This is a genomic window from Pontibacter saemangeumensis, assembly GCF_039541895.1.
Lineage (GTDB): Bacteria > Bacteroidota > Bacteroidia > Cytophagales > Hymenobacteraceae > Pontibacter > Pontibacter saemangeumensis.
This window is the reverse complement of record NZ_BAABHC010000039.1, coordinates 173,015-369,540: the sequence shown is the minus strand read 5'-3', so window position 1 is coordinate 369,540 and position 196,526 is coordinate 173,015. Positions and strand designations below refer to the sequence as shown.

Genomic DNA, 196,526 nt, shown 5'->3' with positions numbered 1-196,526 from the left:
CTGTTTCTGATAAACTTTCAACCCAATCAACAAAAGGGAAAAAGGATACTTACAGGATTAGTGACAAACATAGGATGTAAAGCATAGGCCTCTACCAACTTTAACAGGTCCATATGGAAGCGAACGTTCAACGGCACATCATTCTCTATGGTTTTCCCCTTTACCGGTTTCACCTCATGTTGAGGGGCCAATTTTGGGGCTTTCAGGAGTTCCGACATTAGCTTTACATTGTTCTTCTCTACAATAAGTCTCTACGTAACAATGTATCTGCGTTATTATATCATACTCCCTGCTGTCCCATTGGCTAGGGCGGTTATCTCCTTCTTCGCCTTCGTGTCTACGCCACCCAACACGCCACCAGTTAAAGGGCTTCGGGCATAGCTTACGCGGTCATGTATGCGCGTTTCGAGCGCCGGCAAAGAAAGTCCTTAGAAGTTCCTGCACTTCCGCTGTGATGCCACTACGGGGCTTATTCATATTGAGCACAATTCCTGATTTAAGAGCGGGGTATTTGACCTGTGCTTGGCTTATAGGTCGCTGGTGGCCCAGAGTGCTAACACGGCAAGCCTTACTGCTGATGAAGCAGGGTGCATCGGCCATTCAGGCTGTTGTGCTTCTCCATGAAAATAGAGGCAGGTCGCAGACTGTCCCCATGTAAGAGAGAGTTACCAGCTAAAGTTGATGCTTTCCTTCTCCAGTAGTTCTGAGACAGGTATTGCCTCTTCACTGCTCCCGATGTAAAAAGCTTCCTCCTCCTCATCGTACTCGATATGGCTTTCGCGAGGTTCCACTATCACACTTCCATTCAGGTCGATGACCATGAAATAATCAGCCGTCTCCTGCAGCCCATAATAGTAGAACAGGTCACCGTTCGCGTAGCAGCCCCTGAAGTAGACGATGAACAGGTTGTGTCGCTCTATGTGCTCTGTTACTTCGAGCAGGCCCTTGCATATGACTTCCCCCTGAGTTGTCACGACAGCTGTCAGCTCCATGCCATCCCTATTACCGTAGAATACATTCAGCAGCGTCTCCTTCTCATCAAGAAAGGTGACCTCAAGGACGGCTTCCTTTAACGCCTCATTTAAACTCAGCCAGTTTATGCCTCTTTTGTAGAACCAGTGACTGGATGGCTCTTCTTCCTCGTCATCGGTTATGTATCTTACGATAAGTTCGTGGTTCATTTTATCATATGCATATGGCGCTCTAATATATATATATATTATAATATATAATTAATATTTAAGTACTGCCTTGTACCGTTGCCCTCTTATTCAAACCCACCTGAACAGTCTCTTTTAGCCATAAAGCCCGATACAGGCCTAAAAGTTAATTTGGAATGGTTATGGTGCATGGGAAACAGGCTGAAAACGCTCACTTCCCACTACCGGATACCCACCCATGCAATCCTTTGGGAACCATCAGTGGTGCTTATCCGCTTTCCTGTATATCCCTTACATTAGCATTAGTTATAATATATATACTATCGTTGCTATATTGTCCTGCTTTACTGCCTGTACTCAATACAGGACAGCTACCTCTGTGATAATCTGACACAGAAAACACCGACGTTGAAGGATAATCGATATGAAGCACACATGGCTTATTACCTTACTGGTGCTAAACACCATCCTCCTGAGCTGTACTAACGACAGGGAACCGGCTCCGGCTCCCACACGGCCAAAGCCCACCAATGATCCTCCTGCGGCTTTCACCGTAGAGGTCTCAGACATCACAAAGAGCACAGCCCTTATCAGTTGGACGGAGGCAACCGATCCGGAGAAGGATAAAGTGACCTACTCTGTTGTGCTGGACGGACGGGAATTGGCCACAGATCTCGACTCTGCATCATTCGTTGCCGGGGAACTCGCCCCTGAGACAAGGTATGAAGGCTACGTGCTGGCCCACGACCCGCAGAAGAACTCCGCGCGCTCAAATTTTTTCTTCACCACGAAAAGTCCCTACACTACGTTCAGTAGGCACTACAGCATAGGCGACGATGCTTCCCGTACCGGCTCCCTCTGCAAGACCTCTGACGATGGGTATGTCATTGCCGGAACCACGTACAAGCCTGGCCTGGACCAGTGGATCATGTTTGTGATGAAGATTGACTCTGTGGGTGATGAGCAATGGAAGGTTATCCACGAACTGAACATAGCGGGTGAGAAGGTCGCCGTATCAGAGACAATGGACAGGGGGTTCATACTCGCAGCGAGAAACTTCATTCTGAAGACGGACGCCAAGGGGAATGTGCTGTGGAAGAAGGAAATCCTGTTGGATTGTGTCTTCAGCTCGGTCATAGAAGCCAGTGACGGGAGTATTGTTGTAATAGGTGAGATAGGGCGGAAGAAGGCCATTAGCCAGAACGTGACGACACAGGCGCTGTTGTTAAAGCTGGATGCGGGCGGAAACCAGCTCTGGGAGAAGCGGTACGGGTCCTCAAAGTATAGCATGGGCAGGGACATCGTGCAGACTCCTTCCGGAGGATTCGTGTTGTTGTGTCAGACGGAATACTCCGGTGCAGAAAAAGAAGAGTCGGAGAGAAGCATTGACCGTGACATGGACTTCTGGGTGATCAGCACGGACCCAAGCGGAAATATTCATTGGCAAAAAACTTACGGGGACAGAAGATATGACTTCGCTGCAAAGCTGAAGGCGACAAAGGACGGAGGGTACGTTATCGGTGGAAGCAGCTGGGGGGCGTACGACTTCAGCGATATGCGTGTGATCAGGATCGATGGGAGTGGCAGTGCGCTGTTGGACAAGTCCATTGATAACGGCTTTTCCTTCCAGACAGGGTCTATTGCTCTGACTGACGACGGCGGCTATGCTCTCACTGGCTATGTGAAGTCAGTTTATGATATTTTCTTTGGCATCTACAAGCTAGACTCAGGTGGGAACAAGGAGTGGGAGCACTGGTATGGCCGCGAATGGGAAGGAAGCTACGGCGTTGATCTGCTGCAGAACCCAGACAAGGGTTACATGGTGGCAGGATACTCTGCGGCTGGTTACTTTGACCATTCTCAGGTGTGGGTGCTAAAGCTCGATCCTCAGGGAAGGTATGAGGAATGAGCCGAAGGCTTCCACTGATATCGCCAAGCATCATAACCTCTGCTTACAGGAGCGCTGATGCATTTTGTAGTTGACATTCTGTTCTGATGGCGAAGTCCACTATAAAAGGATATACCCTTTGTTGCTTATCCATTCATGAATCATTAAAACATTGATGACCACAGACTAAGGTAGTCATCAGGCCTCACCGGTCAGATGTGCTGCAGTGGCGCAGGTATCGTCTGGTATATTTTACCTCTACACTGGCGGATATTGACAAACAAAGCGGCGTAGGGCTGAGAAGTAGTTTCAACGGTATGACTGCTTTGTGAATAAATAACAGGATCAGGGGCAAAGGAATTGGCAGAACCCCCATGAATTTGATCCGCCAGCCAGCTGTTTAAGGGGTATATCCCAAGAAGGGATGAAGGGAAATTTATACGTACCATAACAGGGATTTGAAGTGCCTTTTAGCACCATTATTAGTATTTAAGGCAGTTTAGTGCTGCTTATTTTTACATGAGAACCCACCTCCGGCTCCACACGACTATATTTTAGCTATAACTTAGCCTGAAACTACCGGAAGGGCCAAAAACAGGCCGCTCACCCACCCCGGTATGGGTATCCTCATACCACCACCCACCGGGACCTACCCCTATAATGTTACGGGACCATGTATATAATTCTTGCCAATTTTTTTGCTCCTGAAATGCGGCATCCTATACTATTTTATAAAATTTTATATTTTTCTTGTACAGATAATATGCACCTGCCTACGCTAAGCGGCGAAGAGCTGATCAGGAAGCTTAGCTCACAGCAGCGTGGTCATGCAGAGGTGCATTCAGCTGTCTGAAATCTATAGGAATGAGAATCGTAACCTGGAACTGTAACGGAGCATTAAGGAAGAAACATGTACACCTTGCAGCTTTAAAGGCCGACATCTGTGTCATCCAGGAGTGTGAAGATCCTTTGCGGACACAGGACCATGGCTATGTGGAATGGGCAGGGAACCACCTGTGGATCGGAGAAAACAGGAACAAGGGCCTCGGCATATTTGTAAGGAATGATCTGGCGATAGAACCCCTTTACTGGAGTAACATATATAAGGACCATTATGTCAAATACTTCTTACCCTGCCTGATCAACAAGGATTTTCAGTTACTGGGCATCTGGGCGCATCACAACAACTCCCCCAATTTTGGCTACATCGGACAAATGTGGAAGTACCTGCAAGTAAACAAAGGGAACTTCGGTAAGATTCTGCTGGCAGGGGACCTGAACAGCAATGCCATCTGGGATGAATGGGACAGATGGTGGAATCATTCGGATGTGCTGAGAGAGCTTCATGAACTTGGGATTGAAAGCCTGTACCACCGGTTCTTCAAGGAAGGGCAGGGAAAGGAAACCAACCCTACCTTCTTTATGAATAGAAAACAGGAAAGGCCTTATCATATAGATTATTTTTTAGGCAGCATGGCGTTCTCAAGCAGGTTGTCAGGATTCGGAATAGGAGCGAAGGAAATGTGGCTGAAGATGAGCGACCACCTGCCCTTGATCTGTGACTTTGATGAGCAGCATAATGTGTCTGCCTGAGGGTTTGAAACGTTTGTTCCCTATGGTGCCTACTGTAAAAAGGCACGTCATTAAAACCGTATGAGCAGAATGTCTCATCACTAACCCTTAACGCTTTTACATGTACACGAACGGCTTTCCGGTTTCAGACCTTTTCAGGGAAAACAGCAGGTATACACTGCAGTCAGGTACCGGTGACCTTTCCCTGAGGCAGTTGATGAACGAGAGCTTGGTGTACATTTCCTGTGGGCAGCAGGATACCGACAGCTCTGATTTCCAGATTGTTACCAGCCCCACATCCCTTCTTGGGGAAGAGACGTTGTGGGTATTCCCACTCTATTCCTACCCTGAAACCGGATCACGCCAGGGAGAACAGCAGACCGGCATTAGAAGTCCCAACCTGGACACTGACATTGTCGGGAGGATAACTGCTGCCCTGGGGCTGGCCTTTGTGCCCGAAAAGGAAGACGAAGGCAGGGTATGCTTTGTCGGCAGTCCCGAACTGCGTACGGATTTCAGGCTAAGCTTTGCACCGGCAGACATACTGGATTACATCCATGGCGTCCTCAAGAGGCATTCCAATGGAGATTCTTGTGTGGACTTACATGAAGACGGTTTCCCAGTCATACCCTACCCCGAAAACGCAGATACCTTCTGGCGTCTGGTCATACTCGGAAACGAGCTGAGACGGCATGGCGGTGGTACTGTAAAGTAGACACGCGTATACCCCCCTTGTGTATTCAAGTAAGGACCAAAGTTGAATAAGAAAGGCATATCGAACCGACATTGATTGCATAGCTGCGGTATATTTAGCTCTTTTGTATTTATGCCCATGGTCTGTCCCTTCAGGGGACAATCAGGCAAAAAAGAATACAGACTCCATGGTAATTATACACCCTATTGACCCTTTCCTTTTCGAGTTGTTCCCCCGTGCCAAAGCCGCTAATCAGCGTATAGACGTGCTGAAGGAGGAAATGAGCGCATACTACACCGTCGGTCCCTACAAGCCATCAGTGACAGTGAAAGACGACGTGGTTGAGGTCAGGATTGACACAGACCTTATCGATCAGCAGCAGAAGGAGTATCAGGAGGTGGTCTCCCTGGCTGAAAGAGGCAAGTATGAGGCTAGTAAGCAGAAGCTTCTCCCGCTGATCGAGAAGGCACCGCACGTCTCAGAGTACCACCGTGTCCTGGGCCAGATCTACTCAGAGCAGGGAGAGCAGGAAGAGGCAGTCAACGCGCTCATCGACGCACTCCGTTGGGACCCGAAAAACGGATGGGCACTGCTGATGATGGGCAACATCTTCGCCAGATACCACAAGGACATCGACACGGCACTAACCTACTACAGACAGGCTGCCAAAGCCAACCCAGAGGATAACATCACGCTCAACAACATAGGGGCTATTTTGATGCAAGCTGGAAGAAAAAAGGAAGCTATTGACTACTTCCTTCAGGCAAAGGACCTGGACCCAGAGTACCCGAACACATACCATGCACTGGCCATGGCAGAGGAGAGCGAAGGACACTTATCAGGAGCGTTTGGCTATGCTTTCAGCGCTATTAAGAAAAACACCAAAAAGGATTCTCTTTACGCGGAGAGCCTGAGGCTGGCTGTTAACCTGGCGAAGCGTCTGGTGCAGGAGGGCGAGGGGCAGCGCGTCATGCAGCGGTACACCAGAAAGCTGGAGGAGCAGACCGCCACGAGGATCGACACGGTGGTCGATGAGTCGATCGCCACAGCCGCCAAAATTGAGTTCGCTGAGAACTACAGCCGCGACAGGCACATCATCCGCTACAAATCCTCCTATCCGGCCGTGGAGCACCTCGTGATGCACGAACTGGTGCACCTGGACCTGGTGACGGAGGCCAGAAAGGTGCAGAAGAACCAGCTGTTCACCACCAGCATAGTACACAGCAAAGCCTTTGACAGGGCCATGGAGAAGGACGCTAGGCGGCTTCGGAAGCAGGGGCTTCCTGAGGACTCAGTCAAAGGGTTCCTCTCCTCCATCTTCACCGGTCTTAACCTGCAGGTGTACAACACGCCTATTGACCTCTTTATTGAGGACTACCTTTACAGTGAATTCAAAGAGCTGCGGCCGTACCAGTTCCTCTCGCTGATGGGCATGGTGCAGGAGGGCATAAAGGCCACCACGGACAAGACGATCGTCTCCCATGCACCGAAGCAGGTAGTGTCTGCCTCGAAGGTCTACAACCTGGTGAACGCGCTGCACCTGAAGGACCTTTACGGGGTGGACTTTCTGGCTGACTTCAGCGCCACACCGAAAGAGCTGAGGCAAGCGGAGGAGTTCATGGAGGAGTTCGAAGAGTACCGCTATGACCGCGAGGCTGCCGAGGAGTACGAGCTGGTGCAGAACTGGGCCGATGACCTGGAGCTGAGCGGCTTCTTCGAGCTAGTGCTGGAGACTTCCCACAGGAAAGGGAGAAGCCCCGAGGAGGTTGTCTCGGAGATGGAGGAGAGCGGCATGAACCTGGGGGAGGCGGACCCATACGAAGAGGAGCGGATGAAGACATTCCTCGAGCAGCACCAGGGAAAGGACCTGAACATGGCCGTGGTCATGTACATGGTGGACGCGCTCAAATACTTCCAGATGCTGTCAAAGGAAGAAGTGAAGGTGATCGCGCATGAGGTCGCCATGAAGGGCATGTACGGCATCACACCGGAGAAAAAGGATTACACGTTGCCGAAGATCCCAGGTAAGACCTTCACCGGTTACCACCTGCTGGCCTACTACTACGTGAGCTGGGCCATCGCAGAGCCGGAGTTCCTGCCGCAGCTGCAGCTTCCGTTCGACAGGGAGTACATTGTGGCCAGACAACTTGAAAAAGAGAAGTAAGATGAGCGACATCAAAGACATCACGGCAGCGCTCCTGAAGTTCAGGGATGAGCGCGACTGGCAGCAGTTTCACAACTCAAAGGATCTGGCCCTGGCAGTCTCCATCGAGGCATCGGAGCTGCTGGAGCTTTTCCTGTGGAAGGGGAATGAGGAGGTGGACAGAGACAGGCTGAAGGCTGAGCTGGCGGACGTGCTTTCCTACTGTCTGCTATTGGCAGAGAAGCATGGGCTGGACGTGGCGGAGATAATCAAAGAGAAGATAGAAGCAAACAATTCGAAATACCCCATCTCTAAGGCCAAAGGCTCAGCCAAAAAGTACACCGACCTATGATCGTTTACAAGAAGTCCAAAGGAGAGTTCATTGCGGACATTGATGACCTGATCATCGAGGATATCATTCATGAGTCGGTTGAAAAGAAGCTCAACAGGAGAGTGGGTGAGAGTGAGTACCGGTCATGGCAGAATTCCCTACAGTACATGGCCAATGTGCTGCGGACAGATGACATTCCTGGTGACGCAGGGGTGGCCATCGAATACAACATCCCCAGAACAAGCAACAGGGTAGACTTTATCATATCCGGACAGAGTGAGGGAGGGGAGGAGTTCGCCATCCTCATAGAGCTGAAGCAGTGGTCAGAGATACAGCTGACTGGGAAGGATGCCATGGTGCGGACGCGGTTTAAGCACGGCATGAGCGAGGAGCTTCACCCGAGCTACCAGGCATGGTCCTACTCTGCTCTCCTCAACGGCTTCAATCAGACGGTGTACGAGGAGAACATTCAGCTGAAACCCTGTGCCTATCTCCACAACTATACGGATGACGGCCTCATTACACATGCGTTCTACGCTGACTACATCGCGAAGGCTCCTGTGTTCTGCAAGGAAGACAAGCTCAGGCTGAGGGAGTTCATCAGCGGCTTCATCAGGCACGGTGACAGGAGGGACGTGATCCTTCGGATCGAGAACGGGAAAATTAAGCCCTCGAAGAGTCTGGCTGACAGCATGGCCTCCATGATGAAGGGAAACCAGGAGTTTGTGATGATAGACTCGCAGAAGATCGTGTACGAGACCGCACTGGCGCTGGCGCAGACATCGACACCGGCCAACAAGAACGTGCTGATCGTGCATGGCGGACCCGGCACAGGGAAATCCGTGGTGGCCATCAACCTTCTGGTGGCCCTGACAAAGAAGGGGCTGCTGGCCCAGTACGTGACCAAGAACTCCGCACCCAGGACCGTGTATGAGACAAAGCTGACAGGTACGCTGAAGAAGACCGAGATCTCCAACTTCTTTTCAGGGTCAGGGGCCTTCACCAGCACGCGCCCTGACATGTTCGATGCGCTGATCGTGGATGAGGCGCACCGGCTGAACGAGAAGTCGGGCATGTTTCAGAACATGGGGGAGAACCAGGTAAAGGAGATTATCGGCTCCTCCAAATTCTCCGTGTTCTTTTTGGATGAGGACCAGAAGGTAACGCTCAGCGATATCGGTGAAGAGGAGGAGATCGAGAAATGGGCTATACGCCACAACGCCACCGTTCACAAACTGGAGCTGACCTCCCAGTTCAGGTGCGGAGGCTCTGACGGGTACCTGGCGTGGCTGGATGATGTGCTGCAGATAAGGGAGACAGCCAACACCATGCTGGACGGAAAGGACGGTTATGACTTCAGGATCTTCGATGACCCCAATGCCCTGAGGGATGCCATCTACGAGAAGAACAGGGAGGCGAACAAGGCCCGTCTGGTTGCCGGTTACTGCTGGGACTGGAGAAGCAAGAAGAACCCGCAGGAGATGGACATTGTGATTCCGGAACACGACTTCGCCATGCGGTGGAATCTGGGCAGTGACGGGATGCTGTGGATTGTGAAGCCGGAGTCAGTAAGTGAGGTGGGCTGCATCCACACCTGCCAGGGGCTGGAGGTGGATTACATAGGTGTGATCATAGGCCCGGATATGATATACAGGGAAGGTGATGTACTGGTGGATCCTTCGAAACGGTCTGGTATGGACAAATCAGTCCATGGTTACAAGAAGCGGCTGAAAGAGAATCCGGATGAAACAAGGAGTCTGGTAAGATCTATCATAAAGAACACCTACCGCACGCTCATGTCGAGGGGTATGAAAGGTTGTTATGTCTACTTCACAGATAAGGAGACGGAGCAGTATTTCAGGTCTAGAATCGATGATACTATATTGATTAAAACTGCATGAATATTTTTTGTAGTTACACAGGAACGGTTGTTCTATTATACGCCGGTCTTATTGTTAGCACGAGCTTTACTAGTCACGGATCCTTAAGGAGCATTGATGAAGAAATTAACTAAATTAAAATTCCAGATGCTATTTCAACATTGTTTACAGACAAGGTAGGAGGCTTACTTGTTGTGGTAACGTACAGCTACCCAGATTGAACCATAGCCATCTTTGATGCTGTCTGTTTCTACAGCGGTTTGTCTCCATGATAAAGCTGTTTGAATACACTAGCTATAATATTTAATTAGTTGGGAGCCATTAAATAACACCAATTTTCCGGAACTACTTTAACTTTGATACAATTAGAATTCAAAGAATGGAGGAGTTTACTATGAATGTGAGAACTCCTCCGGTTAACAGACATTAGTTCTAATATTTAGGTAAGATATATAAAAGACTGAGGTGGAAAAGATTGGAAATCTTCCTTTATGCAAAGGGGCTTCTTATACTTTTTAAATGTTTTAACTTTGATAGCATAGCCCTCTTCTCTTTGGTTAAAGTACTTTAAAAAATAATCTTCAGTAATCCCTGAAAACTCCTGCGTTTCTTTCCAAAGAGTATTCAAATCAGCATTTAAAATACAGTCAATTTCAAATTCTCCAATTACCTTTTTTACTGGAGAAGAAGCATAAACTACTATGCTTTTAATATCAGGTTTTTTAAAAATAACTTTTCTAAACTCAAACTTCTTTGAGCCATCGAATATCTTGAATGCAAATTCAGGTTTAATGGATAATAATACTCTCATCGGTTCTGGTCTCTCTAATGATTGCTTCGAACTTATCTTTTGGAATCTTTTGAAAACCACGTGGCACACTATTGATGTTAGGAATAACTTCAAGATCTAAGAGTTGCTTGAGGTTGATTCTTTTGGGGAATGAGTACGTGTATAGGAAGTTAACTATAAAAGGTCTTGATCTGGAATTCCAATTCCAATGTTCTGCTAGCTCTTTGTCGCTAAATACGCTCCTTTTCTTACATAAGGCAATAAATTCTGCCTCATTTTCTATGTCCGTGATTACTGATTCGACCACGCCAATGGTTGAAACTACACTTGAGTAGATCTTAGGATAGGTTTCTCCGGTTCTGTAGAAAATAATATTATCTCCAACTTTTAGTTTCTTCTCATGAGAGCGGCAGATATAGACCTTGCTGATAGCATTTCTATGTGGCTGATTCTCAATAAAATTAGTGGGCGATTCAGTATTTAAAACAGAATCTGGAAGCAAATCAGTGTGATACTTTGGATAAATTGGCACTATATACGCATCTGTGTTGGTAGACACGTATGGGAAAGATAGCTTAGGGTTCTCCTTATAAAAAGATCTTTCAAAGTTTCTTACTAAGACCAATTCATCTCCGGTATTAGATGCTTTGGTGCCCCACTGTTCAAAACCCCACTCATTAAGTAATTGTATTAGCCTAACTTGTTCTGGTGTTTTGTCAAAGATTGTAACATATATTTCGTCTACTTTTTGCTTTAAGGCATTGTCAAAGATTATTTTAAGGAACCTTTCTCCTAATTTGAAGCCATTCAAGGTTACTTTGAATGTGCCAATTTTAAGCCTTTTCTTTCTCGGAAATACTGGTGTGATATCACTATAATTTTCTGTCTTCCCTTCCACTTTTAAAAAGAGAAAAGCCATCATTTCTCCTGCTTCTGAACATATATAAGCAATTTCGTCAGATTTACCATTAAACCACCTATCAAACCCTTCATAGTCTCTTCTAAATGAGTCAAAGAAAGGATCAGATAAATCTAACTTACCAAAGTATTCTTTTTTAACGGCTAGTGTTTTATAGTCCACAAATTCCGGATGCTCGGCTATCACAGTCTCTAAAAAAGTTTCTATCCTGAAAACCTTGTTGGCCAATCCTAGCCTACTTGCTTTTACATGAATAATTTTGTCTTCGGAGATCAGGATATCTACCCTATCATTAGCCAGTTCGTTAAGCAAGCGTGTGTCATTTACATCATTGACGTTTTTGTCGACCTCCTTACTTAAGGCAGCTATTTCTGGCTTAACGGGTGCTTCCGTTCTAAGCACGTTGTAATGATCAAGTTTTATACCCATTGTATGTACTGTTTTAGGATCTCTGTGCTTTTTGATTTCCTCAACAGTTAATGGATGAACACATTTAACAAAATGTAATCTGTCAAGCCAGTTAAACAGAATACCTATGCCTTTATTTCTGATGCTGCTAGCCTCTCTGTGAATGATGATGTTAGTATCAAGAAGTACTTTCATAAGGGTGAGGATATGGTTTTAAGTTTATTTACTACTGAATCGGTATTTATATTAGATGCTTCTAAATATTCAATCCCAAGTACATTCGCTACTTCTTTACCATACTCTTCTTCCAACTCCTGCATCCTCTGAAGGCTAGTTAGGTCGTACTGTTTTCTATCTCTCCTCTCTAATCTGGATTTAATCAATTCTTCGTTTCCTGTAATCACAATAATGGCCACAGGATTAATCTGCTCAAATGTCTGAATTGGAACTCTCGTGGCATCACCTTGCGCATTGAATAAGCATAGATGCCCATCCAATACATATTTATACTCCGGCTCGACAATCATTGCCAAGCCTCTGATCAATCTATCCTGTGTATAGGGTATGTCTTGTACCTTCTTGTTTTTTTCATCCTCATTAATATCTTTCCACTTTAGTACCTCACTTGCAGATAGATATTTAAAACCTAATTCCTCGCATATTTTATTACACACTGTACTCTTCCCTACTCCGTGAATTCCACCGACGAACATAATGTTGTTGATCATAGCTACATTATTAGGATATATGGTCTTTCTTATGCTTCAGATTTGTGAGGGTCTATAAAGCCTAATTTATTGTTGATCTTTAGTCAATAGAAGTAATTATACACACATGGCCTTCCAAGGTTTATTACATACTCAAACCCTTGATAAAGACGTGAAAGTGAAGGTCACTTCTATCAGTTAAGAAGAAGCCATATTATTCTATTTATTATCAACAGAAGTGTAAGGAGTAAACAATGGGCTTTTTTTTAGCGTCGAAGAGACATCTGTCGGCGCTTCTGACGGTACTTATGTCTTTTAACGTTTTTGGGTGTTTCAGCCATACTTTTAGCATCAACGTCTATCCCTTCCTGTTCCGGACGCTAAAATCTGATGTTGCTCGGTATCTACTTATGCCCATCCCTATTGAATTGGTGCCAATATCAAGCCCTAAAGTTTCCATAGCTGGAGTTTGATTCTTATCGAACAAGATATAGACTTATAAAATATTAGGAAACCATAATCTTTAAAATATTTTTATAATAAGGGTGAAAACACCAAGACGCAAGGTTTACAGTGTTGCTTTGGAAACAATTTTGGGTTGTAATTCTATTGTAATTACTTGCTGAGAATACATGCTTACCTTTAGCTCGATAAGCTTCTCCTATAGTAGAAGCCTTAGAAGCTTCTTGGAGTAGAGTACCTTTGTTGATGATCGTATGCAAAAAGTATGCAAACAAAAAAGCACTTACCAGATTTCTCTATGTAAGTGCTTGATTTTCAAGTGGTCGCGAAGGGAGTCGAACCCCTAACCTTCTGATTCGTAGTCAGATGCTCTATCCAGTTGAGCTACGTGACCGTTTTGTTCGGTGAATATGGTGCAAAGTAAAGGCCTTTTTCCCTTATACGCAAGCGCCAGCGGAAGATTTTAACTGTTTTTTTCCGCCGCTTTGCGCAGGGCGCGCTTCAAAGCCCTGTCGAACAGCACGTACAGCCCGCCTATCGAAATGATTACCAGCGCGATCATCAGCAGTTTGCCCCCGGTACCGCTGTCCGGGTCCTGCAGCACCGACACCACATCGCGCGCCTGCGTGCCTACCCAAAAGAAAAAGAGCGTGCGCGGGAGCATCCCCACAATGCTGGCGATAAAGAACTTCTTCTTCTCTATCTGCAGCAGCGAGAGCACGAAGTTCATCAGAGCAAAGGGTAGCACCGGCGAGATGCGCGTCAGGATGATCAGCACCCAGCTCTCGTGGCGCAGCTCCTGCATCAGGATACGCGCTTTCTCGAAGCGGTTCAGGAAGCTCATCATCTTGCCGTGGTCTATCAGTTGGGCGAGCGCATACCCCCCCAGCGCCGCAATGCCGTAAGACACCACGATGCCGGCAAAGCCGTTCCAGCCCAGGTAAAAGCCGCTGATCAGGGCCACGAAGGTGGTTGGCGTCAGGGCAAGGGCCATGGTGACGGATATCACGGCAAAGTAAACCAGCATCTCCACCCACGTCAGGCCTGCGAGCAGGTCCTGGTAATTGTACAGCACCACCGCCAGCGTGGAGCTTACCACCACCGGCACCACCACCAGCAACAGCATCGAGACGAACGTAGAGGCATTTTCGCGTATAAGTGTACGCAACACGGGGAGTACTTTCATGCGGGTTTTTTGTAATGGTTTTGTTACCCAATAGACGGAATACAAAGGACAAAAGATTTTGGCGGCTTTGAAAGCGCTGTTCGGGAGTCCCTGGCAGGCATATGGGCGGGGATGGTTTCTTCTGCCTTAATTTTTTTAACTTGCAGCTTACGGACCATTCTACAAAACACACTTTCTATATGAAATTCGGAACAAAAGCGATACACGCCGGCGTAGAGCCAGACCCAACCACAGGCGCCATCATGACGCCGATCTACCAGACATCCACCTACGTACAACGCTCTCCCGGCGACCACAAGGGCTACGAGTACTCGCGCACGCACAACCCCACCCGCACGCAGCTGCAAAACGCGCTGGCGGCGCTGGAGAACGGCACGCACGGCCTGTGCTTTGCCTCGGGCATGGCGGCCGTGGATGCCATTCTTAAAATGCTGAAGCCCGGCGATGAGGTGATCTCGACCAACGACCTGTACGGCGGCAGCTACCGCATCTTCACAAAGGTGTTCCAGAACTACGGCATCAAGTTCCACTTCACCGATATGGGCGACCTAAGCAAGGTGGAGGCACTGGTGAACGAAAACACGCGGATGATCTGGGTGGAGACGCCGACGAACCCGCTGCTGAACATCATTGATATAGCAGGCTGCGCCTCGATTGCCAAAAAGCACAACCTGCTGCTGGTGGCCGACAACACCTTCGCCACGCCTTATCTGCAAACCCCGCTCGACCTGGGTGCTGACATTGTGATGCACTCGCTCACGAAGTATATGGGCGGCCACTCCGACGTGGTGATGGGCGCGATTGTGGTGAAGGATGATGACCTGCAGCAGCAACTGGCCTTTATTCAGAACGCCTGCGGTGCCACGCCCGGCCCACAGGACTGCTTCCTGGTGCTGCGCGGCCTGAAGACGCTGCACCTGCGCATGGAGCGCCATTGCCAGAACGGACGCCAGGTGGCGGAGTTCCTGCAAGGCCACCCGAAGGTGGAGAAGGTGTTCTGGCCTGGCTTTGAGGATCACAAAAACCACGACGTGGCGCAGCAGCAGATGCGCGACTTTGGCGGCATGGTATCGTTTGTGCTGAAAGGCGATAAAGTGGAGGATGCCGTAAGCGTGCTGGAGAAGTTCAGGTTCTTCACGCTGGCAGAGTCGCTGGGTGGCGTGGAGTCGCTGTGCGGGCACCCGGCCAGCATGACGCACGCCAGCATCCCGCGCGAGGAGCGGCTGAAGGCAGGCCTGAGCGATTCCCTCATCCGCCTGAGCGTGGGCGTGGAGGACATCGAGGACCTGCTGGCTGACTTGGAGCAGGCGATCGGATAAGCTTAGAAACCTTGCGTCAGGATGCAGGATATATTTTGTCCTGGGCTATATATAAACCCGCCTGCTGCTACAGCAGGCGGGTTTTTTGTGAGGCGATGGCTGCAACATATTCCTTCCCGTAAAGAAAGAAATCAAAGCAGGGCCTGTGTCCTAAGTCTTCAAACCTATAACCCAAACATGGCAGCGCCGCAAATACTTTTCCGGGAACGGCAGCGCTTCAGGCAGGTGTGGCTGTGGGTGGTGCTGCTGGCCGTGGCCGCCATCATCTGGGCCGGTTTTGTGTGGCAGGTGTTGCTGGGCAACAGCTTTGGCAGCAAACCCGCTTCCGATGTGCAGCTTGTGGTGTTGTTTCTGCTGATCGGCCTGGGCTTCCCACTCTTTTTCTACCGCATGTCGATGACCACGGTGGTGCAAACGGGGGAACTGCAGGTGCGTTTCTGGCCCTTCATTCTGCGGCCGGTACGCATCCCGCTGCACACCCTCCGGAACTACGAGCACATCACCTACAAGCCTATCCGCGATTACGGCGGCTGGGGCATCCGGTGGGGCATGAAAGGCAAAGCCTACAACATGTCGGGCAACGAAGGGGTGCTGCTGCACTTCTACGACAAGGAATCGCTGCTCATTGGTTCGCAAAAGGCAGGTGCGTTGTTTGAGGCTATCCGGCTGGCGAAGGAGGGGAGTGTGAATGATTAAATGGTTTTATGGTTAAATGGTTGAATGGCGGACTGTTTACTTAACAGCCGGGAGTGCACTTTCTTTGTTTTGTTCGGAGAGGCGGGGAATGATTTGAAGCTGCGAGCCGGTTCATATACTCATAATGATTGTGTACTGCGCATGCTCGTCGCTATATAATGGAGGCGGTACTAAAACCCACCCCAACCCCTCCCAAGAGGGGAATAATGCTTTCGGATAAAAGCCATATAAGCGTAGATCAGCTGATAGTGGTAGAGCTCAGATCGTTCCTATGTCCCCGTAGGTTATAGGATTGCAGGGCCTCTATATATAAAGGTTTCTTGCCCATTTCTAGTAGGGGCTGCACCTTCTCGCTGTGCTAACATAATCGAAACACCCCTGCCCCTCCTTGTCCAAGGAGGGGAGTCTGCTGCTGCGGTCTCAAACTTTAAAGACTATAGTGGAGGATATGGCAGCTAAACAAAGCGTTATATAACCAAAAACAGCCAGGCGGTTGTGTATATCAAGGCGCTTGAGAAAAGGAAGGAAGGAGATGGAGTAGGGAAAGCTCCCGGCCTTAAACTCTAAAGAGGGCCGCTGCACCCCCCAGGAGGAGTGGGGGTGGTTGGACAGACAGGCAGAACCCATTTGATACTGGTATTAGCTGAAAGCAATGGCAACAAACTCCTTCAGTAATCAACAGCCATTCAACCATTTAACCATTCAACCATTCAACCATTCAACCATTTAGACATTTAGCCATTTAAAAACCAGCAACAAAAAAGCCGATGCCCCGGAAAGAGGCATCGGCTTTTGCTATGGAATAGCGTTTCAGATTAAGACTGGAGGCCCAGGATCTTGTAGATCTCTGAGAAATCCGGCGTCAGGATGATCTCTGTGCGGCGGTTTTTCGCTTTCGCCTCCGCTGAGCGGCCTGTGTCTACGGGCATGTAGAAGGCACGGCCGGCGGGCGTCACCCTGTCAGGAGAGAGGCCTTTGTTGGTCATCATGCGCGTGATTTCTGTGGCGCGCAGTACGCTCAGGTCCCAGTTGTCGGTCATGTACTTCATGCCGTTGGCTACGCTCACGTCATCGGTGTGGCCTTCTACCATCACGCCCACCTGCTGGTTCTTCTTCAGCACATCCACCAGCTGGTCGATCGCCTTTTTGCCGCCTGCGTTCACCTTCGTGCTGCCAGTGGCGAACAGGAGCTTGTCAGACATCGACACGTACACTTTGCCGTCCTTCACGCTCACGCTCAGGTCGCCCTGGTTAAAGCCCTGCAGGGCAGCATTCACCTCGTTCTTCAGGTTGTCCAGTATTTTCTGCTGCTCGTTCATAGCACGCTCCATCTCGGCAAGCTTCTGCTCACGTTCTTTCAGGGAGGCGGTCAACTCGTCTACTTTCTGCTTAGAGGCAGCCTGCTCGCGCTCAAGGGCTTCTTTGCTGGCGTTCAGTTCATCGTACTTCTTGGAAGATACGCAGGAGGCCATCAGTGTTGCGCACAGCAACATGGAAAGGGAGGCTTTGAAGAAATTGAATTTCATGTGGATTTGTTAATTGTTGTTTGGGTTGTAAATAATGATTCGTTTTGCAAATATGAGAAATTAAAAGGCCACAGGCCAGTATTTTAACGCTAAAAAGGCTATATATCGATTATTTATACCTTCAAACGCGCCTGCCTTATGTATATTATATATACTATATACATTTATGCATTTATTTTTCCGTTACACCCCCTGTTAGGCTTTCTGCCGTTGGCGTTCATGCCCTGCCCGTTCCGGTTGTGAATTTATGCAGGCGGGGCTGAAGAAACCAAATGCCAAGCGGCAGGAACATGAACAGGAAGTAAGCGCCCGAAAACTCTCCAAAGCGCACGTCTCGCTGCTGCTCGGCACGCACCAACGCCTTTGCCGCGAAATAGACCATATATAAAAAACAGAAGGTGGCCAGCAGGTGCATCGGGGCGAGCAGCAACAGCATGCCATAGGGGAAGTTGCCATTCAGCACGCTTTCCTTCACAAGGGTCAGGGTGTATATAAACAGCAGCGTGTAGAGGAAAAAGTAAACGGCGCCCATGTGAAAATAAACCCGGCTGCTGTTGTCTGCTGCCGGCAAGCGCCAAAAGAGGAATAAACCCACCCGCCACAGCCACAGCACATAAACCACCGAAGGCAAGGCATTCAGCAAAAGGCTGCTGAGCCAGCCCGGGTCCACGGATGCAGCACGAAGGAGTTGGAGCAGGCTGTATTGCAGCAGAAACGGGAGCACGAACAGGAGCAGGAAAGCCTGCCAGTGCCTCAGGCGGAGTAGAACAGGCATATATAAAGGATGGTATTTAATCAATCAGGTCGTGTTGTTTCAGCCAACTGAGGATAATCCGGTCTAGCTCCGGCACCTTGCCGCGGTCGCTGCCCGTGCGCCTGGAAATTGCCGACAAACCTCAGCATAGCCGGAGCCAGCTGCACCGCCAGCTTTTCCTCGATTTTGCGAAAGGTTGTTTGACAGTAGGTCTCGCCTGCCTCGCGGTTACCGCCGGGTATATAAAAAGGGGCCTTGCCTTTGCTGCGCGTGCTCAGTATGCGCCTGTCCTGAACCTCGATCGAAATCAGCTTGTCTATCAGCTTCATGTCCCGAAGATAAGGCTTAGAGCCAAAGCAACCATATAGCCGCTTCACGAATATAACCGCCCGGCCCGGTGGATATTCCTTTTCTCAGCCGAAACCTATACCTTTAAGAACATCATATAGACGATCCTGTATAAGTGGTGACCTTTTACCCTGACTAAATCATGAAAAAGAAACTGTACTTCCTGTGTCTGTGCCTGCTGGCCGGGTATATGGGTGTGGCGCAGACAAAGCCAGACTATAATAAGATTACGCTGGTGATACACGGCGGCGCGGGCACCATCACCCGCGACAACATGACGCCGGAGCAAGAAAATGCCTATAAAGAGAAACTGAACGAGGCGCTGAAGACGGGTTACGCGATACTGGAGAAGGGCGGTAGTAGCCTTGATGCCGTGGAGGCCACTGTGCGCGTGATGGAAGACTCGCCGCTGTTTAACGCCGGGAAAGGCGCTGTGTTCACCAACGAGGGGAAGAACGAACTGGACGCGGCCATCATGGATGGCAAAACCCTAAAAGCCGGGGCCATCGCCAGCGTAACGACCATCCGTAACCCGATCAGCGCGGCCCGTGCCGTGATGGAGCAGTCGGAGCACGTGATGATGATCGGCGCCGGGGCAGAGAAGTTTGCCAGGGAGAAAGGGCTGGAGATTGTGGACCCGTCGTACTTCCACACAGAGACGCGCTTTCAGCAACTGCAGAAGATCAGGGACAAAGAGAAGACGGAACTGGACCACAACGGAGGCACAGGCAGCACCGAGAATATCTTCGTGGAAGGCCAAAAGTTCGGGACCGTTGGCGCCGTAGCCCTGGACGCCTATGGCAACGTGGCGGCGGCTACCTCTACCGGCGGCATGACGAATAAACGCTACGGCCGCGTGGGCGATGTGCCGATCATCGGGGCAGGCACTTACGCCGACAATAACACCTGTGCCGTGTCCGCCACCGGGCACGGCGAGTACTTTATCCGCTCGGTGGTGGCCCACGACATCGCCTCGCTGATGGATTACAAAGGCTTGTCCTTGAAGAAAGCGGCCGATGAGGTGGTGATGAAGAAGCTGGTGGAGCGCGGTGGGGAAGGCGGCGTGATTGCCGTAGACCGCAACGGGAACATCGCGATGCCTTTCAACTCGGCCGGTATGTACCGCGGCTATATAAAGAAAGGCAAATCAGAGGTGGCCATCTATAAAGACTAATACTTTCATTTGCTATATATAACAAGAGGACCTGTTTGCGCAGGTCCTCTTGTTATATATACCTCAAGCTTTCAGCTGGGGGCTTTCATGGCACAGGTTTTCAGCTTGCGGGACCTGAATTCATATATAATCCGGTCAAGTTGAAAACGTAAAGCAGGCAAACCTTCTTTTAATACTTATTAACTGAATAATAACCACCCCTGCCCCACAAAAAAGGGAATCCGCAGACAGGTTGAAAGTAATGTGTATGAACCAGCTGATATGGGTATGATAATTCCCTACGGGTTCTGCACGGTGGCCGGTCCTTCCTCAAACTCAATAGTACTGAGTGCGATAATGTCGTTGTTCGGTTTGTCGGGCTTCACCACGATAAAATAGACATCATGCTTTCCGGTAACAGGCGTGGTGATCTCACCCGTCACTTTTCCGGCGGTGTCCCAGGAGCCGGTGGCTTTGTAGGGTGTCCGGCTGATGACGGGGCCGCCCTGTGAGTCGATGCGCACCTGAATCTCGCCATCCTTATCCTTCGACGCATACTCATAAGTGAGTTGCTGAATCCCGGTCAGGTCGATGTTCTTGAGCAGGATATAGGCTTTGTGATTGCCACCGCTCAGGCTGTTGCCCCACCTCGGGAAACCCACGTGCGCATCGGCAAAGGCGGTTTTCACCTTTGCGTTGCGCAGGATGACCGCATCAGAATTTGTAAGCGGGCCAACTGCCTTGCCGCCCTTGTCGGTGTAAGAGGCCGTCAGGGTGTAGCGGCCAGCCGGCTCGTCGGCCTTGTGTTCTTTGAAGGACAGCGTGCCCTGTGCCGGCAGCATGCTTTTTTCCTTCTTCTTGTCCGTCAGGGACAGGATATACTTCACCATCTCCTGCGCGTCCTGCTCCGACACTTGCGGGTGCGCGCTCATAACATAAGTTTTGCCCCAGTTGCCGCCGCCGCCATCGATTATCTTTTTGGCCAGGGTTGCAACCGCGCCGTCCTGCCCTTTGTAGCGCTGCGCCACCGCCCTATATGCCGGACCAACCGATACCTTGTCAAGGGTATGGCAGGCCTTGCAGTCGCTGCTGGCAATCAGGCTGGCCCCGAGCGAGGAAGATGCGTCCGCCACGGTTTCCTGGTGGCCTGCCACGGGGGCGATCATCCGGTTACCCTGCTGCGGGTTATAGCTGAAATACACCTTCAGTTTCCCCGGGTCTATTTTACCGTCTTCTTTGTCCGCTACGGCCACGTTGTACTTTAGCGGCTTGCCCTCCCAGAAAAAAGACTCATTACCGGCGGTGTTGATCGCCACGACCGGCATGGCATTGCCTACGCGCACCCGAATTGTGTCTGTGCCGACCATGCCACTTGCGTCCGTTACTCTCAGGATGGCGTTGTAGGTGCCGTTTTGGGTGTAGGTGTGGGTGGGGCTTTGTTTGGTGGAGCCGACGGTCTTGCCATCGAACAGCCACTCATACGTCAGCCTGTCGTCCTCGTCAAAATCGCGGGTGCCGCGGCTGCTGAACAGCACCCGCAGCGGCGCCTGGCCGGTTGCCTCGCTTATCTCCGGCAGGTCCCGCTCAGAGGTCAGGAAAACCCGCTTGTTTATATCCGCCACGGCAGCAGAATCTGTTACGGTGGCTTTGGCGATCGGTGCCCTGTTGCCCCGGTTGTACTCGATCTTCACCAGGCGGGCATCGTCGTTGTCGGCACCGTACACAGAGCCGTATTCCAGCATATAGAGCACGCCGTCCTTGCCAAAGGTCATGTCGATGGGCCGTCTGAAGTCGCCGTTCACGGCCATAAAAGGCTCCGAGCGCAGGTAGTTTTCTTGCCCGTCAAACTGCACGGCCATCACCCAGTTGCGCATCCAGTCCATGATAAACAGTTTGCCGTCGTAGTATTCCGGGAATTTGGTTTTGGAGGATGTATTCGGATCAAAGGTATAAAAGGCTCCGGCCATGGCGCTTCGTCCGCCCACCCCCAGCTCCGGGAACTCTTCTGAGGCGGCATATGGGTACCAGACCATGGGTGGCGTGGCTGGCGGCAGATTAGAGAGCCCGGTGTTGTTAGGCGAATTGTTCACCGGGGCCTTCGGGTCGTAGCGCGGGCCCGCGGTTTTGGTGGCAAAGTCCCATTCGGCGTAGGCGTAGTTGTCACCCACAAAGTAAGGCCAGCCGTAATTGCCCGGCTTCTTCGCCTGGTTAAACTCATCATACCCCCTCGGGCCCTGCACACTGTCCTTGCCCGCATCGGGTCCGATCTCGCCCCAGTACAACACCGATGTTTTGGGGTTCACGGCGATGCGGTAGGGGTTGCGGGTGCCCATCACGTATATCTCGGGCCGGGTCTTGTCGGTGCCCTTTGGGAAGAGGTTGCCTTCGGGAACGGTGTAGGTGCCGTCCGGCTCCGGGTGAATGCGCAGGATCTTTCCTTTCAGGTCGTTGGTGTTGGCGGCTGACCGCTGGGCGTCCATGCTATAGTATTCCTTGCCCGGCCGCTCGTCTATCGGCGCGTAGCCCTCCGACGGGAATGGCGTGGTGCTGTCGCCGGTAGAGAGGTAGAGGTTGCCGTCTTTGTCCCAGGCCAGGGAGCCGCCGTGGTGGGCGCCGCTGTTCTCCTGCACCGGCACCTGCAGCAGCACTTTCTCCGACGCCAGGTCCAGGGTGTTATCTGCATTTACCTTAAAGCGGGAGAGGTTGAACAGGTACGGCTCTTCGGCCTTTGGTGGGGAGTAGTAGAGGTATATATAACTGTTCGTGGCGAAACCCGGGTCCAGTGTTACGCCAATCAAACCGGTGCCGCCTTTTTTCACGACCGGAAACGCATGGATGAGCTTATTCTGGCCGGTAGCTGTGTTGTACATATATAGATTGCCTCCCAGCTCAGAATAGAAAACCCTGCCATCCTCGGCTACGGCCAGTTCCATGGGCACGTTCAGGTCGTTGACCAGAACGGTTTTCACGAAACGGTTTTGCTCCGGCACCACCTTTGCGTAGGATTTGCTGTAGTCCAGCGGCTTGCCGTCGCCCATCGCGTACTGTACACCACCCAGCAGGTGGCGCACAAACAGGGAGTCGCTGTAGTTCTCGTCCAGATGCCCGCCACCGGTATAAAAAGCGCGGCCTCCGTCAAACGCGTGGTACCAGGCAATCGGGTGGTTTGCGCCGTTGGTGCCGCCTTCGTAGGTGTTCTCGTCCAGGTTGGCCAGCACGTTTATGCCCGAGTAAAACGACTTGTAACTGTACCACTCGTCGGTGCGCTCCCATTTTTCGGGCAGGCCTGCCGTGGCGGGGTGGCTCTTGTCCAGCACCTCCACCGTAGCCGTGCGCTCGCCGGGGTTCAGCGGGTGACTGGAGAAATGCGCCCCCACCAACTTGTCGTACCAGGGCCAGTCGTACTCAGTGTCTGCCGCCGCGTGGATGCCCATATAGCCGCCGCCCGCCTGTATATAGCGCTCAAAAGCCGCCTCCTGCTCGGGGTTCAGCACGTTGCCGGTAGTGCTCAGGAAAACAACCGCCTGGTAGTTCCTGAGGCTGTCATCCACAAAGTAGGCGGCGTTTTTGGTGGTGTCCACCCGGAAACCATTTTCCTGGCCAAGCTTCTGGAAAGCCGCAATGCCATAGGGAATGGAGGTATGTTTCCAGCCTTTTGTCTTTGAGAAGACCAGCACCCGCGGCGTGGATGTTTCCTGAGAGGCTTGCTGTTTCGGGCTGAGGCAGGAGTACACGCCAAAGGTGATACCCGAGAGGCATATACACAGCAGCAGAAACCGTGAAGCCTGTAGCAAATGTGTCATAGGAAGTTCCTTTTATATAGAAGAGGTGAGTACGCAATCACAAGATAGAAAAGAATGGAATAAAATCAGCCGCGCGCGCCTGAATTAGTTGTTTGATAAAAGTAGATTCTTTATACTTGATATAGCTTCCTGATCATCAGCTTCCTGCCAGCCTGGCAACAGGCGCTGGCGAAGGAGGAAAGTATTAATATATGCCATGACCCGCATCAAAGAAAAAGACCATATGAAGAAACTGCTCTTGTTACTGAGTCTCTTGTGTGCCCTGTTCGTTGGCCAGGGCAGTGTAACTGCGCAGAAAGGGAAACCGCTCTTCCCGCAGACGCCCGGTATGGCGGCCTACACCTACCGCTATAGTTTCCCGAAAGGCATCGAGGCGACCCTGGACACGATCCAGGCGCTGGGCATCACCGAACTGGAGGTCGGCGTGAACGCCTTTGGGCTGGCTCCTGACTCGTTGCGGCAGTTGCTGGACGCGCGCGGCATGACAGCCCCCTCTGTTGGAGTGGGATATGAGCAGCTTGTGAAAGACCCGCAGGAAGTTGCCCGTGTGGCCAAAATACTGGGAGCTAAGTATGTGATGGTGGCCTGGATTCCGCATCAGGGAGATAACTTTACAGTGGAAGACGCCCGGAAAGCCGTTGCAGACTTCAACCGCGCGGGCAAAGTCCTGAAGGAAAACGGGCTCACTTTCAATTACCACATCCACGGCTATGAAATGAGGCCTTACCAGAACGGCACCCTCTTCGATTATATAGCGAAGAACACCGATCCGGAATATGTGTCGTTTACCATGGACATGCTGTGGGCCTACCACGGCGGGCAGGACCCGGCCAAGCTGTTGCTGAAGTACCCCAACCGCTGGACGACCATGCACCTGAAAGACCTTAAAAAAGGCGTGAAGGGTGACTTTACGGGGGGTACCCCGGTTGAAAACGACGTGGCCTTGGGAGAGGGGCAACTGGATATCCCTGCTATCCTGAAGGCTGCGAAGAAAGTGGGAATCAAGCATTACTTTATTGAGGACGAGAGCCCGCGGGTGATCACGCAGGTACCTGTCACGATGGCTTACCTGAAAAGCCTGAAGGAGTAGGGACGGGCTTTGCTATATATAAAAGCGCCGCAGCAGGATCATCTCCTGCTGCGGCGCTTTTGCTCTTAAGCCATATGCTTTATTCTATATAGGATGTTTGTTAGCCGTCGATGTTCAGGCCGTCGTGCACCCACTCCCAGGCTGCTTCGCGCTGGCTGAAGTCAAAGTATTTCACGTTGGCAGTGGTGAAGGGACTGGCCATCACGGTGAGCCAGTCTATCCATGAGCGGTCGCCTACGATGGCTACCCTGCTGAAGTTGGTTGCGTGCGCAATGTCGAACTTAATATCCTCGTACAGGGCGCGCAACGAGAACGCCTCCACATCCTGCACCTCGGCATATACCCTGATCTTGCCGTGTTGCCTGATCCTCTCCTCCAGCACCGGAAGCATGACGTTGTAGTCTTGCTTATCGACATCACCCGAGATACGGAATGCAACCAGGTCGCCTCTCGACTCTTCTAATAATTGTAGCATAACAGCAGGTATGAGCGTTCTTTCACACGTTTGTCTTTCATACGTGGCCGCAAGCGCATGCGTTCCGGGGAAGCGGCGGGTTATTCCTGCTCCAGCCGCTTCAGTTCCTGCATCAGCACCTCTTTTGTCGTGACGGTGGTGCCGTCAGCAAACCTGATCCTGTAGGGCTCCCCGGTCAGGCCTGAGGCTGAGGCAAGGCTCTCGATAAATTCCTCGGCAGTGCTGATCTTGCTCTGGTGCTTTTCCCATTTTGCCTGCAGGTGTTTCGCCGCATCTTCGCAGTTGTGCTCACTGCCGTTCCGGATAAAGGTGGCGTCTTTCAGGCTACGTATGAATTCAAGCAACCGGTCTACCTTCTGTTTTTCAGTAAGCGCTTTGCGAAGGCTGCTGCCTGAGTTGACTGCGGAGGGGGTTGCCGCCGCCACCCCTGCTGACAGAAGCCCAACGACAAGGGCCATTCCTAACATCACACGTATCTTCATCTCTTTTTTCCTGCTTTTATATATTATCTTACGAGTAGTGATCAAATGTTAGCAATTTTCGTGCACTTATATTATTTTATCGCTGTTTACTGATCTCAAATGCCGGTATATATCCCCACAGCCTCCGCCTGAGACAACCACGTGATTTATGAGAAGAATAGCTTACGCGCTCCTGTTGCTGCTGCTGTGCCAGCAGGCCTTTGCCCAGCAAAACATCGATACCCGCCTCGGGTACAGCTACAACGATGATTACGAGTTCTCGGACGAGTGGCAGTACCTTTCCACAGATATTTACCTGTTCAATGGCAACCGGTTTACCCGTGTGCTGAATGAGCTGGAGAAGGGGGTGCGCAAGCCTAAAAAGAAATACGGCACTTCGCTGGAGTACCTCTTCATTACGGCGCAGCTCAAGAACATGAAGCTCTTCGGCAACGATGAGGTGGTATACCCGCTGTACAATTTCCATATCAAAGACGATGACAAGGAGTACTCCACTCAGGTGAGCGACCACCTGGAGGTAGTGCGCATCATTGATAAAATGCCGCTGAGCGCTACCAACACCAGCATCGACGCCGTCATCAATGCCAAAGCCGTCACCAATAACGATGGCGACCAGGTGTTTAGCCTGGTGGCCAGCCAGCTGGTGAACATCTCGAAGCTCACCAATCCGTCGGTTGCGGTGCTGTCGCTGGTAGGGGAGTTCGGCAACCTGCTGAATGCCCGTAACACCCGGAAAGAATACAAGTTCAGCTCCACCATTCGCCTCTACGAAGGGCAGAACTTCGACACGCGCCTGCACTCGGTGCGCATATATGTGTTTGTGCCCGGCGATGTGAAGACTGTGAACATCAAATCGGCGAGGCTGGCGGATTACCTGAAGAAGAACCCCAACAAGCTGGACCGGAAGCAACTGGAGGAGCTGGTGGGCTACAAAGACTACCCGTTTATGGTGGTGGCCAACTACAAGTCGCTTTACAGGATGGATGTGCTGACGGGAGACGAGGTGACGCAGGACCTGATTGAGAAGCGCAAGCAGAAGATACAGGCGGCTTACGAGCAAAAGCTGGTGAACGACGAGACTTACCGGCAGGAGAAGCTGTTTGTGGAGTTTTTGAGGGTTTTTGCGGAGATGAAGCAGAACCTGAACATCTACCGGCTGAACTACCGCAACAACAGCCCCGAGGTGAACGCCAAGAACCTGTTTGGGATTATCCAGGAGTACAGGCGACTGCGGGGGATATATGATATCCGGGAGGCAGAGTTTAAGGACAACAGCACCTACAAGAATGTTTTCCGGCCGGAGTACGACGCCATCCTGGGCAATGCCGACCTGTACCTGGAGGGCGACCACAACCTGAAAAACGGCAAGCTGCTGGTGAACACCCTCCGCGACCTCGAAAATGACCCGAAAGGATGGAACACGCCGGAGAAGCGCGAAGCGGCCCTCACCCGGTTATATGCCGTGGAGTTGCCTAAGCCGGAGTTTTTGTCCGCCTCCGTGGAAGGAGAGGCCATCGTACGGCTGATCAGGAGGCTGGAGGAGCAGCAGTACAGCGAAGTTTTCGCCAAAGACGTGGCGCAACTCAGCGAGGCAGAGGCGACAGACGAAACGCTGCCCAAACGCAATACGCTCTCAGACAAAGCCACGAACAGCATGTGCCAGACCTGCCGCGAAAAAGTGCGGGAAACCGTGACAGACTACAACAAACGTTACGAAAGTTATAAGCTGAAGCAGGCCCTACAGCTGAGAAACGAGCTGAACCAGGCGGCGGAGCAGACCGTGCTAAAGTGCCTTAAACGGCAGCAGTGCATTGAGAGCAACCTGCAGGCTGTTGCCTCTGCCAACCAGGGCCAGCAGCAGTACGTGAGCCGCATGCACGAGAAGAACAGCGCGTTCGGAGCGGGCATCAAATCGCTGGACCAGCTGATCAAGCTTGAGCCCGGCGCTGCAAAGCTGCAGCAGGTGCAGGAGTACAACACAACACTGAATCGGCTGGTGCGGGAGGTGGAGACCAGCTACAAGATGCTCTACACCCTCGACAGCAACCTCTGCAACTGCGGCGACGAGCGCTGAGGCTTCTGGTACAACCCTTGGGTGCGGCTTGCGTTGTTGGGGATATGCAGGACGTCTTCAACACCGTTTTCGGCATCCATGACCAAACGCTCACCTGGTGGCAAATGTCTGCCAGGGCCATCGGGGTTTTCTTTGCCGCGCTGCTGATCATCCGGATCGGGAGCCACCGCATCTTCGGTAAGAACACGGCTTTCGATATCATCTTAGGGATTATATATGGCTCGGTGCTCAGCCGCGCCATAACGGGCAACGCGCCTTTCTGGCCCACGCTGGCAGCTGCCCTTACGCTGGTGCTGCTCCACAAAGCACTGGCGGTACTCGCTTACCATACAAACTTCGGGTTCGGGAATTTTATAAAAGGGAGGCCACAGCTGCTGGTAAAGAACGGGAAGCTACAGGAGGAGGCGCTTCGGGCAAACAGCGTAACGAAAAACGACCTGCTCGAGGCGCTTCGCAGCACAGGCGCGGTGAAAGACCTTGACCTGATAGATGAGGCGTACCTGGAGCGGAGCGGCAACATCAGCATCATCCTGAAGAAAAGCGATGACAAAGAGAAATAGGGCTTATATATAAAAAGGCTCTCCCGCTACAGCAGGAGAGCCTTTTTATATATAAGGAGTTGTTCCAGGCGATTGATTACGCCATCTGTGACTCCAGTTTCTGAGACAGTACATTCTTCGGCACAGCGCCTACCTGCTTGTCTACCACTTCACCGTTCTTGAAAACAAGAAGCGTCGGGATGCTGCGGATACCGAATTTTGCGGAAGTCTGTGGGTTGGCGTCTACGTCTACCTTACCGATCACGGCTTTGCCTTCGTACTCGCCGGCCAGCTCTTCTACAATCGGGCCTACCATGCGGCAAGGTCCGCACCACTCTGCCCAAAAGTCTACCAATACCGGTTTATCTGAATTGATGATCTCATCAAAATTTGCGTCTGTGATCTCTATTGCTTTGTTAGCCATAACTTTAGCGTTTTGTGATTTGTGTTAAGTTCTTACTTTAAATATAGTGACAATTACCATTCAGGCAAATATATACCCAAACTTAAACTACCTGACAAGCTGTCGTGCCATGTCCAACATGCCATTATTATCTATTGTACGTACGGCAGATCGTTTCCGGGGTATATATTATTTGTATCAACAAATGTTATGAATAAAAGTTTCAGAAGCAAGCGGGGAATTGAAAGAGGCGTGTAAACCAGGCGGTGGGATAGAAATGCAAGCAATTGCACAGAATCTTAACAGCTCTATCAGTTGTATATATAACCCAAGTTGCGATATACTTATAAAGTCGAAACATGACCCACCCCCGTCCCTCCGGGGAGGGGAATTTCTCAGAAGCAAAATTTTTATTCCCCTCTTGGGAGGGGCAGGTTTTCACGCAGCAGATTTATAGATCGCAAATGAGTTATATATATGAAACCATCAGCTCCGGCCTGACAGTTGGCGGCACTGGAGCAATTACTTTCCAGTAAACCTACGTACTGAGATCTACCTCGAAAATTGTTTGTGGCAAATCCTTCCATAATAAGCAAGGGTGTCGCTGTTAAATTGGATCCTAAAATTTCACTTGCGGCAGTAGAATTGCACTGTAAAGTCTGACAAGCAGATTTATTTAGATAAAAAAGCGTGTTTTATTCATTCTTTGTCAAGTTAATACGCCTGCCTATATGTTACTTTCTGCAAAATTTGTTAAACATTGTCAACTAAATATATTGTTTAAATAGAATATATAGGGCTAAAAAAGGCTTTAAAGAGCGCTGAGGCCACTTTTTGCCTGACAGGCAGGTTGATGCAAGGCCAATGGTTGCTCAAATGCCCTGTTACTTTTTACTTCTGTATTTCCTGTTATAGGGGCAGAGAGGTTCGTATCCTTGTCTACATAAAAACCCTAACCCTTGGTCATATGAACACTTCAGCTACCCTTACCCGCCCTTATGGCTTAGATAGCCTCAGAGGAATGACTGGCCTGACCTCCTTCACTGCAAAGCCGACTGCGGCCCCAGAGGAAGATGCCCTCAGGTTTTCGACCACAGATGGGAGCATGATGACCTATAGCGCGGGAACAAACGCCGTGAGCAACGGGGCGGGCATATTCATCGGAGGCTATTTCGTAGGCCTGACAGATGAAAGCCTGCTCACCGGGAGCATGCCTTTCATCAAATACTAAGCATAAAAACAGTAGCCTAAATCAACTTACACTCCCCCAGGCCCATATCCCTGATCGATGACAGGAATATTTTCGGGTCAATTCTATATTTGCGGGAGTACATCGGCAGCACCAGTTTCTCTTCCGGCACGTGCAGCGTAATCTCTAGGCGTTTCTGGCCGGGACTTGCGATGATAGCACCCTCCAACGCCTCGGCCAGGTTTGGTGTGAAGTGCTGCAGGTTGATGTTGAGGTGCACGCCCTGCGCCATCTTATCGGTTATATCGCCAAGGAGTTGAATACTGGTGGGCTTCAGTTCCCACTGGTCCTCGGTCTTATACCGTAGCTGCACCTTACCCCGGATAAACAAGTATAAGCCTGTCTTCAGGTAAGGCGAGAACTTCATATAGTCTTCCCCGAAAAGCGCCATCTGCATGGTGGAGTCGTAATCCTCAATCGAGAAAAGCGCGAAGGGATTGCCGTTCTTGGCCGTCCGGATCACGACTTCCGACACCATGCCGGCCACATTCACATCGCGGCTTTTATATTCCTCGATCCTGTCAAGGGAGCAGGTGCAGTAGGAGTCGATCTCCAGCTTAAACTGGTCGAGCGGGTGGCCCGACATATAGAAGCCCACGACTTCCTTCTCCCGGCGCAGCATTTCGGCCTGTGTCCAGACCTGCACTTCCGGTATTTTTGGAAGCGGAGAGGCCACGGCGGCACTTCCCCCGAACAGCGACTGCTGCGCGGCCTGCTGCTCTGCCTGGTAATTGTTGCCGTAGCGCACCGACTTCTCCAGCAAGCTCATGCTTTCGCCCTCCGGCACTTCTATCAGCTGCGCGCGGTGGTACAGCCCCCATGAGTCGAAGGCGCCGGCCAGGGCCATGCTTTCGAAGGTTTTCTTGTTCACGGCCCGCAGGTTCACGCGCTTTGCAAAATCAAAGATATCCTGGTACAGGCCGTTTGCCTCGCGCTCCGAGATGATGGCATCCACGGCCGATTCGCCTGTCCCTTTGATCGCGGCCAAACCAAAGCGGATATGGCCCTGCTCGTTCACATTGAATTTCAGCAACGATTCGTTCACGTCCGGCCCCAGCACCTGCACGCCCTGCTTGCGCGCCTCCTCGATAAAGAACGTCACCTTCTTAATGTCGTTCATGTTGTTGGTGAGCACGGCAGCCATATACTCGGCCGGGTAGTGGGCCTTCAGGTAACCCGTCTGGTAGGCCACCACCGAGTAAGCGGCGGAGTGGGAGCGGTTGAAGCCGTACTGGGCGAACTTCTCCATCACGTCGAACACCTCGGAGGCTTTCTTGGGGGCGATTTTATGTTTTTCGGCGGCACCGGCAATGAACTTCTCGCGCTCCTCGGCCATCTTCTTCATGTCCTTCTTACCCATCGCGCGGCGCAGCAAGTCGGCGCCACCCAGGGAGTAACCGGCCAGGATCTGGGCCGTCTGCATGATCTGCTCCTGGTACACCATGATGCCGTAGGAGTATTCCAGAATGGGCTTGAGCAGCTCGTGCGGGTATTCCACCTCCTCGCGGCCGTGCTTCCGGTTAATGAAGTTCGGGATGAACTGCATCGGGCCCGGCCGGTAAAGGGCGTTCATGGCAATCAGGTCTTCAATGTTGGTGGGCTGCAGGTCCTTGAGGTACATGCGCATGCCCTCCGACTCGAACTGGAACGTGCCGATGGTGTCGCCGCGCTGGTAGAGCTGGTAGGTCTTTTCGTCGTCTATCGGAATAGCGTCGATGTCGATCTTCACGCCATGGTTTTTCTCGATCAGCTCGATGGCGTCTTTGATGATGGTGAGCGTTTTCAGGCCCAGGAAGTCCATCTTCAGCATGCCCGCGCTCTCAATCACCTTGCCGTCGAACTGCGTCACCAGCAGGTCGGCGTCTTTCGAAGTGGATACCGGTATATAATTCGTGATGTCGTCCGGGGCGATGATCACACCGGCGGCGTGTATGCCTGTGTTGCGGATGGAGCCCTCCAGCTTCTCGGCCAGGCGCAGCACAGCGCCCCGGGCGTCGTTGCCTTCCCGGATAGCGGCCAGCTCCAGGTTCTCGATAAACGCTTTGGCCAGGGTCGTGCCCGGGGTTTCCGGTACCATCTTGGCCAGCTCGTTGGCCTCGGCCAGCGGCAGGGAGGTAGAGCGCGCCACGTCTTTGATAGACGACTTGGCGGCCATGGTGCCAAACGTGATGATCTGGGCCACCTGCGTTTTGCCGTACTTCTCCACCACGTAATCAATCACGCGCTGGCGGTTCACGTCGTCGAAGTCAATGTCTATATCGGGCATCGACACACGCTCCGGGTTCAGGAAGCGCTCGAAGAGCAGGCTGTACTTGATGGGGTCGATGTTGGTGATGCCGACGCAGTAGGCCACCGCCGAGCCGGCCGCTGAGCCACGGCCCGGCCCCACGGCCACGCCCATGTCGCGGCCTTTGTTGATGAAATCCTGCACAATGAGGAAGTAACCCGCGAAGCCCATCGTCTCGATGATGCGCAGCTCGTAATCCAGGCGCTCCTGCACCTCTTCGGTTATCTCGCCGTAGCGTTTGGCGGCACCGGCAAACGTGAGGTGGCGCAGAAAGGCATCGGCGTTGGCGTGCTCCGGCGGAATCGGGAAGTTGGGCAGCAGGATGTCGCGCTTGAGCTTCGGCGGCGTGATCTTGTCCACGATCTCGTTGGTGTTGTCCACCGCCTGCGGCACGTCCCTGAACAGCTGGTTCATCTCGGCCTGCGTCTTGAAATAGAACTGGTCGTTGGGAAAGCCGAAGCGCGTTTTCGGTCCGGCCTCATCAATGCGGTTCAGCATCTGGCGGATGTTCGGGCTGCTGCCGTACTTGTTGCGCACGTTGTCCACGGTGTCGTAGATCACCTTCTGGTCATCCGACAGGAAACGGTAATACTTCGTCTGGAAATCCCCGACCGGCGTGCTCTGGTCCTCGCCCGTGTTCACGCACAGCAGGATGTCGTGCGCGTTCCAGTCGTCCTGGTCAACGTAGTGCGAGTCGTTGGTGCAGATCACCTTGATGTTGTACTTCTGCGCGAACTTCAGCAGCACCTGGTTCACGTCTTCCTGGCTCTTGCCAGTGCCGTCGATGTTCTGCAGGCCGTGGCGCTGCAGCTCTATATAATAATCCTCGCCAAACAGGTCGAGCCACCACTTCAGCAGTTCCTCGGCTTCTTCTTCGCCTTTCCACAGGATGGCCTGCGGCAGCTCGGCGCCGATGCAGCAGCTGGTCGCGATCAGGCCTTTGCTGTACTTCTGCAGCAGCTCCTTGTCGATGCGCGGCCACTTGCTATAGACCCCCTCTATATAGGACAGCGAGCAGAGCTTGGCCAGGTTCTGGTAGCCTTCCTGGTCTTTGGCCAGCAGCAGCTGGTGGTGGCGCACGTCCTTCAGCTCCTTTGTAAACGTCTTGAGGTGGCGGTCTTTCACCAGGTAAAACTCACAGCCCACGATCGGCTTCACGTTGTACTTGTTGGCCTCGGCCACAAAGTTGAAGGCGGCGAACATGTTTCCGTGGTCGGTCATGGCCACGGCGGGCATGCCATCGGCCTGCGCCTTTTTCATGAGCGCGGCGATGCTGGCCTGGCCGTCGAGCAGCGAGTATTGGGTATGGGTATGGAGATGCGAAAAAACTGGCAAGTCTCTGAGAATTAGAATTTAGAAATTATGATATAGAAATGACCTTTTGTATGGGCGGGCAACGATGCCTGCAGGTCATTTTCGGGATGTTAAAAGTACGCAAAATCGGGCGGCGGCCCAAACCAAAATGCGGCTTATTCGAGAACAAAAGTGGGGCCTTGTTAGTCTCAGACTCAGGAAGTTTTTCCGGGGTATATATGGCTAAGGTATGGGGTATTTACATTGTTAAACATGCTCCCCCTAAGCCCTCCAGGGAGAGGAATTTTCTGAAAGAGTAGTTTATCCCCCTACCCAGAGGGGCAGGGGTGGGTTATCAGGCATCAACAGATTAACGAAGTTTATGGATTGAAACTGATTTTATATATAACCTGCTGCTATATATACCATAACTCGGAGGCGGTGGCAACACGTAAGTAAAAGGCTGTGCCGGGAAGGAAACAAACATTGTATGGGAGAAGCTAAATCAGATGGAAAGTTAAGCGGGATGTTCCGGGCGCTGGAATCGCGCAACTACAGGCTGTTCTTTGTGGGGCAGGGCATTTCGCTTATCGGCACCTGGATGCAGCAGATTGCCCTTAGCTGGCTCGTGTACCGCCTCACCGATTCGGTGTTCCTGCTCGGGGCCGTCACGTTCTCCAGCCAAATCCCCTCTTTCCTGCTCGGCCCTTTCGCGGGCGTGGCCGCCGACCGGTTTGACCGGCACAAAGTGCTGCTGGTGACGCAGGCGCTCTCGATGCTGCAGGCTACGACCCTGGCGGTGCTGGTTCTCACTGAGTCGATTGAGATATGGCATGTGCTGGCCCTGAGCGCCGTGCTCGGCATCATCAACGCCCTCGATATCTCTACCCGGCAGGCATTTGTATTTGAACTGGTGGAGAAGCGCGAGAACATCAGCAACGCCATCGCCCTGAACTCCTCCATGTTTAATATGGCCCGCCTGGTGGGTCCAACCATTGCCGGGCTCATTATCGCGGTGGTAGGGGAGGGCATCTGTATTCTCATCAACGCCCTCAGCTATATCGCCGTGCTGGCCTCGCTGCTGCTGATGCGGCTGAAACCGTTTGAGCGGGTAGCGCAGGAGCGGAAGCCCTGGCAGTCGTTAAAGGACGGGTTTCAGTACGCCTTCGGCTTTCCGCCTATCCGGGCGCTGATCATGATTGTGGCGCTCCTGAGCCTGTTTGGGATGCCTTTCAGCGTGCTGCTGCCTGTTTTTGCCCGGGATATCCTGCACGGAGGCGCGAACACGCTGGGGTACCTGATGGGTGCCTCCGGTTTTGGGGCCTTAGCCGGGGCCATGTTCCTGGCGCAGCGGAAGTCGGTGGTGGGGCTGGGCAGGGTGATTGTGTTTATGATGATCTTATTTGGATCGTCCCTCATCGCATTCTCTTTTTCAAAGATGCTGCTGCTGTCGCTTGTGCTGATGCTGTTCACCGGTTTCGGCATGATCGTGTCGATGGCTTCCTGCAATACGCTGCTGCAAACGCTGGTGGACGATGACAAGCGCGGGCGGGTGATGAGCCTCTATGCGACGGCATTTATGGGCATGGCCCCTATCGGGAGCATGCTGGCCGGGGCCGTGGCCGAGCAGGTGGGAGTGGGCTACACACTGGCAGGCTGCGGGTTGCTGTGCGCGCTGAGCATTGTGCCCTTTGCCGCCAGCCTGCCCAGGCTCCGGCAAATGGTGTGGCCTATCTATGAGCGTTTGGGTATCGTGCCCGAGATCGCCTCCGGGCTACAATCGGCCTCTAACCTGGCGGCCCCGCCGGAGGAAAGATAGGTTCCAGGCGTGAGAACCTGATTTCGCCGGCACAGGGTTTTACCTATATCTTCCTGCCAAGCAACCAGATTTGCAGTACGATCTACCGGGCCAGAGGCACTGGAATAGCAAGTCGCACGCGAGGGCCCTCCAAAAATACACGAGGGAGGTACGCTTGCAAACACGAGCCGGCAGAAGGGCAACACTTACTTGCTTGCCTACATGAGAGATCAAATTAGAACCTATATCTAAAAACAGGACTTCATATAGAGCGAGAGCGGCAGCTATATATGGCTGTCGCTCTCGCTCTATATGAAGTCTCAATAGTCTAACGTTTATACGCTACTTCTTCTTTATCCGGAGTTTCTCGCCGATGCTCACGGAGAAATCGGATTTGTTGTTCCACTCCATGATGTCCTTGATGGTGACACCGTATTGGCGGGAGATCTGGTACATGCTTTCGCCGGTGGCTACGGTATGGTAGCCGTTTGCAGGCGCAGCGCTGGTCTCTGAATCCGTCGCTGTCTCCTTTTCTGGTGCCGCAGCGCGGGCGGGTGCCTGCACGCGCAACTCCTGGCCCAGGCGAATGCTGTTATCAGACAGGCCGTTCCAGTCGCGCAACTCCTCCAGCGACACGTTATATGTCTTAGAGATCAGGTAAAGCGTTTCGCCGGCTGCCACCGTGTGGTAGCCGTTGTCCGGGGCAGGGCGCGAAGCGTTATCGCTTTCCGCTTCTGGCTGTACAAGCGGCTCGGCTATATATAGTTCCTGGCCCGCGCGCAGGGGGGCGTCTCCCAGTTTGTTCCAGGCGGTGAGGTCGTTCACGGTCACGGCGTACATCCTGGAGATGGCATAAAGAGTCTCGCCCTGCTTTACGACGTGCCTGGCGGGTTTAGGGGCTGGTTGCGCCACCGCGGCAGGAGCCGCCTTTTGAGGGGAGGCCGGGGCCGGTTTAGACTTGGCTGCCGAGGTGGTGGCGGGCTCTACAAAGATATCTTTCACCGCTGCCGTGGAATCTTCGTCCGTTGCGGCTCCGATCACCCAGTTCTCTTCCTCTGCCGCTGAACTATCCTCTGCCACTGCAGGGGAGGTGGCGGGTACAGAATCCAGCAGGATATCAACTTCTTGCTCCGGAGCAGGCTCCCGGAAGATGAGCGTGGTGTCCGCCTGCGGGTACGTTACGGGCTTTTTCCTTTGCGGCGCGGCAGCAGGGTGCTGGGTTGTCGGTTTCTCTTCCGCAGAGGCCGCTTCGGTCGAGTCGGACTGGAAAGGGTCCATGAAACCGTCTTCCTCTTCCTGCGGTTCTGATTCCCTGGCGGGAACTGCCTTGCTGGCGGCAGTTGCCTGCGTGCGTACCGCCGGGGCAGGTTTTTTGGTTTCAGCAAGGATCGCTTCCTCCTCTTCCTCTATCCTTTCCTCCTGCTTAGGCGCGGGCTTCTCATCCTTGAAGCGTTTAAAGCTGTTGATGAACCTCCTGAAGATGCTTTCTTTCGGCGCGTTGTCCTGCTCCCCGGTTGCATCCGGACCGGATGCTGTAGCAGCGGCACCCTGGTTGTAACTCGGCGCTGCGGCAGCGGTTGCAGGCTGCTGCTGGCCCAGGTCGCGCACCTCCACCGGCGCGTGTGCCGGGCGGCGCTTCTGCAGCCACAGCACGCGGCCCGGCACCGGCACCTCCCTGCGGCTCATGCGGTTTTTGAACAGCAGGTAGTTCAGCCTGATGCCGTAGTGCTGCGAAATCTGCTGCATCGTTTCACCGGGCTGCACCACGTGGTACTCCACGCTGGCCGTCATGTTTTTCTTCTCGGTGTAGTAGGTAGCGCCCGGCTCGATCTTGTCGAAGTTGTGCAGGTCGTTATACTTCAGGAACTTCCGGGTGGAGAGACCCGCCTGCCTGGCCAGTTTGTCTTTCGTGTCGCCGGGGCGGGCCACAATGGTGTTCAGGCCGATGCGCTCTGCCCTTACCAGCACCGCCGACGACCTTTCTTTTGCGGCCGGCGCAGTGTCTTTCGATGCCAGCAGGCCGGCATCGCTGCCGTTGCGCACCGGCACCATCACATAGTAATCCTTATCCGAAGGAATAGAACCGCCTAACAGCCATTTGTTGTATTTCTCGAGTTCTGCATAATCGGTCTTGGTGGACATCGCAATGTCGGCCAGACTCTGGCCGGGGGTGCCGCGCATCTCGCGCAGCGAAAGCGCCGGCGGGTTGTTTTTCCCTACAAAGGAGTCGTAGGCGATTTTGTGGGCCAGGAACGTGAGCACGTAAGGGTTTACCCGCTCCGTTATTTCCATTCTGCGGGCGCCGTTGTCTGAGGGCTTGGTATAGGGCTTGGCGCCGGAGTAGCCCAGGTAGTAAGACAGCAGGGAGTTTAGCCAGTTGTTGTAATAGTTGTTGCTGCGCAGGAAGTATTTGGCAGCGCCGCGGCTCGCCTCAATGATGTGGCGGCGCTCATCCACCTTATTGTCCATGCGCAGGTTAAAGTCGGAGGCGGCCTCGCGCTTAAACTGCCAGTAGCCCACCGCGTTCGACGTGGACACGGCATCGCCGATCAAACCGCTTTCCTGCAGGGCAAGGTACTTGTAGTCGTCCGGCACGCCTTCCTCCCTAAACACCCGCTCGATCACCGGGAAGTAGGCGTCCGCCAGGTCCACTTTCATCTTAAAGTAGGTCTGGTTGCGGTGCAGGGCGTCTACCTTCTTCTGGATTTCCTCCTGCGCCCCGTTCGAGAGCGTGAGGTGTATATCGGCAAAGTAAACGTTGCGGGGCACTGTAATAAGCTGCGCCAGTGCCAGCAGGGGCAGAAACAGGAGGGCAAGAAGGCTGCTGAAGGATTTTCTCATGGCTTGGTACTTTACTTTTGGCTAAATGTTGATGCTGCGGCTCTACTTACTGTTGAGTTGGTGCTACTTAAATAGCTATGCGCTAATATGTTTGAAAGATAATATAACGCTTCGCAAAAATAACGCAATTTGCCTCGCATTTTAAAACGCTTCACCAACTTCTTTCCTTATATTTTTGATGCCTATATAGCTGCCCTGCAGGCTGAATTTATAAGATTGTTGGGTAACGCGCAGTGCCGTAGATCGTTATGTAGAGGTGTTGAAAAAATGTGTCTTTTGGCAGCACAAAAAGAAAAAATGGAGAACGAATCCCGTTCTCCATTTTTTATATATAAAATCTCGTCTATATATAATGCTTCAGATTTTACGTGCCACCAGCAGGCCGTCGCGCACCGGCAGCAGGATGTTTTCGACGCGGGCGTCTTCGTGTACTTTCCGGTTGAAATCCATTACGGCTTTGGTGTCTTCGTCGAGCTTGCGGCGGTATTTCTCCAGCACTTTGCCGCTCCACAGCACATTGTCCGCAATGATCACGCCGCCCGGGCGCACCTTGTCGATCACGAGGTCATAATAGGTGGCGTAGTTGATCTTGTCCGCATCGATGAACACCAGGTCAAAGGTAGCATTGAGGGTAGGGATGATATCCAGCGCGTTGCCTATCTGGTAGCTGATGCTGTCGGCCAGGCCCGCTTCGGCAAAGTAGCCGCGCACGCGCTCTTCCAGTTCCTCGTTGATGTCGATGGTGTGCAGGGTGCCGCCCGGCTGCAGCCCCTCGGCAAGGCAGAGGGCAGAGTAGCCGGTGTACGTGCCGATCTCCAGGATCTGCTTCGGCTGCAGCATCTTCGAAAACATTGCCAGTAGCCGCCCCTGCTGGTGCCCCGACAGCATGCGCGGCCGCAGCACGCTCAGGTGCGTCTCGCGGTTTATCCTGTGCAGCAGCGCAGGCTCCGGGCTGGTGTGCTGCTCGGCATAATGCAGCAGGTCTTCGTCTATGAACTCCATTTTGATGGCTGGTTTGTAGTTGATTGTTGTTTGTTAGTTGCTACCGGATTGTTAATTGTTAGTTGCTGATTGTTTATGGATATATGGTTTAATGGCTTAATGGTTAAATTGTTGATTTGTATAGTGGAAATTCACACAAACCATTCACCCATATATCATAGGACTTACGCAAATAGAACTATATCCAAATTGGGCCGTTTTTGTGTGTTTTCACCAACCACTTACCGGTGAAAACACGCGTCCAGGGCGATTTGAGTAAGTTCTATATAAATTTAACAATCAGCAACTAACAACCAACTATCACGCCGGCACATAATTCAGGAAGCTGAGCTGGTCTTCGCGCAGGGCGTCGTTGGCGATGTCCAGCAGGTCAGTGGCGGTGATGTTTTTGATCTGGCCGAAAATCTCGTTCAGCGAGTCTACGCGGTCCTGGTCGAGGATGCTCTTGCCGATCATCATCATCAGGCCCATGTTGCTTTCCTCGGCCATGGCCAGCTGCCCCATCAGCTGCTCTTTGGCTGTGTGCAGTTGCAGCGAGCCCAGCGGTACTTCGCGCAGCTTTTTCAGCTCCTTCAGCACCAGCGAGGTAGTTCGCTTCAGCTGCTTTTTCTCCGTGCCGAAGTAGATGGTGAGCAGGCCGGTGTCTATATAGGTGGCGTAGTTGGCGTCGATGGTGTAAACGAGGCCGTGCTTCTCGCGCACCGCCAGGTTCAGGCGCGAGTTCATGCCGGGGCCGCCCAGCAGGTTCACGAGCATGAAGAACGGGATGCGGCGGTCGTCGGAGAGGGCGTAGGCCGGGCAACCTAATACACAGTGGGCCTGCGAAATCGGCTTCTCGATGGTCACCGACTTCGGTATATAGGTACTGAACGGCACGCGCTCCCGCTGCTTTTTGATCTCCGGGATATCCCCCAGGTATTTCTCCGCCAGCTTCAGCACCTTCTCGAAAGGCAGGTTGCTGACCGAGCAAAAAATGAGGGAATCGGTGCTGAGGTTGCGGGTCAGGAAATCCAGGAAATCCTGTTTCTCGAAGCGCGACACGCTTTCTTTGGTGCCCAGGATGTTGCTGCCCAACGGGTGGGTATCATAGACCACGGCGTCAAACTCATCCACAATGGCTTCCTCGGGCGTGTCGAGGTACATCGACATCTCCTCCAGAATCACGCCGCGCTCTTTCTCGATTTCCCGCTCCGGGAATACCGACCGGAACGTGATATCCGTCAGCAGCTCAAACGACTTGTCGAAGTGCTTGTCCAGCACCGAGGAGTAGAAACAGATCTTTTCTTTGGTGGTGTAGGCGTTCAGCTCGCCGCCCACCGACTCAAGCCTGTTGAGGATATGGAACGACTTCCGCTTTTCGGTGCCTTTAAAGGCCATGTGTTCCCAGAAGTGGGCAATCCCAGTCTGGTTGGGGAGCTCGTCGCGGCTGCCGATGTCCAGGATAAACCCGCTGTGGGCAATCTTGGTGTGCAGCACCTGCTTGTGTACAATGCGAATCCCGTTGGGTAAAGTATGGATATGGTAATCAGGCATTCAATCTAAAATTAGCCTGCAAAGGTACGGGAAAGCACGATGAGTTAAAAGAGCTATGTAGAGGGGGGGAAAGACCTGAAAATAAAATGCACCTGCGCTGGCGTGCTACCTTTCCTTCGCCTTGCTGCCCACGTTAATCACCACGCCGAGCGAGAACACGGCATAGCCGGCAGTGAGGGCGTCACCGTTCTTGAGCCCGAAGTTAGAGCCGCTGGTATACTGCAGCTGAACCGACGGGTTTAGGGTAAGGCGCGTGTAAAAGATGGGCTCCAGGAAAATATTGGTCTCCTCTTTCTGCGGCACACCGTTCAGCAGGTGTTTGCTCATATCCACATAGCTGGCGCGCAGGGCGGTCCCGTAGTTCATCGGAAACTCCCGGCCCAGCAGGCGCAGCGACTTCCTGCGTTTGGAGCTGAAGTTTACCTGCACAAAGTACTTGCTGAAGCTGGCCTCGCGGCGCTCGTAGGTCATGTTGCCTTTCTCGTCCTCGTCTTTCTCGGTGCGGTCGCTGCTGCCCCCGCCAATGCCGCCGTAAACTTCTAACACGCGGTTGTTGTTGGGCCCGAACGAAGTGAAATAGCCGCCGCCGGCCTCCAGCAGGTTATGCTGGAAATCGCGCTTCCGGCGCTCGCTGTTCAGCATCGACCCGTTTGCCACCACTGCAAAATGGTCCGTAACGGCATAGGCGGTATTAAACGTGATGTTGCCTTTCGGGGTGATATGGCCACCTGCGCTCAACTCGCCCTTCTGGGTGAACATGGGCACGTTGGGCACGTTGGGCATATAGGTGGAGACGCAGCCTGACATAAATAGCAGCAGGCTGAGGAAGCAGATAAGGGGTAGGGTTCTTTTCATATCGTTATATAGGCAGCGGCGCAGGTGCTGCGCTTTCTTTTCACAAGTCATGGTTCATGCGGTGCAGGACGGATGCCCCGGTTCGCTGACTGCAGCAGTTTCTGGTTCAGTTTACTCTGCCGTCAGGACAGCGGCTATATATCAACCTGGATTTGTACGGCTTGTAGCCGGGCGCAAATATCATGACTCCAATCCATATATTATATAGTTTCCGAAACTATTCCGTTAAGGCCTTTCTAATGTTAGTTTAAAAACTGCCGGCTTTTTGGGGTATTGCGCCCTGTGTTTTATCTTGCTGTTTCGCCTATACATCAGCCCCTTTTTGGCAGGGCGCCGGCTGCTTTTCCATCCGGTTTGCGCGCCATTTTTAACGGGTGTAGTTTTGCCGGGAGCAGTGAAAGCAGCATGAACAAAATTCTGATTATACAAACCGCCTTTTTGGGGGACGTGGTGCTGGCGACGGCACTGGTGGAGAAGCTGCATGCCTTTTACCCGGAGGCCCGGCTCGACTTCCTGCTGCGCAAGGGCAATGAGGGGCTCCTGACAAAACACCCGCTGCTGCGGCAGGTGCTGGTCTGGAATAAACAGGAAGGCAAGTACAAAAGCCTCCGCAAACTGCTCCGGCAGATCAGGGCCGAGCGCTACGACCTGGTGGTGAACGTGCAGCGCTTCGGGGCCACCGGCATCCTCACGGCGCTCTCGGGCGCAAAGGAAACGGTCGGTTTTGAGAAAAACCCTTTCTCCCGCCTCTTCACCCGGCGCTACGTGCACGATGTGCAGTCGGGCACGCACGAGGTGGAACGCAACGACCTGCTCATCCAAAGCCTGACCAACGCCATTCCGTCCAGACCGAAGCTTTACCCCAGCCAGGTGGATTTCGCAAAGGTGCAGGAGCTGAAACAGGAGCCCTATATCTGCATGGCTCCTACCTCGGTGTGGTTCACCAAGCAGTACCCGCAGGCGCAGTGGGTGCAGCTCATCAACAGCCTCGACCCTATATATAAAGTATACCTGCTGGGCTCGCCTGCCGATAAAAAGCACTGCGACGAGATTATCAGCCAAAGCACCAATCCGCGGGTGGAGAACCTGTGCGGGCAGCTGAACCTGCTGCAGTCGGCGGCGCTGATGCGCGATGCGGTGTTGAATTACGTGAACGACTCCGGTCCGATGCACCTGGCCTCGGCGCTGAACGCGCCCACCTGCGCCATCTACTGCTCCACGGTGCCGCGCTTCGGCTTCGGCCCGTTAGCTGACTTTGCCCGGGTGGTGGAGCGGGAGGAGCCGCTCTACTGCCGCCCCTGCGGCCTGCACGGGTACAAGGCCTGCCCCGAAGGTCACTTTAAGTGCGCCCGCGACATCCGCACCCAGCAACTGCTGGACGTGCTGCAGCAGGCGGTTAGTAGCTGATTGTTAGTAGCTGATTGTTAATTGGTGGTTGCTGATTCTGTATAATTCTCCTTCAGCATCCCCTCAGATACCGCGTATTGATAGCCTCGCAGCGTGCGCAGTTCCTGCAAGCGTCTGGTGCTACGCCTACTCTGCATCCCATGCTGATAATCCTCCCGTCAGGTTGTAAAATCGCACCTCCGGGAAGCGCTCCAGCAACACAATAATCGCTTGCCTGCTCCGCACCCCCGACTGGCAGTGCACCACCACCTCCGGCTGCAGTTGCAGCTCGTCCAGCCTTTCAGGAAGCTCAGACAAGGGCACTAACGCCCCGTCGATGTGAAAGGCCTCATACTCATGCGGCTCCCGCACATCCAGAAGTTGCACCTGCCTGCCCTGCTCCCGCCAGTGCCTATATTCCTGCGGAGATAACTCTATGAGCTCTCCCGGGCTTTCAGCGGTGCAAACACTTTCATAGCTGGGTTGCAGCTTCGTTACCTGGTCGGCCATGGCGGTGCGTGGAACTTTGACAGCATAGAAGCGGAGGGCAAGGGCATCGAACAACAACAGTTTGCCGGCGGCCACCTCGCCCATGCCGGTGATCACTTTAATCGTCTCGTTGGCCTGCAGCGTGCCAATAATACCAGGCAGCACGCCCAGCACCCCGATCTCGGCGCAGTTGGGTACTTCATTGGCGCCGGGCGGCTCCGGGAAGAGGCAGCGGTAAGAGGGGCCGTTCTTATAATTAAACACCGTTACCTGCCCTTCAAACTTAAAGATGGACCCGAATACCAGCGGCTTTTTCAGGATAGTGCAGGCGTCGCTTACAAGGTAGCGCGTGGGGAAGTTGTCGGAGCCATCCACCACCACATCGTATTGCTGCACCAGTGCCAGCGCATTCTCTACGGTGATGCCCTGGCCATGCACCCTGAAGTTCACAAAGGGGTTCTGCTGTGCCAGTTTTCGGGCGGCAACTTCTGCTTTGGGCTGGCCCACGTCGGCGGAGGTATATAAAATCTGGCGGTGCAGGTTGCTTTCGCTCACCGTGTCCATATCGGCAATGCCGATGGTGCCCACGCCGGCGGCAGTCAGATACTGCAGCACCGGGCAGCCCAGGCCACCCGCGCCTATCATCAGCACCTGCGCCTGTTTCAGTTTCTGCTGCCCTGACACGCCCAGCTCCGGCAGCATGAGCTGGCGGTTGTAGCGCTCCGTTTCCTCTTTGCTAAACATTGCCTGCTGTTATATATATGGTTTTGCAGAATCAAATCCGCTGCTTTCGCTGCGCCACGGCTAATCCGGCGCGGCTGCACCACTCCGGCCGCTGTGCGTCAGTCGTAGCGCACATGCCTGTAAAGATACGTCAAATGCAAACTAAATGCATAGAAGGAGGTAGCGGGAGGGAGCCGGTATATAAGTTGGTATATATATAAAGAGCCAGCCTATATATAACTACACAGGCGCAGGCATCCTGCTGCTGTGAGTGCTATGTGGGTTGGGGCAGAACAACGCGGTTGGCTACTGGTTCACAGGGGAATAAATAAGTTGCCGTAGCCCTGGGCCTGTGTGTGCCGCATCTGGAATTATTGCCCCGGAAGAAGGCAGGCGGTGCAAGGGTTTGGTGCACGAGTTATTTAATTGGTAATTTTCTAGTAGATTTAAACTACATAGCCATTGTTTCAACAAAGAAAGAATTCCAGGCAAGATGAAATATCAACCTATTGACCATGCCCTTTTCGAGCGCAACCGCCGCCGCTTTGCGAGTCATTTAAAGCCCTCCTCCGTAGCTGTCTTTCACTCAAACGATGTGATGCCGACAAATGCCGACGGAACCATGGCGTTCCGGCAAAGCAGCGACCTTTTCTACCTCTCCGGCGTGGACCAGGAAGAAAGTATCCTGATGCTTTTCCCGGACGCGAAAGACGAGCGCATGCGGGAGGTGCTGTTTGTGCGGGAAACAAATGATCATGTGCTGACATGGGAGGGATATAAGCTCACCAAGGAGCAGGCCCGGGAGATATCCGGCATCGAAAGCATCCTGTGGACGCACCAGTTCAAGCAGGTGCTGGCCAGCCAGTTGTTTGAGGCCGAGCACATCTACCTGAACACGAATGAGCACCTGCGTGCCGTGGTAGAGGTGGAGACGCGCGATGCCCGCTTTGTGAAATGGTGCCAGCAGCACTACCCGCTGCACAGGTACGAGCGCAGCGCGCCCATTATGCATCAGCTGCGCGCGGTAAAGGCAGAGCAGGAGGTGGCGCTGATTCAGCAGGCCTGCGACATAACGGAAAAGGCTTTCCGCCGCCTGCTGGGGTTTATCAGGCCAGGCGTGAAGGAGTATGAGATTGAGGCCGAGCTATACCACGAGTTTCTGCGCAACCGCTCCCGGGGCCCCGCCTACGCCTCCATCATCGCGTCGGGCGGCAACGCCTGCATCCTGCATTACACGGACAACAACCAGGAGTGCGAAGACGGGGAGCTGGTGCTGATGGATTTCGGGGCGGAATACGGCAATTACGCCGCAGACATGACGCGCACGGTGCCAGTGAACGGCAAGTTCACACCGCGCCAGCGCGAGGTATACGATTCGGTGCTGACCGTGATGAAGGCGGCCTCGCAGATGCTGGTGCCGGGTAACACCCTTGACCAATATCACAAGTTTGTGGGCACCGTGATGGAGAACGAACTGATCAGGCTGGGGCTGCTGAACGAGAGTGACGTGCGGAACCAGGACCCTGCCAAGCCGCTCTACAAAAAGTACTTCATGCACGGCACCTCGCACCACCTGGGCCTGGACGTGCACGACGTCGGCAACAGGTTCCGGCCATTCGAGGCGGGTATGGTGTTTACCTGCGAGCCGGGAATTTATATCCGGGAGGAGGGGATTGGCATCCGGCTGGAGAACGACGTGCTGGTGACGCCGCACGGCCCCCGTGACCTGATGAAGAATATCCCGATAGAAGCCGACGAAATTGAACAACTGATGCGCCGGTAAGTAGATTTAAGCAGGAAATAGTTGAAATTATAACGCAGACGGCCAGCAGCCGCCTGCGTTATTCATTGTACTGACACTTAAATAAAGGCGTTTGCTTCAAAATAAATTGCCTTGTACAACCTTGCGCCATGGTTTCAGTTTGATGTATTGTACCGGCACGCGCCTTGGCTAAATTATATAACCACTGAGGTGGCAGTGAAGGGATTATCATGTTAACCTGTTTCCTACGCCTATGCAAAAACTTCTCCTCCTTCTGAATTTTAGTGCAGCGGATCCCTCCACGTTTCTTGGCAAAGGTTTGTTTTTTCGGAATAACAGAAACACCTTTGCAAACATGCACGTATTGTCATATCAAAATATACTTTGTAAAATCATGCAAACACAAATTACAAAACTAAGTAGACTAGCTCTTGCGCTGGTGTTCTTGCTCACGGCAAGTAACCAGCTTTTTGCGCAAAGCTCAGATCAGAAGACCAATCTCCAAATATACGGAAGTGCCTTACAGTACAGGGGCGACCTGAATGACGACAACGAATTCAGTGATCCGGAGTGGGGAGCAGGTCTGAATCTGAACCGCTACATCAGTCCGTCTTTCGATGCTGGTTTGCAGTTCACATATGGCAGACCTGAGATTGAGTCTTCCACACTGGGGCAGTTTGAGGCGAAGATGGGTACCGCCATGCTGGCCCTGCGCCTGAAAATGTATGGTACTATTCTGAAAGAGGACGCCTTTATCGGGCCCTACCTGCAGATTGCCGGTGGTGGTGCATGGGCCAACACAGACGCAACACGCGCTGACGGCACGCAGCAGCAGGACGAGAAATTCTTTACCTCTGCCCTGAAAGGTGGCGCCGGTATCCGTTTCCGCTTCTCTGATGCGGTAAGCGCATTTGTGGAGACCAACTATATGATCATCGGCCAGGACAAGATCGATGGCTATGATGTTGGGGAGAACGACCGCTTTCTGATGCACAACGTGGGCCTGGGCTTTAACTTAGGAAAAGCCAAAGACACAGACGCTGACGGTGTGCCGGACAGAAGAGATGATTGCCCTGACACGCCAACAGGAGTGCAGGTAGATAAGAAAGGTTGCCCACTTGACGGTGACGCTGACGGTGTTCCGGATTATCAGGATCAGTGTCCTACTGAAGCTGGTACAGCCGCTACGCAAGGATGCCCTGACCGAGACAGTGACGGCGTAGCCGACAAAGATGACCGTTGCCCAGACCAGGCAGGTACTGCCGCTATGCAGGGTTGCCCTGACGCAGACGGTGACGGTGTGGCAGATGACCAGGATCAGTGCCCAGACACGCCAGCCGGTGTGCAGGTAGGCCCAGATGGTTGCCCGGTAGACTCTGACGGCGACGGTGTTCCTGACAACGAGGATAACTGCCCAACTTCCCCGGGTACAGCTGAAACAAACGGTTGCCCTGAGCTGGACGAAGCAACGCTGAAGTTACTGGAAGAGAAAGTGCGCTTCGAGTTCGACCAGGCCCGTGTGCAGGATTCTTACAAGCAGTTGCTTGACAGCATCGTGGTTGCCCTGACCAATTACCCAGACCACGTGTTGCTGATCAAAGGACACGCTGACTTCATCGGTTCAGAAGAGTACAACCAGGCGCTGTCTGAGAAGAGAGCAGAAGCGGTGAAAGAATACCTCATCGAGCAAGGCGTTCAGAACCCAGACCGTTTGGTAACGAAAGGTTATGGCGAGACGCAGCCGCTGGTAGAAGTAAACGAGCGTCTGTCACGTCGCAGAACTGAAGCTGCACGAGCAAGAAACAGAAGGGTTGGATTCGAAATGAATACACCTGGCATGGAGCTCGACCTTGAATAAGGCAAGCACAAGTGAACAATAAAAAACGCCGCAGGTTATCCTGCGGCGTTTTTGCGTTAACCGGGGCAAGACAATGATTCCGTGTTGATACTACTGCGCCGCAAAAGCATCCTGGGGATAGTGTATATATAAAAAGGCAGCCACCGTGTTCACAGTGGCTGCCTTTTTATATATGGCTATGGCGAAGCTTCTTCTCCAAGATCCTTCCAACTCAGTGGTATCGCGGCCAGTTTGTGTAGGAGCGGAGCCTGGCTATGAAGCCATATATAAACCTCGATAAAACAAAAAAGCGCCTGCTGCTCCGTTGAATGGGAACAGCAGGCGCTGCTGTTTATCGCGTTAACTTCAATGGCTGCTACTGCTTCTGCGCGAGCAGAAACAGCACCGCCATCCTGATGGCCACGCCGTTCTCTACCTGATTCAGGATGATCGAGTGGTGCGAGTCGGCGGCATCGCTGCTCAGCTCCACGCCGCGGTTGATCGGTCCGGGGTGCATCAGCGTGATTTGCTTGTCGAGGCTGTCGAGCATTTTCTTGTCGATGCCATAGTAGAGCGTGTACTCGCGCAGCGACGGGAAGTACTTCATCTGCATGCGCTCCAGCTGTATGCGCAGCACGTTGGCCACATCGCACCATTGCAGCGCCTTCCGCACATCCGTCTCCACTTTCACGCCCAATTGCCTGATATGCTTCGGCAGCAGCGTGGTAGGGCCGCACACCATCACCTCGGCCCCCAGCTTCTGTAGCGCGAAGATGTTGGACAGCGCCACCCGCGAGTGCAGGATATCGCCGATGATCACCACTTTCTTGCCGGCCACCTCACCGAGGCGCTCACGAATCGAGAAGGCGTCCAGCAGGGCCTGCGTCGGGTGCTCGTGCGTGCCGTCGCCGGCGTTCACGATGTTGGCCTGGATGTGGTTTGAGAGGAAGTGCGGTGCGCCGGGGCTGGAGTGGCGCATTACGATCATATCCACCTTCATGGCCAGGATGTTGTTCACCGTGTCCAGCAGCGTCTCGCCTTTCTTCACAGAGCTGCTGCTGCTGCTGAAGTTGATCACATCGGCAGAGAGCCTTTTCTCGGCCAGCTCGAAGGAGAGGCGCGTGCGCGTGGAATTCTCGAAGAAAACGTTGGCAATGGTGATGTCGCGCAGCGAAGGCACTTTCTTGATCGGCCTGTTCAGCACATCCTTGAAATTTTCGGCCGTCTCAAAGATGAGCTGGATGTCTTGCGGGGTGATGTCTTTGATGCCTAACAGGTGCCGGACGCTGAGCTCTTGCATGGGGGAGGGTTTAATCTTCGGTTTTGGTAATGAGCCATATACTATCTTCTTCGGCCTGCTGCGCCTTCCACTCCACCAGCACGCGCTGGCTCTGCAGCGAGTTTACGTGGCGCCCCACATACGTGGCCTGTATCGGCAGGTGGCGCGTGTAGAGGCGGTCGATGAGCACCAGCAGCTCTACGCTGGCAGGGCGGCCGTAGGCAATCATCGCATCCAGCGCTGCCCGCACCGAGCGGCCCGTGTACAGCACGTCATCCACCAGAATCACTTTTTTGCCCTCGATCAGGAAATCCACTTTGGTGGCGTTGGCGGTGAGCGGCGTTTCGCGGCGGCGGAAATCATCGCGGTGGAAGGTGGTGTCGAGGTAGCCGGTTGGCACTTGCCTGCCCAGTATGGTAGCCAGGGTGCTCTGGATGCGTTGCGCCACAAACCTGCCGCGCGGCTGCAGCCCCAGTATCACAGATTCAGAAAAGTCGCCGTGGGACTCAATGAGCTGGTGGCAAAGGCGCAGCACCATGATCTCGAGTAATTGGTGGTTTACGATGAGTCTTTTCTGCATAGCCGGATGTATCAGTTGCAAATATAACGCACCGGATTAAGAAGCGGAAATTATTCTTATGTGGGGAAATGGTTGAATGGCTAAATTGTTGAATGGTTGAATTGATGAGGGGCTGTTACTTTGAGAGTAGCTCGGCGCATATGGAAAGCGCATTCTCTTTAGGCCCAGCCCCCCGAAAAGGATTAGGCGGGGCAAGGGTGGTTGGATTAAGTCTGCACAGAGCTTGAGCGCAAGACTAACTTCAAGTTGATATATAAGTAATTTTATATATAAGTAAAAGGTCAAGAGCAGACCAGCTATATATGGCTTTGTTGCATAGGGCCAACTAATATATAGTTCCCACAATTTAACTATTCCTCCCTGCCTTCATCAAAACGTAATCTTGTTGATGTAGAAGACGGTGCGGGAACCGCCCTTCTTTGGCTTTACGCGCTGAAACCCGAAAGCTGCGAAGCTGCTGCCATACCAGCGGATAATGCCGGGGCTGATGGTCTCCTGGATCTTCTCGTCCTCTTCGTAGGTCAGCAACTCCATTTCTGTTTCCTCGTCCACGAATTTATTGCGGTCCATTACGCGGTAAATGATTTTCTCCTCTTTCGGGTACGCCATCACCACCCTTCCGTCCGGCATCCTGCCAACCTCGACCGTGTGCACCAGCTTGAACGTGACGATATCCTTGAGCGGGAAAATATTGTCCCAGAGCAGCACGCCCTGCTTGTCGAAGCCCAGTGCCACGGCATGGGTCCGCTTATAGCCCTCCTGCTGGCGCCCTCCCATCGAGATGGTCCGGTCGAGGCCCCAGTTGTTGCCGCCGCCACTGGTGTACTGCGGGTAATACACCTCGGCAGCCAGTATATAGCCGGTGGGGGTGGGGATCAGGTCGTGGAGCAGGAGGCGATAGCGGTAGCGCGGGTTCTTCCCCTGCTTCTGCCGGACGGCCTCCCGGCGGCGGGTGCGCTCTTCCTGGCGCGGCTTCAGGTACCTGAAAAAGTTCTCGAGGTCCAGCATGCTGTAAAACCTCCCTTCTTCGTCTACCACGGTGGCGGTCACGGGCGTTGTGAAAAAGCCCTGGTTGTACTGCAGGTCGCGGGTGCCGTAAGTGCCGAACAGCATTCGCCCGGAGCTGTCGCCCGGGGTGATCTCGGCGTGCAGCAGGCGCCGGTTTTCCTGCTGCAGGATAAACTGGCTGCTGAGCAGGCTGCCGTTGGCATGAAAGCTCTTGACCTGCAGCCGCGAAATACGCCCGTTCGACTCCGACAGCACCGCATCTACCCGCTGCCGCGCCGTGTCGGCCAGGAGATCAGAAAAGGTGGACTGGTTGCCGTACACCGATGGCAGCAGCTGCACCTCGCCAGAGCGGGGGCTCAGGTGTAGCAGCAGGGGCTTCTTCTCTTTTTTGTTGTTCCCGATGATGAAGTAGTTGCCCTGCAGCACCACGAAATCATACACTGCATCAATCTGCTCCAGCTCATACCGCTTGTGCTGCACCTGGCCGGTGTTGTTGTTTAGCCGCACGAGCGTGTACTGCTGCAGGTCGTTCTCCCCAAAAATAAAGTGGGTGTAGGGCGCCTCAGTATAATGGCGTAGAAATTCGCTGTCGGCTGCGATGGAAATGGTGTCAGACCATACAGGCTCCAGGCGGGAATCGTATTTGGTGAAGTGGAAGATGACCGCTGAATGCCAGACATCACTTGTGCTGTGGTAAACCAGCAGGCTGCTGTCCGGAAGCGCGATGACCTCCGCCTCTGTTGCCTCGAGGTCGAACGGCAGCTCGAGGCGCACAGGCTGCTCCGGCTTCTGGGCCAGCAGCGGGAAAAACAGCAACAAGAAAAAACAGGTGAGCAGGTAACGAACAGGAACCATACATAATAGGTTGTAAGCGTTATCAGGTACGGGTAGATATAACAAAGCAGCTAAAGCATTGTACTGCATTTAGCTGCTAATCGTTGTTATGCCCGCCTGCTTTTTGCCGCCAAGAGGTTAGTTGCCCAGCGCCAGCAGGATGTCGAATTCCTCTGAAGTGAGGGGCATCACCGACAGCCGCGACTGGCGCAGCAGGGCGATGTTCTCAAGGCGCTTGTCCTTCTTTATCTGCTCCAGGGTCACGGGATCCTTGAAATCGCGGAAGGGCACCAGGTCCACCACCACCCATTTCGGGTCGTCGGCAGAAGGGTCGGGGTAGGCGGCTTTGTCTACTTTGGCGATGCCCACCACGGCCTTTTCAGATACGCTGTGGTAGTATAGCACTAAATCTCCGGGCTGCATCTGCTGCAGGTTGTTGCGCGCCTGGTAGTTGCGCACGCCGTCCCAGGTGGCGCGGCCGTCCCGCACCAGGTCAGCCCAGGCATATTTTTCAGGTTCTGATTTTACAAGCCAGTGTTGCATGGGTAATTATATAGGGATGTATGGTTGATGAAAAGACAAAGCCGAGGAAGGCGGCGCTTGTAGATGCCTGAGCCAGGCTGGGTAGATTCTCAGGGTGCCTCTGTATATATAGCCCTGCTTCGCTTTTACTGCCCGCCCGGCACGGGGAGGCGCCTTACCTTCAGCACGCCGTCCTCCAGCGAGAGGATCTCCACCTCGTAATGCTGTGGCGGGTTGCTCTCAGGCTTCATCCGGACCTGCACCCTGTGTTTGTCTACCTGCTCCCACTCTCCCACATGCTCCTCCAGCCCGTCGGTGGGGGCAATCTCGTAGCGCTTGATCACGCCGCCAGATTCCAGGGTAAAGCCGGTGCGGCCGCGGGAAGGCGGAAATTCATAGGTGTTCTGGCGGTACACCACAGTGTCGCCGGCGTCTTCCTCATAAGAGTGCAGCCAGGTCTTATCAACCAGTTCGGCAGCCAGTTTATCGCTTTTCCGGCAGGTGGCAGCAAGCAGCACGAGGCTCAGCAGGCAAAGCAATGATGCGTATTTCATGTATCAGGATAGGTTTGCAGGGCTAAGGTAGGGATTTCTTCTTGTATATAGAAGCCTGCTAATGTAAAACCAGCCCTTGGCGAAATGCCACGGGGGCGCAGCTGTGCCCCCGGCTGGCGGCAGCGGCGAATATAGGCCGGGCAGCAGAGAAGGTTTGGCGGCATTTCCTATCTTTGTAGCTATACAGGAAAGCGCTTTGGAAAATAAGAAGATCATAAAACTGTTTAAGCTGGCGGCCGAGCTGCTGGAACTGCACGACGAGAATCCGTTCAAGATTCGCTCCTATATAAACGCCGTGGGAACCCTCGAGCTGGTGGAGGCCCCTTTGGCCGGTATGGGGCAGGCGCAACTGGAGGGCATTGCCGGGGTAGGCAAAGGCATCGCCGCCAAAATCGTGGAGATGAACACCACCGGTTCTTTCGAGGAGCTGGACCAGATGCTGGCCGCCACGCCACCGGGCGTGGTGGAGATGCTGCACATCAAAGGCATTGGCCCCAAGAAAGTGCGCGCCATCTGGAAAGAGCTGGGCACCGAGACGGTGGAGGAGTTGCTGGCCGCCTGCGAGCAGGACAAACTGAGCAAACTGAAAGGGTTCGGGGCCAAGACACAGGAGAACATCCGGCAGGCGCTGCTCTTTACGCAGCAAAACCGGGGCAAGCTGCTGTACGCCGAGGCCGAGCCCGCCGCGGAGGAGCTGCTGCACAGGATACAGGAGGCCTTGCCCGGGGCGCAGGTAGCGCTGGCAGGAGCGGTGCGCCGCCGCTTCGAGATCGTGGAGAAGCTGGACATTGTGGTGGCCACGGACGCGCCGGCAGCGGCAGAAGCCGCCCTGAACCGGATAGAGGTGCTGCAGCAAAACGAAAAAGACTCCGGTCCGCTGGTCTGGCGCGGGCAGCATCTGGTCAGTGGCCTGGAGACCGATATATACCTGGCATCTACCGCCTGCTTCGGAAACGAGCTGCTGCTGCGTTCTGCCGCTAAAGCGCACTTAAGCCAGGTGTTTGCTGCCGGTAAGTGCATGATAACGGTGGTGCGGGAGGGAAAATACGCCACTGAGGAAGATGTATATGCCTCGGCCGGGATGGCCTATATAGAGCCGGAACTGCGCGAGGGCACAAACGAGCTGCAACTGGCCATGGAGAACAAGCTGCCTACGCTGCTGGAGCTGTCTGACCTGAAAGGCAGCCTGCACAACCACAGCACCTACTCCGACGGCGCAAACACCCTGGAGCAGATGGCAACCTACTGCCGCGACATGGGCTATGAGTACTTGGGTATCTGCGACCATTCTAAAACAGCATCCTATGCCGGCGGTTTGCGGGAGGGAGATGTGCTGCGGCAGCAAAAGGAGATAGAGGAGCTGAATAAGAAGCTGGCCCCGTTCAGGATATTCAAAGGCATCGAGTCGGACATCCTGGGAGACGGGTCTTTGGATTATGATCCGGATATCCTCCAGACCTTCGACTTTATCGTGGCGTCCATCCACAGCTCGCTGAACATGGACGAGAAGAAAGCCACCGCGCGCCTCATCACTGCCATCGAAAACCCCTACACCACCATGCTGGGCCACCCAACGGGCCGCCTGTTGCTGCGCCGCGAGGGTTACCCGATCAACCACAAGGCCGTGATCGATGCCTGCGCTGCCAACAACGTCATCATCGAGATCAACTCCAACCCGTGGCGCCTGGACATCGACTGGCGCTGGGTGCAGTACGCGCTGGAGAAAGGCGTGATGCTCAGCATCAACCCCGACGCGCACCACACCAGCGGCTACGACGACATGCGCTACGGCGTGCTGGTCGGCCGAAAGGGCGGCCTCACGAAAGAGATGACGTTCAACACGAAATCGGCAGCGGAGGCGGAGCGGTATTTCCGGGAGCGGAAAGAGAAGATAAAGTAGGCCCGTTATATATAAAATAGCCGCTTCAAACATAAAACCAGAGCCATAAGTAACGCTTCCAGACTTGCAAGGCGATTGTACAAAAGCAAGTTTGCCGCCTATATAGCTATAAAGCGTAAACTTGCGGCAGGACACGTCTGACTACAAGATGCCTAAAATCCTCATACTGCGTTTCTCCTCCATCGGCGACATTGTGCTGACGACGCCCGTGGCGCGCTGTGTAAAGCAGCAGGTGCCGGGGGCGGAGGTGCATTTCTGCACCAAGCAGGCCTTCCGGGGCATCCTGGCCAACAACCCCTATATAGACAAGGTGCATGTGCTGCAAGGCACCCTGAACGAGCTGGTGCAGCAGCTGAAGGCAGAGAATTTTGATTATGTCGTAGACCTGCACAACAACCTGCGCACACGCGTCATCAAAGCGCGGCTGGGCAAGCCCGGCCGCAGCTTCAACAAACTGAACTACGAGAAGTGGCTGATGGTGAATTTCAAGCTGAACCGGCTGCCCGACGTGCACATCGTAAACCGCTACCTCGACGCAGCAGCCCCCCTTGGCGTGAAAGACGACGGCAAAGGACTGGATTACTTTATACCGCCGCAGGACGAGGTGGATTTGCAGAACCTGCCTGCGCCATTTCGGCAGGGGTACGTGGCGTTTGCCATCGGGGCGCAGCACTACACCAAGCGACTGCCTACCGAGCGCATCATCGAACTGTGCGGGCGGCTGCAGCAGCCCGTTATCCTGTTGGGAGGCAAAGAAGACGCCGCCACCGGGGAAGAGGTTGTCGCATACTTCGAGTCACGAAACACGACACACCATACACGAATCTACAACGCCTGCGGCAGGTACAGCCTCAACGGCTCTGCCTCGCTGGTAAAGCAGGCCCGGAAAGTGGTAAGCCACGACACCGGCCTAATGCACATCGCCGCTGCCTTTCAAAAGAACATCATCAGTATATGGGGCAACACCATCCCGGAGTTTGGCATGTACCCCTTCCGGACGCGGTATAAAGTGCTGGAAGTGCACGGCCTCAGCTGCCGCCCCTGCTCCAAGATCGGGTACAGCAAGTGCCCCAAAGGCCATTTCAAATGCATGCGGGATATTCGGTTCAATGATTTAATGTTCGAGCATGCCGAAGCTTAACCTAACCTGGCAGGAGACGGACGCACAGTTTCTGGAGGCGTTGCTGCTGGCCACAGGCGGAGAGGGAGGAGCCACCCTTCCGGATGTGTTGCTGATGGCTGACGCCATTGACGGTACCGTGTTTTCGTTGCAGGAAGTGGAGCAGGCGCTGGAGAAACTGGTGGCGATAAACTACATCCATGTGCAGAAGAATAAACTGTCGCTGGCGGAGGGGTTTCTGCAGGCCTATACACCCCTGGAGGGGGAGGAGGAGCAACTGCTGCAACTACTTGAGTCTAATGAACTGACAGCGGAAAAGGTAGAAGAAGCCAGAAGCACCCTGAAAAAGTATAAGCTCAAAAACCACTACCAACAGTATATGGAGCAGTATGGCGGGTAGTGCAACCCATCTCTGGCGCCGGAATCCATCCGGTGACGCACGGTGGGCAACGAGTCTCCAGACTCGCCTGTATACTGCCAGGTATATATAAACCAGCAAACCTGCAGCTTGGGGCAGCGCAGATTTTATTTTACATACGAACTTCAGCTAAAGTGCTGTGGGTTATATAGGACTATATAACAAGAAGCGGCTGTGGTGAATGGAAGGAGTTACTTTGCTTCCTCTTTTACCGCTACCGCTATTTTAGAGTCCGCCGTTCCGTAATACAGGAACCATTTGTTCTGGAAGTACACCAATCCCTCCACAAAGCAAACCTCATTTACTTCGCCCACTTTTTCATAAGGCTTGTCCGGCTGAATGAAATTAGAGTCTGTTCTGGCGATGAGTCTGTAAGGTTGGTCCTGGTCGAAAAGTGCCTGCCCGGCGCTGTAGGTAAACTTCGGCAGGCCAGGGTCGTTGTAATTTGCTGCGTTGCTCCCGTTATAGATCAACAGGATACCTGCGTCCTGCAGCAGGGCATATGGGCCGGGTTCCACCAGGCGGCTGTCGAAGTAGCCCGGGCGGGGGTGCAGCACCGACACCATTTTCTGCGTCTCCTCATTCTCCACAACCTCCCACCGGATCAGGTCTTCTGAAGAAGCCATGAATAAATCGGTATCGCCAAAGTACATCCAGTACTTCCCGTCTATTTTGGCGGCCACCATTTTATTCCCTACCCGCTGCGCTACAATCGCCCCGGACTTCGACCAGGTGTCTTTGTACTTTCCTTCTCCCAGTACAAGCCCATGTTTTGTCCAGGTCTGCAGGTCTTTTGAAGTGGCCAGGCACAGCCGGGCGGTTTTGCCATCGTAGGCGGTATAGGTGAGGATATAGGTGCCGTCTTCGCTTTCCACCACCCGCGGGTCTTCGATGCCCCCGGGCCACTCGTATTTTTTAAATTCGTCGTTCTCGGGGTACAGCACCGGCTCCGGTTGCTTCGTGAAATGCAGGCCGTCTTCGCTGATGGCCAAGCCTAGCCTGGAGGTCATGTGGTTGTCCTGCGCCCGGTAAATCATATATACCTTGCCGTCTTTTACCACAGCCGAGGGATTCAGCACGTTCCGCGCCTCCCATTTCACCAGGCTGTCGCTGACAGGGCACTGAAAGTCCTGGCCGGGCGAAGGCTGCAGAATGGGGTTCAGGCTGTCCACCTTCACAAAATTGAGCAGCGCCCATTCGTCGGCTTCAGGGGTAGTAACTTCCTGTGGCTGTTTCCCATTTTCCTGGGTGCAGTTTGTGAGCAGAAAGGAGAGCAGCAGGATATAGAGAGGTCTCTTCATAACTTTTTTAACTGGATATATTTATGAGTTACTAGCGGCTTGGCTATAAAGTGGCGCAGCTACTTTATAGGTGTTGTTGGCAGCGGTAGTTTTAACTTTCTTTTTAAGCTGTCAGATAGTTCCTCTACACCGAATGGAGCTAGATACAGAAGTACATCTTCAGTAGTGCTAAAATGCCTATTCTCACTCTTAGCTAAATTTTGTTTTTCGAGTAGCATGAGGAGCTTTACTACCCTTTTCCAGTCATTTTCCAAAGTGCCTTGCATCTTCACTTCCCCATTATAAAAGACAAAGCGCATGGAAATCCAACCAGCGTCTTCTGCATTGTTATAATTATTCTTCAGGCTGTTGAAGTCTGTAGAATCGAGAAGTCCATAGATCCTTTCCATACTGGTCGAGTCAAGCTTAGCTTTATAATTCTCAACAACTGTTCCGCTGTCTTTTTCTCTTATGCGAAAGTAAAGTACACTGTCTTGAGTTATTTCAACGTCTTTCCCATACTTCTCACGGCTCCAACCTGGCTCGACCGAAAAGATAATTCTTTCAAAACTAACCTCCTCCTGTTCAGCAGGGACTTCTTCAGGAGTCACCACTTTTAACTCATTACTTTCTTCCTGATTTCCACAAGATGAAAGAAATAACAGAAGTATAAATAGAAAGGGGATTTTCATAGTTTCTATTACTCCCAACGGTTGGGCTATGGTGTATTTATGCACTATAGATGGTGTTGGCGGAAGCAGTTTTAGAAATCTTTACAGCCTATTTTCTCTCCATTCCTGCTGAAATAGCACTCTCTGACCTTGATGCCATTTTTATGGTATATCTCAAGCGTGTCAACCACTTTCCCATTCATATACCTCCCTTCCATATACACAATATTTGTTATGGGCCAGTATCTCACAAATGGCCCATGCATTACTCCATCTTTGTGGTTCATGATGGTGCGTATCTTTCCGTCTTCGAAGTAATATATAGATGTACTATCTGCCATGCCTTCGGTATACTTCCCTTCAAAACTCTTGCCCCCATTTGGGTAATAAGCAATTGTATCACCATGTGATAAACCCTGCTTGTACATGGCATAAGTCTTTATATTACCGTTTTCATAATATACACTTGTGCCTCCATGTCTTTGCCCCATGTAAGTTTCAGACACTGTTTTGAGTGACCCGTTCTCATAGTAACCTGTATCAAGATTAGAGCAGGATGCAAAAATGGATGTACAAAAGCAGAGGGTTATCAACCATACTTTATGATTTAAAATGCTATTGAACAATTTTTGTTTTTTTGAGTTCTGTAATTGTTGTTACCGCCAACTTGCAGATACAAGGAGTTATTACGTTTAGCCAACCAACTGTAGGCGGATAAACGTAACTGAGCTACCGAATATACTATATATAATCTGATATATAGATAAAGGGTTTGCTCATAAAGATCATCTATAAAGCAGGAGCGCCCCGGCAGATGCCGGGGCGCTCCTGTTCAAATAGGAAGAATCATTAACTCAGCCAATCTTCTCAAAGCCCAGGTAGGGGTGCAGTACCTTCGGCATGTTGATGCCCTTCGGGGTCTGGTTGTTCTCCAGTATGGCGGCGACGATGCGTGGCAGGGCCAGGGCGCTGCCGTTGAGCGTGTGCAGCAGCTGCGTTTTGCCGGATTCTGTTTTGGTTCGCAGTTTCAGGCGGTTGGCCTGGTACGTCTCGAAGTTAGAGGCAGAGCTTACCTCCAGCCAGCGGCCCTGGGCGGTGGAGTATACTTCCATATCGAAGGTGAGGGCAGCGGTGAAACCCATATCGCCGCCGCACAGGCGCAGCACGCGGTAGGGCAGCTCCAGTTTCTGTAACAGGCCCTGTATGTGCCGGCTCATATCCTCCAGCGCCTCATACGACTTCTCGGGCAGCGTAATCTGCACAATCTCCACCTTATCGAACTGGTGCAGGCGGTTGAGGCCGCGCACATCGGCGCCCCACGAGCCTGCCTCGCGGCGGAAACAGGGGGTGTGGCCGGCGTTCTTCACGGGCAGCTGCTCCGCAGGCAGAATCATGTCGCGGTACAGGTTCGTGATCGGCACCTCGGCCGTCGGGATCAGGTAAAGGTTGTCTTCGGTGGCGTGGTACATCTGGCCCTCCTTGTCGGGCAGTTGGCCGGTGCCGAAGCCGGAGGCCTCGTTTACCAGGATCGGGGGCTGCACCTCCATATAGCCTGCGGCGATGGCCTCGTCGAGGAAGAAGTTGATGAGCGCGCGCTGCAGCCGCGCCCCCTGCTTTTTATATACCGGGAAACCCGCGCCGGTTATCTTGTTGCCCAGCTCAAAATCGATGATGTCGTACTTCTGGATCAGCTCCCAGTGCGGCAGCGCTCCTTCAAATAATTCCGGAATTTCGCCGTGTTGCAGAACTACTTCGTTGTCTTCCGGTGTTCTACCAGCAGGCACGCTCTCGTGCGGTAAGTTTGGCAGGCGGTATAGGGCCTGCTGAATCTGCTCCTCCACAGCCGAAAGTTGCTCGGCAAGCGATTTAGTCTTCTGCTTCAGTTCGGACGTTTCGGATTTACAGGCCTCGGCCTTCTCGCGCTCCCCGTTCTTCATCAACATGCCGATTTCTTTGGAGATGGAGTTAGCCCTGCCCTGCAGCTCGTCGTGCTCGCTTTGCACCTGGCGGCGCTGCTGGTCGAGTTCCAGCAGTGCGGCGACTTCTTCGGCCGCGTTTTTGTAGTTTTTCTTGTTCAGACCTTCAATGACGTGTGCGGTCTGTTCTCTTAAAACTGATAACTGTAGCATAGTTGGGTGTGGTATATAGATGCAAAAATATACTTTTTTGAGGAGATAGAGCCATTTGCGAAATCTTTTCGCCCTAAACTGAAACTTTTATTATAAAAAACTCCGTAATATTTGTTAATTATAAGGCATTGCAATAACATTGCGGTACAATTGACGAAGGCCCATGCCTGTGCCTCTCTGACTCTTTCGCAACCTATTCTATTTTCCTAATTAATAACAGAATCTCTCGCTGCGTTCGCCTATCGTGCAACCTGGCAGGTTAATTAACTACCATACCGTTATTTATGTATAATATTGATGAATTGAAAGATAGACTTCTTTCAGAACTCAAGGAAATTGCTGAGGACTTAGGTGTAAAAAACTTTAAGAAACTAAGCAAACAAGACCTTGTCTACAAAATCCTTGACACGCAAGCCGTAACCCCTCCCGAGCAATTACCGAAAAAGTACAAGTCTGCCGCCGGAAGCGCCGCCGCAGGCACAATGGAAGCCCCCGAAACCAACATTGCCGTAGCCGAAGAAGAAAAAGAAGTGGCCTTGGCAGAAGCGCCTGCACCAGCGCCCGCAAAAAGAGAAACAAAGAGAGAAAGACGACCTGCCCCTGAACCAGTGGCCGCCCGCGCCGAAAGCAGCACCGCCACGGTAGCGCCAACACCGGCACCAGCCAAAGACCATGGCGCGCAGAACAACCGCGAGCGCGTACGCAACGACAACCGCACCGAGACGCAGACCCAAACCCGTGAGGGAAGAGACGACAGCAGAGGAAACGATAACAGAGGCAACGACAACCGCAACGAAAACAGGGATAGCCGCAGCGACAGCAGGGGCAACGATGCCGTTAAAGAAAGCCGTGCCGACAGAGACAACCGCAACGACAACCGCGGAAACGACAACCGGGGCAACGACAACAGAGGAAACGATGCCCGGGAGGCCCGCACCGAGCGCGACAACCGCAACGATAACAGAGGCAACGATAGCCGCAACGACCGCAGCAGCGACAACACGCCACCGCGCCGCGCCAACCAGCAGCAGGCGCAGAGCAGCACTAATTTCAAGGAGTTTGACGGTATTATCCTAAACGAAGGCGTGCTGGAACTGATGCAGGATGGGTATGGCTTCCTGCGTTCCACGCACTATAACTACCTGGCCAGCCCGGATGATATCTATGTGTCGCCCTCGCAGATAAAGCTTTTCGGACTGAAAACAGGAGACACCGTGAAAGGCCAGATCCGGCCGCCGAAAGAAGGCGAGAAGTACTTTGCCCTCCTGAAAGTGGAGACCGTGAACGGCCGCACCACCGAGGAGATCCGTGACCGCATCCCGTTCCAGCACCTGACGCCGCTGTTCCCGCAGGAGCGCCTGAAACTGACAACAAGGCCAAGCCAGATCTCTACGCGTGTGCTGGACCTTTTCGCCCCGATCGGCAAAGGCCAGCGCGGAATGATCGTGGCGCAGCCCAAGACAGGTAAAACCGTGCTCTTGAAAGAGATTGCCAACGCTATCTCTGAAAACCACCCGGAGGTATACCTGATGATCCTGCTGATTGACGAGCGTCCGGAAGAAGTAACGGACATGGCCCGCAGCGTGAATGCAGAGGTAATTGCCTCAACATTCGACGAAACAGCCGAGCGCCACGTGAAAGTGTCGAGCATTGTGCTGGACAAAGCCAAGCGCATGGTAGAGTGCGGCCACGACGTCGTGATCCTGCTGGACTCTATCACCCGCCTCGCCCGTGCCTATAACACCGTTGTTCCTTCCTCTGGTAAGATATTATCAGGTGGTGTGGATGCCAACGCGCTGCACAAGCCGAAGCGCTTCTTCGGTGCTGCCCGCAACGTGGAGAACGGCGGATCCCTGACCATCATCGCCACGGCCCTGATCGACACGGGCTCTAAGATGGATGAGGTGATCTTCGAAGAATTCAAAGGTACCGGTAACATGGAACTTCAGCTGGACCGCAAGCTGGCCAACCGACGCACGTACCCGGCGATCGATGTGCCTGCCTCCGGTACGCGCCGCGAAGACCTGCTGATGGACAAGGACGAACTGAACCGTATCTGGATCCTGCGCAAGTTTATGTCCGATATGAACTCCATCGAAGCCATGGAATTCCTGAAAGACAGAATGGTGGGAACCAAGAGCAACGAAGAGTTCCTGATTTCGATGAACGGCTAAGCGAAAGCTCAGCTCCCTATATATACATAAACGCAGCAGCCTGCTTGCCGAAAGGTGAGCGGGCTGCTGTGTTTATATGGGACCAGTTCTTTTAGGTATGAGCAATACCTATATTAATTAGGCTTTACGCGCACTCGCTGTGCAAGTGTGTTCAAACCACCCCTGCCCCTCCTTGTCCAATGAGGGGAGTCTGCTGCTGCTTTCTCGAACTTTGAAGCCTGTAGTTGAAGATATAGCTTTAAGAAGCTCATCAGATAGAATCATATATAGCTTGGCGCTTGCGGTGTGGAAGGGAGTAGAAGGAGTAGGTAAAACGCCCCTCCTTGGACTCTAAAGGGGTCCCTTAACCCCCAGGAGGGGCAGGGGTGGTTTGACTGATGTGCACGACCCGTTCGAGAATTATATTTCTGCCCACTTTCTAACTCTCTAAATTTCTAACTCTCTAACTCTCTAACTGAATTCACTGCCAGAAAGCATAATCGGGATGCTGAAGCAGGTAGACCGTGTAAGTCATCACCAGGCCAAAAACAACGTGCGCGAATATGAGCGTGACGAGATAGGATCTCAGGTTCAGGAGCGGTGGTTTGGGATGCACCATGAAAAAGAAATACCAGATCACCATGGCGATGATGCCGTGCCCGAGCCCCAGGAGCAGCCCCCACGATGCGGTGAGCATACCGACACCAGAATCCCAGAGCGCCAGGTATATGAGCGCGAAGAAAATACCCACCACATAATACGCCACCGTGCCCGCCGCTTTAGTGCTCACCGTATCGGAGAGGCTCCCGTCAGGCTGCGTACGGAAAAGCAGCATGGTGCCGAGTATCCTGATAACCTTCATGACACGGTGCGTCGCGTAAGAAAGCAGGTATAAAAAAGCCGTCATGGCGGCGGTGGCAGCCAGCCCACCCAGAATCGCATGCATCAGTTTCATAGTGGAAGCATTGTTTAGCCTGTATATACGGGGCCGCGGGCAGATATATAAAACAGGTATATAAATAACGCGGTCTACAGAAAAGCCCGCGCCGCAATCATGATGATAAAGGCCGCGCTGATGCTGAGCGAGGAGATCTTGTTCATCTGCATGGTATTCTCATAACTGACTTCCCGCAGGTCCTGCCGCGCCTTGAGCACCCAGCCCGCAAAAAAGTAAACCACCGGCGCTGTGCAGACCAGGAAAATAAAGATGTTGCGTACCTGGTCGGTGGTGAGATACAGGTAGAGCAGCAGTAAGGTGCCGAGGGTAAGGCTGATCGCCGCGAACAGGTACGTCCCGCTTATGCCCAGGATCAGGCTCAGGGTGCGGTCGCCGCGCTGCCTGTCTTCGGCGTGCTGGTAAATCTGGGTGAGCGGGTAGGAGCCGCAGAGAAAGAGCGTGCTGACGAGCGCAAAGCCAATATGCGGTGGCTGCAGCACTTCCGTCAGCGGGAAACCGACCCCCACCAGCACCATCACAAACGTGAAGGCACCCTGGAAAAAGGTAACGACAAAAGTGCTCAGAAACGGGTATTTCTTTAGCCGGATGCCCTCATAACTGTAAGCCTTCGACACGAGCAGGTACAACGCCACCAGCGCCCCGAACAGCGGCGAAAGCAGCATCCCCAGCACCACGGCCAGCACATCAAACAGCAACACAAGATGCATGAGCTGCCGCGTCACCTTCGGAGGGTGCTTTAAACCGCCGATGCTGCCCTCGTCGCGGTCGTAATAGGAGTTGTAGCCGTTACTGGCGGGGTATACCAGCAGGTGCAGGATCAGGAATACGGCCACCGCCTGCCACACGTCATATCCCGTTTCCGTGCTCAGTGCAAACCAGAAGATCGGCATCAGGTAAACGGAAAAGGGTATCCGCATCAGCGTGAGGGCGCTCTTATAGCCTTTCATTTAACTTTAGTACTTGATATTGTCATATACTTCTCTCTATCGTTATACAGAATTGTTGCTTCGTGAGCTATATAGGTACAGGTAATCAGCTAAAACGCAATGGCAGAATGCAGCGATGCAGCGTTTGCCCTTTCAAAACCCAGTCATTTCAAATCACTCCTCTGGGTACCCGATGAGGTAGATCACGTGCTTGCCGGGGCGCGTGCCGGCCATGCCGGTTCGCCAGCTGTAGTTCGGGATATCTATGTCCTGTGCCATTTTTTGCAGCATCTGCGGGGTGTAGATCCGGAGCAGCGACACGGTGCCGTCCCAGATGATGCCCAGTGGAATAAGCGGCACGAGGTAGGTGAAAAAGAGCCTGCTGAGGCTGAACGGCCGGATGAAAGGCGTTACCACCAGAATGATGACCGGGAAAACCGTCCAGAGCAACAGCAGCTCCAGCCAGCTTTTTCGCGCCCCTTCAAAAATACCGATGGCGGCCTTGTCGTGGGCGGCACGCTGCAGAATAGCCCTGGCCACGGCAGGCGGAAAGTGATGGAACGAGGAGAAGATGGTGCGCACGCCAGTTATATGCGCCGGCACAGCGGTGGCATCCACCGGTTCGGGGATATAGCCAAGGGCGCCGCCGGAAGTTTGCTGCAGGTAGCTGTATGAATTTATATTCGGGTAAAGGTCGGAGAGGGTAACGCGGATGGTGGCACCCATGCGCTGGCTCAGCTCTCGCTGCACCACGGCAATGCCGCCCCCGGCGCCGGAGCACAGGTCAAGAATGTGGTGCTGCTGCGTGCGCTCCAGCAGTTCCTGCAGCAGGGGCAAAGCGGCTTCGTAAGCCCCCAGCTTCGAAATCATGAAGCGCAGGAAGTCGAGCATGCCCTGGCGGATGACGTGCGGAAACCATCGCTGGTCTTCGAATTCGAAAAGCTGAAGGCGTAAGTTCAAGGGTCTGGCTTTATAAGCCTTACCTCGCAGCAGCCCGAAAGGTTGCTGCAACTGCTTCTTGCCAGGTTGCCTACCGTGACGTTATATATAGGCTACCCCTCTTTTCATGTTTAGGCAGGACCGCATGCTGAATCGGGAGAGCTGCAATTATATAGGGTTGGAGTTAGTGCATATATCCTCCTCTGCCTGCGCCTACCTTCATGCCGTCGCCGGTGTTGCTGAACAGCTGCCAGTACTCTTCCTCCGGCTCCTGCGGGTCTGGGGAGACAGTGAGGGTGCTGTGGTCGGTGAAATACACGGTAAAGCCATATTCCTCCAACGGTTCCACCCGCGCCACGACCAGGGCAGGCACACGCTTCGCCAGTTCCAGCAATCGCTGGTCGCGGAGGCTGGAACCGGGCACTTTCCAGTCCCATACCGGCGACGGCAGCCCTGCTTCGCGCCGGCGTATATATACCTCGCTGTGTTTGATGGCGTCACCCGCGGATGGCTGCAACTGCCAGGGGCAGTTAAGGGCCAGCGTTATTTCGCCCACGTCCAGGATCAGGCCTTGCGGCGTGGTGTAGCGGGTGCTCCCGAAATGGAAGAACTGCACCAGCCCGTTGCGGGTGGTTTTGGTGAGCGGCAAGCCTCGGAGCCTCTCAAATTCCTGTGCGGGCGCTGGTTGCATAAGTGGGTGCTTTGGGGGTGGCGTGGTCTGGCGCAAAGATAACAGGCAGGGGTAAAAGTACGGACGTTTTGCCGAACGTTTACTAAGTTTTGAACCTTTAAATCTTAGTTGTTGTGTACAAAAGGTATATTTGCAGTCGTTTTGAAACGAGCGTGAACGGGAATTTAACGAGGGTGTCCTCTTTTTGATAAGCATGCTGCAAGAGCAAGAAGTAGTAGAAAAGCCAAAGAAACCAATCTACAAAAGCATCATCGGATTTATCTGGAAATGCCTGTTTCTGGGCGTCGCCTTTGTGATTGGGTACCTGCTGAGCGTGGAGAACAACCTGTTTTACCTCTTCGGCTCCTCCCCGAGCCTGGATAAGCTGGAAAACCCGCGCTCCGACCTCGCCTCGGAGTTGTATACCGCCGATGGGCAGCTGATCGGGAAGTACTTTCGCGAGAACCGCAGCCCCGTCAGCTACGACAGCGTCTCGCCGATGCTGATCAAGGCGCTGATCGCCACCGAGGATGCGCGGTTCTACGAGCACTCCGGCATCGATCCCGCCGCCATTGCCTCGGCCGTTTACGGCACTTTACAAGGCGATGCCCGCGGGGCCAGCACCATTACGCAGCAGCTCGCCAAAAACCTCTACAAAACCCGCACCGATAACTCCAAGGGGGTGCTGGGGCATATACCGGGGGTAAACCTCGTGATCTCGAAGACAAAGGAATGGCTGACGGCCATCAAGCTGGAGCAGCGCTACACCAAGGAGGAGATTCTGGCCATGTACCTCAACACCGTCGATTTCGGCTCCAACTCCTTCGGCGTGAAAGTGGCCGCCAAAACCTTTTTCGGCACTTCGCCCGACAGCCTGAAGACGGAGCAGGCCGCCGTGCTGGTGGGGCTTCTGAAGGCGCCGACGTACTACAGCCCGCGCTTTAACCCCGAAAACGCCACCCGCCGCCGCAACACCGTGCTGGCGCAGCTGGCCAAGTATAATTACATTGCGCCTACGCAGGCCGACTCGCTGAGCCAGCTGCCCCTGGTGCTGGATTACAGCGTGGAGAACCATTACGACGGCCCCGCCACCTACTTCCGGGGCGCCGTGGCCGATTACCTGCAGGAGTGGACGAAGCAGAACGGCTACGACCTGTACCGCGACGGCCTGAAGATCTACACCACCATCGATTCCCGGATGCAGGCGCACGCCGAGGAGGCCATGGAGAAACATATGCGCACGCTCCAGCGCCGCTTCGACAACCACTGGGAGGGCCGTAACCCCTGGGTGGATGAAAAGGAACGCGAGATTCCGGGATTTATAGAAGCCACCATCAAGCGCACGGCCTATTACCAGCGCCTGAAGAAAAAGCACGGCAACGACACGGCGGCCATCAACAAGGAACTGAACACGCCGCGCGAGATGATGGTGTTCACCTGGGACAACGACTCACTGGAGAAGAAGGTGACCATGAGCCCGCTGGACTCGCTCGCCTACTACAAGCACTTCCTGCACGGCGGCATGATGACCATGGACCCCTTCTCCGGGCATATAAAAGCGTGGGTGGGCGGCATCAACTTCAAGTATTTTAAGTACGACCACGTGAAACAGGCGCGCCGGCAGCCGGGTTCTACGTTCAAGCCCTTTGTATATGTGGCCGCCATCGACAACGGCTACTCGCCCTGCGACAAGATTGTGGACAAGCGCATTACGATCAACTACGTGGAGAAAGGGGAGAAGAAAAGCTGGTCGCCGACAAACGCTGACTGGGAATATACCGGCGCGCCGATGACGCTGCGCCGCGCCATGGGCAAATCGGTGAACTCCGTAACGGCACAGCTCACCGAGCTGGTCGGGTGGGAGACAGTGGTGAAGTACGCCCACCGGCTGGGCATTAACAGCCCGCTGGAGGAGGTCCCGTCTATCGGCCTGGGGCCAAGCGATGTGTCCATCTATGATATGGTGGGCGCTTACAGCACCTTTCCCAACCAGGGTTTTTATACCAAGCCCATGTTCATTACCCGCATCGAGGACCGCAACGGCAACCTGATCCACCAGTTTGTGCCGAAGCAGAAGAAGGTGCTGAGCGAGGAGACCGCTTTCCTGATGATGCATATGCTGAAGGGCGGTATGGAGGAGCCGGGCGGCACCTCGCAGGCGCTGTGGGAGTACGACCTGTGGAAAGGCAACGAGATCGGCGGCAAAACCGGCACCACCTCTAACCACTCCGATGGCTGGTTCATGGGCGTTACGAAAGACCTGGTGACCGGTATATGGGTGGGCGGCGAAGACCGCAGCATCCACTTCCGGACTTCGCAACTGGGGGAGGGCTCTAAAACCGCGCTGCCTGTGTTCGGCTTATATATGGAGAAAATCTACGAGGACAAGGACCTGGGCTATACCATGGGGCGCTTTCCGCAGCCAACGGTCAAGATCAGCAAGAAGTATAACTGCACCACCGTGCTGCCAAGGGCGGAGCCGGACTCAACAAAGCTGGATGAAGTGCTGGAACTGCTGAACACGGGTAATATGCTGTAGTGGAGTAAAAGGGGGCGGGATTTAACGTACAGGGCTATAAGGAGGCGTAACTGCCTTATAGGTGTGGTTAGCATGCAGGCTTTCTTTTATTTATTGCTGATTCTAATAAATTCAAAACCCAAAAAGCCCCTTGCTATACAAAGCGAAATCAGTCCATTTTCTTTGTATCGTTCCCACTTTGGTTTATAAAGCTCAATACGCTCTTCTTTTCCATTTATAGTTACATATAGCCAATGAGCTTTTGTACGTCTACCTCCTGAAGATTTTCTCTCTATGAGATAATCAGAACATTCAGCAGTCGAGCTTAGTTTATCGTTGGTGAAAGCAGATATTTCAGGAACAAGCATTGTCAGTCCGATAAATATTAAACTGGTCGATACATATTTAGAATTCTTTTCATATACTTTGAATTCTGGCAAGATTGAAAACAGTACCAAGACTAAAATCAAAGAAAATAAAAAGCCTGCAAAAGCAAATACAATAAAGAATTGAGTGCTTTTTAAAATATTGTCGAAACTAACTGCTCCCAATCCAAACATAGCTGCGAAACATGTAAGAAAGGCAAAAACATCAATTACCCAGTATCTTTGAGATTTTGGTGACTGAATTCTCTTCTTTTTAACTTTCTTTAAATTCTCATTATTCATCTTTTAGCTTAATGCTAACGTACGGATATGCGGAAACATACGGTTATCTGACTTATATATTAAGACAGAATCACTTCTTTCAATGAACAGCCAGGATTTATATATGTAGCGGTCTCCTCAATCCTTCTCCTCCTCATAAAAAGACTCCAGGGCCTCATCCAGATAGTTGTACTCAAAGGTAAAGCCGGTTTGCAGCACTTTGTTGGCGCTCACGCGCACGCTCGACAGCACCACTTCACTCATCTCGCCCATCACCAGGTTCAAGGCAAAAGCGGGCACGTTGGGCAGCATAATCGGGCGGTTCATCGCGTTGGCCAGGGCCTGCATAAACTCTTTGTTCGTGACAGGGTGCGGAGACACGGCATTGTACACCCCATGAAATTGCGTGTCTTCTATGGCGCGTATAAACAAGCGGCAGGCATCGTCTATATGGATCCAGGACATATACTGCTTGCCCGAGCCTAAGGTAGCGCCAGCCATCATCTTCACCGGCCTTGCCATCTGGGGCAGCGCACCGCCCTTCGTGCTCAGCACAATGCCCAGGCGCAGGATAACGGTGCGCAGGTTCAGGTCGTGCATCTGCCAGGCCGAGGCCTCCCAGGCTTTGCATACCTCCGCCAGGAAATCATCGCCGGTTGTGTTCTCTTCGGAGATCAGCCGGTCGCCGGAGTCGCCATATACGTTAATGCCCGAAACAGACACAAAGCCTTTTACGTGGTGCTCTACCTCGCTGAGGCACTTGTAAAGCAGGTTCGCGCTCTTCACGCGGCTGTTGATGATCTCTTTCTTGCGCTCCTCCGTCCATTTATCGGTGGCCAGGCTGGCCCCCGCCAAGTGCACGATATAATCGGCGTAGGTGATGGCGTTCTCGTCTATATATCCCTCCTTTACATCCCAGCGGAAGGTTTTGTACTTGGAGACTTTGTCGGGGTTGCGGCTTAGGTGTGCTACCTCATACCCCTGGTCGATGAGCATTTCTGAGAGGCGCATGCCAATTAACCCGGATCCACCTGTAATTAAAATTTTACCAGACATAGTTGTTCTTAAAAATGATTAGGCATAGAACTACCCTATACGCAATACAGGTATATTTAAGTTTTTTAATATTCCTTTGGAGGAAATTAAGTAGGTTTTCAAATGCGCAGAGCGGTGCGGCAGCTCTTTATTTCGTGCTGCGGATGTGTCCTAAGAACTCGTTGCGGTACTGGTCCTGGTCGAAAAGGCCGGAGTACTCCGCCGTTATGGTGCTGCTGCTCACGTCGTTCACGCCACGGCTCATCACACACAGGTGGTCAGCTTCGATCATCACCGCCACGTTCTCCGTCTGCAGTGCCTGCTTCAGTTCGTTCGCGATCTGCATGGTCATGCGCTCCTGCACCTGCGGACGGCGGGCGTAGTAGTGCACAATGCGGTTCAGTTTCGAGAGCCCGATCACGTGCTCGTTGGGTATATAGGCCACGTGCGCCTTCCCGATGATCGGCACAAAGTGGTGCTCGCAGGAGGAGTACACGGTAATGTCGCGCTCCACCAGCATCTTGCTGTACTTGTACTTGTTCTCGAAGCGGCGGGCCACCGGCTTGTTATCGGGGTGCAGGCCGCTGAAAATCTCCTTCACGTACATTTTGGCCACGCGCAGCGGGGTGCCTTTTAGGCTGTCGTCGGTCAGGTCGAGGCCCAACGTGTGCATAATCTCCTTAAAGTGCTCGGCGATGATCGCGATCTTCTCCTGGTCGGTAAGGGCAAAGGCATCCGGACGCAAGGGGGTGTCCAAAGAGCTCATGACGTGGTCGTCCATCGCTTCTTCGTCCCGGGTTATATCTAGCTTGTGGCTATCCATGGTATTCCACAAAGTTTCTTTCTGTTTCATAAAGTGTTACGGCTAATTCGTAGTCGGGGCTGATTTTTCCCCGGAGCTTCTCCCATATTACCACGGCAATGTTCTCAGCCGTCGGGTTCAGGTGCCTGAACTCCTCGGTGTCGAGGTTCAGGTTCTTATGATCAAATTTTTCCAGCACTTCCTCCTTTACCAGCTCGCTCAGCTTTTTCAGGTCATACACATAGCCGGTTTCGGGGTCTACAGCACCTGTTAGCCTCACATAGAGTTCGTAGTTGTGCCCGTGGTAGTTGGGGTTGTTGCACAAGCCAAACACGGCATTGTTTTGTTCGTCGGTCCAGGAGGGGTTGTGAAGCCTGTGTGCGGCGTTGAAATGCTCTTTCCGGCTAATGGTTACTTTCATAGGGTATAGAACAACTACGGCGGCACGATTGTTCGGCTCCCGGTAAATGATTTGAGAATGCGAAAGCTACAAGTTTGCAAAGTTAATGTACCTGTCCCGATTGCCAAATCAAAATCAGGCGAAATTAATTCGGCACCGGCCTGCTCAATCTCACCCCGATTCTCTATTTTAGTGAACGGAAATTACCTTAAACAGTACAATAAAAACCTTACTCATGAGAGGAATTATACTCGCGATGCTTTTGATGCTCACCGGCGTTTGCCAGGCGCAGGTGGTGCAGGTGGTGGAAAAGGAACAGGACTTACACGGCGTCATCCGGCGCGGGCAGCAGCTTTCGGTGGAGATAGACCCTAAGACAGTGGAGAAATCGTGGAAAGACTACCTGGGCAAAAAAGCGGGGAAAGTAAAGAGCAGCAAGGGCGTATATACGGTAGAGAGTGCCGTGATCGATACAATTTCCAACGCTCCGATGCGGGTGGTATCCGTGGTGAGCAGCAGCGCCCAGGGCAGCACCGTGTGGTGGAGCCTGGACATGGGCGTGGCCTATATAGACAAGGACGCGACACCCACCGAGTATGCCGCTTCCGAGCGATTTCTGCGCGGCTTTGCCCGCAAGCTGTACCGCGACGACGTGCTGCGCCAGATAAACGAGGCTGAGGACGTGCTGCGCGCCACCAAGTCGGAGCAGGACCGGGTGGTGAAGGAAGCAAACAGCATCCAGCAGAGCATAGACAAGAACAGGCAGCGCCGCAAGGACCTGGAGGCGGAGCTGGTGCGCAATGCCGAAGACCTGAAACAGCTGGAGCTAAACGTGGAGCACAACACCAAACAGCAGGAAATAAGCCGCCAGCAGGTGCAGGACATGGAGAAATCGGTGGAGGCGGTGCGGGCCAAGCTGAAGGATATAAAATAGCCCGCAGTCTGGTAGGAGGAAGGGCTTTGTTCCTTTACTCGATCGATACCACACGAAGGGGGTTAGTAGCTAAACTTTTTTAGACACTGCTCTATGAAGAAAAGCGCCGGTTATATATAGCAGGCGCTTTTCCGTTTTCAGTGCCATGCTTCGGCAGTAACAGATACTATAGAACCCCAGTTGCGATTTACTTATTTTATTATAACATGACCCACCCCTGCCTCCGAGGAGTGGACTACACTTAAGGCAGATTCCCCTTTCGGGAGAGGCAGGGGTGGGTTTCAGTCATAAAAAAATTATCCTGCTATATATCGCTACATAGGTTAATTACCAGGTAGCAACTGTAAAATCCATGCTATAATTCTACAGCCGCATCCAGCGCTGAATCTCCTTCTCCGCGAACTTCTCGTCGCGCCAGCCTACGAAGTTGGTGTTGGCTGCGGCGTTGTAGTTGGCAAACCATTCCTCTAAAATGGTCTTGACAGCGGGATAATCGACGCTCAGGCCGTTGTAATTGGTCGCCTCGATCTGGCGCTCGCTTGGCCGGGCGGGCACGGCCACCACAATGTGCTGCAGTTCCCCCTCTGTCTCCAGTTGTATCAGCCCGATCGGAATCACCTCCTCCACAGTACCCGTCTCCAGCCGCTCCGAGAGCACCAGCACCTCCAGCCCCTTGCCGTTGCTGTTGATCTCGGTGGAAGGGATAAAGCCCAGGTTGGCGGGGTAGGGCAGGAAACCGATCACACGGTTCTGTCCGGCCATTTTGTCGTTCACGAACGCCTTCTGCTCCTGGTTATATACCAGCTTGTGGTTGCTGCCCGCTGGCGTCTCGATCACGGCCTGCAGCTGTTTGTTGCCAGTGTACGTCGGCAGCTCCGCGTAGTCTGTTTTGCAGGAGAACAGCCACAGCGCCAGCAGCGGGAGGTATCGGTTTATATATGGTTTCATGTGTTTCGCTTTCGCCTCAAGTTAAGCAAAGATAAGCAGCCTGCGCGGGCGGGGAAAGCGATGCGGCAAAAGGCGGTGCCGGAAATGCGGGAACAAAAAAGAGGAGCCGGTTCTGGTCGGCTCCTCTTCACTAACTAGGTGATCTATGAAAACAGGTATTTTTATCTTCTCTCCTTGATGCGGGCAGCTTTACCCTGAAGGCCTCTCAGATAGTACAATCTGGCTCTTCTTACTTTACCTCTTCTCACCACATCGATCTGCTCGATGGCTGGGGAAAGAAGTGGGAAAATACGCTCTAATCCGATTTGGTTAGATACTTTTCTGACAGTGAAAGTCTCACCGTTCGTGTTCACGTTCTTGCGCTGAATCACGACGCCCTGGAACTGCTGAATACGCTCTTTGTTACCCTCACGGATCCTTACGTGGATGTTGATCGTATCACCTGCCTGGAAAACTGGAAAAGAGGCGCGCTTGTCGGTAGATTCCTCCTCTATGAATTTAATTAATTCGCTCATGATGGCTATGTTCTTAAAAGTATCTTCTTCAAATTTCGGACTGCAAAGATATGTAATAATTTCTTACATAAGAATATTTGCAGCAAAAAAATATAATATTCAGCGATCTTTTCGCTATGGGTATGAGGCCCGTAGCTGCAGATAACCCTGTTTTCAGGCGGCTACTCGCCTAGCAAGTCCGGTCGCCGCTGCCTTGTGCGCTCCACGGCCTTCTCGAAACGCCACGCGTCAATCTTCGGGCCGTCGCCGGAAAGCAGTATCTCCGGCACCTGCAGGCCCTTGTAATCCGCTGGCCGGGTATATACCGGTGGCGCCAGCAGTCCGTCCTGGAAAGAGTCCGTCAGCGCCGAGGACTCATCGTTCAGCACGCCCGGTATAATCCGGATGATGGCATCTGCCAGCACAGCCGCGCCCAGCTCCCCACCCGAAAGCACATAATCGCCGATGCTGATCTCGTGGGTGATGTAATGCTGCCGCACGCGCTCGTCCACGCCCTTGTAATGCCCGCACAGGATCACCACGTTCTGCAGCAGCGAAAACTGGTTGGCGATCTGCTGGTTCAGCGTCTCGCCGTCAGGCGTCATATAGATGATCGCGTCGTAAGTGCGCTCGGCTTTCAGGTCAGTCAGGAGGCGGTCGATCGGCTCAATCATCATCACCATGCCCGCGCCTCCGCCGAAGGCGTAGTCATCTATCTGGCCATGCTTGTTCACGGCGTACCTGCGCAGGTCGTGGATGTGGATTTCCACCAACCCTTTTTGCTGCGCGCGCTTCACAATAGAATGGCTGAAGGGACTGTCCAGCAGGTCGGGCTGGCAGCTGATGATGTCAAAACGCATTATTTCTCCTCCTCCGCGTCCTCATCGAGGTCGTCGGCTTCATCGGGGCTGGCTGGTTGGGTATATACTTCGAGCAGCCCCTCGGGCAGCTTCACGTGCAGCTGCTTCGCCTGGTGGTCAGCCCGCAGTACGATCTCATCCATCACCGGCACCAGCATTTCCTGGTTCTGGTACTCCATGGCCATCAGCTGCTGTTGCGGCATGTCGTAGAAGTCCTTCACGGTGCCGAGGGGGCCGTGGTTTTGGTCAACCACCTGATACCCGATCACCTCATGGAAGTAGAACTGGTCCTCCTCCAGTTCGGGCAGCTCGTCGAGGGGCAGGTAAATGGCCGTGTTGCGCAGCGTTTCAGCCTGTTCGATGGTATTGATATCCTCGAACCTGATAATAAAGCGGCCTTTCTGCACCGGCTCCATCAGGGCTATAAAAAAAGGAACCAGTCTTCCTTTTTGCTCAAGGAAAACTGATTCCAGATCTTCATAATCTTCGGGGTAGTCCACGTCGAAAAACGCGACTACTTGCCCCTTGGTGCCATGGGTTTTGACGATATAGCCTAATTGGAAACAGTCATCAATGTTCATGGCAAGGATGTTTATGCTTGCTCTTCCGTTGCGGCTTCGCCTTCTTCGGCAGCAGGTGCCTCCGGGGCTTCTTCCTCGGCAGGAGCAGGGGCGTTGGCGGCAGCTTTGTCAGCCTCGCGCTGGCGGATCGCCTCGGCACGCGCTTCTTTCACTTTCGTCTCAGCGTCAAACGCCGCTTTCTTGGCAGCCTCTTTCGCAGAGCCAAGGTTCTGGCGCTTGTCCTCGATCTTCGCCTCTTTGGCTTCTTTCCACTCAGCCAGGCGGGAATCAGCAGTTTCCTGAGAAATAGCGCCCTTGATCACACCGATCTGCAGGTGCCTTCTGTAAAGCACGCCTGTGTAAGAAAGCATCGCTTTCACAGTGTCGGTAGGCTGCGCGCCGTTCATCAACCACTGGAACGCTTTGTCTTCGCTGAAGTCAATAGACGCGGGGTTGGTGTTCGGGTTGTAAGTGCCCAGTTTCTCAATGAACTTCCCGTCACGCGGGGATCTTGCATCTGCTACCACGATATCATAGATAGCTGATTTTTTGCGGCCTCTGCGGGCCAGTCTGATTTTTACTGCCATTTTATATATAAAATTTACGTCGGAGGAACTCGTCCACCAGTTTAGAACCGCAAAGGTAAGGATTTATCCCTTAACAACTACAAGTTTAACTGAATTTATATAGGGCCTACGGCGCTTATTCGCGGCACGGCAGAAGCCGGTGCAGGGGCGCAGGCTGATGGAGCCCATATAAGCAGGTGCCCTATATAAAAGCAGCCCTCCGTTGCGGGAGGGCTGCTTTTATGCTTAAAACCATATATGAATCGCTAGGCTGCGGCCTGAGACTTAGAGCGCGGGGCAGCCTTCACTTTTACTTTCACGGGCTTCAGCTTAATGACGTGGAGCTTGTTCAGCGTCCAGATCACGGGCCAGGTTGGGTCCACCTCCCACCATTTCACGCCGAAGTTCACGCGGTTGGGCAGCTTGTGGTGGTTGTTCTGGAACAGCTCACCGCCCGTCAGGAAGTCGAAGAAAAGCGAGTTGCGGGATTTGTCGTGGTTGTCGAAGTTCTGGTAGCCGTACTTGTGGCCGCTCCAGTTCACGATGGCACCGTGTATCGGGCCCATCAGGAAGTGAACGGGCAGCAGGAGGAACATCCACCACTGTGTGGCAAAGGCGATGTAGAACACCACGTAAAACACGCCCCACCCTATCCTGGAGTAATACGAGTCGCCTACTTTCTCGAGTGCGGGCCATACCGGGTAGTTGCCCTCGAACCGGCTCTCCGGCTCCACGCGCTTGTGCAGCACGTTGTTGTAGATCTCCTTCGTTTTCCACATCATCGTGAAGGCGTTGTTCGAGAAATGCGGCGAGTGCGGGTCGCGCTCCGTGTCAGAGAAGGCATGGTGCATGCGGTGCAGGATAGCGTATGCCCGCGGCGACAGGAAGGAAGATCCCTGCCCTATGTACGTCAGCAGGTAGAACGCCTTTTCCCAGAACGGGTTCATGGTGAACATTTTGTGGGCAGCGTAGCGGTGCAGGTAAAAGGTCTGCACAAACAGCGACAGGTACCAGTGCACCACGAAAAAAACAAGTATAGCCATTATAATAAGGAATGATGATAATTAGAGTCTGTTGTCGGGCAGGTAAGTTGCCATAACCGTGCCATGCGTTTTTGCAAATTTACAACACGGATCGAAAGTAAAATAGAGAAGGAGGGGTAAAAGTTCAGAAAATGATTAAAATCATCTTTTTAACCTTATTTCGAGGGGCTACCGGAAAGGGGCCCATACGGCGTTCTGCGGCGGCAGCGCACGCACCGTTACCTGTGTTTTAAGCGTGGGGTGCTCAAACTGCAGCTCGCGCGCGTGCAGCGCAATGCTTTTGTCGGGCAGCGGCTGCGGCGCGCCGTACTTCAGGTCGCCCAGAATGGTGCAGCGCATGGAGGCGAGCTGCACCCGTATCTGGTGTGACCTGCCCGTGATCGGGTTCACCTCCAGCAGGTACTTGTCCTGCTGCGCCTGCAGCAGCTTGTAGTGGAGTTCGGAGCGCAGGCCGCTTTTGTTTTCTTTGGCGTAGGCTTTTGTAATGTTCCGGGAGCTGTCCTTTATGAGCCAGTGCACGAGGGTGCCTTCTTCCTGCGGCGGCCTGTTCTGCACCACAGCCCAATAGGTCTTCTGCGTTTTTTTGCCCCGGAAAAGCTCATTCAGGCGGGCCAGGGCCTTGGAAGTCTTGGCGAGCAGCACCACGCCGCTCACGGGCCGGTCCAGGCGGTGCACCACGCCCACAAACACGTTGCCGGGCTTGTTGTACTTCTCTTTTATATAGGCCTTAGCCAGATCAGCGAGTGTCGTGTCACCCGTCTCGTCTCCGTGCACCAGCAGCCCAGCCGGTTTGTTCACCGCCAGCACATGGTTATCCTCATATAAGACCTCTAACATAGAGTTATGAATTAGAAATTAGAAATTAAAAATTATGAGTGGGAGAGGCAACTACTTTGGTACAGCGCCAATTTCTAATTTCTAATTCATAATTTTTAATTTAGTTAATAGGCTTCTTTCTCGTTCGGGAAGTCGAGGCTCTTAACGTCTTTGATGTAGTTGGTCACGGCATCGGTCATCACGCTGTGCAGGTCGGCGTAGCGGCGCAGGAAGCGGGGCTTGAACTCTTTGTTGATGCCCAGCATGTCGTGCACCACCAGCACCTGCCCGTCCACGTGCGGCCCGGCGCCGATGCCGATGATCGGGATCGTGAGGGCCTCTGCCACGCGCCTGGCAAGCTCTGATGGGATTTTCTCCAGCACAATGGCAAAGCAGCCGAGTTCCTGCAGCAGCTGCGCGTCCTCTATCAGTTTCTGTGCCTCCGCATCCTCCTTGGCCCGCACGGTGTAGGTGCCGAATTTATAGATGGATTGCGGCGTCAGCCCCAGGTGGCCCATCACGGGAACGCCTGCGCTCAGGATGCGGGTCACGGATTCCTTTATCTCGGCGCCGCCTTCCAGCTTGATGCCGTGCGCCCCGGATTCCTTCATGATGCGGATGGCAGAGCGCAGTGCCTCCGAGGAGTTGCCCTGGTAAGAGCCGAACGGCATATCCACCACCACAAAGGCCCGGCTGACGCCCCGCACCACGGAGGAGGCGTGGTAGATCATCTGGTCCAGGGTAATAGGCAGGGTGGTTTCGTGGCCCGCCATTACGTTGGAGGCCGAGTCGCCGACCAGCAGCACATCGGTGCCTGCTGCATCCAGGATGGAGGCCATCGAGAAATCATAGGCCGTGAGCATCGAGATTTTCTCGCCGCGCTCCTTCATGTTCTGCAACTGGTGCGTGGTTATTTTCTTTACGTCGCTTTTATGAACAGACATAGTCGAATCGGTTAGGAGCTGTAAAGCTATGAAATCTACAAATAAAAACAGCCACATGCGGTGTGGCTGTTTCGCTTACCGGTTCCACCCGGACTTCCGCTTCGTCAGTTTCAGGTCGCGCAGCAGCGCCGAGCGGGCATTGATGGTGAGGTTGTAGCCCCGCTGCAGGCCGAAGGGAATCCAGCTGATGCTCATGTCCCAGCAGTGCAGGTCGCGGTGGATGTTAACGGTGGCGTACGAGATGTTCTGGCTGGTGAAGTCGTAGGTGCCGTTGTAGGAGATCTGCCATTTCTCCGTAAGGCCCAGCGTGCCGTTAATGCCCAGGGTCCTGTCGACCCGGGCGGGGGCGGCGGCGGACATGGTAGGGGAATAGTACAGGGTGAAATCCAGCGCCAGCGTCCACGGAATTTTAAAGTCGATGTACTCGGGCAGCATCGGGTCCATGTCCTGCTCCAGCGCAGGCAGGTTCGTGGGGGTTGCCGTGGTCTCGGTTTTACGGGCGTTCGGGTTCAGGTTAGCCCGCAGGTTCAGGTTGGCATTCGTCAGCCGCGCCAGCCGGAGGCGCTGCGGGTCGAAATAATACTCGTCTACCCTTCTGCCGTTGCCAAGGCTGTCTGTATTCAGCTTATACGGGTCGAAGCTCGAGCTGAGCGTAACGTCCAGGAACTTGAACAGGCGCGTGTTCATGGTGAGGCGGATGGGGGCAAGCCGGAAAGAATCGGCGGCGAAGTCGTAGCCGGAGCTTATCCTGAGGTTGTCGATCAGGCTTACCTTCTCGAACTTTGTCTCGCTGCTGTCAGTGTCAGTCGAGTCGGGGTCGGACTTGGCCCTGACCTTCATCTCGATGTTGTTGTCGATGGAGAAGCCCAGCGAACTGCTGAGCGAGGAGCCCGGCGCCCCAGTCCGGAAGCGGGAAAGGGTTTGCACCCGCGTCTCGTTCGTGGTGGGGTTCACGCCTGTCAGAACATCCTGATAGAAGCCAAATTTCGCGTCGCCAAAGTCGGGGCGGTAACTGTAGTTGATGCTGGGCCTGATCAGGTGGCGGATGGCTTCCACGCGCTTGCCTTTTATATAGGCCGTGCCATATATGGTGGTGCTGAGCGAGGCCCCGGCAGAATACTGGTACACGCGGCCGAAGCCGGTGGTGTCGATCTCCACTTTCTGCGAGTCCGGGTTGAAGGAGTAGGTGTACTTCTCGTCCAGCCAGGTCTCGCCGTAGCTGACGCTCGGGGAGAAGTTGAAGAAGCGGAAAATCTTGTAGTTGCCCAGGCCGATGCTGAGGTTGTGGTCGGCCTGCCGCTTGCCGTTTTTCCATATTTCCGACAGGTTGTTCGAGTTAAGCGCCAGGGTGGTGTCTTTCTCTGTTTGCCCGATGATGTTGTTCACCCCGCTTAGCCTGCGGGCGGCAATGCGGTTGTTCACCTCGTTGCGCGCGCGCAGGTTGTAGCCGATGGTGAAGTTCTCGTACCACTTGCCCGTGGCCGGGGCGTTGCTGAAAAGCTCGTACAGGCTCACCGTCGTCATGCTCAGGCTCAGGTCGGGCAGTACAAAGTCCATCGCGCCCGTGGTGGTGTTCTGGGCCTGCCGGGCGCTCACCGTGTAGCTGAAGGGCGAGTTCGGGATCGTTTTCTGGTAAGAGACCTGCGAGTTGAAGGATGGGGACAGGTAATTGGCGGCGCTGGTGTAGTTCAGGCGCTGGTGCAGCTGGCTACCGGCGTTCACGCTGGCCGAGAAACGGCCGCGGCCCGGCTTCTGCACCGGCGTGTGCGACCACCTGATCCAGAAGGTGCGCTGGGAGTTGGGCAGGGCATCGTAGATGTTCTCCGCCGTCGACCTGGCCCGCTCTATATCGGCCTCATCGTTCTTGAAATAGTCATAGGTAACGCCGATCGAACCGCGGTAACTGTAGCGGTTCACATAATCCGTCCGGGTATCCACGTTATAGCCGCCCAGCGAGTAAATGTCGCCCTGCACCAGCGTGCCTATATAGTCGTTCCAGGCAAAGTAGTAGCCGGCGTCCTGCAGGTAAAAGCCGCGCGTGTTCTCCCCGAAGCTCGGCACCTGGATGCCTGATGACCTTTTCTGGTTCTTCGGCGTCGGGAAAAGCCCGAATATAAAGCCCAGCGGCGTCGGGATATCCCCGATCACGAGGTTAAAGGGGCCAGACATCACCTTGCTGTTGGGGATAACCTTGAACTTCTCGGAGCCGATGTAAAAGTGGGGGTGCTCCAGGTTGCAGGTGGTGTAGCGGGAGTGAAGGCCGAAAAACTCGTTGTTTTCGTTTCGTTTCACCACCTCGGCATGTATATAGCCTTCGCCCTGCTGCGTGACCACCTCAGAGATGCGCCCCCGGCGGGTTTTGTAGTTGTATGCAATGTCCTTGGCCGCGTACGTCTGCCCCGCGTCCTTGAAAACAGGCACGCCCACCTCCTTTCCCGTGGAGTCGGGGAGGGTGGTGGCCGTCACCAGGTTGGTCTCGTAGTTTATTTCAATGTAGGCCGCCTCCAGCGACACATCGCCGTAGTTGATTTTCGCGTCGCCGTAGAGGTGCACCACCTCCCGCTCTACTTCAAACTGGATAGAGTCTCTGGCAGAGTATTTGATTGTCGTTTCGATGTCGCCGCGCGGGGCGGAGAGTGCTACAGAATCCGGTGCGGCAGGCACTGTGTCCTGCGGTGCAAGTGGCGCCTGCTCCGTGTCCTGGGCCATCACTTCCTTTGTCGGGAGCAAGGCAATTAGCAGGAGCAGTAATAAAATTAAAATGTGGCGCAAATCTTCAGAGTTCCCTAAAAGTTTACTTATTTTGTACAAAGTTATTGTTTAACTTTTAACTAACGAAAGTTGTGAAAAATATTGTTGCTGTTTCGTTTCTGGCTGTCGTTTTACTACTCTTCTCCTCCAGCAAGCTCGAATTCAAAAGGGATTATAAAGTGCGCACGGTGGTGATCGACGCCGGCCACGGAGGGAAGGATGTCGGGTGCAACGGTAAGTACTCGCAGGAGGCTGATGTGGCGCTGAGCCTGGCGCTGCAGGTAGGCAAGCTGATACAGCAGAACCTGCCCGATGTAAAGGTGGTGTACACCCGCAAGGATGACCATTTTGTGGAGCTGATAGACCGTGCCGGCATCGCCAACAAGAACGACGCGGACCTGTTTATATCCATTCATCTGAACTCAGGCCCGGCAACCGCCTACGGCACAGAGACTTACACCATGGGTATCCAGAAGTCGGAGGGCAACCTGCTGGTGGCCAAGCGCGAGAACTCGGTGGTGCTGCAGGAGGAAAACTACAAGGAGAACTACAACGGTTTCGACCCGAACTCACCCCAGAGCCATATCCTGTTCACGCTGCACCAAAGCGCCTACATCGACAACAGCCTGCGCTTCGCCGGCAAGGTGGAGGATGAGTTCCGCACCAAGGTCGGGCGCAAGAGCCGGGGCGTGAAGCAGGCGCCCTTCCTGGTGCTGTGGAAATCATATATGCCTAGTGTGCTGATAGAGTGCGGTTTCCTCACCAATCCGACGGAAGAGAAATTTCTTAACGATAAGACGGGGCAAACGTATATGGCATCAGGAATATACCGTGCCTTCAAAGAATACAAAAAAGAGCTGGAGGTCATGAACTAATGCGCTAATCCCCCTTACGTGAAGATATCCAAAGAAATTAAAGTAGCCCTGCTGGGTATTGTGTCCATCGTCCTGCTGTACGTCGGCTTTATGTTCCTGAAAGGATCAGATCTGTTCTCCGATACCAGGACCTACTACGTCTTGTACAACGATGTGGACGGGCTGACTTTGTCTAACCCCGTGGTGCTGAACGGGATACAGGTAGGCTCGGTGCAGGATATGAAGCTGATGCCGAAGCAGGGCAACCAGATCCTGGTGGAGCTGGACGTGCAGAAGGATATCCAGGTGGGCGATTCCACGATCGCGGCCCTTTCCAACGCTGGCCTGCTGGGCAGCAAAGCCGTTGTGCTGTACCTGGGCAACAGCACCAAAATATATAACGGCGGCGAAACGCTGATCGCCTACAAAGAGAGTAGCATCACTGACCTGATCTCCAGCAAGACAGTGCCCATCATCGACAAGGTGGATACGACCCTTGCCCGGGTAAACAGGATTTTGGAGAGTGAGGCCAAAGGAAACGTGCAGGATATACTGGCTAACACCAAGGAAACCACCGCAGCCATCAACGAGATTCTGCGCGCCAACCAGGAAAACATCAACCAGATAACGGCCAACATCAACGCCTTGACAGCCTCACTGGTGAAGACGGAGAAAAACATTAACAGGCTCGCGCAGAACATGGCTGTGATTACTGACACACTGAAGCGGGTGGAAATAACACAGCTGGTCCGGAATGCGAACAGCGCTGTGGCTGAACTGGAATCGGTCGCTGCCAAGTTAAACTCCGATAAGGGCTCCATCGGCAGGCTGATGAACGACGAGACGCTCTACGAGAACCTGACTAACTCCACTGCTGCGCTTGATGCGTTGCTACGCGACGTGCAGGCCTACCCGAAGCGGTATGTGCAGTTCTCGCTCCTGGGCCGCAAGGATAGATACAAGGTAGATGAAACCGGCCGCGTGGTGTCGCTGGAGGATGTGAAGGAGATGCAGGAACTGCACCCGGAGGAATTCAGGACCGTGCCGGACACCGTATATGTACCGGTGCCGGAGAAAGCCACCGGGGCCTCTGTGAAGCCCGCCACCCGGCCTGATGCCCTGAAATTGAACTAAGGCATACAGACTAAAATCTTATATTTGTAAAATCCGCTTCCAGGGGCGGATTTTTCTTTTACTGTCAGTCTTAACGATCCCTAAAAAGCTTGCATGGATATCGAGTTCAATAAAAACGAGGACGCCCTGAAGCAGCTGGTCTACCAGCTGAGGGTAAAACTGAAGAAAGTATATGCCGGAGGAGGGGAGAAGCGCATACAGAAAGAGCATGAAAAGGGCAAAATGACTGCCCGCGAGCGCATCGCGTACCTGCTGGACGAGGGAACGGAGTTTCTGGAGATTGCCGCCTTCGCCGGCGAAGGCATGTACGAGGAGGTGGGCGGCTGCCCGAGCGGCGGCGTGATCACCGGTATCGGCTATATAAAGGGCCGCCAGTGCGTGGTGGTAGCCAACGACGCCACGGTGAAAGCGGGGGCTTGGTTCCCGATCACGGCCAAGAAGAACCTGCGGGCACAGGAAATATCCATTGAGAACAAACTCCCCATCGTGTACCTTGTGGACAGCGCCGGCGTGTTCCTGCCGATGCAGGACGAGATTTTCCCGGACAAGGAGCACTTCGGGCGCATGTTCCGCAACAACGCGGTCATGAGCTCGATGGGCATTGTGCAGATCGCCGCCATCATGGGCAGTTGCGTGGCCGGCGGCGCCTACCTGCCCATCATGAGCGACGAGGCCCTGATCGTGGAGGGCACCGGCTCCGTGTTTCTGGCGGGCTCCTACCTGGTGAAATCGGCCATCGGCGAGACCATCGACAACGAAACGCTGGGAGGGGCCACCACGCACTCCGAGATATCCGGCGTGACGGACTACAAGTGCAAAGACGACCAGGAGGCGCTGGACCATATCCGAAAGCTCTTCGACAAGATGGGCGACAACCCGAATGCTGGCTTTAACCGGACCGAGCCTGCCGCCCCGAAACTGGACGAGCAGGAGATATATGGCCTGCTGCCCGCCGACCGGGTGAAGCCCTACGACATGATGGACATCATCCACCGGCTGGTGGATAACTCCGAGTTTGAGGCTTACAAGGCGTTATATGGGCAGACGCTGATCTGCGGCCTCGCCCGCATCGACGGCTGGTCGGTGGGCATTGTGGCGAACCAGCGCAAGATTGTGAAGAGCAAGAAAGGCGAGATGCAGATGGGCGGCGTGATCTATTCCGATTCTGCCGACAAAGCCGCCCGCTTTATCATGAACTGCAACCAGAAGAAGATTCCGCTGGTGTTTCTGCAGGACGTGTCGGGGTTTATGGTGGGGAGCAAAGCCGAGCACGGTGGCATTATAAAGGACGGTGCCAAGATGGTGAGTGCCATGGCAAACTCGGTGGTGCCGAAGTTCACCATCCTGGTGGGCAACAGCTACGGGGCCGGCAACTACGCCATGTGCGGCAAAGCCTACGACCCGCGGCTTATATATGCCTGGCCCACGGCGCAACTGGCCGTGATGAGCGGGGCGGCGGCGGCCAACACGCTGCTGCAGATCCAGGTATCGTCGCTGAAAGCCAGGGGCGAGGTGATCACGCCGGAGGCCGAGGCGGAGCTGCTGGAGCGCATCACCAACAAGTATAACGAGGAACTGTCGCCCTACTACGCGGCCGCCCGCCTGTGGGTAGACGGCATCATCGACCCGCTGGAGACGCGCAAGGTTATCTCGATGGGCATAGAAGCCGCGAACCACGCGCCCATCGAAAAGCCATACAACGTAGGCGTGATCCAGACGTGAGAAAAAATTAAAAATTGTGAATTAGAAATTAAAAATGAGGGTTTCTTTTACAGGAAGCTAAAAAGCGGTGGATTCCCAGCTTTCTAATTTCTAATTTTGAATTCCTAATTTATCCATACTGTGACGAAGAATGAAATAAAGGCGCTCATCTCGCTGTTGGAGGACAACGACCAGGAAGTGGCGCAGCATGTAGAGCAACGCATCGTGGCGTTGGGGGAGGGAATCATACCTTTTCTGGAAGAAGAGTGGGAGGAGACGCTGAACGCTGACCTTCAGAAGAAAATAGAGGACCTGATCCATAACCTGCAGTTCGAGGGGCTGCTCGACCGCCTGAAGGCCTGGAAAGAAAACGGGGCGGCGGACCTGCTGGAGGGCATGTGGCTGGTGAACTCCTACATGTACCCCGACGTGGAGTTCAGTGACATCTCCCGGACGATGGACCAGCTGTATTTTGACGCCTGGACGCACATGAAGGACGAGATGCACCCTTACGACCAGGTGAAGGCCTTGAACAACGTGCTGTTCCGGGAGAAGCGCTTTTCGGCCAACACCAAGAACTTCCACTCGCCGGCCAACTCCATGCTGCACCTCGTGCTGGAAAGCAAGCGCGGCAACCCGCTTACGCTGTGCGTGATCTATATGACGCTGGCCCAGCGCCTCGGCATGCCGGTATATGGCGTGAACCTGCCCAACCTGTTCATCCTGACCTATAAGCTGGATGGGGTGCAGTTTTACATCAACGTCTACAACAAAGGCCTGATCCTCTCCAAAGCCGACATCGATAACTATATCCTGCAGCTCAACCTCAACCCGATGGATATCTTTTATGAGCCCTGCGCGAACCTGGATGTGGTGAAGCGGGCTCTCCGCAACCTCGCTTTCTCTTTCGAGAAGATGGATGACCTGGAGAAAGCCACCGAAATCACGAAGCTGCTCACGGCCATCACAGACGACGACAGCCAGTTGTAGCAGGATTAACTCAAACCCTATATATAAAAGCGGAAGGCAGCCTTATATGGGCTGCCTTCCGCTTTTATATATAGGGTGCTAAATTGCGTTAGTATTTCTTGATCAGGCAGCCCGTGGCACGTTTTTCCAGCGTTGCGACTGTTTTATTGGCCAGCACGGCGTCTATTACGTTTTTCAGATAGTAGTTCTTCACGCTGCTCGCTACCTGCGGATTGTCGTCGATGGCGCCTTTGTACTTCAGCACAAACTCACCGCCGCTGTTCTGCAGCACAAACGCTTCGGGTGTTTTTGTGGCCCCAAACTGCTTGCTCAGGCGCTGCCCTTCATCGGCGAGGTAAGGGAAGCTGTAGTTCTTGGCGGCCATCGCCTCCAGCGTTTCGCTGCTGTCGCCCACGCCGGGGTTCACGAAAAGGAACTGGACGCCCTGCCCGGCGTAGGTGCTGGCGAGCGAAATAAGCCTGCCTTCGTACAATTTTGAGTACGGGCACTGGTTGTTGGTAAACACCACGACAACCGTTTTGGCATTTGCAAAGTCACTCAGCGACGTGTTCTTGTTGTTGGTGGCCTTTAGCGAGAAATCAGCCACTTTATCCCCCAACTGGTAGCCGCCAGACTGTGCGATGGCGCCAACTGAGAGAAGCAAGGCTGTAGCAAGGGAGGCTAAGTATTTCATACAAGTAGGGTTTAAAGTCTTATTTATGATTCGTCGATGCAGTAGGTGAGCACGTGGTGCTGTATGATATCGTGCTGAATACGGTACAATTTAGAAAAATTCCCGGTATGCACACGCCCCAGCAGTACATTTGGCTCGGGAGCCGGCCTTAGCAGTAAATTCTCCCGCAACACCAGCCGCTTCCGGCTGTAGAGTTTGTAGAGTGTTTCCTTCGCGCTCCAGTACAGGCAGGTTTTCGTTTCGTCGGAGGCTGTGTGCTCTTTCTCCGCCTCTGTCAGAAACTTATCCACCACACGCAGCGCTTTCGGGGTAATCAATTCAATATCTATGCCAACCTTATGTCTATCTGAAAGTATAACGGCGGCCAGCTGCGGCGAGTGCGTGATGGAAACGTGCAGGGGGTGGCCGGGGAAGTAAGGCATGCCCTCTTCGGTGCGGGCCAGTACCAGCGGCTCCGAGGTGAAATTTTGCAGCAACCGGTACACAAGCACCCGGCTGGCCACCCACTCCTGCCGCCGCCGCGGGTGAACCTTGCCTTCCAGAGCGCTCACATCAGCGTGGGGGGGCAGGGCCGCATACAAGTCAGCCGCTGGCTCCTGCAGCTGCCATATGCCCAGCCAGGTGTGGGCGTCAATTTTTTTGGTGAGCAGGAGGGGCATAGGCAATAAGGCGTGGGTACGGATGTTTTATATAGACAGGGCCAGCGGTTCGGGCTATTTGTTGTAAATTTAGCTAAAGTTTGAGACTAAGCAGATACACGGCCATGGCCAGCAACATGCAAGTACAGAAAATAACCACCCTCACCGGCCACCGCGACTGCGTGTACACCCTCGAGCGGTCAGGGGAGGAGCACGTCTTCTTCTCCGCCGCCGGCGATGGCATGGTGGTGGCCTGGGACCTGAACAACCCGGAGACAGGCGAGCTGATGGCGCGGGTGAGCACCTCGGTGTATGCGCTGCGGTATATACCCGGCCGAAACCTGCTGCTCGTCGGGCAGAACCAGGAAGGGCTGCAGGTCATCGACCTGGAAGACAAGAAGATCCTCAAGTCGGTGCCGCTGCCGAAGGTGGCCATATTTGACATCTTATATATACCCGAACTGCAGAAGGTATTCGTGGCGATGGGCAACGGCGCGGTCTGCGTGCTGCACGGCGACACCTTCGAGTTGCAGACCATTATCCGGAAATCCGAGAAAAGCGCCCGCAGCCTGGCCTATAACCCGCGGACGCAGGAGCTGGCCGTTGGCTACAGCGATAATATTATCCGGGTATATGATGCCGAAACCCTGGACCTGAAGCACGAGCTCGACTCGCATGCCAACTCGGTGTTCACGGCGGCTTACTCCCCGGACGGGCAGCTGCTGCTGACGGGCAGCCGCGACGCGCACCTGCGGGTGTGGGAGGTGGCGAATGGCTACAAAGAGCGCGGCTACACCATCGCCCACATGTATACCATCAACCACCTGACCTATAGCCCCGACGGCCGCTTTTTTGCCACCTGCAGCATGGACAAGTCGATAAAAGTGTGGGATGCGCAGACCTTTAAACTGCTGAAGGTGATTGACAAGGTGCGGAACGCCAGCCACGGCACCTCGGTAAATAAATTATTTTGGTCGGCTCATCAGAATCAGTTAGTTTCGTGTAGTGACGACCGCACCATTTCGGTTTGGGATATTAAACAGGTTGAGTTATGAAGATTACACCATTAGAGATCAGACAAAAGACGTTTGAGAAGGCTTTCAGGGGGTTAGACAAGGACGAGGTGAACGCCTTTTTGATGACCCTCTCGCAACAGTGGGAAAAGTTGCTGGATGAGAACAAAGACCTGCGCATGAAACTGGACGCTTCGCACCGCGAGACCCAGAAACTGCGCGAGGTGGAATCTTCGCTCTACAAAACCCTGAAAACCGCCGAGGATACCGGTAACAGCATTTTAGAGCAGGCGACCAAGTCGGCTGAGCTGCGGGGCCGGGAGGCGGAGCTGAAGGCCAACGAGCTGCTGAACCAGGCCCGCAACCAGGCCCGGCAGGTGCTGGAGGAGGCCACCAAGCAATCCGAGAAGCTGGTGGCCGAGATGCAGCACGAGGTGAAGGCGCTGGAGCAGGATTACCAGCGCATGGAAGGCCACCTCGACACGATGGTGCGCGAGCTGAAGAACCTGGCCAACGAGGCCCTGGAGCGTGCCGAGAAGACAAAGGCAAAACCTAAAACCAGTACACAGAGTATTCTTTCAAGAGCCGCCAACGTAAGAATCGAAAGCGCTGAGCTGCTGAAAAGCCTGAAAGACATGAACACGACCCCTGAAAGTAAAACCATACAGCTGGCAGAAACCACTGCCTCCAACGCGGCAGTGGCGGCCATCGGCAACGCAAACGGCTACCACCCGCTCGGTGACCCGGCTCCGGACGTCACGCAGCCGCAGCCAGAGGTGCCTAACCCGATAGAGCCAACCGTGCCGAACATCCCTTCTCCTGAGATCGAGCAGCCGTCGCCGGACTATCCGGGCCGTGTGCCAGCCCCGGACATTGAGCAGCCGATACCGGATATACAGCCTGTTACACCAGACAAGCCGGAGATTCAGCCGCCGCTCACGGAGCCGTCGCGCAACAGCAATAGCTACGCCCCCCGCGTGCCGGTGCGTGAAACTGCCGGCTCTTTCTTCGACGAGATAGGCTAAGCATATATGGGACAGATTGCGCTGGAGGGCATGGAGTTCTTCGCTTTCCACGGCTTTTATGACGAGGAGCAGAAGATCGGCAACAAGTACGGCGTCGACCTATATATAGATACCGACCTGCGCCGCGCCGCCGAAAGCGACGACCTGCACCAGACCGTGAACTACGAGGTGCTCTACAAGCTGGTGCTGGCTGAAATGAAAGCGCCCGCCCGCCTGCTCGAGCACTTGGGCCACCGCATCATCGACAAGGTATATGACAAATTCCCGTTCGTGGCTTCGGTGAAAGTGCAGGTGTATAAATTCAACCCGCCGCTCGGCGGCATCTGCAAATGGGCGAAAGTCAGTTTAGAAGAAACGAGGTGATTGTTGATTCATATAGCATATATAAAATGAGCCGGCTCTGCAAAAAGCCGGCTCATTTTGCTTTTATATCCAACCGCCCCCACCCCTCCTGTGGGTGAAGGCACCCCTTTAGAGTCTAAGGAGGGGAGTCTGCTATTGTGTCCTCCAACTTTAAAAGCTATAGTTGATGATATTGTTGTGAAACAAACACATTGTATATAACCATATATAGCAAGGTTTCTGAGGTACTGAGGAAAGGAGAAGGGAAAACTCCCCTGCTGGAGGTAGGGGTTGGAGCGGGCAGGAGTAAAAAGCAATAGTGTTCGCGAACAACTCTTTTTACTCCCGTTTGCTCTTACCCCTTCCAAATAGTGTGCGAAAGAAACGTTATTTCAGATCCTTCACTGTTTCCCTGAAGTAGGCCACGCTCGCTTGCACATCGGGCACGTTGTTATCCCAGTTGTGTTCGTATTCAACGGAGAACAAGCCTTTGAAGCCTTGTCTTTTAAGCTCCTGCAGCACCGCATCCACCTGCGACACCCCCTGGCCCCAGTGCACATCATGGGCTTTTCTGCTTTTCTCACTCAAATCTTTCATGTGCAGCTGCACGATATGGCCCTCCAGCTTTTTCAGGCATTCCACCGGATCCAGTCCGGAGCGTACCCAGTGGCCGATATCGGCACAGGCGCCTATGCGCTTGCTTTGTCCCTGCAAGGCATTTAGCACCACATCCGGGTTCCAGTAATGGGAAGGCTCGGGGTGGTTATGAATGGCCAGGTTAATTTTATACTCGTCGCAGAGTTGCGAGAGCAGGGGGGTGAATTTTTCATTGGGTTCGGAGGTGATGTTCTCCATGCCCATGGCTTTGGCGAATTCGAATAGCTGCCGCCAGTCGGCTTCGTTGTTAGCCCCGACGACGCCGTAAGAAATGGCCTTCACGCCTTTCTCTTCCAGCATTTTTAAAATCTGCTCCCTCTTTTCCGCTGGCATATGGTAATCCATTTTGCCCTCTATGCCCCCGCCAATGGTCTGGCCGGGAAACGCTTCAACATACTTCAAATCGCACTCCTTGATTTTATCGATGGCCTCAAAAAAGGTGAAACGGTTAAAGGTGTAGGCCTGGGCGCCGAGTTTCCAGTCCATCCTGGCCTCCGGGGTTGCTTCCACGGCTTTCTGGCTGCCTGCACAGGACGTAAACAGGCACAAGGCCAGAAGCAGCATGGGGTAAATGTGTTTCATGGTTTAGAGATTTTTAAGATCAGGAAAATAAATGATAGAGATTTATGTAAGGTCGCGTAGCAGAGGCTGTGCTTAGGAATCCGTATAAACCAGCGTGTGCAACGACCAGTGTCCCTAAAGTTAAGGTGTGGGATGAGATGATCAAAGCAATCTTTGGTTTTAGCTATATATGTTTTGTTTCGATACACTTAGACAGGCGTACATTAAACCCACCACTGCCTCTCCGGGGCTAATCTTGCAGGGAAGATCAGGCAGCCCTCCAAATTGAAGAAGCGGCTATCTCTTAAGATGATATACCGCCAGTTTGAGCAAAGCTTTCGCTAAACTTGCGGCATGCATTCATGAGTTACATGTTTCCACCTACAAAATGAGGTCTGAAGGGGGCAGGGGCGGGGTATTGTTCAGCTGATATATATCGCGCGTCTTGCATTATATATAGATTCAGGTAGGAGGTAGGTACGATAACCAAGTCACGAGATATACAATGCCAGGCGCACCGCTTCTAAAGGAAGCAGGGTATATGTTATGTTACACCAGCTTTAGCAATTGCGCCGCCGCGGCAAAGGCTGATTTCTGCCCGTCCTTCACCTGCGCGGCGATAGCCGGTAGTTGCTCCTTCACCTGTTGATGGGCATAGAAATTCTCCTCCAGCCCCTGGCGAATGGCCTCGTACAGCCACTGCAGATTCTGGCTGCGGCGCTTTTGCTCAAAAAAGCCGTTGCTTTGCGTGAGTTGCAGGTAGTTATATATGGTTTGCCAGATGGTGTCGAGGCCGGTTTTTTCGAGGGCAGAGCAGGTGCTGACCTGCGGCAGCCAGCCTGAGGCGGCCTTCGGGTACAGGTGCAGGGCGTTCCGGTATTCGGCGCGGGCGGCGTTGGCTTTTGGTAAGTTCGAGCCGTCGGCTTTGGTGATGGCGATGGCATCGGCCATTTCCATGATGCCGCGCTTGATGCCCTGCAGTTCGTCGCCTGCGCCGGCCAGCATCAGCAACAGGAAAAAATCGACCATGGCATGCACCGCCGTCTCCGACTGGCCCACCCCGACGGTCTCCACGAAAATGGTGTCAAAGCCAGCCGCCTCGCACAGGATGATGGACTCGCGTGTGCTCCGGGTAACGCCGCCCAGCGACTTGCCAGCCGGGGAGGGCCGTATGAAGGCCTGCGGGTTCGTTGCCAGCGCATCCATCCGTGTTTTGTCGCCGAGGATGCTGCCGCCGGAGCGCTGGCTGCTTGGGTCTACGGCCAGCACCGCCAGCTTTTTCTGCTGCTCCCGGATCAGGTATAGGCCAAAGGCTTCAATGAACATGCTTTTCCCGACGCCGGGTACTCCCGTAATGCCAATACGGACGGCATTGCCAGCGCTTGGCAGCACGGCAGCAATTACTTCCTGCGCCAGCTCCTGGTCAGAGGGTAGCTTGCTTTCCACCAGCGTAATGGCACGGCTCAGCATCACCCGGTCTCCGGCTAAAATGCCCGCTATATAGGTATCTGCACTGAATCGCTTGGCCAAGGGCTTCTGGGGTTAAGTTTAGGAATAGAGACTTCTTTCACAAATTTAAACTTATTGCGTAAAGTGCCATAGCCATGCCGGCGCCAAACACTAAAAATGGGGCGCGTCCTTTTCCGTGTTCAACTCAAACTCACCCTTATTTACCTCCCATTCCGAACAAGTTTTGCTGGCAGCATTTGCCTTCTGCACGAAAGTGATGCTGTATGTCTGCAACAGCAAAGCCAGCCTATATAGAAGCTGGCTTTGCCATAATCTGGCCCGCAGGTGATATATAAACTGGAGACTTTGAGGGTCTGTTCCTTGTACTTTTATCCGATGCTAAAATCCTTGAGCGAAGTTTGGCAGGCCTAAGTCGCTTTTATATTTCCCTAAGTGGAAACCGTCGTCGGTGTAGGTGCTGGCCTTGCCCTTAGCGTTTGGGTTGCTGATCACACCCAGGTAGCGGTTGTCCTGGCGGGCAACATAAATCTTGCCGTCCGGCGCCAGTTGCAGCGCGCCTATCCTTGGGCTGGCAGAGGTGCCCACCACCACCGCTGATTTCGCAATGGCGTCGGGGGAGCCGGCAGATAGATCAAACTGAATGATCTGCGCCTTGCCGCCTCCAACACCGTTGGCAGAGCCGTATAATTTGGTGCCATCCGGCGAGAAAACCACGCCATAAGCCTCCTCATAGCCTTTCAGCAGGATAGGGTCCGACACTTTGCCTGTGCTGCGGTCGAAGGAGAGGATTTCGAAGTTACTGTCGGCATCCCAGAGCGCAGCGGCCAGTTTGGTGCCATCCGGGGAGGGCACCAGGTAGCCGATGGCCTTGCGGTTGGGGCCGCCGTGCACGGTGCCTACGTTGCTGAGTACCGGCTGCACGCTTACGCCATCTGCCGACACCAGGAAGGCCATATAGCCGTTGCTGTTCCAGCGGTGCGCGATCACCCACCAGTCGAGGTTGTTGCTGTGGCGCACGGCGGTCAGTTTCTCGGTGGCCGGGGCAATCAGGAAGTTGTTGCGGGATACGATGTCGCCGAACCCCGAGGCCTTCCGCATATCCACCACGCTGTAGCGCAACCCATCCGACTGGGCCTGGATGTCGGTGGTGAAGATATAGAAGGTGCTGTCGTTGCCCGGCTTCGGAATGATCAGCGCAGACTGTGTGGAGGACTTGCCGCCCATCAGGCCGTTGCCGTTTGGCATCACGCGGTGGTTACGGTTCCAGACGGTGATGCCGTTGGTATATAAGAGCAGGTTTCCGTCTTTGTCCGACAGGGAGGCGCTTCCTTCCTCCGTAAACAGCCTGCTGCCGGTGGCAGTCACTGAATCGCCGGAAAAAACAATGCCCGCGCCCTTGCCGAAGAACCAGTTCGATTTTTCGCCTTGCGCGGAGGCCGTAAAGCTGCATATAAAAAGCAGGGCCGCTGCCGCCAGGTATCTGAAGTTGATCATGTTGGTGTGCTTTGATTCCTAACGCAGCTTTTGCAAACGTAGTGCCAAGTGTGCCGGGGCCTGGGTTATATATAGCGGGAGGCAAAGTGGCTTGGCTGCAATTAAGAAAAAGAGACGCAAAATAGTGCGCCTCTACAAAAAAATAAAATCAGCACGGAAGCATCGTCACTTCTGCAGGGCTGTTTCCAGTTCCTCCACGTTGTATATATCCAACAGTTTACCGCTACACTTCTATGGTTCGCTTGGTCCAGTTGCGGGAGACGACATCTGCCAGCCGGTCGTGATAGTAATTGCGGCGATGTCTCTGCAGCGGGGCTGCCGCCCGGGTGGGGCAACCGGGATATATAATACAGTCGCGGTATATATAAGCGGGTTTACTGTGGATCGTTGTCCGGATTTATAGAAAAGGATATAACACTAACCTACGGTTGCGGGGATTTTACATGATGCTTTGCGCTATATGGCACAAGGCGAAGAGGCAGGTAATCGCCTGCCTCTTTGCATGATCTTCTGATATAGGAGTCAAATCATTAATCGGTTGTCGTTCCTCCTGCTGTTGTGCCCGTGGTTGCAGATCCATCGGTCGTGCCGGTTGTTGACCCCGTTGTTGTTGTTCCGGCCGTGGTGGCGCCAGTTGCCCCTCCGGCTGTAGTGCTGGAAGTGGTTGCCCCTGCATCGGTCATGTCGTCCTCGGGGTCGGTTACCTGTGTGTCACCGGAAGTGGACTCCGGAGGCGTGTCGCCGTTAGTGCCTTCAGCACAGGAGGTTAATGCCAGGGTTGTTCCCAGGAGCAGTGCTGCGGCCATTGGTATCATTCGTTTTTTCATCCTGCTGGTGGTTAATGGTTGCACGCAGGTTGAAGTGCCGGCGCTGCGTTGAATGGTTCCGGCAGCAGGTAAACGAAAGGCGTTCTGAGCGGCCTCTCCTGTTCCTGCTTTCACAGAACAATACCTTAAAACGTGTGCCAGCTAGTTTGGTTTATATTGGAAGCCGTTTCTTCTATGACCGGCATCGGGACTATGGCTGGAAAGGCTCTTTCCGGAACGACACCTGGCTCATGGCATCCTTTTCGTATACAGCTGCCGTGTAGGGCCGGAACTGCTGCTCAAAATTCTCCTCCCCCGGATATACCTCACCCGGCGCCGGTTTGCCTTTCAGAAAGAAATACACTTTGGTGTTGCCGTACTTGGTATGCGGCATATAGTCGCCGTACGCGCGCATCTCATCCCAAAGCGTGTCGGCCACCGTCACGGCATATATCCGGACGATGGGGCCGGTGTTGTTCTCGTTCCGGTACATGGCCACCTCTTTAAAGTCTCCCGCCAGATCATCGACACCGGGTTGGGAAAAGGAATCATATATAAACCAGATGATGAGAGCGGCGGCTATGAGGAGGAGTATGGTTTTTAGCTTCATGGGAAGTTACATAAGCAGTTTACATGCTGGGGCAGGTTCTCTTTCAGCAACAGTTACTGCTTCCCCTGCGTCTTATCACTGCATGAGCCTCAAATATAAAGCTTCTAATCCGGATGGCATTTACTTCATCACGTTAACTGTGGTGGAATGGGCGGATGTATTTACCCGGCGCGATTACTGTGAACTGCTGTGCGACAGTTTGGGGTATTGTCAGCAAAAGAAAGACCTGACGCTTTATGCCTGGTGCATCATGACGAATCATGTGCATTTGATCTGCTCTGCCCCAAAGCTACCGGATGTGATGCGCGACCTGAAGAAGTACACATCAAGGTTTTTGGTAGAAGCCATCAAGACTAATCCGAAGGAAAGCAGGAAGAACTGGCTCCTTTGGCTGTTTAAGAGTGCCGCAGAGAAGAGTAGCAGCCATGGCGAGCATCAGTTCTGGCAATTAGGCGGCCATTATGTGGAGCTGAACATGAATGGGCTGCTGGCGCAACGGCTGGAGTACCTACATCAGAATCCGGTGAAGGCTGGCTTTGTGGAGGAGCCGGAGCAGTGGTACTACAGCAGCGCCAGAGATTATGCAGGAGAAAAAGGCAGGCTGGAGGTGGTGCTTCTTGAGTAGCGGGAAGGTTAAATCTGGCGCCGGTATCCAACCGGTGCCTGGGGTGGGCGTGAGTCTCCGGACTCACTGGGGCAGTATAAAAGCGAGTCTGGAGACTCGCCACACGCAACGCGTCACCGGTTGGATACCGGCGCCAGGTTATATATAGCCGCAGCTGAACCTGCCAACCGCGGTTATATATACTTCTGCTTCTCTCAGCTCTTCACTTTTCCAATCAACTTCTCCAGTATATGCTGCGCGGCCACCGAGATAATGGTGCCTGGTCCGAAAATGCCCGCGGCGCCTGCTTTGTAGAGGAAATCATAGTCCTGTGCCGGGATCACGCCGCCCACGATCACCATAATGTCGGCGCGGCCCAGCTTGCGGAGTTCCTCGATGAGCTGCGGCACCAGCGTCTTATGGCCTGCCGCCAGTGAGGAGACGCCCACCACGTGCACGTCGTTTTCGGCGGCCTGCATGGCTACTTCGGCGGGCGTCTGGAACAGCGGGCCGATGTCCACGTCGAAGCCGAGGTCGGCGAAGGAGGTGGCGATGACCTTGGAGCCGCGGTCGTGGCCGTCCTGGCCCATTTTCGCCACCATGATGCGGGGACGGCGGCCTTCCAGTTCCTCAAACTGATCGGCCATGGCCTTGGCGCGCGCAAAGTTCTCGTCGTCCGAGAGCTCAGCCGAGTAAATACCTGATATAGATCTGATCACTGCTTTATGTCTCCCATATACTTTCTCCAAAGCGTCTGATATCTCGCCCAGCGTAGCGCGGGAACGTGCGGCCTCTACGGCCAGTTCCAGTAAATTGCCAGCTCCCGATTCGGCGGCTGCCGTTAATACATCCAGCGATTGCTCTACCGCCGCGTCATCGCGGTTCGCTTTTATATGTGCCAGGCGGCGCAGCTGCGACTCCCGCACGGCGGTGTTGTCGATGTCCAGGATGTCGATTTCCTGGATTTGCTCCGGCTTGTACTTGTTCACGCCCACGATTACGTCCTTGCCCGCGTCGATGCGCGCCTGCTTGCGGGCGGCGGCTTCCTCGATGCGCATCTTTGGCAGGCCGGTTTCGATGGCTTTGGCCATACCGCCCAGTTCCTCCACTTCCTGCATCAGCGCCCAGGCCTTGTGCGCCAGCTCGTGCGTCAGGGCCTCCACGTAATAGGAGCCGCCCCAGGGGTCTACCACTTTGGTGATGTTTGTTTCCTGCTGCAGGTAGATCTGTGTGTTGCGGGCAATGCGGGCCGAGAAATCCGTGGGCAGGGCGATGGCCTCGTCGAGGGCATTGGTGTGCAGACTCTGCGTGCCTCCGAGCGCTGCGGCCAGGGCCTCTACGCAGGTGCGCGTCACGTTGTTGAAAGGGTCCTGCTCCGTCAGGCTCCAGCCGGACGTCTGGCAGTGTGTGCGCAGCGCCAGCGATTTCGGGTTTTTCGGCTTGAACTGCTTGATCATCTTGGCCCACAGCATACGGGCGGCGCGCAACTTAGCGATCTCCATGAAATGATTCATGCCGATGGCCCAGAAGAAGGAGAGGCGCGGCGCGAAATCGTCAATGTCCATCCCGGCCTTCAGGCCCGTCCGCACATATTCCAGCCCGTCGGCCAGGGTATAAGCCAGCTCCAGGTCGGCGGTGGCCCCGGCCTCCTGCATATGGTAGCCCGAGATGGAGATAGAGTTAAAGCGCGGCATATGCTTCGACGAAAACTCGAAGATGTCGGCGATGATTTTCATGCTGGGCTCCGGCGGGTATATATAGGTGTTGCGCACCATGAACTCCTTCAGGATATCGTTCTGGATGGTGCCGCTCAGCTGCTCCGGCTTCACGCCCTGCTCTTCGGCGGCCACGATATAAAAGGCCATAATCGGGAGCACCGCCCCGTTCATCGTCATCGACACGGACATCTTGTCCAGCGGAATCTGGTCGAAGAGTATCTTCATATCCTCCACCGAGTCGATGGCGACCCCGGCCTTGCCCACATCACCCACCACGCGCGGGTGGTCGGAGTCGTAGCCGCGGTGGGTGGCCAGGTCGAAGGCGACAGACAGCCCTTTCTGGCCCCCGGCCAGGTTGCGGCGGTAAAAGGCGTTGCTTTCCTCGGCGGTGGAGAACCCGGCGTACTGGCGGATCGTCCAGGGCTTCTGCACGTACATGGTGCTGTAGGGGCCGCGCAGGTAAGGCGGCAGGCCCGCGGCAAACCCAAGGTGCTCAAATGCCTGCGCGTCTTCCGATGTATAGTAGCTCTTCACCTCTATCTGCTCCGGCGTCTTCCAGGCAGTGGCGGTGGCCGGCGCTTTCGGCCGCTTATCGGGGGCGGCAATTTGGGTGAGATCTATTTTAGAAAAGTCTGGTTTCATTTTTAGACGTTAGATATGAGATGCAAGGCACAAGACTTGGCAGATGTGACTTCACCGTACTTTCTTTTACGAGTAACAATAAACGACATACGAACAACGCACCTCAGCTTGCGTGTTCGGATGTGGCGACCCATCTGCCGTTCACGTTTTTCCAGAGCTGTGAGGAGACGCCGCCCATCAGGCGCTTGCCTTCCCGCTCGATCTTCCATCTGAAAACATAATACACCGCCTCCGGCGACAGTTGCTCGATATACAGCGGCTCGTAGGTATATATGCCCATCTGGCTTTTGTCTGCAAAATCAGCCCGGAACATATCCAGCACCTGCTGGTACCCTTTCTCCACGCCGGTTTTGCTGATCCAGCGCATCTCCGGGGAGTTCCAGTAAAAGGCCATGGCGGTCTCGAGGTCGCCGTTGTTCCACGCCTGCACCTGCCCGTCCAGGGCCTGCTGCACGGCCGGTATGGCGCCGTTATGAGCGGGTTCAGCTGTTGTCATCGCCTTCGGTTCCGTGTAATTTCCTGTTCACCAGCTCGATGATGGTCGACATGTCGCAGCCTTCGAAGATGAACTCGTCATACCCGTTCGCCACCATTTCCGCCTTCATATGCGCCGGGTCAGCGGCCAGTATAATGGTTGGCTTGGCGTGGTGGTTGCGCAGCCTCGGGCCGAACTCATGCACATAGGCCGTCTCCGAGGCCGAAACCACGATAACCTCGGCGCCGACCCGTTCTAGGTTCTCCGAGGCGTCCTCCACCGACCCGAAATGCACTACTTCCGTCTCAAACCCGGCGCAGCTGAAAAACTCCTGGGCAAAGGTGGCGTTGACGTGCCGCTTGATCGCCTCCCCGACAATGGCTACCACTGCTTTCGGGCGGCGCCTGCGCTTGCGCAGGTGCAGTTCTGTCGCCATGCGCATCACCTCGGTCGGGTAGGCGGCGCGGGTCGTGTCGAAATGGGCGCTCTGGATCAGCTCTTCCGGGTCGAAGCTTATTCTCTCCTTCGGGTTCGGGTATTTGTTGGTGCCCACCAGCACATCTTTGCCCGTGGCGATGTTGCGGAACTTCCGGCGGTTCACTTCCGTGATCGTGCCGAGTATATGGCCGCTCTCGTAAGCAGCCTCAAAACCACCCAGGGCCTCTGTCTCCCTGAATAACTGCCAGGCGCTGGCAGCCAGTTGGTGCGTCAGCGACTCCAGGTAATAGGAGCCGGCGGCGGGGTCAACGGCCTTGTCCAGGTAAGCTTCTTCTTTCAGGATGGTGGAGACGTTGCACGCGATCCGCGACGAGAACTCCGTCGGTTTCTGGAATGTGGCGTCGAATGGCGCCACCGTAAGCGAGTCGCACCCGGCCATTACGGCAGCCATGGCCTCCGTGGTGGCGCGCAGCATGTTCATATAGGGGTCGAGGGTGGTCTCGTACCAACTGGAAGTAACGCTGTGGATGCGCAGCTTGGCCGCCAGCGCGGGCTCGCCATACGCCTCCGCAACCGCCGCCCACAGCAACCGCACGGCGCGCAGCTTCGCGATCTCGAAAAAATAATTGGTACCGGCGCCCATATAGAACTGCATGTTGCGCAACACGGACTCCAGTTGCTCGCCGGCATTGGTGAGCCTGTCTATATAGGCGACGGCGGCACCGAGGGTATAGGCTATTTCCTGCGTAACAGAAGCGCCGATGCCACTGAAGTTGGTGCCGTTTACCGTGATGCCGTAAAAGTCGATGCTGTCTTTGGTCAGGTCGAGCACGCGGGCGGTGCAGGCGCGCTCCTCCTTTGTCAGGGCGCCTTTGGCCGTCATTGGGTCATACACCACAAAGCCTTTCAGGTTGCGGTGCGATACCTGCCGTGCCCGCAGTGCGCCGTAGAGTTGCTCCAGGAAGGATTTCGGTTGCTCCTGCAAGGCATAACTGATGCTGTGGCGGCAGACATCGACGGTGCTGATGAGGTAATCAATGTCAAAATCAGCCGGGTGGCGGAGCTTGAAAAGGATTCCGTCGGCCCCGCGTTGCAGCGCATCGGCCGCTGTATCGATGGCAGCCCGGCTATGCTCCTCCACCTGTACCTGCTGCACGTTCAGCCAGTCGTTCACGCCGGTTTTAACGCCGCGCAGAAACGGGAAATCCCCCGGCTTCTGCTGCGCAAACGGCAGGCCGGCAGTGTCTTTGGCGGTATAATAGGGTTTTATATCGATGTCTTCGTAGGTGTGCCAGGTCAGGCTTTCGAGAGGGGTGTCGCGCAGCTCCTGCCGGACTTTCTCCTCCCATGCAGCGGCCTCCGCTAAAGGGCCGCTACCGCTGGCTTTCTGGAACTCGGTGAAAAGCTTCTGAGGCTGTTGCTGCTCTTCTGTCGTCATGCGTTTATCTATGTGCGTTGTAAAGATATGCTTTTTACCTTACGATGTAAATGCGCCGCCGGGGCACGGAAACCGCTGGAATATGGCCGCCTCAATCCACCTGTTCCATATAGGCCTGGTACATCCAGTAGCCGATCAGCAGCCAGGCAATCACGATAACGGCCGCCATTACATAGTTGGGCTTGCGCTCGTGCAGGTGCTCTTTTGCCTGCCGCCGGTAATGCGCCAGCACGGGTGCGGGTATCAGCTTGATGGACAGCCATATGCCCAGGGGCAGTATCAGCAGGTCGTCGAGATAGCCCAGGAGCGGGATAAAGTCCGGGATCAGGTCAATGGGGCTGAAGGCGTAGGCCACCGTGATGATCAGCACCACTTTCGCCGCAAAAGGCACCCGTGGGTCCTTGGAGGCCAGGTACAGCGTATAGACATCCTCCTTAAGTTTACTGACGGTTTCTTTCCATTTCCGAAGCATACCCTGTTGTACGGGAAAGAAAGGCGGGAAGGTAGCAGCGGGCGAAGCAGGCAGGGAGGGCTTTTGGAAGGCGTGCTTTCCCGCACTGGTTAGCGGCGCCTTTGCTGTCTTTAGTTGTTTGGGCCTGTGCTTTGGCGTTTAAACGCATTGCCAGGACTATACAAACGACAACCCGACTGAAGCATGCCGTGATTTCCCCTACCTCCCGATCCGCCGTTTCGCAGCTTATTCGTGCGAACGGTGAGGCTGGCAAACGCTGCCCCCGCTAAGAAAGCCTCTGTTGAAGGGGAAGGATGGGCAGGGGTGAAATCAATCAAAAAATCACTATCTTCAAAGCTTCACCCGAACCAAAAAAGATATATGAACCGAAACTTTACCCTCAGAAAGCAGGCTCTGCTGGCGGCAGTGGGGCTGGGGCTGCTGGCGGCTCCCGGCATGGCGCAGGACAGCAAACTGCTGGCCAGGGCCAGTGCCAGCGCCGACAAAGTGGAGCCGAAAGTGATCGCGTGGCGCCGCGATTTTCACGAGCACCCGGAACTGGGCAATCACGAGACCGAGACAGCGGCTAAAATTGCTGCGCAACTGCAGAAATTCGGCATCGAAGTGCAGACTGGTGTCGCGAAAACCGGCGTGGTTGGCATCCTGAAAGGCGGCAAGCCGGGGCCGGTGGTGGCCTTGCGGGCTGATATAGACGGCCTGCCGGTGACGGAGCGCGTGGACCTGCCTTTCGCCTCCAAAGCCAGGGCGACTTACAACGGGCAGGAAGTGGGTGTGATGCACGCCTGCGGCCACGATACGCACATTGCCATGCTCCTGGGTGCCGCCGAAGTGCTTTCCGGCATGAAAGCCGACCTGAAGGGCACCGTTAAATTTATTTTCCAGCCAGCCGAAGAAGGCGTGCCGGAAGGCGAGGAGGGCGGCGCCAAGCTGATGGTGAAGGAGGGTGTGCTGTCGGAAGGGCCGAAGCCGGACGTTATTTTCGGCCTCCACATCAACTCCCAGACGGAGGTGGGCACGCTCAAGTACAGGCCGGGCGGCATCATGGCCAGTGCCGATGTCTTCAAGATCAAAGTGAAGGGGAAGCAGGTGCACGGCGCCTACCCCTGGAACGGCGTCGACCCCATCGTGACCTCGGCGCAGATCATCAATGGGCTGCAGACCATCATCAGCCGCCAGACGGAGCTGCCCGAGGATGCCGCCGTAATCACGGTGGGCATGATCCACGGTGGGGTGCGCAACAACATTATCCCGGAGGAGGTGCTGCTGGAGGGTACCATCCGCGCCCTGAAAACCGATATGCAACAGAAGCTGCACGAGAAGATCAAACTCACGGCCACCAAAATCGCGGAAAGCGCCGGGGCCACCGCCGAGGTCACGATCATCCCGCAGGTGCCCGTCACTTACAACGATACGGACCTCACCGCCCGGATGCTGCCCACCCTGGAGTCGGTGGCGGGCCGCGACAAGGTGATCCTGACCAAGGCCGTGACCGGCGCGGAAGACTTCGCTTATTACCAGGAGAAGATCCCGGGGCTTTTCGTGTTCGTCGGCGGGATGGCCAAAGGCAAGAAGCCGGAGGAGGTAGCCCCGCACCACACCCCGGATTTCTTCATCGATGAGAGCGGCATGAAGCTGGGCGTGAAAACACTGACCGGGCTTACCCTGAACTATATGGAAGGCAAGGGGAAAAGGAAGTAAAAGTCCTCTGATTTATATATGAAAAGGGAAGCAGGCTTGTCGGGGCCTGCTTCCCTTTTTCGGCTTGCTGCCGGAGAGGTATATGGCAGAGCCTATAATCTTGGTTTATTTATATATGGCTGGGTTGGTTGCTGCGTGAATTTGTTCTGTACCCAGGGCCTGCCCGGTTTGGTAAGTGTCGCGGAGGCTGGTAACTTTGCGGGCTAAGCTGATCGATCCACCATGACCTCATATTTCCCTAAAACAGTTGGCGCTTTGCTGCTGGCGCTGTGCTTTGCCTCCTGCCAGCGCACCTGGGTTGCCTCGCCCACGCTCGCCGAAACGGATGTTCCGGTAGCCAAAACCATCTCCCCCGACCCGGAGGTGGAGGCCACGATCACACCCTACCGCGAGCAGGTGACTGCCAAAATGGAGGAGATCATCGGCAACGCGCCGGTGGAGTTAGGCAAAGGCGAATACCAGTCGCCGCTCGGCAACTTTGTGGTGGACCTGATGCTGGAGGAAGCTCGGAAATTATATGACGGTGAAATAGATATGGCAACCACCACCAACGGCGGGCTGCGGGTTCCTATTCCGCTTGGGGCCGTAAAAGTGGGTACAATTTTCGAGCTGATGCCTTTCGAGAACGAGCTGGTGGTGCTGACGCTAACCGGCGCCACGGTGCAGGCGTTTTTCGACAAGGCCGCCGAGGCAAAGTTCGCCCCCATCGCCAACGCCACCTACTCCGTTCAAAACGGCAAAGCCTTGGACATCAAGATCGGCGGCATGCCCTTCGACCCCAGCCAAACCTACACCCTCGTCACCTCCGATTACCTGGCGGGCGGCGGCGACAACCTGGGCATGTTCAAAAATGCACTGAAGACAGAGAAGGTAGGCCTTATGATGCGCGACGCCATCCTACAGCACATCCGGCAGCTGACCGCACAGGGCAAGCCGCTTGGCGCTGACGCCTCCAACAGAGTGACCATCCTCCCTTAAGCAGCTTTAAAAATGATCAACAGAAGAGATTTCCTGAAAAACACGGCGGTAGGGGCGGCTGGCATTTCGCTGCTCGGCATGCCGTCCGCTGCGGAGGCCGCCCAGCGCATCAGCCTCACCGTATTGCACACCAACGACCAGCACTCGCGCATCGACCCGTTCCCGGACGATGGCCGCAAGTACGGCGGCATGGGCGGCATGGCCCGGCGCACCACCCTGGTGGAGCAGATTCGGAAGCAGGAGCCGAACGTGCTGCTGCTCGACGCGGGGGATATATGGCAGGGAACCCCGTACTTCAACTTCTTCGGCGGCGAGCTGGAGTTTAAGCTGATGAGCGACATGCAGTACGACGCCGCCACGCTCGGCAACCACGACTTCGACAACGGCCTGAAGGGGCTGGAGAAGCAGTTGCCGAACGCGGCCTTCCCGTTTCTCATTGCCAACTACGATTTTTCCGGTACAATTCTGAAAGACCGCTTTCAGCCCTATAAAGTGATTGAGAAGCAGGGGGTGCGGATCGGGATATTCGGGCTGGGGATTGAGTTGGAAGGCCTGGTGGGTAAAAATAACTTTGGCGAAACCGTGTATGCAGATCCGGTGGCGGTGGCACGGGAGATGGTGCAGGAGCTGCGCGCGGGACAAAAATGTAACCTGGTTATTTGCCTTTCACACCTGGGCTATAGTTACAAAGAGGAAAAAATTGACGACCTTAAGCTCGCCAGGCAGGTAGCAGGCATCGACCTGATACTGGGCGGGCACACGCACACTTTCCTCGAAGTGCCTGAGGCAGTGCGTCATGAGAGCGGTCACGAAACGCTGGTGAACCAGGTAGGTTGGTCCGGCCTGTTTCTGGGCCGTATCGACTTCTCTTTCAACCGGAAGTCGAAACAAAAAACAGATGTGAGAACGGCCCTTCTGCCGGTTAACACCCCTGTAACAACTTCGTAAAAAAATAATTTTTTGTTTAAGTATATTTGATCAAATTTGTAACCCCCCTGCCCCTAAAGGAGAGGTTTGTTTCACCAAACGAATCTAGTGAGTTTTGGAAAATTGGATGATCAAAGACTGTTCTACTGTATGGAGTAACTGCCTGCAGGTGATAAAGGAAAATATCGGCGAGCAAAGCTTTAAGACTTGGTTCGAGCCGATTAAGCCGATATCACTCCGCGAAAGCGTGCTTACCATACAAGTGCCCAGCCAATTTTTCTACGAATGGCTGGAGGAGCACTATGTGCAGCTTCTGAAAAAGGTCATTTACCAGGAACTGGGCAGTGAGGGCAGGTTGGAATATTCCATTATCATCGACCGGGGCAACGAGGCGAACAAACCGCAGACGGTCAACATCCCGACAAAAAAGATACCGCAGGCCGTCGTGAATTCGTACCGGCCGGAGCAAAACTTCATCAAGAGCCCGTTCGAGTCGAAGACCATCGACCGCAACTTCCTGAACTCGCAGCTGAACTCGGCTTATAACTTTGAGAATTACATTGAGGGGGACTGTAACCGCCTGGCGCGCTCGGCGGGTTTTGCCGTGGCCAACAAGCCAGGGACCACTTCCTTCAACCCCCTGATGGTATATGGCGGCGTGGGGCTTGGCAAAACGCACCTGGTGCAGGCCATCGGCAACCACATCAAAAACAGCGACCCGAATAAGTTTGTGCTGTACGTGTCGTCGGAGAAATTCGTGAACCAGTTCATCGAGTCGGTGCGCACCAACAACGTGCAGGACTTCGCCAATTTTTACCTGCTGGTGGACATCCTCATCATCGACGACGTACAGTTCCTGAGCGGCAAGGACAAGACGCAGGAGATGTTCTTCCATATCTTCAACCACCTCCACCAGTCCGGCAAGCAGATCGTGATGACCTCCGACTGCCCGCCGCGCGACCTGAAAGGGCTGGAAGAGCGACTTTTATCCCGCTTTAAATGGGGCCTGACGGCGGATTTGCAAAGCCCGGACTTTGAGACGAGGATGGCTATTATCCAGAAGAAGATGCAGAGCGACGGCATCGACATCCCGGACAACGTGGTGGAGTACCTGGCTTACAGCGTGGACACCAACGTGCGCGAGTTGGAAGGCGTGCTGATTTCGCTGATCGCGCAATCGTCCCTCAACCGCAAGGAAATTGACCTGGAGCTTGCCAAGCAGGCCCTGAAGCATATCATCGAGGACGTAGAGACGGAGGTAAACCTCGACTTCATCCAGAAAACCGTAGCCGAGTACTTCCAGGTGAGCCTGGACTCGCTCAAAGCCAAGACCCGCAAGAAAGAGATCGTAACGGCGCGGCAGGTGGCCATGTACTTCGCGAAAGAGTTTACCAGCCACTCCCTCAAATCCATCGGCTACCACTTCGGCGGCCGCGACCACAGCACCGTGATCCACTCCGTGCAAACCGTCTCCGACCTCATCGACACCGACAAGAAATTTAAGGTGAGCATCCAGGAACTCCAGAAGAAATTCAAATCCAAAGCAGGCTGATCTGACACAGTATTTACACACGGCCTATATAAATCATATATAGCCTATATATAAAAAGGGCGGGCGCTACACCTAAATGTAGCGCCCGCCCTTTTTATATATCGCCTGCAGCTTATGCGTTGTAGCCGGCCGCTTCTGTTACAGAGAAATTATGCTCGGAAGCCAGATCCCGAATCTCGATCTTGATCTTCTCCAGGTCCTTCTTCTTGCGCACCTGCTTCAGGTCCAGATACACCTTCGACTCGTCGAGCAGCGTAACGCGCAGGGCTAGCGGCGAGATATGCACCGCCTTTATATCCGGGATGGGAATGATGTGCTTGGTGCGGAAAACGCCGAACTTCTGCACAATGTACTGCCGCGTGACCTCTATATAGGATTGCACCCCGAAAACAGAGGTGTTCTGCAGCACCACGTATCCCAGGAAAACCACCGCAAGCCCGAAAAACACATAGTAAAAGTAGTTCGGCTGGCCCGCCGTGTCCTGTGCGAAAAGCAGCGTGCCTGCCCAGGCGATCCAGAAAAGCGCCAGCACGAGCTGCACGGAGAACGAAAGCTTTGCGCTGCGCGTGGGGCTAAGCTGCACAATCAGGGAAGACCGAGCATTACTACTGCCAGATGCTGCCATATAAAGGGATTTAGGTGAAACATAACGGGCTCATATCGCCACCCTGCAATATACTATATTTATTCTTTAAGTGTAGCCTGCACCGTAATCTCAGGCACTGCAGCCAACGCTTTCGACACCGGGCAGCCTTCCTTGGATTTCTGCACCAGCTCCTGGAACTTGTCGTTATCCAACCCGGCTACCTTGGCCTCAGTAGTCAGCTCTATTTTCTGGATCAGCGGCGCGCCGTCTTTTTCGCCCAGGTACACGCTCGCTTTTGTCTCCACATATTCCGGCGAGAGGTTCTCGTTGCCCATCAAAGCGCTCAGGAACATGGAGAAGCAGCCGGCGTGCGCGGCCCCGATCAGTTCCTCGGGGGAGGTGCCGCTGGTGCTGTCGCCAAAGCGCGAGGCGTAGGTATAGTCGGCTTTTATGGCGCCGTTGCCTGATTTTACTTCGCCTGCGCCGTCTTTCAGGCCCTTGTTCCATCTTGCTTCTGCTCTGTGTTTTTTCATTTTCTTCGTTTTTAGGTTGAGTAACTGATAGTATTAACTTATACTTTGGCAGGAGGTTTTATAAATCCCGAAAAGAAACCTCTTGGTAATTACTTTGATGTTTGCTGCCGGGTTATGGCAATGCCGCTTTAACTAATTATCTTTACCTCACACTAAAACGGGACGTATGGGTGTAAAAGCGTTGTTGAGTAAGCCCCTGGCTGCCTATATACACAAAAAGCATCAAGCCTGGATCAACAGTCCGGTGGAGGCACAGCAGGCCATCTTTCACGATATTCTGAGCAAAGCGCAGGACACCCGCTTCGGCCGCGACCATGGCTTTTCCACGATCACCTCGCACGCAGCGTTTGTGAAAGCCGTGCCGGTGCGGGACTACGAGGGGCTGGCCGAGTATTTCAAGCAGGTGAAGGAGGGGCAGAAGGATGTCCTCTGGCCCGGAAAACCCCTGTACCTGGCCAAAACCTCCGGCACCACCTCCGGCACCAAGTATATCCCCATTACCCGCGACTCCATTTCGAACCATATCGACGGTGCCCGCGATGCCCTGCTCGCCTATATATATGAAACAGGCAAAGCGCAGTTCCTGAACGGAAAGCTGATTTTCCTGTCCGGAAGCCCGGAGCTGGAGGAAGTCAGCGGCATCAAAACAGGACGCCTGTCGGGCATCGCCAACCACCACGTGCCAGGCTACCTGCGCACCAACCAGCTGCCCAGCTACCAGACGAACTGCATCGAAGACTGGGAATCGAAACTGGACCAGATTATTGAGGAAACCATCGACCAGAACATGACGCTGATCTCGGGTATCCCGCCGTGGGTGCAGATGTATTTTGATAAGCTGCAGCAGCAGACGGGCAAGCAGATCAAGGACATCTTCCCCAACTTCCAGCTGTTTGTGTATGGCGGCGTGAACTTTGAGCCCTACCGCAAAAAGCTGTTCGAGTCAATCGGCCGGAAGGTAGACTCTATTGAGCTTTTCCCGGCATCCGAGGGCTTCTTTGCCTATCAGGACAAGCAAAACGACAGCGGCCTGCTGCTGCTGCTGAACGCCGGCATCTTCTATGAGTTTATACCGGTGGAGGAGTACTTTAGCGAGCACCCGACCCGCCTGACGATCGGGGAGGTGGAAGTTGGCGTGAATTATGCACTGGTGATCAGCAGCAATGCCGGCCTCTGGGGCTACTCCATCGGCGACACTGTGAAGTTTACCTCTGTGGAGCCGTACAAGGTAGTGGTAAGTGGCCGCATCAAGCATTTTATATCTGCCTTCGGGGAGCACGTGATCGGCGAGGAGGTGGAGAAGGCGATGCAGCAGACGATGGCAAAATTCCCGAATGTGGAGCTGATCGAGTTTACGGTAGCGCCCTACGTGAGCCAGAGCCACGGGGCCTCCTACCACGAGTGGCTGGTGGAGTTTGCCCGCCCCCCGCATAACCCGGATGCATTCGCGAAGGAACTGGACGAGCAGCTGCAGAAGCTGAATTCCTATTATGACGACCTGATCCAAGGAAACATCCTGCAGCCGCTCCGCCTCACGCTGCTCCGCCCCGGCGCTTTCCGGGAGTATATGAAATCGCAGGGCAAGCTGGGCGGCCAGAACAAAGTGCCGCGCCTCAGCAACGACCGCCAGCTGGCGGTAGGCCTCCTGGCAATTACGAATTCCTGATTTGGAGATCCGATTTCCGAGTTCCTAGTTCCGAGTTGTGATATGGGATAAATATATAAATGAATGGGGAAGAGTATAATTGCAGATAAGTCTTATGCCTTTGCTGTTCGGGTAGTGAAGATGTATCAGCATTTATCTGCAGAGAAAAAAGAGTTTGTATTGTCTAAGCAAGTAATGAGAAGCGGAACATCTGTGGGAGCGAATGTGCAGGAGGCAACAGGCGGGCAATCAACTTCTGATTTTATATATAAACTAAGCATCGCCAGAAAAGAAGCAAGAGAAACAGCATACTGGCTCCGGCTGTTGCACGATACCGGCTATATGGAACAAAAGCAATTTGAAAGTATATATACTGATTGTCAGGAACTGGAAAAAATATTGAATAGCATCATACTAACGAGTCAGGGAAAGAGCAAGAATAACTCGGAACCCGGAACTCGGAACTCGGAACTCACATGAAGAGAATCGCCATTTTAGGCTCCACGGGCTCCATCGGCACGCAGGCGCTGGACGTGATAAGGGCCAACCCCGACAGTTTTGAGCTGGAGGTGCTGACGGCCCACAGCAACGCGGACCTGCTGGTGCAGCAGGCGCTGGCGTTTAAGCCGAATGCCGTGGTGATCGCCCGCGAAGACCTGTACGAACAGGTGCGGGACGCACTGCAGCAAGAGGATATAAAGGTATATGCCGGGGCCAATGCGCTGGATGCTGTTGTCGAGATGGGAACCGTGGACATGGTACTCACCGCCATGGTCGGATATGCGGGACTGCAGCCAACCATCCGCGCCATAAAAGCTGGCAAGCAAATTGCCCTGGCCAACAAGGAAACACTGGTGGTGGCAGGGCAGCTGATTACGGGGCTTGCAAAAGAGTACGGCGTGAACATCTACCCCGTGGACTCGGAGCACAGCGCCATTTTCCAGTGCCTGGCGGGCGAATTTCATAACCCAATCGAAAAAGTCATACTGACAGCCTCGGGCGGGCCGTTTAGAGGGCGTAGCACGGCAGAGCTGGCGCAGGTAACGAAGGCGCAGGCCCTGAAGCACCCCAACTGGGACATGGGCGCGAAGATCACCATCGACTCTGCCTCGCTGATGAACAAAGGGCTGGAGGTGATCGAGGCCAAGTGGCTGTTCGGGCTGCGCAACGAGCAGATTGAGGTGGTGGTGCACCCGCAGTCCATCATTCACTCGCTGGTGCAGTTCGAGGACGGCTCCATCAAGGCACAGCTCGGCCTGCCGGATATGAAACTGCCGATCCAGTATGCCCTGGGATACCCGCAGCGCCTGAAGTCGGATTTTCCGCGGTTCAGCTTCATGGATTATCCGCAGCTGACGTTTGAACAGCCGGACCTGAAGACCTTCCGGAACCTGCAGATCGCCTTCGATGCCATGGAGAAAGGCGGCAACATGCCGTGTATCCTGAACGCTGCCAACGAGGTGGCCGTGAGCGCCTTCCTGCACGATGAGGTGGGCTTCCTGCAGATGTCCGACATCATCGAAAGCTGTATGGCAAAAGTTGCGTATATTGCGAATCCTTCTTACGAGGACTATATAGAGACGGATAGGGAGACAAGAGTGCGCGCCGCGGAGTTCATCAGCCCGGCTGCGAAAACAAGTGACAGATAAGCCTGTTGTTGCAACGTCATCAGGCAAAACAAAGCGTACATACTTCTTTTTAAATGGATATAATTGTAATGGTGGGCCAGCTCATACTGGGCCTGACGATACTGGTAGGGCTTCATGAGTTAGGGCACATGCTGGCCGCCAAGTGGTTCGGAATGCGGGTGGAGAAATACGCCATCGGCTTTCCCCCCAAGCTGTTCGGGAAAAAGATCGGGGAGACAGAGTACATGCTGGGCCTCATCCCTTTAGGGGGCTTCGTGAAAATATCGGGTATGGTGGATGAGTCCATGGACACGGAGGCCCTGAAAGAGGAGCCGAAGCCCTGGGAGTTCCGGGCCAAACCAGCCTGGCAGCGCCTGATCGTGATGATGGGCGGCATCATTGTGAATGTCATCACTGGTATCGTGATTTTTATCGTGCTCACTTACCATTACGGCGAGCAGTATATACCGGCCGATGAGGTGAAGTACGGCATCGTGGCGAACGAGATTGGGCAGGAGATCGGGTTTCAGACCGGCGACAAAGTGGTGGCTGTGAACGGCAAGAAACTGGAGCGCTTCGATGATGTCCGGTCGATGGAGGCCTTGCTTGGCAGCAATGCCTACTATACCGTGGAGCGCAACGGCCAGCTGGTGGATATACAGGTGCCTGTTGACCTGATGGACAAACTGGCAGACGACAAGAGCGAGTCGTTCTTTGTGGAGCCGCGCGTGCCGTTTAAGGTGGGCGATGTGGTGGCAAACAGCGCCGCCGCAAAAGCAGGCCTGCAGGAGGGTGACTTTATCACCAAGATAAACGGGCAGAGTGTGCAGTTTTTCCATGAGTTTCAGCAGGCCATGCAGCAGAACAAAGGCAAGGCCGTGACCATGACCGTGAAGCGCGACGACAAGCTTATTAAACTGCAAACAGAGGTAAGCGAAGACGGAACTATCGGGTTTCACTCGCAGCCGCTGCTGCAGCTGGCCACCCGCGACTATTCCTTAAGCGAGTCCATCCCGATGGGAACGGAGCAGGCCTTTGGGGTGATCGCCGCAAACATGAAAGGCTTCGGCAAGATTTTCAGGGGCGAGGTTTCAGCCTCCAAGTCGCTGAGCGGCCCTATCGGAATTGCACAGATTTTCGGGGACACCTTTAACTGGTACAAGTTCTGGACCATCACGGGCATGCTCTCGATGGTGCTTGCGTTCATGAATTTTCTGCCTATCCCGGCGCTTGACGGGGGGCATGTGGTTTTCCTGACGTATGAGATGATCAGCGGCCGGAAACCCTCTGATAATTTTCTGGAGAATGCCCAGAAAGTGGGAATGGTGCTGTTGTTAGGCTTGATGGCTTTCGCTATATTTAACGATGTGTTCAAGTTGATCTTCTAACCAAAGGTTTCACAAATGAAATCCGTTTTTAGCCACACCCTTTCAAGCCTTTTATTACTTTTCCTTTTTGCCTTTAACACCGCCGAGGCGGCACCCGCCGCGAAGCCATCCCTTACAAACCGGCACGCTGTCGCCGCTCCCGGCGACAGCGTGTACCTGGTGCAGCCGGGGGATACCTACTACAGCCTCTCGCGCCGCTTCAACATTCCCCTTGACTCGCTGCAGAAGTGGAACAACAATACCCTGCAGATAGGCCAGACGCTGTACCTGGCGCGGCAGGGAAAGCCTGCTGACGGTAGCACGTCTACTGCTTCCGCTGAACCCGCTGCCAGGCCAGCACCAACGGCCAAAGGCGCACCTGCCGCAAAGGCCGCCGCCACGACAGCCGGCCCGGCCCGGGCAACCGAGAGCACCTCCGCCTCGCCGGCACCCGATCCCAAGCCTGCCGACCTGAAGACCAAAAGCCGCATCCTAGTGGTGCCTTTCGATCCGTACCTGTACTTTTCCGATGCCGATTACGAGATCGCGCGGCAGTCTCATATCCCGCGCCAGAACGTGCGCCACGTGTTCCGGGGCAGGCTGAACGCGATGCTGGCCCCCAGAGGCTACGAAACGATCCACCTGCTGGGCGGCGTGTACCGTGACAGCGTGAGCGAGTTAAGCCGCATCTATAAATCCCTGAACTATAGCTACCAGGACAACAAGCAGTCGAGGTACAACCACCAGCCGGTGGTGAAAGAGGAGGAAAAGGGCGCCGTGGCCTGGGTACAGCGACAGAAAGAGAAATTGGGGGTAAAGGGTGAGCCGGAGCAACTGCCGATCTCTCAGGACCCGGACAAGCACTTCGGCGTAAAGGTGAAGGACCCGAACTTCTTCACGTACTTCAACGGCCAGTACGGCATCGATTATTATGTTTTCATCAACCAGTTTGAGGTAAAAACTGTGTACGAGAACTGCTTAGACAGAGCGGCAGAGAACTATGAGCGCAATTTTTTGGTTCATTATTCGATCTATGACAGTAAAGGCGAGCTGGTGTCGGGCAACAAGGTGAAGGTGCCTTACCAATCGAACATCAACGACGTGCAACGCATTGTGAGCGACAACATGCCCAACATGGCGAAACGCGTTCTGGCCGACCTGCCCGCCGGCAAATAAGAACCTATGGTATATAAACTTCTTACTGCGGCGCTGCTGCTGCTGGCCTTAGTGGCCGCCCAGCCGGCCAGTGCCCACGATTACCACGCCAGTATCACCGATATAAAGTACAACCCGCGCACCCAGAACCTGGAGGTGGCTGTGAAAGTGTTTATGGATGACCTGGAGGACGCGCTCTCGCGCCAGGCCAAGTCAAAGATCACGTACAGCAGCAGCTCCGAGACAGTTAACGAGCAGCTTTCGGACTACCTCAAATCTAACCTGGCTTTTGAGCTGGAGAAAGGCAAGCCGCTGAAGGCAAGGCTGCTGGGCTCGGAGGAGGACGCCGACATGGTTTGGCTGTATGTGGAGGTGCCGGTGCAGCAGGCGACCCTGGCGCAGCTGTACGTTAAAAATGCTATCCTGACGGATATTTTCACAGACCAGATGAACATCGTGAATGTGAACTACAAAGGCAAAACTGAGAGTGTGCTGTTGCAGCACGGAGACGTGACAAAGAAGGTCTCCTTTTAGAAGCCTCTGCTCATATAAAAACAGGAAGGCTAAACCATCAGTGGTTTAGCCTTCCTGTTTTTACGGTATCTGCTTTCTCACCCGAATACCGCGGCTGCGATCAGCACCGGTAGTTGGTGATGACTATTCTGAGTCTTGAACTTAGTGCTGCCAGCTTACACCAAATCATATTATACTTCCTTCCATCGTAAAAATACCACTGCCCTTCAATTCAATACTAGGAAGCCATATAGGGAAGAAGGTTCGGGCGACCTGGTGTTATACCATTATCAACTGAATACTGCGCACGAGGATGTTCTATAGAACCCACCCCTGCCCCTCCGAGGAGGGGAATCTGCAGACAGGCAAATAGCAATGCGCATGAACCAACTGATAGTGGTGTTATTTGCAGGAAGCCAGATATATGGGGTGAGCCGGCATTACGGGTTGTCCTTCTTCGGCTTGATGATCTTGAACTCTACGCGGCGGTTCATGCGGCGGTCCTCCTCCGTCTTTTCCTCACGAAGTGGCCTCTGGCTGCCGTAGCCGATGGCATCGATCCGGTCATCCGGGATGTTCACCTTGCGCTCAATGTAGCGTTTGATGGCGTCCGCCCTGTCCTGCGAGAGGGCGAGGTTAAAGTCAGGGTCTCCGAAGCTGTCGGTGTGCCCGGAAATCTCCAGGCGGAAGGTAGGGTGGTCGATCAGGAATAGCGCCACTTCATCCAGCACAGCCTCCATCCCTTCCTTGATCGTCGACTCGTTCGGGTCGAACTCGATGTTCTGGAACACCATCGGGATGCTGTAGTCAATCACCGTCGTCATCACCTGGAACGACGTGTCCTGCTGCAGCGACAGCTCGCGCTCTATGGTGAAGAAGTCCGGGCTCTGGATCAGGATCATATAGCGGGTGTTGTCAATCAGGTCGAACTCGAAGGACCCGTCCGGGCGGATGTACCGGGAGGATATCTCCACGCCGTTGTCCAGGTCGATGATGGAGATGATACCGGACAGGGGCTTTTTGGTGAGCGAGTCGGTGAGGGTGCCCTCCACTTTGGTTACGGCCAGCGGGTGCGCCTCCATGGGCAGCGGGAACGAGTACAGGTCCAGGTTGGTGATGTCGTCGGGCTCGGAGCGGGCGTAGTACAGGTTTTTGGAGGCGGCATCTATCGTGAAGTAGTACTCGCTGCCGCGCCCGTTCACCAGCGGGCCGATGTTGCGCGGCTCCTGCCAGCGCCCCTTTACTCTGTAGGTTTTATAGATGTCGAAGTCGCCGAAGTTATATAGCTGGCCCCTTGAACTAAAATACAGCACCTGGTAGAGCGGGTGAAGAAAGGGGCTTACCTCGCTTTCGCGCGTGTTCACCACCGGGCCCAGGTTCCGGGCCGGGGCCCAGTCGCCGCCCTTGGTTTTATAGGTAAAGTATATATCCGACAGGCCAAACCCGCCCAGGCGGTCAGAGGCGAAGTAGAGCGTGTCTTCTTTCGCGGATAGCGTCGGCTGCGAGTCCCAGGCTTTGGAGTTCACGTTGGCCCCTAAATTGGTGATCCCGCCCCAGGAGCCGTCCGTCTGCAGCGTGGCCATATATAGATCACAGTTCCCCATGCCGTCCGGCGCCTCGCAACGGGCAAAGTACAGGATCTTGCCGTCGCGGCTCAGGCAGGCGGAGCCTTCGTTGTAAATGCTGTTAATGGGTTTGCCGAAAGACTGCGCCTCTTCCCAGAAACCGTTGTTCTGCTTGCTGTAGAACAAATCCTCGTTCACCCGCGTCTGCATGCCCTGGTAGTTCACGTTGCGCTTCGAGGTATATATAAACAGCTCGTTCTCGTCGCTCAGGGTAGGGCCGTAGTCGGCGTAGTCTGAGTTAATGGCGCTGCCCATGTTCACGTACACTCCCCGGGGAGGCTTAAAGGTGGCAACGGACTTGCGGTACTCCACCAGCTCGTAATAAAAGTCGAGCGGCACGTAATAGTCTGTCGTGTTCTGCTCCAGCGAATCGTAGTGCGAGGTGATCTCACGGACGTCGGAGCGGTGATGCTTGAGCACGAGGCGGTAGAGCGCTTTGGCTTTTTCCGTGTGGCCCTGCCGCTCGTAGAGCTGGCCCAGGCGCCAGAGCAGGTGCGTGTCTTTGTAAAAGTTCTGGATGCCGAAGCTGCGCACGTACCGTTCCAAGAGCGGGAGCGCCTGCCTGTATTTCCCGCGCTTTTCCAACTTTTGTATCGCCGCCAGCTTTCTGGGCTCGTGATAGTAAGGGATTTTAGTTAAATTGGGAAATTCGGGCTGATACGACGGATCGGGTGCCTGTTTGTGCGCTTTCGCGCCAGGTACCGGGCCGAGCGGGACATGCTTGTACTGCTGCCCCTGGCTGGCGAAAGGGCAGGAGAGCAGCAGCAGCAGCAAGTGAATGGCCAGCAGGTAAGCTTGTTTCATCAGTCTAAAGTGTTTGCCCCGGGTTCAAAGATATTAAATCTACGATATATTTGGAGGCGTCGGCATAACTAAGTACAATTTTATGAGTTAAGCAGTACAGGCTTCTTTGCAAAACCGGCAAAACTCCTGCCACGCTTGCCTTGGCACAAGAGTTGACATTATAACTGCGGAACAGAAAAACGGGGGACACAATGTGTTTTTCTGTCATTATGGCATTAATCTATATATGAACCAAACATTCAAGCATTTCCTACACAACCTTTTGCTTAGCGGAATTTCTGACGACGATGAGAGCGAGTTCATCCCGGTGATCACAGCGGATATCGAGGATGACGTAAAGACGGAGGAACTGCCCGACGAGCTGCCGATTCTGGCGGTCCGCAACACGGTGCTCTTCCCGGGGGTGGTATTGCCCATCACAGTTAGCCGCAAGAAGTCGGTGAAGCTGGTGCGCAAGGCCCATACCGGCGACAAGATCGTGGGGGTGGTGGCGCAGAAGAACACCAGCAGCGACGATCCTTCCGGGGAAGACCTGTACGGGGTGGGCACCATCGCCAAAATCCTCAAGATGCTGGTGCTGCCCGACGGAAACACCACCATTATTATCCAGGGCCAGAGCCGCTTCAAGATAGAGGAGATAAAACGCGAAGACCCTTACCTGACGGCCAAGGTGAGCCTCTGCGAGGAGACACCGCTGGATAAGAAGAACAAGCAGGTGAAGGCGCTGGTACAGTCGCTGAAAGACGCGGCCGGCAAAATGCTGAAGCTGAACCCCGAGATTCCGCAGGAGGCGCAGGTGGCCCTGGATAACATCGACAGCCCCAGTTTCCTGACGCACTTCCTGTCGAGCAACCTGAACGTGGAGGTGGCGCAGAAGCAGGCCCTGCTGGAGGTGAACGACAGCACCGAGCGCGGCACCCGGCTTTTGGAGCTGATGCTGCGCGAGATCCAGATGCTGGAGCTGAAGCAGGAGATCCATTCCAAGGTACACACTGATATAGACCAGCAGCAGCGCGACTATTTCCTGCGGCAGCAGATAAAGGTGCTGCAGGATGAGCTGGGCCAGGAAGGCCCTGACCAGGAGATCGAGCGTTTCCGGGAGCGGGCAAAGAAGAAGAAATGGGCCGAGCCGGTGGCCAGGCACTTCCAGAAGGAGATAGAGAAGCTGGCCCGCCTCAACTCACAGTCCGCTGAGTACCCGGTGGCCGTCAACTACCTCGAATTCCTGCTCGACCTCCCCTGGAACGAGTATACCAAAGACAACTTTAACCTGAAGCGCACCAAAAAGATACTGGATGCCGACCATTACGGCCTGGAGAAGGTGAAGGAGCGCATTCTGGAGTACCTGGCCGTGCTGAAGCTGAAGAACGATATGAAAGCGCCTATCCTGTGTCTGTACGGTCCTCCGGGGGTTGGGAAAACCTCCCTGGGCCGCTCCGTGGCAAAGGCGTTAGGCCGTAACTATGTGCGGATGTCGCTGGGGGGCGTGCGCGATGAGGCCGAGATACGCGGCCACCGCCGCACCTACGTGGGGGCCATGCCAGGCAAGATCATCAGCCAGATAAAGAAAACTGGCTCGGCTAACCCGGTGATCATCCTGGACGAGATCGACAAGCTGGCCTCCGATTTCCGGGGCGACCCGGCTTCCGCGCTGCTGGAGGTGCTGGACCCGGAGCAGAACCACACGTTTATGGACAATTACCTGGACGTGGAGTACGACCTCTCGAAGGTGCTCTTCATTGCCACGGCCAACTCCCTCGATACCATTCAGCCCGCCCTGCGCGACCGCATGGAGATCATCGAGATAACAGGCTATACCCTCGAGGAGAAAGCGGAGATCGCCAAGCGCCACCTCGTGCCGAAGCAACTGCAGGAGCACGGGCTGGAGCCGGACGACGTGAAAGTGCCGAAGCAGACGATCTATAAACTGATCGACGATTATACCCGCGAGTCGGGCGTTCGGAACCTGGAGCGGAAAATCGGGCAATTGGTGCGCAACACCGCCAAGCAAAAGGCGATGGACGAGGAGTTCGCCAAAACCATCAGGCCCGAGGACGTGACCAGGATTTTAGGTTCTGAGATTTTCGACCGCGATATATACCAGGACATCGACACCGCAGGTGTCGTGACCGGCCTGGCCTGGACCTCGGTGGGCGGCGATATCCTGTTCATCGAATCCATCCTGAGCAGGGGCAAGGGAAAGCTTACTTTATCGGGCCAGTTAGGGGATGTGATGAAAGAGTCGGCGATGACGGCTATCTCGTACCTGAAAGCGCATGCCGAGCTGCTTGACATCGATTACCGCCTGTTTGATCAGTATGACCTGCACATTCACTTTCCGGAAGGCGCTGTGCCGAAAGACGGGCCGTCGGCGGGTATCGCTATTTTCACGTCTATTGCCTCTGTGTTCACGCAGCGAAAGGTAAAGTCGCGGCTAGCCATGACCGGTGAGATCACCCTGCGCGGGAAGGTGTTGCCGGTGGGCGGCATCAAAGAGAAAATACTGGCGGCCAAGCGTGCGGGTATCACCGATATCATCCTGTGCCAGAAAAACAAGAAGGACATCAACGAGATTCCGGCGCACTATATAAAAGGCTTAACGATCCATTATGTGGACCGTGTGGATGATGTTGTGAAGATCGCGTTGCTGAAGGAGAAGGTGAAGCACCCGCTGAAACTGACAGTGAGGGAAGAAAAAGAAGAGGCCGCAAGCTGATACCAGAGACTGAGGTTTTATATATAGGCGAAGCAGGCAGAGCAAAGCGAAACAGTAACCGGGAGCATGAAAACAGGAAAGGCACTGCCCACCATACTGCTACTGGGCTTCGCGCTTACGGCGCAGGCGCAGGTAGGCGGCCAGCGGGGCTTCCCTTTTCTGGAGCTGCCGAACAGCTCGAAGCTCGCGGCGCTCGGGGGCGTGAACGTGACGGCGGGGGCGCATGATGTGAACATGGTGGCGGCCAATCCGGCCCTGCTGAACGCAGAGATGGACAGCCAGCTCTCGCTGAGTTATATAGGCTACCTGGCCGATATAAGGCAGAGCAGCGTGGCGTACGCCTTTAACTCAGAAAAACACGGGCGCTGGGCAGCGGGCGTCAATTACCTGAACTACGGGGATTTCGTGCAGCGCGACGCCACCGGGGCGGCAGAAGGCAGCTTTGAGGTGCATGATTATACCGTTAGCCTGACGCATGTCCGGCAGGTGGAGGCTTTTACCATGGGAGCCACCGCCAAAGTGGCGGTGTCGAGTATGGCCGGTAACCAAGCAGTGGGGCTTTTAGCTGATGCCGGTGTGGCGTTCAAGCATCCGGAGAAGGACCTGACGGTGGGGCTCGCTTTCCGGAACGTGGGCTATCAGGTAAAACCGTTGGACGGCGGAGAGCGGAAGCCGATGCCTTTTGATGCCCAACTGGGCGTAAGTTACAAGCCGGAGCACATGCCCGTGCGGCTGTCGCTCACGGCGCACCGCCTCTACCAGTTTGACATCGTGTACCTCGACCCGAACGCGCCGGGGGAACTGGATGAGAACGGAAACGAGGTGAAGGAGGAAAAGAAACTAGGCGATAAAATAGCCCGGCACTTCGTGGCGGGTGCCGAGTTCGTCTTCAGCAAGAATTTCCAGTTGCGGGCAGGCTATAACCACCTGCGCCGACGGGAACTGCGACTCGATACCGCATCCGGCGGGGCTGGGTTCTCGCTGGGAGCCATGCTGCGGGTGCGGGCGTTTGAGCTGAGCTATGGCAGCGCCTTTTTCCACCCTTCAGGTGCCACCCACTATATCACCGTGAGCACAGATACCCGAACGTTACTGAAAAAGAAAACTATTTAATAAACAGTGGTTTCTGGCGTTATTTAAGCAGCCGCGCCAGAGCAAACTCAAAAACGGAAGAACAATGTTAGACAATATAGAACACTTAACCCCGGCCCAGATCGTAGCGGAGCTGGATAAATACATTATCGGGCAAAACGATGCCAAGCGCAACGTGGCCATTGCGCTGCGTAACCGCTGGCGCCGCATGAATGCCGCGGAGAACATCCGTGGAGAAATCGTGCCGAACAACATCCTGATGATCGGGGCGACCGGCGTGGGTAAAACAGAGATTGCCCGCCGCCTGGCCAAGATCGCCGATGCCCCTTTCACCAAGGTAGAGGCCTCTAAGTTTACGGAGGTAGGCTACGTGGGACGCGACGTGGAGAGCATGGTGCGCGACCTGGTGGAGCAGTCGGTGAACATGGTGAAGCAGAAGAAAAAAGAGGAGGTGAAGGTGCGGGCGGCCGAGCTGGTGGAGGACGCGATCCTGGATGCGCTGATCCCACCGATACAGGGCAGAACCAACGCGCCCGTGTCCTATACCTCAGAGCCCGGCAAGATGCCGGACACGGATTATGAGCTGAACGAGCGCACCCGCGAGAAATTCAGGGAGAAGATCCGCAATGGTGAGCTGGAGGACCGCAAAATAGAGATACGGGTGCAGCAGAGCGCCATGCCGGGTGTAGGCGCGCTGGCGCCGGGCATGGACGAGGCGTCGATGATGAACATCCAGGAGATGATCAGCGGCATGATGCCCAAGAAAACGAAGAAGCGCAAGGTAACCATTGCCGAGGCGCGGAAGATTCTGCTGGAGGAAGAGGCGGCCAAGCTCATCGATATGGACGAGGTGAAGGAGGAAGCCATTTTCAAGGCCGAGAACTCCGGCGTGATCTTTATCGATGAGATTGACAAGGTCGCCAGTTCGAGCAAGAAAGGCGGCGGCGGAGGCCCCGATGTGAGCCGGGAAGGCGTACAGCGCGACCTGTTGCCGATCGTGGAGGGCTCGTCGGTGAACACCAAATACGGCATCATCAACACCGACCATATCCTGTTTATTGCCGCCGGGGCGTTCCACGTGGCCAAGCCTTCTGACCTGATCCCGGAGTTACAGGGCCGCTTCCCGATCCGCGTGGAGCTGAACAGCCTGACGAAGGATGATTTCTACCAGATCCTGAAGTTCCCGAAAAATGCCCTCACGAAGCAGTACGAAGCGCTGCTGATGGCGGAAGGCGTGGAGCTGACATTTAATGATGAGGCACTGGACGAGATCGCCTCTATTGCCTTTGAGGTGAACTCGGAGGTGGAGAACATCGGGGCCCGCCGCCTGCACACGGTCATGAGCCGCCTGCTGAACGATATCCTGTTCGACGTGCCGGACAAGATCAGCGCCAACGCCCATATCGTTATCACACGCGAAACCGTGCAGGAAAAGCTCGCAGGCATGGTGAAGAACCGTGACCTGAGCCAGTATATCCTGTAGCCTGAAAGTTCAGAAGCCAGCGCGTTAAAAGTGACGAAAACAACAGGTAGCTGCCGCGGCCGGTAGGTCGCCAATGTTCAGTATGGTATGCACCTATCTTTGCGTGCGCCAATGGATTGGGTTATATATAAAAGCTGGCGTTTCTGCTTAGGCAGGGGCGCCAGCTTTTTTGTGTGAGGAAGGGGAAAACCAAGTGATAAACCCCTATCCGTTAGCTCATGCGCCTTGCTTTTAACCTGTCTGCAGCTTTTTCCTCTCTGGAGGGGTGGGTTTGTAGAATAGCTTCGTGCGCAGTATGTAGTTGGCTGTTGTATTAGGGCGCACATTGTGCAGGTGTTCTTGCATAATAAATGAGTATTTGATCACTTTTTATGTTTACGCCTTTTTTTTGTTTAACAGAAGGCTTATATTTAAGCAGTTGTACAGCCACTGGCTACATGCTAAGCGTGTAAAACTACATTTCTTTTAAAGCAATTACATCCCCTTAGGAGAAGGGAGAGAACCTTCACTGCGATTTTACCAACTGTAATGCCTAGGCAAACGCTGTAATTATACAGGCCTTAGGGGTACGTAAAAGCTAAAAGCTTCACGGCTCACTGTCGCGCACGGGATTATAAGATTACAATTAAAAAGGAGAATTACGCTATACAGAAGCAGTTTAGTTCTGATACTCAAATTCATTTTGCTAAATACCCTGTCCTGAAATAAACCCTGAAATAAACAGAGATCTGCCGGGCCGAGACAGGTAATTAAATAAGTCTATTGATAGTGTATTAAATTATATAGGACTGAGAAGGTACTATAATGACATGATGAATATGTTTGGCTATGGATATAAGTGTAGCCATAACAATTTATCAAGCTATATAGGGTCTGGGTTCTTCGTGAGAAAAGGATTTAAGAAGACAGTGATTTTATACCGTTGTTTTATTTTTCATTCAAACACTATAATTTATGCAACACCATTTACTTAAGGGGTTTAAATACTTGCTCGTATTGCCTCTTTTCTTTGTCTCTGTTGTTGTGGCCTTTGCACAGGGTGCCACCGTGCAGGGAAAGGTGACCGATGAGAGCGGTGTTCCTCTTCCTGGCGTTACAGTGCTCCTAAAAGGCACTACCACAGCAGCCCCGACTGGGGCGGACGGCACCTACCTCATAAATGTGCCTGACGGCAGCGGTACCCTTGTTTTCTCTTTCATTGGCTACGCTTCGCAGGAAGTGCCGATTAACAACCGGGCTACCGTTGACGTGCAATTGGGTGCCGATACCAAAGCTTTGGAAGAAGTGGTGGTCGTTGGATATGGCGTGCAGAAAAAAGCGACGCTAACAGGTTCTGTAACGGCAGTTCAGGGCGAAGAAGTAACGAAAAGCCCCGCCCTCAATGTGACGAACAACTTAGCAGGCCGGCTGCCAGGCTTAACAGCCGTCGGCTCAAGCGGTGAGCCGGGGTATGACGGGGCAACGCTCCGCATCCGGGGATTGAATTCCTTTGGAAGCTCAGAGCCACTCGTTGTAGTGGATGGCGTGCCGGGTCGCTCTCTGGAAAGGCTGGACCCTAACACAATCGAGAGTATTTCGGTGCTGAAGGATGCCTCTGCGGCTATATATGGTGCCCAGGCCGCCAATGGTGTAATTCTGGTAACCACGAAGCGAGGGAAAGCCGGTAAGCCTACCATTACTGCTTCGTTCAACCAGGGCTACGGACGCCCAACCAGGCTGCCGGACATGGCAAATGCAGCCGAGTATGCGACCATGATGAACGAGATTGATCTGTATGCCGGTAACCCTCCCCGTTTCACCCCGGAGGATATCCAGCAGTTCAGAGACGGTTCTGACCCATGGGGCCACCCCGACACCGACTGGTTTGAGGAAGTGATAAAGCCGTGGTCCGGGCAGAACCAGGGCAACGTGTCTGTTTCAGGGGGAAGTGAGAACATGAAATACTTTGTTGCCCTAACAACCAGAAGCCAGAACGGATTTTACCATAACAGCGGAACAAAGTACAATCAATATGATTTCCGCTCAAACCTGGACGGAAACATCTCGAAGAACATCAGCCTGGCCGTCGACCTTTCCGGCCGCCTGGAAGACCGCAACTTCCCGACCCGGGGCGCGGGCAGCATCTTCAGGATGGTGATGCGGGGCAAGCCGAACATGACGGCTTACTGGCCAGACGGCACGCCTGGTCCGGATATTGAATACGGTGACAACCCGGTGGTGGTAAGCACCAAGGCAACGGGTTATGACCGGGACAAGCGGTATGTCATTAACTCCAACTTCAAGCTTAATGTCGTTATTCCCTGGGTAGAAGGTCTCTCCGTTACGGGTAATGCCGCTATCGACAAAGGGTTTCGTTTCCGTAAGCTCTGGCAGACGCCCTGGTACCTGTATTCCTGGAATGGCATCGATCGCGATGCAAACGGGGAGCCGGTATTAGTTAGAGGCAAGAAAGGGTTCGATAGCCCCGCCCTGACGGAGCAAATGGAGGATAACCAGCGGATTCTGCTAAACGGGCTTTTGAACTATGACAGGACTTTCGGGGAGAATCATTCCGTGAACTTCCTCGCTGGTGTGGAAAGAATCACCGGTGAGTTCGACACCTTCAGTGCTTACCGCCGCAACTTCACATCTACTGCCCTCGACCAGATGTTTGCCGGCGCCACTGACCAGTATCTGACAAACAATGGTTCCGGCAGCGCCAATGCGCGTCTGAATTACTTCGGCAGGGTGAATTACGGCTTCAAGGAAAAGTACCTGGCTGAGTTTGTGTGGCGCTACCAGGGGTCTTATATATTTGAGAAGTCTGACCGGTTCGGCTTCTTCCCCGGCGTATCTCTGGGCTATGTAATATCACAGGAGAATTTCTGGAAGGATAACATAGGAGCCGTGGACTTTTTCAAGCTAAGGGCTTCGTGGGGCCAGACAGGCTGGGACCAAGTATACTTTAACAACGTATTGCAGGAATATGCTTACCTGACTACCTATGGCCTGGGAGGCCCCGGATCCGCCTTTATAACGGACGGCGGCGGGCAGCTAAACCCAACCTTGTATGAAACAGGCGTTCCGAACGAGAATACAACCTGGGAGAAATCGATACAGCGCAACGTTGGTTTTGACGCTGAAATGTTGAATAACCACCTTTCTGTTACGTTTGATTATTTCGACAACCTGCGCTCCGATATCCTCTGGAGAAGAAACGCTTCTATCCCGGCCTCGACCGGTATGTCCTTGCCTCCTGAAAATATCGGCGAATCCGGAAACAGGGGATTTGATTTTAGTGTGGTTTATGACAATGTGATAGGCAATGACTTCACATATGAAGTGGGGCTGAATGGTGGCTACGCCAAGAACAGGATCATCTTCTGGGACGAGACCCCTGGCCGACCTGACTACCAGCTCACAACGGGCCGGCCAATCCCTACTGACCCTTACAGTCCCGACGATGACCTTTATTACCAGGCCATCGGCATTTTTGCAGATCAGGCTGCTGTAGACGCTTACCCGCACTGGTCCGGGGCGCGGCCCGGCGACATTATCTTTGAAGATGTGAACGAGGATGGTGTGATTGATGCAAACGATAGGGTAAGAAATGAGAAAAGCAACGTCCCCAGATGGACTGGAGGCTTCACCGCGCGCCTCGGATATAAGAACTTCGATGTCTCCATGCTGATTCAGGGGGCTGCCGGTGCAGTTAACTACATCAGCACTGAGTCCGGGGAGATCGGAAACTTCCTGCAGAGCTTCTATGACAACCGCTGGACGGAGCAGAACCCAACGGCCTCCGGTCCGAGGGTGTTCAACCGCAGCAACGAATACTGGGTGGGCCAACGAAACACTTACTGGCTGCACAGCACAGATTATGTGCGCCTGAAGAACATTGAGGTTGGCTATACACTACCTGCCTTCACCCAGAACTGGGGCATCCAAAATCTAAGGGTATATGTGAATGCCTTTAACATCCTGACCTACAGCCCTGACTACAAGGACTTCGATCCTGAACTGGGCTCCGGATCCGGTCAGGGCTATCCTTTACAGAAAATTGTGAACGGTGGTTTATCAGTTACCTTTTAATCAGCAGTCATGAAAAAAAGAATATATCCCTTCCTTTTAGCTATAGCGCTGGCAGGTGCAACCTCCTGCGACACGGACGTACTGGAACAAACACCCTTGGATAAGTTCTCTGATGCGGCGGTTTGGCAGGACCCGGCCCTGGTGGAAACATATGTAAACAACATATACTTAGGCATTCCAAGCCCTTTTCATACCATCATGCTGGCAAACCTGGTTGACGAGGCACACTTCAATGCCGACTGGGAAACCGGAAACATGACCAAAAGCCAGGTCACCCCAAGTTACCTGGGAGTATTTGATGACGGTTTCTGGGTTTCGCATGAGCGGTATATGACCTGGAACGGTACCTATAAAAACATCCGGGCGTGCAACCTCTTTATGGAGAAAATAGAAAGCGTGCCGTTTGAGGTGCAGTCGCAGAAAGACAGGCTGATAGGGGAAGTATCGTTTCTGAGAGCTTACTTTTACCATCGCTTAGCCTCGTTATACGGTGGGGTGCCGATCATCACCGATACCTATACGCTCTCCGATGACTTTACCGCCGCCAGGAACTCGTATGAGGAGGTAATCTCATTTGTGGTGGCGGAATGCGACAAGGCAGCGGGCTTGTTGCCTGCCACAGGCGATAAAGCGCGAGCCACCCAGGGAGCCGCCCTGGCGCTGAAGTCGAGGGTGTTGCTATATGCTGCCAGCGACCTGCACAACACCAATGCGTCCTGGGCCGGAGGGTATGCTAATCCAGAACTGGTGGGCTATGTGGGCGGCGATCAGCAGGCCCGATGGCAGGCAGCCAAAGACGCGGCCAAAGCGGTCATGGACCTGGGCCTTTATAACCTGTTTGGGGAAGCAAACCCAACCAGCTCAGAAGCCGCAACGGAGAACTATGCCAACATCTTCCTCAACAACGGGAACTCTGAAGACATCTTCATCCAGTTCAACGACAACCTGCGCAACGCAAACTGGGACGCACCGAACGTAGGTTTGTTCACGGGCCCCAACGGCTGGCACAACTGGGGGGAAAGCTCTCCGATAGGTCAGCTGGCGGACAGGTATGAGATGATTGATGGCACGGAGTTTAGCTGGAGTAACCCGGCGCACAAAGCCAATCCGTACCAGAACCGCGACCCGCGGTTTTATGCCAGTATCCTGTACGAAGGGGCCGTGTGGCGCCCAAGACCGGCAGACGTGATCGCCGCTGACCCGATCGGGATCGTGCAGGTGGGCAACTACACAAGGGCCGATGGCACCGTTGTTCCGGGGCTCGACACCCGGAAAGGCCCCATCGAAGACTGGAACGGCTCCTATACCGGCTATTACCTGCGGAAATTTGTTGACCCGACCGTAGACCACCAGTATGAGAAGCAGACCTTGCCGTTCCGCAGGTTCCGTTATGCTGAGATACTGCTGAATTACGCTGAGGCATGCCTCGCGCTTGGCCAAGAAGACGAAGCCAGGACCTATATAAACCAGGTGAGGGCGAGATCCGGCATGCCGCCCGTAACGGAAAGCGGGCAGGCGTTGGTTGACAAGTACCGGAATGAGCGCAGCATAGAGCTGGCCTACGAGGAGCAGCGCTTCTTTGACGTTCGCCGCTGGATGATCGCGGAGGAGGCGTATGAGGATGCCACCGGCGTCAGCGTAACGGGCACGATGGCGGCCGACGGCTCTATCTCTAACCGTACCTATGCCCCAATCGTTATTCAGGACCGCGAGTGGAACCCAAGGTTCTACTTCCTGCCGATCGAACTCGACGAAATGAACCGAAACACAAAGCTGATCCAGAACCCGCTGTATTGATATAGCCTGACAAAAGACAAGAGAGCTGCGAAGGCTCTCTTGTCTTTTATAGCAGAGAGAGTGTGTTTAAAGCCTCTTTTTCGCTGAAGCAACAGGGTTTGCCGCGGCACATCCCACTTTATCTGCTTATTTTCTTGTGTATTAGCATTTAAATAACAATATTAAGTGTTGGTCAAACACTGAAGATATAAACATCCTGTACAAGCGGAAGCCTCACTGCGTTTGGTTTGGGGCAGCACCCCCCGCAGGTGCGCCCGGAGTAGCCATACCGCAAGCGGGAAAACCCCCGAAGTAGACGTGGCTTCACCTTGGTCAGATGATTTATATATACCCAGGCTTGTATTGCAAAACCTTGAACATTAACCCTTACTTTCATGAACAGGAATATACTTTCAGTGGCTTTTCTGATGAGTGTGCTGGCCTTGTCGTCGTGCAACGAGTCGAGGCCGGTCGCCGCAACGGAGCCGAAACAATCCATAGCAGAGCGGGATACGCTCTATAGCAAGCTGACGGAAGAAGAGAAAAGGCTGCCGGAGAACGCCGTTCTGGGCCTGGAAGCAGCCGAAGGACTGGAGGTAGAGCTCTTTGCCTCTGAGCCCATGATGGGGAACCCCACCAACATTGACGTGGACGCCAAAGGCCGCGTGTGGGTATGCGAGGCCTACAACTACCGGCCGGAGCTGAACCCCGGTAACCCCCAGCGAAAGGAAGGCGACCGTATCCTGATCCTGGAGGACCTTAACGCAGATGGCCACGCCGACACCGCCAAGGTGTTCTACCAGGGCAAGGATATAGACGCCGCTCTCGGGGTGGCGGTGCTGGGCAACAAAGTGATCGTGTCCAGCAGCCCGAACGTGTTTATGTTCACCGACACGGATGGAGACGATGTGGCGGATAAGAAAGAAGTGCTTTATACCGGCCTGGGCGGCGTGCAGCACGACCATGCCATCCACTCCTTCACCTTCGGGCCGGACGGAAAACTGTACTTCAACTTCGGCAACGAGGGCAAGCAGGTCATGGACCGCAACGGAAAGCCTATGGTAGACAAAGACGGCAAGGTGGTGAACAACAGCGGGAAACCGTACCGCCAGGGGATGATCTTCCGGGTGAACCCGGACGGGACCGAATTCGAGGTGCTGGCCCACAACTTCCGAAACAACTACGAGGCCGCCGTAGACTCCTACGGTACGCTGTGGCAGTCGGATAACGACGACGACGGAAACCAGGGCGTTCGCATCAACTACGTAATGGAGTTCGGTAACTACGGCTATACCGATGAAATGACCGGTGCAGGGTGGCGTTCGCGCCGCACAAACATGGAAACGGAGATACCCAAGCAACACTGGCACCTGAACGACCCGGGCGTTGTCCCAAACCTGCTGCAGACAGGGGCCGGCTCGCCTACAGGCATGGTGATATATGAAGGCAATCTGCTGCCGGAGGTGTACCATAACCAGATGATTCACACGGATGCCGGCCCGAACACGGTAAGGTCTTACCCGGTTACAAAAGACGGCGCCGGCTACAAAGCCGAAATCGTGCCGCTGGTAGAGGGCGTGCGCGATCAGTGGTTCCGCCCCTCCGACCTGAGCGTGGCCCCGGACGGCTCTATTTTTGTGTCTGACTGGTACGACCCGGGCGTGGGTGGCCACCAGATGGCAGACATGAACAGAGGGCGCATCTACAGAATAGCACCTCCCGGAACACCTTACAAAACACCCAAGCTGAACCTTGACACACCGGAGGGTGCGGTGGCGGCGCTGCAAAACCCGAACCTTGCCACGCGCTACCTGGCCTGGGACAAGCTGCACAAGTGGGGACCAAAAGCTGAGCCTGCGCTGCAGAAACTCTGGAAATCGGACAACGAGCGCATGCGGGCCAGGGCCTTGTGGCTGCTGGCGAAGATCGATGGCAAAACCGACACCTATATAAAGCAGGCGCTGCAGGACAAGAACCCGGACATCCGGATCACGGGCCTCCGCATTGCGCGCCAGGAAAAAGACAACATCATCCCCTATGTGACGCAGCTCGTGAAAGACGAGAGCCCGCAGGTGCGCCGCGAGGCAGCCATTGCCCTGCGCCATAACAAATCAGCGGAGGCGCCGGCGCTCTGGGCGGAACTGGCGCAGCAGTACGACGGCAAGGACCGCTGGTACCTCGAAGCACTGGGCATCGGGGCCGACGAGCATTGGGACAAGTTCTTCACGGCCTACCAGCAGAAAGTCGGCGACGACATGTCTGGCAAAGCGAGCCAGGACATCATCTGGCGTTCCAGAACCGGCCTTGCCCTCCCTTACCTTGCGAAAGCGATCACGGACACCAACACCACTTCGGGAGACCGGGCGAAGTATTTCAGGGCTTTTGATTTTATTGATGATCCGGCCAAAGAGAAGACCCTTTTGGCCCTCCTCGACGAGCAGGGGCCCCACCAGGCAGAAGTAACGCAGCTTGCGCTGAACCATATAAGCCCGGCAACCCTGGCGAAGTCACCCAAAGCGAAGGCCGCCTTAGACCGTACGCTGGCGGAGCTAAAGGGAACGCGCGAGTTTGTGGACCTGGTGAGCCGCTACCAACTGAAAGACCAGAACGAGGCCCTGCTGCAACTGGCGCTCGCTCACCCGGACAGCAGCCTTGGGGTAGAGTCGACACGGCTGCTGCTGAACTCGGGGGGCACCAACCTGCTGAAGAAAACCATCAACAGCGGAGACGAAGCGAAAGCAACGGCTATGTTGGGAGCCTTAAGCCGCGTGGGCAGTAAAGAATCCATGGACCTGATCCAGTCTGTGATGATGGACAAGAAAGGGGATATGACCGTGCGGAAAGTGGCCGTGAAAGCGCTTGGCACAGGCTGGAGCGGGGAGGAGCGGCTGATGTTCGTGGTCAGGGACGGCAAGCTTCCGGAGGAACTGGAACCGGCGGCAGCGGTTACGCTGGCCGGGGCCATGCGCACGGGCATCCGCGATGAGGCGCTTAAGTACCTGAAGCCGGCCAGCACCACAGCGGGCAAGGAGTTGCCCCCGATCAGTGAGCTGGCGATGCGCACGGGCTCTGCGGTAAAAGGCAAGCAGGTGTTTATGCAAACCTGCAGCGTGTGCCACCAGGTGGGGAAAGAAGGCTCAAACTTCGGTCCTGCCCTGACCCAGATCGGCAGCAAGCTCACCAAGGATGCGCTGTATGTGTCTATCCTCCACCCGGATGCCGGCATCAGCTTCGGGTTTGAGGGCTATGTGCTCAAGATGAAGGATGGCACCGAGGTGGCCGGCATCATTGCCAGCGAGACAGAAGACGAGATCGAACTGGTTACCCCGGGGGGCATGAAGAGCCGCTACCCTGTCTCTCAGATAGCCTCTAAAACGCAGATGGAGCACTCTATCATGCCGGCGAACCTGCAGCAAAGCATGTCGGAGCAGGACCTGGTGGACCTGGTGGAGTACCTGTATTCCCTTAAAAAGCCGGCTGGCACCAAAACTGTGGCAAATAATTAGGGCCGAGGTACAGATAGAATCAGGGAGGCTCGGATGGTGGCTCCTGAAGGCGGTCGATCATATACCTCTATAGCCACCGCGCCGCGCGATATGTGAAAGTGCCGATGTAAAAAGTTATTAAACGAATCACCCATATGAAAAATCAATTTAGCCGGCGCACCGCGCTGAAAAACATGGCAGGCGGTGCCGCAGTGCTTGCCTCGGGCATGCTGCTGCCAGAGCGCCTGCAGGCGGCAGAACTGCTGGAGGTGAGGCTAAAGGGCCGCATCAAACACTCCGTTTGCAAGTGGTGCTACAAAGATATCCCGCTGGAGGAGCTGGCAAAGGCGGCCAAGGGCATGGGCCTCTCCTCGATCGAGCTGCTGGGCCCGGACGACTGGCCGACGCTGAAAAAACACGGACTGACCTGCGCCATGGCCTGGGGCGCGGAGAAAAGCCTGACAGAGGGCTTCAATGATCCGAAATACCATGACGAACTGGTGGCAAGCTACGAGGCGATGATCCCGAAGGTGGCCAACGCCGGGCTGAACAACCTGATCTGCTTTTCGGGGAACCGCAACGGCATGAGCGATGAGGAAGGCATGAAGAACTGCGCCGTTGGCCTGAAACGCCTGATGAAAACGGCGGAGAAGCACAAGGTGACGCTGTCGATGGAGCTGCTCAACAGCAAGGTGAACCACAAGGATTATATGTGCGACCACACCGCCTGGGGCGTAGAGCTGGCGAAGATGATCGATTCAGACCAGTTCAAGCTGCTCTACGACATCTACCACATGCAGATCATGGAAGGAGACGTGATCCGGACCATCAAGGACAACCATACTTATATATCGCATTACCACACGGGCGGCGTGCCCGGCCGGAATGAGATAGACGAGACGCAGGAGCTTTTCTACCCGGCCATCATGCGGGCGATCGTAGACACAGGCTATAAAGGATTCGTCGGGCAGGAGTTTATACCAGCCTCGAAGGACCCGCTTGCCTCTCTGAAGCAAAGCGTGGTGATCTGCGACGTATAAGCGTTATATGGTTTTACGACCGGCCCAAAGCCGTTCGCTTAGAGTGTAATCAGGCAGCCGCCGCCGCACAACCGGGTATATGGATAGTGCGGCGGCTTTTTGATGCTTTGTAACAAACGATCACACGTTGTAGCCTGGGAAAGGCCGCCATATATGCTGTGACAGCGGTCGCCATATATAAGTAGCCATAAATAAATGATACTCTTCAGGGATTGCTATTGCGCCTGAAGCCTCAGCAGGGAATTCGAGGTCCAGCCATTCCTTCATCCCCAGCTGTGGTGGTTAAAACACATCGGCAGGGCTTCCGGGCACAGCATCCGTTCCATATCGGTAGTAAAGCATCTCCCCCCGCCATGCATCCGTACATGTTAGTGCTTGATTTCTAATTTTAATCTGAACGCAGTGGACATCTACATCATCACCGGAGCCAGCAAGGGCATCGGCAAGGCAATAGCAGAAGAACTGCTGAAGGACGGCAACAACCAGGTAGTGGGCGTCCAGCGGACCAGCAGCATCAAACACCCGAACTACCGCCACCAGCCCATGGATTTCTCGGACATCGATGCTGTGGAACATAACCTGCAGAAGATTTTTCTGCCCTACAGCGATGCCACCAAACTGGTGCTGATCAATAACGCGGGCGTGCTGGGGGATATCGGGTATATAGGCGAGGGCATGCCGAACGAGCGCTTTGAGTTCGTGTTTGATGTGAACGTGGTAGTGCCCGCCATGCTGATGAACACTTTTCTACAGGTATATAGCAACCATCCGGCGCAAAAAGTGGTGGTGAACGTAAGCTCCGGCGCGGGCAAGTACCCGGTGGACGGCTGGGCCAGTTACTGCGCCTCCAAAGCCGCCATCGACATGCTGTCGCTGACGGTGCAGAAAGAGCAGGAGATGCGCGGAACCGGAACAAAGATATATGCGCTTTCGCCGGGGGTGGTGGACACGGCCATGCAGGAGAATATCCGGGAGGCAGACGCCGGCAGGTTCAGTGCCGTGGATAAATTCCGTGATTACAAAGCCAACGGGGAACTGGCCTCGCCGGAGGAAGTGGGCCGTAAGATCGTTAACTTCCTATATAACACCAACAAGTACAAGGAGGTGATCGTGTCGGTGCGGGATATGTAAGGGCGGCGGAAAGGGATGCGGGGCTTCGTTCTATATAGATGAGGTGCAAGATAGATGAGTTGCAAGCTGTTTTGAGCAAGGAGCAGCATATAAAGGAGAGCACATATATAGTTTAGCCACCCCTTAAGGATCTTGTCAATTACCTGTATTCCGCTGCCCGGCTCCTTTCCGGGTGAACGATGTAAAAATTAGCTGCCTTTTCTTCTGGAAACGATAAAGCCATACAGGCGAACTTAACCGCCCGCGATGCTGCTAAGTGTACTAATCAGTTAAAAAGCATATATGGCTGTAACCCGTTGCGGCTGATCTATATATAGCATTCAAGTCACAACAGCCCTGCCTGAAAAGGCAGGGCTGTTTCATTTTCAAGGGCTCCCTTCAAAGTTTGCCAAAAGAGGAGAGAAGCGGGCTAATTTATAGCAGCTTTGATAAATGCTTGCTTAACTGCTTCCAAAAAAGTAATTTATTACGGTAAATCATCAGATTGACCTTTTATGGAGCATAAAGACAGAATGCAGCAGTATTGGAAACGCAACGTGCGCATCCTCCTCATCCTGCTGGGGATATGGTTTGTAGTCTCGTTCGGGTGTGGCATCCTGCTGGTGGACGAGCTGAACCAGTTCCGGCTGGGCGGCTTTAAACTCGGCTTCTGGTTTGCCCAACAGGGCGCCATCTACTTCTTCGTGCTCATCATTTTCGCCTACGTGTGGCTGATGAACCGGCTCGACCGGGAGTTTGATGTAGACGAAGAATAAAATCCCACACTCACCTTTAAAAATTTCCCAATGGGTATATTAACCTGGACATACATTATGGTGGGGCTTAGCTTCGCCCTTTATATTGGCATTGCCATCTGGTCGCGGGCCGGCTCCACAAAAGAGTTTTACGTGGCGGGCGGGGGCGTGTCGCCGCTGGCGAACGGCATGGCCACGGCGGCCGACTGGATGTCCGCCGCCTCCTTCATCTCCATGGCCGGCCTTATCTCCTTCATGGGCTACGACGGCTCCGTTTACCTGATGGGCTGGACGGGCGGCTACGTGCTGCTGGCCCTGCTGCTGGCGCCTTACCTGCGCAAGTTCGGCAAGTTCACCGTCCCTGACTTTGTGGGCGACCGCTACTACTCCCGGACCGCGCGGCTGGTGGCGGTGGTTTGCGCCATCTTCGTTTCCTTTACCTATGTGGCCGGCCAGATGCGGGGCGTGGGCATCGTGTTCTCCCGTTTCCTGGAGGTGCAGATCGAGACCGGTGTGATAATCGGGATGATCATTGTGCTGTTTTACGCGGTGCTGGGTGGCATGAAGGGCATCACCTATACGCAGGTGGCGCAGTATTGCGTGCTGATCTTCGCCTATATGGTGCCGGCTATCTTCATCTCGCTGCTGCTGACGGGCAACCCCGTGCCGCAGCTCGGCCTGGGCAGCGAGCTGGAAACCGGCGGCTACCTCCTCGACAAGCTCGACGGGCTGCTGACGGAGCTGGGCTTCGCCGCCTTCACCAGCGGGAGCAAGGCCACCATCGACGTGTTCTGCATTACGGCGGCGCTGATGGTGGGCACGGCCGGCCTGCCGCACGTGATCGTGCGCTTCTTCACGGTGCCCCGCGTCCGCGACGCCCGCAAGTCGGCAGGCTACGCCCTGGTGTTCATCGCCATTCTATATACCACTGCGCCGGCCATCGGGGCTTTTGGGATGTACAACATGCTGCAGACCACCAGTAACCAGCCCATAGCGGACATGCCGCAGTGGGTGAGCAACTGGCAGAAAACCGGCCTGATTGCCCTGGACGACAAGAACGGCGACGGGCGCATCCAGTACAGGAAAGGGCCGGAGCAGAATGAGCTGATCATCGACAAGGACATTATGGTGCTGGCTAACCCGGAGATCGCGCAACTGCCCAACTGGGTAATCGCGCTGGTGGGAGCGGGGGGGCTGGCGGCGGCGCTCTCCACGGCGGCGGGCCTGCTGCTTGTCATCTCCACGTCCATCTCCCACGACCTGCTGAAGAAATCGTTTATGCCGGGCATATCCGAGAAGAGCGAGTTGCTTGCCGCCCGCGCGGCGGCAGCCGTGGCCGTGATCATCGCGGGTTATTTCGGCATCAACCCACCGGGCTTTGTGGCCGAGGTGGTGGCCTTTGCCTTCGGCCTGGCGGCAGCGTCTTTTTTCCCGGTCATCATCATGGGCATCTTCTCGAAGCGCATGAACAGGGAAGGGGCCATTGCGGGGATGGCAACCGGGCTTATTTTCACCATTGCCTATATCTCCTACTTCAAGTTCATCAACCCGGAAGCCAATATACCGGAGAACTGGCTGTTCCACGTGTCGCCGGAAGGAATTGGTACATTGGGAATGCTTCTGAATTTCGCTGTTTCCTTTGCTATTTCACGGTTTACGCCTGCCCCGCCCCTTGCGGTGCAGGAGCTGGTGGAGGAAATACGGGTGCCGAGAGGGGCAAGCACCGAAGTCGTGGCCCATTAGGTATGCCCCATACGGAGGTAGCGGCAGAGAAAAGCAGCCTGTGCAGGTGCTATTCTCTGCCGTTTTACTTAACTTAAATCGGAGTGGCGTATAAAACGGACACCTCTGGAGAGAGCTTAAGCGTAGTTTACGCTCTATTGGGACAAGGTTAGTACACAAGACAGTAAATGCTTCAGGGTTGTAACCTGGAGCTTCTTTTGGAGCCAGTTTTTTACTGGCATGGGTTGCCCTAAATAGTCTCGCCAGTTGAGAACCGGCCTTATTTGTATGCCATTTGCAAACTTGAAGTATGGGCCTCAACACGGAAACCATTTATAAGCCAAAGCCGCGTTGGAGTTATATAGCTCATAGCGCACACGGACTGCGTATATATAAAGTACTCGAAACATATAGTACCGCACATAAACACTTTGCTCTATGACCAACTACCAGATTAAAACGAATGAAGAATACCAGCAAGCCTATACCCGCAGCGTAGCGGACCCGGAGGGTTTCTGGGCTGATATTGCCGACACCTTTACCTGGCGCAAAAAGTGGGACAAGGTGCTGGAGTGGAACTTTGATGAGCCGGATATCAAGTGGTTTCAGGGCGCCAAGCTGAATATAACGGAAAACTGCCTGGACCGCCACCTGAAAACCCGCGGCAACAAGCTTGCCCTGGTCTGGGAGCCGAACGATCCGAAAGAGCGTTATATCCGCTACACCTACCGGGAACTGTATGAGAGAGTGTGCCAGTTCGCCAACGTGCTGAAGAAGAACGGCGCCAGGAAAGGCGACCGCATCTGCATCTATATGCCGATGATCCCGGAGCTGGCTATTGCCGTGCTGGCCTGCGCCCGCATCGGGGCGGTGCACTCGGTGGTGTTTGCCGGCTTCTCCGCCTCCGCCATGGCCGACCGCATCAACGACGCGCAGTGCAGCATGGTGCTGACCTCCGACGGCCTCAACCGCGGGGCCAAGCAGATACCCGTGAAGCGCGTGGTGGACGAGGCGCTGGAGCAGTGCAAATCGGTGCAGAAAGTGATTGTAGTGGAGCGCGTGGGCTGGGCCGTGAACATGGTGGAAGGCCGCGATGTGTGGTTCCACGACGAGGTGAAGGAGGTTAGCAAAGAGTGCCCCGCCGAGGAGATGGACGCCGAAGACATGCTCTTCATTTTATATACCTCCGGCTCCACGGGCAAGCCCAAAGGCGTGGTGCACACCTGCGCCGGCTATATGGTATATGCCCAGTACAGTTTTGTAAATGTGTTTCAGTACCAGGAGAGCGACCTGTACTGGTGCACCGCCGATATCGGCTGGATTACGGGGCACACCTACCTTCTGTACGGGCCGCTGCTGGCAGGTGCCACCTCCCTGATGTTTGAAGGGGTGCCGACCTACCCCGACAACGGGCGTTTCTGGCAGGTGGTGGATAAGTTTGGCGTCACAATCTTCTACACGGCCCCAACCGCCATCCGGGCGCTCATGGGCGGCGACATTGAGGACGTGCTCTCCTACAGCCTGGACTCGCTGCGGGTGCTCGGCTCGGTGGGCGAACCGATCAACGAGGAGGCCTGGCACTGGTACCACACCCACGTGGGCAAGAACCGCAGCCCGGTGGTGGACACGTGGTGGCAGACTGAAACCGGCGGCATCATGGTCTCTACTTTGGCGGGTGTTACGCCCATGAAACCGAGCCACGCAGGCCTGCCGCTGCCGGGGGTGCAGCCGATACTGGTGGACGGCGAGGGCAACGAGATAAAGGAGAACGGTGTGGAGGGTTACCTGTGCATGAAGTTCCCGTGGCCAGGCATCATCCGGACCACTTACGGCGACCACGAGCGCGCCCGCCTGAGCTACTTCTCCACCTATAAGGGCCTGTATTTTACCGGCGACGGCGCCAAGCGCGACGAAAACGGCCTGTACCGCATCATTGGTCGTGTGGATGACGTGATCAATGTGTCCGGGCACCGTTTCGGCACCGCCGAGATAGAGGAAGCCATCAACCACAACGAGCACGTGATCGAGTCGGCGGTGGTGGGCTACCCCCACGACGTGAAGGGGCAGGGCATCTACGCCTTCGTGACGCTGAAAGACAAGCCGGAGCATATAGACTGGCTGCGGGCGGAGATTGTGGAGACGGTGGTGGAGAAGATCGGCAAGATCGCCCGGCCCGACAAGATCCAGATCGTGAGCGGGCTGCCCAAAACGCGTTCCGGCAAGATCATGCGCCGCATCCTGCGCAAGGTGGCCGAAGGCGATACCTCCAACCTCGGCGACACCTCCACACTGCTCGACCCGACAGTAGTAGACGAGATCAAGGAAGGAGCTTTATAGGGGATTCCTGTTTTTGACTGAGAGCCCTGCGGCATATATGCTGCAGGGCTTTTATATGCCTGTTATATATATAAAAGCAGTTTTTTAAGCGGAAAAGTTTTATTTAAAAACGGGAGGACAATTTGCATTGAAATAAATAAGGCTGATGCTTTAAAAGGTGTTAGTAAAAGCGCTGCTATGTGTTTTTTATGCATGTATACTGCCTATAGCCGTGTATAAATGATTATAAACACGGCTATACTTTGGGCGCAGAATTGCATCCAGTTTTTTTAACCGGCCTGTTGCAATCAATTCCTGAGCGAATTATACCCCTTCTATTTACAAGAATGAGCTTCGAATAAGGTGAAAAATATCAATTGCTTACCCTAACCTAAAAACCTTTTGAAATTTTAGATCAATACGCTAAAAACAGAAACGCCAGTTCGTTTATATAGCCAGGACATGTTATATTTATATAGCTCTATCAGATGGTGATAAGCGACATGGACCGCTTATAGCTGCAAAATAATAAACAAAGTCTAAGCAAAACGTCCTTCGCATATAGTGCTGATAACCGTATGTTTCCGCATATCTGGTAGTTGTGCGGCAGCAAAAAACAGAATTAAAAGTAAATGTCGATAATTGAGAAGGCTCAAAAATTAATAAGCAAAAAAATAAACGCTTTAAGCCTACTTGATACTGGGTGGCACAATAGACCTTACGATTTCTTTTTAATATTCGGACAGAAAGATGAGAGTAAATCGCCTTGGATAAAATCAAGTTGGGATGTAAACTTTGAACCTTATTTTGATAGACTCATAAAGCAAACTGATTCTTTAAAGGAAACAGGAATAAGGGTAATTAAATACAAACCAGAAAAAAGAGTTACCAAAAAGGATAACAAAGAATTCATCTATCATTCAGAAGTAAAGTCAGGAAGATTAAAATGGGATTTGAAGTCCCACGAAAAATGGACTGTTTTAAATAGTACTGATAATTACTTTCTAAACTTTGAACTTTCGACTCCAATCTGGACGGTTTGTGAAAAGAGAGATTCTCCACCCGATATTTACATTACTATATCGAATGAAAGAGATATTGAAAATAAGCGAGAAACCCAGTTTGGTTACTTCATTGTTATAGCCATAGCGAAAAATTTGAAAATTGACTCAAAGCCTATTTTAAAGGAGTTATCAGAAAAAATAAACGCTAAAGCCACAGTTTTGAAAACAAGAAAATGGGGAAAGCCTGAGACAGTTGGAAACTGGACTTTTGTTAACTGGATTCAAGACACTTTTAGTGGGGGTATTTACAAAGGACAAAATTTACATTCATTGGATTTTAGTGAATTAGAATTTGAGCCAGCGTGGGAGATTATTTACCAAGAAAAATAAATGCCGAACGCACAACCAAGTATAGCAGTAATGCTTGCTGACGCTGCGCCATTCTGCTACACTAACACCGTTAGTGGTAATGCTAAGTATAAAATTTAGCCAACGGATGTAGCTGGCTTAACTAATAGAGACATTTATTAAATAAAAGGCGTCAAGAAAATTCAAGAAACCAATTAGTTAACAAGCGTGGACATTTTGCTTACTCTATTTGCTCTCATATTTATTATTACTGGAATTTTAGTAATAGTGAACTATAAATTCTATAAATATGACCCGAGTAATATGCTGTTTGCGACTAAGCTGAAAGTGTTCTTGAGTGGTCTTCTTTTTTGTTTGATTGGTGTATATGGCTTAGTTCATGAACTAATAAAGCTTTTTGAATAGAGCAACAAAGTGCAGGAATATAGAACCTATTACTCAGAAAAAGCTACTGTCCACTAACCACACCTATACGGCAGCTTCGCCGCCGCATAGCTCAGTACGCTAGAAAATATTTATAACAAAAACCCAGTCTTAAAGTTACCATTTTGGTAACTTTTTTCATTATATTTGAGTTTAGAATTAAGAAGTGAGAGTAATAGCAAAGCGGACACTGCGGGATTTTTGGGAAAAACATGCCGATACTGAGCAGCAGCTAAAAGCATGGTATAACGAAGCAGAGCAGGCTAACTGGAAGTCTCCAAACGATATAAGGAAAGATTATCCGTCTGCCAGCATATTGGAAGACAACAGAATGGTATTCAACATCAAGGGGAATAACTACAGGTTAATCGTAAGAATCAACTACAAGTATCGTGTTGTATGGATAAGGTTCATTGGGACGAATGCTGAATATGACAAGGTTGACGCCACTAAAATTTAATTGAGACAGGAATGAATGTTAAGCTGATAAAAACAGAAAAAGATTACCAATTGGCCCTGCAGAGGCTGGAAGATATATTTGACGCGGAGCCAGACACACAGGAAGGCGATGAACTGGAGGTGCTTTCTTTCCTGATCGACTCCTACGAAAAGGAGCATTTCCCGATTGAAGCACCGGATCCGATTGAAGCGGTGAAGTTCAGAATGGAGCAACTTGGAATGAAGCAGAAAGACTTAACTGAAGTACTGGGATTCAAGAGCCGGGTAAGCGAGGTATTGAACAGAAAAAGAAAGCTCACACTAGAAATGATAAGGAGTTTGCATAAGACCTTAAACATCCCGACAAACGTGCTCATTCAGGAATATTAAAAGAAAAACAGTCTTTATACCACTGTATATATAAATCCCTTGCTACGCAGCGGGTTATGCCTGTACGAGACCGTTCGCGCTCATTATGAGACGATACACTGGCCTAATAACAACCAACTAAATTGATACTACTATAGTTAACAGGTAAAATAATTAGAAAATGGAGTTCAACCCAAACAACAACGTTGTTAAACGCTGTCTGCAGGGGATGGGCATGGAAGAAAAGGGTAAACCTGAAGAAGCAAGCAAGTTGTTTCATCAGGCCTGGGACGAAGCGACAAACGACTTTGAAAAATTTCTTGCAGCACATTACGTCGCCCGACATCAAAAAAATGTTTCCGACAAATTAAAATGGCTCGAAGCGTCTTTGCAGTTTGCCTTAACAATAAATAGCGATGCTGTTAAGAGTGCTTTCCCTTCGCTGTATTTAAACATTGCCAAATGCAATGAGGACTTAAGCGAACCGGACAAGGCAAAAGAGAATTACGAGTTAGCAGCTTCATTTAAGGATAAACCGTCTGACAAAGGCCCCTTTTATCATGGGACCAAAGCAGATTTGCAGGTAGGGGATTTGCTGACAGCAGGGGGCAGTTCTAATTACAAAGCCGAACTGAAAATGAATCACATTTATTTCACGGCCCTGGTTAATGGGGCTGGACTTGCTGCTGCATTAGCTAAAGGCAATGGATGTGAACGTGTCTATATCGTTGAACCGACAGGGAGTTTTGAGAATGATCCCAATGTTACAGACAAAAAATTTCCGGGCAATCCGACACGCTCGTATCGCTCCCAAGCACCATTAAAAATCGTTGGCGAAGTAACAGATTGGGTGAGACAAACACCTGAGGAACTCCACATATGGCGCGAAAAATTGGCCAACAACAAAGGGGAGATTATTAATTAACCCATTTGCGACATACTTACAAAGTCGAAACATGACCCACCCCCGCCCCTCCGAGGAGGGGAATTTTTCAGAGACGGAATTTTTATTCCCCTCTTGGGAGGGGCAGGTTTTCACTTAGCAGATGTATAAATCGCAACTTGAGTTATTATTCCCCTATCAGTTGGTTCATGCGCATTGCAATTTGCCTGTCTGCAGATTCCCCTCCTCGGAGGGGCGGGGGTGGGTTCTATAGAACAGCTGCGTGCGCAGTATTCGGTTGATAATGGTATAACGTAGGAAAAGAAAACTTTGCCTAAACTAGCGATTCATGGATGAACTGAAGTGCAAAGGAAAAGCGCGAAACTAAAACAACACTTATTGTGCATGTACGCACCATGGCCAAACCGTAAGTGGTGAGGCTATAACGGCAGCCCAGACAGATAAAACCGAATATGTCCATATCAAAAGAAACCGAACTAATCGGGATGCAAAAGGCAAGCGAAGCCGTTGCCCACACCTTGAAAGAAATGAGGGACTTCGCCCAACCGGGTATGACGACAAAGGAATTAGACAACTTTGGCGGACAAATCCTTAAGGACTTAGGCGCAAAATCAGCACCATATATAACCTACCAGTTCCCGGGATGGACTTGTATAAGCGTAAACAATGAGTTTTGCCACGGTATCCCGTCCGATACCAAAATCCTGAAAGAAGGCGATTTGGTTAATATTGATGTTTCAGCCGAGCTTAACGGTTTTTGGTCTGATAACGGAGGCTCGTTTGTGCTTGGCGAAGATGTTAACCGTCACCAAAAACTCATTGACGCTTCGAGGCAAATTTTGCACAAAGCCATCTATCATATAAAAGGAGGTGTCCGTGTTTCAGACATCGGGCATCTAATAGAAACAGAAGCAAAAAAGCGTGGCTACAAAGTGATCAAAAACCTCACGGGTCACGGCATAGGAAAAAGCCTTCACGAAGAACCGAGCGAAATAGCAAATTACAGAGACCGGTTTAATCCGGCAAGATTTAAGAAAAATGCTGTTGTTGCCATTGAGACATTCATATCAACAACCTCGACGTATGCCGAAACCCTACATGATGGTTGGACAATGGTGGGCAATAATGGTGGCTTTATGGCGCAGCACGAACATACCATTGTGGTTACTGACGGGAAACCGATTGTACTGACAGAGATGAATGGGATTTGGGATTAGCGAAACCCGTGCTGCATTCCAGACGCGCAGGACAAGAAGCCTAACCGTTAACAGGCGTTGGGCACAATGCCAGGTGACGTGTTTCAGCGGAATGCAGTGCTTCCATCGGGCATGCGTGCAGCGCGCTTTGCGCTTCTAAGCCCGCCACCGCGCCAAGCGCTACACCGTAAGGCCGGCATCCAGGGATTGCGGATAGGAATAGTAAGTGGTTAAGCTGGGCTGATGGTGAATATCAAAAGGAACGGCCCTGATTAGAGCATCCATGGTGATGATCGCAATACCATGAGAGTCCAGCCCCTGAGCAAATTCAAGTTGATTTCGTCGTGAGGCAAAGAAATAAGCAGAACCTGAAGACAAACTTATTGAGGATACTTCAGGCTTGCTGACCTGGAAAGAGAATGACAGAGCCGTTGCGACTTTCAAAAATTTGGAAGAAATTACCTATAGGAAGCCTGCCTTGACTAAGGTGGTAAAAGCATGGATTGGCGCATCGACTTAGAACTAAAAACAACAAAAACGCTACCGCTAACAAGCTAATCACGTCTGCTCTTGCCCATCCCTATATACCCTACCTTTGGCTGCAAGGCTAAACTGATCGCCCGGCGCAGAGCCAATTACAAGACATTGTAAGCAAATAAAACTAAGAAAGTATGACAATGGGAAATAAAAAGGAGTTGCCGCCGGAGCAACGGGAAGCGCTGCTTAGCACTTTAAAAGGCCGTTTTGAGAAAAACATGCACCGCCATCAAGGCCTTGCATGGGCCAACGTGCAGGCAAAACTGGAAGCTTTTCCTGAAAAGCTGTGGTCGCTCCATGAAATGGAAAGAACGGGCGGTGAACCGGATGTGGTAGGCCAAGATAAAAAGACGGGCGAGTACATTTTTTACGATTGTTCAGCGGAGAGCCCCAATGGCCGCAGAAGTGTTTCTTACGACCGGGAGGGGCAGGAGTCAAGGAAAGAGCACAAACCAGAAAATAACGCGCTCGATATGGCTGCTGCCATGGGCATTGCGCTTTTATCGGAAGCAGAATACCGGGAACTGCAGCAACTCGGAAAGTTCGATATGAAAACATCGAGCTGGGTGAAAACACCCGCTGAGATCAGGAAACTCGGTGGGGCCCTTTTTGCAGATTTCCGCTACGGCAATGTCTTCGTGTATCACAACGGTGCACAATCCTACTATGCCGCCAGGGGGTTCCGTGGCTCGCTGAAGGTGTAGAATCGGACAGAGAGTGAAACAAAGGTTTTCGATGGTAATAATATAAAGCAGTAAGGAATAAGCTCACACACCAGGCCTGGCAGCCAGCATCCCCACAAAACGCTTCCCTGCATGAGGAGATGCTGGTTGGATCGAGACAGGGATACTTGTGCCACCGGTGACCGTGGCTGAACTGTTCCTGGTGCTTTCATCGCTTTGGCTTCATCACCCGGATGTTATACCCATACTAGCACTACAACTGTAGAATGTTTTATATATAATGTAGATTTAACCTAATCAGCTTCTTGTGCATAAACGACGATAGGTTATCTTTATAAAGCTTGCAGTGCAAGTGGCGAAATGGCAGAATTCTTTTGTTTCTCAATTTAAACTGATAACATGAATAGCTCGATCGATGAAAAATTGGCACCGGTATTTAATGAAATCATCAGACGCAACCCTGGCGAAATAGAGTTTCATCAAGCCGTCAGAGAAGTACTGGAGTCTTTGGGGCCTGTTCTGGTAAAGTATCCTGAATTTGCACACCACAAAATCATTGAGCGCATCTGCGAGCCAGAAAGGCAAATCATATTCCGGGTGCCCTGGACAGACGACCGGAACCAGGTGCAGATTAACCGTGGGTTCCGGGTGGAGTTTAACAGTGCCCTGGGCCCCTATAAAGGCGGCCTGCGGTTTCATCCTTCCGTGTACCTGGGTATTGTGAAGTTCCTGGGGTTTGAGCAGATATTCAAAAATGCCTTAACCGGCCTGCCGATAGGCGGGGGCAAAGGCGGCTCTGATTTTGATCCCAAAGGCAAGTCAGACAGTGAGGTAATGCGGTTCTGTCAGAGCTTCATGACCGAGCTTTACCGCCATATAGGTGAGCACACCGATGTGCCTGCCGGGGATATAGGCGTGGGTGGGCGCGAGATCGGCTATATGTTTGGCCAGTATAAACGCATCACCAACCGCTATGAGGCAGGCGTTATCACCGGAAAGGGGCTGGACTGGGGAGGCTCGCTGGTGCGCACCGAAGCAACGGGGTATGGCAATGTTTTCTTTGTGAAGAAGATGCTGGAGGTGCGACACGAAACCATCGAAGGCAAAACCTGCATCGTTTCCGGTTCCGGCAACGTGTCTATCTACACCATCGAGAAGGTGCATGAATTGGGCGGGAAAGTAGTGGCTTGCTCTGATTCGGACGGGTATATATACCATAAGGACGGCATCGACCTGGAGGTGGTGAAGCAGCTGAAGGAGAAGGAGCGGAGACGCATAAAAGATTACCTGGAGTACCACAGCGAAGCCAGGTACCTGGAAAAGGGGAACATATGGGAGGTGCCCTGCGACATTGCGTTCCCCTCTGCCACACAGAATGAGCTAAACGGCAAAGATGCGGCACTTCTGGTTAAGAACGGGTGTATGGCAGTAGGCGAAGGAGCCAATATGCCGACCACGCCCGAAGGCGTGAAAGTGTTTCAGGAGGCCAATATACTATATGCCCCCGGCAAGGCAGCCAATGCCGGAGGAGTGGCCACCTCCACCCTCGAGATGATGCAGAACGCCTCCCGCGACTCCTGGACGTTTGCCTACACCGAGGATAAGCTCTCCACCATCATGACCAACATACACGACCTGTGCTACGAAAAGTCAGAAGAATTTGGCGCGCCGGGCAATTATGTGCTGGGTGCCAATATTGCAGGATTCATCCGGGTGGCGAATGCTATGCTGGCCATGGGGGTGATATAGCTTCGTTATTTATTCCTTCCACAGATACCTGCCTGGCTTATATATGCTCCACAGTTCATCTATAGCGAAGTGTGGGGCAATGAGAAGGTTGAATCAAACAGGATATCCTGCAACCGACAATAATCCTATCTTTGCAGCAAAAGCATAGAGGATGATGATCGACGAAACCCATAACCCCTGGACCACACTTTCCAGCAGGCCTGTCTACCAGAACCCCTGGATCAGCGTGCGCGAAGACCAGGTGCTGAACCCCAAAGGCGGCGAAGGCATCTACGGCGTGGTGAGCATGAAAAACAAGGCCATCGGCATTATCCCGATTGACGTCGAGGGCTATACCTACCTCGTGGGCCAGTACCGCTACCCGCTCAACGAATACAGCTGGGAGATACCCATGGGCGGCGGCCTGATCGAGAACGACATACTGGAGTCGGCGAAGCGGGAGTTGCAGGAGGAGACAGGCTTTACCGCCGCCAAATGGACAAACATCGCCCGGCTGCACACCTCCAACTCCGTCACCGACGAAGAGGGCTTTGTTTTCCTGGCGCAGGAACTAACCGCCGGCGAAACTGCTTTTGAAGAAACAGAGGAGCTGCACATCAGGCGGGTAAAGTTCTCGGAGGCGGTGGAGATGGCCCTGAACAACCAGATCACCGATGCCATCAGCGTGGCCGGCCTCCTGAAAGCCGCCCTGTTGCTGCAACAGCAGGGGTAGGTATATATACCACACAGGCCCGCCGGGCCGTTATCAGGAAGCACGTGGCTGCGGTAGTGCCGCTGGATTTGTACAATTAGCGAGAATGCTTACTTTTGGATAAATGAAAGCCATCAAGTATATAGCCAATCGGATATACACCACCTGGTGCTGCACCTGGTTTGTGCTGCCGTTCGTGGTCACGTATCCTTTCCAGGCTGTGTTGCTCCGGAAAGAGAAGTGGTGGCACCGGGTGCATAACATCAACCGCGGCTGGTCCACGGTGTTCCTGCGCATGTTCCTGGCCCCGCTTGTGGTGGAGTGGCGCATGAAATTCGACCCGAAACAGCGCTATATTTTCACGGCCAACCACAGCTCGTACCTCGATATCCCGATGATGCTGCATGCCATCCCCGGATTTCTTAACTTTGTGGGCAAGAGCTCGCTGGCGAAGGTGCCGCTCTGGGGTAAGGTGTACGACACGTTATATATAACCGTAGACCGCCGCAACCCGGTGAGCAGCGCCCGCAGCTATATCAAATCGGTGCGGACGTTGGAGCAGGGGCGCAACCTGGCCATTTTCCCGGAGGGCACGATTCCGAAAACGGCCGGCGAAAAGCTGATGGCCTTCAAGGACGGGCCGTTTAAGCTGGCCATCGAGAAGCAGCTGCCGGTGGTGCCGGTGACCATGCCCTACAACCAGCACTTCCTGCCCGACCTGGACGGGAAGCTGAAGGTGCGCTGGCACCCGCTCAAGATCGTGGTGCACGAGCCGATCGAGACGAAGGGCATGACGCAGCAGAACCTGCCGGAACTGAAGGAGCGGGTATTTAACATTATTCAAACAGAACTAACGAAACACAGCAAAACGCATGTCAACCGATATTCAGACTATCAAGAAATTAGCGCACTTAGCCAGGCTTGAGTTCAACGAGGAGAAAGAGCAGGAGATGCTGCAGGACCTCAACAAGATCCTGGACTGGATGGACAAGCTGCGCGAACTTGACACGGAGCACGTAGAGCCACTGACGCATATGACCGAAGAGGTGAACGTGCTGCGCGAGGACGTGGCAATGAACACGGTTACGCACGAGGAGGCGCTCCTGAATGCCCCTAAAAAAGACTCCGACTACTTCCGGGTTCCGAAGGTGCTGGAGTAAACAGACCACATGAGTAAAGAGACGGATTTGCGCTGTGATGCTGTCCGGCCCGGCCAGGGTGCCAGGCGGGTGGTGTTGCCTGGGATGATTGAAAATGTCTTGTGTCTTATGTCTTGATACTTGTGTCGCATTACTAATTATGAACAAAATCAAGTTTTGGAGAGGCTGGGATACTTCTATAAAGTATCCCTATCTTTTTTTACTCCTGCTGGGTGCGCTGGCGTTGCTGCTGGGCGTTTATCACTATTTTACTGGTGACAACCTGGCCTTTGGCTGGGACAAGATCACGGACCTGCAGGTGGTGCCGGTGCCGGTGCACGAGGTGACGCGCCTGCTGGAGCCTTTCACGCTCACCGCCGACGGCTACCTGATCTTCGAGCAGTACGACGTGGCCCTGCCCACCGTCAACACTGCGGCGGCCAGCCTGCTGCTCGGTATCCTGGCGATATGCCTCGCCTTTTACACGGCGGCCATCAGTACCATGCGGCAGCTGCCGTATTTTGGCGGGGTGCTCCTGCTCATGCTGTTCCTGGCCACCTTCAACTTCGACCTGCTGGGCGGGTTCGGCAGCGGCTCCAGCCAGACGCTGCTCCTGGTCATCATTGCCCTGCTGGCCATCAGCAGTTATGCGTTTCAGGCCTTCTGGCCGCAGGTCGTTTTCTCGTTGCGCCTGCTGGTGATGCTGGTGGTGGTGATGGTAAGCGGCATGCTCATATATAGCTCGGCGGAGTTTCCAGCCACGCTCGTGACGCTGCACCTTGTCAACTACAGCTCCATTGGCGCGCTGGTGGCCACGGTGCTGTTCATGCTGTGGGTGGCCTACGAAAACGTGAACGCCCTGCTCTGGGTAAACACGCAGGCCAAAGCCCCGGAGCGGCGCTTCAGCATGTGGCAGTTTATTCTCATCAGCGTGCTGTACCTGCTCAACCTGCTGCTGCTGTACCTGCGCCACATCGGTTACCTGCAGCTCGACCTGTTCTATGTCAACGCCTACTTTATCCTGCTGCTCTCGGCGGTGACGGGCTTCTGGGGCATGCGCCAGCGGGAGGCATACTACAAGAAGCTGTTCCTGTTCCGCCCCGCGGGTGCCGTGCTGTACCTCGTGTTTGCCACCATCGCATTCCTGAGCATTGGGTATGCCTTTGCCACGGCCAACGATCCGCTTACGGTGTTTTACCATGATATGATCGTGTACACGCACCTCGCGTTCGGCACCGGGTTCTTCCTTTACATCATGATCAACTTCGGGCGGCTGATAGACCAGCGCCTGCCGGTATATAAAGTGGTGTACGAGCCGAAGCGCTTGTCGCTTTTCTCGTTTGCCCTCATGAGCCTGATCGTGTGCGCCATCCTGGTGATGCGCACGCAGTACCGGTCTTACTTCGACATGCAGGCCGGCTACTACAACTACCTCGGCGATTTATATACCGCCTCGGGCAACAACATACTGGCGGAGCGTTTCTACGAGGAGAGCGACCTGTACGATGCCAACAACGTGAAGGCGAATTACAGCCTCGCGGCGCAGTACCGGCAGGAGCAGCAGCGCAACAACGAGATCCTGCGGCTGAAGGACGCCCTGCAGAAACGCCCCAACCCGAAACTGTACGTGCGCCTGGCCAATCTCTACGACGAGAAGCAGTACTTCTTCGAGAAGCTGTACGTGCTGCAGGAGGGGGCGGAGAAATTCCCGGAGAGCGGTGAGCTGTACAACAACCTGGCCCTGCTTTACGCCCAGACGAGCGTGCAGGACAGCACCGAGTATTACTTCGACCTGGCCCAGCAGCACAACGACGACGAGGACTTTGTGCGCAGCAACCGACTGGCTTTCTACACACGGCAGGCCATGCTGGAGCCCGCCAAGGCCGTGCTGAAGGAGAGCCGGAACGGCGGGAGCAAGGCGCTGCGCAGCAACATGGCTACCCTGCGCCAGCTGCTGGGCATGGATCCGCAGCACGAGGAGAACTTTATGCCGGATTCCCTGCAGGAGGTAGAGGATTTTACGCTTTTTTACAACGAGGCGCTCAGCAAACTCAACTTAGGCGACACCACCCGGTTAGAGAAAATCAACTCCTATTTAGCGTCTCCGGCCAACCAGCTGTTCTATGCGGACTTGCTTTTCCTGAAGGGGCTGGTGCACCACTACAACGGCCTGCCGAAGGAAGCGCGCCGCGTGGTCGAGAACCTGGCCCTGCAGTCGGACCGGAACAACGGCTACTACTACAATGCCCTTGGCCAGTGGATGCTGGAGGAGGAGAACTACCGGGCGGCGGCGGCCTACTTCGGGCAGGCCAAGGACCTTGGCTACAACCAGGCCTACCTGAGCCACGGCTATGCCCTGGCGCTTGCCCACCAGCCGCAGGAGGCGGTGCAGGCCCTGGAGGAAGTAGGGTATACCGAGAATGAGGCCGCCATCGCAGTGGCCCAGGACCTGGCCGAGGTGCTGCAGCAGGATGTGAAGACCATCACCACCGAGGTGCCCGACAAGGAAAAGGTGCAGTACCTGCTGGCCCACCTGCCCCGGCTCAGCGAGGCGGAGGTGGACGCGCTGGTGCAGTCCGTCACCGAGAAAGACCTGAAACGCAGGGCCCTGGTGGCGCGCGTCGATTACTTGGTGGGCCGGCGCCGCTGGAATGCCGCATTAGAGGCTATCAAACAAGCTGCGCCCCAGCTGCAGCCGGAAGGCGAACTGCGGTCGGCCCTGAACCTGCTGCAGCTAAAGGTGTGGCTGAACGCCCAGAAGTACGATGTGCTCCTCAACCGGATGGAGAAACTGTACCTGACAGACCGTGACAAACGGCAGGCCCTGTATTTTAAGGCGTGCGTAGCCGAGGCACGGGGCCGGAAAGAGGAGGCGGCCGCCCGCTACGAGCAGGCGCTGAAAATGCTGCTCTACGACGAGGAGGCGGTGCTCGCGGCAGCGAACTTCTTCGACAGCTACCAGCCGGAGGGGGAGCGGGCCTACAACATCCTGCTCAGCGGCATTACCTATAACCCTTATGCGGCTGAGTTGCAGAAAGCGTATGCCATGGAGAGCCTGGAGCAGGGGTTGTTCAGTTATGCAGAGCAGGCACAGGAAAATCTCCGCGACTTGCTTCCTCCAGCAGAATACAGTACATTTATAAGGAAATTAGACCAGAAACGCCAGGAGATCGCAACGCGCGCCGACGACTGGCAACTATGAAAAAAAGCTGTATGAACACGCTCATCGAAACGCACGACATCTCGAAGATATACCGCATGGGGGCGGAGACCATCCATGCCCTCAAATCGGTGTCCATTAAAATAGAAAAAGGGGAGTATGTCGCCTTCATGGGCCCTTCCGGTTCCGGCAAGTCCACGTTCATGAACATCATCGGCTGCCTCGACACGCCCACCGGCGGTACGTATATCCTCAACGGGAACGATGTCAGCAACATGTCGGACAACGAGCTGGCGGAGGTGCGCAACAAGGAGATCGGTTTCGTATTCCAGACGTTTAACCTGCTGCCGCGCCAGTCGTCGCTGGACAACGTGGCCCTGCCGCTCATATATGCCGGTTTCAGCAAAAGCGCCCGGCAGGAGAAGGCGCAGCGGGCGCTGGAGAGCGTGGGCCTGGGCGACCGCGGCAAGCACAAGCCCAACGAGCTTTCGGGTGGCCAGCGGCAGCGCGTGGCCATTGCCCGCGCGCTCATCAACAGCCCCAGCATCATCCTGGCAGATGAGCCGACCGGAAACCTCGACTCCAAAACGTCTTATGAGATCATGGAGTTGTTCGAGGACCTGCATGCCAAAGGCAACACCATCATCATGGTGACGCACGAGGAGGATATTGCCAAGTACGCCCACCGCATTGTTCGAATGCGCGACGGCCTGATCGAGTCTGACGCGATGAACGACAATATTGCCACCGCAACCAGGCTACAGACAACACCCGAGTAATGAAGTTATATACCAAAACAGGCGACAAGGGCACCACCTCTCTTATCGGCGGCACCCGCGTGGCTAAATCCGATCTGCGCATCGAGGCTTATGGCACCATCGATGAGCTGAACTCCTATATAGGCCTGGTGCGCGACCAGGAGGTAAACCAGGCCCGGGCGGGGGTGCTGAAGGAAATCCAGGACAGGCTTTTTACCGTTGGCGCCCTGCTGGCCACCGATCCTGAGAAATCAAGAATGAAAACCCCGGACCTGCACGAGGAGGACGTGCTGCTGCTGGAGCAGGAGATTGATACGATGACGGCCGAGGTGCCGCCCCTGCGCGCCTTTGTGCTGCCGGGCGGCCATCCATCCGTTTCGTTCTGCCATGTGGCGCGCTGCGTGTGCCGCCGGGCCGAGCGCTTGGCCATTCATTTACAGGAGCATGCCCCGGTAGAGGAGCTGATCATAAAATATCTGAACAGACTTTCTGACTATCTCTTCGCGCTTTGCCGTAAAATGACCCAAGAGCTCGGCGCCGAGGAAGTAACCTGGAAGCCGCGTGTCTGATACATCAAAAGAACAAAACCTAAAAAACATGTCAGTTGATACCCTAACAATACCAACCCAACGCGTGGCGAAGTCGCGCATATCGGAGGTGGATTTTGACAACCTTCAATTCGGTAAAACCTTCTCCGACCATATGTTTGTGGTCGATTACAAGGATGGCGCGTGGCAGAACCCGCAGGTGCTGCCTTACGGCGATATGCCCCTGAGCCCCGCCACTTCCTCGCTGCATTACGGACAGGCCATTTTTGAGGGCATGAAGGCCTATAAGAATGGAGACGGCGACATTCTCCTGTTCAGGCCGCTGGCGAACCTGCAGCGCCTCAACAAGTCTGCGGAGCGCCTGTGCATGCCGGAACTGCCGGAAGAACTCTTTATGCAAGGCCTGGAGCAATTGCTGCGCCTCGACGCCGACTGGGTGCCTGCCAAAGAGGGAAGCTCGCTCTATATCCGGCCGCTGATGTTCGCGACAGACAATTTTATCGGGGTGCGGCCGTCCCTGACGTACCGTTTCCTGATCATCACCTGCCCCGTGGGCAAGTATTATGACAAACCGGTGAAGGTGGCGGTGGAGCCCAATTACGTGCGCTCGGCGGAAGGCGGCGCAGGCTATGCCAAAGCGGCGGGCAATTACGCGGCGGCCCTGCTGCCATCGCGTAAGATGCAGGAGAAAGGCTATGACCAGCTGATCTGGACCGATGCCAAGGAGCACAAGTACGTGGAGGAATCCGGGACCATGAACATCATGTTCGTGATGGACGATGTGCTGGTGACACCGAGCCTGAGCACGAGCATCCTGCACGGCGTTACCCGCGACAGCGTGCTGCAGGTGGCAAAAGACCTGGGCTTTAGAGTAGAGGAGCGCCGCGTGGCCGTGGACGAGGTGATCGCGGCACAGCAGGCCGGCAAACTGACGGAAGCCTTCGGAACCGGAACGGCGGCCATCATCTCCCAGATCGCCCTGATCCACCACAACGGCCAGGACTACGAGCTGCCTCCGGTGGAGACGCGCAAAGTGTCGAACCAGGTAGGTGCACAGCTGGACAAGATCAGAACCGGGCAGGCACCGGACACCCACAACTGGGTATATAAAATCAGCCTGTAACTATTCTAATTGAGGCAGAATGCTGCGATATAAGCATCAGCAACTTATATGGCAGCATTCTGCTTTTGAGTTAAACCATATATAAACACATATTCCATGACAACAGAACAGGTGAAGGAATTAAAGGCCAGAGTAGAGGCCTTGAGGAGGTATCTTTGACTACGATGCCCGAAAAGAACAGATAGAGGAAACGGAGAAGCAGACCACCGCCCCTGATTTCTGGGACGACCCGAAGGAAGCCGAGAAGATCCTGCGGGATATAAAATCGGTGAAAGTGTGGACAGACCACTACGAGGAGGTGGAGAAATCCGTGTCTGACTTCGAGGTGCTCTACGATTTTTACAAGGAGGGAGACGTATCGGAGGAGGATATAAAGCAGGAGTACGGAAAGGCCGTCAAGGCAGTGGAGGGGCTGGAGTTTAAGCGCATGCTCAGCGGCGAGGAAGACCAGCTGAGCGCCATTGTGGAGATCAACCCGGGCGCGGGCGGCACTGAGAGCCAGGACTGGGCCGAGATGCTGATGCGCATGTACATCATGTGGGCCGAGGCGCATAAGTTCGGTGTGAAGCAGATCAGCTACCATCCCGGGGACGGCGCCGGCATTAAATCCGCGACGCTAGAGATCACGGGCGACTTTGCCTACGGGTATATGAAGTCCGAGATCGGGGTGCACCGGCTAGTGCGCATCTCACCATTCGACTCCGGTGGACGCCGCCATACCTCCTTTGCCTCCGTGTTCGCCTACCCGGTAGTGGACGACACGATCAACATCGAAGTGAACACCGCTGATATAGAGTGGGACACGTTCCGCTCGGGAGGCGCTGGTGGCCAGAACGTGAACAAGGTAGAGACGGCTGTGCGCCTGAAGCACAAGCCCACGGGTATCGTGATCGAGTGCCAGATCGAGCGCTCGCAGCTCATGAACAAGGAGCACGCCCTCCGGATGCTCCGGTCGCGCCTCTACCAGATGGAGATCGAGAAGCGCAACGAGGAGCGCGATCGCATCGAGAGCACCAAAAAACGCATCGACTTCGGCTCACAGATTCGGAACTATGTGCTGCACCCTTACAAACTCATAAAGGATATCCGGACCGGTGTGGAGCGCACCGATGTGCAGAATGTGCTGGACGGAGACCTGGACGAGTATATAAAGGCTTTCCTGATGCAGGCATAGCATTACTTACTATCATAAAAAAAGGCACCGGATCCGGTGCCTTTTTTTATGATAGTAAGTAATTGGTATAGCTTTTTAATTCTTTTATATAGGAATAAAACCGTTTAGTATATAAAATAATAATTAGAATGCAGCTTGCTACACTTATCTAAGTGAAGAGCGTATAAAATAAAATCAAAAATTAGAAGGTAAAATCATAAGGTTCGTGCTCAGCGAAGCACATATGCAGGCGCCTTGGATAGCATATATATAAAGCGATAAGGCTATACTGATAATTTTTTGCTCTTGAAATGTGCATTGTACTTGTAGGTAGCTAGCTAAAAACTGCTGCAGCAAAAGCCTGAAAAAGCCTGTTGCTATCCCAAAGCCAGCTCTCCCCCCTAAGCTGGATTGGTAGCGATGCAGTTCGGTCTTGCTACAGGTGCACATAACAGGTAACGTCGACACCCTTCGCTTCGAAAATTTCCTGATCCACTTAGCAGGTCTGGCAGGCTATCTATGGCCGTTCCAGTCGGCGTTACCATGAAGCATCGTTTCTTATTCTCAAGTCAATTTTCAAAATCTCTTCTTTTTTAAATCTACAGCGCTATGAAAAAACTACTACTTGTTAGTTTTGCCTTGGTGTTTGTTTTCATGCAGCAGGCATGGGCACAAGGCAGGACTATATCGGGCACGGTGACAGACCAGGCAACGGGGCAGGGGCTTCCGGGGGTTGCGGTAATTGTGCAAGGCACCACCCTGGGTGCCACCACGGGCGTTGATGGAGAATACACTATTTCCGTCCCGGCGGAGGCCAACACCCTTGTTTTCCGGTTTATAGGTTACTCCACAGTGGAGCGCAGCATCGGCAACGCCTCTACGATAGACGTAGAAATGAGCGTGGATGCGGAGCAGCTGCAGGAGGTGGTGGTAACTGCCCTCGGCAGGCAGGAAGAGGAAAGAACCCTGGGCTACGCGACGCAGCAGGTTGGCGCAGAACAAATCACGCAAGGCCGCGAACGCAGCGTGATGAACGCACTGCAGGGAAAAGTGGCCGGGGTGAACATCCAGAGCCAGGGGGGCGGACCGGGCTCCTCCACCCGTGTGGTGATCCGGGGGGCCAAGTCTATCTCACAGAGCAACCAGGCGCTCTTCGTCATCGACGGTATCCCGGTGGATAACAGTAGCTTTGGGAGCGGCACCAACGCCTCCAGTTCCAACCGGGACGATAACCTGAACATGGGGGTGGATGTCGGTAACCGGGCCAATGACATAAACCCCGATGATATAGAGTCCGTCAACATCCTGAAGGGACCCGCTGCCGCTGCCCTGTATGGTGCCCGGGCTGCGAACGGTGTGATCATGATCACGACCAAATCGGGAAGAGACACCAACAAGAAGGCCGAGATCAGCTTCCTGTCCTCGTACACGATTGAGGATGTGCTGCGCTACCCCGAGATGCAGAACCGCTACGGGCAAGGCTTCTTCGGGGCGCCCGATTTGCTGGAGAATACCAGCTGGGGCCCGGTTTTCACGGGCGAGGTGCTGCCCTGGGGGCAGATCGTGAACGGGCAGCAGCGGTTTAAGCCTTACGTGGCCCTGAAGGATAACATAGAAGAGTTCTACGAATACGGCTCTAACTGGACAAATACTTTATCCGTGTCCGGTGGGGGCGAGAACGCCACGTACTACACCTCCTACTCCAACACCCAGCAGGAGGGCGTGGTGCCGGGGACGGAATACGACCGCAACTCGCTGGCTTTTAAAGGCACGGCCAAACTGGCTAATAAATTTACCTCCAATATATCGCTCACCTATACCAAGTCTGGCGGTGATTTTGCCTTGACGGGCCAGGGAAACTCCGTTTTCAACCAACTCATCCAGACACCGCGCGACATTCCGGTCCGGGAGCTGGAGGATTTGGACAATCCGTTCAATGATGAGGCGGGCTTCTATTCGCCCTACACCATCAACCCTTACTGGTCAATTCAGAATCAGACTTTCAAGAACGATGTAGACCGTTTGTTCGGCAACGTGACCATCGGGTACGAAATCATACCAAGCCTGAACGTGACCTACCGGATCGGGACCGATTTTTACACAGACCGGCGCAAGCAGTTCATGGCCATCCGCGATGTAGAGGGGCAGAATGAGTCGAACAACGACAACGGGATGTATGCCGAGCGACAGATTTACTACCGGGAGACCAACTCGGACCTGATCGTAACCTATAACAGGGACCTGACAGAGGAACTGAACGTGGAACTGCTGGTGGGCAACAACATCAACCAAAGGTTGAATGATGACCTGTTGGCCACGGCAGATGCCCTGGCAAATAACGAGTACCAGTCGCTTAGCAACATCGTGGGCACGCCACTGACCATAAGCTACCGGGATATGAGACGCCTGATAGGCATATATGGCTCTGCCAAGTTCGGTTTCCGCAATTACCTGTGGTTAGAGCTGACCGGCCGCAACGACTGGTCCTCCACCTTGCCCATCGACGACAACAGTTTCTTCTACCCTTCGGTGAACCTGGCTTTTGATGCGGCAGAGGCTTTCGGGCTAGCTGAGTCCTCTCCGGTCAATTTTGCCAAACTGCGGGCAAACTATGCCAACGTCGGCAACGATGCGCTCCCATACAGCACCCAGTCCGTTTTTGTCTCCGGTAACATCAGCGACGGCTTTGCGGGCACAGACCTGAATTTCCCGTTTGCGGGCCTGCCTGGGTTCGAAGTGAGCAATGTGATCGGAAACTCTGTTCTGAAGCCTGAGAACACCAGTTCGTGGGAGGTGGGCGCGGACATGCGCTTCTTCTCAGAGCGACTCAGGATTGATGCGGCTTATTACGATTCGAAGTCCACGGACCAGATCATCAACGTGCCGCTGTCTTATGCGACCGGTTTTGGCTCCGCTTTCCTGAACGCGGCAACGGTGCGGAACAAGGGGTTTGAGTTACTGGTAGGGGGCATCCCCATCGAGACGAACGACTTCTCCTGGGATGTCAGCGTGAACTACACGAAGAACGACAACGAGGTGGAAGACGTGTACGGCGGCAACGAGATATCACTGGGCGGCCTTGCCTCTGCTGCCCTTGTGATCACGGAAGGAAAGCCCTACGGCACGTTCAAGGCAGAAGACATCCTGCGCGACCCACAGGGGCGCATCGTCGTGAACGCCGCGACCGGCAGGCCGCGTACTGCCCCGGAGCAAACCTACCAGGGAAGCATCCAGAACGACTGGACCGGCGGCCTGGTGAACACGCTCCGTTACAAAGGGCTGCGCATGTCCGTAGTGTTCGATACCCGGCAGGGAGGCAAGATGTACTCCAGGACTCGCGGCACGCAACGCTTTGCAGGCACTGCCCCCGAAACGCTGTACAACGATCGCCAGCCATATATAATCCCCAACTCCGTGGTGGAGGTTGCGCCCGGTGAGTATGCTGAGAACACCACGCCGCTCACCAACGACAACCTCTACGATTACTGGGGCAACCTGCCGGAGGGAACCAACATCATCGATGCCTCCTTCACGAAGCTGCGCGAGGTGAGCCTGTCTTACAAACTGCCTGCTGCCATTACCGAGAAAACCTTCTTTGGCAACATCGAGGTAGGCGTGTCCGGCCGCAACCTGGTACTCTGGACACCTGATGAGAACACCTACATAGACCCGGAGATGAACAGCCTGGGCAACGGGAACCTGCAGGGATATGATTTCAGCAGTTCCCCGTCTACCCGTTCGTGGGGCGGCAACATCAGAGTTACTTTCTAAAAATCTCAGAACATAGGAATCATGAAGATCAGCTATAAATATATACTGGCGCTGTTGTTTGCCTCTTCGGTAGGCGTAACCGGCTGCGAAGACTTTCTGGACGTGAACGATGACCCCAACAACCCGCCTACCTCTACGCCAGCGCTGACGCTGCCGGCAGGTTTCGGGGAACTGGCCTACGTGCTGGGCAACCAGTTTCAGTTCCTGGGTAACTTTTTCGCGCAGCACTGGACACAGGCCGGCGCCGCAAACCAATACTGCGACCTGGAACTGTATCAGCTTACATCGGCGGATTATGATGACAGGGTTTGGGGAGAATTATATGCGGGGGCGTTGAACGACTTCCGGTATGTAGCGGAGCAGGCGGACGAGGCTGGAAACTCAAACACTGCCGCAGTGGCTGAGATAATGGAAGCCTACACGCTGCAGGTCATCACAGACGCCTGGGGCGATGTGCCGTTCACTTCTTCCCTGGAGGGGCTCGATAACCTGAACCCGGAGTACCAGAGCCAGCAGGAGATATATGATGGCCTGATCACACGGCTGAACGAGGCCATCGCCAAAATCGACGCCTCCGCCGTCGGCCCCGGAGGCGAGGACATCGTGTACAGCGGCAACATGGACTTGTGGCGCCGCTTTGCCAACACACTGAAGTTGCGCATATACCTTCGGCAGGCATATGTGCGCCCGGATGTGGCGCAGGCGGGTGTCCAGCAGCTATATGCCGAGGGCGCGGAGTTTCTGGGAATGGGCGAAACGGCCGCCGTCGCTTTTGCCGACCAGACACAGAACCGCAACCCTTTTTACCAAACGCAGGTGGTGTTCAGAGGCGGCGTGGACGTGGTAGCAAGCAACTCCGCGCTAACTTACCTGCTGGAGACCGACGACCCGCGCATCGACGAGTTCTATGCGCCGGCGCAGACCGGCGCAAACGCTGGCAACTTCATCGGGGTTGACCAAGGGGTGGAATGTACGCCCGCCAGGTCCGGTGATCAGGCCAACACAGTGTCGAAGCCGGGGCCGGCGGTCGCCAGCCCAACCACGGCTGTGCCCTTTATCACGGCAGCCGAGAGCTACTTCCTGCAGGCGGAGGCAGCGGCAAGGGGCTGGACGAACGGCATAGGCGACGCACGTGAGCTGTATGCACAAGGCATCGCCGCTTCCTTCGACTACCTTGGCGAGGATGTGGCTGAAGTTCCGGCACTGTTGACACAGGATACCGTGGCCTATCCTGTGGGCGTACCCGTGGAGAGGCAGGTAGACCAGATCATCACCCAGAAATGGCTGTCATTTAACGGGGTGCAGGGCTTCGAGGCCTGGACCGAATACAGGAGAACCGGCTACCCAAGCTTCATCGAGCCATCTGAAGCCTCCACTTTAGGGGCCAGCCTGATCCCCAAACGCATCCTGTACCCAAACACCGAATCCATCCGGAACGAGAGTTACCCTGGCCTGAAGGAGATAGACGTGCCGGTGTGGTGGGATGTGAAGGACTAATGTTAAACTTATTCTTTAGAGAGATGAAAAACATACATCGATTCAATATAACATCCCTGGTGCTGGTGGTTGCGCTCACGCTGCTCAGCTGCGAGAAAGACGACGAAACCGCCAACATATCGCAGGTTACCACCTATCCTGATTTTGTGCTGGAGGGAGAAGACCTGATCGTGATTGTGCAGGGTGAAAATTTCACGGACCCGGGTGTAAGGGCGCTGGAAGGGGAAACCGAAATACCGGTAAGCACATCGGTTGTAGGCAGCCCCTATATAGACCCTGCCCATACCGATCCCTCCGAAGTAGGTTACACCAACGCCTTTGATCCCAACGTGCCCGGCATATATACCTTTAACTACTCCGCGACAAACTCCGATGGGTTCTCCGGCACCGCCTCCCGAACAGTGATTGTGCTTGATGCAGCCCCTGACCCCACAGTGGACCTCTCCGGCAATTACACGAGCGGAAGCTCTCCCGCGTCTGAAGTCACAAAGGTAGCGGATGGCGTATTTTATGCCACCAATTTCTGGGGCGGAGGAAGTTCAGTCGTGCTGGATGGCTATATCCTTACCTCAGACGGTGTAAACTTAAACATCCCGCAGCAGGAGAGCCTGGTGCCGATATATGGCTACGGGACGCGCACGGCAGACGGTGACCTAGACTTAAGAATGACGAGGCCGACTTTCTCACCTCCTCTGATAGATATTGTAAAACTTTGGGAGAAGCAGTAATCAGGTATTGGAACATTAAAGACATACATATGAAGCGTACATACTTTTATATACTGGTCATGCTGCCTCTGTTCGTTTTGTTGGGCGCCTGCGATGACGATGATGACATTGACATCGAATATACCGCCACCTACCCCATTTCAGGCGACTGGACCGTGACCTACAGCCTGGATAACGGGGCCGGTGGGTTTGAGCCGCTCGTAGAGCACGCGGAACTCCTGATCTACAACACCGCGGCCAACCAGCCGAACGAGGTATGGGTGGATGACCACGGCAACTTCTGGGACTTTAAGGTGAAAACCCCGGCAAATGTGCAGAACCTCACGTTTGGAGGCGAAGCGCTCGAGAACGTCTCTTACGACTCGCAGGTTACCATCACGGATGGGCAGGTGTTCCTGAACGGGGCGGAGGAAAACGGCCTGCTGCGCGACAGCATCTACTTCCGGGTTACTTTCAGCGACGACACAGATGTGAACGGCGACCCGGATCCGTACGGAACCGTTTACCATGTGTACGGCCACAGGAGCACAGGCTTTGAATAAGTGGTTCTGAAGAACTTGTACAGGAGGCAGGCAGCACCCGCAGTTTTCCAGGAATCTGCCGTTGCTTGCTTCCTCTATAGGCAGCATGCAAAGCCAGATTCTTAATGTGCACCGCATATGCTCCCGATGAGTTGACTTCCAGCAGGCGGGTAGCGGGAGCAGGAAGCAGGCACCCTGCTTCAGTACGCTGAGAAGCGCGGATCAACTGTGCCAGCCGCTTTTTCAGTTTGGCGGGTTATATATAACATTCTTACTCTAAGGATGATTTCATGCGTCACGGACTGCGAGCGGCTCCGCTTAGCGACTGGCGGGTGCTTCCTTTCAGTACCACAGAGCGGCCGGTTTTCTGGTAGCCTGTCTACCTACGTCTTCTTGTCTCTACTCCAGTGGTCGCTATTCAAAATGAGATATAACTGCTGCGTTTTTCTGAAGAAGAAAACGCGCACGAGCAAATCGTTTTAAAAAAGAGGCCTGATGAATCTTGAGAGTATCTCAGACTGATGCCTACATTAATTTGACCCAAGTTCGATACACTTACCACATAGAAACATGGCCCTCCCCTCCGTTGACAAGGAGCCCCCGGAGGAGAATTTACTCGGAAACGGAATTTCTATTCCCCTCTTGGGAGGGGCGGGGGTGGGTGTTCAGTCAGCATATTAATATAGCTTACCTTGAGTTAATTTAAATTTTAGCACAAAATAGCTGTGCAAAGACAATCGGACCACCCCTATCACGGGGAGCAGGGGTGGCTGTACAGATAGGCAGAACCCTTTTGATCCTGGTATAACAAATGATTCCTGAGACAGCGATAGCTTTGTTACAATGGCTTTGCAACAGGGATGCTAAGTATGCCTATTCGATCTAACGACTGCGAAACCATAAAGTGAGGCATCACGGCGGCTGCTTAACAAGGCGTGCATGTGAATATTCGCTTACAAATCATGGTTATAAATGGTGCAATTTTTTATGGAAGCCCCAAGTAGCTATATATTTAGCTTACGATATTTATGAATTGTATTGTTTTTAGTGTGAGTGCTTACTTAAATTATATAAATAATCCTTTTATTTCGCTGAATTGGCAATTAAAGTAAATTGTTATAACATTAATAATTGTTCTATATTAGTAATAAAATAATTTTTTGTGGACCTATTGTTTTTCAATTTGCTAGTATATAATATTGGGAAATGATTAGAGTCTAAAAAAAGGGGAGATAAAAGTACTATCGTGCTACACATTCATCCCTGATTCTGATCCCATTCCTTATTTTGGCTCATGTGTCTGTTGTAGAGCGCATTGCACTGAAATAACCTCAGAAAATTCCATATCGGCGTACGTTTCTGACTTTCCAGTTTGTAAAAACCGGAAGCGGAGGAATACTGCATTTAAGGCACGTGAACATGCGCCGATGGGAAAGCTATGCCCATTGAGAAACACAATAATTTAATGTCAAATTTCTATTCACTTTTTATTCACCTTAACTACAAACAACCAATGCGAAAATTTTTACTCATCAGTTTTGTGATGGTGCTTACGCTGCTGCAGCAGGCGTACGCGCAGAGCAGAACGGTCTCTGGTACGGTTACCGACCAGGGCACATCACAAGGGCTACCCGGCGTAGCGGTGATTGTGAAAGGCACGACTGTGGGCACTACTACAGGGGCAGACGGCACTTACACGATCAATGTTCCGGTCAGCGGCGCCACGCTTGTATTTCGGTATATAGGCTACGAGACCGTAGAGCGCGAAACGGGCAATGCAGGTTCTGTAAGTGTGGCGCTTGCTGTGGACGACAAGCTGCTGCAGGAGGTGATCGTGGTGGGCTACGGCACCCAGACGAAACAGGAGTTTACCGGTTCTGCGGCCTCTGTTTCAGGAGACAAGCTGAAAGACATGCCGGTGCAGAGCTTTGACCAGGCGCTGAATGGCAGAGCTGCCGGCGTAAACATTGTGCAGCCCAACGGCGTGCTGAACAACCCTCCTGTTATCCGCGTTCGCGGCACGAACTCTATCTCCCTGAGCTCTTCACCGCTGGTGGTGGTAGACGGTATTCCGATCAACACGGGGGATAACTCCCTGACTTCCGCGGCAAGCAACGCGCTTGGCGACATCAACCCAGCCGACATTGAGTCGATCGATATCCTGAAGGACGCTGCCTCCACGGCTATATATGGCTCAAGGGCTGCCGGCGGTGTGCTGCTTATCACTACGAAGAGAGGCAAGACGGGCAAACCGAGGGTAAACTACGAGGCGTGGGCGGGTGTGACCAACGCTACCAGGCTTCCAGACCTGCTCAACGCCGAAGAGTATATGATGATCAAGAACGAGGCTGTCCTGAACCAGAAAATACTGAGCGGCAAACAGGATGATGAAAAAGTGCTGCCGGCGCTGTTCTTCCCGTCCTACAACGCAGACGGGTCTTTGGTAGACACAGACTGGTACAACGAGGTGTACAGAAAAGCCTACTCCCAGAACCACAGCTTGAGTATTTCAGGAGGAACAGAGTCTACCACTTACTTTTTCTCTGCAAACCTTACCGATCAGGATGGTTTTATAAAGCAAAACAACTTTAAGAGAAAAGCTGTTCGTTTCAACATAGATCACAAGCTGACGGACTGGCTGCGTTTAACGGGTGCCGCCAATTATGTGAACTCCTTCAGCTCGGCTCCTAACACAGGTTCTATCCCCGGCACTTCCTTCGCCACCAGCGGTTTGGGCCGACTGGCCATTGTAACGGCCCCTAACGTGGCAGCGCGAAACGAGGATGGCACGTACAACATCCGCCCCGACAACACCATGGGCAGAGGCGCTAACCTGACACAGTCCGGTTTCACTAACCCGCTTCCCTTGCTTGACCTGAGCTCTTTCACATCAGAGACAGACCGCCTCTTCGGAAGCTTCGGCGCGGAGGTGCATTTGGCCAAAGGAGTTGATTTCAAAACCAGCTACTCATTAGACAGAACGAGCATTGAGGGGGTGTCTTTCCAGAACCCGCTGCACGGCGACGGTTTCTCTAACAAGGGCAACGCCACGAACACGTTCCAGCGCCTGGATAACTGGAACTGGATCAACACCTTGTCTTTGCAGCGTACGATAGGCGAGAACCACAACCTATCGCTGTTGCTGGGTACTGATGTACAGGCGTTTGAGAACAGCGGCTGGGGCGCCAACCGGTTTGGTGTTGCGGATAACTTCTTCAACGAGTACCAGGGTAACTTCACAAACATAGCCCCATCCGGGAACTACATGAGAGAGCGGGCCTTTGTCTCTGGCTTCACGCGCCTCAACTACGATTTCGCCAAGCGCTATTTCCTGACCGTGAACTTCCGCCGCGATGGTAACTCAGCACTTTCTGAGGACAACAAGTGGGGTAACTTCGGCGGGGTATCTGGTGGCTGGGCCCTTTCGGAGGAGAGTTTTTACAAGAACTCTGGCCTGACTGAAATAGCAAATAGCGTAAAACTGAGAGGAAGCTGGGGTAGAGTGGGTAACGGTAACTTAACGAACGCCTACGGCTCCATGTTCCTGTATGCTTCTGGCTTATATGCAGATGTGCCAACTTTAGTGTTTGACCAGGCCGGCAACTCGGAGTTAGGATGGGAGACAAGCGAGCAGACCAACCTGGGGATGGACCTGGGCTTGCTGAACGACCGCATCCAGTTTGAGTTCACTTACTTCAAAAACAATGTGAACAACCTGATCCTGGAGGCGCCGCAGGCTCCTTCAAAGGGTATCCCGGACAACAGGATCTTGAAGAACGTGGGCTCTATGTACAACCGTGGCTGGGAGTTTGGCATTAATGCCACTCCGATCATGAAAGGTAACTTCTCCTGGAGCACCAACCTGAACTTCACCGCCATCAAAAACGAAGTGACGGCACTTTCGGATGGTAACGCGGATATCTTCGGCTTTACAGGCGGTCTGGAAATGACAAACGTGACGCGTGTCGGCTATGCTGTGGGCAGCATCTATGGGGTAGAGACTGCCGGTATAAACCCGGATAACGGTCAGCGTATCTTCATCAACAAGGATGGCAAGCAGGTGCAGTACAACCATGCCGCTGCTACTGCCCAGCGCTGGACGTACCTCGACGGAACCACTGCCGCCCCTATCACTTCTGCCGGCGACGGTAAGATCCTGGGCAACGCCCTGCCCAAGTGGTACGGCGGTTTCCAGAACACCTTCAAGTACGGCAACGTGGACCTAGGCCTGAACTTCACCTACTCCGGCGGCAACTATATATACAACGGCACAAAGGCAGGCTTGAGAGACCAGCGCTTCTGGAACAATCACACGGATGTTTTGGAGAGATGGACTCCTGAGGAAAAAAGCACAGCTTTCCCGCGTGTAGTATTCGGAGATAACGTCTCGAACGGCTCTGCCTTCGTGATTTCTGAGAACGTTGAAAAAGCGGATTTCCTGAAGCTCCAGACAGCAACGTTGGGCTATAAAATCCCAACTGCCCTCGTTAGCAAGGCTGGAATCAGCTCCCTGAGACTTTATACAAGCGTATTCAACGCCTTCGTGCTGACAGATTACACAGGTGCCGACCCGGAGATTTCAACAAATGGCAACTCTAACACCACGCCAGGTGTGGAGCGTAACTCTGTGCCGCAAGGCAGGACATTTACGGTGGGTATCAACGTTGGTTTCTAACATTACAAATCAGATCAAAATGAAGAATATAAATATACAAGCACGCAAGCACTTCCTGCTCAGGATGACGTTTCTTGCCTTGCCTTTCACCTTTGCAGCGTGCGATACGGATGAGTTGCTGAACCCGGTTCCGGAAACCTCCATCTCAGACAAAAACGCTTTTGATACCCCTGAGAGAATTCAGGGGCAGGTAAACGGTCTCTACGACGCCATGAAGAGCGGCCAGTTTTATGGCGGCAGGCTCCTGATGTACAACGAGATCAGGGGGGAAGAATACATCAACCGCCTGACCAATGGCGTAACCGGTCTCCAGACCTGGCAGCAAAACGTGCAGTCAGGCACAAACGAGGTGCAGAACCTATGGGGGGCAGCCTACGCAGCCATCAACAGGATCAACGTGTTTCTGCAGGGGCTCGAGGACAACAAAGCCAAGATTGACCCAGCGCTTTATGCGCAGTACCAGGCTGAGGCCAAGTTCCTGAGAGCGCTTGCTTACCATAGCCTTGTAACACTTTACGCAAAGCCCTACAGTGCAGACAATGGAAATTCTCCAGGTGTGCCGCTGCGCTTGCAGGCTGAAACCTCAACTGCAAACAATGACCTGGCTCGTAGCTCGGTGGCACAAGTTTACACTCAGATTCTAAAGGATTTGGACGAGGCAGAGAGCGCCCTTCCGGAAAGCTATGCCACCCCAGCGCTTAATACGACAAGGGCACATAAGAACACCGCCATTGCCTTAAAGACGCGTGTTTACCTGCACATGGGTAACTATGGAAAAGTGATAGAAGAGGCGCAGAAGATCGTAACTGATGTGGCCCCTTTCACAGCGCCATCCGGTGTGGCGCATGCTTTACAGGCAGACGTGGCGGTTCCTTTTACTGATTATACGACAACAGAGTCGGTTTTCTCCATGCCGATGTCTGACCTGGATGCGCCGGGCACGCAGAACCAGCTGGGGTATTACTTTAATGCAGCCCCTGTTGGTAATGGAGAATATTTCCTGAGTACGGAAGGTATCCTGAATGATGCGGCATGGCCTGCTACAGATGCCAGGAAAACGAAGCTTGTTGTTACAGCAGGTGGCAATGCCTACCTGGCAAAGTTTGTGAAGCCAGCCCCTTTCACGGATTATGTACCTGTGATAAGATACGCGGAAGTGTTACTGAATTATGCCGAGGCTGCCGCAAGAACCGGCAACTTAGATAAAGCTGTTGCGCTTCTTTCCGCTGTTCGGGGCAGGTCAGACGCCTCGTATGCGTTCCCGGCAGAGGCCGTTGCCACACAAGATGCTTTAGTAAACACGATTCTGACGGAAAGGCGCATTGAGCTGTTAGGCGAAGGCTTCCGATCGCTGGACATCACCAGAACGCTGCAGACATTCCCTGAAAAAACGGGTAGCGGGATCAGCGCACCGGCGGTCGCTCCAACGTCCACAGATTACGTGTGGCCGATGCCGAACTCAGAGTTGGCCACTAACAAAGCCCTTTAACCTGCTTTCCTGCCAGCGTATCTATAATACATTTTAATGCGCTGGCAGGAAATAAATTATTGCTTAAAACCCGCCGGCGTTTGACCGGCGGGTTTTTCTTTATATACTTGTGGCACACTGCGATGGAAACACACATACAAATTAGGTTGTATGCCCCACAGTGATAAGAAGAGCCTTACGCCAAAGAGTATTTAGTTTATATCATTAATTAAGGTGAGGTGCAGTTTACTCTTCCCTGGCCCTAATGTATCATTATGCTACTTTCCAACCACAGCGGATATGCACTGGAGGCGGGCGTAGACGAAGTGGGCCGGGGCTGCCTGGCAGGGCCTGTGGTGGCCGCGGCTGTCATCCTGCCCATCGGGTACAGGCACTCCCTTCTCAACGACTCCAAGGTGCTGAGCAAAAAACAGCGGGAACTGCTGCAACTGGATATTGTAAAGGACGCCGTGGCATGGGCTATAGGAGAGGCCTCGCCCGCTGAAATAGACGAAGTCAACATTCTTAACGCTACCTATATGGCCATGCACCGGGCACTGGAGAAACTGGGCCAGGAGCCGGAGTACCTGCTGGTGGACGGCAACCGGTTCAAGCCTTACAGGCAGGTACCCTATAGCTGCATGGTGAAGGGCGACGGCAGGTACCTTTCTATTGCGGCGGCCTCGGTGCTGGCCAAAACCTACCGCGACGACCTGATGCGCCGCTTGGCGGAAACCTATACCCGGTATGGGTGGGAGCAAAACGCCGGATACCCTACCCGGCTGCACCGCGAGGGCATCGCCCGCTATGGGGCCACGGAACACCACCGGCAGTCTTTTACGCTGCTGCCTACGCTGCCAGAGGCACTACAGAAAGGTATATGATATCAGCCGGAGGCCCTTACTTCAGCCTGATCAGGTCAAGGAAAAGGCTGAAACTGTCGAGGGAGGAGTGGCTTTTCTCAAAGCTGTCGAAGGTGAGCGGCTTTACGATGTAGCCTGTCACGTTGAGGCGCTGCGCCGCCAGGCGGTCTGTCTCCTCGTTGGAGGTGGTCATGATGAAAACAGGTATATGGCTGAACTCGGGGTCGCGGCGCACCTCTGCCAGAAACTCCAGCCCGTTCATTTTGGGCATGTTGATGTCCAGCAGAATAACGCTGGGCGCGGGCGATATTTTGGCGGCGCCTTCGCTTCCGCGCAGCATATTCAGGGCCTCTCGGCCGTTACGGGCAACGTGCACCGGATGCGTGAGGTTAATCTTGCTTAGCTCCCGCTCTACATTCATAATATCCAGGTAGTCATCTTCTACTAAAAGGATATTTACAGCTTGCTCAGTCATTCGTTTTTGGTGCTTCTGGTACAATTAACGCAAAATTATAAAATTATCTCACTTCAACCGCCTCTTTTGGCCAGGTGAAGGTGAAAGTTGCCCCCTGTCCGGGCTCTGACGACACCCAGATGGTGCCGCCCTGCCACTCCACGATTTTCTTCACGATGGTAAGGCCCACGCCGGTGCTTTCCACCGCATCCCGCTCCTGCAGGGTCTGGAATATCACGAAAATCCGCTCGTGATAGGCCGGGTCAATGCCGGGGCCGTCGTCCGAAACGGAGAAAACATGGAACTCATCCGTCTCGCGATACCGGACTTTGATCAGGCCCGATGCTTTGTCATGGTACTTGATGGCATTGCTGATCAGGTTGCTGAAGACCTGCTGTAACTGTATACGGATCGTGTGCAGTACTGGCAGGTCTTCCTGCACGTCTATTTTAAACCCGTCCGGCGGCGAGAGCATGTCTGTTATCTCGCTCAGCAGGATATTCACGTCTACCTCCTCTTCTATCTGGTTGGTGCGCCCGATGCGGGCCAGGGCCAGGATGCCGTTGATCAGGTTCTCCATGCGGTGCACGCGGATGCGCATCATCAGCAGGTATTCCTGCACTTTTGGCGGCAGCTGCGTGCCCATGTCCTCCTCTACCCAGCGGGAGGCGACTTCTATGCCCCGCAGCGGCGCCTTCAGGTCATGCGACACCACGTAGGCGAACTGGTCGAGCTCCATGTTCTTGCGGTCGAGCTCGCTGAACGTCTCATCAATGGTGGCCGACATGCGGTTCAGGGAGTTCGAGAGCTGGCTGAGTTCGTCGCGCGAGGTATCAATGATCTTTGTCTTATAGTCTCCCCTGGAGATTTCCTCCGCCAGGTTCACCATCTTCATGATGCGCCTGGTGATGAGGCGCGTAATGTAGTAGGCCCAGCTAATGCCCAGGATAACGGATAGCAGGGTCAGGATGGTAGAGACGTTCCGGGTCGTGTTGATGCTGCTCCCCAGCCGCTCCCGCCGCTCCTCCCGCACCTTGTACTCATAGGCGTTAAAGTCGCGGAAGGCAGCCCGGATGGAGTCGATCAGGATTTTCTCGCCAAGCACGAGGCTGTCCAGTTGCGTGCTTGAGTCGAAATCCAGTATATCCAGCGTGTCCGACCGCTTCAGGGCGATAAGCGGCTCGGCATAGCTTTTCTCGAAGTTCTGCTGCAGCCGAATGATGTCATCTATCTTTTCGGTCTGCTCGGGCGAGCTGGTAACAAATTTCCTTGTTTCTGTGAACAGGCTTGGCAGCTGGTCCTTTGCCTGCAGATAAGGTTGCAGAAAAGTCTCGTTGCCGTTCAGGAGGAAACCGCGCAGGCCTGTTTCCATGTCAATGATGTTCCGCTGCAGGGAGGCAGAGTTCCGCACCACGATCTGCGACCGCGATACCCACACTGTGTTTTCGATCACATCCTCAGACAACCGGAAATTGACAATGGCTACTGCCGTGAATAAGAGGGATATAAGTAAAAAACCTGCAAAAAGTTTAACAGAAAGTTTCATCTAAGGCGCTTCTTCTTTGCTAAAACAGCCATGGCGGGGCATGGCTGCAACGGCTAAAGGTACAATTGTTTTCGGAAGTTTGTAAGCGGCCAGCGGCCCGCGCGGCCTATCAGGAACCGGCAGCGGCACCTGAGCAGGGGGTGAGCGGAGCAGGGCAACCCTAAAGGCCAGCTTCCTTATATCTTGTTGCATTTATAATATTCCGGCCAGATGAGAGGTTAAAGGAGGGTGGTTCCCGCTTTTCTGAACGCTTCGCGCAGGTAGCCCCGGTGCTGCCTGCGGGTATGCCGGGCAGGGCAGGAGATTAATTTCGGAAGCGGATGAATTTTGCTTATTTTTGCCGCACAGGCAGCAAGACCTTATTCGAGATATGGAACTGAAGAAAATTGCGTTGAATGACGTGCATGAGGCGCTGGGAGCCAAGATGGTGCCTTTTGCAGGCTATAACATGCCGGTGCGCTACACCTCTGATATAGAAGAACATAATGCCGTGCGCAACGCGGTGGGGGTGTTCGATGTGTCGCATATGGGCGAGTTCATGCTGCGCGGCCCCGGCGCCCTGGACCTGATCCAGCGCATCACCTCGAACGACGCAAGCAAACTGGCAGACGGCAAGGTGCAGTATTCCTGCTTCCCCAACGAGGAAGGCGGCATTGTGGACGACCTGCTGGTGTACCGTTTCAGCGAGGAGGAGTATATGCTGGTGGTGAATGCCTCCAACATTGAGAAGGACTGGGACTGGGTGAACCGGTATAATACGGGCGGGGTGGCGCTGGAGAATATCTCGGATGAAGTGTCGCTGTTTGCGGTGCAGGGGCCGAAAGCCGCCGAGGCGCTGCAGCCGCTCACCTCCATCGACCTGCACGGCATGGTCTACTATACCTTCGAGAAAGGCACCTTTGCCAATGTGGAGGACGTGATCGTCTCGGCTACGGGCTATACAGGCTCCGGCGGTTTTGAGCTGTATGTAAAGAACAAGGATGCCAAGGCTGTTTTCGGCGCCATCATGGAAGCGGGCAAGCCCTACGGCATCAAGCCTATCGGCCTGGGCGCGCGCGACACCCTGCGCCTCGAGATGGGCTTCTGCCTCTACGGCAACGACATCAACGACACCACTTCCCCGCTGGAGGCGGGCCTGGGCTGGATCACGAAGTTCGACAAAGACTTCACCAATGCGGCGAACCTGAAAGCACAGAAGCAAGCCGGGGTACAACGCAAGCTCATCGGGTTCGAGATGCTGGAGAAAGCCATACCCCGCGCCCACTACGACATCGTGAACGCGGCAGGCGAAAAAGTGGGGGAGGTAACCTCCGGCACCATGGCGCCGTCGTTGGGCAAGGGCGTGGGACTGGGGTATGTGAACAGCGACCTGAGCAGGCCCGGCACCGAGATTTATATACGCATCCGCAACAAGAATATGAGAGCACAGGTGGTAAAGCTGCCTTTTTATAAAAAATAGTTAATCGTTTTTCGTTAATCGTTTTTCGTGGTCAATGTCCTGATACGAAAAACGATTAACGAAAAACGGAACACGGTAAACGAACAAAGATGGCAAGTATAGATGTGTGCTACAGCCCGGAGTTGCTGCACTTGTATGATCTGGAGGGAAAGGCAGTGGTGGCCGTTGATATTCTGCGGGCTACCTCTACCATGGTCACAGCCTTTGCGCACGGTGCCACCGATATCTTCCCGGTGATGGAACTGGAGGAGTGCCGCGCCTATGCCGGGCAGGGTTGCCTGACCGCGGCCGAGCGGAACGGCATCAAAGCGGAGGATTTTGACTTAGGCAACTCGCCCTTCAGCTACATGAACGGCGTGGTGCAGGGGCGCTCTGTTGCCATCACCACCACTAACGGCACCCGCGCTATTCGTTTGTCGGAGGCAGCCGAGGAGGTCGTGATCGGGTCGTTTCTGAACCTGCAGAGCGTGGCCGACCACCTGCGGGACTTGCAACTGGACGTGATCGTGGTTTGCGCGGGCTGGAAAGGCAAGTTCAATTTAGAGGATACGCTTTTTGCCGGCGCCCTGGCCGATTGCCTGCAGCAGGATTTCACGTTCGAAAACGACGCGACACTGGCCTCGCTCCACCTGTACCAGGCCGCCAAAGCGGATATGTTCGCTTTCCTGAAGCAATCATCGCACGTGCGGCGCCTCGAGAACCTGAACATCCACGAAGACATCAAATATTGCCTGCAACACAACCTATACGATGTGCTGCCCGTGTGGCGCCACGACAGGCTGGTGGATCTGGCAGGAGTGAAGAAGTTGTAGAGTTGGGGAGTTAGAATGTTAGAAAGTGTAAAATTAAATCCACATTCACAATTAAACTCTCTAACTCTTTAACTTTCTAACTTTTTATTCTGTTTGTGGCGCTGGCTGTCGCGGGAGGTTTTTTTCTCCAGGTTCCGTTGCATGGCTTCCGTCAGGTCGATGCCGGTTTGGTTAGCCAGGCAGATCAGCACGAACAGGACATCGGCCAGTTCATCGCCCAGGTTTTTGCCTTCATCGCTCTTCTTGAAAGACTGCTCCCCGTACCGGCGCGCTATAATGCGGGCCACTTCCCCGACTTCTTCCGTCAGGATGGCCATGTTGGTGAGCTCATTAAAATAGCGTACCCCGTTTTCCTGTATCCACTTATCTACGGTGGCCTGCGCTTCGGCTAATGTCATATAGGCTGTGCTTGGTTATCTGCCAAATTTAACCACAAAATCGACATATGGTACCCCGATAAACAGGACTTCGCTGGCAATGTCGGCGTTGTTCAGGAAGGCAAGGTCGACGGTGATTTTCTCCCCCATAAACCGGATGCCGTAGGAATATATCCCATAGTACCCGTCGACAGGCACAATCCAGTTCTCCGTTACGAGTGCCGATTTGCGGCCTATCCGCCGCATGCCGCTGAGCGTGAAGACAGGTTTCCCGGAAACTTCCTCGTCTACATAGCCGTAGCCCACGCCCAGCGTGGCGTTGTTGTCTTTGTTGCCATACGTGATGATGCCGTAGCCAATGCCCAAACCGGAGAAGTCTTCCATGGCGGCGTTCGCGTAAAGTATGCCCGCGCCGGCGTTCCAGTTTTCGCTGATGGGGAAAGAGTATTTCGGGGTGATGAAAAAGATAGGCTCGCCGGAGAAGGTAGAGATCAGCTCGAAGCCGGCCCCGATGGTAAAGCGGTCTGTGACGCCGTAGTTGAGCGAGTTGATGACTAAATAGGTATTCTGGTAATACACCTCGCCCTTCCGGAGGCTGTAGGCCGAAGGGGAGAAAAGGTAGCGGGTGGCGTTGGGGTTCTCAAACCAGTACTCGCCGTTGCGGAAGTTCCGCTCATCCAGGATGCGGAAGCTTTTCAGCTCGCTCATCGGGATCACGATCTCCCCGGCACTGTTCGTGAGCAACCGGATGCCCGCATCGCTCTGGCCCAGGTACACCCCCTGAATCACGGAGCCGTCTTTGGTTTCCACGACCCAACGCTGCGGCGGCGTTGTCTGTGCCTGCGTGCTGTCCGTTTGCTGCGCCTGCGCAACAGTGGGCGATGCTATATACATGCCCATGCACAGGCACAGGAGTACAACCAAGGAGCAGGAACGCGAACTGAAAATCATAGCCCAAGGGAAACGAAGTGGAACAGACGAGACGGTTGTGAATCCGATAGGTATATATACGAAAAGTTTTATATATATCCTGGATTTATATATAAATTATTTTCTATTCCTTCGCTTTCGAGTCCAGCACAATCGTGACGGGGCCATCGTTCAGCAGCGACACCTTCATATCCGCCCCAAACTCACCGGTTTGCACTTTCTTGCCCGTGGCAGTCTCCAGCAAGGCCACGAACCGCTCATACAACGGAATGGCCACAGCAGGAGGAGCCGCATTGATATAAGACGGCCTGTTGCCTTTTTTGGAGTTGGCATATAGCGTAAACTGGCTGATCACCAGGATATCGCCCTGCACATCCTGCACGCTCAGGTTCATCTTGCCTTCCGCGTCCCCGAAGATGCGGAGCTGGGCTACTTTTGCCGCCGTCCATTTCAGGTCTTCATCGGTATCTTCGGGGCTGAAGCCCGCCAGCACCAGCAGCCCCAACCCGATTTCACCTTTTACTGCTTTCTCAATTTCAACGGAGGCCTGCGTGACCCGCTGTAGAACAATGCGCATATATAGCTTAGAGATAGGTTTCAGGCAAAGGTACCAATTCGCGCGTTTAGAGGCGAAAACAAGGCGGCTTTATATATAACCCAGGTTGCTATATATAAAATTGTTTGGGTTTTGATGGCTGAGAACCTGTCCATTACAAGAGGGGGATATTACTTGCCAGGAAAAGAATTCCCTTTTTGGGAGGGGTTAGGGGTGGGTCTTGTTTCAACAGCGAAACTAAATCGCAACCTGGGTTATATAGAAAGCTTTACTTTTTAATTCAGCAGGAGTAGCAGGATAATTGATAGTAGCCTGAAAGGGAATGCTGCTATATATAAAATTAGCCTGTAAATAAGCCATATAGGGCATGGGCAGTTTATCAGTCGGGTTACCTGATAAGCAGGTTTAATCCACGTAACCTTCGTAGCGGATGCGGCTTACTTTGTTGTTTTTGAGGTGAAAGTGCAGCGAGGCAGGGGCGCCCTCGCGGACAGAGGCCACAATCCGGTCACTGCTTTGCGTGATGACCAGCTCGTCTCCCTGTGTTTTCAGCCTGTTCAGCAGCTCTGCCTCGCCCATGCCCACGCGCAGGTTGTTGCGCAGCGTAATGTCGCTGCTCTGGATGTCGGCTACCTGCAGGAGCAGCTCCCCGGTTTGGCTGGGGGCGTAAAACTCCATCATCGAGTTGCCGAACCGGATAGTGAAAACGGTATCGGTGAGGCTGGGCTTGTGACGGTTTTCGATGGCGTCGGCATCCACGGTAAAGTCAGCGTTGATACGGTCGAAATACGTGCTCAGGTTATTGCCCTGGCTGCGGCTGGCGACGAATGGATTGCTCAGCAGGCTGGCAGCAGCAGCTGCCTCAGCCGGCGCGCGGCGGCGCGTAGAGGCCGTGTCGGGGGCGGCTAGCCGTCGCTCCTCCGGCGCATCACCGCGTTCCTCGCCCCCCAAGTCGGCGCTGCAGGCAGTCGTGAACACGTTCACGAGCAGCAAAAGCAGCATCAGCCGCACAGCAAGGCTGTTCGTGTAGCGGCGGGAGATGCTGAAGCGGAGGAAAAACATGGTAAGGGGGTAAGGGATGTATAGGTAAAAGTAAATGTATATACGTGGTGATGCCGCTCAAAAGTTATAGCTAAAACGCCTCCGCTGGTTGTTTGGCCCCGGCATAAAGTATAATTTCGGGGCAAATATGATACAAAATCTGCAATGCAGCAAATAGCGCTTATAACATATACCAACACCGGAAACTATACCGGTATCTCTGACGAGGAGAACAGCAGACTCTACGATTTGTTATTGGAAAAAGGGCTTTCTGTTTCCTTCCAGATCTGGGACGACCCCGCCGTGGACTGGAGCCGGTTCGAGGTCATTATCCTCAAATCGCCCTGGGACTACTTCGACAAAATAGACGCTTTTTATGCTTGGCTCGACAAGCTGGAGCAGCTGCCGGTGCGGGTGCTGAACCCGGTGAAAACGGTGCGCTGGAACACGGACAAACGCTACCTCCTGGACCTGCAGCAGGAGGGGGTGAACGTGGTGCCCACGGTATGGCTGGAGAAGGGCAGTGAGTTTGATGCCGCGCAGGCGTTCGCGCGACTGGGCGCTGAGAAAATAATCGTGAAGCCAGCCGTGAGCGGTGGGGCAAAAAACACGTTTGCCCTCACGCCAGGCGAGGCAGCAGCTAAGACAGCCTACCTCAACGAGCTGCTGCAACAGGAGAGTTTCCTGGTGCAGCCGTTCCTGGAGGAGATCCAGACAAAAGGAGAATGGTCGTTCCTGTTCTTTAATGGTATATATAGTCATGCGGTGCTAAAGGCAGCCAAGGCCGGCGACTTCCGGGTGCAGCACTTTTTCGGTGGCACCGTGCACACCCCGGAGCCGCCCGCAGGCCTGCTGGCCGCGGCCCAAACCATCGCAGACAGGCACGCCCCCGGCTGCCTCTATGCGCGGGTGGATGGCGTTGAGCTCGCAGGCGAACTGGCGCTCATGGAACTGGAGCTGATCGAGCCGTTCCTGTTTATGGCCATGAGCGACGGGGCTTTCGAGCGCTACTGCGAAGCGCTGCTGGCGCAGCTGCAAATGGCAAATACGGAGAGCTAGCTAAAGGCTTTGGCTGTGGAAGATCAGCAGGGGCACCTCTGCCTCCAGCACCAGTTTCCTGGTCAGGCTGGGGTGCAGAATACTGTCTACGAACGAGCGCTTGTGGTTGGTGACGGCAAGCAGGTCCACCTGCTCTTTCTCCACGAATTCCTCCAGCGTAGCTGCCAGGTCAGTGCTGCCCTCCAGCAGCGTGTACCGGATGTTATCGGCGGTGCGGATGCCCTCCACTTCCGCCTGCAGTTGCCTTAGCTGTTCATGGTCCTTATCCGATGCCGCGCCGGAGGTGATATGGAGGCAGAGTATGTGCGGGTTGAAGGGGGCGAGCAGCTGCTGCAGGTCCGCGATGGCCTGTGCATCGGAACTGTCAAAATCAGTGGCATAGAGCACGCGTGACAGGGTGTTTGCCCGGGCGTGCAGCGGCACCGATAGCACCGGCACTTTTGCCTCCTCTGCCATTTTGGTGGTGATGGTGCCAAAAAGGGAGCGGCTCAGGCTGTCTTCCCCTGCAGTGCCCATCACGATCAGGTCTGCCCCTAAGTGCTGCGCCTCCACCGGAATCACGTCCTCGGGCAGCCCGTTGATGAAGGCCGTTTTCAGGAGCACTTTTGCCGCCGCGGTGCTTTGCAGTTCCTGGCGCAGAGCCTCGAGCTTGTCGCGCTCTTCCACCTCGTTCCGGTGCAGCACGCTGTCCGTTAGCTTTTCGGAGTCTGTGGCCGTGCTGCGTCCTTCCTCCACCGGCTCGTGCCAGGGGCCCGCCAGGTAGTCTCTGAAACAGTGCAGCAGCAGGACTTCAGCCTGTGGCGCGCCGGAGGCGAGGCGCAGGGCGTAACGGCAGGCGTTGGCGGTGCCTTCTTCAAAATCAACCGGGACAAGAATTCTAAACATGCTCGCGTGGGTAAGGGTGGCTCGTCTATATAAATTAGCTTTTATATATACGAGGTGGCGCCTGCCTTTTGTTATGAGCCCAGGCAGTTGGGGCGGTGCCTGCGGGTTGGTCGGGCAGGAATGGAGGCCATGGCCGGCGAAGTTTGGAAAAATCCCTTAGTTTTGTAGTTCCAGAATGCCTGCCATGCCAAAACGCATCGTTTTCTACTTCATCGGATTTGTTATACTTGCCTCGCTGGCTTACTACAGCTTTAACCGCTGGAAAGGGTCCAGGGAGAAGGTAGACCTGTGGACGCTGGTGCCGGAGAGTGCGGTGCTTGTGCTGGAAACCAATAACCATGCGGCCCTGCTCGATCACCTGCGGGAAACCGGGCTCTGGGAGAGCTTCTCGGTGCTGCCCTTTGCGCAGCGCTTTGAGGAGAACCTGGCCTCCCTCGACAGCGTGGCCCCCGGCAACCAGCGCCTCTCGCGCTTCCTCGACGAAAAAGAGATCCTCACCTCCATCCATGTGGTAGGTAAAGCCGACGTGGCCTATGTGTATTATGTGCCGGTGGCCTCGGTGGGGGAGCACCGCTTTCTGCGCACCCTCACCGAGGATATGAGCAAGAGCACGCTTTTCGAGGAAGAGACACGCCGGTACCAGGGCGTGCTCCTCACCGATATCACCAACACCCGGCTTGGCACGCATTTTACGTACTTCACTCACCATAACAATATTATCCTGAGCCCTTCGGGGGTGCTGGTGGAGGAGATTGTGCGGCGTCTGAACCGCGAGGAGCCCATTTCCATCGCCGGTGAGCTCAGGGGCACCACTCACCTGGGTAAGCCGGAGGTGTATGCCAACGTGTTTGTGAATTACAGGATGCTGCCGGACTTCCTGAACCTGTTCCTGAAAGAGGAGGTGATGCCGGAGGTGCGCTACCTGTCTTCCCTTAGCCAGAACGCCCTGCTGGAGCTGAAACTGGAGCGGGACAAAATCTTCCTGAGCGGCTTTTCCTCCCCCGAGATGCTGAAGAACTCCCTGCACCAGGTCATGCAGCCCGAGAAGCCGCAGCCGCTTGGGGTAAAAGCCTACCTGCCGAGCCGCACGGCGCTGCTGCTGCATTTCGGCCTGGACGAGATCGAGCGCCTGGGGATGCCCCGCCAGGAGAACAAGTCTGTCTATGCCGCCACGGTAGACAGTTTGGCGCAGTCGCTAAGCGAAGAGGCGGCCATTGCCTACCTTGAATCCGCCAGCATCAACGCCACCCCGGAAAAAGTGGCCTTTGCCCATGTGGCTGACCCGGCCGCTACGGCAGCGCTGCTCAGCAGCCTGAGCGCGCAGCTGGCCACGGCCCGCAAGCAGCCCCCCGTTACAGAGCAGCACGGTAGTTATACCATCCAGCTGCTGAACGTGCCCGAGCTGCCCAAGCATCTTTTAGGGAAGGTTTTCGAGGGTTTTGAGCAATGCTACGTGGTGCAGGTGGATGATTACCTGCTGATGGCGGCACGGGTGGTCACGCTCCGGTCGCTGCTGGATGATATCGCGGAGGAGAATGTCTGGGGAAAGTCGGTGGTGCAAAAAGCCTTTCTGGAGGAAACGCTGCACGAGGCGAACCTGAGCATCTACCTGAACACCGTTAACGCCTGGTATATACTGAACCGCTATGTGGAGGACGCTGAACGGGAGAACCTGCTGCAGAATGCATCCCTCATCAAGCGGTATAGCCAGTTGAGCCTGCAGTTCTCCAAAGTAGGGCCACAATACTATACCAGCCTCCTGGTACGCAGCCCGGACCGCAGCAACAGCGGCGCAGGGCAGGACGTTTTCGGGGTTGAGCAGACGCTGCCCTTTAACGCCCGCCTCGATACGCGGCCTTTCCCGATACACAATGCCGCAGACCGTAGCCGGGAGGTGGTGGTACAGGATTCCGCAGGCGTGCTGTATAATATTACCGCCAATGCCCAGCGCGGCTGGGTCGACAGCGTGGGTGCCTCCGTCAGGGGGGACATACTGGAGGTGGAGATGGGGCCGGATAAGAAACTCCGCTACCTGTTTGCGACTGCCGGCCGCATCCATGCCATAAACGAGCAGGGGCAGGAACTGGTGAACTTCCCTTTTAACATGGGCGACTCGCTGAGCATCCAGCACCTGGCCGTGTTCGATTACGAGAACGACGGAAACCACCGCCTGCTGATCGATGATATCATGGGCAACCTCTATATGTACGATACACGGGGGGCCGCCCTGCAGGGCTGGCAGCCGCGCCGCATGGACTACCGGCTGGCCACCGCGCCGCAGCACCTGCGGGTGGGGGGGCGCGATGTGATTGTGGTGGTGCTGGAGAACGGCTACATTTATGCCCTCAACCGGCAGGGCGATGCCTATCCCGGTTTCCCGATCAGCCTGAAGTCTCCGGTAACGGGCGGCATAGGCGTGAACCTTGGCGCCGATCTGCGGCGCACAACCCTGACGGCCGTGACACGGTATGGCAGTGTGGTGACGTTTAACCTGCAGGGCAAAGTGCTGAGCAGGGAGCAGCTGCACAGGCCCAGCAAGCGCGCCATGTTCGATCTGGTGCCGGAAAGCAGCAACGGCAGATCATCCGTCATCGTGCGGCAGGAGCAGGGGAAGGTCACGCTTTTCGACCAGGACCTGAATGAGCTGTTTGAGAAGCGCTACGTGACATCGGCGCCTAAGATCGTGCAGTACTTCCACTTCGGCGGCGCGAACAGGATATACGCTATCACTGAAACCGGCCCGCAGAAAACGTATCTCTACGACAGCGAAGGCAACCTCATCGGCAATCGCGTGCTGGAGAGCAGCCAGCCGGTCACCATCTATTACAATGAGGCCTCCAACAACTACACCCTTTACAAAGTCTTCCGCAACGAGCTAAAGCAGATCGACTTCAGGCTGCCGGACTGAGGAGGAGAGAGAAGAGGATAGGCACAGCACTACCAGGTTTTCATCAAACAGCCTCAGCGGCATCTCCCGCTGAGGCTTCTTTATTTATAGCTACCTCCTTTATAACAGCAAGAACAACCGGTAGCAGCGCCTAAAATTCCTAATCTCAATCAGCAAAAGCCCGGCCTACTCCGGCGACTGAAACGACAGCGAACCGGCTTTGCCTCAACTCATGATAAAGTGATGAATTCGGAAATATCAGAACGGTTATATAAAACGGATTATATATATTTACCCGTTTTAATATTGATACACAGTCCACTACCGCCTTCTGTCAGAACAAGCTTATGAGAGCCGCATTATTTGTACTCCTGTCCTTTCTTCCGCTGTACTCTTCCTTTGCCCAAAGCCCTGCCTACCAGGAGAAGATGATTATTGGCAGCACTCCTAACTTTGATTTTGGAGGCATGGCAATTGACAGGGAGGACAATATCTATTTGATAGATAAGACAAGAATACTGAAGATGAAAAATGGCGAGGTTATATCTGAATTCACCATAAACAAGGAGGAATATGCAAACTCCTACATTTCTGACGGCGCGCCTGGCGATATCGCCATAGACGATCAAGGTAATATTTACCTGCTCAATCGGGTAAAAAAGCGCATTGAAAAACATGACCCGGCCGGCAGGCTCCTGAAGGTATTCGGAAATGCTGGGACAGGACCTGATGAATATACTTTTACTCATTCTATACTTTTTGACAAAGATTCTAATCTCTGCATATTCGACAGTTCAACAAGAAGGCTTTTTGTATACAACACAGATGGTGAGTTCCTTAAATCAATAACCCTTGCTGATGCTGCCCCAGAACACCAGACTTCAGATATAGTATTAGCTTTCGATGGCCATACTAATATTTATGTTGCTGAAACCAAGTTGAATAAATCTAACAATTCCTATATTTCTTTACTGACGGTTTTAAATCATTATGGTGAAATAATACAGCGCTTCAGCGAGCAAGCTACTACAGAGGGCAGCCTTATTAGGCCAAAACATCTGGAGATAGACAAAAATGGGGATATCTATATATCTAACTTTACCCCGACCATAAATGTGTACTCACCCGTTGGTGTATTCAAAAAAAGAATTTCTCTTGATTCAGAGCTTGACATTCTTTACTGGAGAAGCGATTATGACATTGCTTTTGACAACCAAAACAACCTGTATCTCGGCAGTTACAGCAAATACGGAAGCGCTGTTAGCAAGTATGATTCCAATCACCATTTTATAGAGCAGTGGGGAAGTCTGAGAAGGCCAAATCAGGTGGTTTATGATAAAGATAATAATCTTTACATGTTAGATCATTTTACAAATGAAATAATAAAACTTAATACTGAAGGTGAGGAAATTTTGGCGTTTGGAGGGAAGGGAGCTGGCATTGTTAATCCATTAACACTTGCCGTAGATACTCAGGGGCACATATATGTGCTTGACATAGTGAAGAAAAGAACACATGTAAAGAAATTCAATCCCTCCGGAAATTTAATTACATCTTTCACTAACATAGCAGGATATTACGGAACAAGCTACGGCGGGTATACCTCGGCAGGCCTCTCTGTGGACCTGAAAGGAGACTTTTATGTAACCAGCCACAATACCAATACTTTCAGCAAATATAACTCCCAAGGAATTCTACTCTACACATTCGGCATTGCAGGAAAAGGTGCAGGACAACTATGGAAACCCTTAGATGTAAGTGTAGATGCTGGTGGCAATGTATATATAATTGATATCAATGGCCACCGCATTCAAAAATTCACATCCACCGGGAAATTCATGCAGCAATATGGCTCGTTTAGAACAGACGAATATGATTATGCAGGACGAGCCAGTATCACGTCAGATGCATTCGGAAATACTGTAGTTTCCTCTTTAGATGGCGCTTTTTCGAAAGTCACATTATATGACATAAGGGGTAAAGCGGTATCTTCTTTGCCAAGTGGCACACCTAGCGTAACAATGAGTCAGGATGGTAAATTAATTGCCGCCGCCGATAATTACAAGGACATTGTAACAGTATACGAGACAACATCAACTCAGGAATACAACCTCATAGAAGGCAATATATACCATGATGCCAACGCTAACTGCAGTCAGGATGAAGTAGAAACTGGGCTTGCTAATATCTTGGTTAAGGCCGAGCCTGGACCTTATTACGGCGCAACAGACAAATCAGGTAATTATAGGCTTCTTGTAGGAAAGGGTAGCTATACCGTGTCGCCAATCACAGAAAATAGCAGCGGGAAAATGATATCCCAAACCTGTACTTCGGGTGGTGCTGCCAGTATAAACTTCGGGGATTACGGCAATTATTCGACAGGTAATAATGCTGGCGTCCAAGTAACCCTCTCGCCTTACCTCACTGCCAGCGTCTCCTCCACGCGCCGCCGCCGCTGCTTCGAGAGCACAACCAAACTCACCTACTCCAACACCGGTTTTGCCCCCGCTGAGAACGCCAAAGTATACCTGCAACTGCCGGAGCAGGTGGAGTTGCTTTCGGCAGACAAGCCCTTTACCCGCCTGCCCAACGGCACCTATGTGTTTGAGGCGGGCACGGTGGCACCGGGGCAAACCAGCGTCATCACCATTCAGGACAAAGTCGTGTGCGGCGACGAGAGCATCCGCGGCCTCACCGTCTGCACCAAAGCCTGGATAACGCCGGGCAACCAGCCCCCTACCGCACCACCCACGGCAGTGAGCACGGTGACAGGGAAGTGTGACGCTTCCACAGGCTACGTGCGGTTCGTGATCAGGAACACCGGGCAGACAGATATGGCGACAGGCGAGCAGTTCCGAATTTACCAGGACGGAAAACTCACCACCATCGAGAATTATACACTTGCCGCTGGCGACAGCATAGTGTTCCGGGTGCCTGCCATGGGCAGAACCGTCCGGCTGGAGGCAGACCAGCCGGACGGCAACGGCGACAACACCCTTGCCAGCGCCACCGTCGAGGCCTGCCGTGCAGGAGGTTCGCCCGTCGCTCTCAGCACGGGCTTCGTGAACATCATGCCCGCCGACGACGAGGAGGCCGAAGTAGCCGAAGAATGCCTGCCCATCATCGACTCCTTCGACCCGAATGACAAGGCAGTGTTCCCGACCGGCGTGACCGCAGAAAACTTCACCCCAACCAACACAGCGCTTCAGTACAAGATCAGGTTTCAGAACACGGGCACCGATGTGGCCTACCGCGTAGTGGTCGTCGACACGCTCTCGGAGCATCTGGATATCAGCACCCTGCAGCTGGGCTCGGCCTCGCACAGCTACACCTATGCCGTGAGCGGCAAAGGGCAGCCTGTCCTCACCTGGACGTTCAACAACATCATGCTGCCCGACAGCACCGCCAACGAGCCGGGCAGCCACGGCTATATACAGTTCAGCATCAAGCCAAAGGAAGGTTTGCCTGAGAAAACAGCCGTGGAGAACTTCGCCGACATTTTCTTCGATTACAACTCCCCCGTCCGCACCAACGTGACGGTCAACCGCATCTACGATGTTCCGAGGGAGGTACTGGCGGAAAACAGGATATCAGGTGAAGAGATAATCATGACACCTACCGTCCAGGCCTTTTCCCCCGCCGCTGGCAAACCCGGCGCAGAGGTGATGATTACGGGCACGAAATTCTCAGAGGATGCCCGGCGAAACAAGGTATATATAAACGGGGTGCAGGCTGAAATAGTGGAGGGAAACGCTACTTCCCTGAAGGTGAGAGTGCCAGCGGGTGCCCGCACGGGAACACTTAGCGTTGTGACAGAACATGCAGGTGCCAGCAGCAAGACGACCTTTGTTGTGTACCAGCCACCGGTTGTCTCCGGCTTCAGCCCCGCAGAGGGCGTGGTGGGTGCCGAGGTCATACTGCAGGGCAGTTACCCGGCTGAAGGTGAGTTGGAAAGCGTAAAACTTGGCGGACTGGCTTGCGAGGTTATCAGCGCTGCCCCGGAGGCCCTAGTGCTCCGCGTGCCGGAGGGTGCGTCAAGCGGGAATTTCCAGGTTCTTACCAGAGGAGGGATAGCGGAAAGCGCTGCGCCCTACATCGTTTGGCACCAGCCAGAAATCAGCGGCCTGAGCAAGCGCACTGACAAAGTGGGCAGCGAGCTGATTATATATGGGAATAATTTCTCCACTGTCGCCTCACGGAATACGGTGAAAATGGGCCAGGCGCAGGCCGGGGTGTTGCAGGCGTCTGCCACTTCTTTAAAAGTGCGTGTTCCGCAGGGGGCCGCCTCCGGCTACATCACCGTGGAAACACCCGGCGGAGCAGCTGTCAGTGCCATGGCTTTCGAGGTTATTCCTGCCCCTGTTCTGGCATCCGTGTCTCCGGGGCAAGGCAGCGTGGGCACGGTAGTGGAGTTGAAGGGCCAGCATTTCTCAGTATTAGGCCAACAGGACACGGTGCTCTTTAACGGAGCGAAGGCGGTTGTGCTGCGGGCAGGCGAAGCAAGCCTGACGGTGCGGGTGCCGCGCGGGGCGCAAACAGGAAAGATACAGGTGTCGGGCATCGGAGGCAGCACGCATAGCGCCACCGACTTTGTGGTGGAGGAACTGACACCGCAGCAGGCCATCTCTGTTTACCCTAACCCGGCCGCCGGCAGGTTCACCCTCGACTTTGTAAAGGCGGATTTTGACGTGTGGCAGGTGGATATTTTCAATAATGTTGGCACACGGGTCTTTAGTCAGCCAGTGGATCAGGAAGGTAGCCTGGAGGTCGACCTTTCGGCGCTGAGCGCCAGTCTGTACCATATTCAGGTGAGCACCTCGCGTGGCAAAGTTTTAAAGAGGCTCCAGGTGCTTTAGCGTCTAAAGTGTAAGGCACGATGAATTAATCTTCGGGGCTACTAAATCAATTCTTTCACGGGCAATGCAACTGGCGAACTGAATCAGAAACTGCTGAACCAGCCTTTGCGGTAGAAGAAGTACAGCTGAAACAGGATCAGGATGCACATCAGGGCAAGCAGGATGGGGTAGGAGTACGGCTGGTACAGCTCCGGCATGCTGAAAGGATACACCTTCCCTGTTTCGGGGTTCTCGTGGGAGAAGTTCATTCCGTACAAGCCCACGATAAAGCTGAGCGGTATAAAGATAGTGGAGATAATGGTCAGCACTTTCATGATCTCATTCATGCGGTTGCTCACCGAAGACATGTGCAGGTCCACCAGACTGGAGGCCATATCCTTGTGGTTGTCTACCAGGTCGATGAGCTGGATGACGTGATCGTAGGCGTCGCGGAAGTAAACCTTGAGGTTCTCGGGGATGACGTCCTCGCCCATGCGCAGCATCTCCGACATTTTATCGCGCTCGGGCCAGGTAATGCGCCTTAGTTTTACCAGCTCGCTCTTCAGGTCCAGTATCAGCGTGAGGTTAGTCTTGGAGGTCTGGAGAATTACCTGCTGCTCCAGGTCCTCTATGTACTCACCGATCTCCGCCATCACCGGGAAATAGTAATCCAGCACCACGTCCATCATCGCATATGCCATGTACATGGTTGGCCGCTGCCTTATCACGCCTTTCCCCACGCGGATGCGTTCCCGCAGCGGGTCGAGGCAATCGGCATAGTCGCTTTGCAGGCTGAGCACGTAGTTGGGTCCGGTGAACAGCGACAGCTGCACATCCTCCAGGGATTTTGACTCAGAGGACCAGCGCAGCATGCGGGATATAATGAAGAGGCGGTGCCTGTCAAACTCCTCCACCTTGGGCCGCTGGTAATCGTTGATGACGTCCTCCATTTGCAGCGGGTGCAGATGGAAGTCCTGCGCCAGTTGCTCCAGCATCGCCTGGTCGCCGTAGCCGCGTATGTCGATCCAGTGGCGGGCGTCGGGCTTTGCCCTTACCCGCTGCATCAGTTCGGCGTATGTTTTCAGCTCCAGCTCCTCGAAGAAGTCGATATTGAACGAAATCAGGAAAAAGCGCGGGGGGTAAGACTCCGCCGACACAACCAGCGTGCCTGGCTTTAACCCGACTTTGCGCTCTAATATCTTGTCACGGGTGCGGCGATGCTTGCGTTTGGCCATTTTTGTTTGTTTGAGTTGCTTGACAGTTGATTGTATGATGGCTCCGTCTAAAAGGTGGTCGAAAGCAAGGAACCTTTGGTTAGCCGTGCCGATTTTTGAAACACGACCTGTATAGATGCCTGAGTTGTGGTTTATATATAGCACGGGTATAGATAAGCAATCCTTACAACATTCACCAGCCACAAATCAGGAATTACTCCAGTCCCGTCACGCTTACGCCTTCAATAGCCCCGAGTTTTGTGGCTACCTCCCCCTGCAGTTTTTTTCGCACCTCCAGCGTGAGGCGGCAGTCCAGCTCAAAGCGCTGATTCCGGATCGGCAGGTCATATGCCTTTACCAGGGCCATCACGTCGTTCATCTGCGGGTAGGCATAACGCGCCTGCAGCAGCGCCGTTTCGTGCTTCTCCACCACGGTGGCGTTAGCCAGCGCGTCGGCTGCCGCCGTTTTATAGGCGTTGATCAGCCCGCTCACGCCCAACTTGGTGCCCCCGAAGTAACGGACCACCACAATCAGGAGGTTGCTGAGGTCGGCGGAGCGGATCTGGCCGAGGATCGGATCGCCGGCGGAGTGGTTGGGCTCCCCGTCGTCGTTGGCCCTGAAGCGGGCTTTGTCGGCGCCCAGGCTATAAGCGTAACAGTGGTGGCGGGCATCGTAGTACTGCTTTTTCAGCTCCGCGATAACCTCCTTCACCTCCTCCTCGGTATGCACAGGGTAAGCCAGCGCGATGAACTTGCTGCCCTTCTCCTTGTAAAGTCCTTCGGCGGGAGCTTCTATGGTGCGGTAGGTGTCTTCCATTGTTTTCAAGAGCAGCAGGGTACGTTCAGGTTGGCCCTGCGCCCTAGCTGGCAGTACTGCAAATGTAGCCGATCCGGCGCCAAGGGCAAAACTACAGCGGCAAAGGGTATATATTGGCTCAAAAAGTTTTACTTTGTGCATCGTACCAAAACCTAAACAAAATTGCCTGCTAGCCCTTACCTCCTCACGTTCGAGCGCATCGGAAGTCCCAAAACCGGGTATATCACCTCTACGCAGTACGCTGACCGTGTGCCGTTTGCGATACGGCGCGTGTTCTGGACACACGGCACCCCGCCCGAGGTGGTGCGCGGCCACCACGCCAACAAAGCCACAGAGGAAGTGCTCATCGCCCTCACCGGCACCGTGCGCGTGAAAGCCGACACCGGAAAGCAGGTGCAGGAGTTTACGCTGACTGATGCGCGGACTGGTTTATATATACCGGCGATGTGCTGGACAGAGCTCCGCTTCTCGGAAGGCGCCCTTGCGTTGTGCCTCACCTCCACCGATTACGCCGACGAGGATTATATCCGGGATTACGCCTACTTTAAAAAGCTGGCAACGCACCTTGAGCTATAGCTTATAATGTTTGCTGATGGAGCCAATCCCCTACTTTGCGTTCAGAGACTTTCCGGTTGGCAGTGAGGCAGCTGTGCAGCAGGCCCTTCTACAGGCGGTGGCGGGTAAATCGTATATACTGGGCAAAGAACTTAAACACTTTGAGGAGGCATATGCCGGCTACCTGGGCGCAAAGGCAGCGGTGGGGGTGGGCAATGGCTACGATGCGCTGGTGCTGGCCCTGAAGGCCGTGGGCGTGGGTCCCGGGGACGAAGTCGTGCTCCCGGTGCATACGTTCATCGCCACCATTAACGCTGTGCTGCAGGTGGGGGCAAAGCCGGTGCTGGTGGAGCCGGACACCAAGACCTGTAACATCACGGCCGCCACCGTTGCCCCGGCTGTCACCGCCAGCACAAAAGCCATCGTGCCGGTGCATCTCTACGGGCAGGTATGCGAAATGGGGCCGCTGCTGCAACTGGCAAGGGCACATAACCTGAGAATTGTGGAAGACGCCGCGCAGGCGCACGGTGCCCGCTATGAGAACAAGTTCGCAGGCACGTTTGGCGATGCCGGGGCTTTTAGCTTTTACCCTACCAAAAACCTGGGTGCCTTGGGCGATGCCGGCGCCGTGGTAACAAATGATGAAGCCATAGCACAGTTTGTGCAGATGTACCGCAACTACGGAGAGGCGCAGAAGTACCGAAGCGAGGTGGTGGGGGTCAACTCGCGGCTGGACGAGTTGCAGGCGGCGGTGCTGCGGGTAAAGCTACAGAACTTAGACCAACTGAACGCAGAGCGGCAAAGGCTGGCAGCCATATATAAAGAGGAACTACAGGGAACTGAAGAGCTTGTTTTGCCGGTTACTGCCCCTGGCTGTGGCCACGTGTACCATATCTTCAGCATCCGGACAAGGCGGCGCGAGGCGCTGCAGCAGTGGTTGCGCGTGCAAGGCATCTATACCGCCGTTCACTACCCGGTGCCGGTGCACCTGCAGCCGGCTTACAGGTTCCTGGGGCATAAAGCCGGAGACTTCCCGGTGGCGGAGGAACTGGCGCAGACAAGCCTCAGTCTGCCGCTGTTCCCTGGGCTGAAGCAGCATGAGCAGGAAAGGGTAGTGGACATGGTCAGGAAATTTTTCAGGTAGTGCCTAAGTTCTATCATAGATGCATCCGCCTATGAGCCCGACGCCCCTGGTGTCTATTGTCTGCCTGTGCTACAACCACGCACGTTTTCTGCGGGAGGCCCTTGATTCTGTGCTGGCGCAGACGTACCCGAACATGGAGGTGATTGTGGTCGATGACTGCAGCACCGACGGCAGCGTCAGCATCATCCGGGAGTACATCGCGAAGCACCCCCATATGCAGTTCGTCAGTACGGGCCATAACAGGGGGAACACGGCTGCCTTCAACATCGGGTGGCGCGCCAGCCACGGCGATTACATCATCGATTTCGCCACCGACGACGTGCTGCTGCCCGAGCGGGTGGCGCAGCAGGTGGAGGCATTCGAAAAGCTGGATCAGACCCATGGGGTCATCTATACCGATGCCGTCTATATAAACGACGACTCCACCCCCATTGGCTATCATTACAGGCGCAGGCAGGACGGGCAACTGGATGCCTATGCGCCTTCCGGCGATGTTTTTTCGGACCTGCTGGGGAAGTATATCATCTGCCCGCCCACCATGATGGTACGCCGCCGGGTGTTCGAAGCGCTCAACGGCTATGATGAAACCCTGGCCTATGAAGACTTTGATTTCTGGGTGCGCTCGTCCCGGATTTATAAATATTTTTACCTCGACAGAGTCACCACCAAGCGGCGGGTACACACCAGCTCTCTCTCCCAAAGCTGGTACAAACCCGGAAACAAACTGCTGGCCTCCACGGTTAAGGTTTGCCGGAAGGCCGCCGGCCTGGTGAAGACGGAACAGGAGCGGCAGGCTCTGGCGCAGCGGCTGAAATACGAGGCCCGCCATGCGTACCTGACGGGTAACTTCGCGGAGGCGGGGCAGTTCCTGGACCTGCTCCGCCAGCAGGGCGGCATACCGGTTGTGTACCAGTTCTTGGAAACGCTCAACAGGAACAGAATCAGGCTCGGTTGGCTGCGTAAGGTATACCATTACCTGAAGCATTGAAATTAAATAGCCTCTTTCTCTGTTAGTTCTGCAATAGGACTATAATTATGTGGAACACTTTCGTGTTTTTACGTAAGTATAAGTTCCTGAGTCTTTTAGCAGCATGGCCCCTTTTAGATTATAATTTAAATGTCAGATGCCAAAGCTGCTATATTGACATTTATAAGTATATTTGAACATTAATCAACCTATATAAAATGATTACAGCAAGCACCACCTCCCGTGCAGAAGTTATAAAATGGATGGAAGATTTTGTGGGCGAAAAGTTCTCTGAGCTTCTGAAGACAGTAGAAGAGAGCTGGCAACCTGCGGATCTTTTGCCGGATGCCACCTTGGAAACTTTTTTCGATGAGATAAAGGATTTGCGCGAGCGTGCCCGTGATCTGAGCTACGACCTGCTGGCCGTGCTGGTAGGCGATACCATCACTGAAGAAGCGCTGCCAAGCTACGAGAGCTGGCTGATGACCATAAAGGGGCTCCCGCAGGACCCTGACAGCCCGTGGATGAAATGGAACCGCGGCTGGACAGCCGAGGAGAACCGCCACGGCGATGCCCTGAACCGCTACCTGTACCTGAGCGGCCGCATCAACATGCGCGAGATGGAGGCTTCCACGCAGTACCTGCTGGCCGACGGCTTCGACCTGCAGACCGATATGGACCCGTACCGCTCGTTTGTGTACACCAGCTTCCAGGAGACAGCCACTAACATCTCCCATCGCCGGGTGGCGCAAATCGCCAAGAAGCAGGGCGACCTGACGCTGGCCAAGCTTTGCGGACACGTGGCCGCCGATGAGGCCCGCCACGCCAAGGCATATAAGGCGTTTGTGAGCAAAATTTTTGAGGCAGACCCGAACGAGATGATGCTGGCTTTTGAGGATATGATGCGCAAGAAGATTGTGATGCCCGCCCACTACATGCGCGAGCTGGGTGTGGACATTGGCAAAACCTTCGGCCACTTCACCGATGCCGCGCAGCGTATCGGGGTATATACCTCTTCCGATTATACCGATATTGTGGATGACCTGATCAAGGAGTGGAAAATTGAGGCGCTGACTGACCTGAACGAAGCCGGCGAACGCGCCCGCGATTACGTGGTGGCCCTGCCCGCCCGCCTGAAGCGCGTAGCCGAGCGCATGAAAGTGCCAATGCTGGAATACAAGTTCCGCTGGATTGCCTAAACAGGCAGCAGATATATATAAAAGAGAAGGCCTAAGCATATATGCTTAGGCCTTCTCTTTTATATAAAAGTCTTTCTACAGCAGGTGAACCCCGTGCTATGACAGAGGGGCTTTCCCGCGCCTCCGGCGCAGAAAGTTGCTGGCGAGTAGGCGCAGGATGGTGTGGAAGATCATGGCTTAAATTTATATATACGGCTTAAGCCTCCACTTTCACGCCTTTCCAGAAGGCAACGTAATCTTTTATTTCGCTTGCTGCTGCCTTTGGAGCCGGGTAGTACCATGCTGCGTCGGGGTTTGTCCTGCCGTTTACCTTAATATGGTAATAAGACGCCTCGCCTTTCCAGGAGCAGGTCGTGTGGGTATCACTCGCTTCGCAGTGTTCCTGCTTCATTGCGCCCGGCGGGAAGTACTGGTTTCCCTCGATCTCAATTGTCTCGTTACTTTCTGCAATCACTGCGTCATTCCATATCGCTTTCATCGATTTTTCGTTTTAGGTTAAGGGAGTATCTATACGAGCTATAATTAGCTGCCATATATAACCCGGAACCTGCATCAAAGTTTATATACAAGGGCCGCCCGATAATTTTGGGAGCTGCTTTTCAACTTCCTTTAATTTAGCCGGAGCGGCCGAACATTGCACCCGCTAATTGTGTTGTACCTTCAAACCTTTTACTATTCGTATGGCAATAGGATACCGATTTACTGAATATATACCGCCCCAGGACGATAAGCCCAATTTTGATTCGCTGCTGAAAATTTTCCTGCAACTCGTGACCATCTCTTCCGGTGACGTGGGGGAGGCGCTCAACTGGCTCAGCTCCCTCGACAAGCAGTATAACCTGACCAGCGACGACTACGGCATCGGCGACTTTATCGAGGACCTGCGCAAGAAAGGCTACCTCGACGAGGACAAGGAGAAAGGCACGCTCCAGCTGACCGCTAAAAGTGAGCAGGGCATCCGCAGGAGCGCCTTGGAGGAGATTTTCGGGAAGCTGAAGAAAGGCGGCAAGGGCAGCCACAACACGCCGCACACCGGCATGGGCGACGAGGCCAGCACCGATCAGCGCGAATACCGCTTCGGCGATTCGCTGGAGCAGATCTCCATGACCGACTCGCTGCGCAATGCCCAGATCAACCACGGCATCGGCGACCTGCGGCTCACGGAGCAGGACCTGGAGGTGACCGAGACGGAGCACAAGACACAGGCGGCCACGGTGCTGATGATCGACATCTCGCACTCCATGATCCTGTACGGTGAAGACCGCATTACGCCCGCCAAAAAAGTGGCGATGGCTCTGGCCGAACTCATCAAGCAGAAATACCCGAAAGACACCCTGGACATCCTGGTGTTCGGGAACGATGCCTGGCAGATCGAGGTGAAGGACCTGCCGTACCTGGAGGTGGGCCCGTACCACACCAACACGGTGGCGGGGCTGGAGCTGGCCATGGACATCCTGCGCAAGCGCAAGACGCCGAACAAGCAGATCTTCATGATCACAGACGGCAAGCCAACCTGCCTGAAGGAGGGGCTGAACTACTACAAAAACAGCTTCGGCCTGGACCGCAAGGTGGTGAACAAAACCCTGAACCTGGCTGCCCAGTGCCGCCGCATCAAGATCCCGATCACCACCTTTATGATCGCCTCCGACCCGTACCTGCAGGCGTTCGTGGACGAGTTCACCAAAGTGAACAACGGGCAGGCCTATTACAGCAGCCTGAAAGGCCTCGGGCACCTCGTGTTCCGGGATTACAAGCAGAACCGCAAAAAGAACTTCTAAGCCCATATGCACAGCCAGAGAGCCAAGGAAACCCGGCACGGAGACCCGGCAGGCGGGGCGATGGCTACTTTTTTGCCGCACCTGCTTGTACAGCTCATCGCACTTTTTACCGCCTCGGGCGGGTTGATCCTGCTGGCCTTTTCGGAATGGTCCGGGGCGATATTCGCCCTGCTGTTCCTGCTTTTTCAGGTGTGCCTCCATTTCTTCATCAGGTCCACGAACAGCTATGTGCAGGCAATCTCAGACCGTGCCCTGCACGTGGTGATGCAGGTGGTGCAGTCGGCGTTTGTGGTGATGGGCGTTGCCGCGCTTGGGTTGCTTTTTTACTGGCTCTTCCAGTGGTGCTTTTACTACTGGAACAACGAGTCCGCAAGCGGTGACTTTTACTTCGACTGGCACGGCGCGGTGCTGTCGCAGGTTCCCCCGCTGGTGTGGGTCGGGGCGATCGGCGAGGTGATCCGGCAGGGCTACCCGCTCCTGCAGCGCGGGGCGGCGCAGTTGCAAAAGTATTTCACCACCTGGGGCTAAGCTTACGTACAAAACAATTCAGCCAAAAATCGATTTTATTCTTTCAACCGCATCAGGTTAACTGATAAATTATACTTGCTACATGAATTACAAGAACATACCAGCTGAGAAGCTATTGCAGATAAAAACGCTGGGCCAGCTGAAGGCCGCCGGTTACGAGCCGCAGTCGGTGAAGCAGGAGCTGCGCGCCAATCTGATAAAAAGGCTGCAGAACAAGGAGGAAGTTTTTCCCGGCATATGGGGCTACGAGGAAACCGTGATCCCGGACATGCAGCGGGCCATCCTGTCCATGCACCACATCAACCTGCTGGGCTTGCGCGGCCAGGCTAAAACCCGCATCGCCCGCCAGATGGTGGATCTCCTGGATGAGTACATCCCGGTGGTGAAAGGCTCTGAACTGAACGACGACCCGCTGCAGCCACTCTCGCGCTACGCCAAAGACATGGTGCACGAGCACGGCGACGATACCCCCATTGGTTGGATGCACCGCTCGGAGCGTTACACCGAGAAGCTGGCGACGCCTGATGTGTCGGTGGCCGACCTGATCGGCGACGCGGACCCCATCAAGGCGGCCACCATGAAGTTGCCTTACTCGGATGAGCGGGTGATTCACTTTGGTTTGATCCCGCGGTCGCACCGGGGTATTTTCGTCATCAACGAGTTGCCCGATTTACAGGCGCGCATCCAGGTGTCGCTGTTCAACATCCTGCAGGAAGGCGATATCCAGATCCGTGGTTTCAAAGTGCGCATGCCGCTGGATATCCAGTTTGTGTTCACGGCTAATCCCGAAGACTACACCAACCGCGGTTCCATCGTCACGCCGCTCAAAGACCGCATCGACTCCCAGATCATCACGCACTATCCAAAGGATATTGAGACAGGCAAGAAAATCACCCGGCAGGAAGCGCACATTAAAGAGGGGCAGGGGCAGCTGGTGAAAACCAACGACATCATCGGCGACTTGATTGAGCAGGTGGCGTTTGAGGCCCGCGAGAGTGAGTATGTGGACGCGAAAAGCGGCGTATCGGCCCGCCTGACCATCTCAGCCTACGAAAACCTGATCAGTGCGGCCGAGCGGCGCGCGCTGATGAACGGCGAGGCGTCAACCTATATACGGGTAGCCGATTTCCTGAACACCATCCCGGCTGTGACTGGTAAAGTGGAGCTGGTATATGAAGGCGAGCAGGAAGGCGCCGGCCACGTGGCGCAGGTACTGATGGGCAAAGCCATCCGCACGCAGTTCCTCAAGTACTTCCCCGACCCGGACAAAGGCAAGAAATCGAAGCAGGGCAGCCCGTACAAGAGCATCACCGAGTGGTTTGGCGATGGCAACACCGTGGATATCCTGAACGATGCCTCCGAGGCGGAGTACAAGAAAGCCCTGCAAAGCGTGCCCGGCCTGAAGGCCGTGGTGGAGAAATACCAGCCCGATGCGAAAGGCGACGAGAAGCTGTTCCTGATGGAGTTTGCGTTGCATGGCCTCGCCGAGCACAGCCAACTCAGTAAGAACCGCCTCAGCACTGGCCTCCAGTTCAAGGACCTGCTCAGCGGCATGTTCTCCATGCCCAACTTCAGCGACGAGGACGAGGATGAGGACGACAAGTATTAACCGGCTTCTGAGCTGAGATGCTATATATAAACAAGCAAGGCAGGGGTTAATCGCTCCTGCCTTGCTTGTTTATACGCTACAGCATGGCCAGTGCAATTTGTTCCCATTCCTCCTCCAACGACACAGACGGTCTTTTACGGCCGGCTTTGCGGTACCAGTAATCCGCGTTCCAGGTGTCGCCTTCTTTGCGGTGCAGGTAGGCATGTATCCAGGCGGCGTCTGCATCAGGCAAATCCTGGATCAGTTCATGCGACTTGTCCCAGTTGCCTTTGCCGTCGTACCACAGCGCCTGCAGGTAGACAGAGGCTGCCGGAGGTGGCATATCGCTGCCTTTTAAGCTCTGTCGGAAAGATTGTAAATCCATATACTCACTTTTAATTTACAGGAAGTTGCTTTGCTATACTTGTGCGGGAATGCAAGGGTTATCGGTCGGTCGGCAGACGCAGGCTAAAAAGCAGCATTCTAATAAGCTCAGACCAAGATAGTAATTTATGCTGGCGTTGGTGCAGCAGGAGTTATATACAGGTGGCCTCTTGTACATGCGCAGTAACCCTGGCTCTGAAAACGAAGTAGTTTCTGGGTATGGGATATGTTTCGATCTGGCCGGTGCTGGTGCTGGCGCTTATACACTTTTTCGGAGGAAGACTAAGGTTTTTGGCGGGTGTGCCCCGCAGTATATGGCTGTCGTGTGCCGGGGGCGTTTCGGTGTCCTATGTGTTTTTGCACCTGTTCCCGGAACTAAGCGAAGGGCAGGAGCAGGTGGAAGATGCTTTTGAGGCCGTCGCGTTCCTGGAGCACCACATTTACCTGATGTCCCTGGTGGGGCTTTCCTTTTTCTATGGCCTGGAGCGCATGGTCATCAACAACCGGGACGAGGTGCGGGAGAAAGGCAAAAGTGAGAAAACCAGCGGCTTGTTCTGGGTACACATCGGCTCGTTTGCCATATACAATGCCCTGATCGGTTACCTGCTGTTCCAGCGGGAAGAGGGCTCGCTCGATACACTCATCCTGTTCTCGGTTGCCATGGCGCTGCACTTTATCGTGAACGACTTTGGCCTGCAGGAGCATCACCATGACACATACCGAAAGGTGGGGCGCTGGGTGCTGGTGGTTGCCCTGGTGGCAGGATGGGCCGTAGGGTACCTGGTGGAGGTGACGGAGGCGGCGGTCGCGTTGGTGATGGCCTTTATCGGCGGCGGCGTGGTACTGAACGTGCTGAAAGAGGAGCTGCCCGAGCAGCGCAAAAGCCGCTATTGGGCTTTCTTGCTGGGAGCATCTCTGTATGCTATACTTTTGCTGTCGCTGTAGGCGGGTGCAGCTGGCCCTCGGTGCGGGCCACCATCAGCGATACAGTTGCGTCGCCGGTCACATTCACGGTGGTGCGGAGCATATCCAGTATCCGGTCCGGGGCCAGGATCAGGGCGATGCCTTCTACAGGGATGCCCGCCTGCTGCAGTACAATCACCAGCATCACGGTGCCGGCACCCGGCACGGCGGCCGCCCCAATGGAGGCCAGGGTAGCCGTCATCACAATGCCAAGCTGCGCCATGATGTCCAGGTCGATGCCGTACGCCTGCGCGATAAACACTGCGGCCACGGCCTGGTAGAGGCTCGTGCCGTCCATGTTGATGGTGGCGCCCAGCGGCAGCACAAAAGAAGTGATCTCCCTGTTAACCCCTAACTCCTTTTCAGCGCACTCCATCGTTACCGGCAGCGTGGCAGCGCTGGAGGAGGTGGAGAAGGCCAGCATCTGCGCCGGGAACATGGCACGAAAGAAATCCTTGTACTTTGTTTTGCCCACGAATACCACCAGGAACGGATAAACCGCGAAGATCATAATGGCCAGGCCCGTGATCACCACCAGGCAATAGTAGCCCAGCACCAGCAGCAGTTCCACGGCGGAGCCGGGGTCGTCACCGGCAAACTCAACCACCAGGCCCGCCAGCAGGGCAAACACGCCATAGGGCGCCGTTTTCATGATCAGGTCCACGATCTTGAGGATTACCAGGTTCACGCCCTCAAAAAAGTCATTGACCGGCGCGGCTTTGTCCGGGGGAATCATGATGAGGGCGATGCCGAACAGGAGCGCGAAGAAGATGACCTGCAGCATAGCGCCGTTGTTGGTGAGCGCGCCGAAAATATTGTCCGGCACAATGTCGATAAGCGGTTGCAGGGGCCCCTGTTCCTTTACTGCGGCGGCGTCCGATGATTTCGCCGTGGTGGCGGAGGCGAACTGCTGCTTGAATTCTTCCCGCTTCTCGGGCGAGAAGGCCTTGCCCGGCTCAAACACATTCACCAGCACCAGGCCCAGCATCACGGCCAGCACCGTTGTGGTGAGGTAGATGCCGATTGTTTTGGAGCCGATCCGGGAAAGCCTGCTCACATCGCTCAGGCTGGAGACGCCCGTTATCAGCGACACCAGCACCAGTGGCACGGCAATCAGTTTCAGCAGGTTAATGAAGATGGTCCCGAAGGGTTTCACCCAGTCGGTGGTGAAGTCTACAAGGCCAAGGGAGCTGGCAAGTATCCCCCACAGGACGCCGAGGGTCATCCCGATCAGGATCTGCCAGTGTAAAGCGAGTTTCTTCATATGCGGTAGCAGCAGGCAGGGCTAAGCCAGGGCTTTCCTGCCTCTCTTACAGAATTGATTTAGAGTGTT

At 54.0% G+C, this 196,526-nt stretch carries 158 protein-coding genes, 1 tRNA gene and 1 pseudogene; 88 read left to right on the top strand and 72 right to left on the bottom strand.

The annotated features are described in order from the left end of the window. Nucleotides 1-665: 665 nt before the first annotated feature. Nucleotides 666-1,181 (bottom strand): hypothetical protein, encoded by a 516-nt coding sequence (locus ABD920_RS23955; protein WP_345163305.1) that lies wholly within the window; start codon nt 1,179-1,181, stop codon nt 666-668. Between the two features lie 403 nt (nt 1,182-1,584). Here ABD920_RS23955 and ABD920_RS23950 point away from each other — a divergent pair, with 403 nt between their 5' ends. The 6 genes from ABD920_RS23950 to ABD920_RS23925 all read left to right on the top strand — a co-directional run bounded on the left by ABD920_RS23950 (nt 1,585) and on the right by ABD920_RS23925 (nt 9,689). Beyond that, entirely contained in the window at nt 1,585-3,069 is a 1,485-nt protein-coding gene (locus tag ABD920_RS23950) for a fibronectin type III domain-containing protein (protein WP_345163302.1), read from the top strand. An 843-nt stretch (nt 3,070-3,912) separates the two neighbouring features. Further along, nucleotides 3,913-4,641, top strand: a complete 729-nt coding sequence (locus ABD920_RS23945) for an endonuclease/exonuclease/phosphatase family protein (RefSeq protein ID WP_345163299.1) — start codon at nt 3,913-3,915, stop codon at nt 4,639-4,641. A gap of 100 nt (nt 4,642-4,741) precedes the next feature. Continuing rightward, nucleotides 4,742-5,335, top strand: coding sequence for a type ISP restriction/modification enzyme (locus ABD920_RS23940; RefSeq protein ID WP_345163296.1), 594 nt, complete (start codon nt 4,742-4,744; stop codon nt 5,333-5,335). Between the two features lie 166 nt (nt 5,336-5,501). Beyond that, on the top strand, nt 5,502-7,478 hold the full coding sequence (locus ABD920_RS23935) for a tetratricopeptide repeat protein (protein WP_345163293.1): 1,977 nt from the start codon (nt 5,502-5,504) through the stop codon (nt 7,476-7,478). A 1-nt stretch (nt 7,479) separates the two neighbouring features. Next, nucleotides 7,480-7,809, top strand: a complete 330-nt coding sequence (locus ABD920_RS23930) for a nucleotide pyrophosphohydrolase (protein WP_345163290.1) — start codon at nt 7,480-7,482, stop codon at nt 7,807-7,809. Further along, entirely contained in the window at nt 7,806-9,689 is a 1,884-nt protein-coding gene (locus ABD920_RS23925) for a DNA/RNA helicase domain-containing protein (protein WP_345163287.1), read from the top strand. Before ABD920_RS23930 ends, ABD920_RS23925 begins: the two co-directional genes overlap by 4 nt. Before the next feature lie 418 nt (nt 9,690-10,107). On the opposite strand, the gene ABD920_RS23920 is transcribed toward ABD920_RS23925, so the two are convergent. The 5 genes from ABD920_RS23920 to ABD920_RS23900 form a co-directional block, all read right to left on the bottom strand. After that, entirely contained in the window at nt 10,108-10,479 is a 372-nt protein-coding gene (locus tag ABD920_RS23920; RefSeq protein WP_345163284.1) for an ASCH domain-containing protein, read from the bottom strand. Further along, nucleotides 10,457-11,980, bottom strand: coding sequence for a PIN domain-containing protein (locus ABD920_RS23915; RefSeq protein ID WP_345163281.1), 1,524 nt, complete (start codon nt 11,978-11,980; stop codon nt 10,457-10,459). The genes ABD920_RS23920 and ABD920_RS23915 overlap by 23 nt, the downstream gene beginning before the upstream one ends. Then, nucleotides 11,977-12,513: an ATP-binding protein gene (locus tag ABD920_RS23910; RefSeq protein WP_345163278.1), complete on the bottom strand. Its 537-nt coding sequence runs from the start codon at nt 12,511-12,513 to the stop codon at nt 11,977-11,979. Before ABD920_RS23910 ends, ABD920_RS23915 begins: the two co-directional genes overlap by 4 nt. A 761-nt stretch (nt 12,514-13,274) precedes the next feature. Further along, nucleotides 13,275-13,348: transfer RNA gene (locus ABD920_RS23905), tRNA-Arg, on the bottom strand. A 69-nt stretch (nt 13,349-13,417) separates the two neighbouring features. Next, the gene (locus ABD920_RS23900; RefSeq protein ID WP_345163276.1) at nt 13,418-14,140 is read right to left on the bottom strand and encodes a TVP38/TMEM64 family protein; all 723 of its coding nucleotides are present in this window, start codon (nt 14,138-14,140) and stop codon (nt 13,418-13,420) included. A 101-nt stretch (nt 14,141-14,241) separates the two neighbouring features. Between ABD920_RS23900 and ABD920_RS23895 the strand changes: the two genes are divergently transcribed. Together ABD920_RS23895 and ABD920_RS23890 are read left to right on the top strand one after the other, a co-directional pair. Next, a complete protein-coding gene (locus tag ABD920_RS23895) occupies nt 14,242-15,459 on the top strand; it encodes a cystathionine gamma-synthase (protein ID WP_345163273.1) in 1,218 nt (405 codons plus the stop codon). A 177-nt stretch (nt 15,460-15,636) separates the two neighbouring features. Then, complete coding sequence (locus ABD920_RS23890; protein WP_345163270.1) at nt 15,637-16,155, top strand: DUF6141 family protein; 519 nt, start codon at nt 15,637-15,639, stop codon at nt 16,153-16,155. A gap of 815 nt (nt 16,156-16,970) precedes the next feature. On the opposite strand, the gene ABD920_RS23885 is transcribed toward ABD920_RS23890, so the two are convergent. The 3 genes from ABD920_RS23885 to ABD920_RS23875 all read right to left on the bottom strand — a co-directional run bounded on the left by ABD920_RS23885 (nt 16,971) and on the right by ABD920_RS23875 (nt 18,764). Next, nucleotides 16,971-17,681, bottom strand: coding sequence for an OmpA family protein (locus ABD920_RS23885; protein ID WP_345163267.1), 711 nt, complete (start codon nt 17,679-17,681; stop codon nt 16,971-16,973). 217 nt (nt 17,682-17,898) lie between these two features. Next, entirely contained in the window at nt 17,899-18,456 is a 558-nt protein-coding gene (locus ABD920_RS23880; RefSeq protein ID WP_345163265.1) for a hypothetical protein, read from the bottom strand. A gap of 20 nt (nt 18,457-18,476) precedes the next feature. After that, entirely contained in the window at nt 18,477-18,764 is a 288-nt protein-coding gene (locus tag ABD920_RS23875) for an NUDIX hydrolase (RefSeq protein ID WP_345163261.1), read from the bottom strand. 161 nt (nt 18,765-18,925) lie between these two features. On the opposite strand from ABD920_RS23875, the gene ABD920_RS23870 reads away from it, so the two are divergent. After that, nucleotides 18,926-19,957 (top strand): isoaspartyl peptidase/L-asparaginase family protein, encoded by a 1,032-nt coding sequence (locus ABD920_RS23870; RefSeq protein ID WP_425568687.1) that lies wholly within the window; start codon nt 18,926-18,928, stop codon nt 19,955-19,957. A 278-nt stretch (nt 19,958-20,235) separates the two neighbouring features. Here ABD920_RS23870 and ABD920_RS23865 read toward each other — a convergent pair whose 3' ends face one another. After that, nucleotides 20,236-23,739, bottom strand: a complete 3,504-nt coding sequence (locus ABD920_RS23865; RefSeq protein WP_345163258.1) for a ThuA domain-containing protein — start codon at nt 23,737-23,739, stop codon at nt 20,236-20,238. Nucleotides 23,740-23,935: 196 nt separating this feature from the next. Between ABD920_RS23865 and ABD920_RS23860 the strand changes: the two genes are divergently transcribed. Beyond that, entirely contained in the window at nt 23,936-24,829 is an 894-nt protein-coding gene (locus ABD920_RS23860; protein ID WP_345163256.1) for a sugar phosphate isomerase/epimerase family protein, read from the top strand. A 100-nt stretch (nt 24,830-24,929) separates the two neighbouring features. On the opposite strand, the gene ABD920_RS23855 is transcribed toward ABD920_RS23860, so the two are convergent. Beyond that, on the bottom strand, nt 24,930-25,304 hold the full coding sequence (locus ABD920_RS23855) for a SpoIIAA family protein (protein ID WP_345163253.1): 375 nt from the start codon (nt 25,302-25,304) through the stop codon (nt 24,930-24,932). A gap of 80 nt (nt 25,305-25,384) precedes the next feature. After that, complete coding sequence (locus ABD920_RS23850) at nt 25,385-25,786, bottom strand: DUF5329 family protein (protein WP_345163250.1); 402 nt, start codon at nt 25,784-25,786, stop codon at nt 25,385-25,387. Nucleotides 25,787-25,934: 148 nt separating this feature from the next. Here ABD920_RS23850 and ABD920_RS23845 point away from each other — a divergent pair, with 148 nt between their 5' ends. Together ABD920_RS23845 and ABD920_RS23840 are read left to right on the top strand one after the other, a co-directional pair. Continuing rightward, a complete protein-coding gene (locus ABD920_RS23845; protein ID WP_345163247.1) occupies nt 25,935-27,860 on the top strand; it encodes a hypothetical protein in 1,926 nt (641 codons plus the stop codon). Nucleotides 27,861-27,904: 44 nt separating this feature from the next. Continuing rightward, nucleotides 27,905-28,420, top strand: a complete 516-nt coding sequence (locus ABD920_RS23840; RefSeq protein WP_345163244.1) for a DUF421 domain-containing protein — start codon at nt 27,905-27,907, stop codon at nt 28,418-28,420. 76 nt (nt 28,421-28,496) lie between these two features. On the opposite strand, the gene trxA is transcribed toward ABD920_RS23840, so the two are convergent. Continuing rightward, the gene (gene trxA / locus ABD920_RS23835; RefSeq protein ID WP_115563496.1) at nt 28,497-28,823 is read right to left on the bottom strand and encodes a thioredoxin; all 327 of its coding nucleotides are present in this window, start codon (nt 28,821-28,823) and stop codon (nt 28,497-28,499) included. 946 nt (nt 28,824-29,769) lie between these two features. On the opposite strand from trxA, the gene ABD920_RS23830 reads away from it, so the two are divergent. Beyond that, on the top strand, nt 29,770-30,033 hold the full coding sequence (locus tag ABD920_RS23830; RefSeq protein ID WP_345163233.1) for a hypothetical protein: 264 nt from the start codon (nt 29,770-29,772) through the stop codon (nt 30,031-30,033). Between the two features lie 16 nt (nt 30,034-30,049). On the opposite strand, the gene dnaE is transcribed toward ABD920_RS23830, so the two are convergent. Further along, nucleotides 30,050-33,673: a DNA polymerase III subunit alpha gene (dnaE, locus tag ABD920_RS23825; protein WP_345163230.1), complete on the bottom strand. Its 3,624-nt coding sequence runs from the start codon at nt 33,671-33,673 to the stop codon at nt 30,050-30,052. Nucleotides 33,674-34,121: 448 nt separating this feature from the next. Between dnaE and ABD920_RS23820 the strand changes: the two genes are divergently transcribed. Continuing rightward, nucleotides 34,122-35,450 (top strand): MFS transporter, encoded by a 1,329-nt coding sequence (locus ABD920_RS23820; RefSeq protein WP_345163227.1) that lies wholly within the window; start codon nt 34,122-34,124, stop codon nt 35,448-35,450. Nucleotides 35,451-35,771: 321 nt separating this feature from the next. On the opposite strand, the gene ABD920_RS23815 is transcribed toward ABD920_RS23820, so the two are convergent. The 4 genes from ABD920_RS23815 to ABD920_RS23800 form a co-directional block, all read right to left on the bottom strand. Further along, entirely contained in the window at nt 35,772-38,270 is a 2,499-nt protein-coding gene (locus ABD920_RS23815) for a LysM peptidoglycan-binding domain-containing protein (protein WP_345163224.1), read from the bottom strand. 357 nt (nt 38,271-38,627) lie between these two features. Then, nucleotides 38,628-39,272: an O-methyltransferase gene (locus tag ABD920_RS23810; protein ID WP_345163221.1), complete on the bottom strand. Its 645-nt coding sequence runs from the start codon at nt 39,270-39,272 to the stop codon at nt 38,628-38,630. Between the two features lie 300 nt (nt 39,273-39,572). Then, nucleotides 39,573-40,805, bottom strand: a complete 1,233-nt coding sequence (locus ABD920_RS23805; protein ID WP_345163218.1) for a M16 family metallopeptidase — start codon at nt 40,803-40,805, stop codon at nt 39,573-39,575. Between the two features lie 105 nt (nt 40,806-40,910). Continuing rightward, nucleotides 40,911-41,660 carry a hypothetical protein gene (locus ABD920_RS23800; protein ID WP_345163215.1) on the bottom strand — a complete coding sequence of 250 codons (750 nt, stop codon included), beginning with the start codon at nt 41,658-41,660 and terminating at the stop codon, nt 40,911-40,913. A 405-nt stretch (nt 41,661-42,065) separates the two neighbouring features. Between ABD920_RS23800 and ABD920_RS23795 the strand changes: the two genes are divergently transcribed. Then, the gene (locus tag ABD920_RS23795; protein WP_345163212.1) at nt 42,066-43,067 is read left to right on the top strand and encodes a glycosyltransferase family 9 protein; all 1,002 of its coding nucleotides are present in this window, start codon (nt 42,066-42,068) and stop codon (nt 43,065-43,067) included. A 126-nt stretch (nt 43,068-43,193) separates the two neighbouring features. Here the strand turns inward: ABD920_RS23795 and moeB are convergent, their stop codons facing one another. After that, nucleotides 43,194-44,279 carry a molybdopterin-synthase adenylyltransferase MoeB gene (gene moeB / locus ABD920_RS23790; protein ID WP_345163209.1) on the bottom strand — a complete coding sequence of 362 codons (1,086 nt, stop codon included), beginning with the start codon at nt 44,277-44,279 and terminating at the stop codon, nt 43,194-43,196. Between the two features lie 472 nt (nt 44,280-44,751). On the opposite strand from moeB, the gene ABD920_RS23785 reads away from it, so the two are divergent. Next, the gene (locus tag ABD920_RS23785) at nt 44,752-46,041 is read left to right on the top strand and encodes an aminopeptidase P N-terminal domain-containing protein (protein WP_345163206.1); all 1,290 of its coding nucleotides are present in this window, start codon (nt 44,752-44,754) and stop codon (nt 46,039-46,041) included. A gap of 373 nt (nt 46,042-46,414) precedes the next feature. After that, nucleotides 46,415-47,878 (top strand): OmpA family protein, encoded by a 1,464-nt coding sequence (locus ABD920_RS23780; RefSeq protein ID WP_345163201.1) that lies wholly within the window; start codon nt 46,415-46,417, stop codon nt 47,876-47,878. Between the two features lie 355 nt (nt 47,879-48,233). Here ABD920_RS23780 and ABD920_RS23775 read toward each other — a convergent pair whose 3' ends face one another. The 5 genes from ABD920_RS23775 to ABD920_RS23755 all read right to left on the bottom strand — a co-directional run bounded on the left by ABD920_RS23775 (nt 48,234) and on the right by ABD920_RS23755 (nt 52,634). Then, nucleotides 48,234-49,157, bottom strand: a complete 924-nt coding sequence (locus ABD920_RS23775; RefSeq protein WP_345163198.1) for an aspartate carbamoyltransferase catalytic subunit — start codon at nt 49,155-49,157, stop codon at nt 48,234-48,236. A 10-nt stretch (nt 49,158-49,167) separates the two neighbouring features. Beyond that, nucleotides 49,168-49,716: a bifunctional pyr operon transcriptional regulator/uracil phosphoribosyltransferase PyrR gene (pyrR, locus tag ABD920_RS23770; protein ID WP_345163195.1), complete on the bottom strand. Its 549-nt coding sequence runs from the start codon at nt 49,714-49,716 to the stop codon at nt 49,168-49,170. A gap of 369 nt (nt 49,717-50,085) precedes the next feature. Then, the gene (locus tag ABD920_RS23765) at nt 50,086-51,579 is read right to left on the bottom strand and encodes a hypothetical protein (protein WP_345163192.1); all 1,494 of its coding nucleotides are present in this window, start codon (nt 51,577-51,579) and stop codon (nt 50,086-50,088) included. 117 nt (nt 51,580-51,696) lie between these two features. Continuing rightward, complete coding sequence (locus ABD920_RS23760) at nt 51,697-52,101, bottom strand: EVE domain-containing protein (protein ID WP_345163188.1); 405 nt, start codon at nt 52,099-52,101, stop codon at nt 51,697-51,699. Between the two features lie 125 nt (nt 52,102-52,226). Then, nucleotides 52,227-52,634 (bottom strand): hypothetical protein, encoded by a 408-nt coding sequence (locus ABD920_RS23755; RefSeq protein WP_345163185.1) that lies wholly within the window; start codon nt 52,632-52,634, stop codon nt 52,227-52,229. 196 nt (nt 52,635-52,830) lie between these two features. Between ABD920_RS23755 and ABD920_RS23750 the strand changes: the two genes are divergently transcribed. The 3 genes from ABD920_RS23750 (at nt 52,831) to ABD920_RS23740 (ending at nt 56,054) form a co-directional block, all read left to right on the top strand. Further along, nucleotides 52,831-54,534: a DNA polymerase/3'-5' exonuclease PolX gene (locus tag ABD920_RS23750; protein ID WP_345163182.1), complete on the top strand. Its 1,704-nt coding sequence runs from the start codon at nt 52,831-52,833 to the stop codon at nt 54,532-54,534. 148 nt (nt 54,535-54,682) lie between these two features. Then, on the top strand, nt 54,683-55,675 hold the full coding sequence (locus tag ABD920_RS23745) for a glycosyltransferase family 9 protein (RefSeq protein WP_345163319.1): 993 nt from the start codon (nt 54,683-54,685) through the stop codon (nt 55,673-55,675). Then, nucleotides 55,662-56,054, top strand: coding sequence for a hypothetical protein (locus tag ABD920_RS23740; RefSeq protein WP_345163179.1), 393 nt, complete (start codon nt 55,662-55,664; stop codon nt 56,052-56,054). The genes ABD920_RS23745 and ABD920_RS23740 overlap by 14 nt, the downstream gene beginning before the upstream one ends. A gap of 209 nt (nt 56,055-56,263) precedes the next feature. On the opposite strand, the gene ABD920_RS23735 is transcribed toward ABD920_RS23740, so the two are convergent. The 4 genes from ABD920_RS23735 to serS all read right to left on the bottom strand — a co-directional run bounded on the left by ABD920_RS23735 (nt 56,264) and on the right by serS (nt 60,152). Next, nucleotides 56,264-57,373, bottom strand: a complete 1,110-nt coding sequence (locus ABD920_RS23735) for a glycoside hydrolase family 130 protein (RefSeq protein WP_345163176.1) — start codon at nt 57,371-57,373, stop codon at nt 56,264-56,266. 59 nt (nt 57,374-57,432) lie between these two features. Then, nucleotides 57,433-58,044, bottom strand: coding sequence for a hypothetical protein (locus ABD920_RS23730; protein WP_345163173.1), 612 nt, complete (start codon nt 58,042-58,044; stop codon nt 57,433-57,435). Between the two features lie 71 nt (nt 58,045-58,115). Then, nucleotides 58,116-58,529: a toxin-antitoxin system YwqK family antitoxin gene (locus ABD920_RS23725; RefSeq protein WP_345163170.1), complete on the bottom strand. Its 414-nt coding sequence runs from the start codon at nt 58,527-58,529 to the stop codon at nt 58,116-58,118. Between the two features lie 348 nt (nt 58,530-58,877). Beyond that, complete coding sequence (gene serS, locus ABD920_RS23720) at nt 58,878-60,152, bottom strand: serine--tRNA ligase (RefSeq protein ID WP_345163167.1); 1,275 nt, start codon at nt 60,150-60,152, stop codon at nt 58,878-58,880. Nucleotides 60,153-60,436: 284 nt separating this feature from the next. On the opposite strand from serS, the gene rho reads away from it, so the two are divergent. Further along, nucleotides 60,437-62,326 carry a transcription termination factor Rho gene (rho, locus tag ABD920_RS23715; RefSeq protein WP_345163164.1) on the top strand — a complete coding sequence of 630 codons (1,890 nt, stop codon included), beginning with the start codon at nt 60,437-60,439 and terminating at the stop codon, nt 62,324-62,326. A 460-nt stretch (nt 62,327-62,786) separates the two neighbouring features. Here rho and ABD920_RS23710 read toward each other — a convergent pair whose 3' ends face one another. The 4 genes from ABD920_RS23710 to ABD920_RS23695 form a co-directional block, all read right to left on the bottom strand. After that, on the bottom strand, nt 62,787-63,260 hold the full coding sequence (locus ABD920_RS23710) for a hypothetical protein (protein ID WP_345163161.1): 474 nt from the start codon (nt 63,258-63,260) through the stop codon (nt 62,787-62,789). A 74-nt stretch (nt 63,261-63,334) separates the two neighbouring features. Then, the gene (locus ABD920_RS23705; RefSeq protein ID WP_345163158.1) at nt 63,335-64,210 is read right to left on the bottom strand and encodes a UbiA family prenyltransferase; all 876 of its coding nucleotides are present in this window, start codon (nt 64,208-64,210) and stop codon (nt 63,335-63,337) included. Between the two features lie 153 nt (nt 64,211-64,363). After that, complete coding sequence (locus ABD920_RS23700; RefSeq protein ID WP_345163155.1) at nt 64,364-65,149, bottom strand: class I SAM-dependent methyltransferase; 786 nt, start codon at nt 65,147-65,149, stop codon at nt 64,364-64,366. Nucleotides 65,150-65,312: 163 nt separating this feature from the next. Further along, entirely contained in the window at nt 65,313-65,819 is a 507-nt protein-coding gene (locus ABD920_RS23695) for a hypothetical protein (RefSeq protein WP_345163152.1), read from the bottom strand. A 193-nt stretch (nt 65,820-66,012) separates the two neighbouring features. Here ABD920_RS23695 and ABD920_RS23690 point away from each other — a divergent pair, with 193 nt between their 5' ends. Continuing rightward, nucleotides 66,013-68,337, top strand: a complete 2,325-nt coding sequence (locus ABD920_RS23690; protein ID WP_345163149.1) for a penicillin-binding protein 1A — start codon at nt 66,013-66,015, stop codon at nt 68,335-68,337. Nucleotides 68,338-68,423: 86 nt separating this feature from the next. Here ABD920_RS23690 and ABD920_RS23685 read toward each other — a convergent pair whose 3' ends face one another. The 4 genes from ABD920_RS23685 to ABD920_RS23670 form a co-directional block, all read right to left on the bottom strand. Further along, nucleotides 68,424-68,984, bottom strand: coding sequence for a hypothetical protein (locus ABD920_RS23685; protein WP_345163146.1), 561 nt, complete (start codon nt 68,982-68,984; stop codon nt 68,424-68,426). Nucleotides 68,985-69,101: 117 nt separating this feature from the next. Beyond that, a complete protein-coding gene (locus tag ABD920_RS23680; RefSeq protein ID WP_345163143.1) occupies nt 69,102-70,019 on the bottom strand; it encodes a TIGR01777 family oxidoreductase in 918 nt (305 codons plus the stop codon). A 127-nt stretch (nt 70,020-70,146) separates the two neighbouring features. Beyond that, nucleotides 70,147-70,851: a GTP cyclohydrolase I FolE gene (gene folE, locus ABD920_RS23675; protein WP_345163139.1), complete on the bottom strand. Its 705-nt coding sequence runs from the start codon at nt 70,849-70,851 to the stop codon at nt 70,147-70,149. After that, a complete protein-coding gene (locus ABD920_RS23670) occupies nt 70,814-71,221 on the bottom strand; it encodes a 6-pyruvoyl trahydropterin synthase family protein (protein WP_345163135.1) in 408 nt (135 codons plus the stop codon). Before ABD920_RS23670 ends, folE begins: the two co-directional genes overlap by 38 nt. A 214-nt stretch (nt 71,222-71,435) precedes the next feature. Here ABD920_RS23670 and ABD920_RS23665 point away from each other — a divergent pair, with 214 nt between their 5' ends. Further along, nucleotides 71,436-72,134 carry a DNA repair ATPase gene (locus ABD920_RS23665; RefSeq protein WP_345163132.1) on the top strand — a complete coding sequence of 233 codons (699 nt, stop codon included), beginning with the start codon at nt 71,436-71,438 and terminating at the stop codon, nt 72,132-72,134. 363 nt (nt 72,135-72,497) lie between these two features. Here the strand turns inward: ABD920_RS23665 and ABD920_RS23660 are convergent, their stop codons facing one another. The 9 genes from ABD920_RS23660 to ABD920_RS23620 all read right to left on the bottom strand — a co-directional run bounded on the left by ABD920_RS23660 (nt 72,498) and on the right by ABD920_RS23620 (nt 81,137). Continuing rightward, the gene (locus ABD920_RS23660; protein WP_345163129.1) at nt 72,498-73,082 is read right to left on the bottom strand and encodes an inorganic diphosphatase; all 585 of its coding nucleotides are present in this window, start codon (nt 73,080-73,082) and stop codon (nt 72,498-72,500) included. A 161-nt stretch (nt 73,083-73,243) separates the two neighbouring features. Continuing rightward, nucleotides 73,244-73,597 (bottom strand): 50S ribosomal protein L19, encoded by a 354-nt coding sequence (gene rplS, locus ABD920_RS23655; RefSeq protein WP_345163126.1) that lies wholly within the window; start codon nt 73,595-73,597, stop codon nt 73,244-73,246. A 161-nt stretch (nt 73,598-73,758) separates the two neighbouring features. Then, nucleotides 73,759-74,436, bottom strand: a complete 678-nt coding sequence (gene trmD, locus ABD920_RS23650; RefSeq protein ID WP_345163123.1) for a tRNA (guanosine(37)-N1)-methyltransferase TrmD — start codon at nt 74,434-74,436, stop codon at nt 73,759-73,761. Beyond that, nucleotides 74,436-75,017, bottom strand: coding sequence for a ribosome maturation factor RimM (gene rimM, locus ABD920_RS23645; protein WP_345163120.1), 582 nt, complete (start codon nt 75,015-75,017; stop codon nt 74,436-74,438). Before rimM ends, trmD begins: the two co-directional genes overlap by 1 nt. Nucleotides 75,018-75,028: 11 nt before the next feature. Continuing rightward, the gene (locus ABD920_RS23640; RefSeq protein WP_345163116.1) at nt 75,029-75,583 is read right to left on the bottom strand and encodes a 30S ribosomal protein S16; all 555 of its coding nucleotides are present in this window, start codon (nt 75,581-75,583) and stop codon (nt 75,029-75,031) included. Between the two features lie 245 nt (nt 75,584-75,828). Continuing rightward, complete coding sequence (locus ABD920_RS23635) at nt 75,829-76,605, bottom strand: acyl-CoA desaturase (protein ID WP_345163113.1); 777 nt, start codon at nt 76,603-76,605, stop codon at nt 75,829-75,831. 168 nt (nt 76,606-76,773) lie between these two features. Next, on the bottom strand, nt 76,774-77,442 hold the full coding sequence (locus tag ABD920_RS23630) for an RluA family pseudouridine synthase (protein ID WP_345163111.1): 669 nt from the start codon (nt 77,440-77,442) through the stop codon (nt 76,774-76,776). A 104-nt stretch (nt 77,443-77,546) separates the two neighbouring features. Beyond that, nucleotides 77,547-78,365, bottom strand: coding sequence for a 3-methyl-2-oxobutanoate hydroxymethyltransferase (panB, locus tag ABD920_RS23625; RefSeq protein WP_345163109.1), 819 nt, complete (start codon nt 78,363-78,365; stop codon nt 77,547-77,549). Between the two features lie 75 nt (nt 78,366-78,440). Then, complete coding sequence (locus tag ABD920_RS23620) at nt 78,441-81,137, bottom strand: putative LPS assembly protein LptD (RefSeq protein WP_345163107.1); 2,697 nt, start codon at nt 81,135-81,137, stop codon at nt 78,441-78,443. 71 nt (nt 81,138-81,208) lie between these two features. On the opposite strand from ABD920_RS23620, the gene ABD920_RS23615 reads away from it, so the two are divergent. The 4 genes from ABD920_RS23615 to ABD920_RS23600 all read left to right on the top strand — a co-directional run bounded on the left by ABD920_RS23615 (nt 81,209) and on the right by ABD920_RS23600 (nt 85,795). Next, nucleotides 81,209-81,991 carry an N-acetylmuramoyl-L-alanine amidase family protein gene (locus ABD920_RS23615; protein WP_345163104.1) on the top strand — a complete coding sequence of 261 codons (783 nt, stop codon included), beginning with the start codon at nt 81,209-81,211 and terminating at the stop codon, nt 81,989-81,991. Between the two features lie 18 nt (nt 81,992-82,009). Then, complete coding sequence (locus ABD920_RS23610) at nt 82,010-83,104, top strand: MlaD family protein (protein ID WP_345163101.1); 1,095 nt, start codon at nt 82,010-82,012, stop codon at nt 83,102-83,104. Nucleotides 83,105-83,197: 93 nt separating this feature from the next. Further along, nucleotides 83,198-84,826, top strand: coding sequence for an acyl-CoA carboxylase subunit beta (locus tag ABD920_RS23605; RefSeq protein WP_345163098.1), 1,629 nt, complete (start codon nt 83,198-83,200; stop codon nt 84,824-84,826). Nucleotides 84,827-84,946: 120 nt separating this feature from the next. Continuing rightward, a complete protein-coding gene (locus tag ABD920_RS23600; RefSeq protein WP_345163095.1) occupies nt 84,947-85,795 on the top strand; it encodes a transglutaminase-like domain-containing protein in 849 nt (282 codons plus the stop codon). Nucleotides 85,796-85,883: 88 nt separating this feature from the next. Here the strand turns inward: ABD920_RS23600 and ABD920_RS23595 are convergent, their stop codons facing one another. Both ABD920_RS23595 and ABD920_RS23590 read right to left on the bottom strand, forming a co-directional pair. Then, nucleotides 85,884-86,468: a thioredoxin family protein gene (locus ABD920_RS23595; protein WP_345163092.1), complete on the bottom strand. Its 585-nt coding sequence runs from the start codon at nt 86,466-86,468 to the stop codon at nt 85,884-85,886. A gap of 23 nt (nt 86,469-86,491) precedes the next feature. Then, on the bottom strand, nt 86,492-87,127 hold the full coding sequence (locus tag ABD920_RS23590) for a 4'-phosphopantetheinyl transferase superfamily protein (RefSeq protein WP_345163089.1): 636 nt from the start codon (nt 87,125-87,127) through the stop codon (nt 86,492-86,494). Between the two features lie 80 nt (nt 87,128-87,207). Here ABD920_RS23590 and ABD920_RS23585 point away from each other — a divergent pair, with 80 nt between their 5' ends. From ABD920_RS23585 to folB, 3 genes are read left to right on the top strand one after another with little or no spacing between them, the layout of a single operon-like run. Then, nucleotides 87,208-88,161 carry a WD40 repeat domain-containing protein gene (locus tag ABD920_RS23585; protein ID WP_345163086.1) on the top strand — a complete coding sequence of 318 codons (954 nt, stop codon included), beginning with the start codon at nt 87,208-87,210 and terminating at the stop codon, nt 88,159-88,161. Next, nucleotides 88,158-89,144, top strand: coding sequence for a DivIVA domain-containing protein (locus ABD920_RS23580; RefSeq protein WP_345163083.1), 987 nt, complete (start codon nt 88,158-88,160; stop codon nt 89,142-89,144). Before ABD920_RS23585 ends, ABD920_RS23580 begins: the two co-directional genes overlap by 4 nt. Nucleotides 89,145-89,150: 6 nt before the next feature. Then, entirely contained in the window at nt 89,151-89,507 is a 357-nt protein-coding gene (gene folB, locus ABD920_RS23575) for a dihydroneopterin aldolase (RefSeq protein ID WP_345163079.1), read from the top strand. 366 nt (nt 89,508-89,873) lie between these two features. Here the strand turns inward: folB and ABD920_RS23570 are convergent, their stop codons facing one another. The 5 genes from ABD920_RS23570 to ABD920_RS23550 form a co-directional block, all read right to left on the bottom strand. After that, nucleotides 89,874-90,725: a sugar phosphate isomerase/epimerase family protein gene (locus tag ABD920_RS23570; protein ID WP_345163076.1), complete on the bottom strand. Its 852-nt coding sequence runs from the start codon at nt 90,723-90,725 to the stop codon at nt 89,874-89,876. 528 nt (nt 90,726-91,253) lie between these two features. Then, nucleotides 91,254-92,234, bottom strand: a complete 981-nt coding sequence (meaB, locus tag ABD920_RS23565) for a methylmalonyl Co-A mutase-associated GTPase MeaB (RefSeq protein ID WP_345163073.1) — start codon at nt 92,232-92,234, stop codon at nt 91,254-91,256. Nucleotides 92,235-92,552: 318 nt separating this feature from the next. Continuing rightward, nucleotides 92,553-93,668: a WD40 repeat domain-containing protein gene (locus ABD920_RS23560; protein WP_345163070.1), complete on the bottom strand. Its 1,116-nt coding sequence runs from the start codon at nt 93,666-93,668 to the stop codon at nt 92,553-92,555. 530 nt (nt 93,669-94,198) lie between these two features. Further along, entirely contained in the window at nt 94,199-94,495 is a 297-nt protein-coding gene (locus ABD920_RS23555; RefSeq protein ID WP_345163067.1) for a hypothetical protein, read from the bottom strand. Between the two features lie 190 nt (nt 94,496-94,685). After that, nucleotides 94,686-95,084: a hypothetical protein gene (locus tag ABD920_RS23550; protein WP_345163064.1), complete on the bottom strand. Its 399-nt coding sequence runs from the start codon at nt 95,082-95,084 to the stop codon at nt 94,686-94,688. 82 nt (nt 95,085-95,166) lie between these two features. Here ABD920_RS23550 and ABD920_RS23545 point away from each other — a divergent pair, with 82 nt between their 5' ends. Further along, nucleotides 95,167-95,709 (top strand): REP-associated tyrosine transposase, encoded by a 543-nt coding sequence (locus ABD920_RS23545; protein WP_345163061.1) that lies wholly within the window; start codon nt 95,167-95,169, stop codon nt 95,707-95,709. Nucleotides 95,710-95,903: 194 nt separating this feature from the next. Here the strand turns inward: ABD920_RS23545 and scpA are convergent, their stop codons facing one another. From scpA to ABD920_RS23525, 4 genes are all read right to left on the bottom strand, one after another. Further along, nucleotides 95,904-98,048 carry a methylmalonyl-CoA mutase gene (scpA, locus tag ABD920_RS23540; protein ID WP_345163057.1) on the bottom strand — a complete coding sequence of 715 codons (2,145 nt, stop codon included), beginning with the start codon at nt 98,046-98,048 and terminating at the stop codon, nt 95,904-95,906. A gap of 103 nt (nt 98,049-98,151) precedes the next feature. Next, nucleotides 98,152-98,544 (bottom strand): YybH family protein, encoded by a 393-nt coding sequence (locus tag ABD920_RS23535; RefSeq protein ID WP_345163054.1) that lies wholly within the window; start codon nt 98,542-98,544, stop codon nt 98,152-98,154. Continuing rightward, nucleotides 98,531-100,399, bottom strand: coding sequence for a methylmalonyl-CoA mutase family protein (locus ABD920_RS23530; RefSeq protein WP_345163051.1), 1,869 nt, complete (start codon nt 100,397-100,399; stop codon nt 98,531-98,533). The genes ABD920_RS23535 and ABD920_RS23530 overlap by 14 nt, the downstream gene beginning before the upstream one ends. 91 nt (nt 100,400-100,490) lie before the next feature. Next, nucleotides 100,491-100,871, bottom strand: a complete 381-nt coding sequence (locus tag ABD920_RS23525) for a YkvA family protein (RefSeq protein ID WP_345163048.1) — start codon at nt 100,869-100,871, stop codon at nt 100,491-100,493. Between the two features lie 360 nt (nt 100,872-101,231). Between ABD920_RS23525 and ABD920_RS23520 the strand changes: the two genes are divergently transcribed. The 4 genes from ABD920_RS23520 (at nt 101,232) to dnaA (ending at nt 106,026) form a co-directional block, all read left to right on the top strand. Then, nucleotides 101,232-102,569 carry an amidohydrolase gene (locus tag ABD920_RS23520; RefSeq protein WP_345163045.1) on the top strand — a complete coding sequence of 446 codons (1,338 nt, stop codon included), beginning with the start codon at nt 101,232-101,234 and terminating at the stop codon, nt 102,567-102,569. A 222-nt stretch (nt 102,570-102,791) separates the two neighbouring features. Next, a complete protein-coding gene (locus tag ABD920_RS23515; RefSeq protein ID WP_345163041.1) occupies nt 102,792-103,547 on the top strand; it encodes a 5'-nucleotidase C-terminal domain-containing protein in 756 nt (251 codons plus the stop codon). A gap of 15 nt (nt 103,548-103,562) precedes the next feature. Next, nucleotides 103,563-104,495, top strand: a complete 933-nt coding sequence (locus tag ABD920_RS23510; RefSeq protein ID WP_345163316.1) for a bifunctional metallophosphatase/5'-nucleotidase — start codon at nt 103,563-103,565, stop codon at nt 104,493-104,495. Nucleotides 104,496-104,601: 106 nt separating this feature from the next. Then, nucleotides 104,602-106,026: a chromosomal replication initiator protein DnaA gene (gene dnaA, locus ABD920_RS23505; protein ID WP_345163038.1), complete on the top strand. Its 1,425-nt coding sequence runs from the start codon at nt 104,602-104,604 to the stop codon at nt 106,024-106,026. A 112-nt stretch (nt 106,027-106,138) separates the two neighbouring features. Here dnaA and ABD920_RS23500 read toward each other — a convergent pair whose 3' ends face one another. Next, nucleotides 106,139-106,651, bottom strand: coding sequence for a hypothetical protein (locus tag ABD920_RS23500; RefSeq protein WP_345163035.1), 513 nt, complete (start codon nt 106,649-106,651; stop codon nt 106,139-106,141). Between the two features lie 59 nt (nt 106,652-106,710). After that, nucleotides 106,711-107,145 carry an OsmC family peroxiredoxin gene (locus tag ABD920_RS23495; RefSeq protein ID WP_345163032.1) on the bottom strand — a complete coding sequence of 145 codons (435 nt, stop codon included), beginning with the start codon at nt 107,143-107,145 and terminating at the stop codon, nt 106,711-106,713. Between the two features lie 166 nt (nt 107,146-107,311). On the opposite strand from ABD920_RS23495, the gene ABD920_RS23490 reads away from it, so the two are divergent. The 6 genes from ABD920_RS23490 to ABD920_RS23465 all read left to right on the top strand — a co-directional run bounded on the left by ABD920_RS23490 (nt 107,312) and on the right by ABD920_RS23465 (nt 113,474). Beyond that, complete coding sequence (locus tag ABD920_RS23490) at nt 107,312-108,811, top strand: GH3 auxin-responsive promoter family protein (RefSeq protein ID WP_345163030.1); 1,500 nt, start codon at nt 107,312-107,314, stop codon at nt 108,809-108,811. 63 nt (nt 108,812-108,874) lie between these two features. Continuing rightward, nucleotides 108,875-109,270: a four helix bundle protein gene (locus tag ABD920_RS23485; RefSeq protein ID WP_345163027.1), complete on the top strand. Its 396-nt coding sequence runs from the start codon at nt 108,875-108,877 to the stop codon at nt 109,268-109,270. Next, nucleotides 109,267-110,439 carry a 1-deoxy-D-xylulose-5-phosphate reductoisomerase gene (locus ABD920_RS23480; protein ID WP_345163024.1) on the top strand — a complete coding sequence of 391 codons (1,173 nt, stop codon included), beginning with the start codon at nt 109,267-109,269 and terminating at the stop codon, nt 110,437-110,439. Before ABD920_RS23485 ends, ABD920_RS23480 begins: the two co-directional genes overlap by 4 nt. A 53-nt stretch (nt 110,440-110,492) precedes the next feature. Further along, nucleotides 110,493-111,806 carry an RIP metalloprotease RseP gene (gene rseP, locus ABD920_RS23475; RefSeq protein ID WP_345163021.1) on the top strand — a complete coding sequence of 438 codons (1,314 nt, stop codon included), beginning with the start codon at nt 110,493-110,495 and terminating at the stop codon, nt 111,804-111,806. A gap of 15 nt (nt 111,807-111,821) precedes the next feature. Next, the gene (locus ABD920_RS23470; RefSeq protein ID WP_345163018.1) at nt 111,822-112,961 is read left to right on the top strand and encodes a LysM peptidoglycan-binding domain-containing protein; all 1,140 of its coding nucleotides are present in this window, start codon (nt 111,822-111,824) and stop codon (nt 112,959-112,961) included. Between the two features lie 6 nt (nt 112,962-112,967). After that, nucleotides 112,968-113,474, top strand: a complete 507-nt coding sequence (locus ABD920_RS23465; protein WP_345163015.1) for a DUF6702 family protein — start codon at nt 112,968-112,970, stop codon at nt 113,472-113,474. A gap of 419 nt (nt 113,475-113,893) precedes the next feature. Here the strand turns inward: ABD920_RS23465 and ABD920_RS23460 are convergent, their stop codons facing one another. Further along, on the bottom strand, nt 113,894-115,882 hold the full coding sequence (locus ABD920_RS23460; RefSeq protein WP_345163012.1) for an OmpA family protein: 1,989 nt from the start codon (nt 115,880-115,882) through the stop codon (nt 113,894-113,896). 226 nt (nt 115,883-116,108) lie between these two features. Here ABD920_RS23460 and lon point away from each other — a divergent pair, with 226 nt between their 5' ends. From lon to map, 16 genes are all read left to right on the top strand, one after another. After that, nucleotides 116,109-118,598, top strand: a complete 2,490-nt coding sequence (lon, locus tag ABD920_RS23455; RefSeq protein ID WP_345163009.1) for an endopeptidase La — start codon at nt 116,109-116,111, stop codon at nt 118,596-118,598. Between the two features lie 66 nt (nt 118,599-118,664). Further along, the gene (gene porQ, locus ABD920_RS23450; RefSeq protein WP_345163005.1) at nt 118,665-119,711 is read left to right on the top strand and encodes a type IX secretion system protein PorQ; all 1,047 of its coding nucleotides are present in this window, start codon (nt 118,665-118,667) and stop codon (nt 119,709-119,711) included. 64 nt (nt 119,712-119,775) lie between these two features. Continuing rightward, nucleotides 119,776-121,173 carry an ATP-dependent protease ATPase subunit HslU gene (gene hslU, locus ABD920_RS23445; RefSeq protein ID WP_345163002.1) on the top strand — a complete coding sequence of 466 codons (1,398 nt, stop codon included), beginning with the start codon at nt 119,776-119,778 and terminating at the stop codon, nt 121,171-121,173. Nucleotides 121,174-122,127: 954 nt separating this feature from the next. Next, the gene (locus ABD920_RS23440; protein WP_345162999.1) at nt 122,128-125,244 is read left to right on the top strand and encodes a SusC/RagA family TonB-linked outer membrane protein; all 3,117 of its coding nucleotides are present in this window, start codon (nt 122,128-122,130) and stop codon (nt 125,242-125,244) included. A gap of 9 nt (nt 125,245-125,253) precedes the next feature. After that, nucleotides 125,254-127,041, top strand: a complete 1,788-nt coding sequence (locus ABD920_RS23435; RefSeq protein ID WP_345162996.1) for a RagB/SusD family nutrient uptake outer membrane protein — start codon at nt 125,254-125,256, stop codon at nt 127,039-127,041. A 374-nt stretch (nt 127,042-127,415) separates the two neighbouring features. After that, nucleotides 127,416-130,526 (top strand): PVC-type heme-binding CxxCH protein, encoded by a 3,111-nt coding sequence (locus ABD920_RS23430; RefSeq protein WP_345162993.1) that lies wholly within the window; start codon nt 127,416-127,418, stop codon nt 130,524-130,526. A gap of 134 nt (nt 130,527-130,660) precedes the next feature. After that, nucleotides 130,661-131,545, top strand: a complete 885-nt coding sequence (locus ABD920_RS23425) for a hydroxypyruvate isomerase family protein (RefSeq protein ID WP_345162991.1) — start codon at nt 130,661-130,663, stop codon at nt 131,543-131,545. Between the two features lie 402 nt (nt 131,546-131,947). Next, nucleotides 131,948-132,676: an SDR family NAD(P)-dependent oxidoreductase gene (locus ABD920_RS23420; RefSeq protein WP_345162988.1), complete on the top strand. Its 729-nt coding sequence runs from the start codon at nt 131,948-131,950 to the stop codon at nt 132,674-132,676. A 494-nt stretch (nt 132,677-133,170) separates the two neighbouring features. Further along, complete coding sequence (locus tag ABD920_RS23415; RefSeq protein WP_345162985.1) at nt 133,171-133,431, top strand: DUF4212 domain-containing protein; 261 nt, start codon at nt 133,171-133,173, stop codon at nt 133,429-133,431. A gap of 30 nt (nt 133,432-133,461) precedes the next feature. Continuing rightward, complete coding sequence (locus tag ABD920_RS23410) at nt 133,462-135,153, top strand: sodium:solute symporter family protein (protein ID WP_345162982.1); 1,692 nt, start codon at nt 133,462-133,464, stop codon at nt 135,151-135,153. Between the two features lie 417 nt (nt 135,154-135,570). Further along, a complete protein-coding gene (acs, locus tag ABD920_RS23405; RefSeq protein ID WP_345162979.1) occupies nt 135,571-137,469 on the top strand; it encodes an acetate--CoA ligase in 1,899 nt (632 codons plus the stop codon). Between the two features lie 611 nt (nt 137,470-138,080). Further along, nucleotides 138,081-138,842, top strand: coding sequence for a hypothetical protein (locus tag ABD920_RS23400; protein WP_345162976.1), 762 nt, complete (start codon nt 138,081-138,083; stop codon nt 138,840-138,842). A gap of 568 nt (nt 138,843-139,410) precedes the next feature. Beyond that, complete coding sequence (locus tag ABD920_RS23395) at nt 139,411-139,704, top strand: type II toxin-antitoxin system HigB family toxin (protein WP_345162973.1); 294 nt, start codon at nt 139,411-139,413, stop codon at nt 139,702-139,704. 11 nt (nt 139,705-139,715) lie between these two features. Continuing rightward, nucleotides 139,716-140,072 carry a helix-turn-helix domain-containing protein gene (locus ABD920_RS23390; RefSeq protein ID WP_345162971.1) on the top strand — a complete coding sequence of 119 codons (357 nt, stop codon included), beginning with the start codon at nt 139,716-139,718 and terminating at the stop codon, nt 140,070-140,072. A gap of 556 nt (nt 140,073-140,628) precedes the next feature. After that, nucleotides 140,629-140,976, top strand: coding sequence for an NAD(+)--rifampin ADP-ribosyltransferase (gene arr / locus ABD920_RS25025; RefSeq protein WP_425568688.1), 348 nt, complete (start codon nt 140,629-140,631; stop codon nt 140,974-140,976). Between the two features lie 431 nt (nt 140,977-141,407). Next, nucleotides 141,408-142,172 (top strand): type I methionyl aminopeptidase, encoded by a 765-nt coding sequence (gene map / locus ABD920_RS23380; protein WP_345162966.1) that lies wholly within the window; start codon nt 141,408-141,410, stop codon nt 142,170-142,172. Nucleotides 142,173-142,331: 159 nt separating this feature from the next. On the opposite strand, the gene ABD920_RS23375 is transcribed toward map, so the two are convergent. Continuing rightward, nucleotides 142,332-142,595 (bottom strand): hypothetical protein, encoded by a 264-nt coding sequence (locus ABD920_RS23375; RefSeq protein WP_345162963.1) that lies wholly within the window; start codon nt 142,593-142,595, stop codon nt 142,332-142,334. A gap of 227 nt (nt 142,596-142,822) precedes the next feature. Here ABD920_RS23375 and ABD920_RS23370 point away from each other — a divergent pair, with 227 nt between their 5' ends. The 17 genes from ABD920_RS23370 (at nt 142,823) to ABD920_RS23290 (ending at nt 167,236) form a co-directional block, all read left to right on the top strand. After that, nucleotides 142,823-143,392, top strand: coding sequence for a DUF4256 domain-containing protein (locus ABD920_RS23370; RefSeq protein WP_345162960.1), 570 nt, complete (start codon nt 142,823-142,825; stop codon nt 143,390-143,392). Nucleotides 143,393-143,770: 378 nt separating this feature from the next. After that, nucleotides 143,771-145,120 carry an NADP-specific glutamate dehydrogenase gene (gene gdhA / locus ABD920_RS23365; RefSeq protein WP_345162957.1) on the top strand — a complete coding sequence of 450 codons (1,350 nt, stop codon included), beginning with the start codon at nt 143,771-143,773 and terminating at the stop codon, nt 145,118-145,120. Between the two features lie 151 nt (nt 145,121-145,271). Next, on the top strand, nt 145,272-145,832 hold the full coding sequence (locus tag ABD920_RS23360) for an NUDIX domain-containing protein (protein WP_345162956.1): 561 nt from the start codon (nt 145,272-145,274) through the stop codon (nt 145,830-145,832). A gap of 103 nt (nt 145,833-145,935) precedes the next feature. Then, nucleotides 145,936-146,736 (top strand): lysophospholipid acyltransferase family protein, encoded by an 801-nt coding sequence (locus ABD920_RS23355; RefSeq protein WP_345162953.1) that lies wholly within the window; start codon nt 145,936-145,938, stop codon nt 146,734-146,736. Then, nucleotides 146,684-146,971, top strand: a complete 288-nt coding sequence (gatC, locus tag ABD920_RS23350) for an Asp-tRNA(Asn)/Glu-tRNA(Gln) amidotransferase subunit GatC (protein ID WP_345162950.1) — start codon at nt 146,684-146,686, stop codon at nt 146,969-146,971. Before ABD920_RS23355 ends, gatC begins: the two co-directional genes overlap by 53 nt. Before the next feature lie 139 nt (nt 146,972-147,110). Then, nucleotides 147,111-150,152, top strand: coding sequence for a tetratricopeptide repeat protein (locus ABD920_RS23345; RefSeq protein WP_345162947.1), 3,042 nt, complete (start codon nt 147,111-147,113; stop codon nt 150,150-150,152). A gap of 11 nt (nt 150,153-150,163) precedes the next feature. Continuing rightward, nucleotides 150,164-150,889 (top strand): ABC transporter ATP-binding protein, encoded by a 726-nt coding sequence (locus ABD920_RS23340; protein WP_345162944.1) that lies wholly within the window; start codon nt 150,164-150,166, stop codon nt 150,887-150,889. Next, nucleotides 150,889-151,437: a cob(I)yrinic acid a,c-diamide adenosyltransferase gene (locus ABD920_RS23335; protein ID WP_345162940.1), complete on the top strand. Its 549-nt coding sequence runs from the start codon at nt 150,889-150,891 to the stop codon at nt 151,435-151,437. The genes ABD920_RS23340 and ABD920_RS23335 overlap by 1 nt, the downstream gene beginning before the upstream one ends. A 28-nt stretch (nt 151,438-151,465) precedes the next feature. Then, nucleotides 151,466-152,539: a branched-chain amino acid aminotransferase gene (locus ABD920_RS23330; protein ID WP_345162937.1), complete on the top strand. Its 1,074-nt coding sequence runs from the start codon at nt 151,466-151,468 to the stop codon at nt 152,537-152,539. Nucleotides 152,540-152,635: 96 nt separating this feature from the next. Next, nucleotides 152,636-153,713 (top strand): peptide chain release factor 2 gene (gene prfB, locus ABD920_RS23325; protein ID WP_345162934.1). Its coding sequence is split into 2 segments (ribosomal slippage): nt 152,636-152,695 and nt 152,697-153,713, totalling 1,077 coding nucleotides; the frame shifts between segments, so codons are not numbered across the junction. A gap of 588 nt (nt 153,714-154,301) precedes the next feature. Next, the gene (locus ABD920_RS23320; RefSeq protein WP_345162931.1) at nt 154,302-157,463 is read left to right on the top strand and encodes a SusC/RagA family TonB-linked outer membrane protein; all 3,162 of its coding nucleotides are present in this window, start codon (nt 154,302-154,304) and stop codon (nt 157,461-157,463) included. A gap of 21 nt (nt 157,464-157,484) precedes the next feature. Further along, complete coding sequence (locus ABD920_RS23315) at nt 157,485-158,960, top strand: SusD/RagB family nutrient-binding outer membrane lipoprotein (RefSeq protein WP_345162928.1); 1,476 nt, start codon at nt 157,485-157,487, stop codon at nt 158,958-158,960. Between the two features lie 23 nt (nt 158,961-158,983). Next, on the top strand, nt 158,984-159,688 hold the full coding sequence (locus tag ABD920_RS23310; protein WP_345162925.1) for an immunoglobulin-like domain-containing protein: 705 nt from the start codon (nt 158,984-158,986) through the stop codon (nt 159,686-159,688). 29 nt (nt 159,689-159,717) lie between these two features. Further along, nucleotides 159,718-160,230 (top strand): lipid-binding protein, encoded by a 513-nt coding sequence (locus ABD920_RS23305; RefSeq protein WP_345162922.1) that lies wholly within the window; start codon nt 159,718-159,720, stop codon nt 160,228-160,230. 1,492 nt (nt 160,231-161,722) lie between these two features. Beyond that, complete coding sequence (locus tag ABD920_RS23300; RefSeq protein ID WP_345162920.1) at nt 161,723-164,884, top strand: SusC/RagA family TonB-linked outer membrane protein; 3,162 nt, start codon at nt 161,723-161,725, stop codon at nt 164,882-164,884. 19 nt (nt 164,885-164,903) lie between these two features. Further along, nucleotides 164,904-166,373, top strand: a complete 1,470-nt coding sequence (locus ABD920_RS23295; protein ID WP_345162917.1) for a RagB/SusD family nutrient uptake outer membrane protein — start codon at nt 164,904-164,906, stop codon at nt 166,371-166,373. A gap of 254 nt (nt 166,374-166,627) precedes the next feature. Continuing rightward, nucleotides 166,628-167,236: a ribonuclease HII gene (locus ABD920_RS23290; RefSeq protein WP_345162914.1), complete on the top strand. Its 609-nt coding sequence runs from the start codon at nt 166,628-166,630 to the stop codon at nt 167,234-167,236. A 16-nt stretch (nt 167,237-167,252) separates the two neighbouring features. Here the strand turns inward: ABD920_RS23290 and ABD920_RS23285 are convergent, their stop codons facing one another. Then, nucleotides 167,253-167,690, bottom strand: coding sequence for a response regulator (locus tag ABD920_RS23285; RefSeq protein ID WP_345162911.1), 438 nt, complete (start codon nt 167,688-167,690; stop codon nt 167,253-167,255). A 43-nt stretch (nt 167,691-167,733) separates the two neighbouring features. Then, entirely contained in the window at nt 167,734-169,215 is a 1,482-nt protein-coding gene (locus ABD920_RS23280) for a sensor histidine kinase (protein WP_345162908.1), read from the bottom strand. A gap of 370 nt (nt 169,216-169,585) precedes the next feature. Between ABD920_RS23280 and gcvT the strand changes: the two genes are divergently transcribed. Together gcvT and ABD920_RS23270 are read left to right on the top strand one after the other, a co-directional pair. Continuing rightward, on the top strand, nt 169,586-170,674 hold the full coding sequence (gcvT, locus tag ABD920_RS23275) for a glycine cleavage system aminomethyltransferase GcvT (RefSeq protein WP_345162905.1): 1,089 nt from the start codon (nt 169,586-169,588) through the stop codon (nt 170,672-170,674). Between the two features lie 89 nt (nt 170,675-170,763). After that, entirely contained in the window at nt 170,764-171,486 is a 723-nt protein-coding gene (locus tag ABD920_RS23270) for a 2-phosphosulfolactate phosphatase (protein WP_345162902.1), read from the top strand. Nucleotides 171,487-171,554: 68 nt separating this feature from the next. Here the strand turns inward: ABD920_RS23270 and ABD920_RS23265 are convergent, their stop codons facing one another. The 4 genes from ABD920_RS23265 to ABD920_RS23250 form a co-directional block, all read right to left on the bottom strand. After that, entirely contained in the window at nt 171,555-171,884 is a 330-nt protein-coding gene (locus tag ABD920_RS23265) for a nucleotide pyrophosphohydrolase (protein ID WP_345162899.1), read from the bottom strand. Between the two features lie 15 nt (nt 171,885-171,899). Next, nucleotides 171,900-172,763, bottom strand: coding sequence for a hypothetical protein (locus ABD920_RS23260; RefSeq protein ID WP_345162896.1), 864 nt, complete (start codon nt 172,761-172,763; stop codon nt 171,900-171,902). A gap of 154 nt (nt 172,764-172,917) precedes the next feature. After that, on the bottom strand, nt 172,918-173,370 hold the full coding sequence (dtd, locus tag ABD920_RS23255; protein WP_345162894.1) for a D-aminoacyl-tRNA deacylase: 453 nt from the start codon (nt 173,368-173,370) through the stop codon (nt 172,918-172,920). Nucleotides 173,371-173,754: 384 nt separating this feature from the next. After that, the gene (locus ABD920_RS23250) at nt 173,755-174,411 is read right to left on the bottom strand and encodes a hypothetical protein (protein ID WP_345162891.1); all 657 of its coding nucleotides are present in this window, start codon (nt 174,409-174,411) and stop codon (nt 173,755-173,757) included. Nucleotides 174,412-174,555: 144 nt separating this feature from the next. On the opposite strand from ABD920_RS23250, the gene ABD920_RS23245 reads away from it, so the two are divergent. Further along, entirely contained in the window at nt 174,556-175,449 is an 894-nt protein-coding gene (locus ABD920_RS23245; RefSeq protein ID WP_345162888.1) for an ATP-grasp domain-containing protein, read from the top strand. On the opposite strand, the gene ABD920_RS23240 is transcribed toward ABD920_RS23245, so the two are convergent. Beyond that, entirely contained in the window at nt 175,450-176,334 is an 885-nt protein-coding gene (locus ABD920_RS23240) for a universal stress protein (protein ID WP_345162884.1), read from the bottom strand. 184 nt (nt 176,335-176,518) lie between these two features. On the opposite strand from ABD920_RS23240, the gene ABD920_RS23235 reads away from it, so the two are divergent. From ABD920_RS23235 to ABD920_RS23230, 3 genes and pseudogenes are all read left to right on the top strand, one after another. Further along, entirely contained in the window at nt 176,519-179,242 is a 2,724-nt protein-coding gene (locus ABD920_RS23235) for a hypothetical protein (protein ID WP_345162882.1), read from the top strand. Nucleotides 179,243-179,568: 326 nt separating this feature from the next. Further along, nucleotides 179,569-180,330, top strand: a pseudogene (locus tag ABD920_RS25020) (NHL repeat-containing protein); the annotation flags it as partial. Between the two features lie 1,200 nt (nt 180,331-181,530). Continuing rightward, a complete protein-coding gene (locus tag ABD920_RS23230) occupies nt 181,531-184,077 on the top strand; it encodes a DUF7619 domain-containing protein (RefSeq protein ID WP_345162878.1) in 2,547 nt (848 codons plus the stop codon). A gap of 83 nt (nt 184,078-184,160) precedes the next feature. Here the strand turns inward: ABD920_RS23230 and corA are convergent, their stop codons facing one another. Together corA and ABD920_RS23220 are read right to left on the bottom strand one after the other, a co-directional pair. Next, complete coding sequence (corA, locus tag ABD920_RS23225; protein WP_345162875.1) at nt 184,161-185,291, bottom strand: magnesium/cobalt transporter CorA; 1,131 nt, start codon at nt 185,289-185,291, stop codon at nt 184,161-184,163. 193 nt (nt 185,292-185,484) lie between these two features. Continuing rightward, nucleotides 185,485-186,087: an IMPACT family protein gene (locus ABD920_RS23220; RefSeq protein ID WP_345162872.1), complete on the bottom strand. Its 603-nt coding sequence runs from the start codon at nt 186,085-186,087 to the stop codon at nt 185,485-185,487. Between the two features lie 162 nt (nt 186,088-186,249). On the opposite strand from ABD920_RS23220, the gene ABD920_RS23215 reads away from it, so the two are divergent. From ABD920_RS23215 to ABD920_RS23200, 4 genes are all read left to right on the top strand, one after another. Next, entirely contained in the window at nt 186,250-186,663 is a 414-nt protein-coding gene (locus ABD920_RS23215) for a sugar 3,4-ketoisomerase (RefSeq protein WP_345162869.1), read from the top strand. Nucleotides 186,664-186,679: 16 nt separating this feature from the next. Beyond that, on the top strand, nt 186,680-187,786 hold the full coding sequence (locus ABD920_RS23210) for a DegT/DnrJ/EryC1/StrS family aminotransferase (RefSeq protein ID WP_345162866.1): 1,107 nt from the start codon (nt 186,680-186,682) through the stop codon (nt 187,784-187,786). Between the two features lie 31 nt (nt 187,787-187,817). Next, entirely contained in the window at nt 187,818-188,774 is a 957-nt protein-coding gene (locus tag ABD920_RS23205) for a glycosyltransferase family 2 protein (RefSeq protein WP_345162863.1), read from the top strand. Between the two features lie 197 nt (nt 188,775-188,971). Next, the gene (locus ABD920_RS23200; RefSeq protein WP_345162860.1) at nt 188,972-189,952 is read left to right on the top strand and encodes an acyl-ACP desaturase; all 981 of its coding nucleotides are present in this window, start codon (nt 188,972-188,974) and stop codon (nt 189,950-189,952) included. A 196-nt stretch (nt 189,953-190,148) separates the two neighbouring features. Here ABD920_RS23200 and ABD920_RS23195 read toward each other — a convergent pair whose 3' ends face one another. After that, nucleotides 190,149-190,430 (bottom strand): DUF427 domain-containing protein, encoded by a 282-nt coding sequence (locus ABD920_RS23195; RefSeq protein WP_345162857.1) that lies wholly within the window; start codon nt 190,428-190,430, stop codon nt 190,149-190,151. Nucleotides 190,431-190,632: 202 nt separating this feature from the next. Between ABD920_RS23195 and ABD920_RS23190 the strand changes: the two genes are divergently transcribed. The 3 genes from ABD920_RS23190 (at nt 190,633) to ABD920_RS23180 (ending at nt 193,867) form a co-directional block, all read left to right on the top strand. Beyond that, entirely contained in the window at nt 190,633-191,730 is a 1,098-nt protein-coding gene (locus ABD920_RS23190; RefSeq protein WP_345162854.1) for a vWA domain-containing protein, read from the top strand. 6 nt (nt 191,731-191,736) lie between these two features. Then, nucleotides 191,737-192,258: a hypothetical protein gene (locus ABD920_RS23185; RefSeq protein ID WP_345162851.1), complete on the top strand. Its 522-nt coding sequence runs from the start codon at nt 191,737-191,739 to the stop codon at nt 192,256-192,258. Between the two features lie 82 nt (nt 192,259-192,340). Next, complete coding sequence (locus tag ABD920_RS23180; protein ID WP_345162848.1) at nt 192,341-193,867, top strand: sigma 54-interacting transcriptional regulator; 1,527 nt, start codon at nt 192,341-192,343, stop codon at nt 193,865-193,867. 76 nt (nt 193,868-193,943) lie between these two features. Here the strand turns inward: ABD920_RS23180 and ABD920_RS23175 are convergent, their stop codons facing one another. Next, nucleotides 193,944-194,231: a hypothetical protein gene (locus tag ABD920_RS23175; RefSeq protein ID WP_345162846.1), complete on the bottom strand. Its 288-nt coding sequence runs from the start codon at nt 194,229-194,231 to the stop codon at nt 193,944-193,946. A 218-nt stretch (nt 194,232-194,449) separates the two neighbouring features. Here ABD920_RS23175 and ABD920_RS23170 point away from each other — a divergent pair, with 218 nt between their 5' ends. Continuing rightward, on the top strand, nt 194,450-195,175 hold the full coding sequence (locus tag ABD920_RS23170) for a ZIP family metal transporter (protein WP_345162844.1): 726 nt from the start codon (nt 194,450-194,452) through the stop codon (nt 195,173-195,175). On the opposite strand, the gene ABD920_RS23165 is transcribed toward ABD920_RS23170, so the two are convergent. Next, nucleotides 195,153-196,457: a dicarboxylate/amino acid:cation symporter gene (locus ABD920_RS23165; protein WP_345162843.1), complete on the bottom strand. Its 1,305-nt coding sequence runs from the start codon at nt 196,455-196,457 to the stop codon at nt 195,153-195,155. The two genes, ABD920_RS23170 and ABD920_RS23165, sit on opposite strands and share 23 nt — an antisense overlap. Nucleotides 196,458-196,526 lie beyond the last annotated feature (69 nt).

Coding starts and splice junctions, on each gene's coding strand:
- ABD920_RS23955 (WP_345163305.1), bottom strand. CDS start 1,181: ATGAACCACGAACTTATCGTAAGATACATAACCGATGACGAGGAAGAA.
- ABD920_RS23950 (WP_345163302.1), top strand. CDS start 1,585: ATGAAGCACACATGGCTTATTACCTTACTGGTGCTAAACACCATCCTC.
- ABD920_RS23945 (WP_345163299.1), top strand. CDS start 3,913: ATGAGAATCGTAACCTGGAACTGTAACGGAGCATTAAGGAAGAAACAT.
- ABD920_RS23940 (WP_345163296.1), top strand. CDS start 4,742: ATGTACACGAACGGCTTTCCGGTTTCAGACCTTTTCAGGGAAAACAGC.
- ABD920_RS23935 (WP_345163293.1), top strand. CDS start 5,502: ATGGTAATTATACACCCTATTGACCCTTTCCTTTTCGAGTTGTTCCCC.
- ABD920_RS23930 (WP_345163290.1), top strand. CDS start 7,480: ATGAGCGACATCAAAGACATCACGGCAGCGCTCCTGAAGTTCAGGGAT.
- ABD920_RS23925 (WP_345163287.1), top strand. CDS start 7,806: ATGATCGTTTACAAGAAGTCCAAAGGAGAGTTCATTGCGGACATTGAT.
- ABD920_RS23920 (WP_345163284.1), bottom strand. CDS start 10,479: ATGAGAGTATTATTATCCATTAAACCTGAATTTGCATTCAAGATATTC.
- ABD920_RS23915 (WP_345163281.1), bottom strand. CDS start 11,980: ATGAAAGTACTTCTTGATACTAACATCATCATTCACAGAGAGGCTAGC.
- ABD920_RS23910 (WP_345163278.1), bottom strand. CDS start 12,513: ATGATCAACAACATTATGTTCGTCGGTGGAATTCACGGAGTAGGGAAG.
- ABD920_RS23900 (WP_345163276.1), bottom strand. CDS start 14,140: ATGAAAGTACTCCCCGTGTTGCGTACACTTATACGCGAAAATGCCTCT.
- ABD920_RS23895 (WP_345163273.1), top strand. CDS start 14,242: ATGGGCGGGGATGGTTTCTTCTGCCTTAATTTTTTTAACTTGCAGCTT.
- ABD920_RS23890 (WP_345163270.1), top strand. CDS start 15,637: ATGGCAGCGCCGCAAATACTTTTCCGGGAACGGCAGCGCTTCAGGCAG.
- ABD920_RS23885 (WP_345163267.1), bottom strand. CDS start 17,681: ATGAAATTCAATTTCTTCAAAGCCTCCCTTTCCATGTTGCTGTGCGCA.
- ABD920_RS23880 (WP_345163265.1), bottom strand. CDS start 18,456: ATGCCTGTTCTACTCCGCCTGAGGCACTGGCAGGCTTTCCTGCTCCTG.
- ABD920_RS23875 (WP_345163261.1), bottom strand. CDS start 18,764: ATGAAGCTGATAGACAAGCTGATTTCGATCGAGGTTCAGGACAGGCGC.
- ABD920_RS23870 (WP_425568687.1), top strand. CDS start 18,926: ATGAAAAAGAAACTGTACTTCCTGTGTCTGTGCCTGCTGGCCGGGTAT.
- ABD920_RS23865 (WP_345163258.1), bottom strand. CDS start 23,739: ATGACACATTTGCTACAGGCTTCACGGTTTCTGCTGCTGTGTATATGC.
- ABD920_RS23860 (WP_345163256.1), top strand. CDS start 23,936: ATGACCCGCATCAAAGAAAAAGACCATATGAAGAAACTGCTCTTGTTA.
- ABD920_RS23855 (WP_345163253.1), bottom strand. CDS start 25,304: ATGCTACAATTATTAGAAGAGTCGAGAGGCGACCTGGTTGCATTCCGT.
- ABD920_RS23850 (WP_345163250.1), bottom strand. CDS start 25,786: ATGAAGATACGTGTGATGTTAGGAATGGCCCTTGTCGTTGGGCTTCTG.
- ABD920_RS23845 (WP_345163247.1), top strand. CDS start 25,935: ATGAGAAGAATAGCTTACGCGCTCCTGTTGCTGCTGCTGTGCCAGCAG.
- ABD920_RS23840 (WP_345163244.1), top strand. CDS start 27,905: ATGCAGGACGTCTTCAACACCGTTTTCGGCATCCATGACCAAACGCTC.
- trxA (WP_115563496.1), bottom strand. CDS start 28,823: ATGGCTAACAAAGCAATAGAGATCACAGACGCAAATTTTGATGAGATC.
- ABD920_RS23830 (WP_345163233.1), top strand. CDS start 29,770: ATGAACACTTCAGCTACCCTTACCCGCCCTTATGGCTTAGATAGCCTC.
- ABD920_RS23820 (WP_345163227.1), top strand. CDS start 34,122: ATGGGAGAAGCTAAATCAGATGGAAAGTTAAGCGGGATGTTCCGGGCG.
- ABD920_RS23815 (WP_345163224.1), bottom strand. CDS start 38,270: ATGAGAAAATCCTTCAGCAGCCTTCTTGCCCTCCTGTTTCTGCCCCTG.
- ABD920_RS23810 (WP_345163221.1), bottom strand. CDS start 39,272: ATGGAGTTCATAGACGAAGACCTGCTGCATTATGCCGAGCAGCACACC.
- ABD920_RS23805 (WP_345163218.1), bottom strand. CDS start 40,805: ATGCCTGATTACCATATCCATACTTTACCCAACGGGATTCGCATTGTA.
- ABD920_RS23800 (WP_345163215.1), bottom strand. CDS start 41,660: ATGAAAAGAACCCTACCCCTTATCTGCTTCCTCAGCCTGCTGCTATTT.
- ABD920_RS23795 (WP_345163212.1), top strand. CDS start 42,066: ATGAACAAAATTCTGATTATACAAACCGCCTTTTTGGGGGACGTGGTG.
- moeB (WP_345163209.1), bottom strand. CDS start 44,279: ATGTTTAGCAAAGAGGAAACGGAGCGCTACAACCGCCAGCTCATGCTG.
- ABD920_RS23785 (WP_345163206.1), top strand. CDS start 44,752: ATGAAATATCAACCTATTGACCATGCCCTTTTCGAGCGCAACCGCCGC.
- ABD920_RS23780 (WP_345163201.1), top strand. CDS start 46,415: ATGCAAACACAAATTACAAAACTAAGTAGACTAGCTCTTGCGCTGGTG.
- ABD920_RS23775 (WP_345163198.1), bottom strand. CDS start 49,157: ATGCAAGAGCTCAGCGTCCGGCACCTGTTAGGCATCAAAGACATCACC.
- pyrR (WP_345163195.1), bottom strand. CDS start 49,716: ATGCAGAAAAGACTCATCGTAAACCACCAATTACTCGAGATCATGGTG.
- ABD920_RS23765 (WP_345163192.1), bottom strand. CDS start 51,579: ATGGTTCCTGTTCGTTACCTGCTCACCTGTTTTTTCTTGTTGCTGTTT.
- ABD920_RS23760 (WP_345163188.1), bottom strand. CDS start 52,101: ATGCAACACTGGCTTGTAAAATCAGAACCTGAAAAATATGCCTGGGCT.
- ABD920_RS23755 (WP_345163185.1), bottom strand. CDS start 52,634: ATGAAATACGCATCATTGCTTTGCCTGCTGAGCCTCGTGCTGCTTGCT.
- ABD920_RS23745 (WP_345163319.1), top strand. CDS start 54,683: ATGCCTAAAATCCTCATACTGCGTTTCTCCTCCATCGGCGACATTGTG.
- ABD920_RS23740 (WP_345163179.1), top strand. CDS start 55,662: ATGCCGAAGCTTAACCTAACCTGGCAGGAGACGGACGCACAGTTTCTG.
- ABD920_RS23735 (WP_345163176.1), bottom strand. CDS start 57,373: ATGAAGAGACCTCTCTATATCCTGCTGCTCTCCTTTCTGCTCACAAAC.
- ABD920_RS23730 (WP_345163173.1), bottom strand. CDS start 58,044: ATGAAAATCCCCTTTCTATTTATACTTCTGTTATTTCTTTCATCTTGT.
- serS (WP_345163167.1), bottom strand. CDS start 60,152: ATGCTACAGTTATCAGTTTTAAGAGAACAGACCGCACACGTCATTGAA.
- rho (WP_345163164.1), top strand. CDS start 60,437: ATGTATAATATTGATGAATTGAAAGATAGACTTCTTTCAGAACTCAAG.
- ABD920_RS23710 (WP_345163161.1), bottom strand. CDS start 63,260: ATGAAACTGATGCATGCGATTCTGGGTGGGCTGGCTGCCACCGCCGCC.
- ABD920_RS23705 (WP_345163158.1), bottom strand. CDS start 64,210: ATGAAAGGCTATAAGAGCGCCCTCACGCTGATGCGGATACCCTTTTCC.
- ABD920_RS23695 (WP_345163152.1), bottom strand. CDS start 65,819: ATGCAACCAGCGCCCGCACAGGAATTTGAGAGGCTCCGAGGCTTGCCG.
- ABD920_RS23690 (WP_345163149.1), top strand. CDS start 66,013: ATGCTGCAAGAGCAAGAAGTAGTAGAAAAGCCAAAGAAACCAATCTAC.
- ABD920_RS23685 (WP_345163146.1), bottom strand. CDS start 68,984: ATGAATAATGAGAATTTAAAGAAAGTTAAAAAGAAGAGAATTCAGTCA.
- ABD920_RS23680 (WP_345163143.1), bottom strand. CDS start 70,019: ATGTCTGGTAAAATTTTAATTACAGGTGGATCCGGGTTAATTGGCATG.
- folE (WP_345163139.1), bottom strand. CDS start 70,851: ATGAAACAGAAAGAAACTTTGTGGAATACCATGGATAGCCACAAGCTA.
- ABD920_RS23670 (WP_345163135.1), bottom strand. CDS start 71,221: ATGAAAGTAACCATTAGCCGGAAAGAGCATTTCAACGCCGCACACAGG.
- ABD920_RS23665 (WP_345163132.1), top strand. CDS start 71,436: ATGAGAGGAATTATACTCGCGATGCTTTTGATGCTCACCGGCGTTTGC.
- ABD920_RS23660 (WP_345163129.1), bottom strand. CDS start 73,082: ATGAAACCATATATAAACCGATACCTCCCGCTGCTGGCGCTGTGGCTG.
- rplS (WP_345163126.1), bottom strand. CDS start 73,597: ATGAGCGAATTAATTAAATTCATAGAGGAGGAATCTACCGACAAGCGC.
- trmD (WP_345163123.1), bottom strand. CDS start 74,436: ATGCGTTTTGACATCATCAGCTGCCAGCCCGACCTGCTGGACAGTCCC.
- rimM (WP_345163120.1), bottom strand. CDS start 75,017: ATGAACATTGATGACTGTTTCCAATTAGGCTATATCGTCAAAACCCAT.
- ABD920_RS23640 (WP_345163116.1), bottom strand. CDS start 75,583: ATGGCAGTAAAAATCAGACTGGCCCGCAGAGGCCGCAAAAAATCAGCT.
- ABD920_RS23635 (WP_345163113.1), bottom strand. CDS start 76,605: ATGGCTATACTTGTTTTTTTCGTGGTGCACTGGTACCTGTCGCTGTTT.
- ABD920_RS23630 (WP_345163111.1), bottom strand. CDS start 77,442: ATGTTAGAGGTCTTATATGAGGATAACCATGTGCTGGCGGTGAACAAA.
- panB (WP_345163109.1), bottom strand. CDS start 78,365: ATGTCTGTTCATAAAAGCGACGTAAAGAAAATAACCACGCACCAGTTG.
- ABD920_RS23605 (WP_345163098.1), top strand. CDS start 83,198: ATGGATATCGAGTTCAATAAAAACGAGGACGCCCTGAAGCAGCTGGTC.
- ABD920_RS23595 (WP_345163092.1), bottom strand. CDS start 86,468: ATGAAATACTTAGCCTCCCTTGCTACAGCCTTGCTTCTCTCAGTTGGC.
- ABD920_RS23590 (WP_345163089.1), bottom strand. CDS start 87,127: ATGCCCCTCCTGCTCACCAAAAAAATTGACGCCCACACCTGGCTGGGC.
- ABD920_RS23580 (WP_345163083.1), top strand. CDS start 88,158: ATGAAGATTACACCATTAGAGATCAGACAAAAGACGTTTGAGAAGGCT.
- folB (WP_345163079.1), top strand. CDS start 89,151: ATGGGACAGATTGCGCTGGAGGGCATGGAGTTCTTCGCTTTCCACGGC.
- ABD920_RS23570 (WP_345163076.1), bottom strand. CDS start 90,725: ATGAAACACATTTACCCCATGCTGCTTCTGGCCTTGTGCCTGTTTACG.
- ABD920_RS23560 (WP_345163070.1), bottom strand. CDS start 93,668: ATGATCAACTTCAGATACCTGGCGGCAGCGGCCCTGCTTTTTATATGC.
- ABD920_RS23555 (WP_345163067.1), bottom strand. CDS start 94,495: ATGAAAAAACGAATGATACCAATGGCCGCAGCACTGCTCCTGGGAACA.
- ABD920_RS23550 (WP_345163064.1), bottom strand. CDS start 95,084: ATGAAGCTAAAAACCATACTCCTCCTCATAGCCGCCGCTCTCATCATC.
- ABD920_RS23545 (WP_345163061.1), top strand. CDS start 95,167: ATGAGCCTCAAATATAAAGCTTCTAATCCGGATGGCATTTACTTCATC.
- scpA (WP_345163057.1), bottom strand. CDS start 98,048: ATGAAACCAGACTTTTCTAAAATAGATCTCACCCAAATTGCCGCCCCC.
- ABD920_RS23535 (WP_345163054.1), bottom strand. CDS start 98,544: ATGACAACAGCTGAACCCGCTCATAACGGCGCCATACCGGCCGTGCAG.
- ABD920_RS23530 (WP_345163051.1), bottom strand. CDS start 100,399: ATGACGACAGAAGAGCAGCAACAGCCTCAGAAGCTTTTCACCGAGTTC.
- ABD920_RS23525 (WP_345163048.1), bottom strand. CDS start 100,871: ATGCTTCGGAAATGGAAAGAAACCGTCAGTAAACTTAAGGAGGATGTC.
- ABD920_RS23520 (WP_345163045.1), top strand. CDS start 101,232: ATGAACCGAAACTTTACCCTCAGAAAGCAGGCTCTGCTGGCGGCAGTG.
- ABD920_RS23515 (WP_345163041.1), top strand. CDS start 102,792: ATGACCTCATATTTCCCTAAAACAGTTGGCGCTTTGCTGCTGGCGCTG.
- dnaA (WP_345163038.1), top strand. CDS start 104,602: ATGATCAAAGACTGTTCTACTGTATGGAGTAACTGCCTGCAGGTGATA.
- ABD920_RS23500 (WP_345163035.1), bottom strand. CDS start 106,651: ATGGCAGCATCTGGCAGTAGTAATGCTCGGTCTTCCCTGATTGTGCAG.
- ABD920_RS23495 (WP_345163032.1), bottom strand. CDS start 107,145: ATGAAAAAACACAGAGCAGAAGCAAGATGGAACAAGGGCCTGAAAGAC.
- ABD920_RS23490 (WP_345163030.1), top strand. CDS start 107,312: ATGGGTGTAAAAGCGTTGTTGAGTAAGCCCCTGGCTGCCTATATACAC.
- ABD920_RS23485 (WP_345163027.1), top strand. CDS start 108,875: ATGGGGAAGAGTATAATTGCAGATAAGTCTTATGCCTTTGCTGTTCGG.
- ABD920_RS23480 (WP_345163024.1), top strand. CDS start 109,267: ATGAAGAGAATCGCCATTTTAGGCTCCACGGGCTCCATCGGCACGCAG.
- rseP (WP_345163021.1), top strand. CDS start 110,493: ATGGATATAATTGTAATGGTGGGCCAGCTCATACTGGGCCTGACGATA.
- ABD920_RS23470 (WP_345163018.1), top strand. CDS start 111,822: ATGAAATCCGTTTTTAGCCACACCCTTTCAAGCCTTTTATTACTTTTC.
- ABD920_RS23465 (WP_345163015.1), top strand. CDS start 112,968: ATGGTATATAAACTTCTTACTGCGGCGCTGCTGCTGCTGGCCTTAGTG.
- ABD920_RS23460 (WP_345163012.1), bottom strand. CDS start 115,882: ATGAAACAAGCTTACCTGCTGGCCATTCACTTGCTGCTGCTGCTGCTC.
- lon (WP_345163009.1), top strand. CDS start 116,109: ATGAACCAAACATTCAAGCATTTCCTACACAACCTTTTGCTTAGCGGA.
- porQ (WP_345163005.1), top strand. CDS start 118,665: ATGAAAACAGGAAAGGCACTGCCCACCATACTGCTACTGGGCTTCGCG.
- hslU (WP_345163002.1), top strand. CDS start 119,776: ATGTTAGACAATATAGAACACTTAACCCCGGCCCAGATCGTAGCGGAG.
- ABD920_RS23440 (WP_345162999.1), top strand. CDS start 122,128: ATGCAACACCATTTACTTAAGGGGTTTAAATACTTGCTCGTATTGCCT.
- ABD920_RS23435 (WP_345162996.1), top strand. CDS start 125,254: ATGAAAAAAAGAATATATCCCTTCCTTTTAGCTATAGCGCTGGCAGGT.
- ABD920_RS23430 (WP_345162993.1), top strand. CDS start 127,416: ATGAACAGGAATATACTTTCAGTGGCTTTTCTGATGAGTGTGCTGGCC.
- ABD920_RS23425 (WP_345162991.1), top strand. CDS start 130,661: ATGAAAAATCAATTTAGCCGGCGCACCGCGCTGAAAAACATGGCAGGC.
- ABD920_RS23415 (WP_345162985.1), top strand. CDS start 133,171: ATGGAGCATAAAGACAGAATGCAGCAGTATTGGAAACGCAACGTGCGC.
- ABD920_RS23410 (WP_345162982.1), top strand. CDS start 133,462: ATGGGTATATTAACCTGGACATACATTATGGTGGGGCTTAGCTTCGCC.
- acs (WP_345162979.1), top strand. CDS start 135,571: ATGACCAACTACCAGATTAAAACGAATGAAGAATACCAGCAAGCCTAT.
- ABD920_RS23400 (WP_345162976.1), top strand. CDS start 138,081: ATGTCGATAATTGAGAAGGCTCAAAAATTAATAAGCAAAAAAATAAAC.
- ABD920_RS23390 (WP_345162971.1), top strand. CDS start 139,716: ATGAATGTTAAGCTGATAAAAACAGAAAAAGATTACCAATTGGCCCTG.
- map (WP_345162966.1), top strand. CDS start 141,408: ATGTCCATATCAAAAGAAACCGAACTAATCGGGATGCAAAAGGCAAGC.
- ABD920_RS23370 (WP_345162960.1), top strand. CDS start 142,823: ATGACAATGGGAAATAAAAAGGAGTTGCCGCCGGAGCAACGGGAAGCG.
- gdhA (WP_345162957.1), top strand. CDS start 143,771: ATGAATAGCTCGATCGATGAAAAATTGGCACCGGTATTTAATGAAATC.
- ABD920_RS23360 (WP_345162956.1), top strand. CDS start 145,272: ATGATGATCGACGAAACCCATAACCCCTGGACCACACTTTCCAGCAGG.
- ABD920_RS23355 (WP_345162953.1), top strand. CDS start 145,936: ATGAAAGCCATCAAGTATATAGCCAATCGGATATACACCACCTGGTGC.
- gatC (WP_345162950.1), top strand. CDS start 146,684: ATGTCAACCGATATTCAGACTATCAAGAAATTAGCGCACTTAGCCAGG.
- ABD920_RS23345 (WP_345162947.1), top strand. CDS start 147,111: ATGAACAAAATCAAGTTTTGGAGAGGCTGGGATACTTCTATAAAGTAT.
- ABD920_RS23340 (WP_345162944.1), top strand. CDS start 150,164: ATGAACACGCTCATCGAAACGCACGACATCTCGAAGATATACCGCATG.
- ABD920_RS23335 (WP_345162940.1), top strand. CDS start 150,889: ATGAAGTTATATACCAAAACAGGCGACAAGGGCACCACCTCTCTTATC.
- ABD920_RS23330 (WP_345162937.1), top strand. CDS start 151,466: ATGTCAGTTGATACCCTAACAATACCAACCCAACGCGTGGCGAAGTCG.
- ABD920_RS23320 (WP_345162931.1), top strand. CDS start 154,302: ATGAAAAAACTACTACTTGTTAGTTTTGCCTTGGTGTTTGTTTTCATG.
- ABD920_RS23315 (WP_345162928.1), top strand. CDS start 157,485: ATGAAGATCAGCTATAAATATATACTGGCGCTGTTGTTTGCCTCTTCG.
- ABD920_RS23310 (WP_345162925.1), top strand. CDS start 158,984: ATGAAAAACATACATCGATTCAATATAACATCCCTGGTGCTGGTGGTT.
- ABD920_RS23305 (WP_345162922.1), top strand. CDS start 159,718: ATGAAGCGTACATACTTTTATATACTGGTCATGCTGCCTCTGTTCGTT.
- ABD920_RS23300 (WP_345162920.1), top strand. CDS start 161,723: ATGCGAAAATTTTTACTCATCAGTTTTGTGATGGTGCTTACGCTGCTG.
- ABD920_RS23295 (WP_345162917.1), top strand. CDS start 164,904: ATGAAGAATATAAATATACAAGCACGCAAGCACTTCCTGCTCAGGATG.
- ABD920_RS23290 (WP_345162914.1), top strand. CDS start 166,628: ATGCTACTTTCCAACCACAGCGGATATGCACTGGAGGCGGGCGTAGAC.
- ABD920_RS23285 (WP_345162911.1), bottom strand. CDS start 167,690: ATGACTGAGCAAGCTGTAAATATCCTTTTAGTAGAAGATGACTACCTG.
- ABD920_RS23280 (WP_345162908.1), bottom strand. CDS start 169,215: ATGAAACTTTCTGTTAAACTTTTTGCAGGTTTTTTACTTATATCCCTC.
- gcvT (WP_345162905.1), top strand. CDS start 169,586: ATGGAACTGAAGAAAATTGCGTTGAATGACGTGCATGAGGCGCTGGGA.
- ABD920_RS23270 (WP_345162902.1), top strand. CDS start 170,764: ATGGCAAGTATAGATGTGTGCTACAGCCCGGAGTTGCTGCACTTGTAT.
- ABD920_RS23265 (WP_345162899.1), bottom strand. CDS start 171,884: ATGACATTAGCCGAAGCGCAGGCCACCGTAGATAAGTGGATACAGGAA.
- ABD920_RS23260 (WP_345162896.1), bottom strand. CDS start 172,763: ATGGGCATGTATATAGCATCGCCCACTGTTGCGCAGGCGCAGCAAACG.
- dtd (WP_345162894.1), bottom strand. CDS start 173,370: ATGCGCATTGTTCTACAGCGGGTCACGCAGGCCTCCGTTGAAATTGAG.
- ABD920_RS23250 (WP_345162891.1), bottom strand. CDS start 174,411: ATGTTTTTCCTCCGCTTCAGCATCTCCCGCCGCTACACGAACAGCCTT.
- ABD920_RS23245 (WP_345162888.1), top strand. CDS start 174,556: ATGCAGCAAATAGCGCTTATAACATATACCAACACCGGAAACTATACC.
- ABD920_RS23240 (WP_345162884.1), bottom strand. CDS start 176,334: ATGTTTAGAATTCTTGTCCCGGTTGATTTTGAAGAAGGCACCGCCAAC.
- ABD920_RS23235 (WP_345162882.1), top strand. CDS start 176,519: ATGCCAAAACGCATCGTTTTCTACTTCATCGGATTTGTTATACTTGCC.
- ABD920_RS23230 (WP_345162878.1), top strand. CDS start 181,531: ATGATATCCCAAACCTGTACTTCGGGTGGTGCTGCCAGTATAAACTTC.
- corA (WP_345162875.1), bottom strand. CDS start 185,291: ATGGCCAAACGCAAGCATCGCCGCACCCGTGACAAGATATTAGAGCGC.
- ABD920_RS23220 (WP_345162872.1), bottom strand. CDS start 186,087: ATGGAAGACACCTACCGCACCATAGAAGCTCCCGCCGAAGGACTTTAC.
- ABD920_RS23210 (WP_345162866.1), top strand. CDS start 186,680: ATGGAGCCAATCCCCTACTTTGCGTTCAGAGACTTTCCGGTTGGCAGT.
- ABD920_RS23205 (WP_345162863.1), top strand. CDS start 187,818: ATGAGCCCGACGCCCCTGGTGTCTATTGTCTGCCTGTGCTACAACCAC.
- ABD920_RS23200 (WP_345162860.1), top strand. CDS start 188,972: ATGATTACAGCAAGCACCACCTCCCGTGCAGAAGTTATAAAATGGATG.
- ABD920_RS23195 (WP_345162857.1), bottom strand. CDS start 190,430: ATGAAAGCGATATGGAATGACGCAGTGATTGCAGAAAGTAACGAGACA.
- ABD920_RS23190 (WP_345162854.1), top strand. CDS start 190,633: ATGGCAATAGGATACCGATTTACTGAATATATACCGCCCCAGGACGAT.
- ABD920_RS23185 (WP_345162851.1), top strand. CDS start 191,737: ATGCACAGCCAGAGAGCCAAGGAAACCCGGCACGGAGACCCGGCAGGC.
- ABD920_RS23180 (WP_345162848.1), top strand. CDS start 192,341: ATGAATTACAAGAACATACCAGCTGAGAAGCTATTGCAGATAAAAACG.
- ABD920_RS23175 (WP_345162846.1), bottom strand. CDS start 194,231: ATGGATTTACAATCTTTCCGACAGAGCTTAAAAGGCAGCGATATGCCA.
- ABD920_RS23170 (WP_345162844.1), top strand. CDS start 194,450: ATGGGATATGTTTCGATCTGGCCGGTGCTGGTGCTGGCGCTTATACAC.
- ABD920_RS23165 (WP_345162843.1), bottom strand. CDS start 196,457: ATGAAGAAACTCGCTTTACACTGGCAGATCCTGATCGGGATGACCCTC.